This is a genomic window from Draconibacterium sediminis, assembly GCF_000949475.1.
Taxonomy (GTDB): Bacteria; Bacteroidota; Bacteroidia; order Bacteroidales; family Prolixibacteraceae; genus Draconibacterium; species Draconibacterium sediminis.
Genome location: NZ_JRHC01000006.1, coordinates 230,686 through 414,561 on the forward strand (window position 1 = coordinate 230,686; position 183,876 = coordinate 414,561).

147 protein-coding genes and 1 tRNA gene are annotated in these 183,876 nt (G+C 41.0%); 80 read left to right on the forward strand and 68 right to left on the reverse strand.

The window, feature by feature from the left end:
- Window positions 1-46: 46 nt before the first annotated feature.
- Complete coding sequence (locus tag LH29_RS19905; protein WP_045033042.1) at window positions 47-748, reverse strand: ABC transporter ATP-binding protein; 702 nt, start codon at window positions 746-748, stop codon at window positions 47-49.
- 364 nt (window positions 749-1,112) lie between these two features.
- Between LH29_RS19905 and recG the strand changes: the two genes are divergently transcribed.
- Both recG and LH29_RS19915 read left to right on the forward strand, forming a co-directional pair.
- Window positions 1,113-3,215: an ATP-dependent DNA helicase RecG gene (gene recG, locus LH29_RS19910; protein WP_045033044.1), complete on the forward strand. Its 2,103-nt coding sequence runs from the start codon at window positions 1,113-1,115 to the stop codon at window positions 3,213-3,215.
- 49 nt (window positions 3,216-3,264) lie between these two features.
- The gene (locus LH29_RS19915) at window positions 3,265-4,260 is read left to right on the forward strand and encodes an aldo/keto reductase (protein ID WP_045033045.1); all 996 of its coding nucleotides are present in this window, start codon (window positions 3,265-3,267) and stop codon (window positions 4,258-4,260) included.
- 578 nt (window positions 4,261-4,838) lie between these two features.
- On the opposite strand, the gene dat is transcribed toward LH29_RS19915, so the two are convergent.
- From dat to LH29_RS19960, 9 genes are all read right to left on the reverse strand, one after another.
- Window positions 4,839-5,672: a D-amino-acid transaminase gene (gene dat, locus LH29_RS19920; protein ID WP_045033046.1), complete on the reverse strand. Its 834-nt coding sequence runs from the start codon at window positions 5,670-5,672 to the stop codon at window positions 4,839-4,841.
- A 126-nt stretch (window positions 5,673-5,798) separates the two neighbouring features.
- On the reverse strand, window positions 5,799-6,119 hold the full coding sequence (locus LH29_RS19925; RefSeq protein ID WP_038562309.1) for an RNA recognition motif domain-containing protein: 321 nt from the start codon (window positions 6,117-6,119) through the stop codon (window positions 5,799-5,801).
- Between the two features lie 285 nt (window positions 6,120-6,404).
- Window positions 6,405-7,118: a tRNA threonylcarbamoyladenosine dehydratase gene (locus LH29_RS19930; protein ID WP_045033047.1), complete on the reverse strand. Its 714-nt coding sequence runs from the start codon at window positions 7,116-7,118 to the stop codon at window positions 6,405-6,407.
- A gap of 47 nt (window positions 7,119-7,165) precedes the next feature.
- Window positions 7,166-7,855: a TatD family hydrolase gene (locus LH29_RS19935; protein WP_052671116.1), complete on the reverse strand. Its 690-nt coding sequence runs from the start codon at window positions 7,853-7,855 to the stop codon at window positions 7,166-7,168.
- A 31-nt stretch (window positions 7,856-7,886) separates the two neighbouring features.
- Window positions 7,887-8,534, reverse strand: coding sequence for an isoprenoid biosynthesis glyoxalase ElbB (gene elbB, locus LH29_RS19940; RefSeq protein ID WP_045033049.1), 648 nt, complete (start codon window positions 8,532-8,534; stop codon window positions 7,887-7,889).
- A 76-nt stretch (window positions 8,535-8,610) separates the two neighbouring features.
- Entirely contained in the window at window positions 8,611-9,528 is a 918-nt protein-coding gene (metA, locus tag LH29_RS19945; RefSeq protein ID WP_045033050.1) for a homoserine O-acetyltransferase MetA, read from the reverse strand.
- A 157-nt stretch (window positions 9,529-9,685) separates the two neighbouring features.
- On the reverse strand, window positions 9,686-10,987 hold the full coding sequence (locus LH29_RS19950) for an O-acetylhomoserine aminocarboxypropyltransferase/cysteine synthase family protein (protein ID WP_045033223.1): 1,302 nt from the start codon (window positions 10,985-10,987) through the stop codon (window positions 9,686-9,688).
- A 220-nt stretch (window positions 10,988-11,207) separates the two neighbouring features.
- Window positions 11,208-12,521, reverse strand: a complete 1,314-nt coding sequence (locus LH29_RS19955) for an ACT domain-containing protein (RefSeq protein ID WP_045033051.1) — start codon at window positions 12,519-12,521, stop codon at window positions 11,208-11,210.
- Between the two features lie 333 nt (window positions 12,522-12,854).
- Entirely contained in the window at window positions 12,855-13,415 is a 561-nt protein-coding gene (locus LH29_RS19960) for a zinc ribbon domain-containing protein (RefSeq protein ID WP_198152523.1), read from the reverse strand.
- Between the two features lie 276 nt (window positions 13,416-13,691).
- Between LH29_RS19960 and LH29_RS19965 the strand changes: the two genes are divergently transcribed.
- The 3 genes from LH29_RS19965 (at window position 13,692) to nhaA (ending at window position 17,407) form a co-directional block, all read left to right on the forward strand.
- Window positions 13,692-14,561, forward strand: a complete 870-nt coding sequence (locus LH29_RS19965) for a hypothetical protein (protein ID WP_052671117.1) — start codon at window positions 13,692-13,694, stop codon at window positions 14,559-14,561.
- Window positions 14,562-15,144: 583 nt separating this feature from the next.
- A complete protein-coding gene (locus LH29_RS19975) occupies window positions 15,145-15,909 on the forward strand; it encodes a DUF6261 family protein (protein WP_045033054.1) in 765 nt (254 codons plus the stop codon).
- A 190-nt stretch (window positions 15,910-16,099) separates the two neighbouring features.
- Window positions 16,100-17,407 (forward strand): Na+/H+ antiporter NhaA, encoded by a 1,308-nt coding sequence (nhaA, locus tag LH29_RS19980; RefSeq protein ID WP_045033055.1) that lies wholly within the window; start codon window positions 16,100-16,102, stop codon window positions 17,405-17,407.
- 28 nt (window positions 17,408-17,435) lie between these two features.
- Here the strand turns inward: nhaA and LH29_RS19985 are convergent, their stop codons facing one another.
- The 8 genes from LH29_RS19985 to asnA form a co-directional block, all read right to left on the reverse strand.
- Window positions 17,436-18,425, reverse strand: coding sequence for an NAD(P)-dependent alcohol dehydrogenase (locus LH29_RS19985; protein ID WP_198152524.1), 990 nt, complete (start codon window positions 18,423-18,425; stop codon window positions 17,436-17,438).
- A 246-nt stretch (window positions 18,426-18,671) separates the two neighbouring features.
- Window positions 18,672-19,565 (reverse strand): helix-turn-helix domain-containing protein, encoded by an 894-nt coding sequence (locus LH29_RS19990; protein ID WP_045033057.1) that lies wholly within the window; start codon window positions 19,563-19,565, stop codon window positions 18,672-18,674.
- Between the two features lie 10 nt (window positions 19,566-19,575).
- Window positions 19,576-19,998 carry a nuclear transport factor 2 family protein gene (locus LH29_RS19995; protein ID WP_045033059.1) on the reverse strand — a complete coding sequence of 141 codons (423 nt, stop codon included), beginning with the start codon at window positions 19,996-19,998 and terminating at the stop codon, window positions 19,576-19,578.
- Between the two features lie 64 nt (window positions 19,999-20,062).
- Window positions 20,063-20,608, reverse strand: a complete 546-nt coding sequence (locus LH29_RS20000) for a carboxymuconolactone decarboxylase family protein (protein WP_045033060.1) — start codon at window positions 20,606-20,608, stop codon at window positions 20,063-20,065.
- 130 nt (window positions 20,609-20,738) lie between these two features.
- Complete coding sequence (locus tag LH29_RS20005; protein ID WP_045033061.1) at window positions 20,739-22,538, reverse strand: tetratricopeptide repeat protein; 1,800 nt, start codon at window positions 22,536-22,538, stop codon at window positions 20,739-20,741.
- 372 nt (window positions 22,539-22,910) lie between these two features.
- Window positions 22,911-23,672 (reverse strand): hypothetical protein, encoded by a 762-nt coding sequence (locus LH29_RS20010; RefSeq protein WP_157493771.1) that lies wholly within the window; start codon window positions 23,670-23,672, stop codon window positions 22,911-22,913.
- A gap of 434 nt (window positions 23,673-24,106) precedes the next feature.
- Window positions 24,107-24,183 (reverse strand) — tRNA-Arg (locus LH29_RS20015).
- Between the two features lie 111 nt (window positions 24,184-24,294).
- Window positions 24,295-25,329 (reverse strand): aspartate--ammonia ligase, encoded by a 1,035-nt coding sequence (asnA, locus tag LH29_RS20020; RefSeq protein ID WP_045033064.1) that lies wholly within the window; start codon window positions 25,327-25,329, stop codon window positions 24,295-24,297.
- A 232-nt stretch (window positions 25,330-25,561) separates the two neighbouring features.
- On the opposite strand from asnA, the gene LH29_RS20025 reads away from it, so the two are divergent.
- Window positions 25,562-26,737, forward strand: a complete 1,176-nt coding sequence (locus tag LH29_RS20025; RefSeq protein WP_045033065.1) for an MFS transporter — start codon at window positions 25,562-25,564, stop codon at window positions 26,735-26,737.
- Entirely contained in the window at window positions 26,737-27,357 is a 621-nt protein-coding gene (locus tag LH29_RS20030) for an HAD family hydrolase (RefSeq protein WP_045033066.1), read from the forward strand. Before LH29_RS20025 ends, LH29_RS20030 begins: the two co-directional genes overlap by 1 nt.
- Here the strand turns inward: LH29_RS20030 and LH29_RS20035 are convergent.
- The gene (locus LH29_RS20035) at window positions 27,354-28,136 is read right to left on the reverse strand and encodes an MBL fold metallo-hydrolase (RefSeq protein WP_232302870.1); all 783 of its coding nucleotides are present in this window, start codon (window positions 28,134-28,136) and stop codon (window positions 27,354-27,356) included. The two genes, LH29_RS20030 and LH29_RS20035, sit on opposite strands and share 4 nt — an antisense overlap.
- A gap of 70 nt (window positions 28,137-28,206) precedes the next feature.
- Here LH29_RS20035 and LH29_RS20040 point away from each other — a divergent pair, with 70 nt between their 5' ends.
- Window positions 28,207-28,908, forward strand: coding sequence for an SAM-dependent methyltransferase (locus LH29_RS20040; RefSeq protein ID WP_045033067.1), 702 nt, complete (start codon window positions 28,207-28,209; stop codon window positions 28,906-28,908).
- A gap of 7 nt (window positions 28,909-28,915) precedes the next feature.
- On the opposite strand, the gene LH29_RS24850 is transcribed toward LH29_RS20040, so the two are convergent.
- The 4 genes from LH29_RS24850 to LH29_RS20060 all read right to left on the reverse strand — a co-directional run bounded on the left by LH29_RS24850 (window position 28,916) and on the right by LH29_RS20060 (window position 32,142).
- Entirely contained in the window at window positions 28,916-29,983 is a 1,068-nt protein-coding gene (locus tag LH29_RS24850; protein WP_198152525.1) for an NUDIX domain-containing protein, read from the reverse strand.
- Window positions 29,984-30,003: 20 nt separating this feature from the next.
- Window positions 30,004-30,540, reverse strand: a complete 537-nt coding sequence (locus LH29_RS24105; RefSeq protein ID WP_052671118.1) for an FKBP-type peptidyl-prolyl cis-trans isomerase — start codon at window positions 30,538-30,540, stop codon at window positions 30,004-30,006.
- A gap of 63 nt (window positions 30,541-30,603) precedes the next feature.
- Entirely contained in the window at window positions 30,604-31,098 is a 495-nt protein-coding gene (locus LH29_RS20055) for an FKBP-type peptidyl-prolyl cis-trans isomerase (protein ID WP_198152526.1), read from the reverse strand.
- Window positions 31,099-31,110: 12 nt separating this feature from the next.
- Window positions 31,111-32,142, reverse strand: a complete 1,032-nt coding sequence (locus LH29_RS20060; protein ID WP_198152527.1) for a DHH family phosphoesterase — start codon at window positions 32,140-32,142, stop codon at window positions 31,111-31,113.
- 147 nt (window positions 32,143-32,289) lie between these two features.
- Here LH29_RS20060 and LH29_RS20065 point away from each other — a divergent pair, with 147 nt between their 5' ends.
- Complete coding sequence (locus LH29_RS20065; RefSeq protein ID WP_045033069.1) at window positions 32,290-32,721, forward strand: nucleoside-diphosphate kinase; 432 nt, start codon at window positions 32,290-32,292, stop codon at window positions 32,719-32,721.
- A 69-nt stretch (window positions 32,722-32,790) separates the two neighbouring features.
- Here LH29_RS20065 and LH29_RS20070 read toward each other — a convergent pair whose 3' ends face one another.
- Genes LH29_RS20070 through recF form a run of 3 tightly spaced genes read right to left on the reverse strand, consistent with a single transcriptional unit; the run spans window position 32,791 to window position 35,130 of the window.
- Complete coding sequence (locus tag LH29_RS20070; RefSeq protein ID WP_045033070.1) at window positions 32,791-33,687, reverse strand: D-hexose-6-phosphate mutarotase; 897 nt, start codon at window positions 33,685-33,687, stop codon at window positions 32,791-32,793.
- A 49-nt stretch (window positions 33,688-33,736) separates the two neighbouring features.
- Window positions 33,737-34,027 carry a DUF721 domain-containing protein gene (locus tag LH29_RS20075; RefSeq protein ID WP_045033071.1) on the reverse strand — a complete coding sequence of 97 codons (291 nt, stop codon included), beginning with the start codon at window positions 34,025-34,027 and terminating at the stop codon, window positions 33,737-33,739.
- Window positions 34,024-35,130 (reverse strand): DNA replication/repair protein RecF, encoded by a 1,107-nt coding sequence (gene recF / locus LH29_RS20080; protein WP_045033072.1) that lies wholly within the window; start codon window positions 35,128-35,130, stop codon window positions 34,024-34,026. Before recF ends, LH29_RS20075 begins: the two co-directional genes overlap by 4 nt.
- A 181-nt stretch (window positions 35,131-35,311) precedes the next feature.
- Here recF and LH29_RS20085 point away from each other — a divergent pair, with 181 nt between their 5' ends.
- The 26 genes from LH29_RS20085 to LH29_RS20210 all read left to right on the forward strand — a co-directional run bounded on the left by LH29_RS20085 (window position 35,312) and on the right by LH29_RS20210 (window position 65,417).
- Window positions 35,312-35,998, forward strand: a complete 687-nt coding sequence (locus tag LH29_RS20085) for a tetratricopeptide repeat protein (protein WP_045033073.1) — start codon at window positions 35,312-35,314, stop codon at window positions 35,996-35,998.
- A gap of 96 nt (window positions 35,999-36,094) precedes the next feature.
- Window positions 36,095-36,580 (forward strand): 6,7-dimethyl-8-ribityllumazine synthase, encoded by a 486-nt coding sequence (gene ribH / locus LH29_RS20090; protein ID WP_045033075.1) that lies wholly within the window; start codon window positions 36,095-36,097, stop codon window positions 36,578-36,580.
- 45 nt (window positions 36,581-36,625) lie between these two features.
- On the forward strand, window positions 36,626-37,195 hold the full coding sequence (locus LH29_RS20095; RefSeq protein WP_045033076.1) for an AraC family transcriptional regulator: 570 nt from the start codon (window positions 36,626-36,628) through the stop codon (window positions 37,193-37,195).
- A 225-nt stretch (window positions 37,196-37,420) separates the two neighbouring features.
- Window positions 37,421-38,680, forward strand: a complete 1,260-nt coding sequence (locus LH29_RS20100; RefSeq protein ID WP_045033077.1) for a permease — start codon at window positions 37,421-37,423, stop codon at window positions 38,678-38,680.
- Window positions 38,681-38,772: 92 nt separating this feature from the next.
- Window positions 38,773-39,144, forward strand: coding sequence for an HYC_CC_PP family protein (locus LH29_RS24110; protein ID WP_157493772.1), 372 nt, complete (start codon window positions 38,773-38,775; stop codon window positions 39,142-39,144).
- 78 nt (window positions 39,145-39,222) lie between these two features.
- Complete coding sequence (locus LH29_RS20110; protein ID WP_045033078.1) at window positions 39,223-43,086, forward strand: efflux RND transporter permease subunit; 3,864 nt, start codon at window positions 39,223-39,225, stop codon at window positions 43,084-43,086.
- Window positions 43,083-44,435, forward strand: a complete 1,353-nt coding sequence (locus LH29_RS20115; RefSeq protein WP_082063874.1) for a TolC family protein — start codon at window positions 43,083-43,085, stop codon at window positions 44,433-44,435. The genes LH29_RS20110 and LH29_RS20115 overlap by 4 nt, the downstream gene beginning before the upstream one ends.
- Before the next feature lie 96 nt (window positions 44,436-44,531).
- Window positions 44,532-46,361, forward strand: coding sequence for an efflux RND transporter periplasmic adaptor subunit (locus LH29_RS20120; RefSeq protein WP_045033079.1), 1,830 nt, complete (start codon window positions 44,532-44,534; stop codon window positions 46,359-46,361).
- 27 nt (window positions 46,362-46,388) lie between these two features.
- Complete coding sequence (locus LH29_RS20125) at window positions 46,389-46,763, forward strand: heavy-metal-associated domain-containing protein (protein ID WP_045033080.1); 375 nt, start codon at window positions 46,389-46,391, stop codon at window positions 46,761-46,763.
- A 272-nt stretch (window positions 46,764-47,035) separates the two neighbouring features.
- Window positions 47,036-47,425 carry a DUF302 domain-containing protein gene (locus LH29_RS20130; protein ID WP_045033081.1) on the forward strand — a complete coding sequence of 130 codons (390 nt, stop codon included), beginning with the start codon at window positions 47,036-47,038 and terminating at the stop codon, window positions 47,423-47,425.
- 84 nt (window positions 47,426-47,509) lie between these two features.
- Window positions 47,510-47,947 carry a hypothetical protein gene (locus LH29_RS20135; RefSeq protein WP_045033083.1) on the forward strand — a complete coding sequence of 146 codons (438 nt, stop codon included), beginning with the start codon at window positions 47,510-47,512 and terminating at the stop codon, window positions 47,945-47,947.
- Window positions 47,948-48,024: 77 nt separating this feature from the next.
- Window positions 48,025-49,611, forward strand: a complete 1,587-nt coding sequence (locus LH29_RS20140) for an efflux RND transporter periplasmic adaptor subunit (protein WP_052671121.1) — start codon at window positions 48,025-48,027, stop codon at window positions 49,609-49,611.
- Between the two features lie 12 nt (window positions 49,612-49,623).
- Window positions 49,624-52,725: an efflux RND transporter permease subunit gene (locus LH29_RS20145; protein ID WP_045033084.1), complete on the forward strand. Its 3,102-nt coding sequence runs from the start codon at window positions 49,624-49,626 to the stop codon at window positions 52,723-52,725.
- Window positions 52,722-53,900, forward strand: a complete 1,179-nt coding sequence (locus tag LH29_RS20150; RefSeq protein ID WP_045033085.1) for a TolC family protein — start codon at window positions 52,722-52,724, stop codon at window positions 53,898-53,900. Before LH29_RS20145 ends, LH29_RS20150 begins: the two co-directional genes overlap by 4 nt.
- 417 nt (window positions 53,901-54,317) lie before the next feature.
- Entirely contained in the window at window positions 54,318-55,649 is a 1,332-nt protein-coding gene (locus LH29_RS20155; protein ID WP_045033087.1) for a TolC family protein, read from the forward strand.
- Window positions 55,650-55,663: 14 nt separating this feature from the next.
- Complete coding sequence (locus tag LH29_RS20160) at window positions 55,664-56,755, forward strand: efflux RND transporter periplasmic adaptor subunit (protein WP_045033088.1); 1,092 nt, start codon at window positions 55,664-55,666, stop codon at window positions 56,753-56,755.
- 137 nt (window positions 56,756-56,892) lie between these two features.
- Window positions 56,893-60,150 (forward strand): efflux RND transporter permease subunit, encoded by a 3,258-nt coding sequence (locus LH29_RS20165; RefSeq protein WP_082063876.1) that lies wholly within the window; start codon window positions 56,893-56,895, stop codon window positions 60,148-60,150.
- 1 nt (window position 60,151) lies between these two features.
- On the forward strand, window positions 60,152-60,463 hold the full coding sequence (locus LH29_RS20170) for a hypothetical protein (protein ID WP_045033089.1): 312 nt from the start codon (window positions 60,152-60,154) through the stop codon (window positions 60,461-60,463).
- A 37-nt stretch (window positions 60,464-60,500) separates the two neighbouring features.
- Entirely contained in the window at window positions 60,501-60,686 is a 186-nt protein-coding gene (locus LH29_RS20175) for a YgaP family membrane protein (protein ID WP_045033091.1), read from the forward strand.
- Window positions 60,687-61,064: 378 nt separating this feature from the next.
- The gene (locus LH29_RS20180; protein WP_045033092.1) at window positions 61,065-61,643 is read left to right on the forward strand and encodes an HdeD family acid-resistance protein; all 579 of its coding nucleotides are present in this window, start codon (window positions 61,065-61,067) and stop codon (window positions 61,641-61,643) included.
- Between the two features lie 176 nt (window positions 61,644-61,819).
- The gene (locus LH29_RS20185) at window positions 61,820-62,140 is read left to right on the forward strand and encodes a NifB/NifX family molybdenum-iron cluster-binding protein (protein WP_045033093.1); all 321 of its coding nucleotides are present in this window, start codon (window positions 61,820-61,822) and stop codon (window positions 62,138-62,140) included.
- A gap of 5 nt (window positions 62,141-62,145) precedes the next feature.
- A complete protein-coding gene (locus LH29_RS20190; RefSeq protein WP_045033094.1) occupies window positions 62,146-62,373 on the forward strand; it encodes a DUF5320 domain-containing protein in 228 nt (75 codons plus the stop codon).
- A 15-nt stretch (window positions 62,374-62,388) separates the two neighbouring features.
- Window positions 62,389-62,730, forward strand: coding sequence for a NifB/NifX family molybdenum-iron cluster-binding protein (locus LH29_RS20195; RefSeq protein ID WP_045033095.1), 342 nt, complete (start codon window positions 62,389-62,391; stop codon window positions 62,728-62,730).
- A gap of 155 nt (window positions 62,731-62,885) precedes the next feature.
- Window positions 62,886-63,749, forward strand: a complete 864-nt coding sequence (locus LH29_RS20200; RefSeq protein ID WP_045033097.1) for a nucleotide-binding protein — start codon at window positions 62,886-62,888, stop codon at window positions 63,747-63,749.
- Window position 63,750: 1 nt separating this feature from the next.
- Window positions 63,751-64,629 carry a 4Fe-4S binding protein gene (locus LH29_RS20205; protein ID WP_045033098.1) on the forward strand — a complete coding sequence of 293 codons (879 nt, stop codon included), beginning with the start codon at window positions 63,751-63,753 and terminating at the stop codon, window positions 64,627-64,629.
- Between the two features lie 2 nt (window positions 64,630-64,631).
- Entirely contained in the window at window positions 64,632-65,417 is a 786-nt protein-coding gene (locus tag LH29_RS20210) for an MBL fold metallo-hydrolase (protein WP_045033234.1), read from the forward strand.
- Here LH29_RS20210 and LH29_RS20215 read toward each other — a convergent pair.
- Window positions 65,414-66,793: a hypothetical protein gene (locus tag LH29_RS20215; protein WP_157493774.1), complete on the reverse strand. Its 1,380-nt coding sequence runs from the start codon at window positions 66,791-66,793 to the stop codon at window positions 65,414-65,416. The genes LH29_RS20210 and LH29_RS20215 overlap by 4 nt on opposite strands.
- A 297-nt stretch (window positions 66,794-67,090) precedes the next feature.
- On the opposite strand from LH29_RS20215, the gene LH29_RS20220 reads away from it, so the two are divergent.
- The gene (locus LH29_RS20220) at window positions 67,091-69,379 is read left to right on the forward strand and encodes a patatin-like phospholipase family protein (protein ID WP_045033100.1); all 2,289 of its coding nucleotides are present in this window, start codon (window positions 67,091-67,093) and stop codon (window positions 69,377-69,379) included.
- A 121-nt stretch (window positions 69,380-69,500) separates the two neighbouring features.
- Here LH29_RS20220 and LH29_RS20225 read toward each other — a convergent pair whose 3' ends face one another.
- Both LH29_RS20225 and LH29_RS20230 read right to left on the reverse strand, forming a co-directional pair.
- Window positions 69,501-69,746 carry a PAS domain-containing protein gene (locus LH29_RS20225; RefSeq protein WP_052671123.1) on the reverse strand — a complete coding sequence of 82 codons (246 nt, stop codon included), beginning with the start codon at window positions 69,744-69,746 and terminating at the stop codon, window positions 69,501-69,503.
- A complete protein-coding gene (locus LH29_RS20230) occupies window positions 69,743-71,560 on the reverse strand; it encodes a hypothetical protein (RefSeq protein ID WP_045033101.1) in 1,818 nt (605 codons plus the stop codon). Before LH29_RS20230 ends, LH29_RS20225 begins: the two co-directional genes overlap by 4 nt.
- A 244-nt stretch (window positions 71,561-71,804) precedes the next feature.
- On the opposite strand from LH29_RS20230, the gene LH29_RS20235 reads away from it, so the two are divergent.
- Both LH29_RS20235 and LH29_RS20240 read left to right on the forward strand, forming a co-directional pair.
- A complete protein-coding gene (locus LH29_RS20235) occupies window positions 71,805-72,674 on the forward strand; it encodes a nucleoside phosphorylase (RefSeq protein WP_045033103.1) in 870 nt (289 codons plus the stop codon).
- Window positions 72,675-72,676: 2 nt separating this feature from the next.
- Window positions 72,677-73,549 carry a transglutaminase family protein gene (locus LH29_RS20240; protein WP_045033104.1) on the forward strand — a complete coding sequence of 291 codons (873 nt, stop codon included), beginning with the start codon at window positions 72,677-72,679 and terminating at the stop codon, window positions 73,547-73,549.
- Between the two features lie 76 nt (window positions 73,550-73,625).
- On the opposite strand, the gene rny is transcribed toward LH29_RS20240, so the two are convergent.
- The 3 genes from rny to LH29_RS20255 form a co-directional block, all read right to left on the reverse strand.
- Window positions 73,626-75,179, reverse strand: coding sequence for a ribonuclease Y (gene rny / locus LH29_RS20245; protein ID WP_045033105.1), 1,554 nt, complete (start codon window positions 75,177-75,179; stop codon window positions 73,626-73,628).
- Window positions 75,180-75,273: 94 nt separating this feature from the next.
- On the reverse strand, window positions 75,274-75,576 hold the full coding sequence (locus LH29_RS20250) for a cell division protein ZapA (protein WP_045033106.1): 303 nt from the start codon (window positions 75,574-75,576) through the stop codon (window positions 75,274-75,276).
- 4 nt (window positions 75,577-75,580) lie between these two features.
- Window positions 75,581-75,874, reverse strand: a complete 294-nt coding sequence (locus tag LH29_RS20255) for a hypothetical protein (protein WP_045033108.1) — start codon at window positions 75,872-75,874, stop codon at window positions 75,581-75,583.
- A 343-nt stretch (window positions 75,875-76,217) separates the two neighbouring features.
- Between LH29_RS20255 and LH29_RS20260 the strand changes: the two genes are divergently transcribed.
- From LH29_RS20260 to LH29_RS20285, 6 genes are all read left to right on the forward strand, one after another.
- On the forward strand, window positions 76,218-77,915 hold the full coding sequence (locus LH29_RS20260; protein ID WP_045033109.1) for a M23 family metallopeptidase: 1,698 nt from the start codon (window positions 76,218-76,220) through the stop codon (window positions 77,913-77,915).
- A 17-nt stretch (window positions 77,916-77,932) separates the two neighbouring features.
- Window positions 77,933-79,006, forward strand: a complete 1,074-nt coding sequence (locus LH29_RS20265) for an anhydro-N-acetylmuramic acid kinase (RefSeq protein ID WP_045033235.1) — start codon at window positions 77,933-77,935, stop codon at window positions 79,004-79,006.
- 116 nt (window positions 79,007-79,122) lie between these two features.
- Window positions 79,123-80,304 carry an aminotransferase class V-fold PLP-dependent enzyme gene (locus LH29_RS20270; RefSeq protein WP_045033110.1) on the forward strand — a complete coding sequence of 394 codons (1,182 nt, stop codon included), beginning with the start codon at window positions 79,123-79,125 and terminating at the stop codon, window positions 80,302-80,304.
- Between the two features lie 76 nt (window positions 80,305-80,380).
- The gene (locus LH29_RS20275) at window positions 80,381-82,069 is read left to right on the forward strand and encodes a dipeptidase (protein WP_045033111.1); all 1,689 of its coding nucleotides are present in this window, start codon (window positions 80,381-80,383) and stop codon (window positions 82,067-82,069) included.
- Window positions 82,070-82,231: 162 nt separating this feature from the next.
- The gene (gene rplS / locus LH29_RS20280) at window positions 82,232-82,579 is read left to right on the forward strand and encodes a 50S ribosomal protein L19 (RefSeq protein WP_045033113.1); all 348 of its coding nucleotides are present in this window, start codon (window positions 82,232-82,234) and stop codon (window positions 82,577-82,579) included.
- A 463-nt stretch (window positions 82,580-83,042) separates the two neighbouring features.
- Window positions 83,043-86,273, forward strand: a complete 3,231-nt coding sequence (locus LH29_RS20285; RefSeq protein WP_045033114.1) for a S41 family peptidase — start codon at window positions 83,043-83,045, stop codon at window positions 86,271-86,273.
- Between the two features lie 256 nt (window positions 86,274-86,529).
- Here the strand turns inward: LH29_RS20285 and LH29_RS20290 are convergent, their stop codons facing one another.
- The 3 genes from LH29_RS20290 to LH29_RS20300 all read right to left on the reverse strand — a co-directional run bounded on the left by LH29_RS20290 (window position 86,530) and on the right by LH29_RS20300 (window position 87,844).
- Complete coding sequence (locus LH29_RS20290) at window positions 86,530-86,877, reverse strand: translation initiation factor (protein WP_045033115.1); 348 nt, start codon at window positions 86,875-86,877, stop codon at window positions 86,530-86,532.
- Between the two features lies 1 nt (window position 86,878).
- Complete coding sequence (locus LH29_RS20295) at window positions 86,879-87,259, reverse strand: hypothetical protein (RefSeq protein ID WP_045033117.1); 381 nt, start codon at window positions 87,257-87,259, stop codon at window positions 86,879-86,881.
- Window positions 87,260-87,334: 75 nt separating this feature from the next.
- Window positions 87,335-87,844, reverse strand: a complete 510-nt coding sequence (locus tag LH29_RS20300) for a DUF6702 family protein (RefSeq protein WP_045033118.1) — start codon at window positions 87,842-87,844, stop codon at window positions 87,335-87,337.
- 34 nt (window positions 87,845-87,878) lie between these two features.
- Here LH29_RS20300 and LH29_RS20305 point away from each other — a divergent pair, with 34 nt between their 5' ends.
- From LH29_RS20305 to LH29_RS20320, 4 genes are all read left to right on the forward strand, one after another.
- Window positions 87,879-88,457, forward strand: coding sequence for a HupE/UreJ family protein (locus tag LH29_RS20305; RefSeq protein WP_045033236.1), 579 nt, complete (start codon window positions 87,879-87,881; stop codon window positions 88,455-88,457).
- A gap of 146 nt (window positions 88,458-88,603) precedes the next feature.
- Complete coding sequence (locus tag LH29_RS20310) at window positions 88,604-90,925, forward strand: M1 family metallopeptidase (protein WP_045033119.1); 2,322 nt, start codon at window positions 88,604-88,606, stop codon at window positions 90,923-90,925.
- A 570-nt stretch (window positions 90,926-91,495) separates the two neighbouring features.
- Window positions 91,496-91,933, forward strand: a complete 438-nt coding sequence (locus tag LH29_RS20315) for a hypothetical protein (protein WP_157493776.1) — start codon at window positions 91,496-91,498, stop codon at window positions 91,931-91,933.
- A gap of 2 nt (window positions 91,934-91,935) precedes the next feature.
- Window positions 91,936-92,559: a hypothetical protein gene (locus tag LH29_RS20320; protein ID WP_045033122.1), complete on the forward strand. Its 624-nt coding sequence runs from the start codon at window positions 91,936-91,938 to the stop codon at window positions 92,557-92,559.
- Between the two features lie 417 nt (window positions 92,560-92,976).
- On the opposite strand, the gene LH29_RS20325 is transcribed toward LH29_RS20320, so the two are convergent.
- From LH29_RS20325 to LH29_RS20340, 4 genes are all read right to left on the reverse strand, one after another.
- Entirely contained in the window at window positions 92,977-93,336 is a 360-nt protein-coding gene (locus tag LH29_RS20325) for an arsenate reductase family protein (protein ID WP_045033123.1), read from the reverse strand.
- A gap of 413 nt (window positions 93,337-93,749) precedes the next feature.
- Window positions 93,750-94,403 carry a class I SAM-dependent methyltransferase gene (locus LH29_RS20330; RefSeq protein ID WP_198152528.1) on the reverse strand — a complete coding sequence of 218 codons (654 nt, stop codon included), beginning with the start codon at window positions 94,401-94,403 and terminating at the stop codon, window positions 93,750-93,752.
- A 95-nt stretch (window positions 94,404-94,498) separates the two neighbouring features.
- Window positions 94,499-94,798, reverse strand: a complete 300-nt coding sequence (gene trxA, locus LH29_RS20335; RefSeq protein WP_045033125.1) for a thioredoxin — start codon at window positions 94,796-94,798, stop codon at window positions 94,499-94,501.
- The gene (locus tag LH29_RS20340; RefSeq protein WP_045033126.1) at window positions 94,788-95,015 is read right to left on the reverse strand and encodes a DUF6132 family protein; all 228 of its coding nucleotides are present in this window, start codon (window positions 95,013-95,015) and stop codon (window positions 94,788-94,790) included. Before LH29_RS20340 ends, trxA begins: the two co-directional genes overlap by 11 nt.
- Before the next feature lie 135 nt (window positions 95,016-95,150).
- Between LH29_RS20340 and LH29_RS20345 the strand changes: the two genes are divergently transcribed.
- Window positions 95,151-96,074 (forward strand): EamA family transporter, encoded by a 924-nt coding sequence (locus tag LH29_RS20345; protein WP_232302871.1) that lies wholly within the window; start codon window positions 95,151-95,153, stop codon window positions 96,072-96,074.
- A gap of 356 nt (window positions 96,075-96,430) precedes the next feature.
- On the opposite strand, the gene LH29_RS20350 is transcribed toward LH29_RS20345, so the two are convergent.
- Window positions 96,431-97,297, reverse strand: a complete 867-nt coding sequence (locus LH29_RS20350; RefSeq protein ID WP_045033128.1) for a DUF3078 domain-containing protein — start codon at window positions 97,295-97,297, stop codon at window positions 96,431-96,433.
- A 398-nt stretch (window positions 97,298-97,695) separates the two neighbouring features.
- Between LH29_RS20350 and LH29_RS20355 the strand changes: the two genes are divergently transcribed.
- Window positions 97,696-98,868: an aminopeptidase gene (locus LH29_RS20355; RefSeq protein WP_198152529.1), complete on the forward strand. Its 1,173-nt coding sequence runs from the start codon at window positions 97,696-97,698 to the stop codon at window positions 98,866-98,868.
- Between the two features lie 72 nt (window positions 98,869-98,940).
- Here the strand turns inward: LH29_RS20355 and LH29_RS20360 are convergent, their stop codons facing one another.
- The 3 genes from LH29_RS20360 to murB form a co-directional block, all read right to left on the reverse strand.
- Window positions 98,941-99,981, reverse strand: coding sequence for an NAD(P)/FAD-dependent oxidoreductase (locus tag LH29_RS20360; protein WP_045033130.1), 1,041 nt, complete (start codon window positions 99,979-99,981; stop codon window positions 98,941-98,943).
- Window positions 99,978-101,996, reverse strand: coding sequence for a thioredoxin domain-containing protein (locus tag LH29_RS20365; protein WP_045033131.1), 2,019 nt, complete (start codon window positions 101,994-101,996; stop codon window positions 99,978-99,980). The genes LH29_RS20360 and LH29_RS20365 overlap by 4 nt, the downstream gene beginning before the upstream one ends.
- Before the next feature lie 420 nt (window positions 101,997-102,416).
- Entirely contained in the window at window positions 102,417-103,433 is a 1,017-nt protein-coding gene (murB, locus tag LH29_RS20370; protein ID WP_045033132.1) for a UDP-N-acetylmuramate dehydrogenase, read from the reverse strand.
- Between the two features lie 362 nt (window positions 103,434-103,795).
- Between murB and LH29_RS20375 the strand changes: the two genes are divergently transcribed.
- Window positions 103,796-104,899, forward strand: coding sequence for a glycosyltransferase (locus tag LH29_RS20375; protein WP_045033133.1), 1,104 nt, complete (start codon window positions 103,796-103,798; stop codon window positions 104,897-104,899).
- A gap of 205 nt (window positions 104,900-105,104) precedes the next feature.
- On the opposite strand, the gene LH29_RS20380 is transcribed toward LH29_RS20375, so the two are convergent.
- Window positions 105,105-105,827, reverse strand: a complete 723-nt coding sequence (locus tag LH29_RS20380) for a cell division ATP-binding protein FtsE (protein ID WP_045033134.1) — start codon at window positions 105,825-105,827, stop codon at window positions 105,105-105,107.
- Between the two features lie 206 nt (window positions 105,828-106,033).
- On the opposite strand from LH29_RS20380, the gene LH29_RS20385 reads away from it, so the two are divergent.
- The 6 genes from LH29_RS20385 (at window position 106,034) to LH29_RS20410 (ending at window position 116,831) form a co-directional block, all read left to right on the forward strand.
- A complete protein-coding gene (locus LH29_RS20385; RefSeq protein WP_045033135.1) occupies window positions 106,034-109,105 on the forward strand; it encodes a tetratricopeptide repeat protein in 3,072 nt (1,023 codons plus the stop codon).
- 11 nt (window positions 109,106-109,116) lie between these two features.
- Entirely contained in the window at window positions 109,117-110,907 is a 1,791-nt protein-coding gene (locus LH29_RS20390) for a TonB-dependent receptor (RefSeq protein ID WP_157493777.1), read from the forward strand.
- A 579-nt stretch (window positions 110,908-111,486) separates the two neighbouring features.
- Window positions 111,487-113,457 carry a DNA topoisomerase (ATP-hydrolyzing) subunit B gene (gene gyrB / locus LH29_RS20395; RefSeq protein WP_045033137.1) on the forward strand — a complete coding sequence of 657 codons (1,971 nt, stop codon included), beginning with the start codon at window positions 111,487-111,489 and terminating at the stop codon, window positions 113,455-113,457.
- 141 nt (window positions 113,458-113,598) lie between these two features.
- Window positions 113,599-114,180, forward strand: a complete 582-nt coding sequence (locus tag LH29_RS20400; RefSeq protein ID WP_045033138.1) for an LOG family protein — start codon at window positions 113,599-113,601, stop codon at window positions 114,178-114,180.
- A 238-nt stretch (window positions 114,181-114,418) separates the two neighbouring features.
- On the forward strand, window positions 114,419-115,858 hold the full coding sequence (locus LH29_RS20405) for a Do family serine endopeptidase (protein ID WP_045033139.1): 1,440 nt from the start codon (window positions 114,419-114,421) through the stop codon (window positions 115,856-115,858).
- A 112-nt stretch (window positions 115,859-115,970) separates the two neighbouring features.
- Window positions 115,971-116,831: a sigma-70 family RNA polymerase sigma factor gene (locus LH29_RS20410; protein WP_045033140.1), complete on the forward strand. Its 861-nt coding sequence runs from the start codon at window positions 115,971-115,973 to the stop codon at window positions 116,829-116,831.
- A 69-nt stretch (window positions 116,832-116,900) separates the two neighbouring features.
- Here the strand turns inward: LH29_RS20410 and LH29_RS20415 are convergent, their stop codons facing one another.
- The 14 genes from LH29_RS20415 to LH29_RS20480 all read right to left on the reverse strand — a co-directional run bounded on the left by LH29_RS20415 (window position 116,901) and on the right by LH29_RS20480 (window position 140,911).
- Window positions 116,901-118,154 carry a cation:proton antiporter domain-containing protein gene (locus LH29_RS20415; RefSeq protein ID WP_045033141.1) on the reverse strand — a complete coding sequence of 418 codons (1,254 nt, stop codon included), beginning with the start codon at window positions 118,152-118,154 and terminating at the stop codon, window positions 116,901-116,903.
- A 297-nt stretch (window positions 118,155-118,451) separates the two neighbouring features.
- Window positions 118,452-119,753 (reverse strand): L-fucose:H+ symporter permease, encoded by a 1,302-nt coding sequence (fucP, locus tag LH29_RS20420; RefSeq protein WP_045033142.1) that lies wholly within the window; start codon window positions 119,751-119,753, stop codon window positions 118,452-118,454.
- 80 nt (window positions 119,754-119,833) lie between these two features.
- Complete coding sequence (locus tag LH29_RS20425) at window positions 119,834-120,913, reverse strand: mannose-1-phosphate guanylyltransferase (RefSeq protein ID WP_045033143.1); 1,080 nt, start codon at window positions 120,911-120,913, stop codon at window positions 119,834-119,836.
- A 219-nt stretch (window positions 120,914-121,132) separates the two neighbouring features.
- On the reverse strand, window positions 121,133-122,335 hold the full coding sequence (locus LH29_RS20430) for an alginate lyase family protein (RefSeq protein WP_052671125.1): 1,203 nt from the start codon (window positions 122,333-122,335) through the stop codon (window positions 121,133-121,135).
- A gap of 23 nt (window positions 122,336-122,358) precedes the next feature.
- The gene (locus tag LH29_RS20435) at window positions 122,359-124,287 is read right to left on the reverse strand and encodes a heparinase II/III domain-containing protein (RefSeq protein ID WP_045033144.1); all 1,929 of its coding nucleotides are present in this window, start codon (window positions 124,285-124,287) and stop codon (window positions 122,359-122,361) included.
- Window positions 124,288-124,355: 68 nt separating this feature from the next.
- Window positions 124,356-127,838: a sulfatase-like hydrolase/transferase gene (locus LH29_RS20440; protein ID WP_045033238.1), complete on the reverse strand. Its 3,483-nt coding sequence runs from the start codon at window positions 127,836-127,838 to the stop codon at window positions 124,356-124,358.
- Window positions 127,839-127,858: 20 nt separating this feature from the next.
- Window positions 127,859-129,247 (reverse strand): BNR-4 repeat-containing protein, encoded by a 1,389-nt coding sequence (locus tag LH29_RS20445; RefSeq protein WP_045033145.1) that lies wholly within the window; start codon window positions 129,245-129,247, stop codon window positions 127,859-127,861.
- 3 nt (window positions 129,248-129,250) lie between these two features.
- The gene (locus LH29_RS20450) at window positions 129,251-131,302 is read right to left on the reverse strand and encodes an alginate lyase family protein (protein WP_045033146.1); all 2,052 of its coding nucleotides are present in this window, start codon (window positions 131,300-131,302) and stop codon (window positions 129,251-129,253) included.
- A 27-nt stretch (window positions 131,303-131,329) separates the two neighbouring features.
- The gene (locus tag LH29_RS20455; protein ID WP_045033147.1) at window positions 131,330-132,730 is read right to left on the reverse strand and encodes a BNR repeat-containing protein; all 1,401 of its coding nucleotides are present in this window, start codon (window positions 132,728-132,730) and stop codon (window positions 131,330-131,332) included.
- The gene (locus LH29_RS20460) at window positions 132,727-134,202 is read right to left on the reverse strand and encodes a sulfatase (RefSeq protein WP_052671126.1); all 1,476 of its coding nucleotides are present in this window, start codon (window positions 134,200-134,202) and stop codon (window positions 132,727-132,729) included. Before LH29_RS20460 ends, LH29_RS20455 begins: the two co-directional genes overlap by 4 nt.
- A gap of 54 nt (window positions 134,203-134,256) precedes the next feature.
- Complete coding sequence (locus LH29_RS20465; protein ID WP_045033148.1) at window positions 134,257-136,470, reverse strand: polysaccharide lyase family 8 super-sandwich domain-containing protein; 2,214 nt, start codon at window positions 136,468-136,470, stop codon at window positions 134,257-134,259.
- A 96-nt stretch (window positions 136,471-136,566) separates the two neighbouring features.
- Window positions 136,567-138,429, reverse strand: a complete 1,863-nt coding sequence (locus tag LH29_RS20470; protein WP_045033149.1) for a heparinase II/III domain-containing protein — start codon at window positions 138,427-138,429, stop codon at window positions 136,567-136,569.
- Between the two features lie 470 nt (window positions 138,430-138,899).
- On the reverse strand, window positions 138,900-139,982 hold the full coding sequence (gene buk / locus LH29_RS20475; RefSeq protein WP_045033150.1) for a butyrate kinase: 1,083 nt from the start codon (window positions 139,980-139,982) through the stop codon (window positions 138,900-138,902).
- A gap of 8 nt (window positions 139,983-139,990) precedes the next feature.
- Window positions 139,991-140,911, reverse strand: coding sequence for a phosphate acyltransferase (locus LH29_RS20480; RefSeq protein WP_045033151.1), 921 nt, complete (start codon window positions 140,909-140,911; stop codon window positions 139,991-139,993).
- Window positions 140,912-141,538: 627 nt separating this feature from the next.
- Between LH29_RS20480 and acs the strand changes: the two genes are divergently transcribed.
- From acs to LH29_RS20505, 5 genes are all read left to right on the forward strand, one after another.
- Window positions 141,539-143,461: an acetate--CoA ligase gene (gene acs, locus LH29_RS20485; RefSeq protein ID WP_045033152.1), complete on the forward strand. Its 1,923-nt coding sequence runs from the start codon at window positions 141,539-141,541 to the stop codon at window positions 143,459-143,461.
- A gap of 160 nt (window positions 143,462-143,621) precedes the next feature.
- Window positions 143,622-144,917, forward strand: coding sequence for an L-lactate MFS transporter (locus LH29_RS20490; RefSeq protein ID WP_045033153.1), 1,296 nt, complete (start codon window positions 143,622-143,624; stop codon window positions 144,915-144,917).
- A gap of 300 nt (window positions 144,918-145,217) precedes the next feature.
- The gene (locus tag LH29_RS20495; protein ID WP_045033154.1) at window positions 145,218-147,911 is read left to right on the forward strand and encodes a bifunctional acetate--CoA ligase family protein/GNAT family N-acetyltransferase; all 2,694 of its coding nucleotides are present in this window, start codon (window positions 145,218-145,220) and stop codon (window positions 147,909-147,911) included.
- Between the two features lie 214 nt (window positions 147,912-148,125).
- On the forward strand, window positions 148,126-148,893 hold the full coding sequence (locus LH29_RS20500) for an SIR2 family NAD-dependent protein deacylase (RefSeq protein WP_045033155.1): 768 nt from the start codon (window positions 148,126-148,128) through the stop codon (window positions 148,891-148,893).
- A 153-nt stretch (window positions 148,894-149,046) separates the two neighbouring features.
- Window positions 149,047-150,174, forward strand: a complete 1,128-nt coding sequence (locus LH29_RS20505) for a hypothetical protein (RefSeq protein ID WP_045033156.1) — start codon at window positions 149,047-149,049, stop codon at window positions 150,172-150,174.
- Between the two features lie 338 nt (window positions 150,175-150,512).
- Here LH29_RS20505 and LH29_RS20510 read toward each other — a convergent pair whose 3' ends face one another.
- Together LH29_RS20510 and LH29_RS20515 are read right to left on the reverse strand one after the other, a co-directional pair.
- Window positions 150,513-151,010, reverse strand: a complete 498-nt coding sequence (locus LH29_RS20510) for a hypothetical protein (RefSeq protein ID WP_157493778.1) — start codon at window positions 151,008-151,010, stop codon at window positions 150,513-150,515.
- A 403-nt stretch (window positions 151,011-151,413) separates the two neighbouring features.
- Window positions 151,414-152,499, reverse strand: a complete 1,086-nt coding sequence (locus tag LH29_RS20515; RefSeq protein WP_157493779.1) for a DUF6588 family protein — start codon at window positions 152,497-152,499, stop codon at window positions 151,414-151,416.
- A 257-nt stretch (window positions 152,500-152,756) separates the two neighbouring features.
- On the opposite strand from LH29_RS20515, the gene LH29_RS20520 reads away from it, so the two are divergent.
- From LH29_RS20520 to rho, 6 genes are all read left to right on the forward strand, one after another.
- Entirely contained in the window at window positions 152,757-153,812 is a 1,056-nt protein-coding gene (locus tag LH29_RS20520) for a zinc-dependent alcohol dehydrogenase (RefSeq protein WP_045033159.1), read from the forward strand.
- Window positions 153,813-153,901: 89 nt separating this feature from the next.
- Window positions 153,902-156,823 (forward strand): FAD-binding and (Fe-S)-binding domain-containing protein, encoded by a 2,922-nt coding sequence (locus LH29_RS20525; RefSeq protein ID WP_045033160.1) that lies wholly within the window; start codon window positions 153,902-153,904, stop codon window positions 156,821-156,823.
- Between the two features lie 323 nt (window positions 156,824-157,146).
- Window positions 157,147-158,001 carry a hypothetical protein gene (locus tag LH29_RS20530; protein ID WP_045033161.1) on the forward strand — a complete coding sequence of 285 codons (855 nt, stop codon included), beginning with the start codon at window positions 157,147-157,149 and terminating at the stop codon, window positions 157,999-158,001.
- A gap of 817 nt (window positions 158,002-158,818) precedes the next feature.
- A complete protein-coding gene (locus tag LH29_RS20535; RefSeq protein ID WP_045033162.1) occupies window positions 158,819-159,745 on the forward strand; it encodes a hypothetical protein in 927 nt (308 codons plus the stop codon).
- 61 nt (window positions 159,746-159,806) lie between these two features.
- The gene (locus LH29_RS20540) at window positions 159,807-160,400 is read left to right on the forward strand and encodes a class I SAM-dependent methyltransferase (protein WP_045033163.1); all 594 of its coding nucleotides are present in this window, start codon (window positions 159,807-159,809) and stop codon (window positions 160,398-160,400) included.
- A gap of 337 nt (window positions 160,401-160,737) precedes the next feature.
- Window positions 160,738-162,618 (forward strand): transcription termination factor Rho, encoded by a 1,881-nt coding sequence (rho, locus tag LH29_RS20545; protein ID WP_045033164.1) that lies wholly within the window; start codon window positions 160,738-160,740, stop codon window positions 162,616-162,618.
- Window positions 162,619-162,723: 105 nt separating this feature from the next.
- Here rho and LH29_RS24115 read toward each other — a convergent pair whose 3' ends face one another.
- Window positions 162,724-164,700, reverse strand: a complete 1,977-nt coding sequence (locus LH29_RS24115; protein WP_052671127.1) for a peptidase U32 family protein — start codon at window positions 164,698-164,700, stop codon at window positions 162,724-162,726.
- A gap of 268 nt (window positions 164,701-164,968) precedes the next feature.
- On the opposite strand from LH29_RS24115, the gene LH29_RS20555 reads away from it, so the two are divergent.
- From LH29_RS20555 to LH29_RS20575, 5 genes are all read left to right on the forward strand, one after another.
- Window positions 164,969-165,670, forward strand: a complete 702-nt coding sequence (locus LH29_RS20555) for an aspartate/glutamate racemase family protein (RefSeq protein ID WP_045033165.1) — start codon at window positions 164,969-164,971, stop codon at window positions 165,668-165,670.
- Between the two features lie 24 nt (window positions 165,671-165,694).
- On the forward strand, window positions 165,695-166,390 hold the full coding sequence (locus LH29_RS20560; protein ID WP_045033166.1) for a hypothetical protein: 696 nt from the start codon (window positions 165,695-165,697) through the stop codon (window positions 166,388-166,390).
- A 306-nt stretch (window positions 166,391-166,696) separates the two neighbouring features.
- Window positions 166,697-167,251: an RNA polymerase sigma factor gene (locus LH29_RS20565; RefSeq protein ID WP_052671136.1), complete on the forward strand. Its 555-nt coding sequence runs from the start codon at window positions 166,697-166,699 to the stop codon at window positions 167,249-167,251.
- A 4-nt stretch (window positions 167,252-167,255) separates the two neighbouring features.
- Window positions 167,256-167,852: a hypothetical protein gene (locus LH29_RS20570; RefSeq protein ID WP_045033168.1), complete on the forward strand. Its 597-nt coding sequence runs from the start codon at window positions 167,256-167,258 to the stop codon at window positions 167,850-167,852.
- Between the two features lie 54 nt (window positions 167,853-167,906).
- Complete coding sequence (locus LH29_RS20575; protein WP_045033169.1) at window positions 167,907-168,950, forward strand: hypothetical protein; 1,044 nt, start codon at window positions 167,907-167,909, stop codon at window positions 168,948-168,950.
- Window positions 168,951-168,994: 44 nt separating this feature from the next.
- Here the strand turns inward: LH29_RS20575 and LH29_RS20580 are convergent, their stop codons facing one another.
- Complete coding sequence (locus LH29_RS20580; RefSeq protein WP_045033170.1) at window positions 168,995-169,897, reverse strand: glycosyltransferase; 903 nt, start codon at window positions 169,895-169,897, stop codon at window positions 168,995-168,997.
- 112 nt (window positions 169,898-170,009) lie between these two features.
- Between LH29_RS20580 and LH29_RS20585 the strand changes: the two genes are divergently transcribed.
- From LH29_RS20585 to LH29_RS20595, 3 genes are all read left to right on the forward strand, one after another.
- Window positions 170,010-171,404, forward strand: coding sequence for a redoxin domain-containing protein (locus LH29_RS20585; RefSeq protein WP_198152530.1), 1,395 nt, complete (start codon window positions 170,010-170,012; stop codon window positions 171,402-171,404).
- Window positions 171,405-171,445: 41 nt separating this feature from the next.
- Window positions 171,446-171,919, forward strand: a complete 474-nt coding sequence (locus tag LH29_RS20590; RefSeq protein WP_052671128.1) for a hypothetical protein — start codon at window positions 171,446-171,448, stop codon at window positions 171,917-171,919.
- Window positions 171,920-172,005: 86 nt separating this feature from the next.
- Window positions 172,006-173,658 (forward strand): mechanosensitive ion channel family protein, encoded by a 1,653-nt coding sequence (locus tag LH29_RS20595; protein WP_045033173.1) that lies wholly within the window; start codon window positions 172,006-172,008, stop codon window positions 173,656-173,658.
- On the opposite strand, the gene LH29_RS20600 is transcribed toward LH29_RS20595, so the two are convergent.
- Window positions 173,659-175,839: a T9SS type A sorting domain-containing protein gene (locus tag LH29_RS20600; RefSeq protein ID WP_045033174.1), complete on the reverse strand. Its 2,181-nt coding sequence runs from the start codon at window positions 175,837-175,839 to the stop codon at window positions 173,659-173,661.
- Between the two features lie 249 nt (window positions 175,840-176,088).
- Between LH29_RS20600 and LH29_RS20605 the strand changes: the two genes are divergently transcribed.
- From LH29_RS20605 to LH29_RS20620, 4 genes are all read left to right on the forward strand, one after another.
- Complete coding sequence (locus LH29_RS20605) at window positions 176,089-176,469, forward strand: heme-binding domain-containing protein (RefSeq protein ID WP_198152531.1); 381 nt, start codon at window positions 176,089-176,091, stop codon at window positions 176,467-176,469.
- Window position 176,470: 1 nt separating this feature from the next.
- Window positions 176,471-176,944, forward strand: a complete 474-nt coding sequence (locus LH29_RS20610; RefSeq protein ID WP_045033175.1) for a heme-binding domain-containing protein — start codon at window positions 176,471-176,473, stop codon at window positions 176,942-176,944.
- A 50-nt stretch (window positions 176,945-176,994) separates the two neighbouring features.
- The gene (locus LH29_RS20615; RefSeq protein ID WP_045033176.1) at window positions 176,995-177,408 is read left to right on the forward strand and encodes a threonyl-tRNA synthetase editing domain-containing protein; all 414 of its coding nucleotides are present in this window, start codon (window positions 176,995-176,997) and stop codon (window positions 177,406-177,408) included.
- A gap of 349 nt (window positions 177,409-177,757) precedes the next feature.
- A complete protein-coding gene (locus LH29_RS20620; RefSeq protein ID WP_045033177.1) occupies window positions 177,758-178,999 on the forward strand; it encodes a DEAD/DEAH box helicase in 1,242 nt (413 codons plus the stop codon).
- A 3-nt stretch (window positions 179,000-179,002) separates the two neighbouring features.
- Here the strand turns inward: LH29_RS20620 and LH29_RS20625 are convergent, their stop codons facing one another.
- From LH29_RS20625 to LH29_RS20645, 5 genes are all read right to left on the reverse strand, one after another.
- Window positions 179,003-179,680: a 3-keto-disaccharide hydrolase gene (locus tag LH29_RS20625; protein ID WP_045033178.1), complete on the reverse strand. Its 678-nt coding sequence runs from the start codon at window positions 179,678-179,680 to the stop codon at window positions 179,003-179,005.
- A 363-nt stretch (window positions 179,681-180,043) separates the two neighbouring features.
- Window positions 180,044-181,519: a ketol-acid reductoisomerase gene (gene ilvC, locus LH29_RS20630; RefSeq protein ID WP_045033179.1), complete on the reverse strand. Its 1,476-nt coding sequence runs from the start codon at window positions 181,517-181,519 to the stop codon at window positions 180,044-180,046.
- 236 nt (window positions 181,520-181,755) lie between these two features.
- Window positions 181,756-182,637, reverse strand: a complete 882-nt coding sequence (locus LH29_RS20635) for a helix-turn-helix domain-containing protein (RefSeq protein ID WP_045033180.1) — start codon at window positions 182,635-182,637, stop codon at window positions 181,756-181,758.
- 31 nt (window positions 182,638-182,668) lie between these two features.
- Window positions 182,669-183,331 (reverse strand): porin family protein, encoded by a 663-nt coding sequence (locus tag LH29_RS20640; protein WP_045033181.1) that lies wholly within the window; start codon window positions 183,329-183,331, stop codon window positions 182,669-182,671.
- A 222-nt stretch (window positions 183,332-183,553) separates the two neighbouring features.
- Window positions 183,554-183,876: GIY-YIG nuclease family protein (locus LH29_RS20645; protein WP_232302872.1), on the reverse strand; the 323-nt coding region annotated here is incomplete at its 5' end.

The following is a 183,876-nucleotide window of genomic DNA, read 5'->3' on the forward strand; positions in this document are numbered from 1 at the left end:
AGATGTTTACCATTCGGGATATAATATCGTAAACGATTTTACAAAGTTAATAAATCGGATTCTCATTAATTATATCCGACTCCACTTCTCCGTCTTTTAACCGAATAATACGATGTGCGTGCTCGGCAATATCTTCTTCGTGGGTTACCATAACCAAGGTATTCCCCTTTCGGTGAATTTCAGCAAAAAGCTTCATAATTTCTTCCGAAATTTTTGAATCGAGGTTACCGGTTGGCTCATCGGCCAAAAGCAAAGCAGGCTTATTTACCAGCGCACGGGCAATGGCCACACGTTGGCGTTGTCCTCCCGACAATTCGTTGGGTTTGTGTTCCATACGGTCTTCCAAACCTACATCAACAAGGGTGGCTTCGGCCATTTGTTTGCGTTCGGCCTTGCGCTTTCCGGCATAAACCAGTGGCAACATTACGTTTTCAAGAGCTGAGTTACGTGGTAAAAGGTTAAATACCTGGAATACAAAACCGATCTCCGAGTTTCTTATTTCTGCCAAACTATCATCCGACAGGCTGCTCACATCATTTCCGTTCAACACATATTTTCCACTGGTTGGAGTGTCCAAACAGCCTATAATGTTCATTAAGGTTGATTTTCCCGAACCCGAGGCCCCCATAATGGCAACATATTCTCCTTTATAAATATCAATAGAAACCGAACGAAGGGCGCGAACTTCCTGCGTTCCAACCTTATATATTTTTACAATGTTCTCGAGATGAATAATTTTTTCCGGCATAGCTTTATTTTATGTATTTGTAGTATTTTTTTAGTCGCATTACATGTAACGAACGAATCGTTGTTAAAAATATGATTTTCCAGCTGTTCTCAGACTGGAAATAGCATTTTTTAAGATTTATTATCATAAGTAATACCGATGTGAAATCAAATTAAGCTTTATTTCAGATAATTCCTCCTTTCAATCGGCATTAACTCCCGAAATATCGGGATAATTTCACCATTTCGTTTAAGGCTCACTTTGAAATACAAATGGTAAAACTTTTCGCTTTATTACAAAAACTGTACCCAACAGTTAATTTCTTTTGAATATTTCGGTATTATTCGCTGTTGCCGCAATTTGTGTGAATATGTATATTTGCTGCATGCCAGAATTTCTCGATCAGGAAATAAAATTTTTACCCGGCGTGGGGCCAAAACGTGCGGAAATTTTATTCAAAGAGCTGAAAATAAAAACCTTTAGCGATTTGATATATTATTATCCATACAAATACATCGACCGCACCAAATTTTATAATATTTCCGACATTAACACCGAGATGGCATACATACAGGTGAAAGGCGTTTTGCGCTCGATGGAAACCGTTGGTACCGGAAGCAAACAGCGGCTTGTTGCCCGTTTTTCGGATAACACCGGCACCATAGAACTGGTGTGGTTCAGGGGTATAAAATGGCAAAAAGAGCAACTCCTTATTAACAAAACCTATATTGTTTTTGGCAAGCCGGCTTTGTTTAGTGGCCGCATTAGTGTGGTCCACCCCGAAATGGAAACCGAGCAGGAAATGCAGTTAAAGCCAATCGGGCTTTTTCAGGGGCATTACAACACCACCGAGAAAATGAAAAAGCAGTTTCTCACCTCGAAAACCATTAACAAATTTCAGCTAACCTTGCTTGGGCTGGCAAAGGGAAAAATCAAAGAAACTCTGCCCGAATACCTCACCCGCGAGCTAAAATTAATGCCGCTTGAGCAGGCACTCTCTGCCATTCACAAACCGGAAAAACCAATTGAACTAAAAAACGCCACCTTTCGATTAAAATTTGAGGAGCTGTTTTTTATTCAGCTGAAAATACTGGCGTTAAAACATAACAGAAATCAAAAATTCAAAGGATTTCATTTTGAAAAAGTTGGCTTTAATTTCAATACGTTTTACGAAAAATACCTGCCTTTTGATCTTACCAATGCACAAAAAAAGGTGATCAAGGAAATCCGGCGCGATGTTAACGGAACGTCCCAGATGAACCGTTTGCTGCAGGGCGACGTGGGAAGTGGCAAAACGTTGGTGGCATTAATGACCATGCTGTTGGCTATGGACAACGAATTCCAGAGTTGTTTAATGGCCCCAACAGAAATTTTAGCCCAGCAACACTATCAATCCATTTCACGAATGCTGGATGGCATGGGTATAAACGTTGGCTTGCTTACCGGATCGACAAAAGCCAAACAGCGCCGTGAATTGCACGCCGCACTGCAATCGGGCGAAATGCAAATTATTATTGGTACCCACGCATTGATTGAAGATACGGTAAGTTTTAAACGGCTGGGACTTGTTATTGTCGACGAGCAGCATCGTTTTGGTGTAGCTCAACGGGCAAAACTCTGGAAAAAGAATGATCTGATTCCACCACATATTTTGGTAATGACAGCCACACCGATACCGCGAACATTGGCCATGACCGTTTACGGCGACCTGGAAGTATCAGTGATTGATGAATTGCCACCGGGACGAAAACCGATACAAACCATGCACTTTTTCGAGAACAGAAGAGCGCAACTGAACCGTTTTTTGAAACAACAAATTGATAAAGGAACGCAGGTTTATATTGTTTACCCATTGATTTCGGAATCGGAAAAAATGGACCTGAAAAACCTGGAAGAAGGTTACCGACATATTTCTGAGACTTTTCCCGATTACAAAATCAGCATGGTACACGGGAAAATGAAACCCAACATTAAAGAAAATGCCATGCAGGCTTTTAAACGTGGCGAAACGCAGATTATGGTTGCCACAACCGTAATTGAGGTGGGTGTTGACGTACCAAATGCAGCGGTTATGGTAATTGAAAGTGCCGAACGTTTTGGTTTGTCGCAGTTGCACCAGCTGCGTGGCCGTGTGGGGCGTGGCGCCGAACAATCGTATTGTATTTTAATGTCGTCGTACAAAATCAGTACCGAAAGCCGCAAACGACTCGATACAATGGTACGAACCAACGATGGTTTTGAAATTGCCGAAGTGGATATGAAATTGCGTGGTCCCGGTGATTTGGAAGGCACACAGCAAAGTGGTATGGGTTTCGACCTAAAAATTGCCAATCTCGGAAAAGACGGCGAGATTCTTCAAAAGGCCAGAAACATTGCCAACGACATTCTCGACGACGATCCGTTTTTGCAAAAGGAACAAAACCAATTGCTTCTTAAAAATCTCTTGTCATCAAAGGATACAAGCTTCGACTGGAGTTCGATAAGTTAATTTTTATCCCTAATTTCCCGGGACATTTTCACCCGAAAAGTTTAACATCATGAATAAAGTACAGTTACCCGCATCAGACGTAAAAATTACACCAATTACTTTTGGCGCCTGGGCCATTGGCGGATGGTTTTGGGGCGGAGCCGAAGAAAAAGAGTCGGTTAAAGCCATTGAAGCAGCTATTACAAACGGCATGACAACCATCGACACTGCGCCGGTTTACGGTTTCGGGCAAAGCGAAGAGTTTGTTGGAGAAGCCATAAAAGGCAAGCGAAGCAAGGTTGAACTGTTAACCAAGTTTGGTTTGGTGTGGGACCGAAAATCGGGTCATATACATTACGAAAAAACTTTTGATAATCAGGGAAACGAGGTAAGCTTGTATCGTTTGGGCAGCAAAGAAAGTGTAATAAGGGAATGTGAGGACTGTCTAAGACGACTTGGTACTGACTATATTGATCTTTTTCAGCAGCACTGGCCCGACAGTTCCACTCCGGTTGAAGAAACTATGGAAGCACTGGAAATACTGAAGGATCAGGGGAAAATCCGCGCCGGTGGCGTAAGTAATTACTCCATGAACGAAATGGAGAAAGCTGAAAAGTATTTTACACTTTCATCGAACCAGGTTCCGTACAGCATGGTTAACCGCGGTATAGAAGACGAAGTGGTTCCGTACTGCATTGCCAATGATAAAGCAATTATTGCCTACAGCCCGCTGCAAAGAGGTCTTTTAACCGGAAAAATTACGGCCGGTTATAAATTTGCAGAAGGTGATCATCGGCCAACTACCCCGTTTTTTAAAGAACCGAACTTGTCACGAATCAACACATTTCTGGATAAAATAAAACCAATTGCTGATGCCAAACAAGCAACACTGGCACAGTTGGCTTTAAACTGGACCATAAACCAACCCGGAATCACTTGCGCACTTGCCGGTGCCCGAAATGAAAAACAGGTATTGGAAAATCTGAAAGCTGCAGAGTTAAACATTTCGGATGAAGAGTTTACCTTCATACGAAATGAACTTGATCAACTTGTTTTGGAAATCTAAGATTTGGCTTTCCAAATCTCCAATATTGGAATCTGTTCGATTCTAATTGTGACATGGTTGAGATGATAAAAATTATACACAAGAATTTAGTTCCTATAGCCTTATCAGGCGGATTTTACTTTTTGTCTTGAGACAATAAGTAAACAAAAAACTCAAGGCTGCGCCCACTTCACTTGGAAAAACTACGCGATGCCAGCTAAAATTCCTGAAACTCGTCGTACCTCCTCAAACATCAGTAATTTTTTAACGCCGTCACCACTTGTTTTCCGGTTCACCGGCCGAGGCCGAAGCTTCGATATTGCTTTCGTATCTGCTAACAATACTTAAGTGGACCGGCCTCTTTTGGTATTTACCCGGAGTGGAAATGAAACCTTAGTGAGAGCGGGAAGCTCCGAGGGAGCGAGGAGATCACCCGCCAGAACTTAGGTTTTATGAAAATGTAGGGTGAAGATCAAAAGCAGCCTTGATCTTTTTGCTTCGTTTTTGCATTAAGGCAAAAATGAAGGCCGCCGGCAGGCAAAAGCACAACCTACAGGTAATCCCCATTTTGAATGTATAAATTTGCAAGAACAAACTAATTAAACCAACTCAAAAAACAGCTTTTGCAACAAACGTGTTATTTCGCCAGGTTTTCCGTTACCAAGCAACTGATCTTCGATTTGCACCACCGGACAAATTTCGCTACCTGTACCTGCGATAAAAACTTCGTCCATTTCGTAAAGTTCTTCTTCGGAGTACGGGCGCTCCTCAACCGGAATGTTATTGGCCGCGCACAGTTCCATGATAACTTTTCGGGTAATTCCCGGTAAAATCAGGTTTGATAAAGGCCGTGTTACCACAATGCCATTTTTTACACAAAGTACGCTGGAATGCGTAGCTTCGGTAACCTTTCCGTCGCGGATAAGAATACACTCGCCTGCCCCGCTTTGGTGCGCTTCGTTATAAAGCATGGTATTGGGCAGCAACGAAACTGATTTAATATCGCAGCGTTGCCAGCGAATATCGTCGCGGGTAATTACTTTAATTCCGTTCTCCAGTTTTTCTGTAGCCGAAGGCAGATCAAAAGCATAGGCATAAACGGTTGGTGCAATCTCATCAGGGAAATGATGCGAACGTTTGGCTGTGCCCCGCGATATTTGCAGGTAAATTCCGGCATGTTTGTCAGCCATATCGTTTTTCTGAATCAACTCCATAAATACTGCTTCAAGTTTTTCAGTATCGTATTCAATACCAATCTCTTTTAAACTGCGGTTCAGGCGGTCTAAATGATCCTGGAAACGAAAAGCCTTGCCATAATAATATTTGGCTACTTCGTAAACACCGTCGGCAAACAGAAATCCCCGGTCGTTTGGTGAAATCTTTGCTTCATCGGCTGCTACATATTCTCCGTTCAGATAAACGATATTGCTCATAATTATAATCGGGTTGAATTGAAACTCAAAAATAGAAAAACTTTGAATTTTGGTCTTCTAAAAAACAAAAAGGGATTCAACTTAATGAACCCCTTTCCTATATTATCAAAAAATTCTTTTCTGATCCTAGTAACGGTCACGACGTCCGTAACCACCACCGCCACCACGGTTGTAACCACCGCCGCCACCGCCACGGTTGTTGTTTTCGCGAGGTTTTGATTCGTTAACTTTAATGTTACGACCTGCAACCTCAGCGTTGTTCAATTCTTCGATAGCTTTGTTAGCTTCTGAATCGTCTTCCATTTCAACAAAACCGAAACCTTTGCTTCTTCCAGTAAATTTATCCATGATAATTTTAGATGAAGCAACTTCACCATACTCTTCAAAAATTTCTCTCAAATCTTCTTCGCCCATGTTGAAGGGCAAATTTCCAATGTAAATGTTCATTTTATACTATAATTTAAAGTTAATATATCCATCTTACTGATCACCAGAAGAACCAATCAAAATGCATCACGTCCTGGTGTTACTTGAATACAGTATAAAATAAGCTTTATTAACGATTGAAATAACGTCGGGAAAAACACAAGAGAGATAAACTGTCCGGTTTATTAATATCAATAAAAAAAGACCAAAATGCTAATTGCCAGACTTTTCTAAAAATTAACAGCCCAAAGGTAATTCTTTATTCGAACTAACAAACTAAAATTAACATATTTCTTAAACATACATTTATTCCGCAATCAGATCGCGAATTACTGCGCTGGCAATAAAGCCTCCAAACAGTGGTGGCATGTACGAAATGGTTCCTACTGTTGATTTTTTATTCCGGCCTTCCTCGATACGTACGGCCTTTTCATCGATATCCTCGGAAGAGAAAACCACTTTTACGCCCTTTTTAACGCCCAGACGACCAAGCCGTTTTCGCATCATTTTTGCCAGTTTGCAATTGTGTGATTTTTTAATGTCAGTGATTTCTATTTTCGACGGATCCATTTTTCCACCGGCACCCATCGAACTGATTACACGAAGTTTTAACTGTAGTGCATGATAAACCAGAAATACCTTTGGCGAGAGCGTATCGATAGCATCAACAACATAATCAAAAGGAGCACTGTTTAAGAGTTCGATGGTCTGCTCATCGCGGATGTAATCATTTACGATTGTCAATTCCAACTCCGGATTTATATCCATAAAACGTTTTGCCAGGATTTCGGCTTTTGGCTGCCCTTTGGTACTTATAAGCGCGGGTAATTGACGGTTGCGGTTACTTTCTTCCACCACGTCGCCGTCAACAATGGTCATTTTTCCAATTCCTGCACGACATAATTGTTCTGCCGCATAAGCGCCAACTCCACCTAGGCCAACTACCAGTACATTTGCATTTTTAAGTTTGGCCAGTTTTTCTTCTCCTAACAATAACTCAGTTCGTTCTAACCAGTGCATTACTCTCTAAAACTAAATTTTCGTGGCGCAAAGAAACAAAATTGTGTTTAAATTCTTCCTGGCATCAACGATTTTTCTATCTGGTTAAAGTTGGTCCACACCGCCTTTTTAAGCTCCTCAACCGGCATTTCCTTTAAAGCTGCAGCCTGCTGATAAATGGTATCAACATTAAAATCCAGCTCATCGGTCTCGAAGAATATTTTATTTAGCGGAAGATATTTAAATGATTTTACGGCTTTTGAATCTTCCCTGAAAAGATTTTTTCCAAACGAAAACAAAAAACCTTTATCTACCAGTTGTTTTGTAATTTCAACACTACCGTTGTATCCATGCATAATCCAGGGCATAACGGGATTCATTTTTTCGCGGAGTGCAATTACCTCGTTCAACGCTTTCACACAATGAATGATTAACGGATATTGATACTCTTCGGCAATAACGGCCTGTGCTTCAAAAACCCGAAGTTGCTCGATAAAATCGCCGCCGTTAATTTTGTCGAGGCCCGCTTCTCCCACAAAAATTACATGGTCGAATTCAAGTGCTTCCTCTACCATTTGCAGCGCTTCATTATTTTCCTGTTTGCTGCCAAGATGCCAGGGATGAAGCCCAACCGAATAAAAATTGCGTCCGTTGAAAGCCGCAAATCCGTCGCCCGGAAATATATTTTGTACCGTTATCGTTTCAATTTCGTTATGAAACGGATGTGTGTGAATATCGATATAGGGAATTGAACTCATAAACCAGTTTTGTTAGCTAAACTCTTCTCAATTACGCCATCTCCAGCATTTTAGCAACCACATTTGAAGCGCCATCTGCAATTTGTGTGATCGTAGCATCGAGCATATAACAAGGCGCTGTAATTACTTTGTATTTTTCGTCAACCACAATTTCGCCGTGTGTGGTGGTAACGTGTGTGGCACCCAATGATTCAAGCGCATCGGCAGTTCCTTTGTCCTGACCAATGGTAAGTTTTACGTCGCCTAAAACTTTTGCAATTATTGCGGGCGAAATACACAGTGCTCCCACAGGTTTTTCTGCTTCAACAGTAGCTTTAATGGCTTTCTCAACATCTGGATTTACCTTACAATCGAGGCCATCGAAAGCAAATGTGCAAAGGTTTTTAGCAGCACCAAAACCTCCCGGAAAAATAATTGCATCGTAATCGGCAGCTTTATACTCCGACAATGCTTTTATATTACCGCGAGCGATGCGGGCAGCTTCTACCAAAACATTACGGGTTTCGGGCATTTCCTCTCCTGAAATATGATTTACCACATGCGCCTGATCCACATCGGGGGCAAAACACTGATAGGCCGCGCCCTGCTGCGCAATGGCCAATAAAGTTAATGTGGCTTCGTGAATTTCGGCACCGTCATAAACACCATTTCCGGCTAATACTACTGCTATATTTTTCATTTTATATCCTATTTAATTTTGTATTTCAAAGTTACAAGATAAAAAGTGAATCAGAAAGCCCAACAGTGATCAGTTCTTAACTAATCTGCTCCAGATCGTATGGTGTTTCCTGGTAAACGTAATAATTCAGCCAGTTGGAGAACAACAGGTTTGCTGTTGATTTCCAGCGCATAACCGGAGTTTTCGCCGGATCGTTATCCGGATAGTAATTTCTTGGAATTTCGATGGGTAAATTTTTGGCCATATCGCGTTTATACTCCCCGTCCAGAGTGTTTCGTGAATATTCAGAATGCCCGGTAATAAACAGCTGCCGTCCGTTTTTGGCTTTTACGATTGACACACCTGCCTCCTCCGAATGTGAAATGACCTGCAGCTCATCCACTTTTTCTATGTCACCTTTACGAATTTCGGTATGACGTGAGTGAGGAATAAAAAAGACATCATCAAAACCTCTGAATATTGGTAATGTATTGTCGGACAGATGATGCTCGAAAACGCCAAACATTTTTTTGTCGAGCGGATATTTGGGTACCTCGTAATAGTGATACAAAGCCGCCTGCGCTGCCCAGCAAATAAACAACGACGAAGTTACGTGATGCTCAGCCCAGTCAAGGATCTCCTTCATTTCATCCCAATAGGTAACCTCCTCAAAATCGAGCTGTTCAACCGGAGCACCGGTAATAATCATACCGTCGTACTTTTTGTTTTTCAGTTCATCAAAAGTATCGTAAAACTCACTCATGTGTTGCGATGGCGTATTCTTGGGCGTATGTCCTTTAATTTTCAGAAAGTCGATCTCAATCTGTAATGGTGAATTGGATAACAGACGAAGCAGATCAGTTTCTGTTGAAATTTTCAGCGGCATCAGGTTTAAGATCACAATTTTTAGTGGTCGGATATCCTGGTGCGATGCCCGCGATGAATCCATTACAAAAATATTCTCCTCGCGAAGAATTTCAATTGCCGGTAATTTGTCGTTTATATTTAATGGCATTTTATAGTCGTTTTTTCGTATCAAGAGCACTCGATTCCTTATCTCATCACTCCGTTTTTTTCAGTTCGCGCAAAAATAACCAACATTATGAATGTTGGAAAATATTTATTCACCTGCTAACCCGAAGTCAGCAGGTGAATATTCATGAATGATTTTCTTATACTTTAGCCAAAGCCTGTTCAAAGTCGGCAATAATATCGTCGATGTGTTCCAAACCAACACTTACACGTAACTGCGTAGGCGTTACACCGGCCGCTGCCTGTGCTTCTTCCGACAACTGCTGGTGTGTTGTTGCTGCCGGCTGAATGATCAGGGTTTTGGCATCTCCAACGTTAGCCAGGTGGCTTACCAGTTCGAGCTTATTTACCACATTGTTCGCCGTTTCTTTATCACCTTTTACATTAAAAGACAGCACACCTCCTGCACCTTTAGGCAGGTACTTTTGTGCATTAGCATACGACGGGCTGCTTTCCAGTCCCGGGTAATTTACACTCTCCACTTTCGGATGTGCTTCCAACCACTTGGCCACTGTCAGCGTGTTTTCCACATGACGATCCATTCTAAGCGACAGTGTTTCCAAACCTTGTAAAAGCAGGAACGAGTTAAACGGACTGATTGCCGATCCAAAATCGCGCAAGCCTTCAACACGTGCTTTTATAATAAATGCGATGTTTCCGAATGGCCCGTCGAAATTAAACACATCCCAATATTTCAGGCCGTGGTAACCTTCAGAAGGCTCAGTGAAACCAGGAAATTTACCGTTGCCCCAGTTGTAAGTTCCGGCGTCAACAATTACACCGCCAATGCTGGTTCCATGACCGCCAATCCATTTTGTTGCCGATTCCACAACAATGTCGGCACCATGCTCGATCGGACGGAATAAATAACCACCGCCGGCAAAAGTGTTATCAACTATAAAAGGGATATCGTATTTTTTAGCCACAGCAGCAATTGCATCAAAATCAGGAATTACAAAACCCGGATTTCCAATTGTTTCAAGGTAAATGGCTTTTGTTTTGTCGTCGATAAGTTTCTCGAACGATGCAGCTTCCAAATCTTCGGTTAAGCGGGCTTCAATTCCCAGTCGTTTAAAAGTAACTTTAAACTGGTTGTAAGTTCCGCCGTACAAATATGGCGATGAAACAATGTTGTCGCCAATATCCAGAATATTATTCAAAGCAATAAATTGCGCGGCATGTCCCGACGCCACTGAAAGTGCTGCCACTCCCCCTTCAAGCGCTGCAATACGCTGCTCAAATACGTCCGAAGTTGGATTCATGATTCGTGTATAAATGTTGCCAAACTCTTTTAAGGCAAACAAATTAGCCGCATGATCGGCATCGTTAAACACGTACGACGATGTTTGGTAAATTGGCACAGCACGTGAGTTGGTTGCTGAATCAGGTTGTTGTCCTGCGTGTAATTGCAGTGTTTCGAAATTTAATTTTTGAGTTGTCATTTTGTTATAATTTTTTGAGTTAGAAACTTGTTGAAATTTTTTCTTTACCCCTCTGCTTGTCAGCATCTCCCCTTACAAGGGGAGAACGTTTTAATGGAAGCCTCTGCAAATAAAGTTTTGCAGATACTTTGCATTATCCTTTTTTCCCTTTTTAAAGGAAAATGGCGACAGCCAAAAGGGTAAAATCATTCTTTAATAATTGTAACAATTCTATTTATTACTAGAAAAAAGCCTTATAAACTTCTCTTACACTTTTTTCTTTGTCGGATTCCTGCACCACCAAATAGCTTACAAGGTCGGATGCTCCGGAGCCGCTTAGTATTACATTAATTTTATTGTTAGCCACCGCAGCAAATATCTTTGCCGACACACCGTAAGCCTGTTGCATTCCATGACCTACAATACCAATCAGCGCCACGTCGTTCACCACTTTGATATCAGTAACAGCCGAAAAGCCCAATTTGTGCACGAGTTTTAGTGCTTTTGCACCATTTTCTTTGCTTAAGATAAAATTGATGGACGTTTGCGAAGTGATCACCGACTTAATATTTAGCCCGGCATCGTTTAACTGGTTGGTAACTTTTGCCAGAATACCCGGTTTTAAACCAACGCCAGGCCCGTCGAGTTTCAGCAACGAAATATCGTCGGTGCAGGCCACACTTTTTACAATCTGCTCCTCAATGTAGGTTTCGGTGTTGATAACGGTTTGAACTTTGCCCTCAGCAGTTTCAGCGCTCAGCACCTGTATGGGAATGTGCGCATGTTCCAGCGGTTCCACGGTTCGCGGGTGAAACGAGTAGTGCTCGAAATAAGCCAACTCGCTTGCCTCTGAATACGTTAGGCGTTGAATGATCTCGGGATTTTCGATAATTGCAGGTTTTGCCCGCTGAAAATCGTTGTCGAGGCCCCAAAGTTTTAGCGTATCGACACCCAATTCTTTGGTCAAAAAAGCTGCTGTATAATCGGCTGCCGTTTTTCCGGTTCGAGCCAGTTTATTGTTCTCGTCGATGCCGTAAGTACCGGGAATCAGGTAAACACCTTCCTCCAGTTTATTGAGTTTATCTGTATCTACCGAAAGGAAAGTTGCATTTCCAAAATCGGATGACACCCGTAAATCAATATCTTCGGGATGAATTATACTTGCCTCGTTCCAGAGCGACGACAGAATCTCGACTGACAGTTTTTCAGAAAAACTCAGTACCTGGTCTTTTAAAGCCCGCGAATAATCGCCGATAAGCCCGATCCCCTTTAGTAATCCAACCAACTGTTTGGCTAATTTTGAATACACTTCAGAGGGCTGCTCATCAACTTTACCGATATAAAATCCGTATATCTCGTTCAGGATTTCCTCCTCGTCCAATTCTTGCAGAAATACCTGTTGCAGATTAAACTGAACAAGATCGAGCAATTGCGGAATAGCCGAAACCACCACATAATTGCGACTTTTGCTGCCCGCTAACCAGGCTTTTAAATTTTGTAATGCTATTTGGTTGCCAATATGGCTTCCACCAAATCGAATAACATTATCCGACATAAAAATATTTTTTTGAAATTTTGTTTGCTTAATAAACGCTTGTACGGAATGCCTTCAAACAACGAATAACCATCGAATGAAGGCTATCGCATAGACATAAACATAGACGACATAAACATTGCTCCGCAACGGATTGCTGCGAAAGAAGAAGTAGTATTTCTTTGGTCAATGTTCATTCTTGCCGAATTTGTTTGACGCAAATATAAATTGATTTTTGATAAATGCAAGCTTATCTGGATTGATTTTAGATAAAGTTTACATTGGGAAACAAAGGATCCGATCCGTATTTATTGCAGATTCTACGAATCGGATCTCCTGTCTTGGGCTTACCGCTTACTCATTATATTGCTCAGGCCCAACAGATATTTTGGTTATGAACACCCCGTTTTTATCTACGTATTTATAGTTCATGGTTACCTGGTTCACACGAAATAATTCCATATCGGGGTTGGTTTTTATATTGTTAGTTATTTGCGGAATCAGGTATGCTTCAAAACTGCTGATATCGATCGAGTCTTTTACCAAAGTCATTAGCGAATAGTTGTACTGAAAAGTATTGTTGGCCATTGCCACAGTATTATCGAGGCGGGTTTCGGCATCTACCATTAAGGGGCAGGCTTCATTTAATTCGCTGGCGGTTTTCATTAACACCTTATCGAAAGAAAAAACACGCTGCACCAGTTGTTGCACCACAAAAAAGGCAACTACAAAGGATACTACACTAACAAGCGTAACGATCAACTTCTGTTTGGTTAAACCTTGTGTTTGTTTTGCCACCGGTTGTTCTATGGTTTCTTTGGGCTCAACTTTTGGCAGTTCGTAACCACAATAGCGGCAGTATTTGGCATTGGTTTTATTGTCTTCGTTACAATGCGTACACTTAACTAGTTCCATTTTTGTGTTTTTTTGCTCGGTTTGAATTTGATTTCTTCGGATACCAAAGTAGTAATATTTTCGATAAATGGTTTTATGTTTAAGGGACATCTATAGCAAATATCTAAACAATACATTTGGGGCGCTTCCCTCATGTAGCTTAATAAAAGATTGTTTCAAATATATTAAGAGGGATTTATACCATCTGACAGACAAACCTTTAATGAATATTTCAATCCTTAATGAGGTTGAAGTTAACAAAATGTTTTGTAGCTTTGGAAAACAAAAACCAATATTATGACAAAGAAAGCCACCACAACCACCACTACTGACGATTCTCGTAAGAAGTGTTTTATCATTTCTCCGCTTGGCGAAGACAATTCTGAAACCAGAAGAAAAGCTGACGGTTTAATTAATGCGGTTTTAAGACCAGTTCTTGAAAAACTGGATTTTTGCGCAATTGCACCGCACGATATAGACACTCCCGGATCGATAACTAAACAGGTCATTAAACATCTGCTTGAAGATGATCTTGTAATTGCGAATTTAACCGATTTGAATCCAAATGTAATGTATGAATTAGCCGTCCGGCATGCCAAAAGATTGCCGGTTGTTACAGTAATAGAAAAGGGCACCAAGTTACCTTTTGATATTGCTGCAGAGCGGACAATATTTTATGACGATGACATGGCAGGAGTTGAGAAGCTAAAACCGTTATTAGAAGCTGCAATTACAGAAGCTTTAAAAGAAAAATCCCCTGATAATCCTATCTATTCAACCATTCAGGACAATATTATTAGAGAGGTTGCATCAACAGATAGTACGCAAACTTATATATTAAATAGATTGGATGCTCTTACTAGTCAAATTAGTAGATTTAATAATCAAAATTTAAATCCATTCGTAAAAACAACTTCATCAACAGATTTAGAGATTACGATTTCTGGATTTGATAAAGGAGTTAGACAAACTGAGGTTCTAAGTATCATAGCAAATGTCATTTCAAATGATCAATATGAAAGTATGAGAGTAATTGATGCCACTAAAAATGGAACGACTTTTAGAGTATTAATATCTAAAGTTCAATCACCTAATCACGCTAAGGCTATTGTTAATATACTTAGAAATTCGGATTTTTCAGTTGAAGCTTTCGCCATAATCAATTAAATAATCCAAATATCGAAGAAACTACCATAGATAAGAGTTAAACAAGTACTAACTAACCAATTTTAAATCCACACAAAGTAAGCAACGTACATATTAGCGCCCTTTTCCTCCCTTCCCCACGCAACAACTGCCCATCGCAAACAGTTAATACACCCTGCCCATAAGACAAATGCCTGTATAAAACCTGTTTGCCAACGTCCCCATGTCATGGGGAAGGCTTCAAACCGATTTTTTACCGCCACCATGCGGCCGATATGGGTGTAAAACTTGTTTTTTGCCGAGCCCACAACTTAGATCATGGTCTCAAATGGTTTTTACACAGGCATTAAAAACGTGGGCATATAAGGTATTGCCTTTCATGATGCAACCAGGCGAACAACATTCATCAAAAACATTTTTGAAGTAAATAATCGCCTCCTGTTTTAAACAAAAGTTTGCTGCACAACATATATTCAGGCCTTGACTTGACTTAATATATCGTTTAGTTTTGTTAAACACTTAAAAACCACAAGCGTACAACATCCACAAATTCATACACATATAAATAATCAACACACATTTCAATTAAACTCACAAATTCATCATGACAAAAATTAAAAATGTAGTATTTAGTCGTTTCCGCAATAACGACCATTATCAGTTTATAACTGAATTCAAAACCCGAATTGACACGGTCACTCCGGCAATTTTAAACATTGAAACAAAAATGCCCGATTTCAATACAGCTTACGATGCAATGGATACGGTATACAAGAAGAGCAACAGTAGTGATTTTACTCCCCTCATTGGAGGTGCCGACGTACGACGCGACCGTTATTGGAGTGCGATATACATGCGTCTGCGATCAACCCTGATGGGGCCAATCGAAAGCGAGGTTGAGGCCGCTGAAAAACTAAAAGCCCTTTTTGATTTACATGGCAACGTGCGCCAAATGCCTTTAAAAGGCGAATCGGCTGCACTTACCAATCTTATTCAGGATCTTGAAAGCCGTGACTTTGGTGGCTATTGTAACACCGTGGGCATCCTGCCCTGGATTGAGGCATTAAAAACCGAAAATCTGTTGGTGCAAAACCTGATGGAAGAACGTCGTCAGGAATCGGTAAACCAAAACAGTGAAGATTATAAGCTGTTGCGTAAAGCTGTTGACATTGCTTACGAAAATATTGTTTCGCGAATAAATGCACTTGTTGAGCTGGAAATGTCGACACCCGAAATTGAAAATTTTATTGAATTAACAAATAATCAGATAACCGACTACGAAAACGAACTTACGGCCCGTCAGGGACGTCTTGACAGTGAACAGGAAGAAGAGGAGCCAATAACTCCTGCTCCTGATGTAGAAGCATAAAAGTGTAGGATTTGTGGAGAACAAAAGGCATTCTGTGAGGGATGCCTTTTTTGGTAGTTACTGCTTGCTATTGCTACAATTTTACCTCCGATATATTAGAAACTCTTTAAAGTACATACGCGTAAATACAAGAAGAATTGGTGTTTCTGAATTTATTTAGGCGAAACAGGAACAGAAAACTGGAGGAATTATGGAGATTAAATTCGATCCCTTACGCCGGTTTATAAAAATTAAATCACTGAGCAGCATTTGTATGCTTATGGCTGCCATTGCGGCGCTTGTCGTCTCCAATACCAACCTGCACACTTACTATGAACAATTCTTAGAGCTGGAATTTTTAATTGGTTTCTCCCGGTTCCACTTATCAAAATCGGTACTGCACTGGATTAACGATGGTTTAATGACCATTTTCTTCTTTGTTATCGGGCTGGAAATAAAACGCGAATTTCTGATCGGAGAACTCAGTTCGGCGCGAAAAGCCATACTGCCCATATTTGCGGCTATTGGCGGAATGATCTTCCCCATTGCCATCTTTTTTTTGATGAACTCAGGAAAAGAAGGTACACATGGCTGGGGAATAACCATGGCTACCGATATTGCTTTTTCGTTAGGAGTACTGGGCATACTGGGGAAAAAAGTTCCTTTTGGCCTCACCATTTTCCTGGCGGCCTTTGCCATTATCGACGATTTGGGCGCAGTATTGGTTATTGCAGTTTTCTACAGTTCGCTAATATACTGGCACCTGGTAGCTATTGCATTTGTCCTGTTAATTGGGTTGTCGCTTTTATCGGTAAAAAACTTCTATTCCAGGTATATCTATATTCCTGTCGGGCTGGTAATCTGGCTGCTGTTTTTAGAGTCGGGCATACACCCCACTATTGCCGGTGTGCTTTTTGCGTTTACCATTCCTTCGCATCGTAGAAAAAGGCTTATCGAAGTTATAGGAAAAGGGAAAAATGCCCTTAACGAGTTATCTCAGCTAATCGGGCAAAAAGTAGTTGAATTTAAACATCATAAAACCGCTATTAACATTCTCGATAATATAACCTCCGAAATTCAATCGCCATTGCAACATTTGCAAAACAAACTTGGCACAATGGTTTCTTTTTTAATTATTCCGCTATTTGCTTTTGCCAATTCGGGTATAAATTTTATTGGCGACGAAGGTGCTTTTACTCCGCTTTCCGTCAGCATTGCCGTTAGTTTGGTTTTTGGTAAAATAATTGGGATAAGCTTATTTTCATGGCTGGCCATAAAACTTAAAATTGCGGTACTGCCCAAAAATGTCGACTTCCGGCAGATTTTTGGATTATCCTGCCTTGGTGGTTTTGGCTTTACGATGTCGATTTTTATCTCCAACCTCTCCTATGAGTCGGTTCATTTACAAGACTCGGCAAAGTTGGGAATACTTATCGGCTCACTGGTTGCAGGTGTTAGCGGGTATTTGGTTATTCGGTATGCGCTTAAGAGAAGTGCACTATCAGCAAATCGCCAGTGAATTTAGTCTATTTGTTGTACAAATTGGCTTAAGCATTTTGCGCATCAACTATAACCACAACATTACCTTTTTTATGCCCTGATGCAATGTAACGATGTGCCTCAGAAATCTTTTCCAACGGATACTGCCGATCGATTACTGTTTTTAAACGGCCTTCTTTAAACATAGGCACAAGTTGAGCAAAAAGATCACGGAGCTCTGTTTCGGAGCGCAGACCTGTTGCCGCAAATTTGGCTTTCTTTTTTGCAAATACTTTTGTCCATAACATTTGCAACAGCAACGAGAATTTTAATATCGGCGACACGTATTGTCCTGATTCAGTGAGAATATTTTTACTTTTTGCATACGAGCTTTTCCCAACAGTATCAAAAACAAGGTCGTATTTTATATTCCCTCGGCTGAAATCCTCTTTGTTATAATCAATAACATGATCGGCTCCAAGCGATTTTACCAGCCCCACATTTCGTGTACTGCAAACACCGGTAACCCAGGCCCCCATAAACTTTGCAATTTGTACTGCTGCAGTTCCCAAACTTCCCGAGGCTCCGTTAATCAATACTTTATCGTTTGGTTTAATTTGTGCAATCTCTTTGAGAAAATTCAAGGAGGTTACATGCCCGTCGCCATAGGTTGCTGCTTCGGCATAGGTCATATTATCGGGCATCGGCAGAATTACACCGTCCTCAGGTACTGCAACATATTCGGCATTGGTACTCATTACTAAAGTGGTCTCACCAAACACCCGGGTTCCGAGAATAAATTTGTTGGTATTTAATCCTGTTTCAACGATATAACCGGCAAAACCTGTACCGGGGATTTGATGTTTGGGCTTTCGTAATCCGGTTATTAACCGCCCGAAGTATGGTTTTCCTGATCGCATCATTTCATCGGCTGTTGTTGCCGAAGTGGCTATTACTTTTACCAGCACCTCATTTTCTTTAGGGCTGGGTTTGGGCATACTTTTAATTTGAAGTACTTCAGGACCTCCGTAACCGCTTGCTACAATTGCTTTCATCATTTCTTTCATCTTTTCTGTTTTGTTGTTCTAATTTCTGTTTATTGAAATCATGAAACAAAAGTAGCGCAGGTAGTAATCTCAGTCGTTCGGGAAAAAAAAATAGAAGTTCGGAATTATAATTGCGGGCTAAAAAGTTAGGGGCAAACACAGCATTCAGCTTAAAAAATACAAATACGACTCATAAGAAGAAAAACACATACAGAGGTTAACTAATTACCCTCGGCATCCATTCATGCGCAGGAATTTTTATGTTTTTAAAACGGCCGATGCCTTATCAAAACCAACCGTTTCGCGGTAATACTGCGGAGACACTTCGGCATTTTTTTTGAAAAACCGGCTAAAATAATACTCATCGTTATAACCTAAATCGTAAGCAATTTCCTTAACGGTTTTATTGGTGAGGTACAATTCTCTTTTGGCTTCAATAATTATCCGTTCGGCAATTAGGTCGCTTAAGGTTTTGTTGAAATGCGTTTTTGTAAGCCGGGTTAATGCTTTTGGTGTTATGGCTAAAAGATCGGCATATTCGCTGGCACTGTGTTTTGTTTTGTAGTGCATTTCAATCGCATTTTTCAGGTTTTGCAAAATAAATGGTTCTTCCTCTTTTGCTGTGGTTTGTTGGGCTTCGGTTTGCTGCTCCGTTTTTAGTCGCGATGCCGTGATCAGAAATATTTTTAGGTATGAAATAAGCAATTCATACTGCGCCAAAGCCGGGTTTTGCATTTCGGCTTTAAACTGTTCAATCACCATCTCAAAATTTGCAGCAGCTTTTTCATCGATGTAAACAAATGGAGAATTGTAAATATTATTAAACAAAACACCATGGCATGCAACTTCTTTGTGGTGCTTATGAATACAGAAAAAATCGGGATGAAAATTGATAACCCATCCCCTGACTTCCCCTTCCAGATTGATCATAAAAGGTTGGTAAGGAGAAAAAGAAAGCAGAACATTTTCGCTGAAATTATATTCTGAAAAATCAGCTTTTACATTCCCCGTTCCACTTTCCAGCCAAATCATTGAATAGTGGTTCAATCGTTGAACATCATCAAACGGATTATTTTTTTCAAAGCGAAACAGTCTGAAAGCCTGGTGACCCGTTTGCGGATCAATTAGTGTGAAATCGTTATTCTGTATCATAAGCATGAAATTAGGTCAACGTCCTATCTTTTTCATCAATCATTAAGTCGTTAATACTTGCGAAACGTTTTTGCATCAACCCGTTTTCATCGAATTCCCAGAGCTCATTTCCATAAGCGCGGTACCATTGGTTTTCCGCATCCTGAAATTCATATTCGAATTTTACTGCAATTCTGTTTTCTCTAAAACCCCAAAGCTCTTTCTTTAGTTTATAATTTTTTTCTTTTTCCCATTTTTGGGTTAAAAATTCTACAATTTCTTCCCTCCCGTTTATAAACTGAGTTCGGTTTCGCCATTCAGAATCGGCGGTATATGCCTGTGCAACTTTTACAGGGTCTTTACTATTCCAGGCATCTTCTGCTTTTTGTACTTTTTCAAGGGCAGTTTCCATTGTAAATGGTGGCAGCGGATATCTTTTCTGTTCGTTTTTCATTTTGTTTTAGTTTTGAGAAAGGAGAAAATAGATTGCGGCTATTTCTCCTTTCCTGAGGTGTAAATTAAAGAACTGATGCAATGGGAAAATCCACCGGAACTTTGGTGAGATTATGTAAGTAATTCATGGCTGTTTTATCGCTGATTTGAAGAATCAGATCCACTAAATTTTCTTTGGTATAACCGTGTGCGAAAAAGTCTTCTACATTGTCGGCACTTGCTTTCCCTCTGTTTTCAGTTAAATCTGCTGCCAATTTCACCAGGGCATTAATTTTTGCATTTTCGCTTTTCGAACGACGAAAATCCAATAGCTGCTCGTCGGTAAAACCATTCATTTTACCCAATACTGTATGTGCACTCAGGCAATAAACGCAACCGTTTACCTGGCTAACAACAAGGTTTACAGCTTCTTTCTCTTTGTTTGATAATGATGTTTTGGCATTTTGAAAATCCAAATAACGCTTTAAACCATTATCTGAATAAGCGATTGTTGCATACAGGTTTGGAACAAAACCCAAGGCTTTGTTTAAAGCATCAAAAATTTCCTGGTTTGTTGCTGATACCTCTTCTCGTGTAGGGACATTAAATTCTGTTTTTACTAAGTTTTCCATTTTTTTACTGTTCTAATGTTCTGTGTCATTATCGACAGTACAAAGATGCAGGGTATTCAGCCGCTGTAAAATGGACAAACTTCGTTAGTGGATGGACAATTTTCTCCTTTGATTTTTTCGCTCGTATTATTTAAGCATTCTGCTTAAGAAACTCTTTGGGTGTCATCCCTGTTTCTTTTTTGAAATAGGTATTAAACACGGTTTTCGAGTTAAAACCACTTTCGTAAGCTAAACCAATTAATGAAATGTGACTGTTTTTAGGATCGGGCGCCAGCTGCTTAAAGTATTCAATTCGGTAATAATTAATGAACTCATTAAAGTTCTTCCCTATCCGTTCGTTTAACAGCCACGAAAGTTTGTTCGGATGAATTTCAACCTGGTCGGCCAGTAAACGTAGCGATAGATTTGGTATTAAGAACGGCTGTTCTTCCGTTACAAACTTTAATAATTTTTCGCTGTAAACTTCAACAGTTTTGGCATCAAGCAGAGGAGCTTTCTCATTTACGGTACTTATTTCAACCTTTTGAAGTCCGTAAAGCCTGTTTTTATATTCACCGTAGCGAGGATCATCTATTAGAAAACTGGCAAGCGGATCGGAATAATTCAGTAACAACACCGACGATTTTAGTTTGATCGTTTCTTTCAACCAGTTAAATGCTTTGTCGGTTTCTTTCAAATTTGCATAAGCCAGGTACAAATAGGAATGTGCCTGAAATGATTTGGGATTCTGCGCCGCTTCGTATAACTGGTTAAAATATTCTTCGGATTTTACAGTGTCTTTTTTTAGGATGTAGGCCAGACTCAATATGCCCAAACGCTCATTTTCTATAATTATTTCATCTGGCATTTCTTGAAGAAACGAGACAACTTCGTTGTATTGTCCCAGTTTTAAAAGACAATAACTACGAACAATGTATGCCGGTATATTATGCGGATTATTCTTCAGTGCTTCATCAAATAAGGATAAGGCTTCTGCATAATTCTCTATACGGTACTGAAAATACGCGCGGAAAAACAAGGTTTCCTGCGAAAGCGGATCAATTCGGTGTGCCACTTCCAAATGTTCTTTAGCCTTTGCCGTATCACCGGATATCAGATACAAAAACGAAATAAATTGTTGCGCTTCAGGATAATTGGGCTTTAATTCAATTGATTTCACCCCATGTTTAAATGCTTCCTGGAAATTAGCTTCGTAAAAAAACGAATAATTAGCCAGCAAATAATGCACTCCGGCATTGTCAGGATTTAAAACAAAAGCCTTATCCATGTATCTCCGCGACTTTTGCCAGGCTCCTTCAGCGGGCATCAGTTCAGTAACCGCAAAAAAACTGTAAGCATCAGCCAAACCAACATACGAATCGGTATGTTTGGGATCAAGCTTGATAGCCATTTCGTAGAATTCGATGGCTTTCCCGGCATCCTCAGGATTCCACTTGTTAAAGTGATACCTGCCTTTCAAAAAATATTCGTAAGCTTCTAAATTCGCTGTTTTTGTTTCAATCAGGTGATCCTGAATGTCCAGGTGCCCATATTGTTCGCGTAACTTATCAGCTATCAATAAACTTATTTCATCCTGAATTTCAAAAATATTATCCAGCATACGGTCCCATGATTCCGACCAAAAATGAAAGTCTTCTTCTGCATGAATCAACTGTGCCGTAATACGAATGGTATTGGCTGCCAGCCTGACACTTCCTTCCAAAATAGTTGTCACATTCAACTCCTTGGCAATCTGTCCGATTGGAATGTTTTTATTTTTAAAGAAGAACGAAGAAGTTCGGGAGGTGACTTTTAATTGTGAAATACCAGCAAGCGCATTTATAATTTCTTCGGTAATCCCATCGCTGAAATATTCCATTTCTTCACTTCCACTCCTATTTACAAAAGGAAGTACAGCTATCGTTTTTTCCCTTGAGGGTTTTTCCTTCATATGCTACAATATTCAAATATAGGGCTGTCAATAAACAATACTTATGATTCAGACAACTGGCAGCCCCGGAAGTTCATTTTTGGCTTAACCTGGCTAAAGATAAATCATTCTCGAAAAAAATTGTGTTTTGTAATAGCTGCGTGTAACCTTACTCCAAAATCTACCAATTGCTTCGTAATTTACAGCTAAAAACTTCTCCTTTAGATTCGCAATTGAAGCCCCCCATCAACGATAGAAACGCCCTTAATTCAGGCTATTGGGAGAATAAACGTCATTGGTTTGTAAGCTAATTTACAGACCATCCATCCAAATTCGCTACGAACATGGATGGATGGATACTGATGTATTGTAATTTTTGAAATCCGGGATAACTTAGTTTCCAGGATTATGACTTAACTCATCAAGCATTTTGTACATGTATGCCCAGATATCTGAAACTGAATCCCGAAACTTTGCCCGCATTTTATCAGTTGCATCCTTACCCTTGGCATTTTCAACCATTTTCCATACACCATCACGTTCAACATCCAATGCCGCAAAGTTTTCAAATGGCACAGTAACAAAATAATCAGGGCTTTCAGGACCTCCTCCGTTAACGCTATACCAATAACCTCTTTTATCTCCTTCTGCCTCAGCAATTATATTAGAAATCTCGTCAACCGTTTCTCTGAAAACAGAGCTATTTTCAACCTGGAAGAATGTAACCCAAATTACCCCCATTTCAGAATCGGCTGCTTTGCTTATTTCAGGAATGTTTTTGGAAAACATATCTACCGTCTTTTCTATATGAGGAATTATCTGATCATATATTATCTGCCGACATTCTTTACCTGCTTCATCATCATTATCCAGTTCCGCCCAATTAGCCATTCTTGATGAAATGACATATACAGAACCTTCTCCATTGTATCTTCTCCACATTGTCCATGTCCATTCTCCACCATTTTCAAGATAGCATGATTTCCATGCTTTTACTCCATTTTCAAATAGTCTTTCGTGCCCTTTTTTAATCGTAAATTCAGTTGTTGAAAGAATAAAACTTTCTTGAGCTTGAACAACATTGGTAATTATTAATCCTGCGAACAGAAATACCAAGGTCATTGTCATCCGAAACATTTTTTGCTTTAATTTCATTTTGTTCATTTTTGATTAGTAAATAGAAAAATTCTAACGACTTATGATTCTTTGTCGTTATTTAAATAGCTAGCTAAGAATAAGATATAAACATCTTATTAACCGCTAATGTTCATATTGAATAAAAACGGTAACAAACAATATTGTAAACAGGTACCACAATACCTTGATTCACCTTTTAAATCTGTAAGAAAATAGATGTATATACTTTCCGAATAGACAACTAATGCCTACAATCCCGATCTGATAATTTGATAGTGTTGGGATGGTGATATCGTAATGACTGGTTAAATCATACACCTAAACCCGGTGTCTGCAGTTCGTTGGTGGATTACATAAAAGTATTGGGATGAACAAGATCATTGGTTTGTGAGCTGATTTACCAATCAAAAACAAAAAAGGGATTAGACTTTCATCTAATCCCCTATTCTTATTGGTACCCCGGACGGGATTCGAACCCATGACCTACTGCTTAGAAGGCAGTTGCTCTATCCAACTGAGCTACCGAGGCATCCTTTTTTGCGCTGCAAAAGTATAAATCTAATCGCAAATAACAAATACCAACTCTGAAATAATTCAAATTACATAATTTTTCAGTAGTCGGCACCGCTATTACATGCGGTTATAGCAGGTTAATTCCTGCAGCTTTACACTGTTCTATCATGGCATTGGGCCAAATGCTCGACTGAATTTCGCCAATGTGTGCCTTACGCAAAAAGTACATGCATAAACGCGATTGCCCGATACCACCTCCAATGGTAAGTGGCAGTTCGCCATTTAGCAGTTTTTGGTGCCACAGCATTTCTTTGCGTTCTTCGGCATTACGTATCTTTAATTGCTCAAGCAATGCTTCCTTATCCACACGAATACCCATCGAAGAAATTTCGAAAGCTCTGTTCAGCACATTATTCCAAAGTATAATATCGCCGTTCAGTCCTTTATAACCATTTACGGTTTCAGTATTCCAGTCATCGTAATCGGGTGCTCTTCCGTCGTGAATCTCGCCGTTTGGCATTTCGCCGCCAATTCCTATAACGAATATCGCACCGTGTTTTTGGGCTTCTTTGGTTTCGCGCTCAAAAGGCGTTAAATCCGGATATTTTGCCGCTAACTCCTCGGTATGGATAAAAGTAATCTCTTCCGGTAACTCTGCTTTAATTACAGGAAATGCTTCGCAAAGCAGGAACTCAGTACGAACAAGAGCCGAATAAATCTTACGCACAACCGATTTTAAGAATTCAAGGTTACGTTGTTCTCGAGCGATAACACGCTCCCAGTCCCACTGATCGACATATAATGAGTGAATGTTTGTGAGTTCTTCATCCGGACGAATGGCGTTCATATCGGTATAAAGGCCAAAACCTTGTTCGATTCTCAGGTCGGCCAGGGCCATTCGTTTCCACTTGGCAAGCGATTGAACGATTTCCGCACGTTCTTCATTCAGGTCTTTCATTGGAAACGACACCGGACGCTCAATTCCATTCAAATCGTCGTTTATTCCCGTTCCCTGTTTTACAAACAATGGCGCGGTAACCCTGCGCAAACGCAATTCGGCAGCCAGGTTCTCCTGAAAAAAATCTTTAATTAATTTAATTGCCTGCTCGGTTTGTTGAACATTTAAAACCGATTGATAGCCTTCTGGTATTGTAAGTTTCATGTCATAATTTTTTTTGAACAAACCATACAATAACACTCATAGTGTTTTTTGCATCGTCTCCTCCACACAATCTCTTGTGTTGTTAATACTTTTAAATCATTCTGTCTGTGTAGGCAAATATATAAATCTGCTATTAGTTTAAAAGCTATTTTGCATTTAATCCGAAAAATTACAACAACACACTCAAAATAACCGGGAGTAAAAAGTAAACACTATTTTTGCGCCTGATCAGATGACAAACTTCAGTAAGAACATACCGCGCCTTTACCTGATAAAAATCTCGAAATGGTTTAATATGGTAATGCCCATAATGTTGCTTTTTTATAAAAGTAACGGACTGGGATCGTACGAATTATTTGTGCTAAAAGCCATTTATTCGGTTGCTGTGGTTGTTATGGAAATCCCCTCGGGCTGGATGGCCGATGTTTGGGGGCGCAAAAAAACACTTATTCTTGGAAGCATTTTAGGAAGCCTTGGTTTTCTTATTTACAGTTTCTCTTATGAATTCTGGGCTTTTGTAGCCGCTGAAATTGTGTTGGGCATAGGACTGTCGTTTATTTCGGGGGCCGACTCGGCCTTACTTTACGATAGTTTGAAAGCCGATAACAAAGCTGACAAATATACTCGTGAAGAGGGACGAATAACATCGGCCGGAAATTTTGCAGAAGCCATAGCGGGAGTAGTTAGTGGCTTGCTGGTTTATTTTAGTTTGCGAACACCTTTTTATTTTCAGTTTGGAGTGGCGGCACTGGCAATTCCTGCGGCATTAACACTAATCGAACCCAAAGTGCATGCAGTGGAGCATGTCCATTCCATCAGGAAACTGGTTACGAATATCAAAAACTCGCTGGTTTCGAATACAAACCTTAGAGTTGCCATATTGCTTTCGGCGCTTACCGGAACTGCCACGCTCACCTTTGCCTGGTTGGTGCAACCTTTTTTTGTGGCAATTGGTTTGCCGGAAGAGTTATTTGGTATTTTTTGGACAGCCCTGAATTTAAGTGTAGGCATTTCTTCGGTTTTCGCTTATAAAGTTGAATTATTTCTTGGAAAACGCCGGTCGGTTTTAATTGTTATTCTATTACTATCGTTCGGTTATTTCTTTACAGGTATCTCCATCTCCTACTATGGTTTTGTGTTCCTATTCCTCTTTTACCTGGTGCGTGGTTTAGCTACCCCTATCTTCAAGAACTACATTAACCAGTACACCGACAGCGAAGTGCGGGCAACCATGCTTTCGGTCAGGAATTTTATTATTCGTATGGCTTTTGCCGGCATTGGGCCACTGCTGGGATGGATTACTGACAATGTGAGTTTGAATAAAGCCTTTTTATTGGCAGGAATCATTTATATTGTTGCAGCAACAGCTGTTTCGCTGCCCTGGCTACGAACAAAAAAAGAAGTGTGATGAGCAAATCGGTATTGATATTCGACCTTGATAATACTATTTATCCCGTAAGTTCAATAGCGGAAAAGTTATTTGAAAAGCTCTATGCTGTTATTGAAAAAAGCGGCGAATACAAAGGAGATTTTGAGGCCGTGAAACTGGAGATACAACGCACACCATTTCAGAAAGTAGCCGGCGCATTTTCGTTTAGTGAGCAATTGCTGAAAGACTGTATGGAAGTACACATCAACCTGACTTACGATGATCCAATGCAGTATTTCCCCGATTATGAGCTGGTAAGGAAGCTTCCGCAAACAAAGTTTTTAGTTACTTCGGGTTTTAGCAAACTGCAGCACAGCAAAATCGACAACCTGGGCATTCGTAACGATTTTAAAGAAATCGTTATCCTCGACCTGCAACAATCAAACGAAACAAAAAAGGATATTTTTAAACGGCTTCTGGAGAAATACAAGTTACCAAAAGACGAAATTTTGATTGTTGGCGACGATATAAAATCAGAAATTCAGGCCGGGAAAGAGCTTGGAATCGATACGGTTATTTATGATCGTTTGGAAAAATATACCGATTTGAATTTCGCTAACAAAATTGACAATTTTGAAGAGCTGACGAAGTTTCTCTAAAGCTCAAGTTTTAATCCGTCATATGCCAGATACACATTCTCCGGCAGTTCTTTCATCACATCGTCGTATTTACCCAAAGCATGGCTAATGTGCGTCAGATAAGTTTGCTTAGGTTTTATCCGGTCAACAATTTCCAGCACCTCCGCCAAATTAAAATGCGACAAATGCTTTTCTTTTCGCAGGCAATTTATAATCAGGATTTTTGATCCCTCCATTTTTACCAACTCACTATCTTCTATAAAATTAGTGTCGGTTATATAGGTTAAATCGCCCACCCTGTAACCATAAACCGGCAATTTATGATGCCAGCAACGGATTGGCACAAACTCAACACCGTCAATAGCGAACGGCGCGTCATCAATCTTTTGCAATTCCATCTTCGGGATTCCCGGATATTTAAACGAGGCAAACACATAATTGAAAATCCGTTTGATCGCTTTTTGCACCCGCTCTTCGGCATAAATTTCCATGTGGTTTTTCTGCACCCAGTTGTATGACCGTATATCATCCAATCCAAAAATATGATCGACATGCTCGTGCGTCAGCAAAATCGCCCGGAGTGTTTTTACCTTCTCGCGTAACATCTGCTGGCGGAAATCAGGCCCTGCGTCAATCACAAAATTCTTATCGTTTATGTTTAGCAATAATGAAGATCGCAGCCGCTTGTCCTTTTTGTTTGTTGAAGTACAAACGTCACAGTCGCAGGCCACAACCGGCACACCCTGCGAGGTGCCCGTTCCGAGTAAAGTTGCTTTTATTTTTATTGAAGGATTTTCCATTTGCGGCAAAATTAATAAAAGCAGTTGTGAAATAACTATAATCACTACTTTTGCAAAAATCTTTTCACGAATGGCAACACTTTATCTCGTACCGAACGTTTTGGCTGATGGCGACTGGCAAACAGTTTTACCTGCCCGGGTAGAACCGATTTTAAGCAACACTAAATATTTTATTGTTGAGAATATACGTACTGCGCGACGGTTCTTGAAACAGGTAAACCGCGAGATAAACATTGACGAGTGTACTTTTTTCGAAATTAACAAACGTACCAATGCTGCCGACTTGCCGCGCTTTTTAAAACCTATAAAAGATGGACATGATGTGGCAGTGCTTTCCGAAGCCGGTTGCCCCGGAGTTGCCGATCCCGGTGCCGATGTGGTAAAAATAGCCCATCAAAAAGGGATAAAAGTAGTGCCGATTGTTGGGCCTTCTTCAATTCTTTTGGCACTAATGGCCTCAGGAATGAACGGACAGAATTTTGCTTTTAAAGGTTATTTGCCGGTTAAACCGCAGGAACGAGTGAAAGAACTGCAGAACCTTGAAAAAACAATCAGAAGCAACCGGCAAACGCAGATATTTATCGAAACGCCATACCGAAACAACCAGCTGGTAAGCGACATTTTAAAATCGTGCTCACCGTCTACATTATTTTGTATAGCAGCCAATATTACCGGAGAGGATGAATTTATCCAAACCAAATCGATTCAGGAGTGGAAAAAAGCCGGTGCACCCGATTTGCACAAACAACCGGTTATCTTTTTGCTGGGGTAATAGTTTTTCAGATTAACTTGAGTTCCTGAAGCATTCGGAATTCTACCTCGAAATTTGGCGTAAAAACATTCTTGCCCAGGTTTTTCTCCACCTGATTTTTTGTCCAGAAGCGGAGTTCTTCCACTTCATCGGACTGGATGCCAAAACCTTTATAATCGTAGGTAGTGAACAGGTAAATCAATTCGGCTTCCACCTCCGACTCCCATTTATATACTTTCTGCAGCTTTGCCGAAAACTCTTTTAAACCGATTTCTTCAAAAACTTCCTTTTTAAGTGCCTGTTCCAAAGTCTCACCTACCGAAATATGACCACCAACAGCGGTATCCCATTTTCCGGGTTGGATGATTTTATCAGCAGGGCGTTTTTGAATAAGGATACTTCCTTTATTATTCAGCACATGCAAATGTACCACCGGATGTAACAACTTGCTTCCGTTGTGCACCTGGCTGCGTGGTGCCTGACCGGTAACCTTACCTTGTTCATCAACCAGCGGCACCCACTCTTCGTTTGTAAGCGCTTTTTGTTTCTGTTTCTGGCGCAAAAATTCATATAAAAAATAAACACCAAAAATGATGTAGAACAATCCGCCGCTAATAAAAGCCCAGGCTTCTTTGCTCATAAAAAAGGCCGAATAAAACACCAAAACAGTATGCCCCAAGAAGATAAAGAACAGACTCTTCATACTTTTGCGCATCTGCTGCATTTGGGCGGTATTAAACGCTACATCTTTCATATAGCGCTGCCCCATCAATCCAATTATATTTAGATTTGAGAATGCTGAAATGGCCAGAACAGTCACCAGTATCAATTCGATCAGTCCGGGTTTCAGTTTAAAGAAAATATCGTTATCAAGCAGTATTGAAACGCCACCAAGCGCCACCAACAACAAGGTATCAAAAAGTACAAACTTCTCAAATCGCTTTTCTTTAATGGCAATCCAGGCCATTTCAGCCACACCTACCCCAATAGCAACAAAAAGCCCGATTTTAGTCCCCCATATTTCATCGGCAGCGATGAAAACAAACAGAGGAATAAAACCGGGCAATAATTTTTTAAATAATTGTGCTCTGTTCATAGCAAACAAAGAGCAATGGATTATTCTTCGTTGGTAGGTGATTCAAAAGGAATAACCTTGTAAATTTCTACCTCCATTAAAACCGTTTGAAAAGCTCCGATCGCATAGCCCGATCCTTGCTGACCATAAGCCAACTCAGAATTGATTACTAAGTGCGATCTTGTGCCGGGCTGCATATAAAGCAAACCTTCTTCGAGCCCTTTAATTGAGCCTCCGGTACCAACGGTAACCTCATAAGGATCGTATCTGTGCCCATCCAAATAACCGTTTGTTTCGTCAACCAATAAACTATCCGGCCCTTCAACCAACGACCACGTAGCATAAAATAGCTGAACACGGTCACCAACTTTTATGGTATCGCCTTCGCCGGTACCCGGTTCATTAAAATAATAAAGACCAGACGCAGTAGATTCCGCTCCCGGGTGAGCAATTGCCAGGTAATCATCCAATAACGCCAATTCATTATCCCTCATTTTTTGGTAATCAATTCCGTCGTTACAGGCAAAAAAGGCAACGGCCCCTATCATCAATATAATGTATGATACTATTTTCTTCATCTGATCTTTAATTATTTTCTATTGTTTAAAACAGTGTCGTTCAACTTATAATTTGGTGCAAATTTAATTATGTGGTTTGATTTCTACCATTTCTATCCAAAAAACTGTTGTAGTATTTGGCGGAATATGGCCGGCACCTGTTGTTCCATAGCCAAGTTCCGATGGAATAATTAAAAATGCAGAACCTTCTTCATCAATTAAACGTGTTGCGTCATTCCATCCGTCAATCAAATTTTCGGATCCTAATACATACTCCCAGGTGCTATTCCCGGTTGTTTCAAATACGCTTCCATCAATAAACTGCCCTGTATATTTTACCACACAGGTATCTCCATCCTGAGGGAAAGTGCCGTTTCCGATCGAATCGATAATGTAATAAACACCCATTGCTGTTGTATCAATATCCAGCCCTCTGTTGGTCAGGGTATCAAGATACTCTGCTAACAATGCGTCCTCTTCGGCTTTTGTTGGCGGAATATATGGTTCTGCCTCCTCAATACACGATGCCACTGCTACTCCGATAATAATCGCCAATAAAAATTTTGTAACTAATTTCATTTTTAACATTTTTTAAATAGTTGTTTCCAACAACTGATGCTTATACTCAGGTAAAAGTTGCGTGAACTTTAATAAAGTTTTTTCAAAATTAAGTTCCGACTCACCTCCGGCTGCGTTCAAATGCCCGCCACCATTGAAATGGCTCGACGAAAATTTGTTGGCCGGGAAATTTCCTTTTGAGCGAAAAGATGCTTTCACATATCCATCTTTTTCGATAAACAAAGCACTGAAAACTATATTTTTAATTGATAGCGGGTAATTTACAAACCCTTCGGTATCGCCGGGCTGAAAATTAAACCGTTTTAATTCTTCTTTACTAATACTTATTACTGCAGCGCGGTACTCGGGAAAAACCTGCATTTTTTCATTCAGGCAATAGCCGAGCAATTTCATGCGATCGGCCGAATAGTTATGAAATACCGATGACTGAATTTTATCGGTGTTTATCTCGTAATTCAGCAATCCGGAAACCACTTTAAAAGTGTTTTTCGAGATGTTATGACTAAAACCTCCTGTGTCAGTCAAAATGCCGGTATACAAGGCTTCAGCTGCTTTTTGCGAAAGGTTTTCATTTAATCCGGTAGCTTCAAGTACATCAAAAACCAATTCGGCAGTTGAACTGTACGAAGTTTCGGAAACCATAAAATCGCAAAACTGTGTGGGGTACGGATGATGATCGATTAATACCTTCTTATGCCCGAATTCAAGAATTTTCTTTTCCAGTTTCCCGGCACGTTTCGCTTCGTTAAAATCAACACAGATCATTGCATCAGCCTGATTCAGCCAGCTTTTAGCTTTCTTTTTGTCCTTATCGTAAATAATTACCGGAACATCTGAAGAAAACCATTTCAAAAACACGGGATAGTCGTTTGCCGACAGCACTTTAACCTCGTGCCCAAAATCGGCAAGTACCTGCCCAAGTCCCAGTGCAGAACCAATAGCATCGCCGTCCGGATTTTCATGCGGAATAATTACCAGCTTCTTTTTCGAAGTGGCGAGTAATGTCTTAATCGATGTAATAATCTCTATGTCAGTATTTTTCAAAATTCGCAAAAATTAGAATGGGCAAAGATAAAAAATCTTACCTCGCCTGAAAACGCTTATAACCCAAATTTTGTTAATATTGTAAAAGACAAGCTTTTATTAATGGCTTGAACCAATAAACAGACAATAACTACTAAAACTTTTAAAATGGCTGGTAACAGAACCTTTACAATGATTAAGCCCGGTGCGGTGAGAAAAAACTACGAGGGCGCAATTTTAAAAATGATAAACGATGCCGGTTTTAAAATTCGCGCAATGAAACTCACGCGGATGTCCACAACACAAGCCGGTGCCTTTTACGAAGTTCACAAAGGAAAACCCTTTTACGATAACCTGGTTAAGTTTATGAGTTCGGGGCCAATTGTAGCCGCCATCTTAGAAAAAGAAAATGCCATTGAAGATTTTCGCAAACTGATTGGAGCTACCAATCCTGAAAATGCAGCAGAAGGCACCGTTCGCAAGTTGTTTGCCTGCAGTGTTACCGAAAATGCGGTTCATGGTGCCGACAGCGACGAAAACGCAACCCGTGAAGCCGACTTTTTCTTTTCTACTTTCGAACGTTTTTATGATTACGAATAAGTCACATATACGAATCAAGGGCTGAAACTTAATTCCTGATTAATGTCTTCAACCCTTGATTTGTTTTTTTTATTCAACACTTATTACCGCTGTAGTTTCGTGTGATTCCCCCGGAGCCAGATCAATCTGATCGTTGATCTTGTTCACCGTTTCGAGACACACAAACGTTTCATATCCGTCGTTGGGCATGTCACTCATTTGCGCGCAGGCTTCAGCACCGGGATTCCACACCGTTGAACATTTGCTGCCCTCTTTGGCAATGCGGATGTCGCGCTTAAAGTATGGGTCGTGAATGATACAATCGGCTTCGGTATCGAAATAATGCCTTGTTATAGCTTCCGATACTTCCAGCAATTCTTCTTCCTGAACATACCGATTGCCGTCCAGCTGGTTTTCGTAATGCGTATTTTCTAACCCGGCAATTTTTATGTTTTCAATAGCCGAAAGGTTAAAATAAGTGTGCAATGCCGATGTGTAAGAAATTGCCGAGTCGGATGGATTGGTAACTTTTAGGGTAAGCGACAATGTATCGCCAATCACAAAAATCAATTCAGCAATAAAATCATATGGCCAGTATGCTTTTGTTTCATCCGACGATTTTAGCTGCATGGAAACGTAAGTCTCCCCTTTTCCAAAAGTATCCACCTCAGTAACTTTCCACATCGATGTGCGGGCAAAACCGTGTTGCGGCAAAGCAGAATCACTTGCATGTGGGCCAAACCACGGAAAACAAACCGGAATACCTCCACGTATTGCTTTGCCTTTTTCGAAAACGCTGTACGGGCTCATCCACAAAACATCGGTAGTTCGCATGGGCCTGAATCGGGTAATTTGCGCGCCGTAAAGGCAAATATCGGCTTCGGCATATTTATTTGTAATGGTAATAAAAGGCAAGTCGCCATCGAGTTCCATAAAACCCACTTCGCCTTCAACGCCAAATTTTTCGTTTAATTCGTCTATGTTCATTATTATTTAGTTTTTGAGGATCAAGAATCCAGTATCCAGAATCAATCACTTACTTGAAAACAATTCGGGTAATCATCTCATCTCCTGCATTCTCGTTAATTCGCCTGCAAATTTCTTCGCGCATTAAAAACAGTTCATTCTTTACCACCGAAGAAGTTATTTCCACATATAAAATCCGATTTTGGATATAAATATTTCGGGTATAGCGTGCTATGGTTTTTCCAAGCAGGTTTTCCCAGCCCTGAACTATATCCACTTCTTTCAGCTTCCGCTCAATACGGTTTTCTTCGATATACTGTTTTAAAACCTCGCTTAACGATTGTGTATTACTTCGTCTCATTGTGCCAGTTCTACTTTTCCGTTTTCTACTTTAAAAATCCGATGATCGGCATCCATCTTTTTAATTATGGTGTCGAGATGTTCGCGATTGGTATCTGTCAAAAATATCTGACCAAACTGTTCGCCCGCTACAGCAGTAACTATTTGCTCCACCCGATGCTGATCCAGTTTATCAAAAATATCGTCCAGTAAAAGAATGGGATTTATGCCCGAAATCTCTTTTATGAACTCGAATTGCGCCAGTTTCAACGCTACCAGGTAGGTTTTTTTCTGTCCCTGCGATCCTAATTTTTTTATTGGGTAGTCACCAATATTTAATAACAGATCGTCTTTATGAATTCCAACGGTGGTGTACTGTACTGCCCTATCTTTTTGAAGCGAAAATTTTAGCAGCGCTTCCAGATTCGATTCATACAAATCCGACTGATGCACCAACTCCACCACCTCGTTTCCTCCCGATATATAATTATAGTATCGTTGAAAAACAGGAATCAACTTCTCCACAAAACGTGTCCGTTCTTCATGGATTCGTGTTCCGTACTCCACCAACTGATCATCCCAGATACCCAGCAACTCTTCATCGAAATAACGATCGCTGGCGAATTGTTTCAGCAGATTATTTCGCTGCATCAATGCCCGGTTGTATTTCAAAAGATCGTCGAGGTAAGTTTGGTTGTATTGCGAAATTACACCGTCCATAAATTTGCGGCGCTCGTCGCTTCCACCCAAAATCAGGTTTACATCCGACGGCGTGATCATCACCAAAGGCAGCAGTCCGATATGTTCCTGCAGTTTTTTATAAACCTTTGTATTGCGTTTAAACTGCTTTTTCTGCCCTTTTTGCAAACCACAATTAATGGTTTCTTTCGATTCCATCCGACTGTAATTCCCGTTAAGCATAAAAAAGTTCTCTTCGTGATTGATATTCAGCTGATCGGTAGCATTAAAAAAACTTTTGCAAAACGACAGGTAATAAATGGCATCGAGCATGTTGGTTTTCCCGGCACCGTTCTTACCAATAAAACAATTCAGTTTGGGCGAAAATTCAGCCTTCACCTCCAGAATATTTTTAAAATTTACAATTGAAATCTCTTCAATGTGCATTATCTATTTCTTTGTTTTCGTTCGTACAAAACTAAATAAAAAGCCTGTACATTTCTGAAATGTTGACAAAAAGCACTTAATAACAATGTTATGTTGATTATTCTGGAAAATAATAGATGCATTGGTTTAGCTGTTTTGAAAAAAAAGCTATTTTTGCGGCACAATTTTGAAAAAGAGACAAATGGCAAAGAAGAATGTAGAACAAGCCGATAATTTACAGGAACTTGAAAGTGCGTTAACAAAAACGGAACAATTTGTTGAAGATAATTCGAAGATCATCAGCTATGTAGTTGGTGGAATTATTATTGTTGTTGCCGCTTACCTTGGGTTTAACAAGTTTTATGTACAACCACAAGAAGACGAAGCCGTATCGCAAATGTTTATGGCCGAGAATTACTTCGAAAAAGATTCGTTTAACCTGGCTATCAACGGCGACGGTAACTACCTGGGATTCCTTGATATTATTGATGATTACGGTATTACAAAATCGGCTAACCGTGCAAAATACTACACCGGTATTTCGTATCTGTACCTTGGTGAATACGAAACTGCACTGGATTATTTAAATGATTTTAAAACCGATGATTTATTGCTGGCTCCGGTTGCCGAAGGTGCAAAAGGCGATGCTTACCTTGAATTGGGTGAGACTGATAATGCACTGAAACAATACAAAAAAGCTTATTCAGTAAGCGATAACGATTTAACAACTCCGGTTTATATGATGAAAGCTGCTAACCTGCTTGAATCGATGGACGAACTGGAAGATGCACTGGCCTTGTACGAAGATATTAAAGCAGAATATCCGCAGAGTTCGGAAGGTACAAATGCCGACCGTTACATAGCCCGCATCAAAACAAAATTGAATTAAAAAGAATTCAAACGATAGTTAAACCCCTCTTCGGAGGGGTTTTTTGTTTGTATAAACATTACTTTTGCTTTATCAGCAATACAAAAAGACAGAATTATGGCAACAAAAGATTTATCAGCATACGATATTAATTCGGTACCATCAGCAGAAAACATGCGTTTTGGCGTGGTAGTAGCCGAGTGGAACTGGGAAATTACCTCGGCACTGGCAAACGGTGCTGTTGACACTTTAAAAAAACACGGTGCCACCGACGAAAACATTTCAGTAAAATATGTTCCCGGAACTTTTGAGCTTCCGCTGGGCGGTCAGTATTTTGCCGAATTGGATAACGTTGATGCGGTAATTTTGCTGGGCTGCGTTATTCAGGGCGATACCCGCCACTTCGACTACATTTGCGAAGGCGTAACACAAGGCACAAAAGATTTAAACCTGAAATACAACAAACCGTTTATTTTTGGTGTTTTAACTACCAACAACGAACAACAAGCGCTTGACCGTGCCGGAGGTAAACTGGGCAACAAAGGCGACGAAGCTGCTGTTACGGCCATTAAAATGGTAGCGCTGCAGCAATCGTTTAAGTAAGTGAGACTCCCCTTTCACCTCGTTTGAGCATTTAAATGCAACTACATGAAACAGGTTCTGCACATAAAAAATATGGTTTGCAACCGCTGTATAAAAGTGGTGAAAGAGGAACTTGAAAAGCTCGACATTCAGATCGAAACCATCGAACTGGGGAAAGTTGGTATCTCCGAAAACCTGGATAAAGACCAAACCGAGGAAGTGCGCTCGGTACTAAACGAAAATGGTTTTGAGTTGATGGATGATAAAAAAAGCCAGCTGATCGACCGCATAAAAACCATTATCATAGAAAAAACGCATTACTCAAACGATGAAAAGGAACCGGTTAACTTCTCGGAGGTGATTGCCGGAGAAGTTGGTCACGATTATTCGTATTTGAGTAAGTTGTTTTCTTCGGTTGAAGGAATCACGATTGAGAAATACATCATCAATCAAAAAATTGAAAAAGTGAAAGAGTTGCTCGTTTACGGCGAGCTTACCCTGAACGAAATATCCTATCAGCTGGGCTACAGCAGCGTACAACACCTGTCGAACCAGTTTAAAAAGGTTACCGGATTAACACCTTCGCACTTTAAAAAACTAAAGGAAAACAAACGTAAACCGCTTGACGAGGTATAGCAAAACACAAAACTTCTTTTTCCTTCCATTTTCTCCAGAGAATTACCGTCTCACGCAGATGGCGCAGATTTACGCAGAAAAAATTTTCACCTATTGGATTGAAAGAAAATCAGCGATAATCAGCGATATCTGAGTGAAACCCCAAAATCTTATAAATCATTTCCAAAATCGTGTAACAAAGTCCGTTCTTCTATTGCTTTACTTTGTATTGTAATATTTAATAGAATGCAAGCAGGACAATACATACTAAAGTTTTTAGGCGATTTCGCCACCATTTTGGGAGAAATGGCTCCCTATCTTTTGCTCGGATTTTTCTTTGCAGGACTATTGTATGCGTTTATTCCACGCGAAAAAATAGACAAGTATTTTAATGGTTCACCATTTCGCTCCTCTGTTTTTTCCTCATTATTGGGAATTCCGCTGCCATTGTGTTCGTGCGGGGTAATTCCTACCGGAGCAGCTTTGTATAAAAATGGAGCCTCAAAAGGAGGAACTGTTTCATTTCTGATTTCTACACCACAAACTGGTGTCGATTCTATTTTGGCAACGTTTTCGCTTATGGGATTACCATTTGCCATTATTCGTCCGATTGCCGCCTTGATTACCGGAATTTCAGGAGGTTTAATAACAAGCGTAATTACAAAAAATGAATCGGTACCACAGCAAACGTCAGATACGGTTTCAAAACCAAAAACACTTGGACAGAAAATTAAGGACGTTTTTCGCTACGGTTTTGTGGAGTTTATTCAGGATATATCAAAGTGGCTGATTATCGGTCTGGTTCTGGCCGCGATTATTTCGGCTTTGATACCCAACGATTTCTTTGAACTGTTGAACCTGTCGCCAATACTGCAAATGTTACTGATTTTGGCAGTATCAGTTCCCTTATATATTTGTGCAACCGGATCGATTCCGCTGGCAGCTATACTCATTTTAAAAGGAGTAAGCCCGGGAGCAGCGTTTGTATTGCTTATGGCCGGACCGGCTACCAACGTAGCTACTATTACCATGATCGGAAAAGTACTCGGAAAAAAGAGCCTGTTCACCTATCTCGGAACAATTATAATTGGTGCCCTGGGATCTGGCCTGATCATCGATTACCTGCTGCCGGTGCAGTGGTTTACAGAAATTACTCAACAACATTTGGGACACGACCACGGAACTCACTTGAATTGGTGGCAAATTGCTTCCGGGGTTTTACTGCTGGGATTGATGATAAACGGTTACATTCAGCGATATAGGACTCCCAAAAAACAATCTGAAACTCAATTAAAGAATAATATTATGCAATTAAAAACGATTAAAGTTGAAGGGATGACTTGCAACCATTGCAAGGCAAATGTAGAGAACAACCTGCAGAAACTGGCGTTTGTAGAAAATGCGGTAGTAAACCTCGCCGAAAAAACGGTTACTTTAGAGGGCGACAACATCGACATGGATAAAGTTAAAGAAACCGTTGAATCGATTGGCTATAAGGCAGTGTAAACATTATTTAAACAAACTTTGCCAAACACTTGGCAGGTTTGTTTAAACTTTTAGTTTTGTAGAACGTTTATTTAGTGAAGTTTAGATTATAAATGATTAGAAAACTCAGCCATATTATTTTAGCAACTCTATTGTTGGCCACAACGATGGGCACGGCTGTGAGCAAACATTATTGCCACAGCTCGCTGGTTGATGTTTCTGTTTTCGCCCAGGCTGATTCATGCTGCGACGATGGCGGATGTTGTACCAACGATAATCATTTTTACCAGGTAAAAGAAGATTTTTCGGTGCCCGTAATTTCTACAATTCCGGTGCTTGCTGAAATCGATGTTTTGCATCAAACGCTACTTGATCCTGATATTTTAATTCCCAACGAATTAACCGAAGAATTCGAATTAACAAATGCCCCTCCTCCGCCAACGGTGATGGAATTTCTTGCTGAAGAGCAATTGTACCTTTTATGAAATTATTATGATAAATTATCTGATCATGATTACTCATGATCTCGATTTTCTTTGTAGTAATCTCATAGTAAAAAAGGTATGCTAAATAAAATCATAAAATTTTTCCTTGAAAATAAGCTGGTTACCATGCTGGTATTGATCCTTCTGGTAAGTTGGGGAATCATTACATCTCCATTTGGTTGGGACACCAATGTACTGCCAAAAGATCCGGTGCCGGTTGATGCCATTCCCGATATTGGAGAGAACCAGCAAATTGTATTTACCCAATGGATGGGTCGTTCTCCTCAGGATATTGAGGATCAGATTTCATATCCGTTAACGACTTATTTACTGGGTATTCCGGGAGTAAAATCCATTCGTAGTTCATCCATTTTCGGATTCTCAAGTATCTACATCATTTTTGATGATGATGTAGAATTCTACTGGTCGCGCTCGCGGATACTGGAAAAGCTGAATTCGCTGCCATCGGGACTTTTACCGGATGGTGTTCAGCCCGCGCTTGGTCCTGATGCTACGGCCCTCGGACAGGTTTACTGGTACACCATTGAAGGGCGCGACAAAGACGGGAATCCTACCGGAGGTTGGGATTTGCATGAAATACGTACAGTACAGGATTTTTTCGTCAAGTATTCGTTGAATGCTGCTGAAGGTGTTTCAGAAGTGGCATCTATTGGCGGCTTTGTGCAGGAATACCAGATCGATGTGAATCCCGATGCGTTGAAAGCCTACAACATTCCGCTGCATAAAGTAATGCAGGCCGTCCAGAAATCGAACCGCGATGTGGGGGCTAAAACCATTGAAATCAACCAGGCAGAATACCTGGTTCGCGGATTGGGTTACGTAAAAAGTGTTGGCGACATTGAAAAAGCCGTGGTTGCGGTTCAGGACAATGTACCTGTTCGTGTAAAAGATATTGCAGTTGTTAGCCTCGGTCCTTCTACCCGTCGTGGTGCGCTTGACAAAGACGGCGCCGAAGTTGTGGGAGGTGTTGTGGTTGCCCGTTACGGAGCCAACCCGCTGCAAGTCATTAACAATGTAAAAGCAAAAATTGCCGATATAGCACCAGGGTTACCATCAAAGGTTTTACCCAACGGAGTAGAAAGTCAGCTTACCATTGTGCCATTTTATGATCGTTCAGGATTGATCTACGAAACATTGGGAACGCTTGAGGAAGCGCTCTCACTGGAAGTGCTGATCGTTATCCTCGTGGTTATTATCATGGTTTATAACCTGAGGGCATCGCTCTTGATATCAAGCTTACTGCCAATCTCTGTTTTAATGGTGTTCATTGCCATGCGCTACTTTGGTGTGGATGCCAATATTGTGGCGCTCTCGGGTATTGCAATTGCTATCGGAACCATGGTCGATTTGGGGGTAATTCTTTCTGAGAATATTATAAAACACACGAAAGAAGCACCTCCCGAACAAAAACTGATTACTACAATTTATAACGGCTCGGCAGAAGTTAGTTCGGCTATTTTAACTGCCGTTTCAACAACAATTGTGAGTTTTATACCGGTATTTACCATGCAGGCAGCAGAAGGAAAACTATTTATTCCGCTTGCCTTTACCAAAACCTTTGCACTGATTGCGGCACTGATTGTTTCGCTGTTTATAATGCCCGCGCTTGCCCACTGGTTTTTCGGCGTTCGAATTAACAGCAAAGCTATCCGGAAATGGGTAAATATCATCTTAATTCCGCTTGGAATAATTCTGCTGGTTTTTGGACAAGTATGGGGAGGAATGATGATTCTCGCATTTGGTTTGGCAGGTACACTGAAGGAAGTTAGAAGTCGGAAGACCGAAGACAGAAGTCTGGAAACTGTTAGTCATAATTGGAAAACGCGTTTGCAAAATGCTTTTAGTTTTCTGTTGGAGTATCTTGAAATCGTTATTGTACTGATTGGCGTTACCTGGTTATTGGCAAAATACTGGCTTCCTCTGGGGCCAACAAAAAGCCTGGTAATGAATGTGGTTTTTGTAGCCATTCTGCTTATAATTATCCTGGGCGCATTTGCATTGCTTGAATATTTCTACAAAAAAATATTAACATGGTGTCTTGATCACAAAGTAGCATTTCTTTCTATTCCAACCTTTTTGATCATACTGGGGATAACAACCTGGATGGGCTTTAATACTATTTTTGGATTTGTAGCTCGCGGATTCGACAAAGTTGGATGGAACATTCGCACAACTGAAGTTTGGTCTACCCTGGCACATGGATTTCCGGGAATTGGCAAAGAATTTATGCCGTCGCTGGATGAAGGAAGCTTCTTGCTGATGCCGACTTCAATGCCGCACTCGGGCGTTGCGTATAACCGTGAGGTTTTGGGCCAGCTTGACATGCTGATTTCCAATATTCCTGAAGTGGAATTAACTGTTGGCAAACTTGGGCGTGTGGAATCTGCACTGGATCCGGCACCAATCTCAATGTATGAAAATGTGATTAACTACAAACCGGAATATATTCTCAACGAAAAAGGGCACCGCATGCGGTTTCAGGTGGATAAAGATGATCTTTTTGTTTTGACAAACGGAGAAAAACTTAGTAATGAAGATGCCTTGCAACAAGGAATTACGAGGGAAGATCTCATTCCTGATAAAAATGGAGACTATTTCCGTAACTGGAGGGAGAAAATCAAATCGCCCGACGATATTTGGGATGAGATTGTAAATGTTTCCAAAATTCCGGGCGTTACTTCGGCACCAAAACTGCAACCCATCGAAACAAGGCTGGTGATGTTACAAACAGGTATGCGCGCACCGATGGGAATTAAAGTGTACGGACCGGATTTAACAACCATCGAAGAATTTGGTCTGCAACTGGAAGACATATTGAAAACAGTTCCTTCGGTTAAAGCTCAGGCTGTTTTTGCCGACCGTATCGTTGGAAAACCATACTTGTTGTTCGACATTGACCGGGATAAAATCTCTCGTTACGGATTGAATGTGGAAGATGTACAACAGACCATTGAAACGGCTGTTGGCGGAATGAAAATTACTTCCACGGTAGAAGGACGCGAACGTTTCCCGGTTAGAGTTCGTTATCCGCGTGAATTGCGCGACGACCCTGAATCGCTTGGAAAAATATTGATGCAAACACCAACAGGCGCGCAAATTCCGCTGAGCCAGCTGGTACATATAAAATACCAACGAGGTCCGCAGGCCATAAAAAGCGAGGAAACTTTTTTGGTGGGTTATGTTCTGTTCGATAAAAACGACGGATTCTCGGAAGTTACTGTAGTTGAAGATGCCCGAAAAGTCATTCAGGAACGAATTGATGCCGGAGATCTTCAAGTTCCTGCAGGCGTTAGTTATAAGTTTTCAGGAAGTTACGAAAACCAGGTACGAGCCGAAAAACGGCTTTCAATTGTCGTTCCGCTTGTATTGGCTATCGTATTTCTGATTCTTTATTTCCAGTTTAAATCGATAACCACTTCGCTGATGGTATTCTCCGGAATTGCCATGGCATTTAGTGGTGGTTTTATGATGCTTTGGCTATACGGTCAAAACTGGTTTGTCGATTTTGCAGTTTTTGGAACCAACATTCGTGAACTTTTCCAAATGGGTACCATAAACCTGAGTGTGGCGGTTTGGGTAGGATTCATTGCGCTGTTTGGTATTGCAACCGACGATGGTGTGCTAATGGCAACCTATCTTGATCAGAGTTTTGCCAGAAACAAAACCGACAATCTGAAAGGAATTCGCGCTGCAGTGGTGGAAGCCGGACATCGGAGAATTAAGCCGGCGGTAATGACCTCGGCAACTACAATCATAGCCCTGCTGCCAATCTTAACTTCAACCGGCCGTGGTGCCGATATTATGATTCCAATGGCCATCCCGGCATTTGGAGGGATGATATTTGCTGCCATAACCTATTTCATTGTTCCGGTGCTATACAGTTACCGCGAGGAGCGAAAACTTAAAAAGACTCAGTCATGAACAAAATATTAACAATCATAATCGTATTCATTTCAGGGTTGAATGCGTTGCATGCACAAACAAATCAAATTTCTGCATCCGCGCTACCCCTACCCCCTAATGGGGAAGGCCAGGCTGCGGAAAAAGTTCTCCCCTTGAAGGGAGTTCGAGGGGTGAGTAACGGAAATCAAGTTGCTCAAACACTGGAGAGCTACTTTGAAATGGCTGCCGAAAATAATCCGGGCTTGCAGGCCAAATACAAGGATTTTGAGGCTGCCCTGCAAAAAGTACCGCAGGTAAGTTCATTGCCTGATCCTACGTTTTCTTTCGGCTATTTTATTTCGCCGGTAGAAACGCGTGTTGGACCGCAACGGGCAAAATTCTCGTTGAGCCAGATGTTCCCATGGTTTGGAACTTTGGAAGCCCAGGCTGATGCTGCTTCTTTGATGGCTGATGCAAAATACCAGGCGTTTCTCGATGCACGCAACCGACTTTATTACAGCGTTTCAGAAGCCTATTACCCGTTGATTGAGTTGGGCCGGTTAAAAACAATTGAACAGAGAAATATCGAAATTCTGCAATCGTATAAAACCATTGCCAACTCGAAATTTAAAAACGGAGTTTCGCCAATGACCGATGTATTACGGGTTGATATTATGCTGAAAGATGCACAAACCAATCTTGGTATTCTGAATAAAAAGGAAAAACCCTTGCTTGTTGCATTTAACAACCTGCTCAACAGAGACGAGAACGAGGTTGTGGTTCTTCAGGATTCGCTGGCCATGGAACTGTTGCCTGAAAATTTCAGGAGAGATTCTTTACTGACCAACAATCCCATGCTTGACGCAATCGACCTAAAACAACAGGCAAGCGAAAAGAGTGAGCTGGCTGCACAAAGACAGGGACTTCCAAAAGTGGGTGTTGGTCTGGATTATGCAATTGTTGGAAAACGCACCGATATGGAAGTAGAAGACAATGGCAAGAACATATTCATGCCTATGGTTTCGGTTAGCATTCCAATATTCAGAAAAAAGTATAAAGCAGCTGAAAAAGAAGCGCAACTGATGCAGGAACAATATTCCTTTCAAAAAGAAGAAACCATTAATTCGCTTACATCGGGATATGAATCCATTTGGTTTCAAATTCAGCAACAAAAAGATTTAATCGATTTGTATGAGGCGCAGATCCTTGAAACCGGACAAACGCTGAACCTCCTGTTTAGTGCTTACGGAAATTCAGGGAAAGATTTTGAAGAGGTACTACGAATGCAGCAACAACTGCTGAAATACGAAAAAATGAAAGCCATGGCTGAAACACAATACCAAACCGCTTTGGCAAAACTAAATTACATTACCGCAAAAACATATTAACGATGAAACGAACCATAGAAATACATTTTATTGAAAAAATGATTCTGATTATGGTGAGTTCCATCGAATACAGAAGAAATAAAAAATAATAATGAGATGAATACGAATAGAAAAACAATAATCACAGTGCTGTCAACACTGGCAATTGGCTTGTTGCTGGGTTGGTTGATATTTGGTGGATCAGAGGCTAAAGTTACCGATGAACATCAACACGAACACAGCGCAGAGGAAGTTGCAGGTGAAACAACCTGGACCTGCTCCATGCACCCGCAAATTCGTCAGCCGGAATCTGGCGACTGCCCAATTTGCGGCATGGATTTAATACCGCTGGAAGAAGAACAAAACAGTGAAATTGATCCAAATGCAATTAGTATGTCGGCCACAGCGATGCAACTGGCCAATATTCAAACAGCTGTTGTTGGCGCTGCAGAGCCACTTAAAGTTGTTAGACTCAATGGTAAGGTTCAGGAAGATGAACGCCTGATCTTTTCACAATCGTCGCATATTCCGGGAAGGATCGAGGATTTGCTGGTGAATTTTACCGGCGACTACGTAAAAAAAGGACAGGTGATCGCCTCGGTTTACTCACCCGATTTGGTAACCGCACAGGAAGAGTTGTTTGAAGCACAAAAGATTAAAGGTACCCAACCACAGCTTTTCGAGGCTTCCAAAGAAAAACTTAAAAACTGGAAACTCACCGACGAGCAGATCAACCAGGTTTTAGCATCCGGAACAGCACAACAAACATTTGATGTAATGGCTGAAGTATCGGGTTATGTAACTCAAAAAAAAGTTAACACCGGCGACTATGTTCGCAGGGGGCAAGCGATTTACGAGATTGCCGACCTTTCAAGAGTTTGGGTACTTTTTGATGTATATGAATCAGACTTGACATGGATTAACAAAGGCGATAAAGTAAGTTATTCGATCGAGTCGCTGCCTGGAGAGACATTTGAAGGAACGATCGATTACCTCGATCCGGTTATCAATCCCAAAACAAGGGTTGCGAAAGCGCGCGTTGTTCAATCCAACAAAGGATTAAAACTGAAACCTGAAATGTTCGTATCAGGAAAAGTAGAGGCAAAATTGCCACAAACCGATGCACTTATCGTTCCAAAAACAGCAGTGATGTGGACGGGTGAACGTTCGGTGGTGTATGTAAAATCGGAATCCGAACAGGGCGTATATTTTAATATGCGTGAGGTAGATCTGGGCCCTGCCCTTGGCGAAAGTTACATTGTGCAAGGCGGCATACAGCAGGGAGAAGAAATTGCTGTTAACGGCACATTCAGTATTGATGCGGCAGCGCAGTTGGCCGGCAAACCAAGTATGATGAGTCTTAAAAATGCCGCCAGTGAGCATGCAGTACATGCCATGTTTAAAGTTGGAGGGAACTGCGAAATGTGCAAAGACCGTATAGAAGAAGCTGCATTATCCGTTGCTGGAGTTATTTCGGCCCAATGGGATGCAGAAACAAATGACCTGCACTTAAATTACAACGACGGACTTTCTCTTGATAAAGTTCATCATGCCATTGCACAAGCAGGTCACGACACCGAACAGGAGAAAGCTCCGGATGCTGTTTACGAAGAATTGCCGGAGTGTTGTCTTTACGACCGTTTTGAATACCGGAATACCAATAAGGAAACACAAACTTCAGCAGAACATGTAATGATAAAAGTGCGTGGAAATTGTGGTATGTGTAAAGACCGCATTGAAGAGGCCAGCTTATCGGTTGAAGGAGTGGAGTCGGCAAACTGGGACGATGAAACGGAGATGCTGCACCTGAACTTTAATGCATCAAAAACATCGTCCGAAGAAGTTCAGAAAGCAATTGCAGCGGTTGGTCATGATACAGAAAAATACAAAGCACCCGACACTGTTTATGAAGCATTGCCGGAGTGCTGTTTATACCGGGAAAATTAATTTATTAACCAATAAAAAATTAACAAGATGAAAACAAAAGTTTTAAGTTTAGTAGCCATTTTAATGATGGGAGCATTTACCGTTTTTGCAGGAAATAAAACGGAGAAAATTAAAGTTTACGGAAACTGTGGTATGTGCGAAAGCCGCATAGAAAAAGCGGTTAAAGCTGTTGACGGCGTATCGAAAGCAGATTGGGACAAAAAAACCAAAATGCTTGAAGTTACTTTCGACGATACAAAAACCAACATCCACAAAGTTCACATGGCCGTTGCTGCTGTTGGTCACGATACCGAAATGCACAAAGCAAAAGATGAAGTTTACGACAAACTTCCTGGCTGCTGCAAATACGACCGCACCTCAGAAGCTAAAACAGAGGAAGGCCACGAGGGACATAAACATTAATTTATAATTGATCTTAAATAAGAAAGGGTTTCATGCGTACTTGAAACCCTTTTTTGTGGTCTGAATTCACAGCTTGTCGAAAATTTTCTACAAACAAATGTCAACTATTTTACCAAATGCCTCGTAAACAAGACGCAAGCCAAACCTGTTAGGAATGGCATGGTTTTATAAGCGTATAAAGCAACACTTTAAGATTTATTTTTATGAAACGAGTCCCGAATAATCGGGCCGAGTTCCATCTTGAACCTTTAAGAACAAATAATTTTAATAAAATGAAGTATTATATTGAAACAACCATTGAAACTGACTTTGATTCAGCAGTAGAAAAAGTAAAAGAAGAACTAAAAAAAGAGGGATTTGGAGTATTATCAGAGATTGATATCCACGAAAAACTAAAAGAGAAACTGGATGTGGATTTCAAAAAATATAAAATACTTGGCGCCTGTAACCCACCAAAAGCTTTTGAAGCACTTAAAGCTGAAGATCACATTGGATTAATGCTACCCTGTAATGTTGTAGTGCAGGAATCATCACATTCCAACAATATCAATGTCTCCGCTATCGACCCTGTTGCTTCGATGATGGCTGTTAACAACGCCGCTATCGAACCAATTGCTCACGAAATAAAAGATAAACTAACACATGTAATCAGGCAATTGTAGTTTTGTAAAAATGAGACAAAAGCCCCCTTTCTGCAACTTTTTATTATTTTTGCTTTGGTCGGATAAGTACTGAACGATTAAAGCTTGAAAAAAACTATAAACCATATCGGAAGTTTTTTACTGATTATTGCAGGAGCAATTATTCTGTCGCATGCTTTTATTCCCCATCATTTGCACAATGGCGAGGCAGTAATTGAAACATCCGATTGTAAGTGTATTCATCACCATCACGAAACTGCTGCTCAAACGGCAAGTTGTACACACGACCATTCAGAAAGTGAATCAACCGACTGTGTTCTTCATAACCTGCTGGTGCTTCCGGGAAAACAAATCAGAGCCGACCAGCCATTGATTATCACCACACTGCACGACTCCTACAGCTCGTTTCTGATTACCGGTTTGTTTAATATCGGTTGGGATATTAAAGAAAACAACTGGCACTACCACATTGAAGGAACCATTCCCCTACCCGCAAATATTTACACTTCCACAACAGGGCTTCGTGCTCCTCCCTTAGTTTAATTTTCCCGCCCCAACACCATTCGGATTCTTTTGAATCCTTACCCTATTTATTATTTGGAAAATTAAATAGCATTAAAATGAAATTGAAATATTTATGGGTGGCTACAATAGCCTTTCTTTTGTTTTCATGCCATCAGAACGCATCTCATAATAGCGAAGCGGAACATGACCACGAACACGAGCTTGAACATGAAATGCATACCGGCGAAGAACACGAACATGAAGCAGAAGCGACAGAAAGTGAACACGAACACGAGAAAATGCAGTACACCGTTTACAGCAACGATTTTGAGTTGTTTGCGGAAGCCGATGCCATGATAACAGGCGAACACGCTGATATCCTGGCACATTTTACTTTTCTCAATAATTTCAAACCACTTGAAGCGGGAAAAATAACCGCAAAACTCGTTGTAAATGGCAAAACGGTAAGCCAAACGCTAAATGAACCGCTTCGGAAAGGCATTTACAGCTTCGAACTTGAGCCTACCACTGCCGGTGAAGGCAAATTATATTTTGAAATTGAAACCGGTGGCGAACAGTTTGAGGTAATCGTTCCCGAAGTGGACGTTTTTGCCAACGATGAAGAACTCCACAACCATCACGATCACGGTGAAGAACCGTCGGCAGTAAATGCTACCGTTTTTACAAAAGAACAATCGTGGAAGATTGATTTTGCCACGGCTTTGCCACAGCGACAGGAATTTGGGCCTACAATTAAGACAGTAGCCAAAATTGAACCTGCACGCGGCGAAGAAGAGATCATCCCAGCTAAAGCTTCGGGATTGGTAATCTTCTCCAACAACAATTTGGTTGAAGGCAAACAAGTAGCGAATGGCGAAAAATTGTTTACCATTTCTTCGAGCGAAATGGCCGAAAACAACTTTGCCGTTCAACTGGCCGAAGCCAAAAGCAATTATGAAACCAACAAAGCCAATTACGAGCGTAAGTCAGAGCTGGTAAAGGACCGTCTGGTATCGAAACAGGAATTGTTGAATGCGAAAAATGCCTACGAAACCAGTAAAGCTGTTTACGAAAATTTGTCGAAGAACTTCAACGAATCCGGCCAAATGGTGAAAAGCAAAATGAGTGGTTTTGTAAAACAGATTTTTGTGAGCAACGGACAATATGTAGCCGCCGGGCAACCTTTGGTAAGTATCAGCCAGAACAACAAATTGTTGCTTATCGCGCAGGTGCAACAGAAATATCTATCGTTGTTGCCATCTATAAATACGGCCAACATCACCACCATACACGACAAAAAAACATACACGCTGGATGAGCTAAACGGGAAGATACTCTCGTATGGAAAGTCGGCTAACGATGATTCTTACCTGTTTCCGGTAAGTATGGAAATTGCAAATCATGCAGGTTTTGCTCCGGGAACTTTTGTTGAAGTATTTCTGAAAACAATGACCAATTCAAAAGCGATTACTGTTCCGAACAGTGCATTGCTGGAAGAACAGGGGATTTACTATGTTTTTGTACAGCTTACTCCCGAAATGTTTGAAAAACGCGAGGTAAAAATTGGTGGAACCGATGGTTTGCAAACCGAAATAACAGTGGGTTTGAATGCCGATGAGCGAATTGTGACACAAGGTGCAATGCAGGTAAAGCTGGCAAAATCAACCGGAGCTTTGGATCCGCATGCCGGACATGTTCACTAAAAGACAATCACTATGATTAACAATATTATAAAGTTCTCGCTGAACAACAAATACCTTATTATTTTGTGCTCGGTGGTTCTGGTGGTGTTCGGCGTATACACGGCTAAAAATATGGATATTGACGTGTTTCCCGACCTTACGGCGCCTACCGTAATTGTAATGACCGATGCACATGGAATGGCTCCCGAAGAGGTGGAGCGCCTTGTAACCTACCCCATTGAAACAGCAGTAAATGGAGCGATGGGTGTACGTCGCGTACGTTCATCATCAGGTCTGGGATTTTCATTTGTGTGGGTCGATTTCGATTGGGGCACCGACGTTTACAAAGCACGCCAGGTGGTTAGTGAAAAACTGATTACCGTACAGGAAGCAATGCCTGAAAATGTGGGTGAACCCATTCTGGCGCCACAGTCGAGCGTTATGGGCGAAATATTTTTTATGAGCCTGCAAGCGGATTCTACCGATTTGATGACTCTACGTTCAATCGCCGAATGGGATATCCAACCCGTGATTCTTGCTACTGGTGGCGTTTCGCAGGTAACCATTATTGGTGGCGATTACAAACAGTACCAGGTGCTGGCCGATCCGCTGAAAATGAATTTTTACGGTGTTTCCATCAACGAGCTGGCCAACGCTTGCCGCGAAATGAGCCAGAATTCAACAGGTAAAATCGTGCGCGAGCATGGCAACGAATATGTTGTGCGCGGAGTGGCCCGTACCTCAAATCCCGAAGAACTGGGAAATACTTTCGTAAAAACAATAAACGGGAAACCGATTCGGGTAAACGATGTTGCCGAAGTAAAAATTGGCAGCGCCGTTAAAATGGGCTACGCTTCGCATAATGCAAAAAAGTCGATTATTATTTCCGTTTCAAAACAGCCGAATACCAATACGCTCGAGGTTACAGAAAAAATCGAACAAAAGCTGGAGGCTATGAAAGCCACACTGCCGCCCGATGTCACCATAAATACAAAAATTTTCCGTCAGGCGGATTTTATCGAAACTTCGGTTAATAACGTACAACGTGCGCTGTTGGAAGGTGCAGTGCTGGTTATCGTTATCCTGTTTTTGTTCTTGGGAAGTTTTAGAACAACAGTGATTTCACTGCTTGCAATTCCGCTTTCTTTACTCGGGTCGGTGATTGTACTGAACCTGCTTGGGCTTAATATCAATACCATGAGTTTGGGTGGTATGACTATCGCCATTGGTTCGCTGGTTGACGATGCCATTATCGATGTGGAGAACGTATACAAACGTCTTCGGCAAAATTTCCTGTTACCAAAAGGCGAACGGCAAAGTTCTTTCACAGTAGTTTACGAAGCCTCAAAAGAAATCAGGGCTTCCATTTTAAATGCAACCCTCATTATTATCGTTGCGTTTATGCCACTATTTTTCCTTTCGGGAATGGAAGGCCGCATGCTAAAACCGCTTGGTATTGCTTACATTGTTTCGTTGTTTATGTCGCTGATTGTTGCCATGACATTAACGCCTCTGCTTTCAAAAATGATGTTATCGGGCGACAACTATTTATCACGGAAATCAAAAGAAAGCTGGCTGGCACGAAACCTTTCGGCAGGATACGAGCGTTCGTTGGTTTGGGTGCTGAACCACAAAAAAGTAGTGATATTCCCGATTCTCGGTTTGTTTCTGGTTTCACTGTTTATTTTCTCGGGTTTCGGGCGTAGTTTCCTACCCGAATTTAACGAAGGTGCCTTAACACTATCGGTTATAACACAACCAGGTACATCTCTGGAAGAAAGCGACAAACTGGGTTCACTTGTTGAAACCGAAATGCTATCTATTCCTGAAGTTAGCAGCACTGCCCGACGAACCGGACGTGGCGAACTGGACACACACTCGCAAAGTACCAACAGTGCCGAAATCGATGTGAATTTTACACTGAACGACCGCGAACTGGAGACATTTTTGCAAGATGTTCGCAGCAAACTTTCCGGAATTCCGGGAATTGCCTTTACCGTTGGGCAGCCTTTGGGGCACCGCATCGACCACATGCTTTCGGGAACCCGCGCCAATATTGCCATTAAACTGTTTGGCTCCGATCTAAACCGCATGTTCCAAATGGGTAACGATATTAAAGCACACATTGTTGATATCGATGGTCTGGTAGACGTGAACGTTGAACAGCAGGTTGAAATTCCACAGATTCAAATTCGTCCAAATCGTGATTTGCTGGCTTTTTATGGCATTTCAATTCACGAATTCAACGAATTTGTTGATATAGCACTTGGTGGTGAAAAAATGGCCGACATTTACGAGGGACAACAAACATACGATTTGCTGCTTCGTTACAAAACCGATTACACCGACCAGCTGGAAGGCATTAATAATGCACTGATCGATACTTACGATGGGAAAAAAGTACCACTTAACCAGGTAGCACAAATTGTTTCGGCCAGCGGACCAAATTCCATCAGTCGCGAAAATGTAAAACGTAAACTGGTGATTTCAGCCAACGTTGCAGGTCGCGATTTGCACAGTGTGGTAGAAGCGATCAAACAAAGTGTAAACGAGAATATCGACTTGCCGGAAGGTTATCGTGTTGAATATGGCGGACAGTTTGAAAGTGAGGAAAAAGCTTCACGTATGTTGCTGCTCACTTCTATTGCAGCTCTTTTTGTCATTTTCCTGCTTTTATTCCAGGAATTCAAAAACTTTAAACTGGCAGGTATCATTTTGCTGAATTTACCGCTGGCATTGATCGGTGGAATTTTTGCCATCATGCTTACTTCCGGGATGCTGAGTATTCCGGCAATTATTGGTTTTATCACACTTTTTGGTATCGCTACACGAAACGGGATTCTTTTGGTATCGCGTTATCAAAGTTTGGAGCAAGAGGGCGAAAAGCTTTACGAAACGCTGGTGCACGGTTCGAAAGACCGTTTATTACCCATTTTAATGACGGCGCTAACAGCCGCATTGGCGCTAATTCCGTTGGCAATGAATGGCGATTTACCGGGTAACGAAATTCAAAGCCCAATGGCACAGGTAATTTTAGGAGGTTTACTAACATCAACCATTCTGAATATTTATGTAGTGCCCATCGTTTACTATGCTTTAAGCAAAAATGGAAACATTAAAAAGGATTCGAAATGAAACAACTAATATTCATAATTATATCGATTCTGACGTTCAGCCAATTTGCGTCAGCGCAAAATAGCATCGAAACATTGTTGACCGAGATTGAGAATAACAACACCACCCTTTCGACGCTTAGAAAAATGGTTGACGCTGAAAAAATGGGCAATAAAACAGGTATTCAACTGCAAAACCCTGAGGTGGAGTTCCATTATTTGTGGGGCGATCCGTCAGCCATTGGCAACCGCACAGATATCAGCGTTCAGCAGTCGTTTGATTTTCCATCGGCTTATGCCTACCGCAACCAGATTGCAGACATGAAAAATGAACAGGCTGAGCTGGAATACAAAAAGCAAAAGATGGATATTTTCCTTCAGGTGCGTTTAATTTGTGCTGAACTCACTTACCAGAATGCACTGCGGGCAGAATACCAAAAACGACAGGAAAATGCCAGCCAGATCGCAAAGTCAGTTGAAACAAAACTGAATGCCGGAGAAGCCAATATTCTTGATCAAAACAAAGCAAAAGTTACGCTATTGAATACGGAAGCTGAACTTCGCCACATTGAAATTCAACGACAAACACTACTGCAACAGTTGGCAACTCTAAACGGTGGCAATGAAGTCAGTTTTGAGGAGACGACTTTTCAAACTGTTCCGATCGATAACGATTTTGAGCAGTGGGCAACGCAGGCGGCTGTTAACAATCCGGTGCTGGCCTGGTTAGAACAGGAGATCGCCATTTCTGACAAAAACACGCAATTGCAGAAAGCGCAAAGTCTGCCCAAACTAAATGCCGGTTATATGAGCGAAAAAGTAGTTGGCGAACATTTTCAGGGTGTTTCGGTGGGTGTTTCAATACCATTGTTTGAGAATAAAAACACGGTGAAATATGCGCAGTTAAAAAACGAAGCGGCCCAACAACGTGAGACGGATGCAAAGCTACGTTTTTACAACGAGATGAAAACCTTACATACCAAAGCCATCGCAATACAGCAAAACATTACACAGTTTCGTGAGCAGTTATCGTTGCAAAACGATCTTGAATTGTTGCGTAAAGCGCTGGATAAAAGTTCTATTTCGCTTACTGAGTATCTATTTGAGCTGACCGTGTATTACGACAGCCTGGAGAAATTGCTTGATATGGAAAAAGAATTAAGCATTACCGGGGCGCAATTGCTGATATACAGCTAAACTCTGCTACAATAAACTTTTTATAAGGATGTCATCTTTTTACAGAGATGACATCCTGTTTCCAATTCTGTACACAAATTGGAACTTCTCTCCTACTTCTAAGCCCTTCAAATTCAAACCAATTCAAGTTAACATTGAAATAATGTTCACAATTGCTATGTAATTCATCCCCTAAATCAATTTTATCGCCTCATAGAATTAATTTATCAACTCACAGTAACTATAAGAATCAGAATACGTTACTACACTTAGCTTTTACATAAATTTTGGAATGCTAATAGTCGAACAAATCAACAACCTATTATCGTAATAGATTTCAAAAATGATCAATCAATTATTTATATATCTATTTATATAGATAATTACATCTAATAACATATATTTGCGGCGAAAAAAGAATCAAAAACGATTACAAATATGTCAACACAAAAATTCAATTACCTTATTTTATTGCTGTTATTAACGCCGGCAATATTAAAGGCACAACCACGACCATTAAGTTTGAGCGAGGCCCTTACCCTTGCCGAACAAAACAATCTTAATGTAAAAAGTGCTGAAGCCCGTGTGGAAGCCGCACGTGCCCGTTACCGAATGACAAACTCTGTTTTTTTACCGGGACTGGAAGCGAGTCACACCGGAATGTCGACCAACGATCCGTTAAATTCTTTTGGTTTCAAATTAAAACAGGAGATTGTAACGCAACAGGATTTTAATCCTGATCTGTTGAATGATCCGGGAAGTATCGAGAATTTTCAGACCAAAATCGAGTTGCAGCAACCATTGCTGAACCTTGATGGAATTTACGCCCGTAAGGCAGCCAAAAACCAGTTGGATGCCATGTCGTTTCAAACCAACAGGGTTAGACTGAACATTAAATACGAAGTAAAAAAAGCTTACTACATGCTGGAGCTGGCCGAGTCGTCAGTTGAGGTACTGCAAAAATCAGTAGCCGTTGCAGAAGAAGCTTTACGACTAACAAAAAATAACGCTGAACAGGGATTAGCTAAAGAAGCAGATGTACTGGAAGCCTCTGTTCGTGTGGAAGAACGCAAGAATCAATTACTTGAAGCACAAAACCAGCGCCAATCGGCCAACGACTTTTTGGTTTACTTGTTAGGCATGGAATTCAGCGAAGTTATTGAAACCACCGATTCGCTTATTCAGCCGCCAATGCAGGTGATTATCGACCGGAATTCAGTAAATCTGGAAAGCCGTTCGGATATGCTGGCTTACCAAAAACAAATCGAAGCCGGTGAGAATATGGTAAAATCGAATAAGATGAAATTCGTTCCCCGGTTAAATGCATTTGGAGCTTTTGAATGGAACGATGAGTCGTTGTTCGGAACTTCAGCTAACAACTACATGGTTGGTGCTTCATTAAGTTGGAGCCTGTTTAGCGGATATAAAAATGCAGGCGCTATTCAGCATGCTACTGCACAATTGGACGAAGCACGAATTAACTACGAAGATTACCTGTCGCAAAGCCAGATAGAAATCAACCGTGCAACACGCAAAATGGAACTGAATTATAACCGAATCCAATCGAGCAAACTGGCAAAAGATCAGGCACAGGAGTCATTACGGATCCGCACAAATCGTTTTGAACAAGGATTGGAAAAAACTGCCGATCTGCTAATGTCGGAAGCCCTCACCTCACAAAAAGAATTAGAATACATTCAAGCCATTTATAATTACAAGCAAGCCATTTTTGAGATGGAATTGCTTATCGAACAAGATATTAACGAATAAACGCCATATAAAAAATGAAGACACTAGTACAAAAATCGAAACTCATAATTGCAATTGCACTGTTATCAATAATTGCAATCTCATGTGGTAACAAAGAGAAAGAACACGCTACGGGATCACAGGAAAAAGTTGCGGCAGAAACTGCTGTTGCAAAATTGGCTGATTACCCGGTAGTACATAGTTTTTCGGGCAAATTGGAAGCCGATAAACAAAGTAATTTAAGCACCCGTATTATGGGTCAAATTCAGCGTATTTACGTAAAACCAGGTCAGAAAGTAAACCAGGGCGATCTGTTGATCCAGATCAGAAACCAGGATATTCTGGCTAAAAAAGCACAGGTTGAAGCAAGCAAAGTTGAAGCAAGCACTGCGTACGAAAGCGCAGAAAAGGACCTGAAGCGTTACGAAGCACTTTACGAAGCAAACAGTGCATCGGACAAAGAAATGGACGACATGCGTACCCGTTACGACATGGCAAAAGCACGTTTGGCTGCCGTTGAACAAATGGAAAACGAGGTGGAAGAAAACATGCGTTATGCATCGATTCGTGCACCTTACAGCGGAGTTATTACAACCAAATTCGTACAGGAAGGCGACATGGCCAATCCGGGAATGCCATTATTGAGCATGGAAAGCCCGTCGCAATGGAAAGTTATAGCACGCGTTCCTGAAGCCGACATCGCAAAAGTTCAGTTGAACGATGCCGTTAAAGTGAAATTCACTTCAGCAAATGCAGAATTGGAAGGGAAAATTATTGAAATAAATCCATCAACAACAAATACCGGCAACCAATACAGCGCAAAAGTTTTGGTTAACGTTCCTGAAAACTGTACAGCAAAATTGTACAGCGGAATGTATGCCGAAGTGTTGTTTGAATATGGAACACAAAAACGCATCCTGGTTTCAGAATCAGCTCTGATCCACCGTGGTCAGCTGGTTGGAATTTATGCTGTTAGTCAGTCGGGAAATGCCCTGCTGCGCTGGGTAAAAACCGGTAAAACATTTGGCGACAAAATTGAGATCATCTCAGGTTTATCGGATGGAGAACAATATGTTGTGTCGTCTGACAGCAAACTTTTTGACGGAGCAATTATAGCTTCTAACTAACAAAAAGGTAATTCCTAAGTGAATTACCCCTTTCGCTTCAACGAAGCTCCTGTCCCCTTTTAGGGGGACAATCGGAACAAAGTGACGATAGGGGGTCTATTAAACAGAACTTAAAAAATGAATTTAAGAGAAAAAAAATGAAAACAGGATTTGCCGGCGGAATAGCCAGACAATTTATAAATTCAAAATTAACGCCGCTGTTGATGGTCGCATTTATGGCGATCGGTATCTACAGCTCGTACCTGACTCCCCGCGAGGAGGAACCGCAAATTGACGTACCAATTGCCGATATCCTCTTTAGCTACCCGGGAGCCAGCCCGAAAGAAATTGAATCCCGCGTAATGCAACCACTCGAAAAAGTGGTAGCCAATATTCCGGGAGTTGAATACGTATACTCTACCTCAATGCCGGGTCAGGCAATGCTTATCGTTCAGTTTTACGTTGGTGAAGACATTGAACGTTCGTTGGTAAAAATGTACAACGAAATTATGAAGCACATGGACCAGATGCCGCACGGAACAAGTTTGCCTTTGGTTAAAACACGTTCGATCGACGATGTGCCGGTGTTGGGACTGACTTTCTGGAGCGAGAATTACGACGATTACCAGTTAAAACGAATCGCGCAGGAAGTAAATAACGAAATTGAACAGGTTACCGATGTTTCGGAAACAAAGGTAATTGGTGGTCGCTCACGCCAGATCCGCGTGATGCTGAACAACGGAGCAATGGCCCGCTACAACGTTGATGCATTGAGCATTGCACAGAAAATACAGATTGCGAACCAGCAGTTCAATACCGGTGCTTTTAATAAGAATGATGTGGAATACCTGGTTGAAGCAGGTGAATTTCTGCAAACTTCAGATGATGTTTCCAACCTTGTTGTTGGTATCCACAACGGAAGTCCGGTTTACCTGAAACAAGTTGCCGAAATTCTTGACGGTCCTGAAGAGCCGATTCAATATGTGAATTTTGGTTACGGATCGATGGACGAAAAGAAAAAAGAATTTGCAGGCGAATACCAGGCGGTTACCATTTCGGTAGCCAAACGCCGTGGTGCTGATGCCATGAAAGTTGCTGATCAGATTCTGGAAAAAATCAGCCATCTTGAAAAAGACCTGATTCCATCTGACGTGCATGTTGATGTTACCCGTAACTACGGAGAAACAGCGTCGCACAAAGTATCGGAACTGTTGATGCACCTTGCAGGAGCAATTATTGCCGTAACTTTTGTGGTAATGCTTGCCATGGGCTGGCGCGGTGGACTGGTTGTGTTCCTGTCGGTACCGATTACCTTCGCATTAACCATGTTCAGCTACTATTTCCTCGATTACACTTTGAACCGGATCACCCTTTTTGCGCTGGTATTTGTAACAGGTATTGTGGTCGACGACTCGATAATTATTGCCGAAAACATGCACCGGCATTTTAAAATGAAAAAATTGCCGTTCATTCAGGCTGCTTTACGCTCGATTGATGAAGTGGGTAACCCAACAATTTTGGCCACATTCACGGTAATTGCGGCTGTATTGCCAATGGTTTTCGTTTCAGGTTTAATGGGGCCATACATGAGTCCGATGCCAATTGGAGCATCCATTGCAATGATCTTTTCATTGCTGGTAGCATTAACGATTACTCCGTATCTGGCATTCCGCTTACTGAAAGTTGTTGAGAAAGACGACAAGGTAAAAAAGGCTTTTAAACTGGAAAATTCGCCGATTTACAAAATCTACTACAAAACGATGAAACCGATGTTGGAGTCGCCATGGAAACGCTGGACATTTATCGGTACCATTACATTTTTCCTGTTGGCTTCAATGACTTTGGTATATTTCAAAATGGTAGCCGTTAAAATGCTTCCTTTCGATAATAAAAATGAATTCCAGGTAATAATCGACATGCCTGAAGGAACAACATTGGAACGCACCGCAGCCGTCACTAAAGAACTGGCAGCATACATCGCTCAGCAGGAGGAAGTAATCAATTACCAATCTTATGTTGGAACTGCTTCGCCAATGAACTTCAACGGTTTGGTTCGTCATTACGATTTACGAAGAGGTTCGAATGTTGCTGATATTCAGGTAAACCTTACTGACAAAACGGAGCGAAAAGCGCAAAGTCACGACATTGCAAAAGCCATGCGTCCGGGTATCCAGCAACTGGCGAAAAAATTCAATGCCAATGCAAAAGTGGTTGAGGTTCCACCGGGGCCACCGGTACTTTCAACTTTGGTGGCTGAAATTTACGGTCCGGATTACGACGAACAAATTGAGGTTGCCCGCCAGGTAAAAGACCTGTTTGCCAATACTGCCGATGTGGTAGATATCGACTGGCAAGTGGAAGACGACCAGGTAGAATACAAATTTAATGTATTGAAAGAAAAGGCGGCTTTGGCCGGCATTTCAACACAACAGGTGGTAAACAGTGTTGCCATGGCTCTTGGCGGTCAGGAAGTTGCTCAATTATATGCCGAGAAAGAACACGAGCAAGTTGGAATTGCATTGCGTTTTTCAGAAAATGAGCGTTCGAGCATTGAAGACCTGAAGAAAATAAATATCATGAGCATGACCGGCCAGAAAGTGGCGCTTGGCGATGTTGTTGAGATAAAAGAAGAAATTCAGGACAAAAGTATTTACCGTAAAAATCAGAAACGAGTGGTTTATGTAACTGCCGATATTGCAGGAGCACTGGAAAGCCCGGTTTATGGAATTCTGGATATGAGCGACAACCTCGATAAAATCCAGCTACCTGAAGGTTACACGCTGAACGAAGAGTTCACACAACAGCCATTTGTTCAAGATAATTACAGCCTGAAATGGGACGGTGAGTGGCAAATTACATACGAAGTATTCCGCGATTTGGGCGCTGCATTTGCAGTGGTTCTGTTGGTAATTTACTTGTTAATCATTGGATGGTTCCAGAACTTTACGGTTCCGTTTGTAATGATGGTTGCCATTCCACTTTCATTGGTTGGTATTTTAATCGGCCACTGGCTGATGGGAGCTTTCTTTACAGCAACTTCAATGATCGGATTGATTGCGCTGGCGGGAATTATGGTCCGAAACTCCATACTGCTCATCGACTTTATAAATCTCCGGCTTAAAGATGGAGCGCCGCTAAAAGACGCAGTAATCGAGGCCGGTGCAGTGCGAACCACTCCTATCCTGCTTACTGCCGGAACAGTTGTAATTGGTGCAGTAGTGATTTTATTCGATCCTATTTTCCAGGGTTTGGCAATTTCGCTGATGGGTGGAACAATTGCATCTACATTCTTAACGTTGGTTATTGTTCCGCTGATTTATTACATGACAGAGAAGAAAAAATACCCGGTAGAAGAAGCTCCGGTAGCTGAAACTCCGAAAACTGAAAATAACTTATCTAACGAGGAGGAAAATTAAAATGATGAAATTTATAATTATTCAGAGCGCCGAAGCTTATCATCATGAGCTGGAGCAGATCTTTCGCGACATCCACATCAATTCGTACAGCGAATTACCGGTTGACGGTTTTATGGAAAGCGCCGATGGACACTCAGATATTTCCAACTGGTTTGGATCGTCAAAAAATCCGTACCGCTACTTCATTTCATTTACCTTTTTGGAGGAGGATAAAGCAAATGAACTCCTTGAACGAATCAAAAAATTTAATGAAGAAGCCGAAGGAATCAGCCCGATAAGTGCCTATATATCAGCTATTGAGAAATTTGTATAATCACCATTTTAATATAAATATCAATAAAAACAATAATATGATGAAAGAGAGAATAGTACGCGCAGTTGCAGGAATATTTGTGTTGACAAGCATTCTATTGGCCATATTCGTTAATATATACTGGCTTGGCCTGGCAGGTTTTGTTGGATTGAATTTATTTCAATCATCAATCACCAAATTCTGCCCGCTGGAACTTATCCTTGAAAAGGCCGGAATAGAATAACCCTGTACTAAAATGCGCATAATGAAAGGTTGTCTGTAAGGGGCAACCTTTTTTTGTTCCTTCATTCAATATTCAATAATCAATGCTTAATTAGCAATTTCCAATCAATTCTATATTTGCATATTTTTCATTGGACATTGGCAATTCTATATTTTCTCAGCTTATAAAAAGACTCAGTTTGTTTTTTGCTAAATATCCAATAACCTCTATTGCTCAGTAATTTCCAACAAATATTGAATTTGCAATTTTATCATTTACCATTAACAAGGCACTTCTCAAACTCGAAACAACTTCGCTGTAAAACATTTCGTATTGCTTGGTATATCTCACGTTTTTACCCTAACTTGTAACTCAAACGAACACAAATAAAACTTAGAAATGACAGACAACACAAACAAAAAAGTTGCCGAAAGCTTATGGAAACTTATCATGGCCCGAGGCATAGTCCTAGTAGTAGTAGGATTAGTTTTACTCCTATTCCCTCAGGCAACGCTTACAACCCTGATTTTTATTCTCGGTATTTACTGGCTAATTGACGGTGTGGTTACCCTTTACAACACCTACAAACAAAAAGATGTGAGAAGAAACTGGTGGTGGGGATTAATTACTGGTGGCCTAAGCATAATTGCGGGACTAATCGTAGTATTAAAACCCTTTTCGAGCTCAGTACTCACAACCTCCTTTTTAATGTGGTTTTTAGGATTGGTTGCGTTAATTAACGGAATTACCGGAGTTGTTACCGGTATTCGAATAAAGAAATACCACACCGGCGAACGCTCTATGATTTGGGGCGGAATATTTTCAATAGTGCTCGGTATTATTCTTATTTCCTCCCCGTATACATCTGCACTGGTGGTTGTTAAAGTAATGGGCTCTTTCGCCATTTTTGCAGGAATAATTACCATACTGCTTGCAAACCGGGTTAAAAAGAAAGCACAGGAAATGGAGAATAATTAAATATTCTATATTTCAATTTATTAGAAATTGCAAGGTCATGATCAACAATGGCTTTGCAATTTTTTTTGTGCCCAATTCTAATAATCACCAAACCTTATTAATAAACATTTGATCGATTTATTTCTTGTTTATTTCAACTATTTCACTTATTTTCGTAAGGCACATATGTTTATTATATGAAAACAATAATTACGTCATCCGGAGACAATGCAGATTCTAAATTTGATTTACGATTTGGACGTGCGGCATGGTTTTGTGTGTACGACAAAGAAACCCACACAACTAACTTCATCGAAAACAGTTTTAAAAACTCAAATGGCGGAGCCGGTACAAAATCTTCGGAAATGGCAGCAGAATTAGGTGCGGAACAGATCATCTCGGGTCATTTTGGACCAAAAGCCAAGGATATGCTGGAGAAATTTGAAATTCAAATGATAGAGTTAGATGATGAAGAGCTGAAAGTAAGAGATGTGATTTCGAGAATTGAAAACAATTAGAAACAATGCCAGGATTAAACAAAACCGGACCAATGGGACAAGGTTCCCAAACCGGCAGAAAACAAGGAAGATGCAACCCCGCATTAAATGAAGAACAGTTTGCCAACGTTGGAAGACGAGGTGGAAGAGGTTTCAGATTTAGAAATCACGCAACCGACGAAAACTTACCAATTGATTGGGGACGTGGAAAAGGGAGAGGTCGTGGCCGGGGATTTGGCCCTTTAGAAAATTAATAATTTGAAATAAGCATGAGAAAAAAAATTGCTGTTCCTGTTGACGAAAGCGGGATTTTAGACGGACATTTCGGACACTGCAAGTACTTTGCACTGTTAGATGTTGAAAAGACAACGATTGTAAACGAAGAACGGGTAACTCCCCCGCCTCACGAGCCGGGAGTGTTGCCTAAGTGGTTAGCCGAAAATGGCGTTACCGATGTGCTGGCAGGAGGAATGGGCCATAAAGCCATTCAAATTTTCACCTACAACAATGTAAATGTTTTTGTGGGTGCACCGCAACTTTCGGCATCCGAACTGGCACAAGGTTTCCTTAACGATACCATTGAGTTTTCGGCCAATTACTGCGACCATTAGGAAATATCTGGCGGTTATATGCTGTCTGACAATAGTCCAAAACATGCTAAGTTTAGTGCATTTCTGAGATTTCATAGTCACTCAGAGTTAGGTTAGCTACTAATTCGGTATTCCCCGGGGCAACACTCCGGGGAATTTTTTAAACACAATTGAATATGCAAATTGCCATAGCAAGCGGTAAAGGAGGTACCGGCAAAACAACCGTTTCGGTTAACCTGTACTATTTCTTATCTGAAAAATATAACAACCGCGTACAATTAATCGATTGCGATGTGGAAGAACCAAACGACATGCTTTTTTTTCCTCAAGCGAAAAAAGAAGCAGAAAAAGAGGTTTTTATCATCGTTCCTGAAATTGATAAAGAAAGGTGTATCTATTGCAAAAAATGCGTTGAATGGTGCGAATTCAATGCAATTAGCATTGTTCAAAGACTAAAATTTGCGGAAGTAAATTACGAACTTTGCCACTCGTGCGGAGCATGTTTTGAGGCTTGTTCGTTTGAGGCGCTCACACCGGTTCAGAATTCGCTGGGCAGCATTTCCGATTACCGGACAACCTTTGGCGCCGGAATAGTTGAAGGACGGCTCAAAATTGGTTCCGCCATGCAAACTACATTGATTAAAAGTGTAAAAAAGCTAGCTGATTCAAATCAACATCTTACGTTGCTTGATGCACCTCCCGGCACAAGTTGCCCAGTTGTTGAAACCGTTGCAACAGCTAATTACGTCATTCTGGTGACTGAACCCACTCCCTTTGGCTTGCACGATTTAAAAATAACAGTTGAGTTGCTAAATAAAATTCATAAACCATTTGGCGTAATTGTAAACAAAGCAGGTTTGGGGAACAACACTATTTATCAATTTTTAGAGGAAAACAACATCATGTTGCTGGGTAAAATACCATTTTCAAAAGTGTATGCGGAGAATTATTCGCGGGGAGAATTATTTGAAAATATACCGGTGGATGTAGAAAAAGCTTATCATTCTATCCTTGGAAATCTGGCTACCATTATCAACTAAAATGAAGGAAATTACCATACTTAGCGGAAAAGGTGGTGCCGGTAAAACCAGCATTGCTGCTGCCTTGGCTTCGCTCGCCCGAAACGCTGTATTTTGCGACAACGATGTTGATGCTGCCGATTTGCATTTAATTTTAAAGCCAAAGATAAAAGAAACGCATCCATTCGATAGCGGTTCGCTGGCATTCATCAATCAGGAAGAGTGTACAAACTGTGGAACCTGCCTGGAAGCATGCCGGTTCGAAGCCATCTTTACCAACAGCGATGGTTTCCCTGAAATCAATCCCTATCAGTGCGAAGGCTGTCTTTTATGCGAACGACTTTGCCCGGTCGGCACCATTCAAACTACTCAAAACCGGAACAACCAGTGGTTTATTTCCGACACACGTTTTGGATTGATGGTACACGCAAAAATGGGTCCCGGCGAAGAGAATTCAGGAAAACTGGTAACACGAATACGAGAAAAGGCAAAAGAACTGGCCAGGGAAAATAAAGCACAATTTATAATAAACGATGGGCCTCCGGGAATTGGCTGCACTGCCATTTCATCTATAACCGGAACAAATGCCGTTCTGCTGGTGATAGAACCAACTGTTTCAGGATTGCACGATGCCAAACGGCTTGTGGAACTGGTTAATTCTTTTAAAGTATCCATTTATGCCATCATTAACAAACACGACATAAACCTTGAATTTACGGCAACTGTTGCGCGCTATTTAATCGACAACAATATTCCGCTTGTTGGAAAAATACCTTTTTCTGAAATGTTTGTTGAGTGTATGTTAAGCGAAAAATCGTTGGTTGAATATGCGCCGAATCATCCAATAAGTTTAAATTTAAAAACCATTTGGGAAAAGATCAGCAAGAATTCGATTCATTAAACATGTTAACAGTCTCTATTTTAACAGATAACACAGCCAGAGGACAATTTCTCGCAGAGCATGGACTCTCCTACCTCGTTGAGATTAATAATGAAAAAATTCTATTCGATGCCGGTCATTCTGATGTTTTTTTGAAAAATGCTGAAAAGCTAAAAGTTGACATTGAAAACGAAATAAAAACAGTTGTTTTAAGTCACGGACACTGGGACCATGGGAACGGATTAAAATACCTGAAAAACAAAACGCTGATAACTCATCCGGACAGTTTTTCAAAACGATACCGAAAAACAGACCACACTATAGTAGGATTGGAACTAACCAAAAATGAGATTGAAAAACAGTTTACATTAATGGAAAGCAGAGACTCGCTACAACTTACCGGGAACCTGTTCTTTTTGGGCGAAATACCACGAAATAATGATTTTGAAAGCCAATCAACCAGCTTTGAATTTGCAAATGGCTCTGATGATTTCATACCTGACGATTCTGCCTTGGCAACCATAGTAAATAACGAGTTGGTAGTGATTACCGGCTGCTCACATTCCGGTATATGTAATATTTGTGAACATGCGAAAAAGGTTACCGGAGTTGATAAAATTAAAGCTGTAATCGGCGGTTTTCATTTGAAAGAACAAGACAAACAATCGCTAAAAACCGTTGAATATTTTAAGAAAAGTAAAGTCGAGAAACTTTTACCATCGCACTGTACAGCACTTCCGGCCCTGGCATTATTTCACTCAAGTTTTACAACAGAGCAGGTAAAAACAGGAATGGTCTTTAGATTTTAGTACGCTTGCTGAAATACAATCTCGCTGATTCCGGCAACTTTTCTATTTTCAGGATCAACATATATACGAACCGTTAACCGCCGGTCGTTTACTCTAATAACTTTTTCCGATGTCCATTTTAGCTCTCCTGCGTCCAGGTCGTAGGTAGAGGCTTCAACACCTTCGTATTCAATTTTTTGCCACGAATCCTGTTCCACATCTCCTACCTGTGCCCGCACCCGGTAAACACCGTTTCGCACATTAATTTCGTATTCAAAATAATTTTTCGGATTCCGACATTCCGCATCAGAGCCCCCGAACAGCACTTTCTTTAATCGGGCATTCCCTCGTTCGCTCTTTGTGCAAAACATTACTTTATCGGTTGTGTTCCAGGCTCCCATATCCCATCCCATACCGGCATATTCCTCAAAGGCAAGCAGGTTTTTCCGGTTGCCGTTACTTTGCGGTGGCCGCGCAAAATCCACTTTTCCCCGGGTAAACGATTTCGTAAAATTAAAGGTGTTTTTAAAATACAGCTCGTACAACTGCGGGAAAAAATTTATGCAGTTGGCATACCGGTTTTCGTAATCAGGAATGGTATCACTTTTTACCACTGCCAGTTGCAGATAAGCCCATTTTTCGTCTCCCCATACCGTTCCTAAAAGCTCTCCGGTTCTCACATCCTGTCCATCCTTTACCTGAATAGTGTTGGCGTATAAACGATCGTACACATAAAAAACAGATGGATTTGAATTACTTTGCAAAAGCATGCACGCTTCTTTACTATTGCGTCCATCCTTTTGCTCTTCTACCCAAACAACTTTACTATCTTCAATGGCCAGCAACCAGTGTTTTTCGATGCCCCGCGCATCGGTTAAAGCAATTCCGATTCCCTCGTTCGATTTCACTTCATCATTGCCCCCGTTGCAAGCTTTTCCCTGGAACGAAAACATATGGTTATCTTCGTTCATATTCCAATTAAAACCATCGTTATAACTCACCGGAAAACTAAACGAATCAGGAGCCAGCATCAAATCCTGGTTATCCGACAAACAAATCAGTGCGTCCTTTTTTAATAATCCGTGCGGCGCTTTATTGGAAGCCAGCTTTTTTACATTTTGATTATCGGCAACAAAAGCACGCACCCGATTTAAACTCGTCGGCAAACTGCGCCGGCTTACCTTAATTTCAATGGTATCATTATCAATACTCAATATGTTGTAGTGGTTCTTTATGCCAAGCAAAACTATATCTTCCCCCTTAAACTTTATGGTATCTCCAACACTGGCATTGTAATAGTGGCAATTTCCCCAACTAAAATCGGGTTCGGTTACCAGCTGTGCACTACCCAAAAAGCTAAGCCAAACAAGAATATATATGGTGATTAGTCGTTTCACTCGTTATCTTTTAATTCGAACCTGTTGTCAATTGTATATCCAAAACACTTTAAAGCTGTTTTACCCTGAAGATAAAACTAAAATCAGGCACTAAAACTGCTCTCTTTAACAAAACTATCAATAAAAGTAGTGTTTAGAAAATTATGATACATGAAAGCAACCTCTTCTTGTATTTTTCTGTCTGTATAAATGATACAAATGAATTTAATCAGTTTTTAGTAAGATTTACTGATAAGCGTATTTAACATACTCTCCTTTTTTAGTAATTTTGATAGCGTTCAGAAAACAATTGACCCAATGATTAGATCACTCCTTGTTATTCCGTTATTTATTTTTGCCGTTTTGCATGGCAATGCTCAGTCGGTTGGGCTTGTGCTTAGTGGTGGTGGCGCCAAAGGAATGGCGCATATTGGGGTGATACGGGTTCTGGAAGAAAACAACATTCCAATCGACTATATATCAGGAACTTCAATTGGAGCAATTGTTGGTGGACTTTATGCCGCAGGTTATTCTACCGAAGAAATGGAAGAACTTTTTAAGTCGGATGATTTTTATTTCTGGTCGACCGGAAAGATACAACGCGAATACCGCTATTATTTTAAACGTCAGGAAGATGACCCCACCTGGGTACAACTTCGTGTGGCAAAAAAAGATGAAAAAGTAAAAATTCTGCCACCAACCAATATTATTCCGGGTGAACAAATGGATTTTGCCTTTATGGAACTAACGGCTGCAACCAGTGCGGCCTGTAACTATGATTTTAACCAGCTGATGGTACCTTACTTTTGTATTGCCGCCGATGTAAACAATAGTAAACCACTGGTTTTACGCAATGGAGATTTGGGCAATGCCATGCGGGCATCGATGACGGTTCCACTTTATTTTAAACCTATCGAGATTGACGGGAAATTACTCTTCGACGGTGGTTTGCTGAATAACTTCCCTACCGACCATATGAAAGAGATTTTTAACCCGGATATTATTATCGGGCATAAGGTGGCTGATGATGTAAGAGCTGCCGACGCCGATGATGTTATGCGGCAAATTTCGAACATGGTGATGCGGCCTACTAATTTTGAGATTAAACCATCGGATGGAATTCTTCTGGAAACTAAATTCGACAATATTGGTTTGCTCGATTTTCATAAAATAGATACCGTTCTGGCCCGCGGAGAACAAACTACACTGGCCCAAATAGATAGTATAAAACAACTGATTCAACGTCGTATTCCAAAAGAAGTGGTTCAGTCAAAACGCGACAGTTTTAATGCACGAAAACCTGAACTCAACTTTCAAAATATTCAGGTTGAAGGTGTTACCGACCCCATGCAACGACAGTTCATCATACAAAGTATAAAACACCGGAATAACATTGTCTCGCTTTCTGCATTAAAAACCGAATATTTTAAATTGGTTGCCGATGAACAGCTAAAGTCGATCCAACCCATTACGCGCTACAATCCCGGTACGGGTTATTTCGATCTGCATTTAAAAGTAGAACCCGAAAAACGTTTGGATTTGAGTATTGGTGGAAATATTTCTACCAAGCCGATTAACCAAGGTTTTGCTGCAATAAATTTCAGAAGCTATAACAGCAGAGCCTACTCGCTTCATTCCAACATCTATTTTGGGCGGTTTTACAGTTCATTTAAGTTGGGTGGCCGCATTGATTATCCAACGGCGTTGCCCTTCTACCTCGAGTCGTATTTAACTTTTAATCGCTGGGATTATTTTTCGTCGAGTACAGAGCTGATTTTCGAAGATGTTCGCTCGCCTTTCATTATAAAAGATGAAACCAACTTCAGATTAGAAACCGGATTACCGCTGGGCCTGCACAGTAAAATTTATGCGGGTATTGCCTATTCATCGGCAAGTAATGATTTTTATCAAACCGATGAAACGGACGAAGGAGGTACACCCAACAATTCAAAATTCAACGCATTCGTTTCGAAGTTGGCATTCGAAAATAACTCACTGAATTACAAGCAGTATGCAACAGAAGGCGCTCATCGTGTAATTGACGGTAGATTTGTGATTGGCGAAGAAAAGTACATAGCAGGAAATAATGCAAAGTCTGCAACACAACTTTCAAATCATAATTATTTTCAACTTCATGCCCAATCTTTACGCTATTTTTCGTTGGGAGAGAGATTTGTGTTGGGTACCCATCTCGAATCATTTTTAAGTACAAAAAAATTGTTTCAAACATACCGGTCGACAAAACTTTCAGCCCAGGGATTTTCGCCAACACCACACAGTAAATCGCTGTTTATAAACGAATTTAATTCGAATAATTTCCTGGCCGGAGGATTAAAAGCCATATTCAAATTCTCGCCCGACTGGCATCTTCGTGTTGAAGGTTATGGTTTTTGCCCTATTCATGAAGAGTTGGAACAAGCAGACCTAACGGCAGTTAAAAGCGACGATTTTATCAATAATTATTATCTGCAGGGATTGGCTGCATTGGTTTATCAAACCGGAATCGGACCGGTAAGTCTGTCGTTCAACTACTACGAAAAAAGTAATACCAACCTTTATGTTACGCTGAATTTTGGATATATCTTATTTAACAAACGAGGTTTGTAAAACAAGTAGCCAAATTAACTACGAATATGATTTTCGATCGCTGAAGGAAGTTCAAACGACAGTTCCACTACCCCGCAGAATTTCCCGTTTTCCATCCATGGTTTTTGGGTAACTACCTTTGTTACACCGTCCTTTTCTGTGTATAGGTATTCTCGGTTGGTGTTGCCAGCATTTCACGAAGTTTGGTTTTCGATGGCTCGGGATGACAATCCAGAAGGTTTGTACCCAACAATTTTTCGCCACCATACTTTTCAAACTGCCGAATGGAAAAATCATTCATATAAACAATAATACCCTCTGTATTGCAAACAGTAATGGCTCCACCAAATGCGTCCATCCAGTTTACGTCGCTACCTTTCAATATCATTTTTTACGACAGCATTTCACCCATTCAACATCGAAACTGGCTGATGATCCGGGTAATTTATCAATTACAAGACTTGAAGCATTTAACTCCAAAGGTTTATTTAAATCGTTGTTGTTCAGCTGTAAAACTTCCTGTTCATTAATTTTCCAGGTGAAAGTTGCTCCCGATTTTTCGAGCGAGAAGATATAAGCTCCCTTTTTCAGGTTATTAATTTCCAATCCTTCTGAAGCTATTTTTCCGCTTCCGTTCATGGTGTAAATTCCCAGAATATTTTTTGCGCCCATTTCAACCAGGTTAACACGCGGAACGTTGCTGCCATTGGCCAGGTAAAATGAACTGGCCACCTGTTTTACGGGATTAAAGAAAATTTTTGCTTCAACAATTCCATCCCCGAACTGGAAATTCTCGCCCGAACTGATCATTCCCGACGTATAGTCGAAATCAGCAGGAACAAAACCGGCTGGCATTTGCCAAACCATGCCTTCTTTGTTTTCACGTTTAACCTGAATACTTAGTTTATTACCGGTTTGTATGTTGGCACCGTTAGTGAAAACACTTAAGTCGCCCGGCATTGCATAGTTTTGCCCCAATGTTTTTGAAGCGGTTAACGAACTGGTCATCCATTTCGCGTCATCCAGTTTTTTATCGGCAAACGAATCCTCAAAAACTACATCCCAGTTTTTGAAAAAGTCAAATTCACTGCTGTCTTTGTATTTAAAGTATTTTACAAATTCCGGTTTCTTCTTATCGGTTTCGTATTGGTTCAACTTCTGCGCATCTTCTGTTTTATCCCAGCGTTTTTTGTCTTCCAACCACGCTTTTTTCTTTTTGTAACCTTCTGATTCAATCAACTCTTTAAGTTCATTATGTCGCTTTAAATCAAACGATTCTTTAACATCAAGGTAGTTTTTGTAAAGTTTCGATTTTTCGTATTTCAATACAAAAGTCACTACAGGATCAGCCGCCAGTTTTTTATAATCCGTGTATTTTTTGTAGGCTTCGCTTTTTTCAAATTTCTTCTTGTCTTTTAAATAAGCAACCTTCTTTTTAAATTCTTCGGTGTTTACCTGCTCTTTTAATTCTTTGTAGCGAACCAGGTTATGACTTCCGCTGATTTCGTGATACAACTTCAGGTTTTTCGATTTCTCGAACTTGAAATAGTTTACAACTGCCGAATCCTTGCTCAAACGATTAAACTCCTTCTTCTTTTCGCTATCGTTTACAGCTGCCGTTTTTAACTCCTTATATTGCTTCATTTTATCTGAAGCTTCAAATGCCTTGTGTTGTTTCAGTTTTTCCGAACCTTCCAGCTCATTATACGCTTTAATTCCGGCCGATTTTTCAAGCTTCTTTAATTCCTTTAAATGCTTCTCTTCAGCCGAACCTTTAAAAACCTGTCCTTTAATTTCCTTTTTATCTTTTTCAAAATCGCCGTCTTTCACGTATTCTTCAAGCGCATAAAAATCTGCCAGTTTCTGCGATTCTTTTTCTTTCTCATACCGAACCAGGTCTGCAGAACCTTCAACTTTAAAATAGTTCTTTATACGTGCAGCCTTTTGCAAACGCTGAAATTCCTTTAATTGCTTTTCCTCTTCGCTTCCTTTAAAACTATGTCCTTCAACCTCCTTCTTCCTTGCAGCAAATTCACTGGAAGTAACATATTTTTCCAACTCTAAAAATGCTTTCAGCTCTTCTGAATTTTGCGTTTTTAAAAATTCAGCGTAATCGTCGGCTAATTGTTTGCGCTTTTTCTCGATTACCTCAACCGACTTGATCTTACCTGTAAGTTGAAGTGAAAAAATTTTAAATGACATCTGGTTTGCTATTAGATTCGTATTTGTATCAAAAATAAAAATTTAATGGGTTTTTTAGTATTAAAACGTAATAATCTGGGCAATTCTCCAAAATTTAACCTTTCTATTTAACATATGTTGGGTTTTTAACAAAATCACACAATAAAAACTGAAACTTCGTTCTTAGCTGTTTATATGTTTTCCGCACCGTCATTGGTGTTCAACGTTATTTTAAATAGATTTGGTCGGACTATAAAAGCAAACAATGATTAAACACTCAGAACTAATCTTAAATAGCGATGGAAGTATATTCCATTTACATTTAAAACCTGAAAACATTGGCAGGCAAATTATTCTTGTTGGCGATCCTGCCCGCGTTGATACCATTGCCGGCTTTTTCGACAAAATAGATTTTACGGTGCAAAACCGTGAATTTAAAACGATTACCGGATTTTACAAGGAAGAGAAAATATCGGTTATTTCAACAGGAATTGGCACCGATAATATTGATATTGTATTGAATGAGCTGGATGCTCTGGTAAATATTGACCTGGAAACACGCAGTGTAAAAAAAGAACTGAGCTCGCTTGATATTGTTCGTATAGGCACATCGGGCGGATTACAGACTGATCTTCCGGTAAACAGCTTTGTGGTTTCTGAAAAATCGATTGGGTTCGATGGTTTGCTGAATTATTACGCCAACCGCGAGCAGGTTTCCGACATGGAGTTTGAAGCGGCCTTTCGGAATCATACCCAATGGAGCAATTCGCTGGCAGCTCCTTACACCGTTGATGCCGGACAAAAGCTACTGGATAAATTTTCGGATGAGCGCTTTAAAAAAGGTGTTACCATTTCGGCACCGGGCTTTTATGCTCCGCAAGGCCGGGAATTGCGTTTGCCTTTGGCTTTCCCTCAACTGAATGAGCTGATTGAAACATTTTCATACAAACATTTGCGGATTACCAATTTCGAAATGGAAAGTTCGGCCATATATGGTTTGTCGAAACTAATGGGGCACAACGCACTTACGGTATGTTTAATTATTGCCAACCGCGTTACGCTTACCGCTAACGAAAACTACCGCAATGAGATGAAAAAACTAATTAAAGCAGTACTCGATAATTTAAGTAATTAGGCATGAACCAGGAAAAATTTGATGCACTAATCACCCTCCTTGATGATCCTGATGTAACCGTTTTTCAGATGGTTCAGCAGGAATTACTAAAAGAAGATGAAGAGATTATTCCGGCTTTGGAGAAAAAGTGGGAACAAAGTTTTGATGAGAACAGTCAGAACCGCATTGAAAATATCATACAAAGTCTTCAGTTTAAAAGAACTTTTAGCGGGCTGAAAAACTGGATCAATCAAGTGCAGGGAACTCAGGATCTTTTTGAAGGTTTTTGTGCAGTTGATAAATTTCAGTACCCGGATTTAAATCCGTTAAACCTGACCTTAAAGATCGAGAATCTGCGAAAATCGATCTGGCTGGAGCTGAATAATTCTCTGACATTGCTTGAAAAGACAACCATCTTAAACCACTTTATTTTTAATTTGAATGGTTATTCGGTGAATTTAAGTAATCCCAATTCGCCACAAAACTGCTTTTTAAACCAGATACTGGACACCAAACGCGGTAATCCGGTTTCGATGAGTATTTTTTATACCATTATTGCCCGAGTCATTGAGCTTCCGGCATTCCTGGTTGATTTTCCTAAAAATCCGCTGGTAGCCATTGTTGATGCCGAACTGGCACAAAAAGTACACGGATCAACCCGCGACACCGAGGTACTTTTTTATATCAACCCTTCGAATAAAGGCTCGATTACCAGCCGTAAAGAAATTGACTACCACCTGAAAAGAAACGAATACCGGCCCATAAGAGAATATGCCGAGCCAAAACCCGATGTTTTATTTATACAACGTTTGGTAGAATCGATGCTTGAGGCATATAATGCGGTTGGATATACCGAAAAGGAAGAAAAAATAAAACAATTGCTTAGTTTGTTTTAAGGACAGCAAATTTTAGGCATAAAAAAACTTCGACCGTATGGTCGAAGTTTTTTTTGTATCTATGAAGTTGAACTTCTTACTTCGCGTAACTTACTGCACGGGTTTCCCGGATTACAGTAATCTTAATCTGTCCCGGATAAGTCATTTCATCCTGAATACGTTTCGAGATATCGTATGAAAGTTGTTCGGTATCCTGATCGGTTAATTTCTCCGAACCAACAATTACACGTAATTCTCTACCCGCCTGAATAGCGTATGTCTTCAATACTCCAGGATAAGAAAGTGCCAAATCTTCAAGGTCTTTCAATCGTTTAATGTACGATTCAACCACCTCGCGACGGGCACCCGGACGAGCACCAGAAATAGCATCACAAACCTGAACGATTGGTGCAAATAATGATTGCATTTCCACTTCGTCGTGGTGAGCACCGATGGCGTTGCAAATATCCGGTTTCTCTTTGTATTTCTCGGCCAGCTTCATACCCAGTACTGCGTGTGGCAATTCCGGCTCGTCATCCGGTACTTTACCAATATCGTGTAACAATCCGGCGCGTTTTGCTTTTTTAGGATTTAATCCCAGCTCCGATGCCATTGTAGCACATAGGTTAGCTACCTCACGCGAGTGCTGCAGCAGGTTTTGTCCGTATGATGAACGGTATTTCATTTTACCAACCAAACGAATCAATTCAGGGTGTAAACCATGAATTCCGAGGTCGATGGCAGTACGTTTACCGGTTTCAATAACTTCTTCGTCAACCTGTTTTTTCACTTTCTGCACCACTTCTTCAATACGTGCAGGGTGAATACGTCCGTCGGTTACCAGCTGGTGCAAAGCCAGGCGGGCAATCTCGCGTCGTACAGGATCGAAAGCTGAAAGCACAATTGCTTCCGGAGTATCGTCAACAACAATTTCAACACCGGTAGCTGCTTCAAGTGCACGAATGTTTCGGCCTTCACGACCAATAATTCGTCCTTTAATTTCGTCACTTTCAATGTGGAAAATAGTAACAGCGTTTTCAATAGCCGTTTCGGTAGCCACACGTTGAATCGATTTTACAACGATCTTTTTAGCTTCCTTGTTGGCAGTCTGTTTCGCCTCTTCCATTATTTCGTTAATGTATGCAACGGCTTCTGTTTTGGCTTCTTCCTGTAACGATTCTACCAACTGCTCTTTTGCATCATCAGCCGAAAGTCCTGAAATTTGCTCCAGTTTTTCAAGGTGTTGTCTGTGTACTTTATCAAGCTCTTCGCTTTTGTGCTCAACACGCTGCAATTGTGTATTCAAATTCTCGCGAATAGCTTCCACTTCCCGGCGTGTAGTTTCAAATTCTTTTGTTTTGCGATTTAACTCATCGCGACGTTGATTTAAAGTTGTCTCACGTTGTTTGTACTTGTTCTCCTCCTTCGCTAACTGCGAAGTCCTTTCATTAATGTACTTTTCGTGTTCCGATTTTAACTGCAGAAATTTTTCTTTGGCCTGCAATATTTTATCTTTTTTAATCACTTCGGCCTCGGCTTTTCCTTCGCCGATAATCCGATTCTTTTTCGCCTTCAGGGCCTTATCCCACACCAGATAAGCTAAAGCGCCTCCCACAATAAACCCTGCGGCTACTCCTATTATTATATCCATATTTCAAATAATTAGTTACTAAAAAACCCGTAATAAACCTGGTCCTCGTTCGAACCGGCCTAATACGGGCTTTGATTATTTATGTATTCAGACTTTATTTCTTTTCCTTTTCCTTAAGAAAATCAGAAATATCATCCTTTATATCCTTTATATCATCAACGAATTGAGAGTAATCGCGGCTTTGTTGCTCTTCGGTGTAACGCAGTGCCACCTGAAATGCAGTCATTGCCAAAATATCCTGATTGTCGTTATCCTGAAACATCTTCCGAAATGACGAAATCGTTTCTTCAACAATCTTTGCAGCTTTTCGGTATCTCTCTTCCTCGTCGCGATTGATGTTTAGAGGGTAAACCCGTCCATCAATCTTAATATGTATTCTAAAGTCTTTATCTTTCAAAACATTACCTGTTTAGTAATGCGATACATTTATCAATCTCCCGTATCAAAAAGTCAATTCTCTGTTTAGCTTCTCCGTTTTCATCCCGTTCAGATAAAATTCGGTTGGCTACTTTTAGTTGCTCATAACTCCGACCTAATTCAACCTTTTCATGCTCCATTAATTCAATTTCCTGCTTCAGGTTCTCTACCTGTTCACTCAGCATTTTATTTTTCTGTTCCAATTCATTGTATTTTTCGAACAGTTGCTGTGTATTGCGCTTTAAATCATTAAGTAGCAAGTGATCCTCTTCGGTCATTTTAGCTGCATTTCGCGAACAAAGTTAACTTTTTTTCCTGATTGTAAAAGGAAATCAAATCGATTGCATTCTTTTTATGCTAACAAACCTATGTTAGTAGTTTGCATATGAAGAATGAAGATTACAGGACAAAGTTAAAAACAAGACTTGCAGCCGTTATAAATTAATTAAATTTGGTGCTTCCAATTAAGCCGGATAATTCATTTGATTCGAGCAATAAACATGTTTTTCCGGGTTAATCCCGACTTTGTTGAGTTCATTTTTGACTATCGAAAATGGGAACGAAACTTTGTCGCATTGAACTGTTTGCTAAGTGGAGATAAATAATACGGATTAAACAACGATGAGAACATTTTTTACAACTCTTTTTCTTTTTTTGGCCTTGTTTGGGATGGCGCAACTACGCTATTACACCGATCCGATGAAGATTCCCTTACTGCTAAGTGGAAGTTTTGCAGAGCTGCGAAGCAACCATTTTCATTCGGGCATCGATATAAAAACACAGGGTACAACAGGCTTGCCGGTTTATGCTGTTGCCGATGGAACCATTTCGCGTATTGTGGTATCGCCAACTGGTTATGGCAACGCTTTATATATCGATCATCCTAACGGAACCACCTCGGTTTACGGGCATTTAAAAGCTTTTAGTCTTGAAATTGCCAGGTATGTAAAAGATCAGCAATACAAAAAACAATCTTTTCGGGTCGACCTCCAAATTCCGTCGTATCTGTTCCCGGTTAAACAGGACGAAGAGATTGCCAAAAGCGGGAACAGCGGAAGTTCGGGCGGGCCACACCTGCATTTCGAAATTCGTGATACCAGAACGGAAGAGCCACTAAACCCTTTGAATTTTGGATTTCCGGTGAAAGATGATATTGCCCCAAAGATATTCTCAGTGTTGCTGGTTCCGCTCTCCGACAGTTCGCATGTGGCTTATTCGCGCACGCCAAAAAGTTACCCCGTGGTTTTTTACGAGGGCAAATACCACTTAAAAAACAATCCAATCATTCCGGCTTGGGGAGAGCTTGGTGTTGCCATACAAACCAATGACTATTTTAACGATTCCTACAACAAGTGCGGCATTAACCTGTTGCGGATGTCTTTGAATAACGAAGATCAGTTCTCGTTTACCCTCAACCGTTTTTCGTTTAACGATACGCGTTATCTGAACAGTCATATTGTATACAGCGCGTATAAAACGGAACAACGCCGTTATATAAAAACATGGATCGACCCGGGAAACAAACTCCCAATATACACGCACAACGGTTTAGAAGGACACATAATTCCAAAGAACGAGCAAAACGGAAAAATTGAAATAGAACTGCAGGACACATACGGAAATACCTCGTTGATTGACTTTACAATTGTGGGTAAAAATGCAAGCCTTAAACCAGATTCAATAAAAGGAGAAATTTTTGACTATAACCATTTTAATCGTTTTGCAAACGATTCGGTTCGGTTGGAGATCCCGGCAGGTGCTTTGTATTCCGATTTTCGTTTTGAATACCGCACCGAAAAGGCTTCTGACTCCTTTTTCTCCGATTATCATTTCCTCCACAACAATACCGTTCCCTTACACAAAAATGCAACAATTACCATTCGCACCGACAGCCTGCCTGCACATCTGGAATCTAAAGTAGTTATGGCTTATGTTCACCCGGTAACGGGTGAATTCAGCGCTGCCGGTGGCCGTTACCAAAATGGCTGGGTTACAACAGAAACGACTAATTTAGGCGTTTATGCAGTTACGGTTGACACCATTCCGCCGGAAATAACGCCCTTAAGCATTGCCGACAATAAACTAACTGAGGCGAACCGGATTCGTTTTAAAATCAAGGATGACCTTGCCGGCATAAATACCATTGAAGGTTTGCTCGACGAAAAATGGGCACTTTTTGAATACGATCCGAAAACAGCAACAATAACTCATTATTTCGATAAGGAGCGATTTGAAATGGGAAAAAACCATACCTTCAAATTAACAATTACCGACTATCGAAATAACAATACAGTTTATGAAACTCAATTTTGGAAGTGATTAAAATTGTGAAAAAGATGAAAAATTCCCGGGAAAGTAAAAATACGATTAAGGCCATTGGAATGATGTCGGGCACCTCACTCGACGGATTAGACATTGCGGCTGTTGAATTTACGGAGCACAACAATAAATGGGCGTTCAAATTGCAGGAAGCCGAAACCATTTCGTACACTCCTGAATGGAAAAAACGCCTTGAAAAAGCACATACACTTTCGGGAACAGAACTTACCCGGATAAATGCAGAATACGGGATATTCCTGAGCGAACAAGCAAACAGGTTTATTAATAAAACAAAATTCGCAGCTGATTTAATTGCATCGCACGGCCACACTGTTTTTCATCAACCCGAAAATGGTTTTACCCTGCAAATTGGCAGTGGAGCACATCTTGCAACAAAAAGCAATTGCCTTACAATTTGTGATTTCAGAACCGGGGATGTGGTACTCGGTGGCCAGGGAGCACCGCTTGTACCTATTGGCGACAGCCTGCTTTTTTCGGAATACGATTACTGCCTTAACCTGGGTGGTTTTGCGAATATTTCGTACGATGAAAAAGGCGTTCGTTTAGCTTTTGACAACTGCCCGGTGAACATTGTTTTAAACCCGCTGGCGGAAGAATTTGGTTTGCCCTATGATAAAAACGGCAATTTGGGCAGGAAAGGAAAAGTTGATGAAACGCTGCTGAAAAAATTAAATGCACTCTCCTACTATCACCAGCAGCCTCCAAAATCGCTGGGACGCGAATGGATCGAAGCTGATTTTCTCCCCATTCTGAATGAAACAAATTTGAATACGCAAGACAAGATGCGCACCATTTACGAGCATATTGCCGTGCAAATAACAAAAGATTTGTCGGGTAAAGGAAAAATGCTGGTAACCGGCGGCGGTGCATTCAACTCCTTTTTAATTGAACGGATGCAGGCCTTAACCACAACCGAAATCATTCTTCCTGAACCGGATTTGATCAATTACAAAGAAGCTATCGTTTTTGCATTTATGGGCGTGCTTCGTCTTAAAGAACAGGTAAACTGTCTGTCATCGGTAACCGGGGCGCAAAAGGACAGTTGCGGCGGTGTGATCTTTTTGCCCTAAATTCGGTTTAACCCCACACAAAAGATATTCTACAGCAGGGAAATTCATTTGCAGACAAAAATCATTCTCTTGTATTTTCATTCCCTCTACCTTGCCCTCAAACTAAAACTTTGAATATGAACTCAGATCCTGCAAAAAGAATTTTCGATATCCAGCAATTTGGTGAATTTGGCGGCGTAAACCCATCGATAACCGATTCTTCAACTTACACTTTTCTGGAAGGCGAAACCATGGAAGAAACATTCCTCGGCCATATGGAAGGATGTTTTTTATACTCGCGCCACTGGAATCCGAGTAATAAATTCCTTGCCGACGCACTGGCAGCCATGGAAGGAACCGAATCGGCCTGGATAACATCATCAGGAATGGCTGCCATTACCTGTTCCATATTGCAACTTTGCAAATCGGGCGACCACATAATAACCAGTGTAACCACCTATGGCGGCACCTATGCCTTTCTAAAAAACTGGCTCCCGAAATACAATATTGAGGTTTCGTTTGTTGATATCACCGATTTGGAACAGGTGAAAAATGCTTTGCGCCCCAATACAAAAATCATTTACACCGAAATGGTTACCAATCCGTTGCTTCAGGTTTCTGATATTCCCGGGTTGGCAAAAATTGCCCACGACCACCAGGCAAAAATTATGGTCGACAATACTTTTACGCCCATGATATTTTCGCCGGCCGAACTGGGTGCCGATTTTGTGGTGTACAGCATGACCAAATTTATAAACGGTAAAAACGATTGTGTTGCCGGTGCTATTTGCGGTTCTAACGAGTTTATCTCTCAGCTGTCGAATGTAAACGACGGCACGGCCATGTTGCTGGGTCCTGTTCTCGATCCTTTACGCTCGTCGAGCATACTGAAGAATCTGCACACACTGCATCTGCGTATAAAACAGCACAGCAAGAATGCCCTATTTATCGCTCAAAAACTGGAAGAAATGGACGTTTCAATAAAATACACCGGTCTGCCTAGCCATCCGCAACATGAATTGCACACACAACTCATGAACAAACAATACGGTTACGGCGGAATGCTGGCAATTGACCTGGAAACTGAAAAACGCGCCAACGAAGTGATGTTTAAAATGCAACAGGCCAATATCGGTTACCTGGCCGTTTCGCTGGGCTATTTCCGTACGCTGTTTAGCTGCTCGGGACACAGCACATCATCAGAAATTCCTGCTGAAGTTCAGAAAGAAATGGGATTATCTGATGGACTGGTGCGGTTTTCTGTTGGTTTGGACAACGATATTGAGGAAATTTTTAACCGCATAAAAAGCTGCCTGTAATACGAAATAAAAATCATTAGCCAGTTTTTTCATTTCATTATCTTTGCCCCATTGATTGAAATAAAACAGACTTAAAATGAGGAAGATTAGGGTTATAGGAATGCTCGTTCTGGCATTCATTCTTTTAAATCAGCAGCTATCGAATGCTTGTACCAATTTTTTAATTTCAAAAGGCGCTTCTATCGACGGGTCAACGATGATCACGTACGCGGCCGATTCGCACACGCTTTACGGCGAATTATATTATCAGCCGGCAGCCGATCACCCCGAAGGTGCCATGCGTAAGATTTACGAATGGGACACCGGTATTTATTTAGGTGAAATTCCGCAACCGGCACACACCTACAGTGTAATTGGCAATATGAACGAGTTTCAGTTAGCCATTTCGGAAACCACTTTTGGCGGCCGCAGCGAATTATCGAGCCAGCCGGGTGCAATTATGGACTACGGCAGTTTGATTTATGTAACACTTCAACGTGCCAAAACTGCCCGCGAAGCCATCGAGGTAATGACCGGTTTGGTTGAAGAATATGGTTATTACAGCTCGGGTGAATCATTTTCAATTGCCGATCCTGAAGAAGTTTGGATTTTAGAGATGATTGGCAAAGGACAGGGCGAAAAAGGTGCTGTTTGGGTTGCACAACGTATTCCCGATGGTTATATAAGCGGACACGCCAACCAGGCGCGTATTACAACTTTTCCTTTAAACGACTCGAAAAACTGCCTGTATTCAAAAGATGTAATTTCGTTTGCCCGCGAAAAAGGCTGGTTTATGGGCACCAATAAAGATTTTAGTTTTTCTGATGTATATGCTCCAGTTGATTTTGGTGCCGCACGTTTTTGCGATGCGCGCGTTTGGGCCGGTTTTAACAAAGTGGCCGGCGGAATGGAAGAATACACCGAGTATGCAAAAGGAATTGTGCTGCAAGGTGGCGAAAACAATTATGCAACCAACCGTTTGCCCTTGTGGGTAAAACCCGATAAACAACTTAGCGTTCAGGATGTGATGGACATGATGCGCGATCATTACGAAGGAACAGAACTGGATATGACAAAGGATTTGGGAGCCGGACCGTACGGACTGCCCTACCGCTGGCGCGGACTAACATGGGAAGTTGATTCGGTTGAATACTGTAACGAACGCGCCATTTCGACTCAGCAAACCGGCTTTTCGTTTGTGGCACAATGCCGCAACTGGTTGCCCGATCCAATTGGTGGAATTCTGTGGTTCGGCGTTGACGACACCTACTCAACCTGCTACGTTCCTATGTATTGCGGTATTACAGAAATACCGGAGTGTTTTGCAGTAGGCAACGGCGATTTGCTTACTTACAGCGAAACATCTGCATTCTGGACTTTCAGCCAGGTGGCCAACTACGCCTACCTGCGTTACAGCGATATGATTAAAGATGTAAAAATCGTTCAGCGCCAACTGGAAGATAAATTTGTAACCTACGTACCGTCAATTGATAAAGCAGCTGAAAACCTGTATAACACGGTTAATGAAGAGCAGGCCAGACAATTTATTACCGAGTTTTCGCGAAATGAAGCCGAAAATATGACCAAAGAATGGAAAAAACTCTATCATTATTTGGTGGTAAAATACACCGATGGCAACATAAAACGCGAAAGTGACGGCGAATTTGTTCGTACCGAAACAGGTATGCCGGCATCGCCAATTTTTGCAGGATACCCCGATTGGTGGTACGAAGCAATAATTAAAGCTACGGGCGACCATTTTAAAGTAAAAGGAAACAGCCATTAAAAGAAAAGTGTGTTTCAATAACTGGAACCAGGCAAATAATTGAAAATAAAGGGCAAAAGTGTTTGAGGAATTGAAAAAAACACTATTTTTGCAGCCGATTTAATGCAATCTCTTTCCCGATAATCATCGTGATACATTGCCAACTTATTAAAAATTAAGAAAATGGACTTAGTTAAATTAGTAGAGAAAGAATTTGAGGTGGAAGTAAACCACCCAAAATTCAGCGCAGGTGATACCATCACTGTTAGCTATAAAATTAAAGAGGGTAACAAAGAAAGGATTCAGAAATTCCGTGGCGTTGTTATTCAGTTACGCGGAAGCGGCAACACCAGAACTTTTACTATCCGTAAAATGTCAGGAAACATTGGTGTTGAGCGTATCTTCCCAATCAGCTCTCCTTTCATCGAGAGTATCGAGTTAAATAAACGTGGTAGCGTTCGTCGTAAGCGTATCTTCTACTTGCGTAACTTAACAGGTAAAAAAGCCCGTATCAAAGAAAAAAGATTCTAAAAATTGCATCGCAATATTGAAAAGGTCTCCGTTTAGGAGGCCTTTTTTTATGCTTTCCCCTCGCCCGTAATGCCTCAGACAAACTCAAAACATACCGTCCGCACGTGCGGAAACTCTCCCTAAAAATTAAAATAAGGTTTCCGCAACCATGGAAAGTTAGTCTGAAGTTTATTTCAAGACTTCCGCAGCTCCGGAAAGTTTCCCCAAAGTTGAAAACAGACTTTCGGGATTTCCCGACAAGCAGAAAGTAGATGAAAACAAGCATTCGGGGCCACCCGACGAGCAGAAACAAACTCCCGACAAGTATTCGGAGAGTTCCGCAGCTCCCAAAAAATTCATAACTTCAAAGTGTAATCAATTGTTGGATGAACCTACCAATACCATAGGTCATTAAACAATATGTACATCAAATGACTTTCACATCATAACAAATGAATCATTTTAACATACAAATACCAGTTCTATGAAATTTTTCACATCCTTTATTTTGCTGACCTTCGTTGTTTCAGCCTTTGCCAATGCGCAGGGAACACGATTGCTGCGTCAGCCAACTATTTCTGCTGAAAGTATTGTTTTTGTTTATGCCAACGACCTCTGGAAGGTTGACCGAAACGGTGGCGACGCCATTCGCTTAACCACAAACGAAGGGCAGGAATCGAATCCACACTTTTCGAACGATGAAAAATGGATCGCTTTTTCGGCACAGTACGATGGCAATACCGACGTGTACGTAATTCCTGCCGAAGGAGGATCGCCCAAACGATTAACCTGGCATCCTGATGCTGATGTCGTTCAGGGATGGACACCCGACGGCAAAGTAATGTTTCGTTCGGGAAGAGAAGCACGCCCTACACAAACAAGCAAGTTTTTTACCGTATCAACGGAAGGCGGATTGCCAAAAGCATTGGATATTCCGCGCGCTGCATTTGGCGAACTTTCTGCTGATGGAAAACAGATCGCCTACATCCCTATTACTTTTTGGGATCCTGAATGGCGCAACTATCGCGGCGGACAGGCAATGCCGGTTTGGATTGTTAACATGAAAACCAAGGAACTCATTCGCACTCCGCAACCTACCAAAGAGCGTCACCTCGATCCTGTGTGGTTTAAAAACAAAGTTCTCTACTTGTCGGAGCGCGATTATGCCAGCAATATCTGGTCGTTCGATCCAAAAACCAAAGAAGAGCAACAACTCACCAGGCAGGCGCAGTTTGATGTTAAAAGCCTTGATGCCTGCCGCGATGCAGTGGTGTACGAATGTGGCGGCTACCTGCATTTGCTGAATCCCGAAACCGGTGATGACAAACAACTTGCAATCAACGTAAAAGGCGATATGAATTTTGCACGCGAACGCTGGGAATCGTTTTCTGCCGGCAATCTTACTAATCCAAACATTTCGCCAAACGGCAAACGCGCCGTATTTGAGTATCGGGGTGAAATTTTTACCGTGCCAAAAGAAAAAGGTACCTGGAGAAATATTACCAACACATCGGGAGTGGCCGACCGCTACCCCGTTTGGTCGCCGGAAGGTGATCAGATTGCCTGGTTTAACGATGCCGGTGATGAATACAAACTGGTTGTTGCCGATCAGTTTGGTCAGAATCAAAAGACTTATACGCTTGAAAATCCAACCTTCTATTTCCGCCCCGAATGGTCGCCGGATGGGAAACGAATAACCTACACCGATACCGATTACAATATTTGGGTAATCGAACTGGAATCGGGCGTGGTAACAAAAGTAGGCACGGATATTTTTGCGCATCCAAACCGTGAAATGCAACCCGTTTGGTCGCCCGACAGTAAGTGGATTGCCTATGCACGTCAGCTGAACAGTAGTTTTAAAGCCGTTTTCGTGTATAATATCGACACAAAGGAAACGCTTCAGCTAACCGATGGAATGGCCGATGTGTTAACACCAGCGTGGGATGCAAGTGGCAAATACATGTACATTCTGGCCAGTACCAATTATGGTTTGGCAACCGGCTGGCTCGATATGAGTTCATATGATCCGGATGTAACAAGAAGTCTGTATTGTATTGTTTTATCGAAAGATGAAGCCTCGCCTATTCTTCCAACCAGCGACGACGAAGAGGTAGAAAAAGAGGAAGATGACGAGGAAAAGGAGGATGAGATAAAAGTTACCATTGACGTGGATGGTATCTCGGAACGAATTGTTGCACTGAATATGCCCAACCGAAACTACATGGGTCTGGTGCAAGGACCTGAAAAAACAGTGTTTGTTGCTGAATCGGTACCGAATCAAAGCGGATTAACCATTCATAAATACGAAGCAAAAGACAATAAAGCCGAAGAATTTTTGACAGGTGTACGGAACATGGTAACGTCGGCCGACCGAAAGAACGTTCTTTACCGTAAAGGCAGCTCCTGGGCAATTTCCGGAACCGGAAGCAAACCATCAAATGGCGACGGAAATCTGAAAACCGACATGAAGATCAAGATTGTTCCGTCGGAAGAATACCGGCAAATGTTTGATGACTCCTGGCGTTTTATGCGCGATTTCCTTTATGTTGACAATGTACATGGTGCGCCCTGGGATAAAATTTACGACTGGTATTCGCCAATGGTAAAACATGCCCGCCACCGTACTGATATGAATTACATTATCGACATGATCAGCGGCGAAGTAGCTATAGGCCATTCATATGTAGCCGGTGGCGATATGCCCGACATCGACAGGGTACCAATTGGTTTACTCGGCTGCGATTTGGTGGAAGAAAACGGCTACTATAAAATTACCAAAATATACAATGGCGAAAGCTGGAACCCCGATATCAAAGCACCGCTGGCTGCACCCGGTCTTGACGTAAAAGAAGGAGATTACCTTCTTGCCATAAATGGCAAGGAAATTAAAGCACCAACGAATCCTTACAGTCTTTTTGAGCAAACATCGGGGCGCCAAACGCTAATTAAAGTGGGCTCAACAACTTCGATTGACGATGCAAAGGAAATCACAGTTGAACCGGTTTCAAACGAACGCAATTTGCGCTCCATCGCCTGGATTGAAGATAACCGACGGAAAGTGAATGAATTATCCGGCGGAAAGCTGGCTTACGTTTACCTGCCAAATACCGGAGGCGGTGGTTTTGCATCGTTTAACCGCTATTACTTTGCGCAACAGGATAAAAAGGGAGTTGTGCTTGATGAGCGGAACAATGGCGGTGGCTCGGCAGCCGATTATATGATTGATGTAATGAGCCGCACTTTGCTTGGTTATTTCAACAGCAAGGCCAATGATAACCGTCCGTGGACAACACCAATGGCCGGCATTTGGGGACCGAAAGTAATGATCATTAACGAACGTGCTGGCTCGGGTGGCGACCTGTTACCCTACATGTTTAAAGAAAAGGATCTTGGTCCGTTAATTGGCACAAGAACCTGGGGAGGACTGGTTGGCACCTGGGATACGCCACCACTGATTGACGGCGGACGTATTGTTGCGCCTCGTGGCGGTTTCTTTGATGTTGATGGCGAATGGGCAGTTGAAGGAGAAGGAGTTGCTCCGGACATTGAAGTCATTCAGGAACCAAAACTTATTTTGCAGGGTCGCGATCCGCAATTGGAGAAAGCAGTGGAAGTTGCCCTCGAGAAGTTAAAAGGAAATGAATTTCAGCTAAAACCGGAACCGGCTGCACCTGTTCGCTGGAAACGCCCGGATGGTTTTAAAGCCAACTAAAGACGGCATAAAAAAGCCCCGTTCCTCCATTTCTAGAAGGAACGGGGCTTTTTTCTTCATCTAAAATACCCTTCCTCTTATCCTTTCCTGCAAGCAAGGAAGGACGGTTGGACAGTGGATGTTCACATCAAATGCATCAATTTATTTAAATCGTATTTACTTGTGGAGGCTGATCGTCTTTCCCTTCAAGGAAGAGAGATAAGAGTGAGGGTAGCGTTTCCGGAAGTAAATTCCGGATTCTCGATAGTAATCAGAGTTAACCGCCTGATCGTTTTACCTTATAACCATCAGCTTTAAGCAGTTCAACAATACGCTCGCAAAAGTCGCCCTGAATAAGGATCTCACCATCTTTAACGGTGCCGCCTACCCCACATTTCGACTTGAGTTTTTTACCCAACTCTTTCAGGTCATCGTCAGATCCAACAAATCCGGTTACCAGTGTTACAGCTTTTCCTTTTCGTTTTTTACGATCCAGCATTACCCGTAAATCCTGCTGCCTGGCAGGCAAAGTGTTCTGCTCTTCCTGTTCGTCCTTATTATAGTTAAAATCAGGATTGGTTGAAAATACCACTCCTAATCGTTCTTTCCAGTCATTATTCGACATGTTACCTCCAAATTACTATTAAACTTCCTGTAAAATAAGCCACTACCCAGAATAAATAAGCGGCTTTCGTATAAATAATATGAGTTTTATGTGCCTTGCAGTCGCGACCTTCGGCGATATACATTTTCCAACACCATATTGCCTCCACCAACATGACTAAAAACGCTGTTGCACCAAGAAAACCGTGCAAGGTAAAGGGAGATCCCTTTGAGCCCAAAACCATTAAAGTTATTGCAACAATATCCAGTACTACGCCTATCGACAAAAAGGTAACTACAATTCGTCCAACAATTCTGAATCGCACCAACGAAATGCTTCCAACGCCGTAGGCCAGAAACGACAGGGTTATTACAAATGCACCAATAATGGCTAATGGATTCATATTACTCTGTTATTCGGGTTGTAAGATAATATTATCTGCGTAAATATTCACCCTAACAATAAGTTGGTTCAGTTTTTAATCAAACTTTAACCGGCCGTTTGTATCTCGTTTACTCAGTAGCAGGTTTTTTATTTCCCCGTTTTTATTCACCTGTACAATGTTGCTCTGGTCGCGAAAAACATCGGTTAGCAAATTACAGTCTACCTCTATATTCTTAAGGTCGGTAATATTACCGATCTCCATGTAGGTCCAAACTACGTCTGTCTCCAGCTCCTTGCCAACAAATGCTGCTTCAACATCCTTGTCGTTTACCTTCAGCCGGATACTCTTTTTTAAATAATCATAAATATATTCGTCGGTATGCGCGTCTTCCCGCGTTTCGCCAATGTAAAGTTTATTGTGTCCTTCTTCCGACAATCCTTCGATCAGATCGTCGACAAAGATCTTTACCGAAATTTCGAGTGATTGGTTTTGCTCATTAAAATCTATCTGGCAAATACTCACATAAAAAGGATGTGCATTGGAGAAAAACACCCCTAAAAAAAGAAACAAAACCGGTAGAATTATTTTTTTACTTATTTTCATGCCCTTCAAATTATTGGGCAAAAGTAAAAATTTTATGAGTTTATTCGAGATGTACCTCAAATTGGGGTTCAAACACATTATTGACATTCATGGTTACGACCACATTGTTTTTGTTTTGGCCTTATGTGCCGGTTACAATTTAAGCCAGTTTAAAAAGATATTTATACTGATTACGGCTTTCACCATTGGCCACTCGATTACGCTGGCCCTATCCACATTAAACGTCGTTAATGTTTCGTCCGATATAATTGAATTCCTGATACCGGCCACCATTTGTGTTACGGCCATTGCCAATATTATTCCGTTTAAAGCCAAAAATAACCGGGTGGTATATGTATTAACTTTATTTTTTGGTCTGATACACGGACTGGGATTTTCAAACTACCTGAAACAACTGTTGGGGCGCGAGTCGAATATCTTAACACCCTTGCTGGCCTTTAACATCGGACTCGAATTAGGGCAACTGCTGATACTTGCCATCTATTTTGCGCTGATGTTTATCACCGTACAATTGTTTCGGTCGAAAAGCGATTTCTGGCGCATTTTTGTATCCGGTATGGCCTTTGGTATTTCTATTATTTTAATGATAGAGAAAGCACCGGCCGTTTTTTAAACTTTCGTTTTATAACAAATCCGAAGCCATTGCAAGCTTTTGTAAACAAATTGTATTTTTTATAGTAGAAATTACAATAACTTAAAAGTATTGCTAATTTTGTTCGCCTAGCATTTTGGCATCGATATTAGACATTTAATTACATAATGAAAAAATTAGCACTTTTTATTACCTTTTTCGTATCTGCCTGTGCCGTTTCGCTGGCTCAGGAAAACATTAACCTGAATAAGTTCAGGCAGTTAAAACAAGAGTTGGCAACACCTAATGTTTACCGTACCGCATCGGGAGCACCGGGGCACGAGTACTGGCAACAAAAGGCCGATTACAAAATGAACATCAGGCTGGACGATGAAACCCAGCGAATTTATGGCGAAGAAACCATTACCTACCACAACCAGTCGCCCGATATGCTGAAATATTTATGGTTGCAACTCGACCAGAATATGCGTGCAAAGGATTCGGACACCTACAAAACAATGACTTCAGGATTAAATCAGCGTGTTTCATTTGGTCAGTTGAAACGCATGATGTACGATTTTGATGGTGGTTTTAAACTGGATTATGTGCAGGATGCCGATGGAAACGATTTACCGGCAACCATTAATAAAACCATGATGCGTGTTGATTTACCCGAAACATTAAAACCGGGCGAGTCATTCACTTTTAAAGTAAAATGGTGGTACAACATTAACGACCGCCTTACTGATGGTGGCCGCTCGGGTTACGAATATTTTAAAAACGAAGACAACTACATTTATACCATTGCACAGTTTTACCCACGTATGGCCGTTTATAACGAAGTGGAAGGCTGGCAACACAAACAGTTCCTCGGAACCGGCGAATTTACCCTGCCCTTTGGCGACTTTGAAGTAAGCCTTACCGTTCCGGCCGACCACGTGGTGGGGGCTACAGGAGTTCTTCAGAACACCGACGAGGTATTGACTCAGGAACAGATCGATCGTTTTGAAAAAGCAAAAGCCGATACGGAAGATCCTGTTTTTATTGTATCTCCTGAAGATGCACTAAAGGCTGAAAAAGGAAAAGTAAAAAAAGAAAAAACATGGGTATTTAAAGCCGAAAATGTGCGCGACTTCGCTTTTGCCAGCTCGCGTAAATTTATCTGGGATGCAATGGCCGTAAAATTTGGCGACCGCACCGTAATGGCCATGTCGTATTACCCAAAAGAAGGCAACCCGCTGTGGGAGCAATACTCAACACGCGTGGTGGCGCATACCGTAAAAACCTACTCGAAATTTACTTTCGACTACCCTTACCCGGTAGCCATTTCGGTACACACCGACCGCATTGGAATGGAATACCCGATGATTTGTTTTAACGGTGGCCGCCCCCAAAGCGACGGTACTTACAGCAAGCGCACCAAATACGGAATGATAGGTGTTATCATTCACGAAGTGGGACACAACTTCTTCCCGATGATCGTGAATTCCGACGAACGCCAGTGGACCTGGATGGACGAAGGATTAAATACATTCGTACAGTTATTAACCGAACAGGAATGGGAACCTGGTTACCCATCGTCGCGCGGAGTAGCAGCCAACATTGTTCCTTACATGAGTGGCGACAAAAAATTTATTTCGCCGGTGATGACCAACTCCGAGTCGGTTTGGAACCTGGGTAGCAACGCTTACGCCAAACCGAGTACCGCACTAAACATTTTGCGCGAAACCGTTATGGGCCGTGATCTGTTCGACTATGCGTTTAAAGAATATGCACAACGCTGGATGTTTAAACACCCTACCCCTGCCGATTTCTTCCGCACCATGGAAGATGCTTCGGGAGTTGATTTGGACTGGTTCTGGCGCGGATGGTTCTTTACCACCGACCACTGCGATATTTCGATGGAGAACGTAAAATGGTACCAGGCAAATACACAAGATCCGGAGGTGGAAAAACCACTAAAAAAAGCCACCGACGAAGAGGCAGCTATTTCCATTACCACCATGCGCAACAAAGCATTTGCCAATGAAACATACCGGGCTAAAAACCCTGAAGCTGCCGATTTTTATACCACCTACGACGAATACAAAGTAACCAAAGAAGATAAAGAGGAGTACGATCGGTTTGTAAAAAGCCTGAGCAAGGAAGAAAAAGAATTGCTGGGTGCCAACCTGAACTTCTACCAGATTGATTTTAAGAATTTGGGCGGACTGGTAATGCCGGTGATCCTGAAATTTGAATTTACCGACGGAACAGAAGAGCTTCAGTATATTCCTGCCGAGATTTGGCGGAAAAACAACGAAGAAGTATCGAAGGTGTTTATGTTTAGCAAAGAGGTGGAGCAAATCATCCTCGACCCCTACCGCGAAACTGCCGATACCGATTTGAACAACAACTACTGGCCCGAGCGTAAACAGCCAACCCGTTTCGAACTGTATAAATCGAGATTTGGCGGTGGCCGATACTCCGGAGGTGGCGAAAACCCCATGCAAAAGGCAAAAAAGAAATAATCCTAACCGCGATTTAAATAAATCAGAAAGGAAGCACTCCGATAGGAAGTTTGCTTCCTTTTTTTGTGATAGTCCTCTGAAAACCAATAGCAAATTCTGAATAAACGATATCCAAATCAACTGCAGTTTGATACGTTTTGCCTTGTTCTGCATTGGATATTCGTTATTGAATATTGGTCATTTTACCTACCCCTTCAAAAGTTATTTTTTATGTATAGAGTAGCTTACAAAAGGAGCCGGAAATCATCGGCATTCAGGATATTCATCAGAATTGCTTTCACTTTCAAATATAGCTTCCTGCCCTTGCTCCAAATACAATAAAGCAGTTTCATGCTCCCGTTTTGGTTTACATAGTATTTATTTCTATTTTTATTCCACCTTTTCACCCGGCGACACAGGAAGAAGATTCAAAGCAGTGGAGCGCGCCCCAGGAAAATACGATTTATACAAAATTTAAAAACTTATGCTATAAGCGATGTATGTGTAATACACTTACACATACGTTAGCTGCCATTAGTAAGAAATGAAACTACATAATATCATATAAATATGGAAATGTACTTAGATAACATGGATAAGAGACTTTTAATGTTCTATCCTATTATAGCATTGTATATTTCAATGCTGTTAATTCTATTAGAAAGATTTGCACTTCGTTTTTTAACTAGAATTACAAAAAAATATAAATTTCTTGAAGAATCTGATTTACATGTAACTTCATCGAATTTATGGAAAAGAATAGCACGAGACCTTTGTTTACTGGCAATTAATGCAGATATTTTGGCTATTATTCTAATGGGGCCAGAATGTCTTTGTGGTGACCAAATCATGCCGTTAATTTTAGCGGTTGCACACATTTATTTGTATTTAATTATTATAATTTTTGGTGCAAGACAAGCTATTAAATCTTATTTGTCAAATAATCCGACATATACAATGATGTATTTAATCTTAGGATTGACTGCAATATTAACTAATGCATTCACTATTCAACTATTCATTTATTAATTATGGCAAAAAATAAATTATCTAACTGGATAGTAGGTATTGGTTCAAGTCTGATAGCAACTTTGATTGTAATCTTTTTTCCAAAGATAATTGGTCTATTTAAAGGAGACTCTTACGATTCTGTTTATTTTATTCAAAAAAATACTATTGGAAACATCTGTACTCAGACTCTATATTTAGAAAACCTATCGACACGAGAATTACTAATATCTGATTTCAATATTGAAACAAAAAAAGCTGTGGACTTAGTAAGTTCAGATTTATATAATCTGCTAAATAAAGACTCGAAAAGTGTTAAGGTTATTGGAGATTCGACATTAAAAATCTTTAAATTGCAGGTTCCTGTTTATTTATCTGAGAACAATGTCTTAAGAATGATTTTCACATCCTCATATAAGAATGAGATATCAATCAGCGATAATTGGATTGAACTAAAATGTCCTACAGGGAAAGTTAATAACGGTAGACCAAATTATAGAAATGCGACATTAATAAATAGAAATGACTATCAATTGGAGAAGAGTAAGAAGATAACTAAGAATCTAATATTTGTAGTCGTATTTTTGATTTTATTAACAATAACTGTCGTGATAGTAGTATTTAGAAAACGAAATAACGGCAGCTAACACGCGGTATAAAACATTGGGGTTTAAGTGGTTATTTAAGCATTCAGCCACGCATCAAGTTCGGTGTAACTGGACAGGAAAGTAGCCCGCAATCCCCAACGATTTCATACCGCAACCGTTAACAACAAAAATAACCATTACAAAAATCCAAACTCCCATATTAGCATATCGGAATTGTTCTATTAACTTATTTAGGTCAAAAAAGTCCCTGTATCAAGCCTTTCAGAAGCTTTTTACCAACTCAAAAAATCAGGGTAGAACCATTCTACCCAAGGGAATTATCCTTTTACCCTAAGGAATCATAGATATTCCCTATGGGATTACTCCTGTACCCTAGGGAATATCTATTATACCCAAGGGAATTGTCTTTCTTACCAAGGGAATAATCGTGCTCCCCAAGCAGATTGTCTTGGTTTCCTATTCTTTTCCTAAAGCTGCTTTAACTTCTGCCACTGTTTTTGCGGCATTACCAACAAAAAGTTTTCCGTCAATCTCAAATACCGGGCGTTTCAGAAAAGTGTAATCCCTTAGCAAAAGCTTTTTATAATCGGCATCAGATTTTACCGGGTTGGCTTCAAGAGCAGCTTTTAATTTCCGGGCGCGTTTATTTATGAGTGCTTCGTAGCTTTTAGTATGTGCGTACAGGCTTTCAACCTGCTCTTCGGTAATTGGTTCGGTTTTTATATCCTGCTTCTCAAAACTTTCGTCAACGTTTACTTCTTTCATTATTCGTTTGCAGGTATCACAAGTCGACAGGTAATATACTTTTCTTTTCATTCCGGTTATCTTTTGTGTCCGAAAGATAATTATTTGCTGTTGTCTTTCCAGACAGGAAAAGATTTTTGCTTTCTTTTGACCGATTGCAAAAGAAAGTGCCCGTCTGGCTTAACAATGTCAATAAGTTAACAGCAAAATTACTGAAGGTCATATTTATTTCAGCCCAATGCGTTGCATTGGGTAATAAGCAACAAACAAGAACAGCGCCCTGAAAGGGCAATTTAGCTGCCCTTTCAGGGCGACCAAAAACATCAATCCTTGTCCCCAAGGCGTTGCCTTGGGCTGTATTATCAAAGGCTTACAGCCTTAACTTAATGACATTGGTCTGGCATAAAGACAAAAAGTACCTATAGAAAATTGAACTCCATGTTTTATCCGGAGCAACCTGAAATGAGTAAACTCAAAAATGAAACCTACTTCTCACAACTCACCACCAAAGGCAAATGTTTTCCACCAAAAGCATCCTGTTTAAAGTTGGCATAAAACTGAATGTTTCGGAAACCGGCTTTTTCCAGCAGCGTTCTTAATGTTTCACTTTTTAGGGCCAGCAAAGGTGTTTCGTTCGACACAATGCGGCCTATGGATTTAATTTCAAGGTCGGTTTGAAAACCTATAAGCTCTGAGTTTTCAGTAAAATTATAACGACGAATAAACTTAATATTCTCCGTGTCGATTACCGGTAGTGCTTCAACCGGTTCACTGCAAATGTAGTCGTAGTTCAGTAACTGAATGAGTAATTGTCCTCCGGGTTTTAAACTAGTTTTGGCACCTTCCAGCATTTGCAAAACAAGTGCTTCGGAGTTGAGGTGCACCAGGGTATTTCCAAAACACAATACGGCATCAAACTGCTGCGCTATAAAATCCTGCGTCAGTTCCAGCATATTTCCCTGCTGAAAAGTCAGCTTTTCGTGTTTTTTGTTGTCAATGGCTTGTTGCAGTAGGTCTTCGTTCAGATCAATTCCAATAAGCTCTGCCCCACCTTCAGCCAGCTGAAAGGCCAACTCGCCGGTAGCACAGCCAATATCCAGAATATGCTTTCCGGGCAACTCACCGAGTTTGTTTTTCACAAACGTCAGTTGCATGGGATTAAACGGAAAAATCTCGGAATAATACTTTGATATGGAGGTGTAGAATATATTTTGTGAATCGTGCATGTGCAAATTTACAAATATTGCTCAACAATACTTTTTACTTCGTCGGCAGAACGTACGCCCATGCCACTCCACTTCAGCTCACCGTCTTTAAACAGCATCAGCGTCGGAATGCTTCGTATCTGGTATTTCGAGGCAATATTCGGGTTGCGGTCAACATCTACTTTTATGATCTTGACATTTTCTTTCAGCTCAGCTTTTACCTGCTTCAGAATGGCCGGCATTTGTTTGCACGGCCCACACCAATCGGCATAAAAGTCGACCAAAACCGGACGTTTGCAATTGATAATATTTTTGAATTTAGCTATCATTCTGTTCTGCTCTTTTTTTGCGCTTCACCATAAAATCGTTTATGGCATCGCCCACAAGGTAACCAACCGCAGCTCCCCACAAGGTACTCCAGTACCACACCGATTTTATGGGGCAGGTACCGCTTAAACATCCCACATATTTCCAGTAAAGAAAACCTCCAACGGCACCAACTACCAATAATATAAGGGCCAACTGCTTTTGTTTTATAAACTTCATCTTTTATCCTTCTAACTTTGAAACAGCAACAAACACATTTAGTTTTTAAATAACCATTGAAAAAAATGATTGCAAATAGATTTCCCCGAAATCATAACTTTTAGGAAATATAGAGCTCAACGAAAACGGCTACTTTTGCTGGCTTTAGAAAACATTATGTGGGCACTATTTGGATTGGCTTCGGCCTTGTTTCTGGGCATTTACGACATTTTTAAAAAGCAATCGCTTAACAGTAACGCGGTAATGCCCGTCTTGTTTTTTTCAACCGTTGCCAGCACTTTGCTGTTTACCCCTTTTATTGTTATCTCGTTTAAATCGCCCGAACTTTTGGCCAACACCGGTTTGTATGTGCCACAACTTACCGCTGGCGAACATCTTCAGGTGTTGCTAAAATCGGCCATTGTGGTGTCGAGTTGGGTGCTTGCTTTTTTTGCCTTAAAACACCTGCCCATAACCATTGTAGCTCCCATTAGGGCAACCGGTCCGCTTTGGACACTTATCGGCGCGCTCATTATATTTCACGAACGCCTGAATATTTACCAGTGGATTGGAATTGCCATTACCCTGGTATTTTTCTACCTTTTCTCCACCGCCGGGAAAGCTGAAGGCATCCACTTCAAACGCAACAAATGGATTTATTTTATTGTGGCAGCCACCCTGCTTGGCGCCTGCAGTGGCCTGTACGATAAATTCATTTTACGCCGAATTGACCGCGTAGCTGTTCAGGCCTGGTTTTCGGTGTACCAAGTCGTAATTCTGCTGCCTTTTGTTTTACTGAACGAAAAAGTTAGAAAACGTAAAAATATCCACTTCGAATGGCGCTGGACCATCCCGCTGATCGGGCTGTTTTTGGTTATTGCCGACTACCTTTATTTTTATGCCCTCAGCAACGAAGATGCTTTGATCTCGGTAATTTCAGCATTGCGCCGTGGAAGTGTTTTGGTAGCTTTTGTAGTTGGCGGTGTGCTGTTTAAAGAACAAAACCTGAAAAAGAAAGGCGCTTACCTGGTGGGGATTCTGACGGGTATTTTGTTGATTACTTTGGGAACGGTGTTGTGAGATTAGCCACTAGCAAGAAGATTGATGGAGATTGATATAAGATTGAAGAAGATTGAAAAACTGATAAATTGTAAAATTGTAAATCCCCTTGAACTCCTTCCTCTTTGTGAAACTTTGTGCCTGCTTGGTGAAGCTTTGTGGTAAAAAAGATTGATGGGGATTGATATAAGATTGATATAAGATTGAAGAAGATTGAATACGATTGTCAAATTGGATGAATACAACAATCTATTTTCTCAGCTAAGCTCTCCGGTTTTGTAACTCGCAGCTAGTGGCTAGTGGCTAGTCGCTCGTAGCTAAAAACAAAAAAAGCTTCCCGCAACCGCAGAAAGCTTCTTCCATTATTTTGTATTTTATTAGAATTTAAACGTCAGTCCTACTCCAAACGATTCCATAAACTGTAAAGCCGGCGAAGGAGGCAGGGTTTCGTCGTCGCCCTGAATTTTAACATCATTATCGTAAATAAGCTGCGTAATCAGGTTCGCCGACAGGTAATCGTTCACCTTCATAATGATCTTGAATGTCCAGTCGACATCAATATTTTTGGGCTGATCCAGATAATTCGAGAAAAGATCAATCTTAGTATCGAGGGTAACGTTTTCCCAAATATCTTTCTTTAACTGCGCTTTTACCGTTGCTCCAAGCTCGGCACGCATTGTTTTTCCTTCTTCAACACCAAATGCACCTTCATCCGACAAATCATCGTCAGTAACAAAAGTGAATTTTCCCGACACGGGAGCCATCATCAACGAAAAACCATCGGTTTTGTAATCCATACCCAAACCAATACTCAGGTAACCCGGTGCCATAAATTTGGAAATGGCATTGTCGGTATCAGGGTAATCATAACCTGCCGCGAACTGCGATTTAAAATTCAGCAAAGCCGAATAATACCAGTTTTTGCTGGCCTCAATACCCAGTTTCGAACTCATATCGATCATATCATCAGATTTCCTCAATTTCTGGTCCTCTTCCTTTAAAAAACCATAACGAAAATCGAAGGTATTATCCCAGTTCAGCTTGTCTTTTTTGTAATTGGCCGCGTAATTCACCATCACAACTCCCGACATGGAACTTTTTCCACCGGCCGCCCAGTTGTTTAATGAAACCTGCGAAAAATTTAGTGTTGTACTACCACTTGTTGTCCAAAGGGTATCTTTTGGTTCGTCTTGTGCAAACGCAAATGCAGGTAGTAAAAATAATAGAATCAGTACTTTTTTCATTTCAATATTTGTTTGGTAATTTTTAAAAACTCAAGTTAAGGAAAATAGAACAAAGGTTGAATAAAAAAGTTTGTAAACATAAGAATCATTCAACACCTGTCTAGTAATCAACAATGCTATTTCACTGAATTAAGCATACTTACAATTACCTTGACAAATTCCTTCAATTTTCGTAACTTCTTTCTTTAATCTGATCGGTTGAACTAAAACGGTTGTAAAACCATCCCCGCACTATTTGGCATGACAGCTTATCATCAGGGAAAACTTAAGCGACCAAATAGTAATTCTTCCCTGCTTCCCAACACTCAGCTCTATTAAAAAGATAGGTTTTGAGTACTTGCCATTAGTTATCCTCAGGCTTTTTCGAAACAGTATTTAACCACAAAAATCTCATGAAAATGAAAAAAATTATCATCATCTTTTTCTTTTTACCGTTCTTTGTTCATGCACAACTATCACCCGAAAATGCAGGAACAGACCTTGAAGCGCTGGCCAAAAACATTGTAAATCAATGTGCCAACATCCAGACTGATGAAATCGTATTCATCAATGGAAATGCCCGGGATATTGAATTGCTTGAAAACATAGCTGTCAATGTTCGTAAAAATGGAGCATTCCCCCTGCTTACTGTTAGTAGCGACCGTTTAACCCGAAAAATGTTTACAGAGGTTCCGGCGAAATATGACACACAGTACCCGAAACTGGGTATGGAAATTGTAAAAATGATAACGACTCAAATAAATGTTACTTCAAGCGATACACCGGGATTGCTTGCCGACATCCCCCCGGAACGTTTTGCAACAAGAAATAAAGCACAAAAACCGGTGCAAGACATTTATCGTGAAAGCTATATCAAGTCTGTGCAACTTGGGAACGGTCTATATCCTACCAAAAACCTGGCTGATCAATTTGAAGTGCCGGTAGACCAGTTGGCAAAAATGTTTTGGGATGGTATTAATATTGATTATAATCAGTTGACCACAATTGGAGAAAAGCTTTCAAAAAAACTGACTTCCGGAAACACACTGAATATAACTCACGATAACGGCACTAATATCAGTGTAAAAATTACAGATTGTAAACCTTTTATCAGCGATGGCAAAGTACCAGCTGATAAATCAGGAAGTGCGAGCAGATCTGTTTATCTGCCGGCTGGCGAAGTATTTTTTGCTCCTGTTTCAGGCACTGCCAACGGAACGCTCGTTTTGGATCATTTTAGGTTTAGAGGTCAAACTATTGAAGGACTAAAATTAGTTTTTAAAGATGGGGAACTAACTTCAATGAGCGCTAAATCTGATATTGCAGTATTAAAGGAATACTATGATGCACAGGACGAAAAGTTAGCTGAATTTTCACTGGTAGATTTTGGGATCAATCCTAAAATAACCGTCCCGAAAGGCAGCAAACTTTACTCTTATGTTCCTGCCGGCACTATAACTTTAGGAATAGGCAATAATTTTTGGGCAAACGGAGATAATGATTCAAATGCAGGAATTCAATTCCACTTGACCGGAAGCAAAGTAACCGTTGATAATACAGCCATTATCAATGAAGGAAAACTTATAGATTAACAGCCTTCTTTCAAATAAATCCATAAATACCCGCCATCAAGGTGGGTATTTATTTTTGCAGCTTTTCCCAATCTATAAAAAGCGATCGCTATTGACTTCTTGATGAATTTGATACTGATTATCAACTAAAAGCTTCTTCATCTCCTTGGCAAAATAGGGCGCCAGCATCACTCCTTTTGTTCCAAGACCGTTAAATAAATAAATGTGATCAAACTCAGGATGTTTTCCAATAACAGGCCGCCGGTCGATAACTGTTGGCCGCACGCCTGCCCAATGCTGTTCAATCGTAAAATCAACATGAATAAGCTCTTTTAAACGATCAACAATGGAGTTTTTGCCCTCTTCTGTTGGATGATCTGTAAGGTCTTTCCACTCGTAAGTTGAGCCAACTTTAAAACGATGATCGCCAATTGGCAGCACAAATACACGGCGGTTAATGATGTAGTTTTCCGAAAGACCGGGTGCATAAATCTGCAGCACCTCCCCTTTTGCCGGCTGTAAACGCACAAAATCAAACAGCGGATGTGTTTTCAGGTAATGTCCCTCGCAAAACACTATTTTATCAAACTGAATATCCTGGAAAATGTGATTTTCGAAACTACTTTGGTTTGTCGGATAATCGGTCTCAATCAATAGTTCATTTTCCTGAAAGAAGCGCTTGGCAGCGTCCAGAAAAAGACCGGTTTTTAAATAGCCCGATCCGTTTACAATTCCATAGGCATGTGATTTTAAAACCTGATCAACCGGGCTGGTTTCACAAATATTCTCAATAAACGGTGTAAACTTTTCGTCGGCTTTTCGTTCCTGCCAAAGCTCTGTTTCCTGCTCCGACAGTGGTTTTATCATCGGCAGATCAAAATAAAATCGTTCGCCCAGCAATTCTTCCAGATCGCGATAACGTTTTTTCATTACCGGTAGCAATTCATCTACCATCCAGCTTTTAGTCATACGCTTAAACACCAGCGGATTTACCATACCAGCCGCCACGCGTGTTGCAGTGCTTTTCTGCGGGTTGTTAACAATACAAACATCCACTCCGGCAACATGCAACTCAAAAGCCAGCAAGGTACCTGCCAAACCCTGCCCCACAATCAATACCTCTTTTCGTTTCATTGTATCCGAATCTTTTTGGCAGCCTCTTCTACTTCTTCAACCGGCAATTCGCACGAACCGTTTTTACATACATAAATCAAGTCTGTAGTGTGGTTAAAACGATCTTTCAACAGTGGCACATCGCTCTCCTTCTCGGTGAATGCCCAAAGCACATGCGGATGAAATCCTTTTTGCAATTTCTTAAGCTGTAGGCGGGAATTGATACCACAAACGGCGACTTCAAAATAAGGTGCTGAAAGTTTTAACGCCAGAGTTCCCCAATTGGCATATGCCATAGGGTAACTGGCAAAATGTGGCGTAATGTATAGCAACATTTTCTTTGCAATTTCCAGATATTCGGGTTTTCCATGTACTAAATAAAATCGGTGCAGGATGTTTGCCATTACCGAATTAGCCGCCGGAATAACATTATCCTCTTTCTGAAAATGGTTGGTAATTACCGCATCGGCATTATATCGGTTGAAATAGAATAGTTGCTTTTCTGCATCGTAAAAACGGGTAAAAACATACTCCAGCAATTTATCAGTCAAAACCAACCACTTTTCATCACCAGTAAGCTCATACAATGCCAAATAGGCCTCCATCAACAAAGCATAATCTTCCAAAAATCCATCGATGGAAGCATTGCCCTTTTTCCAGCTGTGGTACAGCCGACCATCTTCCGTTATCAGGTTATTTTGAATGAAATCAGCATTTTTTAATGCCAGTCTCAAAAAGTCATCGTTACCAAAAGCCTTGTAAGCATCAGCCAGCCCTTTAAGCATAAGCGCATTCCACGATGTTAGCGTTTTATCATCCAATCCGGGACGTACACGTTTGCTTCGCGCTTTTAACAAAGCATATTTCCATTTGCCAACTTTTACCTGTAGTTCGTGTAAACTCAGATCATGGTTTTCGGCAAATTCTTCATTTGAAATATCGCGAAGGAGAATGTAATTGTTATGCTCCCAAAATCCTTTTCCATTTATGTTATAATATTCTTCAACCAATGGGAATTCATCGCCCATAATTTCCTGAAGCTCCTCTTTTTTCCACACATAAAACTTTCCTTCTTCGCCTTCGCTGTCGGCATCCAGCGACGAATAAAAAGCACCGCTTTCGTCCATCAGTTCCCGCTCTACAAACGCAATGGTTTCGTAAACGACGGTTTTAAACTCCTCATTTTTAAAATGCTGATATGCTTTTGAATAAACACTGATGAGCTGCCCGTTATCGTACAACATTTTCTCGAAATGCGGTACTTTCCAAATTTCATCCACCGCGTAACGTGCAAAACCACCGCCTACCTGATCGTAAATCCCTCCGCGGGCCATTTTCAGTAATGTGGTTTCTACAAAATCGAGCACGGCTTCATCTGAATTCATAAAACCGTAGTAGAGCAAAAAGTCGAGATTTACCGGCATCGGGAATTTCGGAGCACCAGCTCTTCCGCCTTCTTCGTAATCGAAGTGTTTTTTCCAACCATCAACACCGTTTTGCAACAATTCGTTGCTATAGGCTACCTCTGTCTCCACCTCGGGCATTAACGAAACCTGATGAATTCCCTGCTGCAAACGGGTAGCGAACTCTTCCGCCTTATCTTGTTTTCCCCTGTAAAATGCCGCGATGGTCTTCAGGTTCTCCACCCATGTTTCTTTTGGAAAATAGGTTCCGCCCCAGATTGGCCGTCCATCGGGCAAAGCAATTACATTTAAAGGCCAGCCGCCTTGTTGCCCCATCAACTGAACGGCACTCATATAATAATGATCCACATCGGGGCGCTCTTCCCGGTCCACTTTAATACAAACGAAATTTTCATTCATAACTGCAGCCACTTTTTCATCCTCAAAACTTTCGTGTTCCATTACGTGGCACCAGTGGCAGGCAGCATAGCCAATGCTAACCAAAATAAGTTTGTTTTCGGCTTTTGCCTGAGTAATGAGTTCTTCGCTCCAGACCTCCCAGTTTACAGGGTTATGAGCATGTTGCAAAAGATATGGCGAAGTGGCATTTATGAGCGCATTGGTATGTGGCATATCAAAATAATTGTTTTTAACCAGCTGTTTTCAGCCTGATTCTGTTCTGAAACCATTGTATTCAGAAGAACAACAAAACAGGAAATTGGTTTCGGGCGCTGTGTTATTTGACCACCTGCCCATGACAAAGGTCATTTTGATTTTTTAAATGACAGCTACTTTTGTAGCTACAAATCCACCTAAGAAATTAGGACACAACATCAAACAAAAAATAAAAATCCCGGACTGGACGCCGGGATTTTTTTATGCCGTAAGTTTTCTGTGATATCTTGTGAATGAAATTAACTACCTCACAACATGAAGTTTCACGCAGATTACGCTAGTTTTCACAGATTTTCTAAAATACTTCTGTTTTCCATCTGCGCAATTCTGCGAAATCTGCGAGCAATAAAAACTGAAAGAAATACGGTCAAGCACTTCTTAAATGCAATTCACCTCACGTTCCAGCGTAACACCAAACTTCTCTTCTACCGAATTGCAAACCGCTTCAGAAAGTGCATAAATCTCTTTTCCGGTGGCATTGCCATAATTCACCAAAACCAGAGCCTGTTGTTCATGAACACCGGCATCGCCAATACGTTTCCCTTTCCAACCAGCCTGTTCAATGAGCCAGCCGGCAGCCAGTTTAATCTTGCCTTCTCCTCCCGGGTAAAATGGGACCTCGGGGTATTTCGATTTGATTTGCTCAGCTAAAGCCATATCAACCACGGGGTTTTTAAAGAAACTACCGGCATTGCCCAACTCTTTTACATCGGGTAATTTTGAAGAGCGGATTTCAATAACCGCCTCGCGTATATTGTGAAGATTTACATCTCCTTTTTCTTTTACCCTTTCTTCCAGCTGACCATAGCCCAGATTAAATTCGGGGAACTTATCCATTCGCATAATTACCGAAGTGATGATAAAACGGTTTTTCAGGTAATTCTTAAAAACACTGTTGCGGTAGGCAAACCCACACTCGGTGGCTGAAAACTCCACTGCACAGCCTTTTTCCAGGTCGAAACCTTTTACTTTTTCAATCAAACGGCAAACTTCCTGACCATAAGCACCAATATTTTGTACCGGTGCAGCACCCACTTTTCCGGGTATCAGCGATAGGTTTTCTGCACCACCCAATCCCTGATTAACAACAAATTCTACAAATTCGTCCCAAACTTCGCCAGCCCCCACTTCAAACCATACATGATTACGGTCTTCCCAAACCGAATTCATTCCGGGCACATTCGGATGAATTACCAGGCCGTCGAAATCATTCATAAACAAAATATTGCTGCCCTCACCTAAAACGATCAACTTCTCTTCTTTCCAGCTTTTATTGGAATTCAGAAAAACCTGCAGGTCTTCCAGTTCGGTAAATTCGAAATAATATTTTGCTTTGGCTTCGATGCCAAATGTATTGTGTGCCTTTAGCGAATGATTTTCTGAAAAGCGGATCATAGAATAAATTTTGCGCAAAGATAAAAGCTCCGTTGATTAATGAGGAAGGATTAAGGATTAATTTGCCTGCAATGCTTTAATGCGAGAATGCTTAAATTACAAAATTGCTAAACTGATAAATTGTAAAATTGTATGCAACGAACGCCTCCAACTTATACCCGCTTTTGCCAATTGCATTTTGCCAACTGCCTATTAAACCACTTAACATCAGTCCTACCATTCTCTGTGAACCTCTGAGTCTTCTCTGGGCAACTCTGTGGTAAAACATTTTGAAAGGGAATTGAGGCACAACAAGAATCTTCCAACTTCGCGCCTCCTGCTTCCTAGTTTTTCTATCTTTACAACAAAATCATTTCATTCATTTGAAGCACAAAAAGCAAATAATTGTTTCGGTTACAAACGACCTGGTTGCCGATAACCGGGTGCACAAAGTTTGTACTTCATTAGAAGAAATGGGATTCAGTGTTTTGCTGGTTGGCCGGAAATTAAAAAACAGTCAGCCGCTCACTCGAAGCTACCGGACTCACCGAATGCACTTGTGTTTTACCAAAGGCGCTTGTTTTTATGCCGAATACAATTTCCGCTTGTTGCTGTTTTTACTTTTCCGGAAAGCCGATGTTTTACTTGCTAACGATCTGGATACGCTGACAGCGAACTATCTGGCTTCAAAAATTAAACGATCAAACCTGGTTTACGATAGCCACGAATACTTTACCGAGGTTCCTGAATTAATTGGTCGCCCGCGGGTAAAACGGATTTGGGAGTGGCTGGAAAGTAAAATGCTGCCGAATTTAAAACACTGCTATACCGTTTGCGATTCCATTGCTGCTGTGTACCATGAAAAATATGGCGTACCATTTCAGGTAGTCAGAAATATTCCTACTTCAAAAAATACGATTCAGCTTAACGAAAAAGAAAATCAGCAAAAAATCATTCTTTACCAGGGAGCTCTAAATATTGGCCGCGGGCTGGAACAAGCTATTAAAGCCATGCATTTTATCGATGGAGCTCAACTTGTAATTGCCGGCGATGGCGATATTAAAGGACAGCTGGAAGAATTGGTTCGCACCGAACAACTTGAACATAAAGTTCGTTTTACGGGTCGTCTTTCCATTGAAGAACTGACAAAACTAACACCAGGTGCCGATCTGGGATTATCGATAGAAGAAGACCTGGGTCTGAATTACCGTTTCGCCCTGCCCAATAAATTGTTCGATTACATCAGGGCCGGAGTTCCGGTGTTGATTAGCGACTTGCCGGAAATGAAAGCAATTGTTGAAAAGTATGATATTGGAGCTATCAGTAAGTCGCACGAACCAAAAGATCTGGCAAATGAGATACTTGAAGCTTTGAATAATTCGGACAAACGAAAAAACTGGAAAACCAACTTTGTTCAGGCATCAAAAGATCTTACCTGGGAAAATGAAGAGAAAGTTTTGAAAGGTATTTTTTCTGAATTTCTTTAGGCATTTCATACGACTACACATGTTCATTGTTTTACCCCCGGCCCCTAAAGGGGAGCTGGGCAAGTCCCCTTTAAAGGATTTAGGGGTCAATAAAAAATTTGAATATTCTATACCGCAAGATTCGATCGCTTAATACGATTATTCACTTTTATCATGAAGTACAGGATTACATTCCTAAAGCAAGAAAACAAAGTTTTTAATCAAACTAAACATTTTTCTCCAACAGATTTTCAAACTCCAATTCGTCGGTATTCTTTGCCGAATCGTTTAATTTTCCATTAACACAAACCAGCGTTCGCGCAGGTTTTTTAGCGATTGCAGCATAATCGTGCGTAGCCATCAATATGGTCTTTCCATCGTTGTTTAACTGGATAAACAAATCCAGAATATCTTCCGAAGTTTCGGGATCGAGGTTACCGGTGGGCTCATCAGCCAAAATAATATCAGCATAATTCAAAATGGCGCGTGCGATAACAACACGCTGCTGCTCGCCCCCACTTAGCTGATGCGGCATTTTTTCCTTTTTATGCAACATTCCAACACGCTCCAACACTTCGTCAACGCGGTTTTCGATTTCCAGCTTATTTTTCCATCCGGTGGCCTTTAACACAAAAGCCAGGTTAGCATACACATTCCGGTCGGTAAGCAAACGAAAATCCTGAAATACAACCCCCAACCTTCTTCTTAAATGAGGAATATTGCGTTTTTTCAGTCCTACCAGGTCAAAATCCAATACAGTCCCCGAGCCAAATTCCAAAGGCAATTCAGCGTTTAGCGTTTTTATCAGGCTGGTTTTTCCGGTTCCAACCTTACCAACCACATAGATAAACTCACCTTCCTTCACCTCTACATCAACCCCCGAAAGCACCAGGTTATCGTACTGGTAAATACTGGCATCCAGCAACTTTATGACTGTTTTTTTGTCCATAAAAAATATGTTACAACTAAAATAGTTCGAAATTTCTTACCCACATATATAATAAAGGAAAGAAATAAACAGTTTTTTGTTAAGAATTACAAGCATTAACGACAGTTTAGCATACAGGGAATAACTATTTTAGTTGGTCAATTTTAAAAAGTAAGCCAGCTAATGGTTTTAAACAATTTATTCATTTCAAACAAAGCGAATAAAGCATGAGAACAATACAAATTTTGTTATCTCTTTTTATCATTATTGGTTCTTTTCAGCAAGTCGGAGCGCAGGAAACGGCTTATTTTGATGATGTAAGAAAGGATATCGACATCGCAAAAGAACTCTACAACAAAGGAAAATACATTTCAACTTACCGGCAATTTGAGAAAATTCAGAAACGTGTTGAGCCCAAATCGGAGTTGTATTCCGAAGCCGAATATTTCAAAGCTGTTTCGGCGCTTCACGCCGGTTACCGCTCGGGCGACAAGCTGATCCGCACGTTTGTAGAAACCTATCCTGATAGTCCATACATGAACAGTGCACAATTTAACCTCGGTAAAAACCAGTTTGAAAAACGGCAATATTCGCTGGCCATTCGCACTTTTTCAAAAGTAGACCGCAGCGACCTTTCGGACAATGAACGCATTGAATTGCAATACCAGAATGGATTTGCCAACCTCGAAGAAGGAAACACCGATGTGGCCTACCGCGAATTTATGGCCATCCGGAACACCAATAATTTGTACAGCAAACCTGCCACCTACTACTGTGCGCACATTTTGTACTTAAGAGAGGATTACGATGCGGCGATTGAAGCTTTTAGGGCATTAAACAACGACCCGTCTTATTCGCCGGTAATTCCGTTGTATGTCAGCCATATCTACTACAAACAAAAGAAATACAACGAGGTGGTGAACTACACCACAACGATTATCGATGATGTACAGGAAGAGCACCAAACCGAGTTGGCAAAAATTGTTGGCGATTCGTATTTTCATTTAGGCCAATACGAAAACGCCATTCCTTACCTCGAGAGATATTTTAAAACTTCGGGAACAAAAACACGGGAAGAAAATTACATCCTTGGATTTTGTTACTACCACACAAATAAATTTGAGGAGGCAGCCGAATTGTTGCAAAAAGCGGCTACCGGCGAAGATGAAATGACACAAAACGCCTACTATCATCTGGCCGATTGTTTTATCAAACTCGATGAAAAAGAAAAGGCAAAAACGGCCTATAATGCAGCTTCGGAATTCGACTTCAACCCGGATATTAAAGAAGACGCTTTGTTCAGTTACGCCAAATTAACCTACGAGCTTTCGTACTCTCCGTTTAACGAAACCATAAAAGCTTTCGACCGCTACATTGCAGAATATCCAAACTCGCCAAAAAACGCAGAAGCATACGAAATTCTGGGCGAAGTGTACATGGTGACCAAAAACTATAAAGACGCTATTGAGTCGATAGAGAAAATACAAAACAAAACACCCCACATTTTAGAAGCCTACCAGCGCGTAACATTTTACCGCGGGTTGGAGCTTTTCAATAACCTGATGTATAACGAGGCGATCGAGAATTTCGACCTGTCATTGGCCAACGGAAACTACAGTAAGGAAATAAAAGCGAGAGCGCTTTTCTGGAAATCGGAAGCCTTATACCGTGTGGGCGATTACAATAATTCCATCGCTTCTTACAACCAGTTCGCACGAAGTTCTTCTTCGGCAAACGACGCAGAGGTTTTAAATGCCGACTATAACATGGGCTATGCTTACCTGAAAACCGATAATAAAGAAGCGGCACAACAACATTTTCTCCAGTATGTGCAGAAGATGCAGGGCAAACGAACACCAAAAATTGCCGACGCGTACAACCGTATTGGCGATTATTATTTCCTGAATACAAATTATGCGCAGGCCATCGACAATTACGAACGTGCCTACAACATAAAAATGCTGGAAGCCGACTACGCCCTGTTACAAATTGCATTTTGCCAGGGGCTACAACGTAAACAACAAGACAAGATCAACAATCTGAACCTGTTGTTACGCGAATTTCCGGAATCGGATTACTACGATGACGCATTATACGAGCTGGGGCGCGCGAACGAACGACTGGGCAATAATTTCGAGGCCGTTCGCCAGTATCAGGAGATTGTAGAGAACCATCCGAACAGCAACTACTACCGCAATTCGTTGCTGCAACTGGGATTGGTAAATTACAACAATGGCGACTTCAACAAAGCCCTGAGCCAGTATAAAGAAGTGGCCGAAAATTACAAAGGAACACCCGAGGCCAATTCTGCACTGCAAGGCATAAAAAACTGCTACGTGGAACTGAATGATGTGGATGCCTATTTCGCCTACGTAAAACGTTTGGGCGGTGATGTTAGTGTTAGCGCATCGGAACAGGATCAGTTAACATACTCGGCTGCAGAACGTGTTTATATGGCCGGAAATGATGATGCTGATATCCAACTTCAACAATACCTGAATCAATTTCCGAACGGAGCTTACGCTGCCAATGCACATTTCTATCTGGCTGAAATAAAATACAAAGAAGGCAGCTACGGGGAAGCCAATTCGCACTACTCGTTTGTAGCCAACCAACCCGATAATATTTTTACCGAACAGGCACTTGCACGTGCATCGGAGCTGACATATAATGCCGGCGACTACGATACTGCGCTCGATCTGTTTAACCGACTGGAAGAAAAATCAACCGGAAAATGGAATTCGCTTCGTGCCAACACCGGCCAAATGCGCTGCCAGTTGATCAATCAAAATTATCAGGCGGTAATTGTAGCAGCCGAAAAAGTAAATAAATCGGATGTAGCAAACGAAGCGCTGAAAAAGGAAACGGATTATGCCATTGGAAAATCGAACTACGAACTGGGTAATTTAAGTTCGGCAATTAGCCCGCTGCGCGATGTGGCCAAAGATACTAAGCTGGAGCAAGGTGCTGAAGCTAAATACCTGCTGGCAGAAATTTATTACCGCGACAATAACAGGGCAAAAGCCGAGGAAGAAATTGTTGACTTCATTGACAAAGGAACGCCATACACTTACTGGCTGGGTAAAGCCTTTTTATTGCTGGCCAGCATTTACGAAGATGGCGGCGATCAGTTTCAGGCAAAACATACGTTGAAAAGCCTTGCTGAAAACTATAACGACGACAACGACGGAATAAAAGCCGAAGCGCAGCAACGTCTTGATGTTATTCTGGCAAAAGAAGCGCAACAGCAGCAAAATGCGGTAGACAGCTCGTTCCAAATGGAAATTAAACAAAACTAAAAATGCACAAAATGTTCAATACAGCTCGATATATTTTCACACTGATATTACTTGGTACTGCCGTTTTTGCGCAGGCGCAACAAGACACCACGCTTACGAAGGAGGTTGAGGTTACAAAAGCATACAAACCCACACTTTCTGATGCCAACAAACTAAACAGCATGCCAACAATTGATGAAACGGAACACCAAAAACCGACATTCAATTACAACATCAACAGTCAACCTGTTTTTAGCACCTTTTCGGTGAATCCGTTAAAAGCAGCCATTGTTGAAACATCAAAAGATCAAGACAACGGTTATGGTTTGGTACGCGCCGGATTGGGAACAACTTTCCGCCCGTATGGCGAGGTTTTCTTTAATAATCAGAATTCAAGAAATTCGTTGTTTGGAATTCATGCCATGCACCTTTCGTCGTTTGACGATATTGAACTGGAAGGCGGCAATAAAGTGGATGCACCGTTTATGAAAAACGAAGTTGATCTGTTTGTAAAACACCTGGTTCAAGACAACGTCCTTTCGGTGAACCTGGATTTCAAACACGATGCATTTAATTACTATGGTTACCCGTTAACTGCCGTTACTGATCCTTTGCTCGAAGACGCTCAGACTATAAATTATTTCGATACCAAACAGTCGTTTGCAAAAGGCGGCATTAACATCGGGCTTAAAAACCCGACTGCCGAATACGATGATGCAACTATTGGTTTTGATTTTACCTACCACTATTTTGGAACAAAAACCGATCAGCGCGAACATTACGCCAATTTTGTATTGGATGTGCAGCAACCAATGGTTACCGGCGTTGGACTGCTTGAAGGTGGCGTTTTATACACACAGGCCAGGGATATTTATCTGCAGGCCGACTCAACAACCGGCAACCGTTCGCAAATTATTATTCACGCCAAACCGGCCTGGTTTGTAGGCGACGAAACAGCAAATATTACACTGGGAGTAAACACCTGGTTTATTATGGTTTCCGACGAAGATACCGAAGCTAAAATTTCGCCTAATATCCGCGCCAACTGGGCACCGGTTCCGGAGCTGATAAATCTGTATGCCGGAATTGATGGCGATTACGTTAGCAATTACTATTCAAAAATAGCCTACGAAAATCCATTTGTCGATCCGGAGCACGATGTAATGAATTCGTTCCAAAAGTTTCGTTTTTACGGTGGTTTCGATGGTAAGTTCTCGAAAAAGACCAACTTTAAAATTTCGGCAGAATATGCTATAATCGACAACCAACCGTTTTACTACCTGAGCGAAGCATTATATCTCGATCCGGCATACAATCCTGCCCCATCGATTGTTGACAATACTTTTAAGTTTTTATACGACAATATCGACCGCCTAAAGTTAAATGCAGAAGTATTTCACGCTTCATCAGACAAGGTTGATTTAACCGCATCGGTAAATTATTACACCTATAAACTCGACGAGCAGGAAGAAGCCTGGAACCTTCCGAAATGGGATGCTAATTTGAATATTGGGTACAAAGTAAGCGAACAACTCAGTTTGTCGGCCGATATCTTTTTAATGGGCGAAAGAAAAGCTTTGATCGTGGAACAACCTGATCTACCGCTTGCATATCCAACAAACATTATTCTGCCAAGTGCAATATACAAATCCAGTAATCTTGAGACTGCATTCGACCTTAACGTAAAAGGCAACTACCAGATCACCAACCAATTTTCAGTATTTGCCCAACTCAACAACTTTGGTTTTCAAAAATATCAACGCTGGTTCGGATACCCGGTACAAAGCTTTAATATGCTGGCCGGCATAAGCTATTCGTTCTAAACAATACTAACAACTCAATTCGGTAAAAGGGAGGCAAAAGCTTCCCTTTTTTCGTGACAGACCAACAAAACTCACAAATTTAAATCCTACCTGACCTAAAGCATTTTTCCCTTTTGAGGGAAAATGTCGACAGACAAAAGGGTAAAGTCCGTGGGGCATTTTGTTATTTTCTACCCCTCACCCTATCGGGAGCTCCCCTTAAAATGGGAGCCTGTTTCTGACATTTCTATACACTCCAAACGAACCTATTTAATCCTCTTAAATAATTCCAAATCGAGCTGTTTTTCGTAAAAATCTATGCCATTTTTTGCCGTTTTTTCAGTCCAATTTTCTCCGAAATAAAAACCGGCTGCTTCACCCTCATTTTGAGGTTAATATTTTGTTGAAAAATAAGGTCTTTTAACACATTAAAAACAGCACATTTCTGCCTATTTTTTATATATTTGTGGCGTGATTATCAGATCATTTTTAGAACAAGATAAGAGCTTAAAAATCAACTAGTTTTCTTCGAAAAGTTTTAAGGAATTTTTTGCGGGGGAAACTATTTTATTTTAGAGGATTTAATTTTAACAAACAGAGATGAGCGAAATTGAAAAAAATGAAGTCCAAAGCAATGGCAACGGAAACTACGGAGCAGATAGTATCCAGGTGCTTGAAGGTTTGGAAGCAGTAAGAAAAAGGCCGTCGATGTACATTGGCGACACCAACGAAAAAGGGTTACACCATTTGGTATACGAAGTGGTTGATAACTCGATCGATGAAGCATTGGCCGGTTACTGTAACAACATTGAAGTTATTATTCATGAAAATAATTCCATCACTGTAAAAGATGATGGACGCGGTATTCCCACCGAAAAACACTCAAAAGAAAATAAATCGGCGCTGGAAGTGGTAATGACAGTACTTCACGCCGGTGGAAAATTCGATAAAGATTCGTACAAAGTTTCGGGTGGTTTGCATGGTGTAGGTGTATCGTGTGTGAACGCACTTTCTACCTACCTGAAAGCAGAAGTGCACCGCGACGGAAAAATTTATGTACAGGAATACGCTATTGGGAAACCACAGGGCGATGTTCAGGTTATTGGTACAACCGACAAAACAGGTACTCAGGTTACATTCCAGCCTGATGCCAGTATCTTCCTTTCCACCGTATATAAATATGAAATTCTGGCGGCCCGTTTACGCGAGCTGGCTTTCCTTAATGCAGGAATCAAATTAAGAATTATCGATGAGCGTGTGACGGAAGAAGATGGCTCATTTAAATCGGAAGACTATTTTTCGGAAGAAGGATTAAAAGAGTTTGTTGAATACCTTGATGGTACTCGTGAAAAACTAATTGACGATGTGGTTCACATAACCACCGAGAAAAATGGTATTCCAGTTGAAATCGCTTTGCAATACAACACTTCTTTCTCTGAGAATATTCACTCTTACGTGAATAACATTAACACCATTGAAGGAGGAACGCATTTAACCGGTTTCCGCAGAGGTTTAACCAGAACCTTGAAAAACTATGCTGACCAAAGCGGAATGCTCCAAAAACTGAAATTTGACATCAGTGGAGACGATTTCCGTGAAGGATTGACCGGTATTATTTCGGTTAAGGTTCAGGAACCACAGTTTGAAGGTCAGACGAAAACCAAATTAGGTAACTCTGAAGTGAGTTTATCAGTTGACCAGGCGACCAGTGAAGCCTTACAAAACTACCTCGAGGAAAATCCAAAGGCAGCCAAGCAGATTGTACAAAAGGTAATTTTGGCAGCTCAGGCGCGTCACGCGGCGCGTAAAGCCCGCGAAATGGTGCAACGTAAAAACGCACTTTCGGGTGGTGGTTTACCGGGAAAACTGAGCGACTGCTCGGAAAAAGACCCTTCAAAATGCGAAGTATTCCTTGTCGAGGGAGACTCGGCAGGTGGTACGGCAAAACAAGGCCGCGACCGCAGAACTCAAGCAATTCTGCCACTGCGTGGTAAAATCCTGAACGTGGAAAAAGCCATGCAACATAAAATCTTCGAAAACGAAGAGATTAAAAATATATTTACAGCATTGGGTGTAACCATTGGTACTGATGAAGATTCAAAAGCACTCAATATGGAAAAATTAAGGTATCACAAGATTGTGATCATGACCGATGCCGACGTTGACGGTAGTCACATTGCAACGCTTATTATGACCTTCTTTTTCCGCTATATGAACGATCTGATTAAAAGAGGTCACCTTTATATTGCAGCTCCACCACTTTTCCTTATAAAAAAAGGAAAGAGAGAAGCATATGCATGGTCAGAGAAACAACGTCTGCAACTCATTGAAGAATGGGCCGACGGTAACGAAAGTGCTGTTCACACGCAGCGTTACAAAGGTTTGGGAGAGATGAATGCCGAGCAACTTTGGTCAACTACCATGAACCCTGAGCAACGTACATTGCAACAGGTAACCATTGAAAATGCTGCTGAAGCTGACCACATTTTCTCCATGCTTATGGGCGACGATGTACCGCCGCGTCGTAAGTTTATCGAAGACCACGCTACCTACGCAAATATTGATGCGTAAATTAGATTTGAGATTTTAGTAATGTGTAGTTAAACACAGCTACTTACACACTAAAATTTCATTCACGATATATAGAAAACCGGGTAATGCCCGGTTTTCTCTTCTCATTACTAATTACTCACTACTCATATCTTTATTTAAATGAATATCTGTGTTTTCTGCTCATCAAGCAATGCCATAAACGATAAATATTTCGAGGCCGCACAAAACTTAGGCGAGTTAATTGGTAAAGGAGGGCACAATCTTATTAATGGTGGCGCCAATGTTGGACTGATGGAAGCAGCTACCATTGCCGCCAGCAAAGCAGGTGCAAAAACGGTGGGTATTATTCCCGAACGAATGATTGGCAGGTCGCTGGCCTCCAACAACTCGCACGAAGTAATAATTACCACCGATATGATGGAACGGAAAGCACAAATGCGCGACATGTCGGATGCTTTTATTGCATTGCCCGGTGGTTTTGGTACACTCGAAGAAATACTGGAGGTTATTACACTTCGTCAACTCTCCTACCACCATAAACCAATTGTTTTTGTGAACACAAATAATTTTTTCGACTACCTTTTTAAACAATTTGAGCTTTCGTATGTCGAACTATTTGCAAAGGATATTTACCGACAATTATATTTTGTGGCAGAAACGCCGGAAGAAGCAATGAAATACATCGAAAATTACGAGGAAGTAGAACTCGATTCGAAATGGTTTAAGGTGCCCGAAAAATAATTGATTGTTTTTGTAATTATTAATACGATAAATTGTCGTATTATATGCGCGTTCTGTCAAACCATACTGACATACTTTCAGTTGATACCGTTTTTATTTTCACTTTTTAACACATCAGGCAATTACGTGTTAAATTATGCAAAATAGCGGCATTCACTGGCCAACGAGCAAAACAGTGGCAGTAAATTTGCGTTCTTAGTTGCCTAAGAAAACAAGAACGTTTAAAAATTTTTAAGTTATGAAAAGAGTAGGAAGAATTTCGCTGACATTTTTACTTGTTATAGCAGGTGCATTTGTAGGAGTTTGGGCTTACAGCACTTTTTTCGACAAGCCACAGGTGGTAACAGTGAAAGAAGAGCAAGCAGCACGATTTGTTAATTACCCCGCCGACAGTGAACAACAGTTACCCGATTTAACTTTTGCCGCCGAAAAATCGATTCATGCGGTTGTACATATTGCCACACAATCAGTTCGTACCGGGCAATGGTCGAGCGGCAACCCGTTTCTTGATGAGTTTTTTGGCCTGCAAAGACAACAACCACAGGTGAGACAGGGTTTTGGATCCGGTGTTATTATGTCGGAAGACGGATACATTATTACCAATAACCACGTAATTGAAGATGCACAAAACATTAAAGTAATACTAAACGATAAACGCGAGTTTGAAGCCCGGTTGGTAGGAACCGATCCTTCGACCGATATTGCCCTTTTAAAAGTTGACGCTGAAGATTTGCCTTATCTAACTTATGGCAATTCTGATAATCTGAAACTTGGCGAATGGGTTTTAGCCGTTGGTAATCCGTTTAATCTTACATCTACAGTTACAGCAGGTATCATCAGTTCGCAAGGACGTAACCTGGGAATTAACCAGGACCGCTACCGAATCGAGTCATTTATTCAGACTGATGCGGCTGTAAACCCTGGAAACAGTGGAGGTGCACTGGTTAACCAACAAGGTAATCTGATTGGAATAAACACTGCAATTGCCTCCCGTACCGGATCATATTCAGGATATTCTTTTGCAGTACCGGTTACTATCGTAAAAAAAGTTGTTGAAGACTTAAAAGAATTTGGAGAGGTACAACGCGCTTTACTTGGCGTAAATATTGGCGATGTAAATGCAGAAATTGCTGAAGAACTGAACCTTGACAAGGTGGAAGGTGTTTATATAGGTGGAGTCGTTGAGAACGGAGCTGCCAACGAAGCCGGCATAAAAGAGGAAGATGTAATAATCAGCGTTGATGGAGATAAAGTAAAAACAGCAGCCGAGCTACAGGAAAAAGTTAGTCAGTACCGTCCGGGCGACAATGTTGACATTGTTGTAATTAGAGACAATGAAAAGAAACAATTTACCGTTACCTTGCGTAACAAACATGGCGACACCGAAATAGTACGCGACAATATAACCGTACTGGGTGCCGAGTTTGAGACAGTGAGTAACAGTGTTAAACAGGATTTGGGAATCAATAACGGCATCATGATAACCAACCTAAACAAAGGAAAACTAAAGGATGCCGGTCTCGAAAAAGGTTTTATTATTACCTCGGTAAACAAAAAACCTATTTACGAGGTATCAGATTTTAAGAGAGAAGTTGGAAATGCGAGAGGAGGAATTCTGGTTGAAGGTGTTTATCCGAATGGGGAATCAGCATACTATGTTTTTGGCGTAGAACGTTAACATTCAAAGTACATAACCTTTAACTTTGTATTAATTACAAAATACGATGAGCTTTCTCCTTGACCATTAGATATTAATGTTCTATATTTGCACGATTTTTTAAGGATTATATATGAGACAACTAAAGATCACAAAGTCGATCACTAACCGTGAAAGTGCCTCTTTAGATAAGTATTTGCAGGAAATTGGTAAAGAAGAGCTGATTACTGTAGAGGAGGAAGTGGAATTAGCACAGCGGATTAAAAAAGGCGATCAGGCGGCTTTGGAGAAATTAACAAGAGCAAACCTTCGATTTGTAGTATCGGTGGCAAAGCAGTACCAAAATCAGGGACTTAGCTTACCCGACTTAATTAACGAAGGAAACCTTGGTTTGATTAAAGCAGCCGAAAAGTTCGACGAAACCCGCGGTTTTAAGTTCATTTCTTACGCAGTATGGTGGATTCGCCAATCTATTCTTCAAGCGCTTGCAGAGCAGTCGCGTATTGTTCGTTTGCCTCTGAACCAGGTAGGTTCGCTGAATAAGATCAATAAGGCTTATTCAAAATTTGAGCAAGAACACGAACGTAAACCGTCGCCTGAAGAGTTAGCTGAAACATTGGAGCTTCCTGCTGATAAGGTTTCTGATACTTTAAGAGTATCAGGAAGACATGTTTCTGTTGATGCACCATTTGTTGATGGTGAAGACAACAGCCTGTTGGATGTATTGGTGAACAATGATTCGCCAAATGCAGACAGAAGCCTTATCAACGAATCATTGGCTAGAGAAATTTTCCGCGCATTAGCAACATTGACTGAGCGAGAAAGTGACATCATTAAACTGTTTTTTGGCATAGGGTGCCAGGAAATGACATTAGAGGAGATCGGTGAACGATTTGGATTAACCCGCGAAAGGGTAAGACAGATAAAAGAAAAGGCTATCAGACGATTAAGACATACATCGCGTAGCAAATTATTAAAATCATATCTGGGCTAGGAGAAAAAGAAAAGGTTGTCATTACAAAATGGCAACCTTTTTTATTTTATATATTTATTAAAACAGTCTTTAGTCAATCGGCATCTCAATATACTCAGACTTCTCTCCTTCATCACTTTCCTTAACCTCTTCTTCCCCATTCTTGCTATTTGTACTCTTACTTGCAATTAAAGCCCACGCCATAATTAAACTGGTGGCAATAATTACCACAAACAATACGGCTCCTTCAAATTTTTCGGCCCGTAACGATTCTGGAATGGCAAAAAACAGCAGCACGGTAATCAACCCTTTTGGGGCAATAAAGGTTTGTGGCAGCGTATCTTTTCGTTCAATCACGTAGAATAAGCCAAAACGTAAGATGTAAGTTACAGCCAGGAAAATAACACTGATCAGCCACACTTTCCAGCTAAATAACGACGCAAGCGGTAAAGTCATCCCAAAAACAACGAAGAAGAAAGTACGCACCAAAAAGGCGGTTTCTGTGGTAATCATATTAAACTGATCAAAAAGACCATCAATTCTTGCATCGTTTAACCACTCACGGAGCCTTCCGAAAAGCAAAACTTTGTAATTACGTAACAGAAGGCCAAACATTAAAATTATAATTAACGACGACAGATGAAACATTTTTCCAACGGCATAAAGCAAAACCAGCACCGCCAAAAACAGGAAAAACTTTGCATCGCCTTTAATATTTTGAATGATATATAGTAAACCATAACACAGTACCACCGAAATTACCAGTGTAAGTACAATGTTACTGCCAATGGCAAAACTTAACTGGCGCATCCCTTCAACATGGAGGTTTTCAACAATCATGTAAAACACCATAATACCCAAAATATCAGAGAATGTACTTTCGTAAATCAGAAACTCCCGCTTGTATTTTGTAAGGTTAGCAACACTTGGTATGATGATAGCACTGCTCATTATTGAAAGTGGCAACGCGTAAACCAGTGCCGGTAAGAAATTGATTTCGGGGATAAAAAACTGAATGATAAATGCAATTGAAACGGCTGTTAATCCCAGTGACAAAGAAGCGATGGTAAACGATTTCCAAATGATTGGCCAGTTCTCCTTCTTTAACTCAAGGTCGAGAGCAGCTTCAAGCACGATCATGATCAACCCAACAATTCCCAGTACTTCGAGTGCCCAGAAATAATCGGGCTCCATTTCAAAGTAGGTCATTAACTGCTGCACACCAACTCCCAGTAATATTAAAATCAACACACTGGGCACATTGGTTTTCCGCGAAAACATATTGGTGAAAAAAGAAAATATTATAATGACACAAAGGCCAATAAGAAAGAGGTATGCATTCATACAGAAAACTTTGTTTTAAGTTACACAAACAGTTCGATTATGCAATTGTTTTAACGAAAATCTGTAGCTTAAATCTCCCGGCCGGAAACACTTCATACTCAGTAAATACTAATAGAGTAGCTGATTAAATTATATTTCCATCCGGATAGATTTCCATATCAAATATACCAATGTTGCCGATGTTACAGGTAATTTCGGGACAAATGATATCTGGTACACGCACTTTTTTATACTACTCAATCAATTTCGTATTGTTTTCCTCCTTTAAGACTTATAAGTAACCATTACACTTTGGTCTTATCGTGCTTTTTTAAATGCATTATATGTTCTCTTGCCATAAATTGCAATTACAACAAAGCAGATAAAAGGCAAAACAAACGAAAAGTTCACTGCCGGAAGCGGCCCGATAGTCCCCTGGTCGATAATTAAACCCTGCAGTGGAGGCATTAATGCTCCGCCCACAATTGCCATTACCAAACCGGCAGCTCCAAGCGTTGCATCGTCGCCAACATCTTCAAGCGCAATCCCGTAAATGGTTGGAAACATCAGCGACATAAAAGCCGACGTGGCCACCAGTAAATACAAGCCCATCATTCCCTGAATTAAAACTACTCCGGCCGTTGTACACATTCCGCCTATGGCAAAAAGCAGTAACATATAACGGGCGTTCAGGTATTTCATTAAAAAAGTACTGATAAAACGACTGGTGATAAAAATCGCCATGGCAATAATATTGAAATTCTGAGCCTGCGCTTTTGGAATCCCAAGATTATCAGCATACTGAATAATGAAAGTCCAGCACATGATTTGTGCCCCCACGTAGAATACCTGGGCAATTACGCCTTCCCGGTATATTTTGTTGCGGAATAATCGTTTTGCCGAGTGCCACGGATGAATTTCATGATCAGCACTTTCGCGTTTCGGCATTTTTGAAACAGCAATAATAATCAGCATTAAAATTACTACAAACCCTAAAATCACATACGGATTGCGTATTACCGACAGATCGTTGGTACGTATTGCTGCTTTTTCGGCTGCATTTAAAGTATCAAAAATCAGGTTTCCGGTAGCATCCCGCTTATCCGACTCCAACGACGAAAGAATGAGTTTTGAGGCCACAAACATTCCCAATATCGATCCCATTGGATTAAACGATTGCGCCAGGTTTAAACGACGTGTTGCCGTTGCCGGATCGCCCATCGATAAAATATAAGGATTGGCTGTGGTTTCCAAGAAAGCCAAACCAAAAGTAAGGATGTACAGCGACACGAGGAAGAATCCAAAAATTTCGTATTGTGCAGCAGGAAAAAACAACAAGGCACCAACGGCATATAAGGCCAGGCCAACAATAATTCCGGTTTTATACGAATATCGTTTTATAATTAACGCCGCCGGAATCGCCATGGTAGCATATCCGCCATAAAATGCAAACTGTACCATAGCTGCTTTTGCGTTGGAAATTTCCATTACCGTTTGAAACGCAGCCACCATCGGGTTGGTCAAATCATTGGCAAACCCCCAAAGGGCAAATAAACTGGTTATAAGTATAAAGGGAACAAGAATTTTCTTGTCCACAACAATTGGTTTTGTTTTATTCATTGGTTTAATAGTTTTACTAAAATACTGGTAGTTAGTACAGTTTTAGCAAGTTACCCGGCAACATTACTGGGCACAACTTTCTACAGGTACTCTGATTTATTATTAGCTTTTAGTTGTTCAACAATTTTTTTAATATCCTCTGCATTATCGCGTTTGCAAACCAGGGTTGTATTTCCGTCGCGCACAACAATTACATCGTCGAGGCCAACCACAGCAACCAGTCCATCGTCGGTAGACACGTACGAGTTTTTTGCATCCAAGAAGATGGCCTCTCCCATTCCGGCATTGCCATTTTCATCCTTCTTATCGGTTTGATATACCGACTCCCAGCTCCCCAGGTCATTCCAATCGAAATTTCCTTCAACCAGGTAAATGTTTTTGGCGTGCTCCATAATGCCATAATCAACCGAAATACTCTCAACAGCGCGGTAAATGGAATCAAGCGTTTCAGGATATGAAGGATTGCCCAAATCAGCCTGAATTTTGCGTAAATCTGCATATAACTCCGGGGCAAATTCTTCAACTGCTTTCAGAAAAACCGATACTTTAAAAACAAATAATCCGCTGTTCCAGTAAAAACCACCTTGTTTCAGGTAATCGGCTGCAGTGGCTTCATCCGGTTTTTCCACAAAACGTTCCACTTTAAACTGCTTTATCTTTTCGTTGCCGGTAATATCTTCGGCAGTTTGTACGTAGCCATAGCCCGTTGCCGGATATGTTGGCGTAATTCCAAGTGTAACAATACCATCGCGTTCGTTAGCAATTTTGGCAGCGGCCAAAACCGTGTCTTCAAACAAAGCAGTATTTGTAATTAAATGATCGGAAGGTGAAACTACCATTACGCCGTCAGGATCTTCGCGTTCGGCATACATCGCCGCCAAACCAATACATGGCAAGGTATTTCTGCCAACCGGCTCGTAAATCAGGTTTTCTTTGGGTAACATCGGAGTTTGTTCCTCCAATACTTTTGCCTGTGTAGCACTTGAAACTATGTAGATATTTTCTTTTTTGGTGAAAGTTGCAAATCGTTCAATGGTGTCCTGAAGCAGCGATTGTTCGCCAAAAATATTCAGGTATTGTTTTGGTTTTGCCGTTTTACTGCGTGGCCAGAACCGTGTTCCTGATCCACCTGCCATGATCAGGGTATAAATCTTATCCATATTACTAAAAATTAAAAATACGGATGAAAATACGAATCTAAAATTACTTCGCTAGTAAACAATGGTAATTTCTGCTGATTTTTTTGTTAAGAAAATTCTCAGGCGCTACTTACAACCTCACTAAATTTTAAACACAACAGCTAATTCGAATCCTATTTCGCGGCTTTTTGTTCTTCAATTAACTGTTGAACATCCTTCAATAACGACTCTATATCACCTTTATTGAACCGGTTCACTAAGCAACCACAATAGCGGATTCCTAATGGGTAAATTCCGGATTACTTCCTGGGTTTTAGGATAACCTTCCAATGTTTTCCACAACTCGATGTATTCCTTTTTCTGATAGGCTTTTTCGGCAAAAAGCAAAAACGGATGCCGAACCGGCCATTCTTCCCAGTACATTACATCGGGCTGCAAAGGCCACGAGGACTTGTCCATAACAAAGGGAAACAAATATTCAGCTCCCAACTCCAGGTTTTTACCGTCTGCCGTACTAAATTCATAAAGATTGTTGTTTTCATCACTCAGAATCTCAGCAGTGGTAAAAAACGCGTCGAGGTTAAACAATGAATATCCATAGGGTTTGGTACGTTCCAGTTCCAATGGAAACGATCCGTTCTCTCCCATTTGATTTGGAAGCAGAATTTCCTTAAAACGATCACGGCACATTTTCAGTACCTTTTCATTATCGGTTAACCGGGCAAAAGCAGCAACCTGCATCATCCAGCAAGTGGCGTGGTTATTTTTGGTATTCATTTCGTCCAAACCATACGGGTGAGTGGTCAGCCACTGAACAAACTCATCAAACCACGCCTTAATCTGATTAATTTTCTCCTGATCAACAGCACTGTTTTGCTCCAGAATCTCAACCGAGCGCGCTACTTCAATTAAATGAATGGCATCGATAATTCCGATACCCCGCCCGGTAACCCGTCCTTTTATGGCTTGTACATAAAGTAAACTTGGATTCATCCTGGTTTCAGGATTTACAAACCAGGCTTCCAAATGTTTGAGCGAAGCCGCTGCAAATCTCTTATCGCCGGTGAGCAGATAAGCCGATGTTTCACGTCCTAGAATCTGGCTAAAACGAATCATCGCCAGCCGGTGCGCAACAAAATTGTCGGGATTCGTTTGACCGTCGCGGCGAATATACGGCCCATCCGGATTTTCCGGATCAGGCCACCAGTAGTCGCCCTCGGAGTAAAAATCGTGTGGTCCGCCGGCACTGCGTTCACAAACAGTAGCGGTTACTGTAAGCGGCAAACTATCTAAATATTCCGTTGCCGTTTTAATGATGTACTGCTGCTCCGTTTCTGCAATGTACGGTACTTGCTTTTTCTGTGAGCAGGATAGCCCGAACATACAAACGAAGAGAAGCAAAATCACAGTGTTTGCTTTATAATAGTTGGTTTGTTGCTGCATTTACAATGAATTGGATTACTGTACTAAATCTTTGTAATTACTACCTGGTCTTTACCTTTTACTTTCGGATTTTTGTACTCCAGAATGATCCGGGTAATCACATCCCAATACCTTTTTAAACCTTTATCGGTTACAGGAATCACCTCAACTTTAGGAGTAAAAAGTTTTGTATCATATTTCATTTGAAGCGTAAACTCGTCTCCAGCCAGATTGATGGTACCATCACCGTTATCGCTTACCTTTCCTGATGTGATAAAATTCAAGCTGGTAGGTTTATCTGTTAGTTCTTCCAGCTCGTAAGAATTGGAAACAGTAAATTTCTTTCCCCTGTCCAAACGATAAGTGCGCACCCATTTTTTTACTTGTGCTTCTTTAGGATAGGCACCGGCGATATCGGTAGAAAAAATTGCTTTTTTTGAATCGGCACTAAAAGTAGAATTCTTCGCTTCATAGTTCCGGCCTTCTTTCTGATCAACACCATTTATTTTTGGCAACTGATGATAGCCCGATTGCATGGTCCATATCTCATATCTTCTGCTACTAAACGTTTTTGCGGTATAGGTTTCGCGGCCTATGTCTACCAAACAGGGTTTGCCATCGAAGTACAAAACAAAAGATCCCAAATCGTTGTGGTTGTGGCTTTCAGCATTGTGTCCGCCTTTAGCTGCAAAGTAAAACCCATCGGTTGAGCCAGCCATATCGCGCGCACCTGCCACTTGTGTTTCAGGCAGCCAGAAATCGCTGATCAATGCATTTTCAGCTTCTACATCCGCAATCTCTTTTAAAAACATTAGTTGCATAATCTGCTCATCCACTTTTCCTCCCGGAGGTTTAACTCCCCAGTCTTGTTTTTCGGCGAGAAATGCGCCAAACTTCTGCATAACAGGGTCGCCAATATCTTTTCCATAACTGTAAATTATCTGTGGTCGGCCTCCCGTTGTAGCATCGGCATCGGCAAAATTCACAAAATACGGGTAATTTACGTAGGCTTTATAAATATAATTCCCCATGTTCCTGATGAGCTGATTATCGAAAACATCGAATTTGCCATTGGTAGCACGTTTTAAAAGATCGAGGTTTTGATAAAGAGAAGCGCCTGCCCTGCCCCAATACGAAGGGCCCTCATCGCAACCGCCATCATTCGGGTAAACATTTATAAACTGATCGAGCGACCGTACCACTTTGTCCACCCCGGCAATTTTCTTATCCTGATCGTCTTCCAGAATTAAAATCGAAGTAAGTATATTATGGTTGGTCCATGGATTCCAGTTGTTAACATCGCGGCTTCCATCAAGCCCCTGCCACCAGAAATCATTGCGTTCGTAGTACGGAATCACCGCCTTTTTCATGATTTCATCTTTCAGGCGTTTCGCGATAAGCGGATGCACCTTATCAAATTCATCTTTAAACAAAAACCAGGTCCACGAAAGGATATTGGAGATTTCGCCAACCCCTAAATCAATAGTTGGTTCATCGGCATCGGGCAAACCATGTGGCGCTTTTTGCGACGTTAGATGCGCCGACCATCCCCACCAGGTTTGTTCGCTATAATACCAAACGCCGTTAATTATTTGGTCAATAAAACGTCCTTGCCCTTCTGTAAGCTCCGCCATTACCGAAGCCACTAATGCAGCGCGTGGTGCGGAATAGGCTTCCTGCCTACGATCGCCCGAACGAATTATCTCGAGATAATCGGTTGCTTTAACCACCGGCCAATCATAATCAAGATATTCTTCTCCTTCCTTAATATAGGCCGTCCGGATTTCCTCCGGTAAATTATTCCAGAAATCTCTGCTTTTATAAGTAGGAAAATCCAGGTCTGAAAAATCCTCTATAAGTACTTTTTCTATTCCAACTACACTTGCTTCTTTTTGAAGGATGTCTCTTTTTTCTTTTGAAAAACTGCTCATAACTAAGCTGCTGAAAAGAAAAAGAATAAATAGTTTTTTCATGATTATCAGGTTTTAGTTTTTGTATGGTTCGTATACTTGTGACAAATATTCTCGTTCAACCTTCAGATTTAAAAGGAATTGATCCGTATTAAAATTTCGTTTTCTCCCGGTGCCAGACGCATTGATCCAAACGACAGATTCACGGTTTGCCCGTTAAGACTCACCTCCGCATTTTCAGGAAAATCAGTTTTAAACTCACCAACCATGTTTGCCGGTAATTCAATTACGTATTTCGACAAACGATTATTTACCTTTTCATATTTACCTTGAATGGGGCCTTTTATCGTCGGCACTTTAATGGAACTAAATTCCAGATTAGCCAGTTGAGGGTGTATAGTTGCCACTCCAAATCCCGGTGTTTTGGGCTGAATCCCCCACATGTTTCGGGCAACAATGTTTGCAGGAGCCGCTCCCCAGGCGTGGTTCCAGTCGGAATTAGGTTTGTACTTCATGTCCCAGGCTTCCATTGTAATAGTTGATCCCACTTTTATCATATTGTACCAACTTCGATCGTGTGTGGCAGTCATCAACTCCAGACCATAATCAGCCGCTCCGGCATTGTAAACCGCTTCCATCAGATACTGAGCGCCGTATACGCTGCATGCCATGCCGCGGGTTTTCATATAATCAGCTACCGACTCTTTATACTCATCAGGAACCACACCAAATGCCAAAGGAAACATGTTGGCATGTACGGAACCATGGTCTGTCCCGATTCCATCGGTATAGTATCCCTTTTCCTTGTTGTATAATTTTTGATTGATTGATTTTTTAACTTTCGCAGCCCTTAGTTTAAAATCGAGCGCTTCTTCGGTTTTTCCCAATAACTGCGCAAATTCAGCCATAATTTCCATATTTCGGTAGTACATGGAATTAATGACCGTATTAACCGGACGAAAAACAAAACCATCGTCTTCTCCCATTGTTCCCCATCCTCCGGCCTGAGGCCAGTCAACAATATCGCGAACACGTTGGGTAGTATCTGCAAATCCGAGCTGAGCCATTACTTCACCGTTCAGTTTTGGCGATTTGGTGCTAATAAAACCATCCTCATCGTCAAGCATCATTAGTGTTTTATATTTCAACGGCTCGTAATATTTTTCAATAAGCTCGGTATTTCCGGTGTACATGTAATCCTGATAAAAGAGCAGTGCTACATGCAGTTGCCATTCGGTTGGCCATGTGGGAAAATCCATAAAATATTCGATGGTCTTTCGGGCAATAGCATATTCATTATCCACCGAATAATGACTCAACTGATTCAGATAAGCATCGGCTTCATACGGTATTCGTTCGCGATCTCCATCCACATAGTAACCCGCAAACGAAGTTGCTTTTTGCGAGTATTTACATAATTCCCATACCTGATTTAAGATATCGTTTGAACAAGTAAACGAGCTTGTTTGATCGTTGAAATAAGTAAAATAAGCCACCTGAGTTAAATCTCCGGATTCCAAATCTTCAGCCCCTTCTATTTCAACATACCGGAAAGGCATTATCACCGGAAATGAATCGGGCAAAGCCACGGCAACCGACTTCGTATTTCGCTCGTCAGGAACAAGTTCAATCTGGTATTCTGATATTCCGGGCCTAACATCTAGTTGTAATTCCGCAAAACGAATGGTACCGCCGGGTTCACGATCAATTTTTCCATCTGAAAGTTTCTCCCCTAACCGGATCTTCAACGTCTGTTCTTTTTTAGGCGAATAATTTAAACAAAGCGTTCCGAAAGCAGCTTTCCCAAAATCAGCAAAATAACTTCCATCTGCATTCTTTATCAAAGCATCGGGTTTTATCTTTTCCACCAAAAACCAATTACCCGAAGATATTTTATCGCCAAATGTTCCTGTTGTAAATTCCTGAACTGGCGAGTATTCCGACAAGCGGTTGTCTATGTCATAAATCCGTACTTTCCAAAAATAAGTTTGATTTTCCTTTAGCGGATCGCAGTCAGGCTCAACGTTTGCCGACTGACTGCCGGCTACGCGGCCACTATCCCAAATATCGCCAATATTGTTGTCGATATTTTCTCTGGTTGATGCTAGTAGCACCTGGTAAGCTTTCTGCGTAACAGCATCTTCGGGGATCATCCATCCAAACTCGGGTTTACTGTCGATAATCCTTGCAAATTTCGGTTCACGAATCAGTTCCACTGTTAATCCAAACGGCACTCCTGATAAAGGACCTTTGTATCGCTGAACAAGCTCATCGTTTTTTGTCCGTAGTTCCTGCAGTACTTTATTATACTTTGCATCCTTTGCCAAATTCGTTGTTTCTTTTGGATCGTCTTTCAGCGAATACAATTCTTCAACTGTTTTATTGTTGATGTAGCGCAGGTATTTCCAGTCTTTTGTACGCACTCCTTCGCTGGGAGGAATATTTGCAAATTCCCAAAGGTGTTCAATAAGAACCGTGTCGCGATTCAGCGATTTTTCCTTTCCGGAAACTACCGGAATCAGACTCTTGCCCTGATAAATATCGGGTGCTTTTATACCGGCCAGATCGAGAATAGTTGCGGGGATATCAATATTCAGCGCCATTTCCGATATATCGCGGTGTTTCTTCACGCGCGGATCATAAACAATCATTGGCACTCGTACCGAATTATCGTACATCAGCCATTTTCCGGCCAGTTGTCGTTCTCCCAAAAACTGCCCGTTATCGCCCATCAAAATAATTACTGTATTTTTTTCGAGTCCTTTCTCTTTTAATTTTTCCCTGATTTTTGCGATTTCAAGGTCAATACCATTAATCATTCGATAGTACCCTTTTACACTGTGTTGGTACTTTTCGGGCGTATCGTATCGCCAGTGCCAGCGCGTGCGGTTAAAACCTTGTCGAACCGCTTCAGGCAAGGAATTGAAATACTTATCGTCGGCCAGTTCAGGAGCAGGCATTTCCATATTTTGATACAACTTTCCGGGCTCCTCCTGCCAGAAATACTGTTCGGGAGCGTTATCATGGGCATGTGGTGCACTGAAACTCAACGACAAACAAAAAGGTTTTTCTGCCGGAGCCTGATCGATAAAATCAAGGGCTTTCTGGCCTGTATAACGGGTAAGGTGAACCGTATCACCATCCAGTGTTTTATAATAATAGCCCCTGTAATCAGGAAAGCTGTTGTTACGGTCGTAATCTTCAATTACATCGAACATCTTTTCTTTTCCCTGAAAATTCACTCCGAACTTGCCAAAAAAACCGTTATAATACCCGGCTTCTTTTAACAGCTTCGGATAGGCGGTTTCCATTAATTCGTTACGTATCGGGCCGGTTTGAAAAGTGTATTTATGCGTACGTTCATGCACCCCACTAAAAATACTCGCTCGACTTGCAGAACAAATTGGAGTAGTCACCATTGCCTGCGAAAAATAAACCCCATTTTCGGCCAGTTTATCCATCTCCGGAGTTTGTATGATCTTATTCCCGGCATACCCCAGGGCACTCCAGCGCTGATCATCGGTGAGAATAAAAATAATATTTGGCTTCTGTGTTGTTTGTGCAAAAATGCACAAGCCATTCAGAAAAAATCCAATCAGTAAAATCAACTTCATCCAGGAAATTTTAAACATGTTTAGTAAACTTTTACAGGTTTTTCGTAATCATCTTTCATTTGGTATGGCAATTTCCAAATATTACCGTCAAAATCGCCAAAATATATTTCAGACTTGCTGAATTCATGCGAATGTCCATCGGCCCAAAAGTAACAAAACGGCGCCTTACAATTAACCGGCTTTCGTACGTAAGAATGGCTCATTACACTGTTTTCCGTCAGTTGGCGCTCTATCGCCCAGGTTTGCCCTGAATCATCCGAAACCCAAACAGCCAGTTCTCCGCCAACTCCCCATTTTTGTGGCCCGGGTTCGGTAGGTCCAACAACCTTCCAAGTATTGCCTTGTATAAACAGACTTCCCATATCGTAGTTGTGATCCGACTCCGTTACCCGAAATGTTTGCCAATGTGCTCCGTTCCATTTGGTAACACACCATTCATACGGCTCGCTTACGCTGCCCGGTTCGTGCCCCGAACTTCTGATATAAAGACATGCCGGATTACCATCGTTATCGAAAGCCATATCTTTTAGGTATAAATTTTTGTTTTGTGATGCATAGTCGACAACACGTGCCGGCGATGTTATATCAGTAAGCGGGATATCCAATTTGATACCATCAACTGTCGTCCAGCTTTTCCCCAGATCTCCGGTTTGCACATAGTATAAATCAGTTCGTTTATCTACATCACCGTTAGGATGCCGGTTAAAAAAGGTTCCCAAAACTTTTCCGTTATAACAATTACTTGTTTGGTAATGTCCCGATTTTTCTCCTTTGTTTACAGGAATGGCAGCCAACATTTTATCTTCTGTCCAGTTTTTACCGTCACTGCTCGATTCGAAATAAAGCTGACGAACTCCCGTATATTTGGTAAAAAAATGAAAATAGCCAAAATCAGTATTCCATGGTTGTGGATAGGTCATTTCTTCCTCGGTAATTTTCTCGAATTCATCAATACTTAAAGGTTTTGTACTACGGTACTTAACCCCCATTCGATGCCGGCCCCGACCACTGACAAATACCCATATATAATCCTCATCATCAATCATAATTGATGGATTGTCGTGCGGATCGTTTACGCCATCTTTATCGCAGACGATAGTTGGTTTGGCCACCGTACCCGTTTTGTGATCATATTCTCCGATCATACATAGCAGGTGGCGCTCATTTTCCGAAGTAGTTCCACCATATACAAAAAACGTTTTGTTTGCTTTTTCAGAATAAATGGCCAGAGGAACGTGTTTGGCCGTGTAGGTTCCCAATGCGCCGGAGTATTTATCACCAGCCGCATATTTTTGTCCCAACTCAAACCAAATAGCCCGGTAACCATCCACTTTTTTGCTCGAGAAAGACTGCGCATTCCCCCAAAAAAACAGCGTCGTAAATATCAGGCTTAGAATAATCTTTAGCATCTTCTAATATTTAGTAAGCTCAAAATTCACATTTCTACTGTTAGAAAATGGAATATCAAGTTCCCATTTTTTGTTTTCTTTCGTTACCTCTAATTTTACCTTGGTTGAATCTCTTGAAATAATCGTTGCAGCAACTTTTGGGGCTTCTTTTTCCGAAGGTAACAAAAGCCACACAAAACATTCATCGTTACCGGAGTCTGTTGAATACACAAAAGCTTTATTCGGACAAAACTTGTTGTACTCCTCGCTATACCAGCCCTGAATTTCAGGCTTTTCCTGCCCTTCAATTTCCTCCACTTTCCAATCATTTTTATCTACAGGAATAAGCTGCAGGTTTCCTTTTTCATTTTTTGTAGTTAGCACACCGTTTTTATCTGCTTCAACCTCACAATCGGGGTGCCAGTGCCATAATGTTTCAATTTCTCGGGGCTTATCGGTTTCAATCCTGTCAACCACTACCCAAAACTCATTTCTTACATACATTATCGCCCGATTGTGTTTCACCTCTTTTAAACCTTCATACTTGTCAAATGATCCACATGCACAGTCGTAGTCTGGTGTAATTGCCCAAAGATCATCTGAAACAGCTTTTTCAGCAACACTAACTCCCGGTAGTTGTCCTTTCCCATCGACTAAAACAGAATTATGCCCCTGAGTGCCTCTTGCGTATCCTCTGAATTTATCAGCCACTTCGCCTCTGTATGCAAAACGTCCGGCGTCAACCAGCAGATCGCGGCCATAGGCAGAAACAGAAATGTGTAGCATATCGTTATGCTGATGCCCGCTTCCCCAGGGACCAACATCAAAAAACGACCAGTGCGCATCTTTATCAAAACCGCTTCGGGAAATCAGTTGTCCGGCCCACGGAAAAAAGTAAGACGGACCGTCAACCGGCTTGCTTCCTGAACTGCCATTTGTAGCAATATATTCCCATTCCGGCTTATTGTATTTCTCTGCTCCCGTTAATATCAGCGGCACATTGCTTCCCAAATCTCCGTCGTTATTTAAAATACGATTGCCATCAGGGCGGATTATCAAAGCCGCATAACGATACATATTTTCGATGGTTTTATTGAAAAAAACGGGAAGTTGATAATTGGCGCGATCACAAATTTCTTTGAACAGATCGAAATTCTGCAAAGCCACGTTGTGATAGTGCGAAGTAAGTTCGGTTTGTACCCCATCGGGATAAACCTGTCCTTTCATACTTTCGCTAATGGTATTGGCTGCATATTCCAAATATTCTGACGATTTTTTGTACTCTGGGAAATTGGTTGCAGCCGTTGCCAATGCTGAAATCTCCATGGTTAACCAGTTGTTTTGAGCATGAAAATTACGATTGTAATGCGCATGATCGGCCAAGCTGCTTAACATTAACAGCCGGGTAGCATCTGAAAAATCTTTATTATTCAAGGTTCCGTAAAAAATTCGCGACCAAACTTTTACCCGGGCAGCAACTTCCAAACCACGCCACACCGAGGTGCCGCTTTTTTTCTGCGGATAAGGCATGCTTTTTATAATAAAATCGCGCAGGAACAAGTCGATATATTCTAGGTATTTTGGATTTCCGGTTTCAAAGAACACGTTAAAAACGTGGCTGATCTGGCCATGCCGGTTCGATAACCAGGCCCACTCTTCATCATTGTTTGGACCTTTGTAATACCAGTCGCGATGCCCGTCATCTCCCCATGGTACTTTGCCCCGCACATTCTGCACAACAAAAACATCAGTTAAAATAGTATCAGCAAGATTGTCTGTTCTTCGCGAGATTTCGGGTTGTTCCCTTCTCAGATATTGTATCGTTTCTTCGTTTTTGTAATAGTCCAACAGTTGAGTACATGCGGCAACTAAATCACCTGAATTATATGCTGCTTTCACTTTTTCCAGTCCCGGATAGTTCAAATCAAACTGATTCAGCATTGTTTTCATTTGATCCGGATAGGCCTTGCAAACGTCATCCACTGTTTCAATCTCTTGCCACTTTTGTGCAAATGAGTAATTTAAACTTACTACCACCAAAATAAAAACCAGTGCTATTTTTTCCCTGAAGTTCATAAATCTATTGTCTATCTGATTAGCATTTTAATTTTCCTTCAACTTATACAAATACAGCCAACTTGCTTTGGGCCACGGTTTCTCTCGCGGACGATCGCGGTTACGACCAATGGTTTCCCATTTTAGTATGTAAGATGTATTTTCCTCACTGCTACTTCCCAAATCTCCCGTTGTGCGAATATCCAGCCCCGGAAAACTCCCTTCAAGTTCGATACCACTGTTCAACGATTCAGCTTTTAAAACCTTGCCTATAGCGTCAAAACTATCGTTTAAAAGCAGGGTGCCATTTCCGTATTTTTTATGCCAGTAATCCACTTCGTAATATCCGTCGTTTCGCTTGTTGAAACCTTTTATGCTTACTTCGGTATTTATACTCCCATTACCTGAAAATTCCCACCTGTAATCCCAGTCAGTTATCTGTTTGTGCGTCCATTCTCCATTTTCTGTAAGTGCAATGTAAAATTGAAGATTACCGTCCTGATCATACTTATGGTATACAAAAACAGGATTATTTTTTTCGTCGAGACAAAGTTTTGCTGCCAGGTTAATAATACCTCCTTTTACCGGAATCGGATCTACAATCACCGATCGTTTATCAATGGTTGCAGGCAGCTCCAAAGGTTCTCCAAAGGCATTGTACCAATGAATCAGATCGGGGCTTTTCATATACGATAGATCGTGATTGGTAGAACAGTCAGGCGTATCCCGCCAAACCCAATAAACATGATACCACCCGTCTTTCAACACAGTGGGTTGAGACTGATAAGCGTTCATTAAACCCTGACCATCGGTTAAGGGAGTATCCAAAAGCCGCTTCCATTTTTTGTTTTCGGTTGAATAAATATTATAAATCTCATTCCCGTTTCCACTACCTCCGTCACGATAATGAAAAAGCAGTTCGCCTTCCTTCGTAAGCATAAAGTGCGGATAGGTACACCTGTTTTCTTCGGTTCCCACCATTTCATATACCTGAACAAGTGTTGTAATATCGTTTGGTTTAGTGCTTCTAAAATAAGTAAGTGGATGTACGTGCATGTTTCCCGAAAGATGTATGTAGCCATCCTTGTCGATACCAATGGTTACAAAGTTGTGACTATCCCATCCCAAAACCGTGCTGGTTCCGCCGGATTCTTCTCTTGTGGTTGCCGGCATTGTGTGCAACTCGAAACGATCGTCAGTCAAATCCCGTTGCCCGACTACCATATTACGGTTAGAATTGTAATAGGCAATGTACTGCCGCTTACCATGAGTATATAAACTAAAACCAACCGGATGACCAGCCCAGACACTGTCGATCTTTATGGTTTGAACAATCGACTTGTTTTGCGCAGTTTCGTCGATAATAATGTCTTTTTCTGTTTTGGACGGCGTACAACTTGTAAAAACTACGCTAAAAACAATCCATATCAGATTTATATACTTATTCATAACTCAATATTTTCAGTTCTTTCGCGGAAATCTTTTATCATCTCAGAAAGTTTAGGTACTTCATCTTCGTATTTTTTATCATTCACGACGTTTCTGTTTTCATCGGGATCTGTTGCATGGTCGAACAAATCCCTATCCATAACCTCGCCTGAATCAATTCGAATCCATTCCGTATATCGGAATTTTGGGGTACGAACAGAATACCCTATTACCTTTTTCGATTTATCATTACTTGCGCCCCGATACGATGGCCAAATGCTAAATGCCTGCTCTTTCACTGATGATTCAGGATCGGTTAATACCGGTAAAAGACTCTCTCCCTGCAGGTGAACAGGAATTTCAAAGCCACATAGATCGGCCAGAGTCGGAAAAACATCAACGTATTCAGCCAACGCATTTGTTTTTACGTTCTTCTTGATATTAGGCGCAGAAATAATTAAAGGGCCCCTGGTGTCTACTTCAAAAGCAGTGTGTTTACACCACATTCCGTGTTCTCCCAGTTTCCAGCCATGATCACCCCAAAGCACGATAACAGTGTTATCTTTCAAGCCATTTTCTTCCAGTGCATCCAACACTCTTCCAATCTGGGCATCAGTATACGACACACATGCCTGGTAGCCGTGAATAAGTTTTAACTGCATCTCTTCAGAAAGTTCAGCATTACCTTTGGGAATATTTGTATAGTTGCGCAATTCGCCAAAATTGTGTTTACCGTAAAGCGAACCATTTTCCGGAAAAAAAGGATTATCGGCAGTTTCTATTTGCGAAGGATCGTATAAATCCCAATATTTTGTTGGAGCGTTAAAAGGTAAATGTGGTTTCTGAAAACCAACGCCCAGGAAAAAGGGTTTTTGTGAAGTTTTAAGTTCGTTAAGTTTGTTCACAACCCAGTCGGCATAAAATCCATCGCGGTACTCGTTATCTTCAACAGCAGCACTCTCCCAGGCCGGCCCCCTTCCTTCAGGTGTTAAAGTTGCCTGAGCCTCTGAAGTAAGATACCCCCTGCCCTTAGTTTCGCCTTGTGCCAGTTTTTGAGTTTCCAGCCAGCCTTCACCAAATTGTTTCAGGTGATCTTCCTGATGGTGGTATAATTTCCCGATTCCAAAAACATCATAACCTGATTTTTTAAAGAATTCATTGATCGTCAAAACTTCCGGCATTAAATCATCAACAGAACGACAACTGTAAATTTGATAAGCATTTGCATAATAGCCGGTAAAAATACTGGCTCGCGAAGCCATACAAATTGCCTGCTGACAATAAGCATGTTGAAACAGAACTCCGTTTTCGGCAAGTCGATCGATATTGGGCGATACGATTTGACTGTTCCCGTAACAATTCATTTCGGGTCTTAAATCATCAACAGCAATAAACAATACATTCGGGTGTTGCGACTCTCTTTTTTCAGAACAGGAAGTAAGAATCCCAAAAATTACCGTCAGGATAATGATAAAAATGATTCGGTTCTTCATCTTATTAAATAAGATTACTGTCGGCAGTTCTAATCCGTCAATTCGATACATTTGTTACAGTTTAATGGTTACACTGCTACCGGCATAATTACCTGTTGGCAGATCGATAAGCAAATCACTCATCCCGGTACCTTCATTCCATAAAACAGTAAGATTTGCTGCTTTGGCATTCACTTTTCCGGGAATGGAAACTAACATTTTTGCATTCTTCCGGGCTGGGTCAGAAACGGTAATTTCCGTTATCTTCGTCCCATCTGTTTTTGCAATCAACACTCCCGGATTCCCGCATTCAACCGTAATATCGTCATTCACCTCTAATGTTCCTTCGCTGTAAAAAACAGCCTGGCACATTTGCAGTTCTTTTTGCCAAACCGCCTGCACTGCAGGAGAATTTTGAAGAACCGTTATATTATTTTTTGATGTATTATTCTGAACCTGTTCCAGATTGGGTGCCGGCACTACAATGTATTGATAGTTAGCCTCGCTCGGACGTTTGCCGTGATCCAGGTAAAGTTCAAAAACATCGCGTTCGATTTCGTCTTTCGGAGAATCGGTTTGCCGGTTAATACGATACCAGGAACCTTTTGCAATATTGTTTTTCAGTTGTACCGTTGTTGGCTCAGGAAAAACATAAGCAAGCTTATCATGATAGATCCAGTCGACATTTTTATATTCCGTTTCGCCTTTCTCAATAACAGAACTTTTTCCTCCGGAAGCAAGAATTACGTCTCCACGAAGAATACACTGGTTTAATGTTGTTACCACCGGCAGTTCTGCGTTTGAGCAAGAAATTCCGGTTCCCAAACAAACATATTCCTTATCAAAAAAGAACCATGCTTTTCTGGCAATTAACGGATCGTGAGGACTTTTAAAATCGAAAGCAACGGCACCATATTTTCCATCGGTTGCAGCACCAACAAAATCGGTTAACCCAAGTTTTTGTAATTCATTGGCACCGGGCATTTCTTCTTTCTGCATAACTGTTGTTCCCGGAATTTTTTGGTAGTCCATAACCGGAGCAAGACCTTTATACTCATCGGCAGAAACTGAAATATGATTTGTTCCGTCGCCACGGTGATGGTTCAAAAATCCCTCGCTGTTGTAGGGCTGCTCCATGTTGTAGTTACGGGTGGAGTACATCCGTACGGAGGCAAACCAATCAGGCCGTTGAAATGAAAAATGCTCTGAATCCCAATAAAAGGTTGCATGCGCAAGTGTTGGCTTTGCCTGATTATTACGAACATCAATAATTTCCTGAAGCTCAATATGCCTGTAATCTGAAACCGAGATCAGTTTCGAGGGTAAAACATCATCGTATGGATTTACAGCTCCCTCGCGGCTGATACTGCGGTTTTTGGCTCCAACATCCGGAACTTTTCCAAATACCGAAGTTTTGCAAATACCATCCAAAAAGTAATCAATCAGCTGGTCAAGTTTTTCTTCTGAAAAAGAAAATTTGGTACCGGTAGTGTAAACTGCCCATTCGGCAAATGCTGCTGCATAACTTAAACCATATGACAATGTATTGTTAACTCCGTCAGTACGATGGTGGAAGCTGTTGTCGAACTGAATACCACGCCCTTCGTACGACCGGTTTTCAAATCCTCCTACTATTTTCCGAAAGCCATACCCGTATTTTGCTCCTATCCATTCTACATACTTTATTTCATTTTCGATTACACGCACTACCTCATCAAATTTTTCATCGTCGCCCAAAAACAAACAATTTTTTGCCTGAATACCCGCAATTTTAATTCGGTCTCCTCCCGGTCGGGCACCACCGGCATTGATATGCGCCCTACCAATTATCGGTTGAGTTTTGTTTACCAATTCCTTGTCGAGCTCATCGCCAATAATCAGCATTAGCGTTACCATGTAATTGGGTGTACCGATTTGATTGTGCCACCAGTTTTCGCAAAAATAATCGTGCTCCACCCAATTTTTAAGCCCTAATTCGATGGCTGCTTTTACCTTTTTCTTTTTGTAATATTCTGATGATTTGTTTTTATAAGCCCTGGCCAATGAAACTAGATACGACGTATGAAGCCGGTGCTCAAAACCTTCTCTTGAAACATTCGAATAATCAATTCCCGGCCAGGTACCATCATCTTTTAAGGTTTGAAGCAGTGTCTTTATTTGTGCATCATCAACCTCCGGTTTCATTACCTCCTTATAAATGCGCTCTTTTACAATTTGAATGTCGTTTTGCGCATAAGCCATAAAGGAAGCACAGCAAAAGAATAGTATTATTACGGTTAGTCTTTTCATACGTTTAAAATGTTTGTATTAGCTATATTACATACCTGACCATCAGCAAACAGGAAACGAGCCCTGAAAATTCAGGACTCGTTTAATATTTTTCTTCTAATTCTCCGAAAGCCTAATTTTAATTTCAGTTTTACCATCCTCTATTATCCAGGCCGGAATTCTTAGTTCTATACGTTTTAATCCTTCAATCTGGCGATCCAATTCCATAGGAGCCGGATAGAGTGAAACAAGCGACAAACTCAACTCCGGGTGCGAAAGGTTCTCAAGTTTTAAAGTTTTGCCTTCTTGTTTTAACACGGCACCACCTTCAACAAATTCCACATCTGCAGTGGTCATCAATTGCCAGGTAATGAATTGTGTTTTTTCCGAAATCTCAATTTCGTCCTCTATAACTACCGAAACCGGGCTATCTTTTGTAAATGTTCGTTTTGCACTGTTAACATTTCCGGCATAAACTGCGGTTAAATCAAAGATAGCCTGTGGTTTTTCGCCCGATTGGAAATGCTCAAGTGTTGCCTGTCCGTTGTTTACAAAAAGTTCATTGTTTACGGTTACGGTGCTGTGTCCGAAATTATTTTTGGTGAGCAGCGTCCAGCGCTGACAATCCTGACAGCTTCCCCACAAATCAAATCCGGTTTTCTCCAATTCGTGGTAAGCCTGATTGCCCGGATCGATAACCCAACGCACGCCGTTCAATTCAAAAATAAAAGAACCGGCATCCATGTTTCCGTGACTTGTGGTTGCTCGGCCACCTTTTCCGCCGAAATAGTAATTGTGCTCGTCATCACCTTTAAAAACTACGATAGGATTTGAACCGTCACCTTTCCACGCGAGGGGTATTTCTACATCTGATTTCTCCTCGTATTGCGACAACCAAACCAAGGCTGCACCACCAAGTCGGGATAGTTTCCCCATTTCTTCTGCTGGCATCAGGAACCTTTCTTCTTCGAAAAATTCAGAATTACCTGTTTTGTTTGCAAACCAGGCTAAAATAACATCACCGGCAGCGCCTCTTTTATCACCGCAATCGGCAAAATTGTAATACCATCCCGATGGGGTATTCATTAAATACCGAAATACTGCACTCTCCTTAAAAGCAGGGTAATCAGCAATACCAAAGTCGCTTCCGAACGCGCTTTCCAGAAAGGCAGATGTAACCACCGAAAAACTGGTGCCATAGCCCCAGTAAGTTGAACCTTCAGGATAAACCCCATCCGGTGAATACTGTTTTAAAGCCTGTACCATACCATCCAAAGCTCTGCTAATTGTTTTGGCAGCGAGTTCCGGGTCTTTTTCTGCAATTGCTATAGAAGCAGCGATCATTCCGCCATTACATACCTGGTTCCAGTTGTTATGTCCGAATGCCCAGCCCGGAGTATTTCCGTTCTCCGGCCAACTGGGAGCTATCCCTTTTTCAATTAAAGCATTTTTTGCCAATTCAATGGTTGATGAAGGAAGTTTTCCTTCCGTCCAGTCGAGGGCAAAAGCAACGGCCATACTCATTTCTGCCACATCCAGAAAATGTGATGGGTTCCAATCCGAAAAATTGCAAACAGCCAGTACTTCATTATTTAAACGATTTAATGCTTTCTCATCATTTTCCATTTGATAAACCATTCCCAGCATATTTACGCGCCATAGCATTTCGCGTGATGTTGACAACAAACGACGACCAACCATAACTCTTTCCAGTAAAGGTTCATCATAAATGCTTTCAGCATTAAGTTTTATGGCTTTGTACATATTTTGTACAAGCTCATCGTTTTTTAATTTTGTTTTTAGCTTATTCTTTATTTGGGAATTTAAAACCAAACGCGGCTGCGATTTGCGAAGGTTCTTTTTTAGATACTGGACTGATATGGGATTATCGAGCGAGGGAACTTCCTTCTCCTGCGCAGTTGCCGACCATATAACTGCCAGGCAGAGTAAACAAATAGCAAGATGTATTTTAGTTTTCATTTTAGTTGGTTTTGTTAGTTGGTATTAACTATAAAAATAGGAAGTCATTTTTAATGAGCTATCCTTTTCTTTATTTTATTTTAAAAGTATATTCAATCTCTTTAATTCTCCTTCCCAAATTTCAGTTCCTAAACCTGAAGTTGGATTGTTTTCGATCCTATTATTATGGATGGTTATAAAACGATTTTGTGCAATTGCATAAAATGGATGGTCAGGAAATCATTATCCGGACCGTCGGTATCGCACAGTCCTCATGTGTGTTTTTCGTTTTGGGGCCTGCTGCTTGTCCCGCAACATATTGGCTTTAACCCTTTATGGTAATTACAACAGTTTTCTACAAATAATCAGATTCGTGATTTTTCCAACAGGGCATTCTTCTTGTTGCAAGGTCATCCGGGGTTATTACAACTACTCAGAATCAATGTTCTATTCGTGTTCAAATCTGGAGATGCCCTCTAGCCTGTTAAAACTTAATCTGCTTTTTTAATATACTCTTTGGCAACAACCTCGCCACTGGCAACACGAAGCGCGTTATTGGCCAGTGCTTCCAGTTCGTCTTCACCGGGATATACAAACACGTCGGAAATAAAACCCGCTTTATCTCGGATATAGTTTTCCAGATGTTTATTGTAGGCCAAACCACCGGTTAATAATATCCCGTCGACTTTACCTTCGAGTACAATGGCCATTTCACCAATCATTTTGGAAACCTGGTAAAACAAAGCTTCCTGAACCAACTTTGCTTTTTCGTCACCTTTTTCAACACGTTTCTCCACTTCCAAAGCGTCGTTTGTGCCCAGGTAAGCAACAAATCCACCTTCGCCAACCACCATTCTGCGAATTCGCTCCTGCGACATTTTTCCGCTAAAACAAAGGTCAATCACCTGTCCAACAGGTAGTGTTCCCGATCGCTCCGGGCTAAAAGCTCCTTCCCCGTCGAGCGCATTGTTTACATCGATGACGCGACCGTTTTTATGCGCTCCTACCGAAATACCACCGCCCAGATGAGCGATTATTAAACGCATCTCATCGTAATTCTTTCCCATCTTTTGGGCATGTAAACGTGCCGTTGCTTTTTGGTTTAACGCATGAAAGATCGACTGCCGCTGAAACCGCGGATGACCCGCAAAACGAGCCACATCATCCAATTCATCGGTAACCACCGGATCGGCAATAAAAGCTTTTGCGTTTGGAATTTGCAAAGCAATATAATCGGCGAGCATAGCTCCCAAATTGCTGGCATGATGCCCCATCACTCCTTCGCGCAAGTGATCGAGCATTAAATTATTTACTTTGTAAACGCCCGATTCCAAGGGATAAGTCAGTCCGCCGCGGCCGATGATGTATTTAATTGCATCCACTTCAATTCCTTCTTCAACCAAAGCTTCAATGATTAAACCTTTTCGAAAAGAAAACTGATCGATAATATTTTTATAGCGTAGTAGTTGCTCCAGCGGATGCCGAATGGTTTTGGAAAAAACACATTCTTTTTCGTTATAAACAGCAAATTTTGTGGAGGTAGAACCCGGATTTATTGCAAGAACCTGGTGCATAAAATGATTTACGTATTACTAATCTGGTAACTTACAATTGATGCAAGTGCCACAGAATTCAACTTTGTTTTTCTACTGTCGCCGCGTGATGATACCACGGCAGGTACTTTCGCTCCGGCAATAATTCCCGACATTTCGGCTTTAGCCAGTTTCGAGTTTGTTTTGTAAAAAACATTGGCCGCATCAATATTCGGGAAAAGTAAACAATCGGCATCGCCAGCAACCGGCGAGGTAAAACCTTTTACTTCGGCCGACTCGGCATTAATGGCCACATCAAGTGCCATGGGGCCATCTACCAAACCACCTTCAATTTGGCCGTGCTCCGACATTTTGGCAATTGTAGCGCCATCCATACAAGACTGAATGGAAATTATTATCTGCTCGGTAGGTGCAATTACCGCAACTTTTGGCTGTTCGACACCCAGCGATTTTGCTGCACAAATGAGGTAATTTGTCATTAATATCTTTTGTTTCAGATCGGGGTAAGGCAACACAGCCGCATCACTAAAAACAAGCAGTTTGTGGTAATTCGGATTATCCATCACCGAAACGTGGCTTAATGTCCCTTTTGTCGGAACCAGGTTGTTTTCTTTTCTAAGCAAAGCACGCATAAACTTATCGGTCGATACCATTCCTTTCATCAACACATCGGCCTTGTCTTCATGAATAAGTTCTACGGCTTTGTCGATAGCTTCGCGGATTGATTTGGTATCATAGATCTGATAATCCGAGATATCGATACCCAGCTTTTTACACGATTCTTCAATAATCGTTCTGTCGCCGGTTATTATCGGTATTACAAACCCCAATTCAACAGCATCGTGCATGGCTTCCAAGGTGCTTACATCTACACCGTTAACTGCCACCACCCGTTTCGGTGGTTGCTTTTTTACTACTTCCAGAAGTTCTGTAAAATTGTTTATACTCATTGTTTAGCAATTTTAGCCCGAAGTTACAACGCCTGAAGTTCTCATCCGATAACTTTTCTCAGCTATTTTTATGTTGTAAACCACCCAAATAAATTTTAAACTTAGAATTAGTATTCAGCGACTTACGATTTGATAAGAATCTGAAATTTTTTAGCCCTAAAAATTATGTTTTTGCTTTTTTCACTAGCCCCGGAAATCTGTGCAGATTAATTTTTCAATTCAGCAGATTATGAACCTTACAAAATATATATGTGTTTAAACAGAGTGAATTCTTTTAAAATTAGGGAAAATCCCTGTCTTAATCAAATGTAAATCAATGTTTTTCAATCATTAGTATGGTGTTTTACAATATATCAAAATCTTTCTATCATAACAGATTTTATACTATTTTCAAACGTTGTAATATTAAGTTGTTTATACATGTTCAACTTGATTTCAAATCGACCATACTTCGCATTTATAATTTTCTTCGACAAATCATCCGAAGTAAATCTTCCTGCAAAAAGCAAAAACACATTTTTACCGGGAAAATATCGTGCACAAGGCATTTTTTAAGGGCTCCTGCATTTTCTGCGGGGCCACCATTATATTCGATTCATTTTATTAATTAACCAATAGATAGCTGCGATGGAAAATAAAATCACAAGTTTAGCCGAGTACTTTCAGAAGTACAAGGAAAGTGTGGCTGACCCCGATAATTTTTGGGGAAAAATAGCCGAAAGCCATTACTGGCGCAAAAAGTGGGACCAGATTCTCGATTACAAATTTGACGGGGATGGAGCCCCGGATGTGAATTGGTTTGTGAACGGCAAACTGAACATTACCGAGAATATTTTTGAGCGTAACATGTTTATGCGAAAAGACCAGGTTGCGATTATTTGGGAACCCAACGACCCAAAAGAACCGGAAATTAAACTGACCTATGGCGAATTGTTCGAGAAAGTAAAACAATTTGCCAACGGATTAAAAAAGATCGGCGTTGAAAAAGGCGACCGTGTTGCACTGTATCTGCCCATGGTTCCTGAGCTGGCCATTGCCATGCTGGCCTGTGCCCGAATTGGCGCCATTCACTCCATTGTTTTTGCAGGATTCTCGGCAACGGCATTGGCCGACCGTATTAACGATGCAGAGGCCAAAGTTGTAATTACTTCCGACGGTGGATTCCGCGGAACAAAATCAATTCCGCTAAAAAGTATTGCCGACGAAGCAGTTGAAAAATGTCCTTCGATAAAAACACAGGTTGTTTTAAAACGTACCGAGGAAGAAATAAAGTGGGTAGACGGCAGAGACATTTGGTGGCACGATTTGATTGCTGACATGGATTACGAAAACCAGGCAGAAACAATGGATGCCGAAGACGTACTGTTTATCCTTTACACATCAGGCTCTACCGGCAAACCAAAAGGAGTTGTACACACCACCGCCGGCTACATGGTTTATGCCGAATACACCTTTAAAAATGTATTTCAGTACAGCGATGGTGATGTTTACTGGTGTACCGCCGATATTGGCTGGGTAACCGGCCACTCGTACATTGTTTATGGTCCGCTGTTAACCGGAGCCACTTCCGTTATGTTTGAAGGTGTTCCAACCTGGCCAGACGCAGGGCGTTTCTGGGAAATCGTGGATAAATATAAAATCAACCAATTCTATACCGCCCCTACTGCGATTCGTGCACTGGTGGCACAAGGCGATGAATGGGTAACCAAACACGACCTGAGCTCGCTAAAAGTTCTGGGTACAGTTGGAGAACCCATCAACGAAGAAGCCTGGCGCTGGTACCACGACCTGGTTGGAAAAGGTCGTTGCCCGATTGTAGATACCTGGTGGCAAACCGAAACCGGCGGAATAATGATCACACCGCTGGCAGGAATTACACCTACCAAACCTTCATTGGCAACCTTGCCTCTACCTGGAGTCCAACCGGTATTACTGGATCACGAAGGAAAAGAATTGAAAGGCAACAGCGTCGAAGGAATTCTTTGCATGAAACACCCGTGGCCGGGCATGTTACGCACCACCTGGGGCGATCATCAACGATGCTACCAAACCTACTTTGCATCCTTCCCCGGCTATTACCTGACCGGAGATGGCGCTAAGCGCGACGAAGAAGGTTATTACCGCATTATCGGCCGAATTGACGATGTTATCAATGTTTCGGGACACCGTATTGGTACTGCAGAAGTGGAAGATGCCATTAACCAACATCCGAAAGTAGTTGAATCGGCTGTGGTTGGATATCCGCACGAAATTAAAGGAGCCGGCATTTACGCTTATGTTATTTGCGAAGATATGACCGATGCTGAACTGGATAATATTGAAGCAGAAATAAAGGCTACCGTAAATAAGTTTATCGGACCAATTGCCAAACCCGATAAAATCCAAATCGTAAGCGGTCTGCCAAAAACCAGGTCGGGAAAAATTATGCGACGTATTCTGCGTAAAATCGGAGAAGGCGATGCAACCAACCTTGGCGATACATCTACTTTACTTGATCCGGGCGTAGTTGAAGAAATTATCGACGGAGCAAAAGTTGAAGTTAAACGATAACTCTAAATAATAAACAGGCACCTTCTCTCGGAGGTGTCTGTTTTGTTTCTCAACCTTTTTTATTACTAAACAGACAGACAGGACTTCTTGAAAAGTGTTCCTTTTGCGGAGCATTAATCTGTTTTCAGGTCCTCAAAAAAATCCAAAGAACTAAACAAAAATGAAAGGACTAAAAATTACTAACCGATGGACTGTAGTGGTTGGAGCAATACTTATACAATTGGCTCTTGGCGCTATTTATGCATGGTCGGTATTTACCGCATTATTAACCGATCCCAACGGCGACTATGGCTTCTCAGCCACACAAACCGCCTGGGTATTTTCTATTGGTCTGGCCACATTTGCCGTGGTAATGGTTTTTGCCGGAAAATGGCAAGCCAAATCAGGGCCTACAATCGTGGCATTAACCGGCGGCCTTGTTTTAGGTGCCGGATATATTTTAGGTGGAATATTTGGAAGTTCATTTCTCGCACAACTGCTGTTTATTGGAGTATTGGGAGGTGCCGGAATCGGCCTAGCCTATGTTGTTCCAATTGCTGTTGGCGTAAAATGGTTCCCCGATAAAAAAGGATTGATAACCGGGTTGGCCGTAGCCGGTTTTGGTTTTGGCGCAACCATTTGGGTAAAACTGGCTGGTTCGTGGTTTGGCGGCCTGTTAAACACCAGCAGTGCTTTTGGCTTGCCCAGCGTGCAAAGTGTATTTGTTATTTACGGAATTGTCTTCGCTATCATGGTCGTTTTGGGCTCTCTGGTAATGGTTAATCCACCGGCAGGTTATAAACCCGAAGGTTATGAACCACCTGTTAACCATACCGCCAAAACATCGGGTGGCGTTGAGTTTGATTCCAGCCACATGCTTCGCACAAAACAATTTTATGCCATTTGGGTGGTGTTTATCTTTTCTGCCCTTGCCGGCCTGATGGTAATTTACTGCATAAAACTTTTTGGAATAGACGCACTGGAATATAACGGAATTGCAAACGCCGGAGTTATTACCGGAACTGCCATGGCATGGTACGCTATATTTAACGGGCTGGGACGAATTGTATGGGGAATGATATCCGATAAACTCGGACGAAAACGAGCCATATTTTATATGACCCTTTTTCAGGGTGTGATTATGCTGATGATCTACCACATTTTTATTCGCTTTGGTGTAACCTCGGGGTTTATTGCCAGTGCCTGTATAATTGGCTTCAATTTTGGCGGAAACTTTGCTCTGTTCCCGGCCATTACCGCCGATTTTTTTGGTAACAACACCGTTGGAAAAAACTATGGCTGGATGTTTACAGCCTACGGTTTTGCAGGAATAGCAGGCCCACAACTTGCCGGTCATTTTAAAGATTCGGCAACAGCATCATCCGGTCCGGTCGTTTGGATGGCTCCTTTTATTATTGCCGGAGTTGCCTGTTTAATTGGAAGCGTTATCATTTTACTCACGAAACCACCAAAATAGTGAATCAGAAAAAGCGTCGGCAATGGCGCTTTTTTTGTCTGCAAACACTGGGTTTAGCCTTTGTATGCTATATAACACGGCATTTTCTTATTGTTTTACAGCATAGTTTATCGCGGCCTTTTACACACAAAAGCTGTAACTGGCTAATTCAATTACCATTACACTTGCGGCCCAAATAACAGCCTGTTTCCTGAACATTTTACAACTTGGTATTTTTTCATGAAATTTATGACGGATTTCGGTCAACTATTAAAATCAACAAAATACTGACACCCGATTTAAACCAAAAAGCGAAAAAACATGGCTATAAAAAAACTCGATAGTATTTTCCGACCAAAACGAATTGCTCTGGTTGGAGTTTCAAATAATCCCGATAGTGTTGGCGGGATCACCTTACGAAATTTAGTGGGAGGAGGATTTAACGGCGTGGTCTACCCGGTAAATCCGCGGCGCGAAGCGGTTTTTGGAATTCCATGCTACCCCGATGTGAAGAGCCTGCCCAAAACCCCCGATCTGGCTGTTATTATGACCGCTGCAGATGCAGTTCCTCAATTGGTTAGGGACTGTGGTGAGGCAGGAATTCACGGAGTTATTATCATGTCGGCCGGTTTTAAGGAAGCAGGTGACGAAGGGAAAAAGCTGGAAGAGCAGGTAAAAGCTGAAAAAGCCAAATTCCCCGATATGCGAATCGTTGGTCCTAACTGTCTGGGGATACTGGTGCCGGGACTTAATATGAATGTAAGTTTCGCATCGGCCATGCCGAAAAAAGGACACGTGGCATTTATTTCGCAATCGGGCGCGCTTTGTACCTCTGTCCTCGACTGGGCGTACGAATCCAATATCGGCTTTTCCAATTTTGTTTCTATCGGTAATTCCATGGACGTCAGTTTTGGCGATCTGATCGATTATTTCGGCCAGGACCCGAACACCAAATCTATTGTTCTTTATGTTGAATCGATTGCAAATGCGAGAACATTTATGTCGGCAGCACGGGCCTTTTCGCGCGAAAAACCAATTATCGTGTACAAATCAGGTCGCTATCCCGAATCTGCTGCTGCAGCTGCATCACATACAGGGGCAATGGCTTCTGAGGATTCGGTTTACGACGCCGTATTCCGCAGAGCAGGTTTGGCACGAGTTTTCGAATTTGGAAACATCTTCGATTTTACCGATCTGGTAGGCCGTAAACGTATTCCGAAAGGAAACCGGCTGGCGATTGTTACAAATGCAGGTGGCCCGGGAGTAATGGCAACCGACTCGCTGCTTTCAATGGGTGGAAGCCTGGTGAAATTGTCGGAAGAAACCATGCAAAAACTGAATGATTACCTGCCCTCATTTTGGTCGCACGGCAACCCGGTTGATGTATTGGGAGATGCTACACCGGAACGATTTGCAAGAGCTGCAGAAATTGTTTTGGAAGATAAAGAAGTTGATGCAGTGTTGGTGTTGTTAACTCCTCAGGCAATGACTGATCCAACAGCCACGGCAAAGGCGATTGCCAATATGTCGAAAAATACAACAAAGTCGATTATGACATCCTGGTTGGGAGGAGCGGCAATGCATGAAGGTATTCAGATTCTCAACCAAAATGGCATTTCGAACTACCCGGCACCCGAGCAGGCCATTCGAGCTTTTATGACACTTTCTGATTATTCCGAAAATCAGCAAATATTATACGAAACGCCACGTGAGGTTCCGGTTTCGTTTCAGTACGACCGTAACGAACTTCGCCAGAAATACCTAACGCAGGTGTTCCCAAAAGCGAAAGTTCTGAACGAGGACGATTCGAAAATGCTGGTTAACGATTACGGAATCGACACTACGCACCCCACCCCGGCGGCTACCGAGGATGAAGCTGTAAAAATTGCCGAAAAGAAAGGTTACCCGGTGGTGCTGAAAATATACTCGCCGGATATTATCCATAAATCAGATGTTGGCGGTGTTGCCCTCAACATCGAAAACGAAGAAATGGTGCGGGCAACTTTCCGTAACATGGTAAAAATGGCAGCTGAAAAACGCCCCGATGCTAAAATTGAAGGTGTTACCGTACAAAAAATGGTGGATACAAAAGACGGTATCGAACTGATTGTAGGGACAAAAAAGGACCCGGTATTCGGAACGGTAATGTTGGTTGGCATGGGAGGTAGAACCGCCGAATTGTTTAAAGATCAACGTTTGGAATTCCCGCCGCTGAACGAGCACCTGGCGCGTCAAATGCTACGATCGCTTAAAATTTATCCGCTGCTGAATGGCTGGCGTGGCGATGCTCCTAAAAACATTGATAAACTGATCGAGGTACTTATCCGCATGTCGTACCTGGCTGCTGATTACCCCGAAATTGAAGAGCTCGACATTAATCCGCTTATCGTTACACCAAAAGATGTGATTGCGCTTGATGCCCGGATTGTAGTTGACGAAGAACTGCTGACTACTCCGGTAAAAGAATACTCGCACCTGATAATGCGCCCGTACCCGGAAAGCCTTATAAAGGAAGCGACTTTACGCGATGGAACGCCAATTACGCTGCGCCCTATACGGCCCGAAGACGAACCAAGGTGGCTTGAATTGCTGGGAAGTTGTTCAAAAGAATCCATCTACCACCGTTTCCGTTACGACTTCTATTTCGATTCGCACGAGGTGGCTTCGCAGTTCTGTTTTATCGATTACGACCGCGAAATTGCCATTGTTGCCGAACACGAGAAAGAAGACGGCAAAAAAGAGCTTATTGGTGTTGGACGATTAATTGCCGATCCCGATGTGGAAATTATGGAATACGCGGTGTTGATTACCGATAAGTGGCAGAAGAAGGAGCTTGGATTTACATTGACCAGCTACTGCCTCGAAATTGCCAAATCGCGCGGAATCAAAAAGCTGGCGGCCGAAACCACCCGCGACAATAAACCGATGATCTCCGTTTTCCGAAAACTGAATTTTAAGATCCGTTTTAACGAAGACACCACAGTAACGGTAAACAAGGAGCTGGAGCTGGAATAAAAACCTTTTACCATAAATATTGTTATCTCCCGGTAAACAGCAACGTTTCCGGGAGTTTTAACACTGATAATTCATTTGATTATATTAATAGTCATGTTTTCCGGGTTAATCCCGACTTAGTTGAGTCCATTTTTTGAGTTTCAAAAAATTGGTACGAAACTTACGTCGTTCAGAACGAATTGGGTATTTGAATGAATAGTACGGATTAAATTGTATGAGTTCTACTAAACTAACAAAATCACTGATCGATAAACTCTGGCAGGCTTCGCATCTTATCCGAAAATCGAGATATGCTGTGGCGTTTACCGGTGCCGGTATTTCTGTTGAAAGTGGAATTCCGCCATTCCGGGGCGAAAATGGTTTATGGAACACTACCCACCCTATTTTTCTTGAAATTGAATATTTTCAGAAAAAACCATTGCAATCGTGGAAAAAAATAAAGGAGATATTTTACGACAGTTTGGGTGATGCCGAACCCAATATTGCACATATTATGCTGGCAAAAATGGAAGAGCGCAGTTTTGTTGAAACCGTTGTCACACAAAACATCGACCACCTTCACCAAAAAGCCGGCAGCAAATATGTTTACGAGCTGCATGGCACCTACAGGCAGTTAATTTGTACCGAGTGCAGCTCGGAATACGACATGAGTTTTGCCGACCTGAATTACCTCCCGCCCACTTGTTTTGTTTGCAAAGGCATTTTAAAACCCGACATGGTTTTTTTTAACGAACCCATTCCGGCTTTTGCAAAAAAACGTTCGTTCGAAGAAGCTGCCAAAGCCGATGTTCTGCTGATAATCGGTACCAATGCCGAAGTTTTGCCGGCTGCAGAAATCCCGGTAGTAGCCAAAAACAACGGTGCAAAAATCATCGAAATAAACATTCGCCCCTCCCATTTTACCAATACCGTTACCGATATTTTCCTGGAAATGAAGGCAACCGAGGCCATGAGCGAGCTGGGCCGTTTATTGTATCTCTAGATACGCTGGATCAGGAAAACGTTGAACGTTGATGACGCTGATTTGGCTGAAATTCGCTGAAATTTACCTGCGGGAATCACATTAATCCGCATCATCAGCTTTCTGTTTTGTTAAAATCCTATATTTGCCCGTGCAAACCGTTTTTATAAAAAAATGAAAAAAACTTACCTTTTAGTACTACTGCTCCCACTTGTATTATTTTCGTGTTCATCGGGTAAAAAAGCGCTGCAACGCGGCGATTACTACCAGGCTATTTCAAAAGCTGTTGAACGTTTAAAATCAAATCCAACCAACGATAACGCATTAAAAGTATTAAAAGAAGGCTATCCGATGGCCGTTGAGTGGTCGCAGGAAGAAATTGATCTGACTTTAACATCAAACGAAGCGTTTAAATGGGAACGTACCATTTCAGTAATGAAACGGGTAAATGCCATGAGCGACCGGATAAGAAGCACACCGGCAGCACGCAAAATATTTCCAGATCCGAAAACATACACTTCGGAATTAAATATGGCCTACGAAAAAGCGGCCGAAGACCGATACCAGGCCGGATTGCATTTTATGGAACAGGAAACACGCGAAAGTGCACGAACAGCCTACACTCATTTTGACAGAGCTGACCAATGGATACAGGGTTATAAAGACACCCACGAAAAAATGGCCATTGCCAAAGAACTGGCAACCGTTAATGTAGTTGTTGAGGCAGTTACGGTACGCACAAAAGTATACGAACTTAGTTCAGAGTTCTTTTACAACCAGGTGTTTGAATACCTGAATAATCAATACCCGTCGCATGGTTTTGTAAACTTTTTTTCGCCAAAACAGGCCGAAAATTTTGAGTTAAACCCTGACTTTGTGGTACGCATGGAATTTTACGATTTTTCGGTGGGTAACCTGGTGCGCAGCGAAAAAGAAGAAAGCCTTACCAAAAAGGTAAAAGTACCGCTTACCGACAGTACTTTTGTAAATAAAACCTACCATGCGAAATTGAAAACGTATACCGACGAAGTTATTTCGGGTGGCCGCCTTAACTACCGCATTGTTGATTTTCAGAACGATAAATTGTTGCGCGACAACCTTATTCCCGGCAATTTTAACTGGGTAAACCAATATGCCATTTTTGCCGGCGACGAACAGGCCTTAAGTGATGCACAATTCGCACTTACGCAACAAAAAGCTGTGCCCCTGCCACCACATCAGGATTTGTTTATTGAGTTTACTAGGCCGATATACAACCAACTTACCAACGAGTTAAATAGCTTTTTCAGGCGGTACAGGTAAGAAACTTTAACAATATTGAACAGGTGAGCCGAAGTCTCCTGATGAAAAAAACTCCTCCTGCAAATTCCTTGCAAGAGGAGCCAACTACCGCTCCTGAAACCCATGGATTAAATCAATTAAGATTGGATTACAGTTGCAAGTTGTGTCGGTAAGATTTCACATTAATATCTTTTCCTGATAGTATTAAAACATATATTCATGTTCGTCTTTTACATTCTTTTGCGAATAAGAGCTAAGCACAACGAATGTCATTAAAAAAGGCCAGTCATTAATATTTTTAAAGTCTTCATATTTGTAATTTTTAGTTTTTAATACTGTCAACATTTAAGAAAACTATTTCAATAATTGCTTTGCGGACAAATGCCCTTTGGAAAGTCCAGAGTTTGACTTGCCCAGTCAAAATCAAAAAACATTATTACATGAGTGCCTTTATCCCCTTTCGCATGAATGTGCATGCTAAATGTATCATACTCACCATTTTCATCGAAAAATACTTTTGTCTGGTCGTTTATCTTAAATGTCTCACCTGTTTGCTCACTTGTAATTGTTAATTTGGTATGTACAATAAACCATACAAACTGACCATCAATCATATGAGCTGTTATGTGTATATTTTGACCAGTTACATCAGGCACATATAAAAAATCAACCGTTTCACCATCACAAATAACCGGTGTATAATATTCACCCGTCATTTCAAAATTTATGGTTTTGGAATCTGCCGATTTCAGTTGAAGATCAGAAGAATTATCTTCGTAGAGTTCTTCATCTTTAATGCAACCTGCCAGCAGGCCAGCAAAGATGAACATCAGAAATAGTAGTTTGAACGTTTTCATAATCGTACTTTTTTATCGTTAAACATGAGGATTGAAGTTGATTTAATCCACCAATAAATTAGGAATAAGGAGCGTAGAATATTAAGAAATTATTGTTCGAAGATTGAAACTATTGTTCAATGCTTTGAATTATAGTTTGGAACAAAAGCCCCTACTATAAATTTATCGTAAGGGGAACTGGTCAATTGAAATCCTTTAAATCAAATGTAGGTTGGATTACAATAAGTTTTTGAACTGCCTAATTGCCCATCAGAATTTGATTCTTAATCAGATTATCGGAGTTAGTAATTTGATGGTTTTCATCATTTTTTGACAAACTGAAACTGGTTCTTCTTACAATGAAAAAAGGGCGCCCTCCTTAGGCACCCCTCAACTTATATCGGAACTACAAAATATTTCTTCTCTAGCGGAATCCGAAACTAATACCACCATTATAACTTACATAATTGGCTTTACTGATGGAGCCAAAAAGGCTAAAAAATGCCAGTTTTAAACGAAAGCCTGCATCAATTCCTATGTAATTATCTTTATAACTTAAGGCTATCGGGTCTTCTTCCTCGGTCATGGCATTTATCAATAAATCTTCTATGTTCGTAAAATCCGTGCCCAATTTCGCTGGATCAGGAACCGGGTATTTTCCCAGAATATCAAATGTAGTTTTACTGGAGTTACCGGTAAGCGATCCGAAAAATGTAATTAGCGCAAGCTTTTTCGAAACGATTAAGCCGTACTTCATATTTTTGGTTGCAAATTCTCCTTTTTGATTTGGATCCTGTACATATCCTGCAGGATTTGGAACACCGTAAGCAGTATAGTCGAAATCGATTCCTGACTCACCGCTGATATTCGAATACGCCCCAAACAGCGCAACATCCATTGGCAAATGTTTGATAACCGGCAGCGACTCGCGGATATTATGCTTGAAGCCCAGGCCCCATAGTCCGGCCTCTGCGTCTTCGTTGTCAATTTCAAACTCCACTTTGGGCACGTAACGGAAAATTACATCGGTATTAGGTAACAAACCAAATGTAGCCTGAATAATAGGAACCGGAACAACATCAACATCGCTCCCACCGGGCGTAGAAAAATATTCTATCGGTATGGTTTGACCATTAATATCGGCGTCAAAATACAGACTTACTCCATCGCCGCCACCGGCAGCGGTTGATGCGATACTCTGCCCATTCTGCGCATACAAATATTGCAATCCCAGCCCGTTTACGTCGAAGGTTTTATCCGCCGCCGGAACTTTGAACGCACTAACTGAAAAGGCCAGATCGAATCCCCACAACTTATGTGTTTCGGCAGTATAGTACCATGAATTATTCATCCCTACACCAAGACCTTTGCCATAAGGTTCAAGGTATGCCTCAATCAACAGATTAGCATCATGTATTCCAAATCGTAGCATATTTGCTACATCCGATTGGGCATGAGAAAATTTAAAGCCTGCCAGGGCTATCAGCGTAACAAGAAAAATCTTTTTCATAACCATTGTGATAGATTACTAATTCGGTAAATCAATATTTCACTACGTGTAACTAAACTAAAATATCGCTTAATCTTAATACCTATTTATACTATAAACACAGAATTTTACTAAATCGTATCAATTTCTCTTTTTTTTATACAGAAAACGATATCCAGAGTATTGATTTTCTGGAGGTCCATATTCAGAAAACCGCAAGTTCAAACCCAATGACTAAGGTTTTCCTTTTATCTTTGACAACACAAAAACCGAACAATATGAAAGCAGCAGTTCTTACAAAATACAACCAGGTTGAATGGAAAGAGGTTGAAAAACCGGCCTGCAAACCGGGAGAAGTTTTAATAAAAGTAAATTTTGGCTGTATTTGCGGTAGCGATCAGCACATTCACACCGGTGAGTTCCATCCACGAACAACACTCCCATTAATAATGGGGCACGAGTTTGGCGGCGTGGTAAGTGAAGTGGGCGAAGGTGTTAGCGGCTGGCAGGTGGGCGATAAGGTTGCCCCCGATCCCATTATCTGGTGCGGAAAATGCCCGGCCTGTTTAAAAGGCCATTATCCGGCGTGTACAAGCTTAAAACTTATCGGTATTGACATGGACGGTGGTTTTTGTGAATACGTTTCGCTGCCTCCTTCTATGTTGTACAAAGTGCCCGCCAATATTCCCGACGAACATGTGGCGCTGGTTGAGGTTTTAAGTATCGGTTGCCACGCCAAAAACCGCGCAAACGTTCAGGAAAACGACAGCATTGTTATTTGGGGATCGGGGAAAATTGGTTTGTGCATTTTACAGGCCGTACGTACGGTTACTGACAATACCGTTTTTATGGTTGATATTATTGACGAGCGGCTGGCAATCGGGCCCAAATACTACGAGAATGTTGTGCCGATAAATGCCAAAAATGAAGATCCGGTTGAACGTATTAAACAAGAAACCGATGGCAAAGGTGTTGACATTGCTTTTGAAGCGGTTGGTCATCCTGAAGCCATTGCGAACAGTGTAAATCCGGTTACAGGCTGCATCCGATCGATTGTTGGCGGAGGGAAAGTTTGTGTGCTGGGACTGGCAGCCGAACCTACCGATGTGGTTTTTCGCGAACTGATATGGAAAGAAGGGACTATTGTAACATCGCGCGTTAGCCACGGCGAATTTGCCGAAGCAATTGAGCACCTGAAAAATAACCGTTTAAAACCGGAGGCGCTGATTTCGCAGGTTCTTCATGGTTCTGAAACGCAAAAAGGTTTTGAACTGTTGAAGGAAAATCCGGCTGAAAACATAAAAATCCTGCTTGATTTTAACGCGGCTGAATAAAAATTGCATCATAAATTTTAACAAACAGAACGCATAAAATTTGTATGACAAGTTACAAATTTTACTAAATTTGTTTTTTTCAAACTGATATGACAACTACAAATAAATTCAACCAACTCAAAGCCCAACTCGAGGGCGATCTTTTTATCGATAACGTACAGCGGGTGCTCTACTCCACCGATGCATCGCAATACAAAGAAATGCCGTTGGCTGTTACCAAACCCAAAACTAAGGACGATATTAAAAAGATCATTGCCTTTGCCCGCGAGAACAATACCAGTATTATTCCTCGTGGAGCAGGTACCTCGCTGGCCGGACAGGTTGTTGGAAACGGAATTGTTGTAGACGTTTCGAAATACATGAATAAAATTCTGGATTTCAACAAAGACGAGAATTATGTAATTGTTGAACCCGGTGTTGTGTTGGCAGAACTGAACCAGTTTTTAGCGCCACACGGTATGCAGTTTGGCCCAGAAACCTCAACAGCCAACCGCTGTGTTATTGGTGGAATGCTGGGAAATAATTCGTGTGGTTTGCATTCCTTGGTTTATGGTAGTGTGCGCGAGCACGTTTTGGAAGTTGATGCGATTTTGTCTGATGGTTCGGAAACGATTTTTAAGACGCTGAGTAAAAAAGAATTTCAGCAAAAATCAAATGGTAATCCCAATAAACTGGAAAAAGCAATTTACACAAATATCAATGAATTACTTTCAAACAAAGAGAACCAGGAGGAAATCAAAAAGAATTTCCCCGATCCAAAGCTTACCCGGCGAAACATGGGTTATGCCATTGATGAATTGATGTATGCCGATCCGTTTACAGAAGGTGGCGGAGAATTCAATTTCTGTAAACTTTTAGCCGGATCTGAAGGAACACTGGCTTTCTCAACAAGAATTAAATTAAATATCATCCCACTTCCTCCAAAATTCAAAGGGCTTGTTTGTGCGCATTTTGAAACACTGGAAGAATCGTTACACGCCAACCTCATAGCGTTGAAATACAAACCAACGGCCATTGAATTAATGGACGATCCGGTAATGCAGGCAGCCAAACAAAACATCGAGCAAGCCAAAAACCGCTTTTTTGTAAAAGGCGATCCGGGTGCGATGCTGATGATTGAATTTTCGTTTGAAACCGAAAAAGAATTAACTGATACGGCAGCTGCGCTTGAAAAAGAGTTAAAAGAAGCCGGACTGGGTTATCATTATCCACTGGTAACCGGTGCCGATAAAATAAAACGCGTGTGGTCATTGCGTACGGCCGGACTGGGTTTACTGGCTAATATTCCGGGCGACAGAAAAGGAGTACCAGGAATTGAAGATACAGCTGTACATCCCGAGCATATACCTGCCTACGTGGCTGATATAAAAGTTGTGTTGAAAAAACTGGGATTAGACAGCGTGTTTTACGCCCACATTGCCACCGGCGAAATTCACTTCCGCCCGCTTATCAACTTCAAAGATCCAAAAGATGTAGAGCTATTTGACACCTTGATGAACGAGGTAGCGGCGCTGGTAAAAAAATACCGCGGCTCAATGAGTGGCGAGCATGGCGATGGACGGGTACGTGGTAAATTCATACCGTTTATGCTGGGCGAACGCTGTTACGAAATGGTAAAATCGGTAAAAAAAGCCTGGGACCCGGATAACATTTTTAACCCGGGAAAGATTGTTGATACACCCCCCATTACCGAAAATCTGCGTGTGATTCCCGGCAAAGCTATTCCCGAAACCGATACCTACTTTGATTTCTCGAAAAACAAAGGTTATTTCCGTACTATTGAAAAATGTAACGGATCGGGCGATTGCCGGAAAAGTGAAGCGATTGGTGGCACCCTCTGCCCTACTTTTATGGCTACCCGCGACGAGGACAAAAGCACCCGCGGACGTGCCAACATCCTGCGCGAATTTTTGTACAACAACGAAAAAAAGAACCTGTTCGACCACCAGGAGATTTACGATATTTTAAGCCTGTGTATCTCGTGTAAGGCCTGTAAAAGCGAGTGCCCGAGTAATGTGGACATGGCTAAATTAAAAGCCGAATTCCTGCAGAATTATTATGATTTGCATGGAATTCCGATGCGCTCGCGCCTAATTGGTTACCTGCCACGTTTAAACAAACTGGCTATGGTTTTCCGCCCCATTTCAAACTTTATGATGAGCACTTCGCTGTTAAAAAGTGCCATTGGTTTCTCAACCTTACGTACCCTTCCGGCACTGTCGAAAATTACCTTAAACCGCTGGGTTGAAAACGGAATTCCCTTACCCGAGGCAGCAACAAAAGGCAAAATTTACCTTTTTAACGATGAATTTACCAACTACAACGAAAGCGATATTGGTATTAAAGCCATTCTGCTGTTAACCAAACTGGGTTACGAGGTAAAAATTCCGCAAACCAAAGAAAGCGGACGTACTTTCCTTTCGAAAGGTATGGTGCGGACTTCGAAAAAAGTGGCTACCGAAAATATCAAGCTGTTACAAGATATTATTACCGACGAAACACCATTGGTTGGAATTGAACCTTCGGCCATACTGGCTTTCCGCGATGAATACCCGGAATTGGTTGAAAAAGACCTGCAACCGGCTGCTGATAAGCTGGCAAAAAATGCCCTTCTTTTTGAAGAGTTTATCGCCGCCGAGATTGAAAAAGGTAATATTACAGAAGCAGATTTTACCACCGAAGAACAACATATTTTATTGCACGGACACTGCCAGCAAAAAGCAGTGGCATCAACCGAACCGTCGAAAAAAATGTTGTCGTTGCCCAAAAACTATTTTGTAAAGGAAATTCCATCAGGCTGTTGTGGTATGGCAGGCTCTTTTGGTTACGAAAAAGAACATTACGAGCTTTCGATGCAAATTGGCGAGTTGGTGCTTTTCCCTGCTGTGCGCAAGGCTAAAGAGGATTATATAATTTCGGCACCTGGAACTTCCTGCCGCCACCATATAAAAGACGGAACCGGGAAACCGGCCTTGCATCCGGTGGAGGTGCTTTACGGTGCGCTGAAGTAGTTTTGTGAAAATCGACTCAGAATTATCGTCATTTTTATATTGCTGAATAAAATAGTTTATCCCAATTTGAAACAAATCAAAACATAATAAAAATTGTGCCAAGTACGTAAATCATTTTTTTCTTTTGAGTAGCCCCTGGATACCTAAGATTTCAGATTAATTTTCGTTGCGAAACATAATCTCAAATTCGGACAAGGCATCAACCTTAATTAACAATAATACTATTATCTTGATCACGCCTTAAAAACCTTATTAATAGGGTTTATCGAATCGAATATTGGACAAATACTTGTTAATTTTTATAAACTCAAAAACAAAAAAAGATGAAAAAATTGGTTTACATGGCCGTGTTGACTTTACTTTCAGCAGCCGGCATTTTCTGGAGTTGCCAGAAAGACGAAACACTCACAAATCCAGAAGAAGGAGTTATGCTGAAAAAAGCAAAAATAGCTGAAGCAGAAGACTTAGTTACCTGGGATCCTGAAATTTGCGCGGGAGTGGAACATGAATTTATCATCGATACAGAAGTTGGGACTAATGTTCAGGTTCAACAATTGGCAGATGGAGAATGGATTCAGGTTTTTCAAATGAGTAAAACTACCGATGATCCCCAAAAGTTCTATTTAACTTTTGAAACAGAAGGTGAGTACGAGTTACGTTTTAAAGTGGGTAGTGGAGGTTATTCCTATCAAACACTTATTGTTGAGAACTGCGAAATGTGTGACGATGCTTCATTTTCATATCAAACTGAAAATAATCTGGATATCGTTTTTTCATACAACCATAACGATGAAGCCGAAATTACAATCGTATTTACATTTCCGCAGGTCGAAAATCTAGAACTAAATGATGAAGAAAACTATGAAGCACCAGACGGAAAAGTATATTCTGTAAATAATCCAAAGAACCAAACTGTATTTACCTGGACAGGAGAAATTAGCTGTAAAGCCAGCGAACCAACCACATTTGAATTTAGCTTTGTACCTGATTGTGGTTCTGGCAATGCTAAAGACGAACAAGCGGTTATTTGGACTGACACAAAAATTATTGCAATCGATGGAGAGCAAGTAATAACGACTGAAGACGATCCGAGTACACCGGATATTGATGAAACAGTAATCGGTTATTCAATAAAAGGTGACCTTTCAAATATCGTTTACACCGGCTGTTCTAATTAACAAAATAGAAAATGACCTAACTAAGGTTGATTTGATAAAATATTCTAAAACCGTTGAGGCTTGCTTCAGCGGTTTTATTTTTGTCGTAACCGAAGTCCCTAGCACGCCGTCAATTCATAACTTCCATTATTATCCATTTAACTATTCTTATCTGGATCAATTCCAAATTTTCAATAAAACACTATAAATCAATAATAAACCCCTCTCCTTTTCGTAACTTATCATCATCGTTAGATTATTACATTATCCGAACTGTATCACCATGAAAAAAGCAGTTTCATAAATAATAGTTCGACGATGAAGTGATCAATGGAAAAATTATCCATGAATAAAAAATAAGGAAAGCATAAAAAGGCATAGGCAATTATGCCTTTTTATGTTCATTGAATTGAATTGCACCGACTTTGAGCACCGGATTTTACCCAAATAAATGCTTTTTCGCTTAATTTTCTCAAAGTCCTCTATTACACGGCAGTAACGCACTTGGCGAGTTTTTAACAAATATTGCTAAAGGTTTCGGGGTTAATCGTTAAAAACTTTTAAACAGAATTGAATACCAACTATTTACAAAAAGGATATATTGCCCTTGACATGCTGTACATTACACATCGACAAGTTCGAGTGTGGAGAGAGATCAAGAAGGAAAAAAGTCTTTGGTTTTTGGACGCTTCAAAAGACTTCTGTTGGAAGTAATACTTCTAATCCGACAGCAACTTCCGAATTTTTATCAAACCCTTTTAATAATTAGAAAGAGTCGTATTAACCGGCTCTCCTAAAGGATAGGTTCTTATTGAAAAACACAACAAAAATTAAATCGATGAAAGCAAAGGTATTATTCGGAATATTTGTACTAACAAGCACATTTTTGGGAGGTTGTATAGATGTAGATCTGATGAACTCAAAGGAAGAAATGGAGTCCGTGGAGACGAGTTTCATCACAGAATATTCCTATTTAAAAAATGGAGTTATCGAAGAACAAATACCCCTTCAACTTAAAAATAAAGAACAGGTTGGTACAATGAGGGTAAGCAACGATGCGAATACTTTAACGGTAAAAATTACAGGGAATTCAGATTTTAATATTGAAGAAGTACAGCTTTGGGTAGGCACCGATATCGGTGAAGTTCCTTCCAATATCAAAAACAGGCCAATTCCTGGTAAGTTCCGGTATAAATTATCCGGCCAAACTGAATACCAGTTCAATATTTCGAAAGAAGAAATTGCTTTAAATTACGATTTCGGGGAAGGAACCGAAATTTACCTTTTTGCTCATGCCGTGGTTATTAATGCAAATACAGGATACTTGGAATCAGCATGGAGCAAAGGAGATAATCTTCCTGATACACCCGACGATGCAATTTCCTACTCTACCTATACCCCTGTTGGTGGAGGAGGCTGTTTCCCTCATTTAGCATTTTGTGGCGAAATGATTAATGGTACCTATTATTACGACATAAATAAAGAAATTGAAAACATGGTTGCTGATAATGGAGAAATCATCGGTACGGTTTCGTATATCGATCAACAGATCAGGTTTTTTTTCGATCAGGCCTGGATGTTTTCCGGTAACACCCCGGAGGTTGTTATCACGGGTTATAATAAGCCCGGAGGCAAAGCTTTCGAGGTATATAGCGGAAATCCATTAGCTCCATATCCTCCTATGTATTATTACTATGGTCCTTTAACGAAATACAATTATTATGCAGTAGAACTGAATGTTCAGAATTGTATTACATCTAATTAGATAAAGTTTAACTGTCAACCATTTTTTGTTCTGAATGTTGAAAATTGCATATATTAGGACAATGAACAGTTTTTGGAACGAAAGATACAGCGCAACAGAATATGCCTATGGAGAAGCGCCAAACGAATTTTTAAAAGAACAATTGCCGCAACTTCAGCCGGGCAAAGTACTGTTTCCGGCAGAAGGCGAAGGACGCAATGCAGTATTTGCGGCAACATTAGGTTGGGAAGTAACAGCTTTTGACCCCAGTAGTGAGGGAAAAAGAAAAGCACTGCTTCTTTCCGATAAACATAATGTAAGCATCAATTACCAGGTAACTGATTATAAAAATGCGGATTTTGAAAAAGAGTATTTTGATTGTATTTGTTTGACATATGTACATATGCCGGAAAATATGCGAAACCAGGTACACCAAAAATTAGCGTCTTATTTAAAACCCGGAGGCACTTTAATTCTTGAAGGTTTTTCGAAAGAACAAATAAACAAAAATACGGGAGGCCCTAAAGATATCGGCTTTCTTTTCGATGAAAAAGAATTAAAAAATGACTTTAAAAATTTTAGTACACTAACAACATATAAAACCGATATAGAACTGGATGAAGGCCTCTATCACCGCGGTCTCGCGTCAATTATCAGGTTAAAAGGAGTTAAGTAACAACCTTGATTTTCGGGCACATTATAAACCACCAAAGAAAACTCCTATAAATAAAATTAAACAATTTCACCCTGTTAAACGTATAGTATTTACAATCAGAACTTTCTACTGAGCAAATTGAATCGTTTTTTGGAAATATATTTTTACGAACGAACCAAAAGTTTTAATTTTACTTAAAAATAAGAAAGAGGAAGAAAAAAGAGTTTCAATTTTTTGTTTACAAGCAGGTATTTATTTATACTTGCACACGATTTCAAAAGAAAATCACCCTCCTCGTCAATTGTTCCAAGTATTTTTTCAACAATTATTAATCGAGAAAAGTTATAACAATAGTATAATGTATGATATTTTAGAACTGAACAAGAAACTTGTTCCTGAATTAAAAGAGATCGCTAAAGAGCTCAAAATTAAACGTGTAGAATCCTACAAGAAACAGGATCTTATTTATAAAATTTTAGATACCCAAGCTGTTCTTGAAGCTGAAAACAAAGGCCCAAAGAATGCTCCTAAAGATGAAAAAGGAGGAGCCGGTAATCGAAAAAATCAATCCGACAGAAACGCACAGAATGACGATGAACCGCGCCGTTCAAAACGTCCTCGCCAAAGAGTGGAGACGGTAAAACGCGAAAAAGTTGGATCAGGTCCTAAAAAGAAACAAAGCGACAAAATTGACGATAAAGTTCAAACGCGTCAGGACCAGATAAAAGCAATCATAAAAGGTTTTACCAAGGAAAAATCTTCTGCGGAGCCAAAGCAACAAAATGTTGAAGCTGCCAAACAGGAGGAAACAAAAACAGCTCCTCAGCAACAACAGCAAAAACCACCAACTCAGGAAAAACAGCAAGAACAGCAAAAACCTGAAGTTAAAGCTCAACAACATAAAGAGCAGCAACATCGTGGTGGCCAGCAAAGGCATCAACAAAACCAGCAGAATCAGCAAAATCAGCAGAATCAGCCAAGACAAAATACCGGCGGAAAAGAAGACCGTCAAAGACCGCAAAACAGAAACCAGCAGCAAAGCCAGCAACAGGGCCAACAACAAGGTCAGCAGCAAGGTCATCAGCAGGGAAATCGCCAAAAACAACGTCAGTTCGAGTTTGAAGGTATTATTACCAACACCGGCGTACTGGAGATTTTGGCCGACGGTTATGGTTTCTTACGTTCATCGGATTTCAATTATCTGAACTCGCCCGATGATATTTATGTATCGCAGTCGCAGATTAAACTTTTTGGTTTAAAAACCGGTGATACCGTAAAAGGAACAGTTCGCCCGCCAAAAGAAGGTGAAAAATATTTCCCATTGATTAAAGTACTGGAGATTAACGGACGTAGCCCGGAATATATTCGCGACCGCGTACCATTCGATCACCTGACTCCTTTATTCCCCGATGAGAAATTCAACCTTACCGGAAATGGCCACGACAATATTTCAACACGTGTGGTTGATATGTTTGCGCCAATTGGTAAAGGACAGCGTGGTTTGATTGTTGCCCAGCCAAAAACCGGTAAAACCGTATTATTAAAAGAGATTGCCAACGCCATTGCAGCTAACCACCCTGAGGTTTATATGATCGTATTACTGATCGACGAACGTCCGGAAGAGGTTACCGATATGGCGCGCAGCGTGCATGCCGAAGTAATTGCATCAACTTTTGATGAGCCGGCTGATAAACACGTAAAAGTGGCAAATATTGTACTGGAAAAAGCAAAACGTTTAACCGAATGTGGGCACGATGTGGTTATCCTGCTAGACTCGATTACACGTTTGGCCCGTGCATATAACACTGTTCAACCGGCATCGGGTAAAGTACTTTCGGGTGGTGTTGACGCCAACGCACTGCATAAACCAAAACGTTTCTTTGGTGCGGCACGAAACATTGAAGAAGGTGGTTCATTAACGATTATGGCAACGGCACTTACCGAAACCGGATCGAAAATGGACGAGGTTATTTTTGAAGAGTTTAAAGGTACCGGTAACATGGAGCTGCAACTCGACCGAAAATTGTCGAACAAACGTATTTTCCCTTCTGTGGATATTCCAACATCGAGTACCCGTCGCGAAGACCTTTTATTCTCGAAAGAGGTTCTCGACAAACTGTGGATATTACGCAACTACCTTGGCGATATGAACGCCCTGGAAGCAATGGAGTTTATGAAAACGAGACTGATGCGTACAGCAAGTATCGAAGAATTCCTTGCATCGATGAACGATGGATAGAGTGTAAATACAACAACATAGAAAAAGCAGGTTCGGTTTCGGACCTGCTTTTTTATTGACTGAAAGTTATGCAATAGGATGTCATCTTATTGAAAGATGACATTCTTATTTCAATCCCTTATTAAAATTAAAGGTATTTGATGGTTGAATTTGCTCCGATCGCAGAATACGACTTTTAACTGTTTTTGCCCGGTGTTTTGAAACCGGTTCGTAACTTAAATCAATTAAAAACCGGAAGAAACCATTCTTCTTGAGTTTGTTTTTTGATTGCGAAATGGAAACCGGAACCTGCGGAACAATCGAAGTAATTCCATTGCGGCGGAAGCGTTGCAACTTAATGTTCATATCATCCACCAGCTCATCATTGCCTTCTTTCATGGCTATTGGCATTCGCGAATGGAAAAGTTCGGGATAGAAATAAACCGGCACAATTCCGTCTTTGTGCGACAGTGAAAACAGGGTTTCAAAATCAATTTCCTGGGGATAGGAAAACATACTCACACCTTCGTTTTTGACAAAACACGCTGCTGCATCGTTAAAAACATATACATTTTCGTTGGCAATAATGCGACACTTTGGCGGAATCAGGTCGAGTTGCGAAATATGACTGATTACAAAGTTGCGCAGTCCGCATTTTACCATTTTGGCAATCAGCTCACGGTAAAACTGCAATGCATCCTGCTGAATAAACTTCGGCAGTTCAATGTATATTTTCTCCTTAAACTTTTGAATAAACGGTACTTCCGGATCGAAGCGGCTCCAGGTAATTTTCGAAAAAGCCAGAAACAAACCTTCCATTTCGTTCAGGTTCATCTTTTTTAGCCACTCCATGGAGTTTACGCGAAAATAAAACTCCTCTTTACGGCCATTTTCCCTGCCTTTTAAAGCACCTAATATCTTTTGTTTGTGTCCGTATTTCAGCTGCTTAAAATGTGCGTTAGTATCTTCCAGCTTCGAGGGAAACTTAACATCATTAATCCCCGACAAATAAACTTCGCTGTTGGGTTTTACCTGCTTTCCGCCCGAATGAATTTTAAACAACCCATTCTCTTCGGCTACTTCACGCACTTTTACAGTTTCCTGCTTTTCGGTGCCCGGAATATGAAAACGCAAACGGAAGCCCGGTTCAATGTTAATTTGCGAGCTTAACCAGATATTCTGCCCTTTTATCTGCTCAACTTTGCCAAGAAAGACGCCGGCCACCGTTTTTTCAGAAATGGCCTCGTTTACATCTTTACCCATAAAATAGGCTGTTTTCTCGCGTCCGAAATCAAGCGACAAAAGTTCTTTTGCTTTATCTAGCTGATCAGGTCCGTCAAGCGCTGTTCGGTAGGCTTGTGCCACCCGATAGGTGTACTCGCCCGATTTCATTCGACCCTCAACTTTTAAACTGTTTACTCCCATTTTTGCAAAACGGTCGACCAAATCAATTTGCTGATTGTCTTTTAAGTTAAAGAGATACTGATGCTCATTTTTAGCGGTATAAGTGCGTCGGCAAGGTTGTGTACAAAGTCCGCGGTTGGCTCCCCTGCCCCCGGCATAACTGCTGTAAAGGCACATTCCTGAAAAAGAATAACATAGCGCACCGTGAATAAATACCTCGGTTTCGACCTTACTTTTTTTGCATATTTTAGTCAGTTCAGGCAGTGTTAATTCGCGGGCCAGAACAACTCGTTCTATCCCCTTTTTATGTGCATAATTAGCTCCGGTTGAATTATGAATACCCATTTGTGTGCTGGCATGTAACACCAAATTGGGGAAGTAAGTACGTGCAATATAAAAAACACCCCAATCCTGGATGATCACTCCGTTAACACCAACCTGGTTTAAAAAATTCAGGTAATCGAGCAATTCCGGAATCTCATTGTTTTTGATCACCGTATTTAGCGTAATGTAAACCAGTATGTTCTTCTTTTTGGTTTCTTCAAGAATGGTAACCAGCTGCCCGTTGGTAAAATTCTTTGCCCTGCCGCGGGCGTTAAATTGTTTTAAGCCCAGGAAAATTGCATCGGCCCCACCGCGCAATGCAGCATAAAACGATTCTGGATTTCCAACAGGTAAAAGAAGTTCCGGTTTTTGCATAATCTATTTTCGCGCAAAATTAGCAATAATAAATTTTAACCTAATTAATTCATGAAAATGAATTAATTACCCACAGGGCTGACGAAATAATTAGAATTAATTATTTGTCAGGGTTAACCTTGACATTGAAAATCATGAAATAAACTTAATCAAACCATGAATCGTGCAGATTTTCAATCGTCAACACTTCGGGTGAAAAATTTGTGAATCTTTCAGGTTAACTATCTCAAATAAATTAGCACTTTTGAGAAGAAGAAAATTATGACAAATGAAGAAAATTGGATTGGTAGGAGGAACCGGCTGGGTATCATCACAGGAATACTACAAAATCATTAACGAAACCGTCAACAAAAACCAGGGTGGATTAACCTTTCCTGAGATTATTTTGTACTCGGTAAATTATGGTGACATTTATGCCTGCAACCAGCAAAACGACCGTGAAGGTGTTTATTCCATCGTTAAAAAAGCAAGCGAAAAGCTTTGCAATGCCGGAGCCGATTTTATAGCCCTTTGTGCCAACACGCTTCATTTTACCTACGAGCAGTTACAAACAGAAATTGATGTTCCGATTATACACATTGCCGATGCAACAGCTGCTGCCATAAAAGAAAAAGGAATTTGCAAAGTTGGACTGCTGGGAACACGCGAAACTATGGAACTCGACTTCTATAAAACACGATTAGCCGAACACAACATTGAGGTTATTGTACCCGAAAAACCGGAACGTGAATTTATTCACACCTCCATTATGAACGAACTACTAAAAGAAATTTTTCTACCGGAAACCAAAACCGGATTTCTCGCAATTATGAATAAACTGGCTGAAAAAGGTGCCGAAGGCATGATTTTGGGGTGCACCGAAATACCGTTGCTCATCAGTCAGGATGACTTTGAACAACCCTTGTTCAGCACCCTTGAGCTACATGCCAAAGCCATTGCCGAATTTGCAACATCAGATGAAAATTGTTAATATTAACCGAATAAACTATTAGCCATGAAAAAGTACATCTCCCTGTTCGTTATTCTATTATTTTCTTCTGCCGGACTTTATGCCCAAAGTATCTATGATTTGCGAAATGCTATCGACTTTTATGAGATGAACAAAATATCGAAAGGAGAATACAGGAACAGTATCTCCGAAAGAGATATTGAAGGATCGCCCTATTTAAACGATGAATTTACCCCTGGTACCATTTATACGTACCAAAAAATTCAATACAACGATATTCCGCTACGCTACAATATTTTCAACGACGAAATGGAATTTCAAACACCCGACGAGCAGATTCTGGCCATAGCCGCGCCCGAAATTGTTGAGAAAGCAGTAGTTGGGGAAAATACTTTTTCAAACATTCCTTACGAACTCGGCAACAAAGTAAAACGTGCGTATTTTATTCTTTTATTCGAAGGGAAGCTTAGTTTATATGCCCGCCCTGAAGTGATATACAAAAAACCAAAGGAAGCCGCCGCTTACGCTGAACCTGAGCCGGCAAAATTTATAAAGCGCCCTGATATTTACTACCTTCGTTTAAATCAGCAAACTGCGGTAAGAATTGAATCGAAAAAGGATTTAGAAAATTTTTTTACCAATCATCAAAGTCAAATGGAGAGTTTTATTAAAAAGAATAAAATTAAACCCAGCAAGGAAGACAAGATGATTGAGTTGGTTGAATACTATAATTCGTTGTAGCCTAATACCCCGACGCTTGCGGTCGGGATTTCACTTTGTTCAACTGGATGATGGATACTAGATGCTGGATTCTCGATATTGGATATTGGATACTCGTCACGCGCTACTCATTCATTTAAGCACCTGCAGCTCTTTAATAAAATATCGCAGTTGAATAAATCTGATGTGGAAAGTATTCTCAAAACACATTGATATTCATTAATTTCCCAATACATTTCGCAAAAAATACCGAAAAACAAAAAATATTTCCGTAACGTATGCAACATTGAAATATTGCCGTCGTCATTGAATCAGAAAAATAAAAGATTGAATACACTTTATAAAAATATTCATCAGGAGATCATCGATCAGTGTAAGGAAGGAAGCCAAAAGGCACAATTCCAGCTGTACAAGCTTTATTACAAAGCCATGTTCAGTGTAAGCCTGCGGATTGTAAATGATCAGATGGAAGCCGAAGATGTTATGCAGGAGGCCTTTTTAAGTGCATTTAAAAAGATTGGCACCTACAAAGGCGAAGTAAGTTTCGGGGCTTGGTTAAAGCGTATTGTTGTAAACCGTTCATTGGATTATTTAAAGAAACGAAAAGTACAATTTGAAGAGGTAAACGAACGTACCACAGAAATTGCCGATAGCCGGATGGATACATGCGAGCTGGACGCCCAGGTGTTAAAACAGGCGATACAGGAACTATCTGACGGTTACCGGGTTGTGTTAAGTCTTTACCTGATTGAGGGGTACGACCACGAAGAGATCAGCCAGATTTTGGGCATATCGAATTCAGCTTCGAGAACCCAGCTGCTGAGAGCTAAATATAAGTTACGAGAGATATTAAGAGGGAAGGAAATATTTTCATACAATTAAGATTATGGAAAAAAGAGATAACATAGAAAAACTAATACTGGAGAACATTGAAACGTTAAACGATAACGAACCAATGGAAGGCCATTTTGCACGATTTGAGGCAAAACTTAACGAGCAACATAAAAAGAAAAGAACGATAAGTCTGAATATGATTCTGAAAGTTGCTGCCGCTGTTGTGTTTGTATTTTTGGCAACCAACCAGGCGTTTATCTACTTTTCGCCAAACAACCAGGGAATTTTTGATTCGAAAACAGAATCGGCAAGCGTTACTCTTGCTTCTATTTCGCCGGAATACCAGGAAGTTGAATATTATTACACCAACTCGATAAATACCGGTATGGAGCAGTGGAATAAGTGGATTGAAGAGGGTTTGATTTCGGAAGACGAACAAACTATGATGAACAATGAGTTGGCCGAGTTTGAAACCCTTTACCAGAATTTGCAGCAGGATTTAACAGCCAACCCAAACGACGAGCGCGTTATTAACGCCATGTTAGAATATTACCAGGCTAAGCTTAGTGTTATAAATATAATCATTACCAAATTAGAAGAAGTACAACAGAAAACACAAGAATTTGAACAGGAAACAACAGCCATATAATACAAAGTAAATTGGCTGGAAAGAATTAATAGTAAAAATTAAAACCAGAATAAAATGAAGGCATTAAAAAGAATTGCAGCACTGTTTATCATCGGCATTTTAGCTGCCGGAACAACAGTATTCGCAGAAGAGAAAACAAAAGAGTACCATAAATCATGGTTAAACAATGAGGTATCATCACTGGAAATCGACAACCGCTTTGGCGAAGTAAAAATTAATAATTCAACCGGCGACTCGGTAGTTATTCATGTAACTATAACCGTTGATGCACCAAACGAGAACAAAGCCGATGATTTGCTTGATATGCTGGAAGTGTATATCCGAAAAACGGGAAGTGCCGTAAAAGCAGTTACCGAAATTGAAAAGAACTTTAAAAGTAACCGACGTTTTAGCATCGATTACGAAGTGAATATTCCTTCCGACAAAGATCTGAAAATCAACAACAAGTACGGCAATACCATTGTTGCCCGGCTTACCGGAAACGGCGAGTTCGATTGTAAATACGGTAACTTTACGGCTTACGAACTAACTACACCCGAAAGTGGTTCGCTAAGCTTATCGCTGGCCTACGGAAATGCAAATATTGGCCAAGTTTCGCACATGGATGTTGACGTAAGTTATTCGCCTCTTGATATTGAAGAAGCCACTTCGTTAAATATCGAATCGAAATACTCGAACATTAGCGTTGAAGAATGTAAGTCGGTGATCATTGAATCGAAATACGACAAATTTAAATTTGAAGAGCTGGAATCGCTGGCAGCTGAAATTAAGTACACCAATATTAAAATTGGAGAATTGGCGAAAAGCTTAAAAGTTGAATCGGGTTACGGAGGTATCAAGGTAGATGAAGTTGGAGCCAACTTCGAGTTTATCGACATAACCAACAGCTACGGTCAGATTTCGCTGGGACTCGACGATGCCAGTTATTCTCTTGATGCCAGCTGCGATTACTGCGGCATTTCATATCCTGAAGATGAATTTACCGGAAACCGTATTAAAGATAACCATAAAAACACGGTGGTTGGAAAAGTTGGTTCGGAAGCAGGCGGAAAAGTTACAGTTGTAAGTCGTTACGGCGATATTGACCTGAACGATTAACACTTAGACTATACAACATATTTTCAAACCGTTGGCAATATTTGTCAGCGGTTTTTTATGCCTGCATAGTAACCCAGCTTATACAAATCGAAAACCAATAACGATGGACGGGCACCTTTTAAATTCTCTTCCATTTTGTCACGATATTTTCTGAATAGCCGCCCGACAGTTCGCGATGGAATAAAAAAAGTTATCCGTTTATATTTCCGCAAGAAGTTTACCTGGCGGTAAAACATTTGGTCGCCATCAAGCAGTTCCTCTCCTATTTTTTTCAGGTTCTCGAGCGCCATACAGCTCTTTTTCAAAAATGCCTGCGCACTTTCAAGGCCGGTATGTTCCAGCGGATTATCGATATGAAAGATCTCTACTCCGGCACAAAACAAGTCGTAGCCCAGCAAGGTATCTTCGTGTCCGTATTCGCGTAATTCTTCCCGAAAGTTCACCCGATCAAAAAGTTCCTTCGCAAGAAAAAAATTGTTAGAGGTAATAATAAAACCTTTGCTGCGGTTACGAACTACTGCCGTTACCGCCTCACGTTTTGTTCCGTATGTCCATCGAAGTAGTTTTTCCTGATCGGCCGGTTTTTGTTTCGCATAAGCTGTTCCACCACACAACACCTGGCTCTTGTTCCGGTTTTCGAGGTAATTTTTTAAATAATCAGCGCTTATAATTTTCGAATCGGCATCTATAAACAGCAACCAGTCAAACACTGAGTCGGCTCCCATTTTGTTACGAACTCCGGCTCTGCCAAGGTTATTCTCCATCTCGTTATACACAACATTATGCTTACTTTTAAGAATGCGGTTCAACGATTTAAAAATTTCGTCCGAACCATCGTCGTATACTCTGATCTCAAAATCAATTTCTAAACCTGTAGCCTGTTGGTGTAGGTCGTTTACCAAATCCACCACTTCAATGTTATATACCGGGATATTTACCGAAAGCATAGTTTCTTTTTTCAGGCCCTGAATTTACAATATTTAGCGATCAAAACAATTTTCTTCTGATTAGCCATTTTGGGTAATTATACTATTTTTAAGACGTTATTTGAAAATGCTTATGCCACGATTCGTATTTCTGTTTTTCCTGTTCTTTAGTTTTCAGCTTAGCGCACAGCACTATAACATTGAAGTGCAGCTTGATGGAGCCCCGGATAAAACCGTTCAGCTGGCCTACCATTATCTTGGCAAAATATATGCAGCCGACTCAGCCAAACTTGATGCAAAAGGGCATGGTGTATTAACAGGCGACACTGTTTTAACCCAAGGTTTGTACAAAATACTTGTTGATAAAGACCACCATTTTGACTTTCTGTTGGGTGCCGATCAGGATTTTAAAATAAGCAATTCAACGTTTGCGGGCAAAGATGCCAAAATCGAAGGTGCTGCCGAATCTGAAGCTTTTGTCGATTACATGAATTTTCTGGCAGACCTGCAACAACAGAGTGCCTCGTTAAACAAAGCCTACCAAAATGCCGATGCCGCAGAAAAAGAAAAAATTGTCCAACAACGCGAGGCATTGAACAACCAAATGTACGAATACTGGGCAATGGTGGATGAAAAGTACCCCGACTCATTTCTCTATAAATTCCTGACAGCTAATTACGTTCCTAAACTCGATGAATCAACGTTATCAAATGAAATTCAGGAGAATGATTCCCTGCTTCTTATAGCTCGATTCAACTATCAGAAAGAACATTTTTGGGATTATTTTGATTATACCGACGAACGTTATCTGTATACGCCTTTTTATAAGACCAAGCTCGAAACCTGGTTCAACAAGGTGCTTTACCCGGGTTATGATTCAGTAAAACCATACGTTTACCAATTTATTGAAGATGTTAGGCCCAATAAACGCCTGTTTCAGTTTGCCACTTCTTTTTTTCTGAACGCCAGCATTAATAGCAACATTATGGGTATGGATGCACTGTTTGTTGATATTGCCCGCGATTATTATTTAAGTGGCGAAGCATTTTGGGCAACTGAAGAATCGCTTGAGACCATTCGCGAGAATGTACTTTTTATGCAGGACAACCTGATTGGCGAAATCGCTCCCGACCTTACGTTGGAGAGTTTTGATGGCGAATTTATCAATCTGCACCAAATTGAATCAAAGCTAACCGTTGTTCTTATTTACGAGCCCAATTGTTCGCACTGTAAGGTTTTTGTTCCTGAATTTTACAAGGAAGTGTACCTGCCCAACAAAGACAATGGCCTTACGGTTTATGCCATTTATTCGATGGATGACAAGGAAGAATGGACGGAATTTTTAGCCAAACACAATATGTTCGATTGGATAAATGTTTGGGATCCGCAACATACCTCGCGCTTTAAAATAAAGTACGATGCACGAAAAACGCCGGGCGTTCATCTGCTCGATCAGAACAAAAAAATCATCGGAAAAAAAATGACCGTGGAACAATTAAAAGAAATTATTCCGCTTGAATTGAACTAAGCTCATAAAAAGCTGTTAACTTGAATAAAAATTGTAGAAAAATGAATGAACAATTCAGTAAAGAAGATATTTTAAAAAGACAGTACGACTGGGGTAACGGCATTATTCGCATTGGTAAAATTTACACTGCAAAAGGCGACTATGTGAAAGCCGCCAAAGAGCACATCGAAGATCTGTATGGTTACGGCGAAAGCAAAGTACTTTTTAAGCCTACAAAAGCTACTGACCCACAATTCAGGGCAAGCAAAGAAGAGGCGCTTTCGTATTTTGTTGGTGGAAACGACAATTTCCCGGAAGACCTGGGATTTGCGCTTCAGCCCTGGGAAAAAGTACGTTTTGAGGTACATGATTTTATTGCCAATTTTAAACAGGCAATAATTATGGGAAACTATTTTTTTAATGATACCAACGGAATGGAAACAAAGGTGGAATATACCATGGGTTTCTTCAGAGCCGCTGATAACTCGTTAAAGCTTAATCTTCACCACTCATCATTTCCTTTTAGGCCGGAATAGGTGCAGTTTCGAACATGACCATTGTGCAGTTTCTCTTGCACTGATTGGAAATTTTATTGTAACTTTTAGCATCTAAAATCCAGATCATGCGAAAAGCTGTTATCCTCATTGCCCTTGTAACTTTTTTTCTTCAGGTATTTTCTCAAACTGAAGTACGTGATTCCATTCCGAATTCTGCTACCGACAAAAATTTGCAAAAAGCAGAGGTTGCATACGTAGTTTTTAATTCAGACACGCTGTTCCCGGTATACGCCAATCTTGGTCCTTATTCGCCTGCAGAAAGAGCTGCCATGATAAATGAAAGACTGGAAACGACCATGGCCAGTTTTCAAATTGATGGGGATTTATTTTCCATTACAGAGAAAAACAATTATTCAATAATTTCTTATGACGAGCTTCCGTTAGCCAGCGTGAGTGAGGCAGATGCCGCCTTCTTTGGAAAAACAAAAAGTGATGTGGCTAATGAATATCTTGCAAAAATTAAAATTGCATTTGATAAGGCATCGGAGCGAAATACGCTTACATACTGGCTGTTACGAGCCTTATATACACTTCTGGCTTTAGGAGGCCTGATCCTGATCATATTCCTGATAAATAGATTCTTTAAAGTACTAAACATTAAGCTGGAACATTACGAAAAGGGATTAAAACAAAAACGAAAAAGTTTTTTAAAATACCTTCTGCCAAGTAAAGGCGAAAATATTTTCTTACTAATTTCCAAAGTAGTAAAGTTTGCGTTGGTGATATTGGTACTGTTTTTATACCTGCCTTTTTTATTCAGTTTTTTACCGTGGACCAGAGATCTGGCAGACAAATTCTATGGTTATCTTGCTGATCCGGTGAAGAAAATTGCCAACGATTTTGTCGATTTTATTCCCGATCTGTTTGCCATTTTTGTCATCATCATCATCACCCGTTATCTTCTAAAAATTCTTTCGGTGGTGGTTCGCGAGCTTGAAACAGGAAAGTTGCGGATTAAGGGATTTCACAGCGATTGGGCCAAGCCTACTTTTAACCTGGTAAAAATCGTTATCTACATTATCACCGCTGTATTTATTGTACAATACCTTCCTTCTTCAAAAGCGTTCCAGGGCGTATCCATTTTTGTCGGGGTAATTTTTACGCTCGGATCCACTTCGGCAATCGCCAATATCGTTGCCGGAATTGTAATCACCTACATGCGGCCGTTTCAAATTGGCGACCGGGTAAAAATTGGCGACACCATGGGCGATATCGTTGAAAAAAACCTGTTGGTGACCCGCATCAAAACTATTAAAAACGAAGATGTTACCATCCCCAACGCCACCATTATAAATACGCATTTGTGGAATTATACAAAAAATGCCAGTCAGCTGGGGATAATCATTCACCCTACTGTTACCATAGGCTACGATGTTCCTGCCGACACCGTAATAAAACTATTACTTGACGCGGCCAAAAACACCAAAAACCTTACGCGCGATTTTAAACCTTTTGTACTTCAAAAAAGCCTTAGCGATTTTTATGTGGAATACGAACTAAATGTTTACACCAAACAAGCCGGGAAGATGGCGCATTTTTATTCAGAGCTTAATAAAAGTATTTTGAATGAATTTAATAAAGCCGGCGTAGAAATATTATCGCCGCATTACTCGGCTTACCGTGATGGCAATGCCTCTACAATCCCACAGCAGAAAAACGACAAGCCTTCATCCGATCCGGTTGGCGAAGTCATTAAAAAAGCCACCGGACAGAAATAATCAATACGGCACAAATGAGATCTTACGGGTAACAAACGTATCACCGTAAGGAAAACGCACAAAATAAACACCGGCCGTTTTGCCAAGAAGATTGAGTTTTATACGGAAATCATCGGCCTTTACAACTGAAGTTTTAACTTCCTGCCCGATTAGGTTGTACACCACAACATTCTCCGGATCGATTTCTTTATCCGACTCCAGATTTAGTTCACCGGCTGTTGGGTTTGGATACACCCAAACGTTTTTAGGTTGCTCCACGGTTGGAGTATCCGTTAGCAGACTGTAATTACAGGCAACCAGTTCCATAACATTAACCATGGCATAGTTCTGGGGATTCAGCGATGTAAAACTTTCCCAGCTGCCGTTTTGTCGTACATAAAGATGGTTTGTAGCATCTTCATATTCGCGCAACGATTGATAGATGGCAAAGGTATCGGCAGTATTAATGTCACTCAATTCAAATCCAACAAAAAAATCACCGGCAGGCTCAACCAACTGATCAAAACTCACAAAGTTCATGGCATCTTCAGCCCAGTTATCAATATTTACCTGCTTGCTGTACAGCACATTTTCGGGAGAAGTATTGCCCTCATACACTTTAACGGTTATCCGGCTGTTGTTATTACTGGTAACCAGTTTTCCAACACCAAACGAAACACCATCCAGAATTTCATTACCATAAATGTTAAAGTGTTCAACAATTTCAGTTATTCCCAACGAATTGGTTCCTCCCCAATAGCCTTTAGTTTCGCCTGAAACGGTTAGAGCAATATTTCCATGCTCATCCGTATCGGTCAAATTTGTAAAGGCATTACACAAATCCTCGTTGGTATTAAATTGTTTTCCGTTCAACTCCGTAGCGCCTGTTCCCAGGGGATCAAGCCAATATTTTAATTGTTTTGTTGTGTCGGAACTATAATCCCATTGCATTGCAAAACGGGCAAAATAATCATTCACCGGGTTTCCGCAATACGCAGCACCTCCCGATAAAGTGCCAATAACCTGTTCTTTCATATTAAACAACGCTCCTCCCGAAGAACCTACTTCTGTAACTCCACCGTCCCAACGCAATATATTGAACGAGCCATATCTTGGATTTTTAATCGTCGATGACGTAAATGTCGTAATCTCCGGAGCATCGTTATCGAACGCTATCTTTTTAATATCGCCCTGCGGATGATGTATACTAACTGAAGAATCGGGTACTGCCGACGATCGGTCCCAACCTGCATAATAGGGCCGGAAATTAGGCGGCGGCAGATCGTCTAATTCTACCAATGCAAAATCCAAACTGTCGTAATGGGCTTTCATAATCGCTCCGGAAAGCGAATGAATGGGGTCGCCATCCAAAGGCGCACAATAAGGGCTTTCATAATTAAAGGTGTAGACGGTGGTTTTTGCATATTCCCATTTGTCGTAGCAGTGCGATGCCGACAAAACATAAGGTTTTTCGTCTTCTGCAGTATTATTTATTAAAGTGCCAGAACAGATCTCCCGGCCATCAACAATTAAGCGAACAACTGCATCTTTTACCTCACTCCAACGATCACCAATTTCGCAGTTTACATCAATATTGCATTCACCTGCTGTTTCCCCCAGGGGTCGCCTGATAAACTTTAAAATCCCCATAAAATCATGGTTTACGCGGGTAATCCTAAAATCATCCGGTGTTCCTTCGTCATCGGGAACCTCGTACTGCACGGTAATTTCATCGCCGGCAACCGGTGCCACTGCAAATTTATGCGAAGGCTTATTGTTTCGAGCGGTAAAAGCACCAAGATATTGATTATTCTCTTCGTTGTAAATAAACAAACGCCCTTTCTTGTTTAATTCAAAATCATCAAAAATAAGATTGAGCGAATAAGCATTTTCTGAAGAAATGGTAATGCGCCAAACGTTATAACCTGCGTTAGTTGAATACCATACGCCTGAATTTGACGGGCTAAAGTCAACATTAAAAGCATGTGCAAAAGTTAATGACTTTAACTGTGCATCAGATGCATTGTTGGCATCCATTGCAGCCTTAATAACACTTTGTTTTAACACCGGCATTTTTACAAACGCCCTGTCGGAACTTTTTAAAGTAACAACCTGCAAAGGAAATCCGCCTTCCGATAATTGTGCATTTACCGAATTACAAACAAAAATGAGTACTGTTAAAATTGGAATATACCAACGCATTCTTAAAAGGTTTTTGCAGGATAAAAAAATAATTACTGCGAAAATTACGTATTTTTTAGTCAATTCAAATCAATCACGAAACTTTTCAACAAAAACTCTAGTATTGTGTTTTATATTGCACATAACCGTAACTATTATAAAAAATATGTAATGAACCTGAGATGAAATTCATACCAAACATAATGATTCAATCTCATTCTAAATCTCCGTCAACAGATGAACAACCTTAAAAATTTAAAATTTAATCAAATGAAAAAGTCATTATCAATTTTCGTTGCAATCTTTTTTGTTCTTAGTCTGGTTGCTATCGGCACCAATAAACCAACAAAGACCCCGGCCATGCCCGACGATGTGAAAGAAGTTATTCAGAATTCGTGTTATGGATGCCACAATACCGACTCAAGAAATGAAGACGGGAAAAAAGAGCTTGACTTTAATAAACTCGACAGCCTTTCGAAAATTAAAATGATTAGTACTTACAAAGAAATTGGTGAAGTGCTTGAAAAAAATGAAATGCCTCCCAAAAAGTTTTTGGAGAGATTTCCGGACAAAGCTTTAAGTGATGATCATAAACAATTGTTATTGGATTGGTCGAAAAAAGAAGCAGAGGCATTGGTAAAAGGAATGTAATATGCGCCGAATACTTCGATTTGTAATCATAATATTGCTGCTTGCTTTTATCGTTATCCAGTTTTTTCAACCCGAAAAAAATAACGAAGGAGTGAGCAGCAATCATATCTTCAACCAGGTAGAAGTGCCTGAAAATATTCAAACGCTGCTGACAACATCCTGTTTGGATTGCCACTCGAACCATACGGGCTACTGGTGGTATAACCACATTGCTCCCGTTTCATGGATGGTAGCCGATCATATTTCGGAAGGAAAATCAGAGCTTAACTTTTCGGAATGGGGCACCATGGATATTTTTGAAAAGATTACGATACTGGAAGAAATCTGCCAGGAAGCGGAACGAAAATCCATGCCGTTAAAGTCGTACCGGGCCATTCACCCTAAAGCAAAATTAAGCGACGAACAAATTTCCGAACTTTGCGACTGGACCACAAAACTGGCCGAAGAATTGCTTGCTGATGCTGCAGGCGATTAAGTTTTTACCAGAACTTTCATAAATATTATCTTTACCCAAAAACCGACGAAATGAAAGTATTGGTAATGTATGTTGATGAGTTTTCGTATCAACCGGCAGAGAAAAACCTTGAGGATGTTGAAGATATTACGGAAGGGGCACAATTTTCAGATTCGATATTAGCCTTTATACAGGTGGAAGAAAGCGACGAAGAAAAAGACGTGAAAAGCCGGGAGAAAAAACTGGTTAATCACCTGAAATGGACAGCACGAAAAAACGATTGTAAAAGTGTGATTCTTCACTCGTTTGCCCACCTCTCGGAATCAAAAGCATCAGTTGAATTTACCAAAGAACTGTTCTATCTGGCTGAAAAACGGCTGCAAAATGCCGATTTCACAACCGCACAAACCCCATTTGGTTATTTCCTCGACCTGAATATTAAAGCACCGGGATTTTCTCTGGCACGCATTTGGGCAACGCTGTAGCGGCGAAGGGAAAAAAGTGAATGAGTAATTGAGTAAATGTGTATTTGGGTAAAAAAGTGGCAGTTGGCAAAGAGCAGTTGGCAAAAAGCGCCATCGGCACGATCCCCAAAAGCCCGGTGCGTAAGCAATGAGAGTATCGTGAGGAGTTTACCACAAAGTTGCACGAAGTAGGCACAAAGTAAAGTTCAGTGTTTCAGATACAATTTTACAATTTGTCAGTTTCGCAATTTATCAATCTCCTTCAATCTTAAAATCAATCTTCATTCAATTTTCACCATCTCAGTGCTCATTTCTTACTTTTAACTCATGCTCAATAAATTCAGTTATCTTTGCCGAAAAATTAGATTACATGAAATTTGAGGATTATTCCATATCCAACACTATAAAAACCAACCTGGCAAAGAATGGATTCCGTCGCCCAACCGATATTCAGTTTAAAGCCATTCCGCCGGTGTTAAGAGGCGAAGATGTTTTGGCCATTGCCCAAACCGGAACCGGGAAGACTGCTGCTTTTGCTATTCCGGTAATTCACAACATTCAACAGGCTAAGTTGAATCAACATGTTCAGGGAATAAGTTGCCTTGTTATGGCTCCAACACACGAGTTGGCCAAGCAGATTAGCGAGGTGTTTGTTTCCATTTCAAAAAATACGGGCGTAAAAACTACCGTAATTATCGGTGGTGTTGATCAGGATCCTCAAATCGAACGCTTAAAAACCGGTACTGATGTTTTGGTTGCTACTCCCGGTCGTCTATTCGATTTGGTAAGCCAGGGACACTTGAAGCTTCACGGCGTAAAAACACTGATTTTGGACGAAGCCGACCACATGCTGGATCTTGGTTTTATAAAGGATATCAACGACCTGATACGTTTTCTGCCTCAAAAGCGGCAGACTTTGTTTTTCTCGGCAACCATTAATAAGAAGATTAAAAAGCTGGCCTATTCGCTGGTAAACAATCCTATTCGAATTCAGATTTCGCCTAAAGACCCGGTGGCAAAAACCATCGAGCACCAGGTGGCTTTTATCGAAATGGATGACAAAAGAGCTTTCCTGGAGCGGCTGGTCGGTGAAAATCCGGAGGCTAAAATTCTGGCTTTTGTACGCACAAAAGTACGTGCCGAACGCGTGAAAAAAGCCATGGAACGTGTTGAAATTGAAAGCGACACCATACACAGCGATAAAGAACAGGCGGAACGCGACCTAACCATGCAACGTTTTAAAAGTGGCGCGCTTAAACTGCTTATCGCTACGGATGTAAGTGCCCGTGGAATTGATATTCCTTACGTTGATTTTGTGGTGAATTACGACCTGCCAGAAGTGGCAGAAAACTATGTACACCGCGTAGGACGTACAGGGCGCGGCAACCAAAAAGGAAAAGCTGTTTCGTTTTGTAGCACTGAAGAGCGTGAAATTCTGGACGAAATCGAAAGCTTTTTGGGGAAAGATATTCATCGTTTGGAGATCGACAAAAACCTTTACAAAGAAACGCTGGATTTTACAAAAGACACCGACTACAACTGGCAAAAGCTAATGCGCGAAAACGAACGCGAATTAAAAGAGGTGAAAAAGAAGAGGAAAAAGAAAAAGTAAGTCTTAACCTTCTATTTCTCGTATGGCAATATTACGCAGTTCGGCGGTTGTCATCCAGGTACAAATTCCAAACGGTTTTGAAAGCGACACCTCCGGCCGGATACTCAATTTATGACCGGCATAACTGAAATCCACCAGCTTTTCATCGTCAATCCAGGCGCGGATTGTTGTTTCTGTTACCTGCAGCCGAATGGTATACCACACCTCCTTTTCGAAGTTCTTTAGTACTTGTGTTTCGTTCTCCGAAGCGTCAACACCATCAATACTACTTAATCCTACAACGGGGCCGCCCCACCCTCCTACTATCAGCGAGCAAAACTCGTTGTTAACCGGGAAAGTCATTCCGCAAAAGAAGTCGTTACCAACCATTTTTCGGGCCTCCAGTTGCACTTCGTAATTTACTTTCGGGAAAGTATCCGTCCAGGTAATTCCGCTACAACCATCGCCATAATTAATAACAATACTTCCGCCTGAAACCTTTACCGGCCCTTCCGTTCCGAATGAGGTGATTTCCCAGTTTTCGAGCGTATTCCCGTTGAATAAGGCTTGCCAGCCTTCAGGGATGTTCGGAGTATGATTTTGGATTTGATAACTGTTCTTCCTGTCAGTACTTCCACAAGATGTAAACAGCGTTATTAAAGCCAATATGCAACACAGATAGATAAATCCTGAACGTGCCATTTTTTATTTAAAATTACAAAAGATGGCGCCCTTATCCAATTTGCAAGGACAGTATCAATATAATTGTGCAACGGGTAGTTACATTCGTGCAACAAGCACTTACGGTTGTGCAACGAGTGCTTACAGTCGTGCAATGTGTATTTACAATCCTGTAACGAGTACTTACATTTGTGCAACGACCATTTACACTCATGCAATAAGTATTTACATCTATGCAACGGGTACTTACAGTCGTGCAACGAGCACTTACAATGGTGCAACGGGTGCTTACAGTCATGCAACGAGCGCTTACACTAGTACAAAAAAAACTGGCCCCACCTAAAAGGCAGAGCCAGCTTTAAATTTATATGATCGTCTGTTTTTTTAGATAATCGATTTCATTGATTCCATGGCCTCGCGCAATTCGGCACCAATAATTTCCACATCGTGGTAACGAATTTCGTCGTTAATTTCAATCAATTCTTTGTTATCTACCTGAGCGCTTTTTCCTTCGTTGAAATTTTTACCAATAACATCGGTATCAATTTTTTTCATGAAGTCGGCCAGTAAAGGCTTACAAGCGTGGTCGAAAAGGTAACAACCATATTCAGCAGTATCTGAAATTGTACGGTTCATTTCGAACAGTTTTTTACGTGCAATGGTGTTGGCAATCAGCGGAGTTTCGTGTAACGACTCGTAATAAGCCGATTCCTCTTTAATGCCTGATTCTGTCATCACTTCGAAAGCCAGCTCAACACCCGATTTTACAAGAGCAACCATTAAAGTACCGTTGTCGAAATACTCTTGCTCGCTGATTTCTACGTCGCCTGCCGGAGTTTTCTCAAAAGCAGTTTCGCCGGTAGCAGCACGCCATCCCAACAGGTTTTTATCGTCGTTCGCCCAGTCTTCCATCATCGTTGATGAAAACTCTCCAGACATAATATCATCCATGTGCTTTTCAAACAATGGACGCATAATTTCTTTCAATTCCTCAGAAAGTTTGTAGGCCTCAATTTTTGCCGGATTCGACAAACGATCCATCATGTTGGTAATACCTCCAAGCTTCAAGGCTTCTGTAATTGTTTCCCATCCGTACTGAATCAGTTTTGATGCATAACCGGCATCAATTCCTTTTTCAATCATTTTATCGAAACACAAAATAGAACCAGTTTGCAGCAATCCGCATAAGATGGTTTGCTCGCCCATCAGGTCTGATTTTACCTCGGCAACAAACGAAGAAAGCAATACACCTGCTTTATGACCGCCTGTTCCAACTGCATAAGCTTTTGCAATTTCCAAACCGTCGCCATTCGGATCGTTTTCGCGGTGAACAGCAATCAATGTAGGTACACCAAATCCGCGCAGGTACTCGGCACGTACTTCTGAACCTGGAGATTTTGGAGCCACCATAATTACGGTAATATCGTCGCGAATCTGCATTCCTTCTTCAACAATGTTAAAACCGTGTGAGTAAGCCAGACAAGCACCTTTTTTCATTAAAGGAACCACTTTGTTTACTACCGGAGTGTGCTGTTTATCTGGTGTAAGATTCAATACCAAATCAGCCTTAGGCACCAGTTCTTCAAAAGTACCTACTTCAAAACCGTTTTCAGTAGCATTTACGTACGATGCACGTTTTTCATCGATGGCAGTCTGACGTAATGCATAAGCCACGTTCAATCCGCTGTCGCGAAGGTTCAAACCCTGGTGCAAACCCTGTGCTCCACAACCCAATACTACAATCTGTTTTCCTTTCAGTTTTTCAACTCCGTCTGCAAATTCCGACTCATCCATAAAGTCGCATTTTCCCAACTGGTCTAACTGAAGACGAAGCGGCAATGTATTGAAATAATTTTCCATGATCTTTTATTTTTTTACAATTAATATACTTTTAAGCTGTATCACTTTGTTGTTCATACCCAAATGCACGAACCTGAATACAAAGCAACAAAATTTCTGTTAGCCTGAAATGTAAAATTACATGATTTTTAGGTAATTTTCATGGATTTGGGTTTTAACTCTGTCTTAAGGATTAAAATTACACTACTAATTTTCAACGGCTTAAACAATGTTAAACATATGGAATTTTACCTCCTTCAGAGCGATTTTGAACGGAACTGCAAAGGAGAAAGACCTACTTCGCGTTTAAAGAATTTGGCAAAGTAACTCTGATCGGGGAAGTTCATTTTTGCGGCAATTTCCGAAACACTGAGGTTAGTGTGGACCAGCAGGCGTTTGATCTCGATAATTTGTTTCGATTTAATAATCTGCGACGAGGTTTTTCCGGTTAGCTGGTTTACCGTTTGAGTTAAATGATTTGGCGTTAGTGCCATAATATCGGCATACTGTGCCACCGAAAGGTTTTCGTGAAAATGCTCTTCCAGCAACTGAAAGAATTTTTTTACCACAATGTGCCCTTTTCCTTTCCAACGGTTCTCGTCGTACGGATAAAGCGATGCACTGGTTGTTAAAATAAGGTCGAGCACCGATCGTAAAATGTCAATGGAATAACCTTCGGGCCGGCGAATTTCGTTAACACCTTTTTTAAACAAACTCTCCAAAAAAAGTTTGTCGTTCTCATCCTTTAAAACCAGTGGCGGGTTATCCTGCCTGATGGTAAAAAAGAAAGGAAATTCGATCAAACGGTTGGGATTTCGCTGATTGAGCAGGTAGAAATCGGCGGTGAAAATAAAGATGAAACCATCAATATCGTGCGATAGCTCTATTTTATGTGCCTGACCGGGCGACATAAAAAATATACAGGGCGGCTCGATATCGTATTTATTTCCGTCGATAACATGCGAGCCGCTTCCCTTGTGCAGGTACAACACCTCAAAAAAATCGTGACGATGCGGGTACTTTACTGCAAAATGCCGGTTGGCATCAAATACTTCTACCTGAAACTGCTGGCTTGCACGTTCTTCCGAACTAAAATTATGCAAGCTGTATACCGGTAAATTTTCAGAACCTGCTTTCACTTAATTTATAGATGTAGCATGCTGGTTATTTCTAATCGTCTAATCTTATGGTATAACCAAGCGATAAACGTAAAACTTTTGTTTTTGCTTCCTGATTCTCGAGTGGTTTTATATCGGCAAAACCATAATCATACGACGCACAAATGTTAAAACCGTTTAGAAACAGGAAACCTACTTTTCCGGTAACTCCGTAATCCAGTCTTTTATAATCATGTTCAATGGGATCGTTTCCGAATTTAAGCGACTTTGAATCATCTGAGAAATTAGCATTTCCAAACAGCCCCATTCCTACAAAAGGACCGGCTCCAACATACAACTTATTTCTGCTCCTGAAACGATGAAGATATTTCAGATACAATGGAACATCGATAAAGTACAATGTCGTTTTATTATCAATAGATTGTGTGCCTGTCGGTTTTCTGTGAAAACCTTTATTTTCAAAAATTAATCCGCCTTCCACAGCGATTTCCTGCGATTTGTCTTTGTTCAACACATATTCGTACAGCGCGCCAATATTCATTCCGTACAAAGCCTTATACGAATCTTCGGCATCGGTTTCTCCCGTTCCAAATTTCATATCGGTGGTAGCCATATTAGCGCCTCCAAAGAAAGTAACAGATGGATATTGAGCCATTACACTGGCTGAGCAAAGCATAAATACTGCGATAATAAAAAGCGAAGCGGTTCTTTTCATGGTAATTAACTTAAAATTGGGTTTATAAATACGAGGTGAAAGATATAAAATTTTATGGAAAACAGTAGTAAATAAGCTCGGGAGCTTGTAGGTAGGTAAACCAAACTATATAAAAACAAAAAAGCAGCCTTGTGAGCTGCTTTTGCGGTGACGACGAGACTCGAATGCTGACGCTACGATCAGCATCCTGACTCCTTTGGACGTCAGGGCTCGCGACCTCCTTTAGCTATACTTCTTTATAAATTCAATGGTTTTCTCTCTTGACAAATTTTTTAGCTTCTTTTCAAGCTGCAAAGCCTCTCCTCTTGTAGGTTTGGTAGTGCTCCAAACTAATTCCCAGGGAGCACCATGCTGAGTTGCTTTCTCGTAGCCGCGATTATGACGATTCAAACGATCCTCCAAACACGATGTCTGACCTTTGTAATAGGAATCAATTCCCGGAGAATAGATAATGTAGTCGAAATACTTCATAACAAAAAAGCAGCCTTGTGAGCTGCTTTTGCGGTGACGACGAGACTCGAATGCTGACGCTACGGTCAGCATCC

What these genes read in the sequence shown, in the direction of transcription:
- LH29_RS20310 (WP_045033119.1), top strand. Translation starts at nt 88,604, where the DNA reads ATGAAAAAATTAGCACTTTTTATTACCTTTTTCGTATCTGCCTGTGCC.
- LH29_RS20100 (WP_045033077.1), top strand. Translation starts at nt 37,421, where the DNA reads ATGCAAGCAGGACAATACATACTAAAGTTTTTAGGCGATTTCGCCACC.
- ribH (WP_045033075.1), top strand. Translation starts at nt 36,095, where the DNA reads ATGGCAACAAAAGATTTATCAGCATACGATATTAATTCGGTACCATCA.
- LH29_RS20585 (WP_198152530.1), top strand. Translation starts at nt 170,010, where the DNA reads ATGCCACGATTCGTATTTCTGTTTTTCCTGTTCTTTAGTTTTCAGCTT.
- LH29_RS20165 (WP_082063876.1), top strand. Translation starts at nt 56,893, where the DNA reads ATGAAAACAGGATTTGCCGGCGGAATAGCCAGACAATTTATAAATTCA.
- LH29_RS20175 (WP_045033091.1), top strand. Translation starts at nt 60,501, where the DNA reads ATGATGAAAGAGAGAATAGTACGCGCAGTTGCAGGAATATTTGTGTTG.
- LH29_RS20145 (WP_045033084.1), top strand. Translation starts at nt 49,624, where the DNA reads ATGATTAACAATATTATAAAGTTCTCGCTGAACAACAAATACCTTATT.
- LH29_RS20030 (WP_045033066.1), top strand. Translation starts at nt 26,737, where the DNA reads ATGAGCAAATCGGTATTGATATTCGACCTTGATAATACTATTTATCCC.
- LH29_RS20380 (WP_045033134.1), bottom strand. Translation starts at nt 105,827, where the DNA reads ATGGACAAAAAAACAGTCATAAAGTTGCTGGATGCCAGTATTTACCAG.
- LH29_RS19915 (WP_045033045.1), top strand. Translation starts at nt 3,265, where the DNA reads ATGAATAAAGTACAGTTACCCGCATCAGACGTAAAAATTACACCAATT.
- LH29_RS19960 (WP_198152523.1), bottom strand. Translation starts at nt 13,415, where the DNA reads ATGGAACTAGTTAAGTGTACGCATTGTAACGAAGACAATAAAACCAAT.
- LH29_RS20480 (WP_045033151.1), bottom strand. Translation starts at nt 140,911, where the DNA reads ATGAGTATAAACAATTTTACAGAACTTCTGGAAGTAGTAAAAAAGCAA.
- elbB (WP_045033049.1), bottom strand. Translation starts at nt 8,534, where the DNA reads ATGAAAAATATAGCAGTAGTATTAGCCGGAAATGGTGTTTATGACGGT.
- LH29_RS20305 (WP_045033236.1), top strand. Translation starts at nt 87,879, where the DNA reads ATGAGTTTATTCGAGATGTACCTCAAATTGGGGTTCAAACACATTATT.
- LH29_RS19950 (WP_045033223.1), bottom strand. Translation starts at nt 10,987, where the DNA reads ATGACAACTCAAAAATTAAATTTCGAAACACTGCAATTACACGCAGGA.
- LH29_RS20095 (WP_045033076.1), top strand. Translation starts at nt 36,626, where the DNA reads ATGAAACAGGTTCTGCACATAAAAAATATGGTTTGCAACCGCTGTATA.
- LH29_RS24105 (WP_052671118.1), bottom strand. Translation starts at nt 30,540, where the DNA reads ATGAAGAAAATAGTATCATACATTATATTGATGATAGGGGCCGTTGCC.
- LH29_RS20285 (WP_045033114.1), top strand. Translation starts at nt 83,043, where the DNA reads ATGAAATTTTTCACATCCTTTATTTTGCTGACCTTCGTTGTTTCAGCC.
- LH29_RS20180 (WP_045033092.1), top strand. Translation starts at nt 61,065, where the DNA reads ATGACAGACAACACAAACAAAAAAGTTGCCGAAAGCTTATGGAAACTT.
- LH29_RS20170 (WP_045033089.1), top strand. Translation starts at nt 60,152, where the DNA reads ATGATGAAATTTATAATTATTCAGAGCGCCGAAGCTTATCATCATGAG.
- LH29_RS20010 (WP_157493771.1), bottom strand. Translation starts at nt 23,672, where the DNA reads ATGAAATTAAAGCAAAAAATGTTTCGGATGACAATGACCTTGGTATTT.
- dat (WP_045033046.1), bottom strand. Translation starts at nt 5,672, where the DNA reads ATGAGCAATATCGTTTATCTGAACGGAGAATATGTAGCAGCCGATGAA.
- buk (WP_045033150.1), bottom strand. Translation starts at nt 139,982, where the DNA reads ATGCACCAGGTTCTTGCAATAAATCCGGGTTCTACCTCCACAAAATTT.
- LH29_RS24110 (WP_157493772.1), top strand. Translation starts at nt 38,773, where the DNA reads ATGATTAGAAAACTCAGCCATATTATTTTAGCAACTCTATTGTTGGCC.
- LH29_RS20340 (WP_045033126.1), bottom strand. Translation starts at nt 95,015, where the DNA reads ATGAAGTTTATAAAACAAAAGCAGTTGGCCCTTATATTATTGGTAGTT.
- recG (WP_045033044.1), top strand. Translation starts at nt 1,113, where the DNA reads ATGCCAGAATTTCTCGATCAGGAAATAAAATTTTTACCCGGCGTGGGG.
- LH29_RS20270 (WP_045033110.1), top strand. Translation starts at nt 79,123, where the DNA reads ATGAACTCAGATCCTGCAAAAAGAATTTTCGATATCCAGCAATTTGGT.
- LH29_RS24115 (WP_052671127.1), bottom strand. Translation starts at nt 164,700, where the DNA reads ATGCAAAAACCGGAACTTCTTTTACCTGTTGGAAATCCAGAATCGTTT.
- LH29_RS19985 (WP_198152524.1), bottom strand. Translation starts at nt 18,425, where the DNA reads ATGATGAAAGCAATTGTAGCAAGCGGTTACGGAGGTCCTGAAGTACTT.
- LH29_RS20470 (WP_045033149.1), bottom strand. Translation starts at nt 138,429, where the DNA reads ATGAAAACTAAAATACATCTTGCTATTTGTTTACTCTGCCTGGCAGTT.
- LH29_RS20405 (WP_045033139.1), top strand. Translation starts at nt 114,419, where the DNA reads ATGAAAAGAGTAGGAAGAATTTCGCTGACATTTTTACTTGTTATAGCA.
- LH29_RS19925 (WP_038562309.1), bottom strand. Translation starts at nt 6,119, where the DNA reads ATGAACATTTACATTGGAAATTTGCCCTTCAACATGGGCGAAGAAGAT.
- LH29_RS19990 (WP_045033057.1), bottom strand. Translation starts at nt 19,565, where the DNA reads ATGATACAGAATAACGATTTCACACTAATTGATCCGCAAACGGGTCAC.
- LH29_RS20355 (WP_198152529.1), top strand. Translation starts at nt 97,696, where the DNA reads ATGAAAAAAATTATCATCATCTTTTTCTTTTTACCGTTCTTTGTTCAT.
- LH29_RS20435 (WP_045033144.1), bottom strand. Translation starts at nt 124,287, where the DNA reads ATGAAAAAACTATTTATTCTTTTTCTTTTCAGCAGCTTAGTTATGAGC.
- LH29_RS20495 (WP_045033154.1), top strand. Translation starts at nt 145,218, where the DNA reads ATGGCTATAAAAAAACTCGATAGTATTTTCCGACCAAAACGAATTGCT.
- LH29_RS20505 (WP_045033156.1), top strand. Translation starts at nt 149,047, where the DNA reads ATGAAAAAAACTTACCTTTTAGTACTACTGCTCCCACTTGTATTATTT.
- LH29_RS20300 (WP_045033118.1), bottom strand. Translation starts at nt 87,844, where the DNA reads ATGAAAATAAGTAAAAAAATAATTCTACCGGTTTTGTTTCTTTTTTTA.
- LH29_RS20075 (WP_045033071.1), bottom strand. Translation starts at nt 34,027, where the DNA reads ATGAGACGAAGTAATACACAATCGTTAAGCGAGGTTTTAAAACAGTAT.
- LH29_RS20465 (WP_045033148.1), bottom strand. Translation starts at nt 136,470, where the DNA reads ATGAAAAGACTAACCGTAATAATACTATTCTTTTGCTGTGCTTCCTTT.
- acs (WP_045033152.1), top strand. Translation starts at nt 141,539, where the DNA reads ATGGAAAATAAAATCACAAGTTTAGCCGAGTACTTTCAGAAGTACAAG.
- rho (WP_045033164.1), top strand. Translation starts at nt 160,738, where the DNA reads ATGTATGATATTTTAGAACTGAACAAGAAACTTGTTCCTGAATTAAAA.
- LH29_RS20455 (WP_045033147.1), bottom strand. Translation starts at nt 132,730, where the DNA reads ATGAATAAGTATATAAATCTGATATGGATTGTTTTTAGCGTAGTTTTT.
- LH29_RS20590 (WP_052671128.1), top strand. Translation starts at nt 171,446, where the DNA reads ATGAATGAACAATTCAGTAAAGAAGATATTTTAAAAAGACAGTACGAC.
- LH29_RS19965 (WP_052671117.1), top strand. Translation starts at nt 13,692, where the DNA reads ATGACAAAGAAAGCCACCACAACCACCACTACTGACGATTCTCGTAAG.
- LH29_RS20260 (WP_045033109.1), top strand. Translation starts at nt 76,218, where the DNA reads ATGAGAACATTTTTTACAACTCTTTTTCTTTTTTTGGCCTTGTTTGGG.
- nhaA (WP_045033055.1), top strand. Translation starts at nt 16,100, where the DNA reads ATGGAGATTAAATTCGATCCCTTACGCCGGTTTATAAAAATTAAATCA.
- LH29_RS20640 (WP_045033181.1), bottom strand. Translation starts at nt 183,331, where the DNA reads ATGAAAAGAACCGCTTCGCTTTTTATTATCGCAGTATTTATGCTTTGC.
- LH29_RS20430 (WP_052671125.1), bottom strand. Translation starts at nt 122,335, where the DNA reads ATGCAGCAACAAACCAACTATTATAAAGCAAACACTGTGATTTTGCTT.
- LH29_RS20620 (WP_045033177.1), top strand. Translation starts at nt 177,758, where the DNA reads ATGAAATTTGAGGATTATTCCATATCCAACACTATAAAAACCAACCTG.
- metA (WP_045033050.1), bottom strand. Translation starts at nt 9,528, where the DNA reads ATGCCATTAAATATAAACGACAAATTACCGGCAATTGAAATTCTTCGC.
- LH29_RS20035 (WP_232302870.1), bottom strand. Translation starts at nt 28,136, where the DNA reads ATGGAAAATCCTTCAATAAAAATAAAAGCAACTTTACTCGGAACGGGC.
- LH29_RS20595 (WP_045033173.1), top strand. Translation starts at nt 172,006, where the DNA reads ATGCGAAAAGCTGTTATCCTCATTGCCCTTGTAACTTTTTTTCTTCAG.
- LH29_RS20315 (WP_157493776.1), top strand. Translation starts at nt 91,496, where the DNA reads ATGGATAAGAGACTTTTAATGTTCTATCCTATTATAGCATTGTATATT.
- LH29_RS20490 (WP_045033153.1), top strand. Translation starts at nt 143,622, where the DNA reads ATGAAAGGACTAAAAATTACTAACCGATGGACTGTAGTGGTTGGAGCA.
- LH29_RS20425 (WP_045033143.1), bottom strand. Translation starts at nt 120,913, where the DNA reads ATGGATAAGATTTATACCCTGATCATGGCAGGTGGATCAGGAACACGG.
- LH29_RS20025 (WP_045033065.1), top strand. Translation starts at nt 25,562, where the DNA reads ATGACAAACTTCAGTAAGAACATACCGCGCCTTTACCTGATAAAAATC.
- LH29_RS20580 (WP_045033170.1), bottom strand. Translation starts at nt 169,897, where the DNA reads ATGCTTTCGGTAAATATCCCGGTATATAACATTGAAGTGGTGGATTTG.
- LH29_RS20320 (WP_045033122.1), top strand. Translation starts at nt 91,936, where the DNA reads ATGGCAAAAAATAAATTATCTAACTGGATAGTAGGTATTGGTTCAAGT.
- LH29_RS20415 (WP_045033141.1), bottom strand. Translation starts at nt 118,154, where the DNA reads ATGAATGCATACCTCTTTCTTATTGGCCTTTGTGTCATTATAATATTT.
- LH29_RS20115 (WP_082063874.1), top strand. Translation starts at nt 43,083, where the DNA reads ATGAACAAAATATTAACAATCATAATCGTATTCATTTCAGGGTTGAAT.
- LH29_RS20225 (WP_052671123.1), bottom strand. Translation starts at nt 69,746, where the DNA reads ATGATATTGAAAGGTAGCGACGTAAACTGGATGGACGCATTTGGTGGA.
- LH29_RS20240 (WP_045033104.1), top strand. Translation starts at nt 72,677, where the DNA reads ATGAACCAGGAAAAATTTGATGCACTAATCACCCTCCTTGATGATCCT.
- LH29_RS20530 (WP_045033161.1), top strand. Translation starts at nt 157,147, where the DNA reads ATGAAAAAATTGGTTTACATGGCCGTGTTGACTTTACTTTCAGCAGCC.
- rny (WP_045033105.1), bottom strand. Translation starts at nt 75,179, where the DNA reads ATGGATATAATAATAGGAGTAGCCGCAGGGTTTATTGTGGGAGGCGCT.
- LH29_RS20525 (WP_045033160.1), top strand. Translation starts at nt 153,902, where the DNA reads ATGACAACTACAAATAAATTCAACCAACTCAAAGCCCAACTCGAGGGC.
- asnA (WP_045033064.1), bottom strand. Translation starts at nt 25,329, where the DNA reads ATGAAACTTACAATACCAGAAGGCTATCAATCGGTTTTAAATGTTCAA.
- LH29_RS20445 (WP_045033145.1), bottom strand. Translation starts at nt 129,247, where the DNA reads ATGCTAAAGATTATTCTAAGCCTGATATTTACGACGCTGTTTTTTTGG.
- LH29_RS19905 (WP_045033042.1), bottom strand. Translation starts at nt 748, where the DNA reads ATGCCGGAAAAAATTATTCATCTCGAGAACATTGTAAAAATATATAAG.
- LH29_RS20155 (WP_045033087.1), top strand. Translation starts at nt 54,318, where the DNA reads ATGTCAACACAAAAATTCAATTACCTTATTTTATTGCTGTTATTAACG.
- LH29_RS19975 (WP_045033054.1), top strand. Translation starts at nt 15,145, where the DNA reads ATGACAAAAATTAAAAATGTAGTATTTAGTCGTTTCCGCAATAACGAC.
- LH29_RS20265 (WP_045033235.1), top strand. Translation starts at nt 77,933, where the DNA reads ATGAAAAATTCCCGGGAAAGTAAAAATACGATTAAGGCCATTGGAATG.
- ilvC (WP_045033179.1), bottom strand. Translation starts at nt 181,519, where the DNA reads ATGGAAAATTATTTCAATACATTGCCGCTTCGTCTTCAGTTAGACCAG.
- LH29_RS20110 (WP_045033078.1), top strand. Translation starts at nt 39,223, where the DNA reads ATGCTAAATAAAATCATAAAATTTTTCCTTGAAAATAAGCTGGTTACC.
- LH29_RS20235 (WP_045033103.1), top strand. Translation starts at nt 71,805, where the DNA reads ATGATTAAACACTCAGAACTAATCTTAAATAGCGATGGAAGTATATTC.
- LH29_RS20195 (WP_045033095.1), top strand. Translation starts at nt 62,389, where the DNA reads ATGAGAAAAAAAATTGCTGTTCCTGTTGACGAAAGCGGGATTTTAGAC.
- LH29_RS20325 (WP_045033123.1), bottom strand. Translation starts at nt 93,336, where the DNA reads ATGAAAAGAAAAGTATATTACCTGTCGACTTGTGATACCTGCAAACGA.
- LH29_RS20150 (WP_045033085.1), top strand. Translation starts at nt 52,722, where the DNA reads ATGAAACAACTAATATTCATAATTATATCGATTCTGACGTTCAGCCAA.
- LH29_RS20540 (WP_045033163.1), top strand. Translation starts at nt 159,807, where the DNA reads ATGAACAGTTTTTGGAACGAAAGATACAGCGCAACAGAATATGCCTAT.
- LH29_RS20290 (WP_045033115.1), bottom strand. Translation starts at nt 86,877, where the DNA reads ATGTCGAATAATGACTGGAAAGAACGATTAGGAGTGGTATTTTCAACC.
- fucP (WP_045033142.1), bottom strand. Translation starts at nt 119,753, where the DNA reads ATGAATAAAACAAAACCAATTGTTGTGGACAAGAAAATTCTTGTTCCC.
- LH29_RS20515 (WP_157493779.1), bottom strand. Translation starts at nt 152,499, where the DNA reads ATGAAAAAGATTTTTCTTGTTACGCTGATAGCCCTGGCAGGCTTTAAA.
- LH29_RS20160 (WP_045033088.1), top strand. Translation starts at nt 55,664, where the DNA reads ATGAAGACACTAGTACAAAAATCGAAACTCATAATTGCAATTGCACTG.
- LH29_RS20200 (WP_045033097.1), top strand. Translation starts at nt 62,886, where the DNA reads ATGCAAATTGCCATAGCAAGCGGTAAAGGAGGTACCGGCAAAACAACC.
- LH29_RS20130 (WP_045033081.1), top strand. Translation starts at nt 47,036, where the DNA reads ATGAAGTATTATATTGAAACAACCATTGAAACTGACTTTGATTCAGCA.
- LH29_RS20005 (WP_045033061.1), bottom strand. Translation starts at nt 22,538, where the DNA reads ATGAAGGAAAAACCCTCAAGGGAAAAAACGATAGCTGTACTTCCTTTT.
- LH29_RS20440 (WP_045033238.1), bottom strand. Translation starts at nt 127,838, where the DNA reads ATGAAGTTGATTTTACTGATTGGATTTTTTCTGAATGGCTTGTGCATT.
- LH29_RS20000 (WP_045033060.1), bottom strand. Translation starts at nt 20,608, where the DNA reads ATGGAAAACTTAGTAAAAACAGAATTTAATGTCCCTACACGAGAAGAG.
- LH29_RS20605 (WP_198152531.1), top strand. Translation starts at nt 176,089, where the DNA reads ATGAAAAAGTCATTATCAATTTTCGTTGCAATCTTTTTTGTTCTTAGT.
- recF (WP_045033072.1), bottom strand. Translation starts at nt 35,130, where the DNA reads ATGCACATTGAAGAGATTTCAATTGTAAATTTTAAAAATATTCTGGAG.
- LH29_RS20230 (WP_045033101.1), bottom strand. Translation starts at nt 71,560, where the DNA reads ATGTCATTTAAAATTTTTTCACTTCAACTTACAGGTAAGATCAAGTCG.
- LH29_RS19955 (WP_045033051.1), bottom strand. Translation starts at nt 12,521, where the DNA reads ATGTCGGATAATGTTATTCGATTTGGTGGAAGCCATATTGGCAACCAA.
- LH29_RS20615 (WP_045033176.1), top strand. Translation starts at nt 176,995, where the DNA reads ATGAAAGTATTGGTAATGTATGTTGATGAGTTTTCGTATCAACCGGCA.
- LH29_RS20065 (WP_045033069.1), top strand. Translation starts at nt 32,290, where the DNA reads ATGGCTGGTAACAGAACCTTTACAATGATTAAGCCCGGTGCGGTGAGA.
- LH29_RS20220 (WP_045033100.1), top strand. Translation starts at nt 67,091, where the DNA reads ATGATTAGATCACTCCTTGTTATTCCGTTATTTATTTTTGCCGTTTTG.
- LH29_RS20255 (WP_045033108.1), bottom strand. Translation starts at nt 75,874, where the DNA reads ATGACCGAAGAGGATCACTTGCTACTTAATGATTTAAAGCGCAATACA.
- murB (WP_045033132.1), bottom strand. Translation starts at nt 103,433, where the DNA reads ATGATCCGCTTTTCAGAAAATCATTCGCTAAAGGCACACAATACATTT.
- LH29_RS20400 (WP_045033138.1), top strand. Translation starts at nt 113,599, where the DNA reads ATGAATATCTGTGTTTTCTGCTCATCAAGCAATGCCATAAACGATAAA.
- LH29_RS24850 (WP_198152525.1), bottom strand. Translation starts at nt 29,983, where the DNA reads ATGAACAGAGCACAATTATTTAAAAAATTATTGCCCGGTTTTATTCCT.
- LH29_RS20140 (WP_052671121.1), top strand. Translation starts at nt 48,025, where the DNA reads ATGAAATTGAAATATTTATGGGTGGCTACAATAGCCTTTCTTTTGTTT.
- LH29_RS20510 (WP_157493778.1), bottom strand. Translation starts at nt 151,010, where the DNA reads ATGAAAACGTTCAAACTACTATTTCTGATGTTCATCTTTGCTGGCCTG.
- LH29_RS20070 (WP_045033070.1), bottom strand. Translation starts at nt 33,687, where the DNA reads ATGAACATAGACGAATTAAACGAAAAATTTGGCGTTGAAGGCGAAGTG.
- LH29_RS20085 (WP_045033073.1), top strand. Translation starts at nt 35,312, where the DNA reads ATGGCAAAGAAGAATGTAGAACAAGCCGATAATTTACAGGAACTTGAA.
- LH29_RS19930 (WP_045033047.1), bottom strand. Translation starts at nt 7,118, where the DNA reads ATGCACTGGTTAGAACGAACTGAGTTATTGTTAGGAGAAGAAAAACTG.
- LH29_RS20125 (WP_045033080.1), top strand. Translation starts at nt 46,389, where the DNA reads ATGAAAACAAAAGTTTTAAGTTTAGTAGCCATTTTAATGATGGGAGCA.
- LH29_RS20570 (WP_045033168.1), top strand. Translation starts at nt 167,256, where the DNA reads ATGGAAAAAAGAGATAACATAGAAAAACTAATACTGGAGAACATTGAA.
- LH29_RS20365 (WP_045033131.1), bottom strand. Translation starts at nt 101,996, where the DNA reads ATGCCACATACCAATGCGCTCATAAATGCCACTTCGCCATATCTTTTG.
- LH29_RS20350 (WP_045033128.1), bottom strand. Translation starts at nt 97,297, where the DNA reads ATGAAAAAAGTACTGATTCTATTATTTTTACTACCTGCATTTGCGTTT.
- LH29_RS19995 (WP_045033059.1), bottom strand. Translation starts at nt 19,998, where the DNA reads ATGAAAAACGAACAGAAAAGATATCCGCTGCCACCATTTACAATGGAA.
- LH29_RS20295 (WP_045033117.1), bottom strand. Translation starts at nt 87,259, where the DNA reads ATGAATCCATTAGCCATTATTGGTGCATTTGTAATAACCCTGTCGTTT.
- LH29_RS20040 (WP_045033067.1), top strand. Translation starts at nt 28,207, where the DNA reads ATGGCAACACTTTATCTCGTACCGAACGTTTTGGCTGATGGCGACTGG.
- LH29_RS20190 (WP_045033094.1), top strand. Translation starts at nt 62,146, where the DNA reads ATGCCAGGATTAAACAAAACCGGACCAATGGGACAAGGTTCCCAAACC.
- LH29_RS20575 (WP_045033169.1), top strand. Translation starts at nt 167,907, where the DNA reads ATGAAGGCATTAAAAAGAATTGCAGCACTGTTTATCATCGGCATTTTA.
- LH29_RS20410 (WP_045033140.1), top strand. Translation starts at nt 115,971, where the DNA reads ATGAGACAACTAAAGATCACAAAGTCGATCACTAACCGTGAAAGTGCC.
- LH29_RS20210 (WP_045033234.1), top strand. Translation starts at nt 64,632, where the DNA reads ATGTTAACAGTCTCTATTTTAACAGATAACACAGCCAGAGGACAATTT.
- LH29_RS20560 (WP_045033166.1), top strand. Translation starts at nt 165,695, where the DNA reads ATGAAAAAGTACATCTCCCTGTTCGTTATTCTATTATTTTCTTCTGCC.
- LH29_RS20275 (WP_045033111.1), top strand. Translation starts at nt 80,381, where the DNA reads ATGAGGAAGATTAGGGTTATAGGAATGCTCGTTCTGGCATTCATTCTT.
- rplS (WP_045033113.1), top strand. Translation starts at nt 82,232, where the DNA reads ATGGACTTAGTTAAATTAGTAGAGAAAGAATTTGAGGTGGAAGTAAAC.
- LH29_RS20120 (WP_045033079.1), top strand. Translation starts at nt 44,532, where the DNA reads ATGAATACGAATAGAAAAACAATAATCACAGTGCTGTCAACACTGGCA.
- LH29_RS20535 (WP_045033162.1), top strand. Translation starts at nt 158,819, where the DNA reads ATGAAAGCAAAGGTATTATTCGGAATATTTGTACTAACAAGCACATTT.
- LH29_RS20460 (WP_052671126.1), bottom strand. Translation starts at nt 134,202, where the DNA reads ATGAAGAACCGAATCATTTTTATCATTATCCTGACGGTAATTTTTGGG.
- LH29_RS20205 (WP_045033098.1), top strand. Translation starts at nt 63,751, where the DNA reads ATGAAGGAAATTACCATACTTAGCGGAAAAGGTGGTGCCGGTAAAACC.
- LH29_RS20390 (WP_157493777.1), top strand. Translation starts at nt 109,117, where the DNA reads ATGTTCAATACAGCTCGATATATTTTCACACTGATATTACTTGGTACT.
- LH29_RS19935 (WP_052671116.1), bottom strand. Translation starts at nt 7,855, where the DNA reads ATGAGTTCAATTCCCTATATCGATATTCACACACATCCGTTTCATAAC.
- LH29_RS20625 (WP_045033178.1), bottom strand. Translation starts at nt 179,680, where the DNA reads ATGGCACGTTCAGGATTTATCTATCTGTGTTGCATATTGGCTTTAATA.
- LH29_RS20520 (WP_045033159.1), top strand. Translation starts at nt 152,757, where the DNA reads ATGAAAGCAGCAGTTCTTACAAAATACAACCAGGTTGAATGGAAAGAG.
- LH29_RS20385 (WP_045033135.1), top strand. Translation starts at nt 106,034, where the DNA reads ATGAGAACAATACAAATTTTGTTATCTCTTTTTATCATTATTGGTTCT.
- LH29_RS20185 (WP_045033093.1), top strand. Translation starts at nt 61,820, where the DNA reads ATGAAAACAATAATTACGTCATCCGGAGACAATGCAGATTCTAAATTT.
- LH29_RS20555 (WP_045033165.1), top strand. Translation starts at nt 164,969, where the DNA reads ATGAAGAAAATTGGATTGGTAGGAGGAACCGGCTGGGTATCATCACAG.
- LH29_RS20450 (WP_045033146.1), bottom strand. Translation starts at nt 131,302, where the DNA reads ATGAACTTCAGGGAAAAAATAGCACTGGTTTTTATTTTGGTGGTAGTA.
- LH29_RS20500 (WP_045033155.1), top strand. Translation starts at nt 148,126, where the DNA reads ATGAGTTCTACTAAACTAACAAAATCACTGATCGATAAACTCTGGCAG.
- LH29_RS20600 (WP_045033174.1), bottom strand. Translation starts at nt 175,839, where the DNA reads ATGCGTTGGTATATTCCAATTTTAACAGTACTCATTTTTGTTTGTAAT.
- trxA (WP_045033125.1), bottom strand. Translation starts at nt 94,798, where the DNA reads ATGATAGCTAAATTCAAAAATATTATCAATTGCAAACGTCCGGTTTTG.
- LH29_RS20360 (WP_045033130.1), bottom strand. Translation starts at nt 99,981, where the DNA reads ATGAAACGAAAAGAGGTATTGATTGTGGGGCAGGGTTTGGCAGGTACC.
- LH29_RS20610 (WP_045033175.1), top strand. Translation starts at nt 176,471, where the DNA reads ATGCGCCGAATACTTCGATTTGTAATCATAATATTGCTGCTTGCTTTT.
- LH29_RS20055 (WP_198152526.1), bottom strand. Translation starts at nt 31,098, where the DNA reads ATGAAATTAGTTACAAAATTTTTATTGGCGATTATTATCGGAGTAGCA.
- gyrB (WP_045033137.1), top strand. Translation starts at nt 111,487, where the DNA reads ATGAGCGAAATTGAAAAAAATGAAGTCCAAAGCAATGGCAACGGAAAC.